The sequence below is a fragment of the Sulfitobacter alexandrii genome (genome assembly GCF_001886735.1).
Lineage (GTDB): Bacteria > Pseudomonadota > Alphaproteobacteria > Rhodobacterales > Rhodobacteraceae > Sulfitobacter > Sulfitobacter alexandrii.
In genome coordinates, this window is sequence record NZ_CP018076.1 from 1 (window position 1) to 224,349 (window position 224,349).

Sequence of the window (224,349 nt, forward strand, 5' to 3'; positions counted from 1 at the left end):
TTCCCCCGTTTAGACAAGACTTTTCATGTTTTGATCGCTCAAATGCAAGAGGGGCCTCGACGGCCCCTCAATCACCCTTGCGGTCGTGGCATGGATGCCGCGTTCAGGATTCGAGCGCCCGGCGCAGAAGCTGCAGGTCTTCGGCGATCTGGTCGTCCGACAGCATCAGCTCCTCGATCCGCCGCACGCCGTGGATCACCGTCGTGTGGTCGCGTCCGCCAAAGCGGCGGCCGATCTCGGGCAGGGACCGGCTGGTCATCTGCTTGCACAGGTACATCGCGACTTGCCGTGGGCGTGCATAGCTGCGCAGGCGCTTGGGCCCGATCATGTCGCTCAGCCGGATATTGTAATGTTCGGATACCTTGCGTTGAATTTCCTCGACCGAGATCTTGCGCTCCGAGTCGCGCAGCACGTCGGTCAGGCAATCCTGGGTCAGTTCCATGTCGATCTCGCGCCCGACGAGAGAGCCGAAAGCGAAAAGGCGGGTCAGCGCCCCTTCCAGCACCCGGACGTTCGACGTGATGCGGTGGGCCAGGAACTCCAGCACGCCATCCTGCAGGTGCAGGTCCGGATAGTTTTCGCGCTGGGCTTCAACTTTGCTTTGGAGGATGCCGAGACGCAGTTCGTAATCCGTCGGGTGAAGGTCCACCACCAGACCACATTGGAGACGCGACTTGACGCGGTCCTCGAGGTCCTTGATCTCGCCCGGGGCGCGGTCGGCGGAGATGATGATCTGCTTGCGCTGGTCGACCAGTGCATTGAAAGTGTGAAAGAACTCTTCCTGGGTGCTGTCCTTGCCGGCGATGAATTGCACATCATCGACCATCAGCACATCGACCGAGCGGAAGATTTCCTTGAAGTCCATCATCTTTCGGTCGCGCAGCGCCTGCACGAAGCGGTACATGAACTGTTCCGCCGAAAGATAGAGCACGTTCATCTGCGGCTTGCGCTCGGCCAGTTCACGGGCGATCGCATGCATCAGGTGGGTCTTGCCCAGGCCGACGCCTCCGTAGAGGAACAGCGGGTTGAACGTGACGGGGCCGCCTTCGGCCACGCGCTTGGCCGCGGCATGGGCCAGCTCGTTCGGTTTGCCCACCACGAAGTTGTCGAAGCTGAAACGCGGATCGAGCGGGGCGGTCACCATCACGTTGTTCACATCGCTCTTGGCCGGAGCAGGGGATTTGTGGGCCGGTTCGACGGGTTTCCTGCCCTCGTTGGCCGCCCTCTGTTGCAGCGCGAAATTCAGGCGGGACACTTCGATCCCTTCCGCGTTGATCTCGTGCAGGATGAGATCCGAGAAATTCTGGCTCACGTAGTTTCCGAAGAAGTTGGTCGGCACGTGAAGCGTCGCGATCCCGTTGGCAACCTTGCCGGCTTCCAGCGGTTCAATCCAGGTTGTGAAATTGTTTTGCCCGACAGTCTTTAGCAGCCGCTGTCTGATCTCGCCCCATTGATCCTGCGTCATTTATTAACTCGTCCCAAGTCAGGTTTCCAACAAGCACCGGAGCAGCCCGGCACCACACGCAATCCAGAACACAGGCCACCTGTCCGGTCCCAAACGGCAACCGGCCCGGTAACTGGACCATTTTCCACTAGGTTTCCACCAGTCGGTGCGCCTCGGCGCATCGGTCTTGGCAAAAGCCGTCCGTATCAAAACGGACAGGGCAAACGCGGCAGCAGCTACATTCGCAATGCAGGCCGAGGTGCGGTATGATCCGCCTTCGTCTGCGTTTCCCCAAGGCGCCATCCGTTCCCGAAAGCGCCCTTTAACGAGGCCTGTCCCCCCACGCGAAATGAATCGCTGTACGTAGGTAGCAAGGACAGAGCAGCCGCTTCAACATATCTTCCGCCTTGACTCGTTCTTTTGTCAGCCGAGAATCTGTGGCGTCTTTTTGAGACCCCAAGACAGCAAAAAGGCGCCGCTAAGCGACGCCTTATGTTTCAAGCAGATAGTCGATTCGAGGCCGTAAGGGCCTGAAAATCAGCCCAGTGCTTTGACCCGTGCCGCCAGGCGGGACATTTTTCTCGACGCGGTGTTTTTATGAAACACCCCTTTGCTCACGCCGCGCATCAGCTCGGGCTGGGCGTTCTTCAGCGCTTCGGTCGCTGCGGTCTTGTCGCCGGATGCGATGGCCTCTTCGACCTTGCGCAGGAAGGTGCGGATACGCGACCGGCGCGCCTTGTTGATCTGGAAACGCTTTTCGTTCTGACGTGCGCGTTTCTTGGATTGTACTGTGTTTGCCATGAGGATCAGCCTTCGGATTTTTCAATTTCGGTCAAAGGCGCGTGACGCCAAACCCGTGCCGGACATACCGGGAAGGTGATTCTAGCCAGAGCGGGCTGCACGCGCATGTATCGGGCGGGCTATAGCGGCAAATGCCGCCGGTTGTAAAGCGGTCAGCGAACCCACCCCGCACGGACGGGCGCGCTGCGGTTGTCTGGAATTACTTGTCGCGGAACTGCGCTTCGCGCTTCTCGAGGAAAGCGGACATGCCTTCCTTCTGGTCTTCGGTCGCGAAAAGCGAATGGAAGACGCGGCGTTCGAACAGCAGGCCCTCGCGCAGCGGCACCTCGTAGGCGCGGTTCACCGCTTCCTTCACGACCATGACGGAGACCATGGACTTCTCGGCGATCTTGGCGGCGGCGCTCATGGTTTCTTCCATCAGCTTTTTCACCGGCACAACGCGGGAGACGAGGCCCGAGCGTTCCGCCTCTTCGGCGTCCATGAAACGGCCCGTCAGGTTCATGTCCATCGCCTTTGATTTGCCGACGATCCGGGTCAGCCGCTGGGTGCCACCGATCCCCGCCACGACGCCGAGGTTGATCTCGGGCTGGCCGAACTTGGCGGATTCCGAGCAGATGATGAAATCGCACATCATGGCGAGTTCGCATCCGCCGCCCAGAGCATAGCCCGACACGGCGGCGATGATTGGCTTGCGCACGCGCATGATCTGGTCTGTTTCGGGGGTAAAGAGATCGCCGCTGAAGGCCTCGACAAAGGTCTTGTCGCGCATCATGGCGATATCGGCACCTGCGGCGAATGCCTTTTCCGACCCGGTGATGACGATGCAGCGCACCTTCTCGTTCTCTTGCGCGCCTTTCAGTGCATCGGCGAGTTCGGACATGAGGACATCGTTCAGGGCATTCAGGGCATCCGGCCGGTTCAGCGTAACCAACGCCACATGATTTTCCACGTCCACGATGATCGTTTCATAGGCCATCAAAGGGTCTCTCTATCGTTGCGCTCAGACCGTCACGCATAACACGGGCAAGCGGTGTTGCAAGCTATCTTTGACATGTGGGGCAGTAGAACGAGGATCGGCCAGACTGCACGATACGTCGGATGACATCGGTGCATCCGGGTGTCCTGCATGGCGCATTCTCGCGGCCGTACACGTCGAAATTGTGCTGGAAGTACCCCAATTCGCCATCCGCCTGGCGGAAGTCCCGCAACGATGATCCACCCGCATCTATCGCCTCGGACAAGACTTCGCGGATGATCGGGACAAGCGCCGCGACACGGCGCGCCGAGATGCGTCCGGCCTTGCGCGCGGGATGGATGCGGCCACGGTAAAGTGCCTCGCAGACATAGATATTCCCGAGGCCCGCTATGATGCGCTGGTCCAGCAGCGCGGCCTTGATGGGCGTATTGCGCCCCTTCAGCGCCGCCGCGAGATGCGCTTCGTTGAAGGTGTTTCCCAAGGGCTCCGGCCCCAGCAGCGCCAGGAGCTTGTGGCGTTCCGCCTCGGCGGTCCGCATCAGGTCCATCGCGCCGAACCGACGCGGATCGTTGAACGTGATCCGGGCGCCATTCGCCATGTGCAGAACCACGTGATCATGCTTTTCCGGCGCGGGATGTTCGTGGACGAACCGCCCCAGCGGATCGCCGGACACCAGCATCCGGCCAGACATGCCAAGGTGAATCAGCAGCGATTCTCCCGACTGCAGGTCTGCCAGTAAGTATTTCGAGCGGCGGCGCAGGCGGTCAACCCGCTGGCCTGTCAGCCGTTCGGCCATTCCCGCGGGAAAGGGCCAGCGCAGATCGGGCCGGTTCACGTCGGCCCTTTCGATCACGGCGCCCTCCATTGCCGGGGCAAGACCGCGGCGCACGGTTTCGACTTCGGGCAGTTCTGGCATATCGCGTCCTTTCGCCGGCACCGGGGAGCCTGCGGCAAATGGCGGTTTGTATCCGCCGTGTCTAAGCTATATCTCCGCTTTGACAATATCGGGACGCATGACATGACAGACAAGACCACCCATTTCGGTGCGCGAACGGTGCGCGAGGACGAAAAGGCCGGGATGGTCCGAACGCTGTTCTCCGATGTGGCGAACAAGTACGACATCATGAACGACGTCATGAGCGGGGGGATCCATCGCGTCTGGAAGGAGGCGATGATGGACTGGCTCGCCCCGCGCGCAGGGCAGCGTCTTCTGGATGTGGCGGGCGGCACCGGCGACGTTTCGTTCAAGTTCCTCAAGCGGGCGGGCAGGGCCCACGCCACCGTCTGCGACCTGACCGAAGGCATGCTGGTCGAGGGACGCAAGCGTGCCGAAGCGGCGCAGATGGCTGACAGCCTTGACTGGGTGGTCGGCGATGCGATGAGCCTGCCTTTCGAGGACAACAGCTTTGACGTCTACACGATCAGCTTCGGCATCCGGAACGTGACCCGCCCGCAGGAAGCGCTGAACGAAGCGTACCGTGTCCTGCGCCCCGGCGGACGGCTTATGGTTCTCGAGTTCAGCCAGTTGCCCAATCCGATGCTGCAGAAGGCCTATGACCTCTACAGCTTCAACGTGATCCCGCGCATGGGCCAGGTCATCGCGAATGATCGAGACAGCTATCAGTACCTCGTCGAGTCCATCCGGAACTTTCCCGATCAGGAAACCTTCCTCGACATGGTGCGCGCCGCCGGATTCGAGCAGGCGAAATACCGCAACCTGACGATGGGGATCGCGGCGTTGCACTCGGGATGGAAGCTGTAGGTGCGGGGGCCCCACAACATATGGCGGCTGGTCCGCACCGGTGCGACGCTGGAAAGAACGGGCGCGATGAATCTCGTGCTCGACGCTTTCGAGGCGACGCCGACACTGCGCTTCGTCGCCCGCGCGCTGGGCCTGCCCTTCAAATGGCTGGGCTACCGGGGCGACCCGTCGATGCCGCCCGCGACCCGTGCGCTGACCGCGCTCGGACCTGCCTACATCAAGTTCGGTCAGGTTCTGTCGACCCGGCCCGACGTGGTCGGCAACGACCTTGCGGTGCAGCTGCGGGTCCTTCAGGACAAGCTGCCGCCATTCTCCATCGGTGAGGCAAAGGCCGAGGTCGAGCGTGAACTGGGGCAACCGGTGGACGAGCTGTTTTCCGACTTCAGCGAGCCTGTCGCGGCTGCCTCCATCGCGCAGGTCCACAAGGCGACACTGGCCGAAACCGGCGAGAAGGTGGCCGTAAAGGTCTTGCGCCCCGACATCGAAAAGGCGTTCCGAAAGGACGTCGATGCCTTCTACCTCGCCGCCCGCATGGTCGAGCTTTTCTCGCCCGGGTCGAGACGACTGCGCCCGATGGATGTGATCGAACATTTCGACGGCGTCGTTCGCGGCGAACTCGACCTGAGACTGGAAAGCGCCGCGGCGTCCGAATTCGCCGCGAACACGAAGAACGACGAAGGGTTCCAGCTGCCTCAGATCAAGTGGAACCTGTCCGCGCGCCGGGTCATGACCCTTGGCTGGGCCGACGGTGTGCCGATGGGCGACAACGATGCCATAGACGCGGCAGGGCACGACCGGACGGTGTTGAGCAGCCGCGTTCTGCAACTGTTTCTGAACCACGCGTTGCGCGACGGTTATTTCCACGCGGACATGCACCAGGGCAACCTCAAGGTCGCGCCGAACGGCGACATCATCGCCTACGACTTCGGGATCATGGGCCACATCGACGCCTATACCCGGCGCGTCTATGCCGAGATTCTCTACGGGTTCATCCGCCGCGACTACCTGCGCGTCGCCAAGGTGCATTTCGAGGCGGGCTATGTCCCGGCCGACAAGGACGTGGACGAATTCGCACGTGCCCTGCGGGCCGTGGGCGAGCCGATCTTCGGCATGGATGCCACGCGCATCTCGATGGCGCGGCTGCTGACCTATCTCTTCGAGGTGACGGAACGCTTCGGGATGGAGACAAGGACCGAGCTGATCCTGCTGCAGCGGACGATGGTCGTGGTCGAGGGCGTTGCGCGCTCGCTCAACCCGCATATCAACATCTGGGAAGTCGCCAGCCCGATCGTGACGAACTATATCTCCAAGTCCATCGGCCCGGCGGCCGTAATCGGTGATCTGGCCAGTACGGCACAGGTGCTCGCACGTTTCGGTCCACGGCTGCCCGGCCTCGTCGAAGCCGCGCTTCTGCGGCAGAGCAACGAAACGACCGTCGTGCGACGGCCCAGAAAGAGGTGGATGGCACTTTCCGCGGTTGGCGGTGCCGCGGTCATGGCCGGCCTGATTGTTCTAGTTGAAGCCCTGACCTGATCCGCGTAGGTCGCGGCAGGCGAACGGGACGGACGACACCATGACCACCACATTGAAGCTGGCGACGGGCAGTATCGTGATCGGTGTGGTCGTGCTGCTGCTCAAGGCACTGGCCTATTGGATCACCGGGTCCGTGGCGCTCTTCTCGGACGCGCTGGAAAGCACGGTGAACGTCGCAACAGCCATCGCCGCGCTGATCGCCATACGGGTGGCGGCGCGCCCCGCGGATTCGAACCACCCGTTCGGACATCACAAGGCCGAGTTCTTCAGCGCGGTGCTGGAGGGCGTGATGATCATCGTCGCGGCGCTCGTCATCCTCAACGAGGCCTTTCATGCCTTCGCGACACCCCGTGCGCTGGATGCACCGATCGAGGGTCTGATGATCAACCTCGGGGCGACAGCCATCAACGGCTTCTGGGCCTGGCTGCTGATATCGCGCGGGCGGCGGCACAAGTCACCGGCGCTGGTCGCGGACGGCCGGCACCTGTTTACCGATGTGCTGACATCTTTCGGTGTCGCCATCGGCATCCTGCTTGCCTACGCGACAGGGCTTTGGCTGCTGGATCCACTGATGGCGGTGGTCGTCGCGCTGAACATTCTCTGGTCCGGCTCCAAGGTGGTAAAGGAATCTCTCAGCGGACTGATGGACGAGGCCGTGCCCGGCCCGGAGCTTGATCAGATACGCGAGATCATCGCGACAGAGGCGGGCGGCGCCACGCAGGCGCACGATCTGCGCACGCGGCACGCAGGGTCGATAACCTTCATCGACTTTCATCTCGTCGTGCCCGGGGAAACCTCGGTATTCGAGGCTCACGAGATCTGCGACCGGGTCGAGGCCCGTTTGCGTGCCGAACTGGGCGAAGCGCAGATCACGATCCATGTGGAGCCCGAACACAAGCTCAAGAGCACGGGCATTTTCATCGTCGACTGACCGAGCGGCAGATGCGATCCGGCCCCCGCCGAAGCGGGGGCCTTCAGGCATCATGTGCGTGTTTCAGATCACTCTGTCCACTTGACCGCGGTCAGGTCGGTCGCCTGGGTGGGCGCGTTTTCCCACAGACCTTCGATACCCGCCTTTGCGACCGTCGGCAGGGCCAGCTGGAACAGATAGCCGTTCACGTAGTCCTCGGAGATCATCCGCTGCGCGTCTTGCAGCATCTTTGTCCGCGCGTCGGGATCCGTGGTACGGTTGAGTTCCGCCATCAGCTCCTGCAGCTCGGGATTGTCGTATTGGAAGTAGTAGTCCGGGTTGGCGTAGATCCCGATGTCCATCGGCTCGGTATGGCTGACGATGGTCAGGCCGAAATCCTTGCCGTTGAACACGGTTTCCAGCCATTGCGCCCATTCCACGTTGGTAATCTGCGCCTTGATGCCGACCTCTGCCAGTTGGGCTGCGATGATCTCTCCGCCGCGCCGGGCGTAGGACGGTGGCGGAAGATGCAGCGTGGTCTCGAAACCATCCGGGAAGCCCGCCTCCGCCAGCAGCGCCTTGGCCTTCTCGGGGTCATATTCGCTCATCGAGGTCAGATCGACGTAGGCGGGGTTGTGCGGAGCGAAATGGGTGCCGATGGGCGTGCCCAGTCCGAACATCGCGCCGTCGATGATGGCCTGACGGTCGATCGCGTGCGCCATCGCCTCGCGCACCTTCACGTTGTCAAAAGGGGCACGGGTATTGTTGGTGGACAGGATGGTCTCGCCTTCGGTCGAGCCGACGATCACCTGGAACCGGGGATCGGCCTCGAACTGCGGCATGTTTTCTGGTGCGGGGAAGCCCGCGAATACGTCCACATCCTCGGCCATCATGGCCGCAAAGGCTGCGGTGGGATCGGAAATGAACTTGAACGTCGCCTTTTCGAGCTCGGCCGGGGTGCCCCAATAGTCCGCATTCTTTGACAGAACGATCTGGTCACCTTGCGTCCAGCTGTCGAACTTGAAGGCACCTGTCCCGATGGGTTGCTGCTTGATGTTGTCGATGCTCTCCGGAGCGACGATCACCGCGTCGCCCCAGGCGAGGTTGAACAGCATGCTGCCGTTCGGTTCGCTCAGCTTCACCTCGACGGTGGTGGGGTCGATGACGTTGACCTCAGAAATGGCCGAGTAGAGGGCCTTCTGGGCGTTGGCACTGTCTTCGGCGATGATGCGGTCGAGGGTGAATTTCACATCTTCCGCGTCCATCGTGCTGCCGTCGTGAAATGTGACGCCTTCGCGCAGCTTGAAGGTATAGGTCAGACCGTCGTCGGAAATTTCCCAGCTTTCGGCCAGGCCGGGCACGACGGAGCCATCGGACATGAACCGGGTCAACCCTTCGAACACGTTCGAATAGAGAACGGAATCGATGGCCCCCGCCGCGGCCGACGTCGGATCGAGATGCGGCGGCTCGAGTTGCAGGGCGACGGTGATGTCGTCCTTGGCGGCGGCGGCGCCGGCCATGAGCGCGGCAGTGCCGACGCCGAGCAGAAGGTGTCGAAGGTGGAACATTGCAGACTCCCTTATTGGTTATGAGCGAAGGCTAGCCAATCCTTTTGCGTCTTGCCAGCATTCTCGAAGTGCCAGTTGCCTTTCGACCGGCGAAAGCCTAATCAGCCGCCTCTGGATTCCGGGAACCGCAAGATGGCTTCGGCACTTGGCATAGACTTCGGCACATCGAATTCCGCCGCGGGCATGCTGGTGGACGGCAAACCGCGTTTGATTCCGATGGAGGCCGAAGCCGAAACCCTGCCGACGGCGGTCTTCTTCGATTTCGAGACGAAGCGGATGGTTGTCGGTGAGCGCGCCAGCGAAGCCTTGCTGGCCGGAGACGAGGGGCGCTACATGCGCGGCCTCAAGAGCTTGCTCGGCACACGGCTGATGCGCGAAAGCCGGATGCTTCTGGGCGAGCGACTGGATTTCATCGACATCGTCGCGCGATTCCTCGCAGAGATGAAGCGCAGGGCGGAAGCGGCGACCGGCATGGTCCACGACCGCGTGCTGTCGGGGCGACCCGTGCGGTTCCATTCCGCCGATCCAAATCGGGACAGTCAAGCCCTCATCGATCTGCAGGAGGCCTATCGTCGGGCCGGTTTCGCGGAAGTCCGGTTCATGAACGAACCGGAGGCCGCGGCGCTTGCCAACCGGAACATTCTGTCCCCCGGTGATCTGGCGCTGGTGGTCGATATCGGCGGCGGCACGTCCGATTTCACCCTTTTCCGCCAGAAGGGGAGCGCGGAGATCGATATCCTCGCCAGCCACGGCGTGCGTGTCGGCGGAACGGATTTCGACCGTACCCTCAGCATCGGCCGGGTGATGCCCCAGCTGGGCATGGGCAGCCCGATCCGCCACGCCTTCGGAGACGATACCCACATCGCGCCGAACGCGATCTTCAACGATTTGGCCACATGGGCCAAGATTCCATTTCTCTACGGCGCGGACACCCGCAAGGCGGCAGCGGAGCTGGAAAAATTCGCCGTCCATCCCAAGCGGCTGGCGCGTCTGGTCAAGGTGCTGGAAGAGGAACTGGGCCATGATCTGGCGTTTGCCGTCGAAGCCGGAAAGATCATGGCGAACACCCAGGGCGAGACCGATCCGGTCATCAAGGTCGGGATGCTGAAGCCCGGCGCCACGCTGTCGTTGCCTTCGGACTGGATGACCGATCGACTTGCCCCGCTGGCGGAAGAGATCGGCGGCGCCGCGGACGAGGTGCTGGCAAAGGTCGATATCGCGCCGTCGCGCGTGGACAAGGTCATCTTCGTCGGCGGGTCCAGCCTGATGCGGGTGGTGGAAGACGCCCTGCGCAGGCGTCTGCCGGAAGCCGAGATTCACAGGGGCGCCGCGCTGACCGCGATCGTGGATGGTCTGGCGATCGGCGCCGCAACGGCGTTCGACCGCTAGCCTTTCAGCAGCAGGCTTTCGAGGGCGGCCCCCATGACCATGGCGCTGTCGATCATGTCGTCGATTCCGATCCATTCGTCGGGCTTGTGCGCGAGTTCGAGAACGCCGGGCCCATAGGCGATGCAATTCTTCAACGTGCCGATCCGGTCGATGTGTTTTTGATCGTAGCTGCCGGGTGAGGCGACGTACTCAGGCGCCTTGCCCATGACCTTTTCGATCGCCCCCGCGACGGTTTGGACAACGGGTGCATCCCGGTCTGTCATCGACGGCAAGACCGAGTTCCGCTCGGTCAGTTCGAAATCGAAGTTGGCGCGGGTGGCCCGCAGACCTTCCAGCAGGCCCGTTACCTCGTCCCGCACCTGATCCAGCGTCTCTTCGATCAGGAACCGGCGGTCGATGACGATGCGGCAGCTGTCGGGAACGCAGTGGGCCTGCAATCCGGTGAAGCCTTCCTCCGGCTCCGGTTCGCCCCCGTGGATCGAGTTGATGTTCATGGTTGACTGGCGCGCGCCTTCGGGAACCACCGGCATGTCGGTGTAGCGTGCGGCCATTGCGGGGAAAAGCTTGTCTTCGAACTCCTGCAGAACCGCCCCCATGTGCCGCACGGCGCAGTCGCCCAGAAAGGGCATCGCGCCATGGGCGATTTCGCCCTTGGTCTCAATCTCGGCCCACCAGCCGCCACGGTGGCCAAGGCAAATTCGGTCTTTGTTCAGCGGTTCTGGGATGATCACGTGCTGCACGCGGCTCGGATTGAAATAGCCTTGTTCCGCGAGGTAGGCCACGCCGCCGTAACCGCCGGTTTCCTCGTCCGCTGTGCCGGAAATCTCGATGGCTCCGGCATAGTCGGGGTGCGTTTCGATAAAGGCTTCGGCCGCGATGATAGAGGCGGCCAAACCCCCTTTCATGTCGCAGGCCCCGCGGCCGTAGATCCTGCCGTCGGCGATGTCGCCGCCAAAGGGATCGAATGTCCAGCCTGCGCCGACCTCCACCACGTCGGTGTGGCTGTTGAAGTGGACACAGTCGCCGGCAACCTTGCCTGTCCGGCGCGCGATGATGTTCCAGCGCGGATACTTGTCGCTGTCGCCCGGCGTGCCGGTCGCGCGGATCAGTTCGGTTTCAAAGTCATGCGTGCGCAGGCGCTTGTCCAGATACTCGCAGATCCCGCGATAATCCGTGCCCGGCGGATTCAGCGTCGGAATGCGGATGAGGTCCTGGGTCAACGCGATCAGGTCGTCACGCTTGTTCTGGATGGCTTGGCTGAGCTGCGTATTCATCTCGACATGGTTCACGTGTTGGTGGCGTTTGGCAAGGCCATCTCCTGCACGGCGGACAGAAACGCGCGGACCTCGTCCATGGTGTTGTAGTGGCATAGGGAAACGCGGACCGCCGCCTCGAGCCCAAGCGGGGTCAGGATGTTGCCCGAGTAGTGATCGGCGCGGCGGATGTGCGTGCGGATGCCACTGTCGTTCAGGCCGTCCACGATCTTGTCCGCCGGAAGGCTGTCGAGCGCGAAGCACACCAGCCCCTCACGGTCCGGGTTGTCAGTGCCGCCGAGGATGGTGACACCATCCAGGCTGGCAAGGCCCGGCAGGTTTCCGACCCCGTGCAACATGGCATCCGTGAGGGCCTTTTCGTGGGTGTGAATGCTGGCGCCGGCGGCGACGATCCTGTCACGCGGCGTTTCGGCATCCGAAACCTCGCTGCCCAACCATTCGAAATACCGCACGACGTCCGAGAACGTGGCATAAGATCCCGTGTCGCGCGTGCCCATTTCCCAGTTGCCCTTGGGGCCGTTCGCCAGTGTTTCGATGTCGAGGCCCGTCAGCCTGTCCGACGCCCATGCCACGCCATAGCCATGCCGGGAGAACATCTTGTAGGGGGATACGACATATCCGTCGACTTCGTAGGCCGAGATATCGATCCTTCCGTGGCTGGCGTGCTGGATACCGTCGACGATGATGAAGGCTTCGGGCGCCTTGGCGCGAATGGCCTTGGCGATGGCGGCCACGTCATTGGCGACCCCGGTGACGGGCGACGTGTGCAGGATCGTTGCCACCCGGACATCCTCGCGGACCATCTGCGCGTAGCTGTCCGCCGTGACCCGGCCCGTGGCGTCGTCATGCGATACGCTGATGTAATCCACGCCGGCCTGGCGGGCCCAGTGTCGGGCCGCGCTGCGCGAGGCAGGATGCTCCACCGACGATCCGATCACCGCACCTTTGCCGGATTGACCCATGACTGCCGTGCGGATCAGCCGGAACAGCAGTTCGGTCCCCGATTCGCCGACGAGGAACCGGCCAGACGTCGTATTGAAGAACAAGGCCATGTCCGCGCGCGCGTCGGCAATGGCCTTGCCCAGCGCAGCGGATGCCGCGTTGTCCCGCCCTTGGTTGTCAGGGATCGCCGCGAACCGGGCCGACGTGTCGACGACAGAGTTCAGCGTCAGGGCACCGCCTGCGTTCTCGAAGAAGATGCGCGGCCCGGTGAAGGGGCACGCGTCCACGTGCGCAAACCTGTTGCGGATTTCGGTGCTGAGTTCGTCGGGATAGGGGGGCATGGCAATTTCCTTTCGCTGCTGACGTTCTGGAAGCTCGGGCTGCCGGGTGCAAGCCCGCTAATTCCCTTAGCGGCCTGTTCGGACTGTACAATCGCGCTATTTCCCGCTGGAACGCCCTTGATAGGAAGATTGAGATGGCACCCCTGATCCAACGGCACCGCCACCAGGAGAATGTCGAAGAAGCCGCGGAAGAGAAATCCGTCAACGAAGCCGCGGCGCTTTCGCCGCGCATGATCTACGAAGTCATCCGGCGCGATGGTGAAGAGGAACTGGCCCGCACCAAGCGGTCGCTGATCTGGTCAGGCATCGCTGCAGGAATGTTGATCAGCCTGTCCGTTCTGGGGGAAGCGATCTTTCGCGCGCATCTGCCCGATACATCCTGGCGCCCCCTGCTGGAGAACCTGGGCTATTCCCTGGGTTTCCTCGCGGTGATCATGGGCCGGATGCAGCTTTTTACGGAAAACACGATCACCACGGTTCTGCCGATCATGCAGGAGCGGTCGGTATATTCGTTGCTGTCGATGACACGTCTCTGGATCATCGTGCTGACCGCCAACGTCGTCGGCGCGTTCGCGGCGGCGGCGCTCTTTGAATTCACGTCGGCGATACCGGAAGAAACGTTTGCCGCGATCATATCCTTGTCGGAACATGCGACCGGCATGGGGGCCTCGCAGAGTTTCTGGCGCGCGATCCCGGCAGGTGTGATCGTGGCGCTGATTGTCTGGATGCTGCCGCAGGCCGACGAAGCTGCTTTTTTCCTGATCCTGACGTTCACCTGGCTGATCGCCGCCGGGGATTTCACCCATATCGTCGCGGGGTCGGTGGAGATGGCCGTGCTGCTGATGCGGGGCGACTTGCCCATCATGCAGGCCATCTTCGGGTTTTTCCTGCCCGTCCTGGCGGGTAACATCATCGGCGGTACGATCATTTTTTCCCTTGTTGCATGGGGACAGGTACGCGACGACGTCGAGGAAGGATAATTCATGGAAGTGTCAGACCCGCCAAGTAAAACCCGCCTCTATTGGGATGCTTTCAAGGCGAGTCTGACGCAGATCGCGGAGAATGACGTTTCCCTGATCTCGGCCGGGGTCGCATTCTTTGCGATGCTGTCGCTGTTCCCGGCACTGGCTGCGTTGATTGCCGTGCTCGGCATGATCTCGGACGCGGCCGTGGTCCTGCCGCAACTCGAGAAGATGCGCGGTTTCCTTCCGAACGACGTCTACGAGATCATCAGCGTTCAGGTCACTTCGCTCATCACCGCCCGGACGGAAACGCTCGGTTGGGCCGGTGTGCTTTCCCTGTTCTTCGCGCTTTGGTCCGCACGGGCAGGCGTGGGGGCGATGATGATCGGTCTCAATAAGGTCTACAAGCAGCGTAACAGGAATACCGCCTGGCATTACCTCAGGGCGCTGATGCTGACCGTGATGCTGGTCCTGGTCGGGATCGTCGCGTTGCTGACGCTCGTGGTGGCACCTGTGTTGCTGGCTTTCTTCCCCCTTGGTCCGTTCGGCACCCTTGCGGTGGAGGTGCTGCGCTGGGTCATCGCCATTGTCGTTCTCTTCGCGGGCGTGGGCGTGCTTTACCGTTTCGGTCCCAACCGCAAGGCCGCGAGGTTGCCGTGGCTTTCTCCCGGCGCGGTATTGGCGGTCCTTCTCTGGGCGATCCTGTCGGTCGGGTTCTCGTACTACGTCGCGAACTTCGGGAACTACAATCAGGTATACGGGTCGATCGGTGCCGTCATCGCGATGCTGATCTGGCTCTGGATTTCAAGTTTTCTTGTCCTGTTCGGCGCTTCGTTGAATGCGCAGATCGAACTTCGAACGGCTAGCGACACGACCGTAGGTCGACCCCGCCCAATGGGTCAGCGCGGAGCTGTCGTCGCTGACGAAATGGTCGAAGTCCCTGAAAGTAGTTAACCTTTAGGATGTCAGATTACATAAGCGGGCGCGGTCGCAACGTGTCCCACGACGTCATGCCAAGTTCGGCAAGCGCGTCAGGCTGCATCACGTGCAACGTGCCGCTGGACCAGGAAACAAGCTGCGCCTCGCGTAACTTTGCCAAGGTCTTGTTGGTGTGGACAAGGGACAGGCCAAGCGCGTCGGCAAGATCCCGCTGGGTATAGGGCAGCTTCATCTGGTTGTTCTCGACCAGACCAAGCGCGTCGCCCCGCTGGAACACCTTGATCAGCGCCCAGGCGAGGGCTTGGGTGGCGGTGCGCTGGCCCAGTGTTGCGACGGTTTCCCCGAGAAAATGTTCTTCGATCGCCGCGAGCCAGGTAATGTCGAACGCCCTGCCGGGATGGGATTTGAAGAAGCTCCAGAACTCCGAACGATCGAATACGCACAGTTTCATCCTCGTCCGTGCCTCTACGGAATGGCCCATCTTCCCCATTAAACCAGCCTGCAAGCCTACGAAATCACCGGGAAAAACAAAGCTGATGACCTGACGTTCGCCGTTTTCGAGCATCTTGTCGCGAATGCCCATGCCTGACAAGACAGTGAAAAGCTGCGGTGCGTTGGACCCTTCCATCAGGATCGGCGTGCCGGGGTCGATCGTCAGTTCGCCGGCCTTGAATTTCTGCATGAAGTCAACTTCGTCGGAAGACAAATCAATGAACAGGTCCCGTTGTCGAAGGGGGCAGTTCCTACACTTTGTGGCCATTTGATCAGCACCTTCATATGTCGTAGTTTAATGCAGCCGAGCCGGCGCTGTAGTATGCGATGATTTTTCAACCTGAAGTCGGAGTGTCATGGTTTACCTCATTTACGAGCAGGATCCCTTTGTCCGAGCAGACATTTGCGAAGCTCTCTCAGCCGAGTTTCCGGACAAGACGATCGTCGAGACCGAAAGTCTGGAGAGCCTTGAGAAAGGGCTCTCCGACTTTTCGCATCGTCTTGCCGATGTGAACGTTGTCTTCGTCACCTCCACGGACAATGCCGTGGAGGACAGCCGGTTTATCGCGGAAATGCCCCCGATAGGTCGGCTCGTTCTCGTCGCTGACGAAAGGATCGTTGATACTCAGGCAAATCCGAACCCGGTATACATCTCGAAACCTTTCAGCACCCATGGCCTGATGGCTGCTATCCGCGACGGCCGGTCCGACCGGCCTGCATCCCCGTCACAAACGCCAAGATGAGTTGCTGAAGGGTGCTTTGAATATCCGCACCTTTCTGCTTCTCATATTCGATCTTTTCCAGCTCCCGCTTCGCAGACCGTCTCTTGGCTGACAACACAGCCAAAACCACGAAGCCTGCGCCAACGTAGATTGCGCCGATCACCAAGGCGGCCATCAGCGCACCCGAGACGGTCACGAGATAGATCCAGAGAGCAGCGGTAAGAAAACCCAGGCCGACCGCAAGCAGAAGGGACGCGCCCAGACCAAGCGCGGCAGTCTGCGCGGTCTGGGCGGCTTTTACCTGTGCTTTCTGCGCGAGGTGATCAAACATTAACGGCGCGCCGTCAGCAGACCGATCAGAAAGCCGGCACCGGCTGCGATACCGATAGCGGTACCCGGCTGCGTACGGATGAAGTCTTCAGCCTGCTTGTGGGTTTCCTTCGCGCGCTCCTGTGCTGCGGCGCTGAATTCAGACGCTTTCTGCTGGGCGGTGTCACGGGCCGCCGAAGCCTTGGACTGGCTGTAGGTGCTGACGGTGGACGTCAGGGCAGCGATGTCGTCCTTGAGGACCTGAAGTTGCAGGGACAGGTCGTCGACAGTCACCTTTCCTGCCTTGCCGATTTCGTCAGCTGCCTTGGTGGGCATTGCTTTGGTCACGTTCGACATGTCGTTCTCCTTCATCAAATTGTGATCGATTGTCGGCGGCACAACGTATTTCGCCAGCAAATGTTCCAAGGCAAGAAAAAGCCCCGCGCGATTGGCGGGGCTTGATCGGTCAGAACGGCGAAAGGCCGGACAGCCTGATGTCAGGCATTCAGGGTTTCCGTGGATGAGAAGAACATCGCCTGCGAAACCGAAGAAACCACCTGCTCGACCGTATATGGCTTGGAGATCAGGAACGCCGGTTCGGGCTTGTCTCCTGTCAGCAGGCGCTCGGGGAAAGCCGTGATGAAGATCACCGGCCGTGTCCCGAGCTCGGTCAGGATGTCGTTCACCGCATCGATGCCCGAAGAATTGTCAGCCAGCTGGATGTCAGCCAGAATGAGGTCGGGAACGTCCTTGCGGCCAAGCGCCACAGCCTCGTCGCGGGTCCGGGCGACGCCGGTGATCCTGTGTCCCATCTCGGCAACGATGCTTTCGATGTCCATGGCGATGATGGCCTCGTCCTCGATGATCATGACAGAGCCGGTGGCGCTGTCGGCCATCTCGCGACGGGCGATGTCGACCAGTTCCTCGGCTTCCTGCTGCTCGACACCGATGATCGTTGCGATGGAAGAGAACGAGAAGCCTTCGATCGTGTGCAGAAGAAGTGCCTCACGCGAGTTGTTCGTCAGCGCGGCGAGCCGCACTTGCGCCTTCGCACGCGCCCCGCTTTCGCCTTCTTCGATCGGTGCGCCGGCGCTTGCCCATATGCCGTAGAGAACCTTGAACAGGCCGGTACGCACGTCGGTACCGTCCAGAACCGAGCGATCGGCAAGGATCGCCTCCAATGCCGCAGCGGCGAACATGTCGCCGCTTTGTTGGCTGCCGGTCATTGCGCGGGAAAACCTGCGCAGGTACGGAATGTTTTCTCCCAATTCATCACTGATGCTGCGTGGCTCATTGGCATCACTCATTTCGGCAGTCCTTTATTTGATAATTCTTGGAACCAAACGCGCTTTACGCTGGTTAAGTTCCAGTGTGGGTGCAAATTATAGAAAACAAAGGCCGAAGAACCAGAGGTATGTTTGTGAATTCTGACAAGAACGAGGACCGCGAGAGCGTTATCGACGAAAATCTCAAGAAGGTTTTCAACGAAACGCTCGAAGAGGGAATCCCGGATCGGTTCAAGGACTTGCTGAGCAAGCTCAAACAACAAGAGTCTCAGAGCGGTTCCGACAATGGCTGAGAAATCGCCCCGCGACGAGCTGGTGGATCACCTTCCGGCCATGCGCGCCTTTGCCATCAGTTTGACGCGAAACGGGTCCCTTGCCGACGACATGGTACAGGACACGCTGGTCAAGGCCTGGACGAACATCGAGAAGTTCGAGCCCGGCACAAACATGCGTGCGTGGTTGTTCACCATTCTTCGCAACACCTACTATTCATCCCGCCGCAAGTCGAAGCGCGAGGTGGCCGACGTCGATGGCGTTTTCACCGAAGGATTGGCCGAGAAGCCTGCGCACGATGGCCACATGCAGATGAACGATTTCCGCAAGGCGCTTGGCAAGCTCAAGGTGGAACAGCGTGAGGCGCTGCTGCTGATTGGTGCGTCCGGATTCTCTTACGAAGAAGCTGCCGACATGTGCGGTGTGGCTGTCGGCACCATCAAGAGCAGGGTCAACCGTGCACGCGCCCAACTGGCCGAACTGATGGAGCACGGGGAAAACGACTCTCTCGAGATGACGGACGACGCGACCATGTCCGTGATCTCTTCGTCCAAGGTTGCAAGTTTCTAGCCATGACTTCCGGGTTCTTTTCCGGTGGGCTGCTCAAGGGATTGGCGGTCAGGGTTCTTTTCTTCCTGTCCCTCGCTCTCATGCCCATCGGAATGATCGCCATCGTGCAGACCTGGGAGATATCGAGCCAGAACCAGACCAGCGCGGAGCTGTCTTTGCTTGCCGTGACCGAGCAGGCCTCTTCGGCTGAAAGACGGGTGTTGCAGGAGGCTTTCGGCGCGGTCGAAGTCCTGAGCGCGCTGGTCCGTCTGTACCTCGACGATCCCGAAGAATGCAGCCAGGTTCTGAAAGAATATCGCGATGTCACCCGGAACTACGAAGTCGTCGGGTACGTCGGTCTGGACGGGTTGATGGAATGTTCTTCCGCCGGGGGAACAGTGGACCTCAGCGAACGGAACTGGTTTCGGTCAGCGCTCGAGCATCCGGTCCGGGCAGCCTATGCGGTGCGTCGGGGAGCGGTTTCCGGCAAGTCGGTGACAGTCGTTCAGGCCCCCGTCCGGGAGAATGACGAACTGATCGGTTTCATGGCGATCTCCATTCCCCCCTCGCTGATCGAAACGGAGGAGGAGCCGCCCCTTTCCCTGACGCCGCTGGCCATGGTCACCTTCAATGCGGACGGCGACATTCTGACGTCCGAGCGCGGTATGGACCTTTCCGGCGTGGAGATGCCGGAGAATATTTCGCTGTCGGTTTTCGCCGGGAACGAGACAAAGGTGTTCTTTGCCGAAAACACGGAATCCGTCACCCGCGCCTATGCGGTGCTGCCGATCGTACCGGATGCCGTCTACGCGATGAGCGCCTGGCCCGAGGATACGCCGTTCCTTCAGGTGGATCTGACAACGCGTCTCAGCACGCTTCTGCCGGTCGCGATGTGGGCCGCCAGCCTCGTGGTGGCATTCTGGGCACTGAACCGCCTTGCCATCCGGCATATCCGGAAACTGGGTCGGCAGATGCGGCGCTTTGCCCTGAGCCGGACCCTGCCGCGCGACACCCTTGCGCCATCGATCCCGACCGAACTGGCCGAGATGGAGACAGCCTTCGTCGCGATGGCGGAATCCATCCTGCGCGACGAAGCGACGCTGGAAGACAGTCTGCGCGAAAAGAACATCCTGCTGAAGGAAGTGCACCACCGTGTGAAGAACAACCTGCAGCTCATCTCGTCCATCATGAACATGCAGATCCGGCAGGCCAAGAGCGAAGACGCGCGGTTCGTCCTGCGCCGCCTGCAGGAAAGGATCCTGAGCCTAGCCACGGTACACAAGAACCTGTACCAGGATGACAATCTGGTCCGTGTGGATGCCAAAGTTCTGCTGGAAGAAGTCGTCGGGCAGCTTTTGAAGGTCGGGCTCGGCCCAAAGGCGCATGTGAAGGTTACTCAGAGCTTCGAGCGGATCAGCATCGATGCGGACGACGCCGCTCCGTTGACCCTGCTGACCTCGGAAGCGATCACGAACGCTCTGAAGTACATTCCCCAGTCCTCGCCCGATGCGCACCTCGATGCATCCCTTCGCCAGATCGACACCGAACTCGCGCAGCTTACGGTCAGCAATACGGTCAGTGGAGATACCGCGGAAACCGGCACCGGGCTGGGTTCCCGGCTGATCGAGGCATTTGCGCGTCAGTTGAACGGACACGTCGAGATCGAGAGCACGGAAACCGTTTACGCGCTCAAGGTGACCTTCCACGTCCCGAAGACGGCAAAACAGACCTACGACTACTGAGCGGCGGGTAACTGTGGCCCTGCGGCAACATGGCGCGCCCAACCGGGAACCATTCATGCTGCAGCGCAGTTTGACCGGTGAACGAAGCTACTGAAAGGGCGACGCATGAATGCCGATCTGTTCCTTGGTGGCTTGGCCGTACTAACCCTTGCAGCGATCATAATCGTTGCGATGACTTCCGGCGGCAGCAAGAACCGCGAATTCGAAGTCAAGCATGACCGCAAAGGCTCTGCGCGAAAATAGGCTCGGTCGACTGACCACCAATCGAGAGACGAGAAACGGCGTGGCAGGTGCTGCGCCGTTTCTTTCATGTCCTCAGAAACTGGGCGGTGTGCAGGCGCTGACCACTTCGCACACGTCTTTTCCGATGTTCCTGAACCGGTGGGGCAAGGTACTGTCGAAGATGTAACCATCGCCGACCCGAAGCACGGAGGTATGACCATCGACGGTCACCTCTATAGCTCCCTTCACCACGATCCCGGCTTCCTCGCCCTGATGGGACAGAAACTCCGGGCCCGTATCGGCGCCGGGCGGATAGGTTTCGTGCAGCACCTGAAGCGCGTGGTTCTCTATGTTGCCGAGTTGCCGAAGCGATACCTGCCCCGGTGCGGCGGGCGCAACTTCGGTAAAGTCCTGCGCCGTGTAGAAGTATTTCGGAGCCTCGCGGTCCTCCAGCGTGGAAAAGAATTCGGCCATGCTGATCGGGATCGCGTCCAGCAGGCTCTTCAGGGACGCGACCGAAGGGCTGGTCCTGTTCATTTCGATCAGTGAAATCGTCCCGTTGGTCAGGCCCGCACGCGCTGCGAGTTCCCGTTGCGACAGGCCACGCTGCTTGCGAATGGTTTTTAGTCTTTGCCCGATGTCCAAGAAAGGATCCTTACGCTGCTTGCATTTCCGTCAGCAAGATCCGGCTGAGCCGGCGTTGGCAATGCCATAAACCGCGACTTCGGCATTGACAATTATATTAAACGGAAGGATAGCAATTTTTAAACGCCACTCCGCGCGTCATGAACCGAAAGGATGCTGTTCAATGTCCGAAACCGCCAAAAAATCGCGTCGCAAGGCTGCACCCACGAAGACCACCAAGGCCGCCGCATCGGCACAGGCCGTGGTCAAGAACATCGTTTCGGCTGCCGTGGCCGGCGCCGATGTCACCAACGCGCAGATGATTGAACGCCGCAACGCCGCCGTCGCGCGCGGCGTGGCGTCGGCCGCGCCGATCTACGCGCAGTATGCCGAGAACGCCGAACTCTGGGACGTCGAAGGCAACCGTTACATCGATTTCGTCGGCGGGATCGGCGTGCTGAACACCGGCCACCGTCATCCCAAGGTCGTCGCCGCGGCGAAGGCACAGGAAGACCATTACACGCACACCTCGTTCCAGGTCGTTCCCTATGGTCCCTACATCGAACTTGCGGAAAAGCTGAACGCGCTGGCCCCCGGCGATGCGCCCAAGAAAACGCTTCTGGTCACGACCGGGGCAGAGGCCGTGGAAAACGCGGTTAAGATCGCACGTGCCGCGACTGGCCGTCCGGGTGTGATTGCCTTTACCGGAGGGTACCACGGCCGCACGCTGCTGACCCTCGGCATGACCGGCAAGGTCAGCCCCTACAAGAAGGGTGTGGGCCCGTTCCCCGCGGATGTCTTCCGCGCGCCGTTTCCCTCCGTGCGTGACGGAATCACCGTCGACGACGCGATCACCGGCCTCAAGAACCTGTTCCTGACCGATGCGGAACCCTCCCGCGTGGCGGCGATCATCATCGAGCCCGTGTTGGGCGAGGGCGGCTATACCCCGGTTCCCTTCGAGATGATGCAGCAACTGCGCGACATCTGCGATGAACATGGCATTCTGCTGATCGCCGATGAAGTTCAGGCGGGCTTTGGCCGCACGGGCACATGGTTCGCTGTCGAACATTCCGGCGTGGTTCCGGACCTGATCACCGTCGCGAAGTCCATGGCCGGTGGTTATCCGCTGGCCGGCGTGATCGGCCGCGCCGACGTGATGGACGCGATGGATCCCGGTGGCCTTGGCGGGACCTACGGCGGCAACCCGGTCGCATGCGCCGCGGCGCTGGCCGCGATCGAGGCGATCGAGGAAGAAGGCCTGCTGGCCCGTTCCACCGCAATGGGCGAGACCCTCAAGGCGAGGTTCAGCGAGATCGGCGCGCGGTCCGCACCCTACCGGTTCTGGGACGTGCGCGGACTTGGCGCGATGGTCGCGGTCGAGTTCGTCACAGACTTCGACACCGCCAAGCCGGACGCCGATTTGACGAAGCGGGTGATCGCGCATGCGCTCAAGCGCGGGCTGCTGCTGCTGAGCTGTGGCATGCACGGGAACGCCGTTCGCGTCATGGTGCCGTTGACCGCTTCCGATGCCGTGGTCGAGGAGGGTCTGTCCATCTTCGAAGCGGCCGTGCAGGCCGCCGTCGCCGAAGAGGCCTGAGCCGCCTCAGGCACGCCGCCACTCATTTGACTGACAGAGGCCGCCGGTTATCCGGCGGCCTCTTTGCATGAACGGGAACAACGTGTTTTGCGTGGCAAAATTACAGAAGGCCCGGCGATCGAAACGACCCGACCCGCCGCACGAGTATGGCTGTCCAGCGATCAGTCGACCGGCGCGAAACTCTCGGCGCGGGCACGGTCCCACCTCGTCTTGTCGCCGTGATAATCGGGCGCATCGGGGTCCAGCAGGAAACCTTCCGGCAGGTAGCCGTAGGCCTGGCTTCCTTCCGCCATGCTCTTGTCCCCCTGTCGCAGCATCAGGTGTCTGGGCAGAAACTCGCTCGGGTGCTTCAGCCCGGCGGCACCCGTCATCTCTGCAAGCGCCTCCATCGTGTTGCGGTGAAAGCGGGCGACCCGCTTGCTCTTGTGCGAGACGTCAAGCGCGCGCATCCGCGTCTTGTCCTGCGTGGCGACACCCACCGGGCAATGGTTGGTGTGGCAGGCCTGGGCCTGGATGCATCCGATGGCGAACATGAAGCCGCGCGCCGAATTGCACCAGTCGGCACCCAGCGCCAGCGCCCTTGCGATGTCGAAGGCCGACACCACCTTGCCCGCCGCGCCGATCCTTATCTGATCGCGCAAACCGGCCCCGCGCAGCGTATTGTGGACAAAGGTCAGCCCCTCGACCATGGGCATCCCGACGTGGTTGGAAAACTCGACAGGGGCCGCCCCGGTGCCGCCTTCTCCCCCATCCACGACGATGAAATCCGGCACGATCCCGGTTTCCAGCATCGCCTTTACAATGCACATGAACTCGCGCCGGTGCCCGATGCAGAGCTTGAAGCCCACGGGCTTTCCCCCGGACAGATCGCGCAATTGCTGCAGGAACTCCATCATCTCGATCGGCGTCTGGAAGGCGGAATGCGCCGCGGGCGACACGCAGTCCTTTCCCATCGGCACGCCCCTTGCCTCGGCAATCTCCGGTGTGATCTTGGACGCGGGCAGCATCCCGCCGTGGCCCGGCTTGGCACCCTGGCTGAGTTTCAGCTCGATCATCTTGACCTGATCGAGCGATGCCGTTTCCTTGAACTTGGCCGGATCGAATGTGCCGTCGGGCGCCCGGCTGCCGAAATATCCCGATGCAAGCTGGTAGATCAGGTCGCCACCGCCCGCCTTGTGATAGCGGCTGACAGATCCTTCGCCGGTGTCATGCGCGAAATTGCCCATCTTTGCCCCGGTGTTCAGCGCCTGAATCGCGTTCGCGGAAAGCGACCCGAAGCTCATGGCTGAAATATTGTAGATCGAAGCCGAATAGTGCTGCTTGCACGCGTTGCCGCCGATGGTGATGCGGAAATCGAAATCCTCGATGTGCACGGGCTGGATAGAGTGCGTCACCCATGAATATCCCGCATCGTAAACCCGCTGGCGCGTCCCGAAAGGCCGCGCATCTTCCTGCCCCTTGGCCCGCTGGTAAACCAAGGACCGGTCGTCCCGGCTGAACGGTTCTTCATCCTGATCCGATTCAATGAGGTACTGCCGAATTTCCGGGCGCACCCCTTCGAAGATGAAGCGCATATGCCCCAGCACCGGGTAATTCCGCAGGATGCTGTGACGTGTCTGGAGCAGATCGAAGATCCCCAAGAGGGTGAGGGCGACAAAGAACGCGAGGGGAACGGCAAGCCACAACGACCACGTCACCGTGAGAACCAGGCAGACGATGGCGAGGGCGGCGACACCTGCAAAAGTGGCAAATCTGGAATAGGCTGAAAAATATGGCATCATTGGCAAACCCCGAGTGTATTTGTCCGGCATGCCAAGAGTTTGACCGGATTGCAACGTGGTGCAAGTTCCAGGCCTCGGGAAGCCTGATCAGCGGCAGGAATTGCCCGCCCGATCAGCGCGCCTTTACGTGGATTCTTCTGAAAAGTAAAGTCAAAACAGGGATTTGGGCCTGTGGCATTTTCTGGGTCAAAGCTTGCTTGATCACTCATTCAAAGCTGCCTAACGTGGAATCAGAATCCGTTAATTTGCGCCGAACCCTATCGTGGGCGTGAACCGGACGAAGGCAAACGAACGCGACCGGCATCTGCCTCGAGCCGCGATATTTGCCGAAACGGTAGGGCATCCGCCTGTCGATGGCGGGCGCCGAAACAAGAAATGGGAGACACCTATGAAAATGTTCAAGATGATTGCGCTTGCTGGCGCCATGGCGGCCGGTACTGCTGCAACGGCACAAGAGAAGTTCATCACCATCGGTACCGGCGGCCAGACCGGCGTCTACTTTGTCGTCGGCCAGTCCATCTGCCGACTGGTCAACCGCGGCACTGCCGAGCACAACCTGAAGTGCACGGCGCCGTCCACCGGCGGTTCCATCGCCAACATCAATGCGATCAAGGCGGGCGACATGGACATGGGCGTGGCCCAGTCCGACTGGCAGTTCCACGCCTACAACGGGACGTCACAGTTCGAGGGTGACAAGTTCGACAAGCTGCGCGCCGTGTTTTCCGTGCACGGCGAACCATTCAACGTGATCGCCCGCAACGACAGCGGCATCAAGAGCTTCGATGACCTGAAGGGCAAGCGCGTCAACATCGGCAACCCGGGCTCGGGCCAGCGCGCCACCATGGAAGTCGTCATGAACGCAAAAGGCTGGACGCTGGATGACTTCGCGCTCGCTTCCGAGCTGAAGCCGGCGGAGCAGGCCGCAGCGCTGGGCGACAACAAGGTCGATGCGATCATCTACACCGTGGGCCATCCCAACGGTTCGATCCAGGAAGCGGTGTCGACCATCGATGCCAGCCTCGTTCCCGTAGAAGGCCCCGAGATCGACAAGCTGATCGATGAAAATCCCTATTACGCCGCGGCCACCGTGCCGGGCGGCATGTACAAGGGTACGGACAGCGACGTGAGCACGTTCGGCGTCAAGGCGACCTTTGTCACCTCCGCCGATGTGGATGACGAGGTCGTCTATCAGGTGGTCAAGGCTGTGTTCGACAACTTCGACCGTTTCAAGCGCCTGCATCCGGCCTTTGAGAACCTGACCGAGGAAGCGATGATTTCCGAAGGCCTGTCCGCGCCGCTGCATGACGGTGCCGCCAAGTACTACAAGGAGCGTGGCTGGATCGAATAATCCAGACGATCTAACGCTTTGCTTTGACCGGCGGCGGTGCAAATCGCCACCGGTCGGCCCCGAGGGCCAAATAACAAGGCATCCGCGAGAATCCGGAGCCCAGACAGGGACGTCTTAGATGACCAACAAAGATCAGCAGCAGGCCGCCGCGGTGGAAGCCGCCGCAGATGGCCGGGGTGGATTGAGCCAGACCGAACTCGACGAACTTGTCGCGTCTTCGGATACCGGGGGCCGATCGGTCAGCGGTCCGGTTGGGCTTCTGCTGATGCTCGTGGCCTTGGCGTGGTCGTTGTTCCAGCTCTACATCGCGTCGCCTTTCGGGCTCTTCAACGACACGTTGGCGCGGTCGATCCACCTTGGTTTCGCCGTCTTCCTGGGCATCATGGCCTTTCCGGCAGCACGCACGCCTTTCCAGCTGGCGCTGGGCATCGTTGTTCCGCTCGCGTTGGCTGCGCTCTTCATGATCGCGGCAAAGGACAGTATCGCCATCTGGTGGATCCCGCTGCCCGCGATCGCGGTCGCCGCCACGGTTCTCCTTGGCTCGCCCAAGGATCATGTGCCGGTGTGGGAGTGGATTCTGGCCATCGCCGGCGCGCTGTCCGCGCTTTACCTTTTCCTGTTTTACCGCGAGATCGCGAACCGGGTCGGGGCACCGATCATGCAGGATTATGTGGTGGCGGTGATCGGCATGCTGATCCTGTTGGAGGCGACCCGCCGCGCGCTGGGGCCCGCCCTGATGATCGTGGCGTCGATTTTCCTGCTCTATACCGTGCTGGGCCCGCAGATGCCGGGGATCATCGCCCACAAGGGCAACAGCCTGTCGGAAATCGTGAACCACCAGTGGATCACAACCGAAGGCGTGTTCGGCATCGCCCTGGGCGTATCCACCTCCTTCGTGTTCCTTTTCGTCCTGTTCGGGTCCCTGCTGGACCGTGCGGGTGCCGGTAACTACTTCATTCAGGTCGCGTTCAGCCTGATGGGGCACATGAAGGGCGGCCCGGCCAAGGCAGCCGTCGTCGCCTCCGCCATGACCGGGCTGATCTCGGGGTCGTCCATCGCCAACGTCGTGACGACCGGAACATTCACCATCCCGTTGATGAAGAAGGTCGGTTTCAGTTCTGAAAAGGCCGGCGCGGTCGAGGTCGCCTCCTCTGTAAACGGCCAGATCATGCCGCCCGTCATGGGCGCCGCGGCCTTCCTGATGGTCGAGTATGTGGGCATTCCGTATTTCGACGTGGTCAAGCATGCATTCCTGCCTGCCGTGATCTCCTACATCGCGCTGGTCTATATCGTGCACCTCGAAGCACTGAAGGCCGGCATGCAGGGACTGCCCCGCGCCTACACCCCCAAGCCGCTGGTCCAGCGCCTGGTCGGCATCGCATTCGCCATCATCGCGATCTGCGTCCTGTCCTTTGTCGTCTACTATGGCATGGGCTGGATCCGCCCCGCGTTCCCAGAAACGGCGGGATACATCATCTTCGTCTTCCTCACCATCGTCTACGTCGCGCTGCTGTACGTGGCGAGCAAGGAAGAACCGCTGAAGATGGACGACCCCAACGACGAGGTCACATCGTTGCCCCTGCCGGGTCCGACCGCACGCTCGGGGCTGCATTTCATCCTGCCGGTCGTCGTTCTGGTCTGGGCGCTGATGGTGGACCGCCTGTCGCCGGGTCTATCGGCCTTCTGGGCGTCGGCCTACATGATCTTCATCCTGCTGACCCAACGACCGCTGATGGCGATCTTCCGTGGCGAAAGCAGGCTGGCCACCGACATCAAGGACGGCTTCATGGACCTGATCGATGGCCTCGTGACGGGAGCCCGCAACATGATCGGCATCGGCATCGCCACGGCAACCGCCGGTATCATCGTGGGCGCGGTAAGCCAGACCGGTGTCGGTTCCGCCCTCGCCGATGTGGTGGAGGTCCTGTCGGGCGGCAACATCCTGGCCATCCTCGCGCTGACGGCGGTGCTTTCCCTGATACTGGGGATGGGGCTGCCCACCACGGCGAACTACATCGTGGTGTCCGCGCTTCTCGCGCCCGTCATCGTGACGCTGGGCCAGCAGAACGGCCTGATCGTTCCGCTGATCGCGGTACACCTCTTCGTGTTCTATTTCGGGATCATGGCGGACGTCACGCCGCCCGTGGGCCTCGCGTCCTTTGCCGCCGCGGCCGTGTCGGGCGGCGACCCGATCAAGACCGGTGTCGTGGCCTTCTTCTACTCCCTGCGGACCGCGGCTCTGCCGTTCCTTTTCATCTTCAACACCGAGCTGCTGCTGATCAACGTGGGCTGGGCACAGGGGATATTCGTCTTCGTCATCGCGACGGTGGCCATGCTGCTTTTCGCGGCGGCGACACAGGGCTGGTTCCTTGCCAAGAACCGCTTCTACGAGACGATCGCCCTGCTGCTGGTGGCCTTCACCCTCTTCCGGCCGGGGTTCTGGATGGACATGGTCGCACCCCCCTACGATGAGGTCGCGCCAACCGAAATCCAGCAGGCCGCAGCGGACACACCTGCGGGAGACGACCTGCGCATCCGGGTGGCCGGTGTCAACGATCTGGGCGACCCGATCGAATTCGTCGCGATCCTGCCGATCGGCGAAGGGGCTACCGGCGAGGAAAAGCTCGAGAACGCGGGCCTGCTGTTCCGCGAGGACGGCGACCGGATGATCATCGACGACGTCGGGTTCGACACGCCGGCGCAGAACGCCGGTCTGGACTGGGATCAGGAGGTGCTGCGGGTGCTCAAACCGGTGCCGCAACCGACAAAGTACCTGATGTTCATCCCGGCCTTGCTCCTGCTGGCGCTGGTGGTCTTCCTGCAACGGGGCCGCGCCGCGCGCGGCGCCCGCAGCAAGCCACAGGCGGCCTGACCGTCATCTCGGCGCAACGGTCATACTTGTCCGGCTGGGCCGCGGGCAACAGGGGCAACTTCCCCTGTTTCCCTCCCGCCTGCATGGGCGTAAGGAACGTGGGAACCGGTGTTTCCAAGGGCGCCTCCCAGCCCGCGCACCGCCTTTCACGGAGTGACAAGTTATGACCCCTTTCGCAATCGCCGGCGTTCAGATGTACGTCAACGCGCTGCAGTCGAATGTCGATGGCATGATCCAGCGGCTCGACATCCTGATGGCGCGATTCCCCTGGACCCAGATGGTCCTGTTTTCCGAGCTTGCCCCTTTCGGCCCGCTGGACCGCTATGCGCTGCCGCCCGAGAACGAAACGATCGTCAAGTTTCAGGAGGCGGCGCAGAAGCATCGCGTCTGGCTGATCCCCGGATCCATGTTCCTCAAGGATCCGCAGGACGGTCGTGTCTACAACACGTCGGTGGTGATCAACCCCGAGGGCGAGGTGATCCGCCGCTACGCCAAGATGTTCCCGTTCCGGCCCTACGAGACGGGCGTGGCCGCAGGTACGGAGTTCTGCGTGTTCGATGTGCCGGACGTGGGCCGCTTTGGTCTGTCGATCTGCTATGACATCTGGTTCCCCGAAACCACCCGGCAACTGACCAGCCAGGGGGTGGAGGTGCTGCTGCACCCGGTGCTCACGGGCACGACGGATCGCGATGCCGAGCTGGCGATCGCACGGGCGACCGCCGCGCAGTTCCAGTGCTACATCTTCGACGTGAACGGCCTGGGCGCCGGAGGCGTGGGCAAATCCTGCGTCGTCGATCCGACCTCGATGGTGCTGCACCAGTCCGCCGGACAAGAGGACATGTTCCCGATCGAGGTGGACCTGAGCATGGTGCGTCGGCAGCGCGAGACGGGCATGAAGGGGCTTGGCCAGGTGCTGAAGTCCTTTCGCGACCGATCGACCGACTTCTCGGTCTATGACCGGGTCAGCGGCACGGACGCCTACCTGCACACCCTTGGACCGCTCGAAATCCCGCACCAGGGGTCGCGGGCGGGACTGCACGTGGACGTGCCCGCGCAACGCGTCCCGGATGCACCGACCTTCAAGGGGCAGGACTCCATGTCCGCCTTCTCGCATACGCCGGGCGGGTTCGCTCCGGAACCGATGCCGAACCCGACCGCCGGAACCGCCAACGATCCGAATGAAACCCAAGCCCCCGCCGAAGTCGCCGGGGGCGTACCTAACCCGCCTGTCAAACCCGGCGTCCTGACCGGGTCCGAAGAAACATCCAGCGGCTGATCCGCCGAACGTTTGCCCCGGCGTCAAGCGCCGGGGCGGAATTGCGTTGGTGACCCCGCTTCAACGGAGAGTACAATGCATTCCTTGAACGACTATTCCTCGGCGATCCAGTTGCGTTCCGACCGTTGGAGCGCATTGAGAGAAGCCACCACGGCCCTGACGCGCAACCCCAAAGCGGGCGAACGCAGCAAGCTGGCCAAGACCGCGCAAGAGCTTTTCAATTCCCTCGCGATGATCGAGCCTTACTGGGCGTTTCCGGGCATGTCCGCCTTCGTGCACATGCGCCGCCAGCTTGAGCACGAAAAGTTCGAGGACGTGGCGTTCGCCGTGAACCGGGTGACGCGGGCACTGACAACCGGCGCGTACCGCCGGCGCCATATCCCGCTGGAGCGGGACAGCATCGACCAGGATGAACACGACGACGAGGCCATGCTGCCGCCCGAGGCGCGGGCCTTGACCAAGCCCTATTTCGAGGTGCTGATCGTCGATGACGTGAACGAGCATCAGGAACGCTGGCTGAAGTCGAACATGTCCCGCATGCGCCGGAGCGAAGATCCGTTCATCTACGAGGCCGTGGTCGTTCCCAGCATCGAGGACGCCTTGATCGCCGTCATGTTCAACCACAATATCCAGGCGATCGTGGTGCGACCGGGGCTGTCGTTGCGATCTTCCATGGATCTCCAGATTCTCACCCGCTACCTCGCGCGCGCCGGGGGCCGGGAAGAGATCGGTGCGCTCACGCCCGAGGTCTACGGTCCGGAGCTTTGCCGCATGATCGCCAAGGTGCGGCCCGAACTGGACGCCTACCTTGTGACCGAACGGTCGGTCGAAGATATCGCCGGCCTGGACCTGGGGATTTGCCGCAGGGTCTTCTACAATCAGGAAGACTTCATGGAACTGCACCTCAATATCTTGAGAGGTGTGCAGTCCCGAAACAAGTCGCCCTTCTTCACGGCGCTGGTGGAATACTCCAAGCAGCCGACCGGCGTTTTCCATGCCATGCCGATCAGCCGGGGGAAATCCATCTCGCGATCCCACTGGATCCAGGACATGGGCGCCTTCTACGGTCCGAACATCTTTCTGGCGGAGACGTCGGCAACGTCAGGGGGTCTGGACAGCCTGCTCGAGCCGCACGGACCGATCAAGGAAGCGCAGGAACTGGCGGCCCGTGCCTTCGGCGCGAAACAGACCTTCTTTGCCACCAACGGCACGTCCACCTGCAACAAGATCGTGGTTCAGGCGCTGATCAAGCCGGGCGACATCGTGCTGGTGGACCGTGATTGTCACAAATCCCACCACTACGGCATGGTGCTGGCCGGGGCCCAGGTCTGCTATCTCGACAGTTATCCGCTCAACAAGTACTCGATGTATGGCGCGGTACCGCTGCACGACATCAAGAAGCAGCTCTTGGACCTCAAGGCGGCGGGCAAGCTGGACAAGGTGCGCATGCTGCTCCTGACCAACTGTACTTTCGACGGGCTGGTCTACAACGTCGAGCGGGTCATGGAAGAATGTCTGGCGATCAAGCCCGACCTGATCTTTCTCTGGGACGAGGCGTGGTTCGCCTTTGCCCGGTTCAGCCCGACCTACCGTCAGCGCACCGCCATGAACGCGGCGAATTCCCTGCGCGAGAAGTTGCGCTCAGACGCGCACATTGAGCGGTACGAAGCCCAACAGGCCGAGTTGAAGGACGCGGACAGGGACAAAATGCTGGAGACCCGGTTGCTGCCACCGCCCGATGCACGGGTACGGGCATACGCGACGCAATCGACCCACAAGACCCTCACGTCCCTCAGGCAGGGGTCGATGATCCACGTCAACGATCAGGACTTCAAGGGCGAGGTCGAACAGTCCTTCCACGAAGCCTACATGACGCATACCTCGACCTCTCCCAACTACCAGATCATCGCTTCGCTCGATGTCGGCCGTCGCCAGGTCGAACTGGAAGGCTTCGAGTTCGTGCAGCGTCAGGTCGAGGCGGCGATGTCCATGCGACGGGCGATCTCCGAACATCCGCTGCTGTCGAAATATTTCAAGATCCTGACGGCGGGCGACATGATACCCGAGGCACACCGGGAAAGCGGCGTTACCAGTTATTTCGATACCCAGCAGGGCTGGACCGACATGTGGGACTGCTGGGAGAACGACGAGTTCGCGCTGGACCCGACGCGGGTCACGCTGGCTGTCGGCGGAACCGGCTGGGACGGCGACACTTTCAAGACCGAAATCCTGATGGACCGTTACGGCATCCAGATCAACAAGACCTCGCGGAATACGGTCCTTTTCATGACCAACATCGGGACGACGCGGTCATCGGTCGCCTACCTGATCGAGGTTTTGGTGGAAATCGCCAAGAGCCTGGATGAACGCCTTGACGACGCCAGCCGGATGGAGCGGCTGTCATTCGACAAGCGGGTCTCGAACCTGATGGAGCATTATCCGCCCTTGCCGGATTTCAGCCGTTTCCACGACGCGTTCCGCGCGGCGCAGGACACGCCGGAAGGGGACATCCGCACGGCCTACTATCTCAGCTACGACGATGAGAATTGCGACTATCTGGAACTGAACGGATCGCTCAAGGAAGCGATGAAAGAAGGCAAGACACTGGTTTCCGCCAGTTTCATCATCCCCTATCCGCCCGGCTTTCCGATCCTCGTGCCGGGGCAGGTAATTTCCGAGGAAATTCTCGATTTCATGCGGGCCTTGGATGTCAGCGAAATTCATGGCTACCGGCCAGACCTTGGCCTGCGCGTATTTACCCAAAAGGCATTGGATGGCGTCAGCGCCAGTCGGCCTGCCTCAACTTCGGACTAAGGAAAAGGACCAACATCATGGCTACCGTTCTCAAGAATATCTCTGAAATCCGTCGGTTCTTTCACCGGAACGAGGACCCGATCTATTTCATCTCCGCGACCAACTTCAACCTTCTGGGTCTCGATGAGTGGGTGAAGAACTTCAAGTACATCTGCTATATCGACTGCTACGGCGGCAAGCATCCCAACGTTTTCTGCCCGTCCGAGCAGCCCCATGCGGAATTCCAGTCCATCGAGGACATCAACAATTACCTGCTGCAGCACAAGGAAGTCATCGACTTCATCAAGCGTCGCGGCGGCAAGCCAAAGTTCGTGTTCCTCATGTTCGACGAGGAAACCGAACGCCTGTCGAAAGAGCTGGGCGCAACGGTCTGGTTCCCCAAGGCAAAGCTGCGCCAGAACATGGACAACAAGATCGAGACCGTTCGCATCGGCAACAAGGCCGGTGTGCCCTCGGTGCCCAACGCGCTTTCCGAGGTGAAGGACTACGAGCACCTCAAGAAGATCTGCGACAAGGAAAACCTCGGCCACGATCTGGTGCTGCAATCGGCTTATGGCGACAGTGGGCACACGACGTTCTTCATCAAGAACGAGGCCGATTTCCGCCGCCACGAAAGCGAGATCGTGGGGCAGGGCGAGATCAAGATCATGAAGCGGATCGACTGCCGCGGCTCGGCGATCGAGGCCTGCGCGACGCGCGAGGGCACGATCGTCGGCCCGCTCATGACCGAGCTTGTCGGCTTCAAGGAGCTGACGCCCTATCGCGGCGGCTGGTGCGGGAACGAGATTCTCGCCACCGCCTTCCCGCCCAAGGTGCGGGAGAAGGCGCGCGACCTGACCTTCAAGTTTGGGGAGCAGCTGCGCAAGGAAGGCTACCGCGGCTATTTCGAACTCGATTTCCTGATCGACAAGAAGACGGGCGATCTTTGGCTGGGCGAACTGAACCCCCGGATTACCGGGGCGTCCTCGATGACCAACCACGCGGCGTTCGCACACGCGGATGCGCCGCTGTTCCTGTTCCACCTGCTGGAATTCTCGAAGAAGAAATTCGATCTGGACGTGGACGAGTTGAACAGCCGCTGGGCCGACCCCGAGATGATCGACGGCTGGTCGCAGATGGTCATCAAGCACACCGAGGACAGCGTGGACATCTGTACCACCGCACCGGAGACCGGCATCTACAAGATGCTCGAGGATGGCCGGGTCGTGTTCGACCGGTTCGACTATCACCGCCGCGCCGTCGAATCCGAGAATGAAGCATTCTTTCTGCGCATCCTGCAGCCGGGAGACTATCGGTACGAGGGCGCGGACATCGGGATCCTTGTGACCCGTGGCCGTTCGATGACGAAAAGTTTCCAGTTGAACGAGCGTGCCAAAAAGTGGATTCATGGCATCAAGAGCGGCGTGGACGGAAAACCGTTGCCGACCGCCCAGGCCGGTCCGGAACTATCGGACCCGGCGTTCAAGATTCTCTGAGGTCTCTCCCGAAAGGCTGCGATGTACTGGCGCGCACTTGATATCGAATTGCCCGGTCCGAAATGGTCCGGGCTTTTCGCCGAGTACTGGCCGGATTATCGCAGGTGGTGGCTGAAGGAAGGCGCTGCCGCCCGCCCGACCTATGCCGAGTGCCGCCGCGCCCTGTCCGAGCATATGCCGGAACTCCTGCCGCTTTACGACGACCTGTGCGCGCTTGCCGGGGGCGGCGACAATGCGGCGCGGTTCCTCAGCTTCTACAATCCGCCGCCGTACCTGTCGGGGTGTTCGCAAGCGATCTGGGCCGGAAAGGAACCGGTCATGGTGCGCAACTACGATTACAATCCCAACGCCTTCGATCAGTTGGTTCTTCGCACCAACTGGCAGGGGCGGCGCGTGATGGGAACGTCCGACGGGCTGTGGGGGCTCGTCGACGGAGTGAATGATGCCGGACTGGCGATCTCGCTGACGTTCGGCGGTCGCCGGATCGTCGGCGAGGGGTTTGGCGTACCGCTGATCCTGCGATACGTTCTGCAGACCTGCACGACGACGGAAGAGGCGACGGCGGTGCTGGCCCGCGTTCCGACGCACATGAGCTACAACGTCACCGTACTGGACCGGAAGCGCAAGTATGCGACCGCGATGATGGGGCCGGACCGCGACACGCTGATCACGCGGGCGGCGGTTGCCACGAACCATCAGGAAAACGTCGAATGGGTCAGCCATGCCCGTTTCACCGCCACGGTGGAGCGTGAGAGGTTCCTGTTGCAGCGTCTGCGTCTGCACAAGGATCCCGAGGAAAAGTTCATCAACGCATTTCTCAAGCCGCCGCTCTATTCGACCGCATTCAACGCGGGGTTCGGGACGCTTTACACGGCGGTGTATCGGCCCCGAAAGCGCGAGATGGAGCTGCGCTGGCCCGGCACCACATGGGCGCTTTCGCTCGCGGATTTCGCCGAAGGCGCGCGAGAAGTGCTCGTGCCCGGTGCGGCGTGAAGGGGCCGCTCGCCTCCCTGAAGGTGGTGGAGTTCGCGGGCCTTGGCCCCGGTCCACTTGCCGGGCAGCTGCTGGCTGATCTCGGCGCGCAGGTGATCAGCGTGGACAGGGCCGAGAGACCCGCGGATCCGACAGATGTGAACCGGCGGGGCAAGCTGTCCGTCGTTCTCGATCTGAAGTCCCCGGAAGGACTGGCCGACGCCAAGGCGCTGGTGTCTGCCAGCGATGTTCTGATCGAAGGCTTCCGTCCCGGCGTGATGGAGCGGCTGGGACTGGGCCCGGAGAATTGCCCGGAATCGCTGATCTACGCCCGTATGACCGGTTGGGGGCAATCGGGACCATGGGCGCAGACGGCCGGGCATGACATCAACTACCTGTCGTTGACCGGCGCGCTTCACGCGATGGGAGAGCCGGGCAGGCCACCCGTGCCACCGCTGAACCTGGTGGCGGATTACGGCGGCGGCACGATGTTCCTTGTCTTCGGCATGCTTGCTGCGGTCATCGAAAGAGGCGTGTCCGGCAAGGGCCAGGTCGTGGACGCCGCCATGGTGGACGGCGTGCCCGCCATGATGGGCCTTGTCCATGGGCTGCTGGCGGCCGGGAAGTGGTCGGAGGATCGCGGAGCGAACCTGCTTGATGGTGGGGCGCCGTTCTACCGGTGCTATGCGTGCTCGGATGGCCGATATGTGGCCGTCGGCGCACTGGAGCCGCAGTTCTACGCCCTGCTCCTGTCAGGCTTGGGCCTTCCCGCTGATCTGGTGGAAACGCAGAACGACCCACGCACATGGCCGGAGCGCACCGGCCAATTCGCTGAAATATTTGCCCGGCGCACCCGTGATGCCTGGGCCGAGGTCTTTGACGGCACCGACGCCTGCGTGACCCCTGTCCTGAGCTTTTCGGAGGCTGCCCAACACAAGCACATGCGGCAACGCCAGTCGATGGTGGATGTCGCGGGCGTGCAGCAATCGAACAAGGCGCCACGCTTCGGCCGCACGAAACCTGATGCGCCGCAATCGCCCCGCGCGCAGGGTGCGGATACTCTTGCCGTTCTTGCCGCGTTGGGCCGTGGAAGTCCGGCAAAGACGTAAAAAGGGCCACCGCTCGATACGGTGGCCCCCCAACTCACTTGTCGCGGTTTAGGCAGCGCGACGCTCGTGCTTGCCTTCTTCCACTTCCTCCACGATCTTCGCAACGAAGGCGTCGAGGTCGTCAGGGTTGCGGCTGGTCACGATGCCCTGATCCGCGACCACCTGGCTGTCTTCCCACAGCGCGCCCGCGTTCTTCATATCGGTCGAGATGGAGTTGTAGGACGTCGCCTTGCGGCCCTTGATGATACCTGCCTCGATGAGCAGCCAAGGCGCATGGCAGACGGCTGCGACAACCTTGCCGGCGTCGGCAAAGGCGCGGATCAGGTCGATCGCATCCTTGTTGACGCGCAGCAGGTCCGGGTTGATCTGCCCGCCGGGCAGGACGATAGCGTCGTATCCTTGAGCGCTTACGTCGGCCAAAGCGAGGTCGGCCGAAACCGTGTTGCCCCAGTCATCGGTGTCCCAGCCCTTGATGTCGTTGCCATCCGGTGTCGCGACATGAACGGTCGCGCCCTTGTCGCGCAGGTCTTTCAAAGGTTTTTCCAGTTCCGACTGTTCAAAACCGTTGGTGGCGAGAATGAGGATCTTTGCTTCAGTAATCTGTGTCATCTGTCGTCTCCTCGACTTCATGAGATTCGACGGTGGAACAAGTGGTGGAGGCGAAATGTTCCAGCGTGACTTCAGGTAAGCGGGAAGGCGCAACAGGGCATCGCACGCGAAATTAGGCGTGTCATGGCTCAATTCATTCCTATATCAGACAGATATGAAGGATACTGTCGAGCCAATGACGAGCAAGCCGCTGGACGAACTGATCGTTTGTCCGCAGTGCGATGCCGTCTACCACTTGAAAAGGCCCGGGGTGGGGGAGCGCGCGCAATGCCAGCGGTGCCACAAGGTTCTGATCGCACCTCGCCGGAACGCGGGACTGCGGATCATCGCCGTGGCCGTCGCGGTTATGGTGCTCATTATCGGGGCGGCGGTTTTTCCTTTCCTGTCGATCGACGCGGCGGGGAATAAGAATTCGGTCTCCGTCCTCGACGCCGCGCTGGCGTTTTCCGGCGGGCCGATGATCTTCCTTTCCCTCGCGACGGCCGGGCTCATCATCATCATCCCGCTGCTGCGGGCCGTTCTGACGATCTACGTGCTCGTTCCCGTGGTGCTGGACCGTGATCCGGCACCGCATGCGATGCATGCGTTCCGCCTGTCGGAAGCGTTGCGTCCGTGGTCGATGGCCGAAATCTTCGCGATCGGATGCGCCGTCGCGTTGGTCAAGGTATCGGACCTTGCCAACGTCGGCTTCGGTCCTGCCTTCTGGATGTTCGGCATCCTTTGTGTCCTCGTGATCGCGCAGGACAGTTTCATGTGTAAGTGGTCAGTATGGAATTCACTGGAAAATCCCAGAGCATCGTCAGCGCCAAAGACCTGAATCTGGTCGCATGCGAGCGCTGCACGAAGGTGTGGCCGATTTCGGCCAGCAAGTGCTCACGTTGCGGTCACAAGCTCGTGTCCCGGCACAGCCGCAGTCTCAGCCGCGTCTGGGCGCTCTGGGTGTTCGGTTTCATGTGCTACATCCCGGCGAACGTCTATCCGATGCTGATCACGCGGACGCTGTTCCAGGAAGATGAAAGCACCATCATCGGCGGTGCGGTGGAGCTTGCGCACTATGGAAACTTCGGCATCGCCGCGATCATCATCTTTGCCTCGGTCTTCATCCCGCTGGGCAAATTCTGGGCGATTGCCTACCTTGCGATCAGTATCAGGTCGGGTTCCCGTCTGAGCACGCACCGGCGGCAGATCATGTATGAAGTCGTCGAATACATCGGGCGCTGGTCGATGATCGATATTTTTGTCGTTGCGATTATGTCCGCGTTAGTGCAACTCAATACACTGGCGTCCATCAATCCCGGTCCGGCGAGCATCTTCTTCGCACTTTCGGTGATTTTCACGATGCTGTCTGCTCAGGCTTTCGATCTCCGCATGATCTGGGATGCGAGAGCCGCCGAAGGGGGTGTAGTAGGTCATGAATGACGAGTTGCCGGATGTATCGGTATCGCCTGTTCGCAAGGTCTTTTTCAGCGGGGCCTCCTTTGTCTGGATTCTGCCTGTCCTCGCGCTGGTCGTCGCGCTTGGCGTAGCGTGGCAATCCTACAACTCCCGCGGGCCCCTGATCGTCGTCGAGTTCGAGAACGGCGCCGGCATCAAGGCGGGCGAGACTGAACTGCGCTATCGGGACATCACCGTCGGGACCGTCGAGGAGGTGGGCTTTACCGAGGGGCTCGGGAAGGTGCTGGCGTCGATACGCGTGGCCAAGGACGTCGCCCCCTACATCGACAGCGGGGCGGTTTTCTGGATCGTTCAGCCCGAGGTCACCGCTCAGGGCATCACCGGCCTGTCAACGGTGCTGAGCGGCGTCCATATCGAAGGGTCATGGGATGACCAGATCGGCAGCGCCATGGAACGGTTCACCGGGGCATCGGAACCGCCGTTGATCCGATCCGGCCGGGGCGGTCTCGAAATCGCATTCCGGACCGTGGCCAACGGGCAGCTGACCGACAACGCACCGATCCTGTTCAAGGGGATCGAGGTCGGTCGCGTGGGTCGGGCCAAAATCGCGCCGCGGGGCAACTTCGCCATCGTAGAGGCGCTGATATTCGAAGAACACCGGACGCTCATCAACGAGAACACCCGCTTCTGGGATGCCTCCGGCTTTACCGTGAATATCGGTCCGGCAGGGGCCGAGATCGATTTCTCGTCGCTTGCAACGCTCGTGGGGGGCGGGATCACCTTCGACACCTTCGTATCGGGCGGTGGCCCCGTTCAGGACGGTTCCGTGTTCGAGATTTTCCCGGACAAGGAATCCGCGCGCAACTCGCTGTTCAACGCGTCCGAAGTCGATCCCCTGAAACTGAGCGTCGTCTTCGAGGACAACATCGCGGGGCTCGCGACCGGCGCTCCGGTCGAAATGTCGGGCCTCAAGATTGGCGAGGTCGAAGCACTGTCCGGCGTGGTCGACTACGATCTCTACGGTGACAACCGCGTCCGTCTGAACGTGAACCTGTCGATCCAGCCGGCACGGCTTGGTCTTCCGGGGGATGTCACCGCCGACAATGCGCTGGCCTTCCTTCAGGAGCGGGTGGAAGGCGGTCTGCGCGCGCGGCTCGCGTCGGCCAGCCTTCTCACCGGCGGGCTGAAGATCGAACTGGTCGATGTGCCGGATGCGCCGGAAGCCCAGTTGGTGAGCGAGGAGAACCTGCCGCCCCGTCTGCCCACCACCGAAAGCGAAGTGTCGGATGCGGCCGCGACGGTAGAAGGCGTGTTCAACCGGATCAACAGCCTGCCGATCGAAGAACTGCTCAATTCCGCGATCACCTTCCTCGATTCCGCCGAGGCGCTGGTATCGGATGATGCGCTGCGCGAGACCCCGCAGGATGTGCGAAACCTGCTGGCCGAAATCCAGGGACTGGTCGCGTCGGATGATGTCCGCAACATTCCTGTCGCCTTGAACGCCACGCTGAGCCGGGTCGAGACCTTGGTCGCCGAGCTTCAGGAACAGCAACTCGCGGCCAAGTTGGTGGATGCCATCGACACCGTGGCCGTCACGGCCGATTCAGTTTCCACTTCCATCGAAGGCGTGCCGGACCTGATCGCCGAAATCCGATCGGTCGCGCAGAAAGCCGAGGCGCTGCAGGTCGAGGAACTGATCGCGGAGGTGACCGCGCTGGTCGATACCGCCGAGACCGTCATCGGATCGGAAGAAGCCGCGGCGCTGCCCGTGGCGCTCAAGGACGCCGTGGATCAGGTAAACGCGACGCTGCGGGAACTGCGCGACGGCGGCGCCGTACGCGACATCAACCAGACACTCGCCTCCGCGCGGCAGGCTTCGGCCAATATCGCGAACGCCACCGACGAATTGCCCGAAATCTCGGCCCGGATCAGCCGCGTGCTGGATGATGCCGCCACCGCCGTCGATACCGTCAACTCCTCCGTTGCGGGTGTACCGCAGCTCATCGCGCGGTTCGAGGCGGTCGCCAACAAGGCTGAATCGCTGGAAGTCGAGGAGTTGCTGGCGGAACTCACCGAACTGACACGGACCGCCGACGAACTGATCGGCACCGAAGACGCCAAGGCGCTGCCCGGATCGCTCAAGCGCGCCCTCGACGAGGTGAATTACACCCTTCAGGAACTTCGCGAGGGTGGCGCCATCGACAACGTGAACCAGACGCTGGCTTCTGCGCGGAACGCGGCGGACACCATCGCGGTGACGGCGCGCGATCTGCCCCAGATCGTCGAACGTCTGACGCGGCTGTTCGCACAGGCCAGCCAGACGATCCAGGGGTATGACAGGGGCGAGCAACTGAGCCGGACGGCGCAGGACACCCTCCGCGACATCCAGAAGGCCGCCGATGCGCTGACGTCGCTGGCCAGAACGATCGAGCGGAACCCCAATTCTCTTTTGCTGGGAAGGTAAGACATGAAGTTTGCAAACCGTGCACTGGGCTTTGGCCTGATCCTGATGCTTGCCGCCTGTGGTGACAGCGCGACCCGTTTTGCCGTGACGGCCCCGCCCGTAGACCAGAGCGAGCGGATCGCGTTCAGCTCGGTCGAGGTGAGGGATGTCTCTTTGCCCACCTACGCCGCCTCCGAGGAGATCGCGATTCAGGCAGAGGACGGAACGCTGACCAGTTCATCCGAGGTGCTCTGGGCGGATCTGCCTGAACGCGCCGTTGCCCTGGAGCTCAGCCAGAACCTCGCGCGGATGACCGGGCGACGCGTGGCCTCCGAGCCCTGGCCGTTCGAGGCATTCCCCGACGCGCGTCTCGAAGTCCGTTTTGCCGAACTGGTGGCGCGATCCTCGGGCAGTTTCCGTGCGTCCGGGCAATACTTCGTCGCGGTGACGGATGGCCGCCGTGAGCGGTCGGGCTTGTTCGATCTGAGCGTGCCTTTCGATCCCAAAGGCGGACCGGGGGCCATCGCGGCAGCGCGCGGCCAACTGATCCTGGACCTCGCACGCTTCATCGCCCGCGACGGCTTGCGGTGATTTTTGTGCGCCCCCGTAACCGGGGGTCAGCACGTCTGCAGATGAGATCTGCAAAGAATTAATAATCTTTCTGAAACTTTCTTTTGTCGCACCCGTGACTAGGTTGATTGGTAGCCGTGGTGGCGCGCAATTTCGTGCGCAATCGCACGGCGCCAAGTACCTCCGCAATCGCGGGGGCGGATAGTTGAATAAATTGCGAACACAGGGAGAGTGACATGAGAACACCCATGAAGAATTTCTTGCGGGGTACGTCTGCGGTTGCCGCATGCGTCTCGGCGACGATTGCAGGTGCGTCCTCGCACAGGGAAGCGCCCGGGATAACCGAACAGCCGAAAGTCGACGCGACGGATTTCTATGTCTTTCGCAGCTACGAACCCGGTCGGGAGGATTATGTCACGCTGATCGCGAACTACGTTCCGATCCAGGCGCCCTATGGCGGTCCCAACTACTTCACGATGGACCCTGACGCGCTGTACGAGATCCACATCGACAACGACGGCGACGCGATGGAGGAAATCACCTTTCAGTTCCAGTTCGACAATAGCCTCGTGAACGGCACGGGTCCGCAGTTGAACATCAACGGTGAAATGGTTGCGATCCCGCTCCGCGCGGCAGGTGGCATCACCTCCGACAACCCGACGGCCAACCTTGGCGAAACGGAACAATATACGGTCAATGTCGTACGGGGCGACCGTCGCAGCGGGTCCGCGCAGGCGCTGTCGGCGCCCGGTGCCGGCACGACATTCACCAAGCCCGTGGACAACATCGGCAACAAGACGCTGCCGGACTATGCGCAGTACGCCAACAACTACGTCTACGAGAACGTGACGATCCCCGGTTGCGACGGCAATGCGAGGGTCTTTGCCGGTCAGCGTGCCGAAGCCTTCGCCGTGAACCTCGGCGAAATCTTCGACCTCGTGAACCTCGTGCCGATCCAAGGGGCGCCCAGTGCCGAATGGCCTCAGTACAACGTGGCCGACCCGTTCCCGGGCGGTATTACGCAGGATCGCGCCAATGACGATCTGGTTGGCAAGGCCAACGTCACGTCCTTGGCGCTTGAAGTGCCGATCTCCTGCCTGACCTCCGGCGAGGACCCGGTCATCGGCGCGTGGACCACCGCAAGCCTGCCGCAGGCTGAACTCGAAGATCCGTCGCCCACTTACGAGGCGACGTCGGTTTATGGCGGTGCCTGGGTCCAGCAGTCCCGTCTGTCCAACCCCTTGGTGAACGAGGTGGTCATAGGGTTGCCCGACAAGGATCTGTTCAACGCGGCGGAGCCGACGCAGGACAGCGCGCTGGCGGTGTACGTGACAAACCCAACCCTTCCGGCCCTCATCAACGCGCTGTTCAATCCGAACGGCGAGTTCGGAACGGATAACATCGCGCCCTCGAACTTCCCGCGCAACGATCTGGTGACGGCATTCCTGACGGGTTTCCCCGGGCTGAACCAGCCAGCGAACTTCGATGCGGCCAATGCGTCCGAGATGATGCGCCTGAACACGGCGGTCCCGCCGACGCCGCGCGCCAGCCAAAGCACCTTTGGTGTCGTGGGCGAAGACCTTGCCGGTTTCCCGAACGGCCGCCGTCCCGGTGACGATACGGTGGACATCGCGCTGCGCGTCGTCATGGGCCGTCTGTGCCACGACGTTCCGCTGGGTGACGAGCTTGGCGCGGAGCAGGACAACATCAACCTGGGCCTCTGCGCACCCGAAGACGCGCCTGCTGGTATGGTCGCGTTGACCGACGGCGCACCGCTGTCCTCGATGGATCTGGCGGATCGCTTCCCTTACCTGCGCACGCCGATCGCCGGTTCACCCAACAACTAAACCGCAGATGAAAGGAGACTCATTATGTTGAGGAATATCTCGATCCTTGCGGTATGTGCGGCGATCCTCGTCGCCTGCGGCGGGGGTGACGGTATCGCGAACGGGCTCGCATTGCTGGGCGGTGATTTCAACCGCGCCTTCCAGCAGAATCCGAACGACACGCCGATCTCGCTGGACAACATAGCGCTGGTGCTGACGCCGGAGCGTGAACCGTTCAATCCCTGATCGGCTCGGCTTTGCCGAAGATCATGACGTACCGGACGCGGCCACCCACGGGTGGCCGCGTTTCTTTTCGATGGCCGCATCGCCGGTCTAGAGAGGCTCTGGCTGCGGTAGAGAGCCGCCCGTTCCTCTCGCTTCGGCGCCGAAACGACGGGCAATCACGAGGGCCACCTTTCGGCCTGCGCGCTCTATTCTCTGGATCCGGCTGCGAAGGATCACCCCGGTTCCGTCCACCTCGGCCCTGATCGTCGCGTCGTAGGTATCCGATGTGAACCCCGCGTTGGTCAGCGCGATGACCCCGGCATCAAGGATGTCTTCCTTGGTCAAGAAGCCCTTGTCATTCCGCTTTTTCAGAAGCTGCCGGGCCGTCGTCACACTTCCCGTTACGGCCGCCAATACGGGCTCTCCGGCGGTGTTCACGTTGACCGTTCCTCCCTCGCGCAGGAATGCAACATGGGGCGCAAGGGCCTGCCGGACTTCTCGCGGCAGGGCCGTGATCTGGTCCAGAGCGTCCCGGGGCCCGTTTGCGGCGACATGCGAGATGATGGTTTCCGCCGTTTCATCGGGCAGTTCGAGGACCGCCACGAGGCGGCGCAAGACCAATTGGGGCGCCACCCCCGGTTCGGCAAGCAGATTGATGTTGAAACGCGACTGGGCGTCCTCGATCTCGACCGAAAACAATCCTGTCGAAATTGCTACCTGCTCCTGCGTGGCTTGGGCCCATGCCTCGGCGTAATGATCGGTTTCGGGGGCTTCGTTCTTGTCGCGGCGCAAGGCGGTGACCACCGATGTCTCGGCCCCCAGCGCCAGTGCCTCCGCCTGTGCTGCATTGGCGGCACGGCGTGTGCGGTCCAGCAGGGTTTCCTGCGAGGTGAACATCAGGACCACGAGGGTTGCACCCAGCGCGAGGGCGACGAGGACATTGACGAGGATCACGCCGCGATCGTCGGTCACGGTGTCACGACCTGCGGCAGGGCCACGAGACGCAAAACCTCGCGGTCTTCATCGAGGGTCAGGGTCAGCTCGACCCCCTTGGGATAGATGCCATTCTCGACCGGCCAACTGTCCGACCACGTTCCGGACGCGGATAGGACGCGAAAGGACAGCCCTCGGAGCGGTCCGAACAGCGTCTGGCGCACCGGCGTATCGTCAAAGCGTTCACCGCTTTCCCGGACCATGGTATTTTCCGCCGCGAGATAGCTGCGATACCTCCTGCCGCCATCCGTTTCCGTGCGCAGCACGCCTTCCGCGAGAGTCAGGGAAAGCGGTTCCGACTGTTGCAGATCGCGCGAAAAGACGACAAGCGCGCGGTCGATCTGCGATAGCCGCTCAAGCCGGTTGTCCGTTCGTTTCTGTACGTTGATGATCGTGTCCAGCGTCGTGAAGGACGCAAGGCCAACCAGTGCGAAGATTGCGAGGGCCACGAGCATTTCGATCAGCGTGATCCCCGCATCGCGCGCGGCCGGCGGTTGGGTCATGCGGCGGAGGCGCCGATCAGGGTGGTTGCCCCTTGGACAACGCTGAGAACCGCGAGGCCGCGCTCGCATTGTCCGTCCTTGGTGAACTTGTAAGGGCCGAGAACCCCGTCGAATCCCGCTTCCCGGAGCAAGCCGTCGCGCGATTGTCGATCGAGCCGGCCAAGGATCCGGGCCATTTCCACGGCGTCGAAGGTGAGGCCCGCGACGATCCCGGCTTCGTTGCCGGTTTCATTTTCCAGGGCGTTCGCGAATGCTTCGAACCGCACCGGGTCCGGCGCGGCGAACCAGCCCCCGATCAGCGCGGGCACGCGAAACGGCGCGATGGTGCCCCATTGTTCGGACCCGAGAAGCTGCACGCCAGCCGCTTTCAGCGCAGCGGCCTGCGCTTCGAACGGACCACCGACCACGGGAAGATAGACCGCATCGGGCAGCTGACCGCCGTTGGCCTGCCTGAGGCGCGCGACGACACCGTCGGCCGATGCAAGCGTCAGCGGCTCGGGCATCTTTATCCCGAACGCCCCGGCGGTGGAACGGGCGGCGGTGGCCGCCAAAGCGCCGAACGGACCGGGAGGGACGATGACGGCGACGTTTCTTTTCCCCCGTGTCGCCGCGAAACCGATCACCGCACGGGCCGATTGCAGCGGCGTCACGCCGAAAACAAAGAGGTTCCCGCCCGCGATTGAACTGTCGTTCGAAAGCGAAACGACCGGCACGCTGCGCCCGACCGACTCGGCCACGGCCCGCGCCTGTTGGGAGAACAACGGCCCCAGGATCATCCTTGCGCCGGATTCCACCGCCGCCGTCGCAGCGGTAACGGCGGTGGCGGTGTCGCCGCCGGCGTCCAGCACGGCGACCTCGGCACCAAGGTTGGTGGGTTGCCCGCCGAGGCTTGCAGTCGCCGCCATCATCTGACCTATTGATGCCTGAGGACCCGACAACGGCGCGAGGAGAGCGGCCTGTCCGATCGTACCCGCCGGCGGCAGGTCGTTGCCGCCGCCCAAGGAAAAGCCGCCCTCGCATGCCCCCAGACACAAGAGCGCCGATGACCCGCCCAGTACCTTCAGCATCCGACGCCGCGACACGGATCCGGTCTCGGTCCACTGCTGGTCTGATCGTGAGACTCCTTGGTGCGGCATGCCTGTTCGCCCTCGTTTTCGCGATTTCACTGGTCCTGACCTGGCCGGTCTCCGCGCTTCGGGAGGTTGCCACAATTCCCCCTCAAGTGACAGCCTTATATGGCAACGTCCGTGCGGGCCGTGCGACCTTGGCAGGCGGATACGCGCTGAACTGGGACCTGCGGGAGGGCGAGCTGTGGCGTCTTCATGCGCTGATGGATCTGACGCTCGAAGGGCCCGACACACGTCTCGAAGGGCAGGCCATTGCACGTCTTGGCGGCTTCTCGATGCGCGGCGTTTCCGGCCGTGCCGGCCCCGGACTTCTGGCGCTCGTCCCCGATCCCCTGATCAGCGCCTGCACCTCGCGCGCCGTGGTCGACGTGCAGGCGCTGTCGATCTCGCGCGACGCCGCGGCGGCCAGCGGGGTCATCCAGATTGACGAGGGACAGTGCAAGGACATGCTGGGCCGCGATATGACAGTGCCGCAGATGACCGTCGATCTCAGTACCCAGGGAAATGACGCGCGGGCTGTCGTCTCGGACCGGGGCGGAGAGTTGGGCCAGATCACCGTCGCCGGTGACCGTCGGTTCATCCTGAGGATCGAACCCGAGGGTGCAACGCTGATCCCCGGCATGCCGACCTCGGGGCCGGTCATCGTCGAGTACCCTTTCTGAACCCGGCGGCCGGTCCTATCCAACGAGATTGTTCAGATTGACGATGGGCAGCAGGATCGACAACACCAGTACCATCACGATTCCGCCCATTATCAGCAGTACCGCAGGTTCGACCAGAGCCACCAGGGTGGAGACCAGCGCATTCATGTCATGGGCCTGATCTTCTGCCGCGCGGGTCAACGTCGCGCCCAGAACGCCGCCGGCTTCGCCGCTTGCGACCATCGCGATCAGCATCGGCGGGAAAACCCGTGCATCGTCCAGTGCCCGGGAAAGGGCCGTGCCTTCCTTTACCCGGGTGGCGGCATCCATGACCTTCGCGCGCACGTGCAGGTTCGGTACCGTCCGGGCCGCGGCGGTCAGGGCATCGACGAGCGGCACCCGGCTGACTGTCAGCGTTGCCAGCGTCCCCGAAAACTGCACCGCGTTCGATTTCAGGGTGAAACCCCGCGTCAGCCGTGATGTCGCCAGCAGGCGGTGCCATCGCAGCCGGATGGCCGGTTGCCGAAGCAGCGCTGCCATGACGAAGATCAAGCCGACAAGCGCCGCAGCCGCTACAAGCCCCCAACGATTGACGAAATCGCTGACGGAGATCAGCGCGCGCGTGAGCCAAGGCAACTCGGCGCCCCGCGACGTAAATACACGCACGATGTCCGGCACGACGAACGTCAGCAGCGCGACAATCACCGCAAGCGACACGACTGCGAGGATTGACGGATACAACAGGGCGAGCTTTACCGTCTGCCGGTTCTTCGCCTGCGTTTCGACGAATCCCGAGAGATGCTCCATCACCTGGCCCAACTGGCCGGAGGTTTCCCCGGCCGCAACCGACGCCCGGTAGTAGTCTCCGAATGTTTGCGGGTATTCCGCGAGCGCCTGTGCAAAACTGCGTCCCTCCAGCACCGCGGCGCGCAGGTTCAGCAGGAGAGAGGACACCGCCGGCTGGCGTGTCTGGTCGGCGACGGTCTTGAGCGCCTGTTCCACCCCGATCCCGGAGGCGATGAGAGTGGCGAGCTGCCGGGTCAGCAGGGTCACCGCGCGGGCCGGGACCCTTTTCTTCCGTGAAAACAGGGATGTCGGGCCGATTTGCCCACCGGCCTTCTTCTGCGTGGTCGCATCGACCGACAACGGCGAAAGACCGCGCGCGCGCAGTGCGCTCCGTGCCCCCGCGGCGCTCGCTGCTTCGATCACGCCCTTGGACGTTTTTCCCTGGGGGTCGAGTGCCTGGTAGGCGAACGCAGGCATCAGCCATTGCCCTCTGCCATCATCGCATCCTCGTGCACGGCGCGGGCGACTTCCTGCGGTGTGGTGTGCCCCGCGAGGATCTTCGCGATGCCATCCGCCAGAATCCCCGGTCCGCGTGCGCGTGCGGCTGCGATCAGTTCCGCTTCTGACTGGCCTTCGTGGATCATCCGTTCAAGCGCGGTATCCATTTCGATCACCTCGTAAAGCGGCATCCGGCCCCGAAACCCCGTGTCATGGCAGCTTTCGCAACCGGCCCCCCTCGAGATCAACGTACCCTCGGCGAGCTGCCCCGACAAAAGGTCGCTTTCCGCCCGTGTCACGGCATGTTCAATGCGGCAATCGGGGCAGTTGCGCCGAACCAGCCGCTGCGCGATCAGGCCGCGCAACATGGGCGCCAAAAGAAAGCGTTCCACGCCCATCTCGACCAGTCGCGCCACCGCGCCTATGGCGGTGTTCGTATGCAGCGTCGAAATCAGGAGATGCCCTGTCATCGCGCTTTCCACCGCGATCTGCGCGGTCTCTCGGTCGCGAATTTCGCCGACCATGATGACGTCCGGATCCTGGCGCAGGATGGCGCGCAGGCCGCGTGCAAAGGTCAGTTCCGTCTTGGCGTTGACCTGCATCTGCCCGACACCGTCCATCGTGTACTCGATGGGATCCTCGACGGTCATGATGTTGCGCTGCCGGTCGTTCAGCATGTCGAGCCCGGCATAGAGCGTCGTGGTCTTGCCCGAACCGGTCGGCCCGGTCACCAGCACCATGCCGTCTGGCCGTGTCAGGATCCGCTTCAGGGCGGCATTGTCCCGTTCGCTGAGGCCAAGGTGGTCGATGCCGCGCAAGGTCTGGCCCCGGTCCAGCAGGCGCAGGACCACCCGTTCGCCGAACTGCGAAGGAATGGTCGAAATCCGCACATCCAGATCGTAGCCGCCGACACGCAGGGACACGCGACCGTCCTGCGGCATCCGTTTTTCCGCGATGTCGAGTTTGCCCATCACCTTGATCCGGCTGACCAGCAGCGGCGCAAGGGCGCGTTTGGGCCGGATCACCTCGCGCAGGACGCCATCGATCCGGAAGCGGACGAGAAGCCTGCGCTCTTCCGTTTCGATGTGAATGTCGGAGGCACCTTCCTTGACCGCTTCCAGCAGCAGGGCGTTGATCAGGCGCACCACGGGCGCATCGTCGTTCTGTGCCAGCAGATCATCGACCGAGGCGGCCGTATCGGCCAGCGTGGCGAGGTTGTCATCTGCATCGGCAGCCACCTGCGCCGCCTCGGTCGCGGAATCGCGGTAGATCCCGCCCAGCGCGCTTTCGAAGTCGCTGGCGGAAACCTCCTCGAACGACAGGTGGCTTCCCATGATGCGCTGCGCTTCGATCAATGCCTCGATCGGGGCGTCGGCGCGGTGTCGGCAAACCGGCCCGTCCGGTCCGGATGCGAGCACGACACCCTGCGACTGGGCGAAACCGTAGGCGAGGCGGGGAAGGGGGTGTTCCGGCGTCATTGCAGTGTCTCCAGCAGCAAACGGGCCGACACGATCCCGGGCTCCGGCCGGCGGTCGATCTCGGTCGCGATGACGGTGACGCGATGCGTCGTTTCGAGATCGGCAAGCCACAGCAGGAGCGTGGCGAAGGGCACATCATCGACACTGACACGCATGCCGCCTGCCTCGGGCTCCAGCCGGCGGAGCGAAAGGCCGGCATCAGCCGCCGCGCTGGTGATGCGGGTTGCGATTGGCGTCGTGTCGACGGCCCGGGGTTCAGCCTGCACGGTTTCGGTCAGTTCAGCGGTATCGGCCAAAAGCTGATAGGCCGCTATGTCGGCCCTCAGGACATTTCGTGTTGCCGACAACGGCTTCCAGGCAAAATGCCATAGGGCAACCAGCAGCGCGACCGGCAGAACCGTGACAAGCATCACCTGCTCGCGCGTCGAAAGCTTGTCGAACCCCGCGATCACGATCCGCCACCGCGGATTCTCAACTCGGCCTCGGCCCCGCCATCACTGGCGCTTGCCGCCCCGCTGCGCACGGTGAAACCCTGTGATTCAAGGCCTTGCTGTATGGTCTGCAGGTCGCTCAGCCCGTTGCTCTGGACGAGCAGGACCAGTTCGTTCTGCTGTGCGCTCCAGGCCAGTCTGCGAAAGCCGAGGGGCGTCCCGGTCTCGGCCAGCGCGCCGGTGATGCTGGCCAGCAATGGCAGGAAATCGCCACGTGGCACGCTTTCAGGTCCGGGTGAAAGGCGGGCCAGTATGGGCCCGGTGTCCGCGGTGACAGTGGTGCCCGGCAGTCTTTCCGACACGGCTGCCTGAGCCCTTTGCCGCGCCTCGACCGCGAGGTTGCGCAGCGCCCAGGTGTCGAGGGCCAGAAATGTCATGTGCCCCAGCCCTGCAAGCATGCAGATCGCGATCACGGTGAGCCCCATGCGACGGAACCGCGCCTGGTCACGTCGTTGCTGGCCAAAACTGAACGAAAGGTCCGTGGCATCGGGAGGCGGCGGTGTTGGCGCGGCATCCCGTGCGTGCATCTCCTCGGGAACCGGGTCCAGCAGCGATATGACAGACGGCTGTCCAGCCCGCCGCCACATCAGCGGGAGCGCAGCGGCGGAAACCGCGAACCCGGTGCCCTGCGCCGTGCGAATGATCGCGCGGTCGCCTTCCTGCCAGACGGACCAGTCGGCATCTGTGGGTCGCGGGATCAACAGGAAATCGGGCATCAGTCGCCCTGCAGACGGGGCATCGAGAACACGGGGGTCGCAGACAAGCGCAAGGGCCTGTCCGTCCTTATTGTCGCGCGGCCCTTCGACCACGCTCACTCCGTCGATCGACACACCGATCCGTTCCTCTACGGCGAACCTGACAAGGGCCGGTCTCTGGCGGGCGCGGGATTTCGGCACCTGCACCAAGTGTACACCAACCAGTTCGGTCGGCACCAACGTGATCGGCCCGCCGCTGGATTTGCCTGCGGCAGCTTCGGCGCGTTCGCGCAGCTTTGGACCGATGGTGATACCGGGCCGCGGCGGCGGTTCCTGAACAGGCAACGCGACAGGCCGCCCCAGGGCGGATTCCGTATCGCTAATATTCTGATTTTTCACGAATATTTGCCTTTTAAAGGTTCCCGGTGTTGCGATAGTATCGTGAAAGCCACGCAATCAGAAGGCAAACAGTTTCATGATGAAAAAGCATTTGGCTCAGCGACGGGCAGTTCGTGGCGCGAAAGACCGCGCGGCCCTCCCCGATGCGGGTGTCACGCTGATCGAGATGATGGTCGTTCTGGTCATCATTGCGCTGGTGGCGGCAATCATCGTGCCCAACGTTGTCGGACGCCCGGACGAGGCACGCGTGACCGTGGCACAGACCGATATCCGTGCCATTGCCTCTGCGCTCGAACTGTACCGTCTGGACAACCAGAATTATCCGACGACCGCGCAAGGGCTTCAGGCGCTTGCGGAACGGCCGACCACGCCGCCCGAACCCCGCAACTGGGTGGCTGACGGCTACCTGCCGTCGGTGCCGGTCGACCCATGGGGGAACAGCTATGTCTATCGGTCTCCGGGCGATACCGGGGCTTTCGATCTGGTCTCGCTTGGATCTGATGGCGCGCCGGGCGGTGACGGCACTGCGGCGGACATCGCACATGGCCAGCGTCAGGCCACGAATTGACGCGCTCTCGGACATCCGACGCGGGCGTGACCCTGGTGGAGGTGCTGGTAGTCCTCGTTCTCGTCGGTGTCTTGACAAGCGCGGTCGCCCTCGGCGTGGGTTCCGGCGGTCGTGGCACCGGGTTGGAGCGTGAAGGCGACCTGCTGATCTCGCGCCTGAACCGGATGGCGGACGAGGTGGCGCTGCGCGGCACCAGCGCCGCCCTGGTCTGGGGCGAGGACAGCTATGCCTTTCGGGTAAGGGAAGGTGACGATTGGGTGCCGCACCCCGTCCCGGCACTTGCACGGACCCATCGTCTTCCCGCGCGGACGGAAATAAGGGTGGGCGACGCGGCACGCGGCAGTCTGGTGGTGACACAGGACCTGCTTCTGTCGAGCGGCGAACGCGCTCGGTTGGTGCTTGGGAGTGGCGGGGCCGCGCGCCAGATGATCCTGTTTGACGGGATCACCGCCCGCCGATCGGACGATGCGTCATGACGGCCGGGATGCACGCCGACAAGGGCTTTACCCTGATCGAGGCACTGGTCGCCATGGCCGTATTGGCGCTGGGCGCCGTGTCGTTGCTGAGCGCGACCGAAAGCCATACGGCGCGCATCAGCGATGTGACCGACCGCGTCGCCGCGCGCTGGGCGGGGGAATACCATCTGGCCGAACTGCGGCTGGGAGTGGGCAGCGCGGGGGATACGACGCCGCTGACGCAATATGGCAGACGCTTCACCGTGCAGACGATCCGGGCCGAAACATCGGATCCGGATTTGCAGAGGGTCACCCTGCGGGTCGCCCGCGCGGAGACCGATGTTGTTCTGGCCGTTCTCGATGGCTACCTGGACGCGGGAGCGTTGCCATGAGACTGGCGCATCTGCGAACGGCTGCGATCGTGCTTTCGATTTCCAGCGTCGCCGTGGCGGCCGCGCCGGTCTTCTGGCATCTTCGGGGGCACCATTCGGTGATCCCGGCACGCGCCCCGGCGGCGCCGTCAAATGTGCCTGACCTCCCGCCGCTTGACCTCGGCCAGACCCTCGCCTTTGCGCCTTTCGGCAGCGCGGCTGTGCCCGAACAGCCCGCGCCGCAGGCCCGGCCAGCCTTGGAGATGACCCTTCTGGGAGTGATTGTGCGGGACGATCCCGCCCGGTCCCTGGCCCTGATCAATGTACAGGGGACCGAGGCGAACTACCGTCCGGGTGACCAATTGGCGGAAGATGCGGTTCTGGATTCCATCGCATCCGACCGCGTTACGGTTGATATCTCCGGAACGCAGCATGTCCTGACCTTCGACGGGGCCGAAGAATCCGACGAGGAAAGAATGCCCACGGGTGCAGAGAGGCTGGCGGCGCTGATGACGTCCGGCCAGGGCGACACCATAAGCGAGAGAGTGGACGCCGCCGCCAAGGCCGAACCGGTCACGACGCAGGATTACATAGACCTGTGGCGTGATCGCATCAGGGCCAACCCGGCGCAGGTTCTTGAGACAATAGGTTTGGTACCAACGCCAAACGGCTATAAGATCGCGGAAGAGCATGACACGGGCGTTAACCGCGCGGGTCTGCAGGCGGGAGACGTCGTGACGAGTGTAAATGGGCAATCCGTTGGAGATGTCGAGAAAGACCGCGCGCTTTACGATGCCGTGGCTGCTTCCGGCGTGGCCCGCATCGAAGTTCAGAGGAACGGCCGGACGATCGTGATGTCGTTTCCGCTGGAATGACCCTGCTGCGCCCCCTGATCGTTCTCGCCTTGGCGCTGCTCCTGGCACTGCCCGCCCGCGCGCAGGATGACGAGACCTTTGTCATCAACCTGCGCGATGCGGAGATTTCGGTTCTGGTCGAGCAGATCTCGGAGATCACGGGCAGGACCTTGGTGCTCGACCCCGGACTGACCGGAGACGTGACCGTCGTGTCGGCGGAGGCACTGGACCGGGAGGGCGTGTGGTCCCTGTTCCAGTCGATCCTGCGGGTCCGGGGGTTCGTCGCCGTGCAGGCTGGCACGATCTGGCAGGTGGTGCCGGAGGGCGAGGCGCGCACGGTCAGCGGGCCGACGCAGGAAGACACACCAACCGCCGGGGAGCAGGATTTCGTCACCGTGATGCTGCGGCTCAATCGCCTGCCCTCTGCCGAAGCGGTTCGGGTTCTGCGGCCGCTGATCGCGGAGAGCGGATATATCGAAGCGGTCGAGGATCCAAACGCGGTGGTGATCACGGATACGCGTGCGAACGTGGACCGTATCACGGCCATCGCCCAGAGCTTTGACGGCGATGTGCAGGTGCGTGCCGAGGTGATCCGTTTTCGTTCCGCCGATGCGGGGACGGTGGGTAACGCCATTCTCGAAGTGCTCGGGCCTGCGGGAACGGGTGCGCGTTTGTCGGTCGATACCGGGTCCAACCTTTTGCTGGTGCGCGGCACCCCCGCCGATATCGCCGAAATCCGCGATCTTGCGATGGCCATGGACGTGGCGCCGCGGACCGATCCGCGCGAAAGCGTCGCGACAACCGTTTTCAACCTGCAATATGGCGACGCCGCGATCATTACCGAGATCGTCAAGGGCAGCCTTGGCGACGTGACGGACGTGGCCGAAGTGACCAACCCGGTGGCGGCGAGCCAGGGCGAAGCGGAAGAGGTTGCCGGCGGTCGTTTCGTGGCTCTGGACCGCGCGAACGAGCCGGAGCCGGTGACAATCACCGCGTCCGTCGAAACCAATTCGATTATCGTGCGCGGCACCACCCGGCAGGTTCAGGAAGTCGGGCAGTTGATCCGCGCCCTGGACGTGCGCCGCCCGCAGGTCATGATCGAGGCCGCGATCGTCGAGGTGTCCGGCGAAGTCGCCGAAAGGCTTGGCGTGCAGCTGGGCCTCGGGCCGAACATTCCCAATGGGGCCATCGCGGCAACGGCTTTCAACAACGGCGGGGGCGCTTCGCTGGGGGCGATCCTGTCGGCGGTCGGCGTGCCGCAGGGATCGGCCCTGTCCACGGGGCTGTCGATCGGCGCGGGGGGCAACGACTTCGGGATCCTGGTGCAGGCACTGGCCCAGTCCACCCGAGCCCGGCTGTTGTCGACACCGTCGGTCACCACGCTGGACAATGAACCCGCCACCATCGTCGTGGGACAGAACGTTCCGTTCCGCACGGGCACCTTCGCGACCGACGGCAACACGGTCAGTCCTTTCACCACCATCGAGCGGCGGGACGTGGGCATTACCATGAACGTCGTGCCGCGCATCACGGCGGGCGGCGTCGTTCAGCTGACGATCGAGCAGGAAATTTCCAATCTGCTCGCCACCAACGTGGAAGGTGCCGCCGACCTCATCACCAACCGCCGTGTCATCAACACGACGGTGATGGCGGACAACCGGGGAACCGTCGTCTTGGGCGGTCTGATCACCGACGACCGGACCAACGGCACGAGCAAGGTTCCCGGACTGGGCGACATCCCTGTGGTCGGCGAACTGTTCAAGTCGCGCAATGCGCGGAATACGCAGCGCACCTTGTTCGTCTTCCTGCGCCCGACCATCCTGCGCAGCAAACATGACGTCCAGACGGCGGCGCAAAGCCGGTACCAACGGCTGAAGTCCGCGGACGTTACCGAACCGCCGAAGACCATTCTCAAGCAGCAGAAGGTGCGCCAGTTGCCACTTGAGATAGAGGGCCTGTACTGAGCCAGAAGCCGTGGCGGATCAGTAGATCGCCATGTAGCGAATGATGATCGGCGTCAACGTGATCAGGAACAGCGCGGGCAGCATCAGCACCGACATCACGCCGGACATCTGCACCGGCAGCTTGTTGGCCTTCTCTTGCGCGGCAAGTTCGCGCATCTGCCGCATTTCGATGGCATAGGTCTTGAGCGCGGCGGTCAGGCTGGTGCCGAATTGAAGCGACTGGGCGATGACCAGCGCAAAGGAGCGCGCCTCGTCGATGCCCATCCTTTCGGCCATGTCGAACAGCGCGCTTTCGCGGTCGCGGCCGGCCTGGATTTCGAGTTGGAGAAGCAGGAATTCATAGGCAATTTCAGGCGCCACCCGGCCAAGCTCGTTGCCGACACGGTTGATCGCGGCGTCGAAACCCATGCCGGCTTCGACGGAGATCTGGACGAGGTCCAGCGCGTTCGGAAACGCCTTGGAGATCTTTTCCTTGCGCGCCTTGATCCTCGAATACAGCCAGAACCCCGGCCCGTAGAAGCCGACCCCTGCACCGATGGCCGCGACCTGAAGCAGACGCAGTTTCGAGGTGGCTTCGATCTTGTCTGCGATGAACGCGGGCAGCAGACCGGACTGTGTCAGAAAGATCGCGGCAAAAACCGAAACGGGGGGCAGCAGCGCCAGACACAGCCGGACGAGGAAGAAGATTTCGACCGAATCCGCGCGGTCGAACCCTACCTTGGCAAGCTGGAACCTGATCTGTGCCCTTTCCGAGGGGTCTTCGGGGATCAGTGCCTTCTTGAAGCCGCGCGGGGCCGATTCCTTGCCCTTTGACAGGGTCGAGCGTCCCTCGTTCATGGCAATGGAGAGCGCCCTCATCCGGGAGGCCGAATGATCCCGCGTCTGAACAAGGCCGACTGCCGCGAAAAGGAGCATCGCGAAAGCCGCCAGCGCCGCGAACATGATCAGCGTCTGCGGCGAGGCATAGAGGGTGGCGTCGGTAAGGAGGGAAGCGGAACGCATGAAAGGCCCTAGATCTTGAAGGTTACGAGCTTGCGCAGGGCAAGGAAGTTGGCCACCACCAGCAGGATGATCGTGATCGCGATCGGCTGGTACATCGGGTCATCGCTGATCGCGCCGTAATAATCCGGCGCGGTGTAGGAGGTGACGAGGTAGATCAATACGGGCAGGGCGGAGAGCACGTAGGCCGACATGCGCCCTTCGGAGGAGATCGCGCGCACCCGACGGCGCATCACGATCCGGTCCCGAACGACCTTGGCGAGGGTCCCCAGCATATCCGCCAGATTGCCGCCGGTGCCGTGCTGGATCCGGATGGACACCGCCAGATATTCGACGTCTTCCTGTCCGACCCGGTCCGCGAAATCGGTGAAGGCGTCGGTGAGGTAGTCGCCGTGGCTGACCTGCTCGGCCAGTTGGCGAAATTCCGCACCGATGGGGTCGGGCATCGTACGCCCCACGTTAGAAATTGTTGCGCTGATCGGGTGGCCGATCCGCAGACCGCGCATCATGAGGTCAAGCGCATCGGGCAACTGCTGCGTCAGGGCATCCACCCGCGTGGCGTGTCGTTTCCGGAGAAACGCCTTGACCAGCAAGATCGAGATGACGACGCCGGCCGGGTAGGCGACGGCCGCATTCAGTCGCAATGAAAGGGCGACGCCGATCGCCAGTGCAAGGACGAGGAGGCCCGTCAGGATCAGCGGTTCCTTTCCTTCCAGCCCGGCCCGGCGCACCAGCAGGGCGGGATCGCCGATCAGCGGGATCGACAGCCCCGTCAGCCCCTGGCGCTGCCTGCGGACCATCGCCTCGGCCATGCCGTGTCCGGTTTGCGGGCGCATGTTCTTGAGACGTCTGGCCGCCGTCCGTTCCTGACGGTTCTCGGGCGCCAAGATCATGCGGAAGGCGACGATCGCCAGCATCAGCAGGCCTGCGACCGCGAGGGTCCAGATCAGGGTGAGAGATCCGTCGACGGGCATCAGGCGACCTCTTCCATCATCGAGAAGGCGTCGCTGGCCAGTGATACGCCGGACGACATCAAGGCTTCGAAGCAGCGGGGGCGCACGCCGGTGGCCATCATGCGACCCTTTACGTTGCCGTCATCGTCGACGCCCATCTTCTTGAAGACGAAGATGTCCTGCATCATCACGGTATCCCCCTCGAGCCCCACGATCTCGGAGATGCTGGTAACTTTGCGCCGCCCGTCCGACAGGCGGTTGAGCTGCAGCACCAGTTGCAGACCCGCCGCGATCTGCGAGCGGATGGCCTGCATCGGGAAATCTCCGCCGATCATCGTGACCATCTGTTCAAGGCGGCTGATCGCGTCGCGCGCGGTATTGGCGTGGATCGTGGTCATGGACCCGTCGTGGCCGGTGTTCATGGCCTGCAACATGTCGAAGGCCTCGTTCCCGCGAACCTCTCCGACCATGATCCGGTCGGGACGCATCCGCAGGGCATTGATGAGCAGGTCGCGTTGGGTGATACGGCCCGTGCCTTCGGCGTTCGCGGGTCGCGTTTCGAGGCGGACGACGTGTTCCTGCTGCAGCTGCAACTCTGCCGCGTCCTCGATGGTCACCATGCGGTGACGCGGGTCGATGAAAGCGGACAGCGCGTTGAGCATCGTCGTCTTTCCCGATCCGGTGCCGCCGGAAATCAGGATGTTCATGCGGCCCTTCACCGCCGCTTCGAGAAACTGCGCCGCCGGTTTGGACAGGGCGCCATGCTCCAGCAGCCTGTCCATATGCAACGGTGTCCGCGAGAACTTGCGGATCGAGAGGCTGGGACCGTCGATGGCGCAGGGGCGGATGATCGCGTTGACGCGGCTTCCGTCTTCCAGGCGCGCGTCAACCCAAGGCTGGCTTTCGTCGATACGACGGCCGACGCTGGACACGATCTTGTCGATGATCCGCAGAAGGTGGCGTTCGTCGCGGAAACGGACCTCAGTGCGTTCCAGCAGGCCGCGCCGTTCGACAAAGACCTTGTCGGTGCCGTTGACAAGGATATCGCTAACCGTCGGGTCCGCGAGCAGGGGTTCGAGCGGGCCGAGCCCCAGAACCTCGTCCAGCAGTTCGTCCATCAGCGCCTGGAATGCGCCGGATGGAATGTGCTGACCCCGCTCCTGCAGGTGCTGCGCGGCGAGCGTGGCGATTTCCCGGCGCAGATCCTCCTTGCTGACCTTGTCGAGAACCGTCAGATTCAACTGGTCCAGCAGCAGGGTGTGCAGTTCCACCTTCAGGCCGTTGTCCGACTCGGCGACTGGCGCGGGTCGTGCTTTGGCCGCGGGCTGCGGGCTCGGCTGCGGTTGCGCCGCGGGACGGGCAGGCGCAGGTGCGGGGGCGGCAGGCCGGTTGGCGTTGAAGGATCTGAACATCCGCTTAGCCCTTTCCTGTGCTGGCAAAAAGCGTCTTCTTGAGCGCGACGATCGCGCGCGCCGGCCCGGAGCGCTTGGCGTTGCCGATCAGCGGCGTGCCGAGGTCGATGGCTCTTTTCGCGGCGCGGGCATCGGTCGGAATCCAGTGAATCAGGGGCCTGCCGATCAGCTGCGCCGCCTCCTTTTGGGCCTCGGTCGTCACCAGCGGCTTCTTCTCGAAGTTCATCACGACCTTGATCGGGAGGGTCATGTGCTCTTCCGCGATCAGGTCGATCAGCCGCCGCGTCCGGCGGACCGAGGGAAGCGACATGTCGCTGACCACGAGCACCCTCGCCGCGTTGGCCAGAACCGGATCCATCCAGTCCACCACGGTCTGGGGCATGTCGATGACGATGTTGTCATAGCGCGTCTTGAGTGCGGTCATCAGTGTGACCATGTCCTGCGGCGATATTGCCGAAAGCGGAGCGAAGACATCGGGTGCGGTCAGCACGTCGACGCCGCTGGCGTGGCGGACCATGGCCTTGTCCAGGAAAGCCGCATCCGGCACGGCGTCACCGCGAACAAAGCGCGTTGCCTGGTCGGAATCCGGCAGGTCGAGCATCAGCGCGATTGCCCCGTTCTGGATGTCGAGATCGACCAGCGCAGTGGTGCCGGGTTTGGCATCCCTTGCGATGGCGGCGGCAAGATTGACGGCCAGGGTCGACGCACCGGCGCCGCCCCTTGCACGCAGCATCACGGTGACGTCGCCATGACCCTTGGCAAGCATCTCCGCGCCGGGGGTGTCCTGCGCGGTCAGGGCGGCAGGCATGTCGTCCTCGCCCAAGGACGGATCGGCGATGGGTTCAGGGTTCGCGGTCTCAGTGTGCTCGGGCGCTTTCCGGAGGTCCGCGCCGACGCGGCTTTCCGGGGCTTTCAGCGTGACCACAAGCATGTCCTGCACGCCAAGGTCCAGCATCGCGTTGCGGATGTCTGCGGCCAGGGGGCGCGTGGATACCGCGATGAATTGCGGCCCGGTCAGCATGTCCTCGACCCGCTTGAGGGCGGCAAGGTCGGCGGCCACGTCCTCACCGACCTCGAAGGCGATGATGTCGATCCGGTCCAGTTCCATGCCCTTGGCATCGAGGACTGCGTTAAGCGTGCCGTGAACCACCGTTCCGGCGACGTTCGGATCCTGACCCATTTCCTCGCTCAGGTTTCGGCCGAGTTCGGGGGTCTGCACCGCGATGATGACCTTTGTGCGCGGTCCGCTGTCCCGATCGGGCTGGGCCGCGACTGCTGCGGCCACCTGCTTTTCGATATCGTGATGGGCGATGGTCATGCAAAGGTTCCTAGTTGATGGTTTCAGCGGGCAGAGAGGCGCTCATGGCGGGAAAGGTGAACCCTTCGCCCAACTTGCTGCCCTTGGAATTGCTGGCGAAATCCGCCAGCGCGCCCAGCGGCGAAATGAAGTCGAAGCGCAGCGCCGCCAGTTCGACGGTGACGACCGGGGTATAGGCAGCGGCGACCCGGTTGAGGCTGGGGTCGAAGCTGTAGGTGAACCTCAGATTCTCGGGCCGGGCGGTGTTCGGCAGCAGGGGGCGCACCCGATTCCAGATCTGCGCGGCAGTCGGGTTTTCGAGCGATCCGGTGCAGGACACCAGGCCGGGCGCCTGGCACAAACCCGGGCGCGTCTCGCACGAGCTGCCGTTCGGCAGGTCGAGGGAGATGATTCCGATCAGTCCACGTTGGTTGACGCGGGGCACATCCGGGCAGGCGGGCGCGCGCACGACGGCCATGCGAACCGCCTTTTCGGTCGCCTTTTCCGCCATCACGTTGGAAAATCCCAGCCGCGCAAAGTCGATCAGGGCGAAGATCATGAAGATGAAGATACTGAGTACCACGGCGAATTCCACGAGGGTCGCGCCGGCTTCGTTTCGTGCGAAATGCCGAAAATCGATACGGGACAGGGAAATCACAGGCCCAGGATCCTCGTGCTGTCGGTAACTTTCGTGTCGACGGCGGCGGTCTCGACCCCGGCCAGCCGAAAGAGCGACGCGAAGGGCACCCCGATCTGAAGGCTGGCACTGACCGTTGCCACCGCGGTGGCGCCGCCGCGCAAACCGGCGTTCCGGCAGGTCAGGCTGGCGTTGACACCCTTGATCGACACGGCGCGCGGGAACATTCCCTCGCCGGACTGGCTGGTGCGTACGATCTCCGTCAGCTTGGCATCCCAGGCGCTGACCGATCCACCGTTCAGGCAGATGTCGCGGTCCACCACGCGGCTGAGGTAGCGTGTCGCATCACGCACCCCGGTGATCGTGGTCTGGTAGGACCAGTAGGTCCGCGTGCCCTCGACGCAGAGCCCGACAAATAGAAGGAGCGTCGGCAGGAGCATTCCGAATTCGACCAGCGCGGCGCCGTCTTCGTTTCGCCAGAAGGTGAGGTGCCTGCGCATCATTCGACAAGCCTCACGACGTCCACGACTTCCGTGTCGAGGTTGCCACCACCGCAATCGCCGCCCAGGCAGGCGGTGATCTCGACGTTGAGCAGACCGTTTTCTGCGGGGCCGAGAGTGAAGACCTCGAAGAATTGTTGCACAGGGGGCACCGTCACGGCGGCATCCAGTTCCGCCGAAAGGCAGTCGATCCCGGCCACCACCATGAGGCGGCGCTTGATATCCTTGTTCGGCTGGGGCGCGCACATGGCGGGTTCTCCGATCACGCCGCCCAGAAGGCCACCGACCGCGCCCGTCAACGGGTTGGACTCAGCTTCGACGGCGGCTTCGATTTCGGCTTGGTAGAATTCGAAGCGCGTGCGCGCCTCGGGGTGGGGCTCGTCGCCGTCGTAATGCGCTTCGACATAGGCCGTCCGGCCCGCCTCCCACACACCGTTGCCCTGAACGGAGCATCCGCCGGTCGCAAGGCAATCGTCGGTCGGCAGCCCGATATCCGCGTTCCCGAGGTTCAGCAGGTCTCCGATCGGGAGGCAGAGGCCTGCGGCGCTCAGCAGGCCGGTAAGGACGTTGGGCGCGGCACTGAACTGCGGTTTGTTGCGGTATCCGGAAACGAGACCACGGAACTTGCCGAAACGGGTATTGATCGCGTCCATCAGGTCGGTGCCGGAGACATCCGCCGTAAGATGCAGCCCGCCGCCTCCGGCGCAGGCCGTTTCCGGCTGGCGCGAGGCCAGCAGACAGGCAGCCAGGTTGCGGCCGAGCAGGCCCGCGCAGATTTCGAGGCCGTCGAGTGAGTCGGTCAGCGTGTGGACGGCGCGAAGCTGGCCGGGAATCAGTTGGCTGAGATTTACATCCAGCTTCAGCTCCAATGTCTTTCCGATGTTCGAAGCCGCGTCGAAGTCGACCGAGGGCAGGCACATGGCGACCGGCGCGACATTGCATGCCTCAAGCGAGAACCCCGCCACCGCGCTGGCGGAGACGCTGCTGTCGGGTGTTTCTTCGCCGGTGAGAGAGCTGAAGGCCGCAGTCACGGCAGCCCGAACGTCGCGATCGCTGATGCGGGCTTCGACGAAACGGGCGGCATAGCTGTTCGTGGTTTCGAGCGCCTCTGACCGCTCGAACTTGCCGTTTGGAGCGGGCTTGTAGAAAACCAGCGCGACGTCGTCGGCGAAATCGAGGGTGCGTGCCCCGTCCGCGAAAGTCTGCGTATCGGTGATCAGGCCGGCAGCCGCATCGGTCGCGCGGGCGATGGAATCCGACTTGCCGTCCAGTTCCGCCGCGGCGGCAAGGCTGACACTGTCGGCGTAGGATTGCAGTTCCGACTGGGTGGCGGCCATGCGCCCAGTGTCGAAGATCAGGCCAAAGAAGCCCAGGATCATGACCACGCAGACAGCCCAGAGCAGCAGCACGCCGCCATGTTCGTCCCTGCGAAAATGATCGAGTGCCGCTATGGGGGTCATCTGGGTACCTGGACTAAATCGTTAAACATTCCTTGCGGAAGGGTGAGCAGCGCCAACCGAAAAGGCGGTGGTTGGCGCGTCTCTTCTTTGGAAACATGGGAGGCCCGCTTACGGGTTGGTCGGCGTCGCGGTCTGGTTCACGGCGGCCTTGGCGTCGCTGAACTTGGTGTTCACGTCACCGCCCAGGGTCAGCAGGGCGCCTGCGCCGACGCTCACGGCAATGCCCAGGGCGATACCGTATTCCACGAGGGTCGCCCCTTCGTCACAGCTTTGCAGGCGGGCAATCAGGTTCTTCAGGGTGTTCGTCATCAGTTTGGTTCCTTTTACGATGGTCTCTCGAGACCGAAATCATTATGACCCTCTGTCCGATTGGGCCGCTGATGGAAAAAGAAATAGCCAATCCAATTTGTTAACACATCGTTCAGCACGATGAACGTTCGGGGCCATTTCAGGGCTGTTTTGCCCGGAATGTGGCATTCAGCGGTTCGCTTTGAGGCCGGGGTCGCAGGCGGGACACATCTTGTATGCAACGTCCGGCCTCGCGGCGATGACGGCCGACACTTCCAAACTTTCGCCACATTCCGGTGGTCCATGGGGTGGAGCGGACCGGCACAGCCGGACCGACCCCGTTGTTGGAGAGTAAACAGTGCAAAGACATGTCGTCAGGGATCGAACGGATATCGTGCCGTTTCCGAACGCAACCGATACGCACAGCCGCATCGCCCGGTGCTTTGCCCTGCTCAATGACTGGCACGCGGCCATCGCCGGTCACGCCCCCCTGACGGATGTGATCGCTGTTCTCACGCGCCAGACCTCGGCCCGCAACATTTCATTCTACCGCTTCAGGGAAGACCGGTCTGTTCCCATCGCCGCAGCCCGCCGGCAGGACGACACCGCCGCTGCGGAAAACAGCAAGGGCACGCTGGCCAGATATCTTCGTGCCACACGAGATGCGGAGATCCCGCCCGGCACGATGCTCAGCCTCAGCGATCTGCGCGCCGAAGCCGAATTTCCCGGCAGTGCCGCGGCCGCCGAATGGGATCCGCGGGAGGATATCATCAACGTCGTGCTAATCGTTCTGGCGGACCGGCCGGGTCAGCTTGACGTGATCGAGATGATCTTCGATTCGATCCCCAGCCTGAACCCCGACATCCCGCCGGTTCTGGTCAGTGCCGCCCTGGCGGAAGCCTGGAAGATGCGCGCGCCGGGCCTGATCACGAGGATCACGCTGTCGAACATCAGAAGCCGGTCGCAAAGCGTGCAGGTGCCGTCTTCGGGGATCCTCAGTGGCAACAATCCCTGCGGGCTCAGTCGTGCAGAGCAGCGGGTCTGTCACATGCTGGTTGCCGGCCAGAAAGCCAAGACCATCGCCGAGGAGCTCGACCTGTCGGTCGCCACGGTGCGCACGCATTTGCGGAACATCTATTCCAAGACGCAGACGGCGGGGCAGGTGGAACTCATCGCACTGGTCAACGATCCTGACGGGGTGGTCTCGTGACGGCTTTCGCAGATATAGCGGTGCCGGTCGGCTGGCTGGTGGCCCCGCTGATGCTGGCGGTGATCCTGTGCGATCTGCGGTTGATGCGGATTCCTAACGGACTGGTCGGTCTCGTTCTCGTCGTGGCCATTGTCAGCCTCGCCATGACCGAGCCGCTGACCGAAATCCTCTGGCGATTCTGCGCGGCTCTCGTCGTTTTCGCCGCAGGGCTGGCACTGTTCGCCGCGCGCCTCATGGGGGGCGGAGACGTCAAGTTGATGGCGGCGCTTACCCTGCTGATCCCGACGGCGGCGCTGCCGGTTTTCGGCCTGCTCTTCTCGGCATGTATCGTGCTGGGCGTCATCCTCCTGGTCGCCCTGCGTGCCATGTCGGATGCCCAGAGCACCCGCTGGCTCAGCCTGCGCGACCGGCGGCGGTTTCCGCTGGGTCTGAGTATCGGCATGGCGGGATTGACCTTTGTCGCCCTTGGGGAACGGCTCACATCGACACTCGTCGCCTGATCCGGGTCTGGTGCTGAAGCAAGAGAAACCCTGCGTCCGCCAAGGCGGCGTTTTTGGTTTTCGCCATGTCGGGGAATTGGTGCCCAGGAGAGGACTCGAACCTCCACACCGTTGCCAGTACTAGCACCTGAAGCTAGCGCGTCTACCATTCCGCCACCTGGGCAGGTCACGTGAGGGCTGCATTTAGAGGGGGAGCGTAGCAGTGTCAATTGCATTCTGGCGCAATTTTCAACTTTGGCCGGTTCCGTAATGGACAACGGGCGATTGGCCTTGTTTGACTGGGGGGGTGTCGTTAAACCGGCACCGTGAATTCGATCGCGCGAGGAGCTTCATCATGTCCAAGCTGGTAACGATCTACGGCGGTTCCGGCTTTGTCGGGCGGTATATCGCCCGCCGCATGGCCAAGGCCGGCTGGCGGGTGCGGGTCGCGGTGCGTAACCCGAACGAAGCCATCTTCGTGCGGCCCTACGGTGTCGTCGGGCAGGTGGAGCCGATCCTGTGCAACATCCGGCATGACGACTCGGTAAGGACCGCGATGCAGGGGGCCGATGCCGTCGTCAACTGCGTGGGCATCCTAGTCGAGCAGGGCCGCAACCGTTTCGACGCCGTGCAGGCGGAGGGTGCTGCCCGCGTCGCGCGGCTGGCCGCCGAAGAGGGCATCGAAAGGATGGTCCAGATCTCTGCCATCGGGGCGGATGCCGAGTCCGACAGCGCGTACGCCGCCAGCAAGGGCGAGGGCGAGAAGGCTGTGCGGAAGTACATGCCGAATGCAGTGATCTTGCGGCCCTCCATCGTCTTTGGTCCCGAAGACGATTTCTTCAACCGTTTCGCGGGCATGGCGCGCAACAGCCCGATCCTCCCGGTGGTGGGGCAGCACACCCGCTTCCAGCCGGTCTATGTCGACGATGTCGCGCAGGCCGCAGTTCTCGCCGTGACCGGCAAGGCCGAAGGTGGAATCTATGAACTGGGTGGTCCCGAAGTCGATACCTTCCGGGGGTTGATGGAGCGGATGTTCGGGGTCATCCATCGCCGTCGCCTGATCTTTAACATGCCGACGTTCATCGCGCGGATCATGGCATGGGGTTTCGACACGCTGCAATCTCTCAGCTTCGGCCTGTTCGTGAACCGCATGCTGACCCGCGATCAGGTCAGAAACCTCTCCAAGGACAATATCGTGTCGGAAGGGGCAAAAACCCTTGCCGATCTGGGCATCAAGCCGGTGTCGATGGCATCGGTTCTGCCGGACTACCTGTGGCGTTTCCGACCTTCGGGCCAGTACGACGCGATCAAGGAATCCGCACGCAACCTGCGTAACGGCTGATGGATACGACACTTGTCGCGGCCGTTCTCGGTCTGCTCGAAGGGCTTACGGAGTTCATTCCCGTATCCTCGACGGGTCACCTGCTGCTGGCCGGTCATTTCCTGGGGTTCCAGAGCGCGGGGCGCACATTCGAAGTCGTGATCCAGCTCGGTGCGGTGCTTGCGATCCTGTCTCTCTATGCCGCGCGACTTTGGGCCGTGTTTTCCGCGGCCCCGCATGATCCTGCGGCGCGGCGCTTCATCCTGTCGGTTCTGGTTGCGTTCCTGCCTGCGGTCGTGATCGGTGTCATCGCCCACGATTTCATCAAGACGGTCCTTTTCGAGACGCCGATGCTGATCGCCGTCATGCTTGTGGTCGGAGGTGTCATCCTCCTGTTCGTGGACCGTATCGCACCCGAACCGCGGCACGAGGACGCAATGGAGTTTCCGTTGCCCATGGCGCTGAAGATCGGGTTCATACAGTGCCTTGCCATGATCCCGGGCACGTCACGTTCCGGTGCGACCATCGTGGGGGCATTGCTGCTGGGCGCGAGCAAGAGAGCCGCGGCGGAATTCTCGTTCTTCCTGTCCATGCCGACCATGGCAGGGGCCTTTGCCTACGATCTCTACAAGAACCGCGATGTGCTCGACGCATCGGCACTCGGCGAAATCGCGGTCGGGTTCGTGATGGCTTTCATCTCTGCGGTGTTGGTTGTCCGCTGGTTGCTCGATTACGTCAGCAGGCATGGTTATGCGCTGTTCGGATGGTGGCGAATCATCGTGGGCACGGTTGCGATCGCGGCCCTTTACGCAGGTTTTTGATTATTGGGTCCGGTTCGGACCCAAATAAAGTCGCCATCTTGAGATATTTCGCGCCTTCGGCGAAATAATGGATCATATACGTCAGCCTTGCTGACTTTATTTTTGATTCGACCTGAGATAGATGGATGCTCTGGCCGTAAATCTGGAAGGGCACCACCATGGCAGAGCAGCCGATGCTGAAATTCGTCAATATCGAACGGGACATGCCCGAGAAGCGTCCCCCTGACCTGCGTCGCGCCGACTTTCAGGAAATCTATGCGGAATACGCCGACGCCAAGGCGAAGGAGCAGTCGAGCCGGTGCAGCCAGTGCGGGGTTCCCTACTGCCAGTCTCACTGTCCGCTGCACAACAACATCCCGGACTGGCTGCGCCTGACCGCCGAAGGCCGCCTGCAGGAAGCCTACGAAGTCAGCCAGGCGACCAATACGTTTCCCGAGATCTGCGGCCGTATCTGCCCCCAGGACCGTCTGTGCGAGGGCAACTGCGTGATCGAACAATCGGGTCATGGCACGGTGACGATCGGGGCGGTGGAAAAGTACATCACCGATACCGCTTGGGAAGAAGGCTGGGTGCAACCGATCAAGCCGGCGGCGGAACGCGAGGAAAGCGTCGGCATCATCGGTGCGGGTCCGGGCGGCCTCGCGGCGGCGGACGTCCTGCGGCGCGCCGGGGTGCAGGTCACGATATACGATCGGTACGACCGCGCCGGCGGGTTGCTGACCTACGGGATTCCGGGCTTCAAGCTGGAAAAGGACGTGGTGATGCGGCGCAATGACCAGTTGGCCGAGGGCGGCGTAACCTTCGAGCTGAATTGCGACGTTGGCATCGATATCTCTTTCGCCGAAATACGCGCGAAGCACGATGCGGTCATCATCGCCACCGGTGTCTACAAGACGCGCGAGATACAGGCGCCCGGTGTCGGCGTGCCGGGGCTGGAGCGTGCCATCGACTTCCTCACCGCCAGCAACCGTAAGAGCTTCGGCGACAAGGTCGAGGAATTCGAAAGCGGTCGGCTGAATGCAAAGGGCAAGCGGGTCGTCGTCATCGGCGGCGGCGACACCGCGATGGACTGCGTGCGCACCTCGATCCGTCAGGGGGCGACCTCGGTAAAGTGTCTCTATCGCCGGGATCGCGCCAACATGCCGGGCAGCCAGCGGGAAGTGGCCAATGCCGAGGAAGAAGGCGTGGTCTTTGAATGGCTTTCTGCGCCCAAGGGCTTTGTCGGCGATCCCGTTACCGGCGTCATGGTGCAGAAGATGCGCCTCGGACAGCCGGACGCCACCGGCCGGCAGGCGCCTGAACTGATCGAGGGATCGGATTACGTCGAGGACGCGGATCTGGTGATCATGGCTCTGGGCTTCGAACCCGAGGATCTGCCGACGCTTTGGGGGGAAACGGAACTGCCCGTGAACCGATGGGGCACGATCAAGGCCGACTATGTGTCCGGCCAGACCGCGCTGGACGGGGTCTATGCCGTGGGTGACATCGTTCGCGGCGCAAGCCTTGTCGTCTGGGCGATCAAGGACGGGCGCGACTGCGCCCAGGCGATCCTCAAGCGGTTGGACGCCGGGGAAACCGCAATCGCGGCGGAATAAAACGGGGGAAGGGCGCGGTCCAGGCGCCCGTCGCGGAACGCCGCGGTGGCAGGACGGAATGTCCTGACGCGGGAAAGGGAGACGGAGAATGCCGAACGATGTGATCGAAGGGCGGTGCCTGTGCGGCGCGGTGCACATCACCGTCACCGACCCGGCAGGATGGATCGGGGTTTGCCACTGTGGCATGTGCCGTCGGTGGAGCGGATCGGTCTTTGCCTGCTTTGGTGCCGCACCCGCCACGGTCGACATTACCGGCCCGGTCGCCGTGCACCAGTCTTCGAACCTGTCGGAGCGTGCGTTCTGCGCGACCTGCGGTTCGCACCTGTGGATGCGCGACCTCCAGGACGGGGCCGACTACGACCTGATGCCGGGGCTGTTCGAAGCCACGAAAGACTGGCCCCTGCGAAGCGAGATCTACTGCGACGAGGCACCGGCCGCCTTCAGCCTTGCAGGCGATCACCCCAAGGCGACGGCGGAACAGTACCGCCGCAAACATCCCCAAGCAGCAAGGGTGGCCGGAGATGCCTGAGATCAGCGGTCAATGCCTTTGCGGTGCCGTCCAGGTGACGGCGCAGACGGAAAACCCGATCCTGCGGGCGTGCCATTGCGACATGTGCCGCCGGCATACGTCCGGTGCGTTCTTCTCGATCGAAACCGTGCCGGGCAGCATTGTCGTTTCCGGCGACGCGACCACCTACCGATCGTCGGAATGGGCACAACGCGGCTTCTGCGGAATCTGCGGGTCGACCCTGTGGTACGAAACGCTGGAAGACGGCCGTCGCAACCTCGCGGCGGGTCTTTTCCCCGATGGTGGCGGAGCGCCTTTGCAGATGGAATTCTTCGCCGACATGTGCCCGCAGGGCTATCGGCTGGCGGGTGACCATACCCGGCTAGGAACGCGGGAAACCATTGCCATGTTCACCGGAGGTGATGACTGATGCGCGCGGCTATCCTGGCTTTGCTGGCAGGTCCGGTCGCGGCGGGCACGTTCACCCCGCCCCAGGGCTGCACGGCGTTCCTGACAGTTCAGAACCGAGGCTGCATCGTGGAACACCTTTGGACCTGCACCGCCGATGGGCCCGGTCTTCAGTGGCGCGGCGAGATCGATCAGCGGGGTCTGGTCTACGTCGGTCAGATCGATGTTGAAGCGCAGTGGGTTCAGTCTTTCTTCCTGACCAGCGGCGACCGAGAGGCGCTGATCAGCCCGGCGCCGGATCCGGCAAGCTTCAGCACCCTGCTGCAATCCGGTCTCGATACCTATGACTTCAGCCTCGATACGGGCGAAGGTCCGCACCGTGTCGTCGGTTTCGACCGGATCGCGGAGCGTGACGTCGTGATCGACGGCGAGCGGTTGCATCGCACCGAGTATTCCATCCGCAAGACCGATGCCGACGGCGAACTCATCTACGAGGCAGAAGGCTCCGAATACGTGTCCGAAACGCACGGGCGCTTCTTCTCGGGGACGGGCGACGTCACCCGGCCCGACACGACCTTTTCCTACGACAGCCGGCCTGTCGATTTCATCTATCCCGGGCAGGGCGGTTTCCTGTCCGACACTCCCCTTTACGGCTGTGACGCCCTGGCGGCCGGCTACGTGACCGAATGAAAGGATCCGATACAATGATCTACGACGAAAAATGGGCCGAGGACATGGCCGCGAAGCGGGCCTACCTGGCAGAGCACGGTCTGTATGACGAGTCCCAGGAACATTCCTCCTGCGGGGTTGGCCTGGTGGTCAACATCGACGGGTCCAAGTCACGTGCCGTGGTCGAAAACGGGATCAAGGCGCTCAAGGCGATCTGGCATCGTGGCGCCGTGGATGCGGACGGCAAGACAGGCGACGGTGCCGGCATCCACGTCCAGATTCCGGTTCCCTTCTTCTACGATCAGGTCCGGCGTACCGGCCACACCCCGCGCGAGGACGAGCTGATCGCCGTTGGCCAAGTATTCCTGCCGCGCACGAACTTCGGCGCACAGGAGACTTGCCGAACCATCGTCGAGGCCGAAGTGCTGCGCATGGGGCACTACATCTACGGTTGGCGGCATGTGCCGGTGGACATTTCCGTCCTCGGCGAGAAGGCGAACGCAACCCGCCCGGAGATCGAGCAGATCCTGATCTCCAACGCCAAGGGCGTGGACGAGGAAACCTTCGAACGCGAGCTCTACGTGATCCGCCGCCGCGTGGAAAAAGCGGTGATCGCCGCGCAGGTGCCCAACTTCTATATCGCCTCCATGTCCTGCCGGAGCATCATCTACAAGGGCATGATGCTGGCCGAGCAGGTGGCGGAATTCTATCCCGACCTCAAGGATGAGCGCTTCATCAGTGCCTTTGCCATTTACCACCAGCGCTACTCCACCAACACCTTCCCGCAATGGTGGTTGGCGCAGCCGTTCCGCATGCTTGCCCACAACGGCGAGATCAACACCCTCAAGGGCAACCTCAACTGGCTGAAGAGCCACGAGATCCGGATGGCCTCTGCCACGTTCGGAGAGATGGCGGATGACATCAAGCCGATCGTCGCCGCGGGATCGAGCGACAGCGCGGCGCTGGATTCGGTGTTTGAAGTGCTGGTGCGCGCGGGACGGTCTGCGCCGATGGCCAAGACCATGCTGGTTCCGGAAAGCTGGTCCAAGCAGGCCGTCGAACTGCCGCAGGCGTGGCGCGACATGTATTCCTACTGCAACTCCGTTATGGAACCCTGGGATGGTCCCGCGGCCCTCGCGATGACCGATGGCCGCTGGGTCTGTGCCGGTTTGGACCGGAACGGCCTGCGCCCGATGCGCTACGTGGTGACGGGTGACGGCATGCTGATCGCAGGGTCGGAGGCGGGGATGGTGCCGCTTGATGAATCCAACGTGGTCCGCAAGGGTGCGCTGGGCCCCGGCCAGCTGATCTCGGTCGACATGAAGAAGGGCAAGCTCTACGGCGACTCCCAGATCAAGGACAAGCTCGCCGCGGCGCTGCCTTTCGGTGAATGGGTCGGCAAGATCGCGGAGCTGGACGAACATCTGGCCGAGGTCACCGAAAAGCCGGTATTCACGGGGAACGAACTGCGTCGCCGGCAGGTGGCTGCGGGATATTCCATCGAAGATCTGGAGCAGATTCTCGCCCCGATGGCCGAGGACGGCAAGGAGGCGCTGGCGTCGATGGGCGACGACACGCCGTCTGCCGTGCTGTCGAACCAGTATCGGCCGCTGAGCCATTTCTTCCGGCAGAATTTCAGCCAGGTGACCAACCCGCCGATCGACTCCTTGCGCGAATACCGGGTGATGAGCCTCAAGACACGGTTCGGGAACCTCAAGAACGTGCTGGACGAGGACAGCAGCCAGACCGAGATCCTCGTGCTGGACAGTCCGTTTGTCGGCAATGCCCAGTTCGATGCGCTGTGCACCCACTTCAACGCGGACGTGGTCACCATCGATTGCTCGTTCGCCCCGGGTGAAGGATCGCTGAGCGCCGGGCTCAAGCGCATTCGTGCCGAAGCCGAAGACGCCGTGCGTTCGGGCGCAGGGCACCTTGTGCTGACCGATCACCTCAGTGGCAAGGACAAGGTCGCGATGCCGATGATCCTGGCGACATCGGCCGTGCACAGCCATCTGACCCGCAAGGGCCTGCGGACCTTTACCTCGCTCAACGTGCGGTCGGCGGAATGCGTCGACCCGCATTACTTTGCGGTTCTCATCGGCTGCGGCGCGACCGTGGTCAACGCCTACCTTGCCGAAGACTCCATCGCCGACCGGATCGACCGGGGCCTTCTGGACATGTCTCTCACCTCGGCGATCGCCCGTTACCGCACCGCCATCGACCAGGGTCTGCTCAAGATCATGGCCAAGATGGGGATCAGCGTCGTCTCATCCTACCGCGGCGGCCTGAACTTCGAGGCGGTGGGCCTGTCCCGGGCGATGTGCGCAGAGTATTTTCCGGGCATGACCAGCCGCATCAGCGGGATCGGCGTGACCGGAATCCAGCGAAAGGCGGAAGAGGTCCACTCGAAGGGATGGCAGGGTGACGGTACCGTGCTGCCCATCGGCGGCTTCTACAAGGCGCGCAAGTCGGGCGAGACCCACGCGTGGGAAGCGTCGTCGATGCATATGCTGCAGATGGCCTGCAACCGGGCATCCTATCAGCTCTGGCAGCAGTATTCTGCCAAGATGAAGTCCAACCCTCCGATCCATCTGCGAGACCTTCTGGACATCAAGCCGCTGGGCAAGCCTGTTCCGCTGGAAGAGGTCGAGAGCATCACGAGCATCCGCAAGCGGTTCGTGACGCCCGGCATGTCGCTGGGTGCGCTCAGCCCCGAAGCGCACAAGACCCTCAACGTTGCCATGAACCGGATCGGCGCCAAGTCGGATTCGGGCGAGGGCGGCGAGGATCCGGCGCATTTCACGCCGGAACCGAACGGTGACAACCCGTCGGCCAAGATCAAGCAGGTCGCGTCCGGCCGCTTCGGTGTCACGGCGGAGTACCTGAACCAGTGCGAAGAGCTGGAGATCAAGGTGGCGCAGGGGGCCAAGCCCGGCGAGGGTGGCCAGCTGCCCGGCATGAAGGTGACCAAGCTGATCGCGCGCCTGCGGCATTCGACGCCGGGCGTGACGCTGATCAGCCCGCCGCCGCACCACGACATCTATTCGATCGAGGATCTGGCGCAGCTGATCTACGACCTCAAGCAGATCAACCCGCGCTGCAAGGTGACGGTCAAGCTGGTCGCTTCCTCTGGCGTGGGCACCATCGCGGCGGGCGTGGCCAAGGCCAAGGCCGACATCATCCTGATCTCGGGGCATAACGGCGGCACCGGTGCCAGCCCTGCGACGTCGATCAAATACGCGGGCCTGCCCTGGGAAATGGGCCTGACCGAGGCGCACCAGGTCTTGTCGATGAACAACCTGCGCGACCGCGTGACGCTGCGCACCGACGGCGGGCTGCGGACCGGGCGCGATATCGTCATGGCCGCCATGATGGGGGCCGAGGAATACGGCATCGGTACTGCCGCGCTGATCGCCATGGGCTGCATCATGGTGCGTCAGTGCCAGTCCAACACCTGCCCCGTGGGCGTGTGCACGCAGGACGAATCCCTACGCGCCCGCTTCAGCGGCAACGCGGACAAGGTTGTTAACCTCATCACCTTCTATGCACAGGAAGTGCGCGAGATCCTCGCAGGTCTCGGCGCGCGCAGCCTGGACGAGGTGATCGGCCGGGCCGACCTGCTGGCGCAGGTCAGCCGTGGATCGGCGCACCTTGACGATCTTGACCTGAACCCGCTTCTCATCGCGGTGGATGGCGCCAACGACAACGTCTACGATCGCGACAAGCCACGTCAGCCGGTGTTGGATACGCTGGATGCGCAGATCGTCCGCGACGCCGCGCGCTTCCTCGAGGACGGCGAGAAGATGCAGCTGTCCTACGCGGTGCAGAACACGCACCGTACCGTCGGCACGCGGATTTCGAGCCACATCATCAAGAAATTCGGGATGCGCAATGCGCTGCAGGCCGATCACCTCACGGTCAAGCTGACAGGCTCTGCCGGTCAATCGCTGGGGGCCTTCGCGGCGAAGGGTCTGAAACTGGAAGTGTCGGGCGACGCGAACGATTACGTCGGCAAGGGGCTTTCCGGCGGGACCATCGTCGTCCGGCCGAACATGGCCAGCCCGATCACGGCGACGGAGAACACGATCATCGGCAACACCGTACTCTACGGTGCGACATCGGGTTTCCTGTTCGCAGCCGGACGCGCCGGGGAGCGCTTCGCCGTTCGAAACTCCGGTGCCCATGTGGTCATCGAAGGCTGTGGCAGCAACGGGTGCGAGTACATGACAGGTGGTGTGGCCGTGATCCTGGGGGATATCGGTGCAAACTTCGGGGCCGGGATGACCGGCGGGATGGCCTATCTCTATAATCCCGAAAACACCGCGCAGGTGTTGATGAACAAGGAAACCATCGTCACCTGCCCCGTGACCGTCGATCATTGGCTGGATGAACTCAAGGAACTTCTCCAGAGGCACCACGAGGAAACCCAAAGCCGCATGGCCGAGGAAATCCTCCAGCACTGGGACGCGGAGAAGCACAACTTCCTCCAGGTCTGCCCCAAGGAAATGCTGCCGCATCTCGCGGCGCCTCTTGGCCTGGACGAGGCGGCGGTTCCTGCGGAGTGATCTTGAAAGCCGGCGTGCGCCCTGCCTAAAGGGGGCGCACGCCGATGCGCGCCACGTCCGGCCGCAATTCGGTCGGCGGCAGCTTTCCTTTTGCGGCCGACCGCCTACTTCCGCGTCATGATACCGCGATTTATCCCGCTTTTCCTTGTCGTCGCCGCGTTTCTGGGCGCCTGTACCGACCCGGCCCCGCGCGGGGGCGGAGACATACTCGTGATGGGCGATTCCGTCATGGCATGGAACGGGACCAGCGATGCCGCGATCCCGGACGGCATTGCCGAGGCGTTGGGGCGTCGTGTTGTCAGCAAGGCGATACCGGGCGCGCAGTTCGACAACGACTCGGGCATCGCAGGGGCGGTCGGCTTTGACATCCGCCGGCAGTTTCCCGGCGGACGCTGGAACTGGATCGTGCTGAACGGAGGCGCCAACGACCTCGGCTCGGACTGCGGTTGCGGCGCCTGCGGTTCCGTCGTTGACGGGCTGATCGGACCCGATGCGCAAACCGGCTCGATCCCCGCCTTCGTGGATCGCCTGCAGTGGGAAACAGGCGCGCGGATCCTCTGGATGGGATACTACAAGGGCAACGGCAAGGGGTCGTTTCAGGGCTGCCGGAATGATCTGGTGGAGATGGAAGCGCGTATCGCGCGTTTTGCACAGACCCGGCCCGATGTCTTCTTCGTCGACTCCGAAGACGTGATCGACCCGACAGAACCCGGCATGTTCGCTGCCGACGACACGCACCCGTCGCCGCGCGCGTCGAAGATGATCGGAAGTTACCTCGCGCGGCAGATCGCGCAAGCGGGGCGTTCACAAAAGCCCTGAGCCGCCCTATAGCTTGGGGATGGCCCGCACATCCAAATCCACGTTGAAAAAGACGACGTCGAAACCGCCGGTCCGGCGCTCTTTCCGGCGGCGGATGGCCCGGCTGGCGCTGCGCGGCGTCTCGGCCGCGTTCATTCTCGTGGTGTTCGTGGTGGTGCTGGGCGCGGTCATCAACCCGCCAACGACAGCCTACATGTTTTCCGAGAGCCGCCGGCTGGGTGGCGTGCAGCAGACCTGGGTTCCAATTGACCGCATCGCACCGGTGATGGCCCGCGCCGCGGTTGCGGCCGAAGACGCGAACTTCTGCCAGCATTGGGGATTCGACATGATCGCCATTCGGAAGGCGATCGCAGAAGGGTCGAACCGCGGGGCGTCAACGATCAGCCAGCAAACGGTCAAGAACGTCTACCTCTGGCATGGCCGGACGTGGGTCCGGAAGGCGCTCGAAGCGTTGATCACACCGGTGGTGGAAACGATCTGGTCGAAGCGTCGCATCATCGAGGTCTACCTGAACATCGCCGAGTTCGACGAAGGGGTCTTCGGCGTGGAGGCCGCGGCACGCCATTACTTCGGAGTGTCGGCCGCGGACCTGTCCGCGACGCAGGCGTCGCGTCTCGCAGCGATCCTGCCGTCGCCCAAGGACCGATCCGCGTCGCGCCCCAGCACCTTTGTGGCAAAGCGGGCCAGACAAGTGCGCGACGGGGCGGCGACGATCCGCAACGACGGGCGCGCCGCCTGTTTCGAGAGTTGAAACCCGCCGGGATAAGGGGCATGGATGGCCCTACTTCGTCCCATTTCGAAAGCTGACTATGGCCCGCCTGTTTCATGTCCCGCTATCGCCTTTCTGCCGCAAGGTGCGCCTGAGCCTCGCGGAAAAGAAGATCGAGGTGGAACTGGTCGAGGAACGCTACTGGGAGCAGGACGCCGATTTCATGCGGCGCAATCCAGCCGGAAAGGTGCCTGTGCTGCGCCTCGACGGTATCATGATGGCTGAAAGTTCGGCGATCTGCGAGTACATCGAGGAAACCCGCCCGGAACCGCCGCTGCTGCCGCGGGATCCCGCGGAGCGGCTGGAGGTGCGCCGCCTCGTGGGCTGGTTCGACGACAAGTTCCACCGCGAGGTGACGTCGAAACTGCTTTACGAACGGGTGAACAAGAAGGTGATGAAGCAGGGCTATCCGGACAGTTCCAACGTCAAGGCCGGCGCGAAGGCGATCAAATATCACCTCGATTACATGGCCTGGTTGCTGGACCACCGGCGCTGGCTGGCGGGAGACGTCATGACCCTGGCGGATTTTGCCGCCGCCGCGCATCTTTCGTCCCTCGATTATATCTCGGACGTGGACTGGAACCGCAGTGACGTGGTCAAGGACTGGTATGCCAAGATCAAGTCGCGCCCCGCGTTCCGGGCCTTGCTGGCAGATCAGGTGCCCGGCTTTCCGCCGCCCAAACACTACAACAACCTTGATTTCTGAAGCCGCTCCCGGTGGCTGATCGCAGTCCGGCAGCGCAGGACAAGAAAGGCCGTGCATGGAACTGAAGGCCAGGCTGGTGGCAGAGGCGCTGCGCGAGGGGTTCGTGGCGGCACGCGTCTGCAAGCCCGGCGCGGTGCCCGAGGTGGCCGACCGGCTGACCGCCTTTGTCCAGGCGGGATACCATGGTCAGATGGGCTGGATGGCCGACCGGATGCACTGGCGCGGCAACCCCGCGGCGCTTTGGCCCGAGGCGCGGTCGGTTCTCATGCTGGCCGAAAGCTATACCCCCGAAACGGATCCGTTGGCGGTGCTCGACCGGCCCGAAAAGGGGGCGATTTCGGTCTATGCGCAGGGACGCGATTACCATGACATTGTCAAGAAGCGGCTCAAGCGGTTGGCCCGCTGGCTGATCGCGGAAGGCGGCGGCGAGGTGAAGGTTTTCGTGGATACCGCGCCGGTTCCGGAAAAGGCGCTCGCACAGGCGTCGGGGCTCGGCTGGCAGGGCAAGCACACCAATCTGCTCAGCCGGGACTGGGGAAACTGGGCATTTCTCGGGTCCATCTTCACCACGCTAGACCTGCCTGCTGACCCGGCGGAGAGCGAGCACTGCGGTTCGTGCCGCAAGTGTCTGGACATCTGTCCGACAGACGCCTTTCCGGCGCCGTTCCAGCTGGATGCGCGGCGCTGCATTTCCTACCTCACGATCGAGCACAAGGGTCCGGTTGCCGAAGATCTGCGTGAGCTGATGGGAAACCGGATCTACGGCTGCGACGATTGTCTCGCGATCTGCCCGTGGAACAAGTTCGCCGTCGCCGCCAGCGACCTGCGGTATCACGGGCCGGCGGCGCGGGCCGCCGATCTCGCGGAGCTTGCCGAACTGGACGATGCCGCCTTTCGCCAACGCTACGCGGGTTCGGCGATCAAGCGGATCGGGCGGGACCGGTTCGTGCGCAACGTGCTTTACGCGATGGGAAATTCGGGCCTGCCCAGGCTCAGGCCCGTGGCGCAGCGCCTGTGCGAAGATCCCGATCCCACCGTGGCGGATGCAGCGCGCTGGGCCGTGGCGCGTCTGCCGGCCTGACGAAGGGGATGGACCCCGCCGCACGAGGCGCTACACCGATCTGGCAACAAAGCGGAGACGGATATGGCCTTGCTGTTGGGCGTGGATACGGGCGGAACCTACACGGACGCGGTGCTCATCCGCGATGACGAAACGGTCATCGCCTCTGCGAAATCGCTGACCACCCGCCATGACCTCGCCGAGGGGATCGGCGCCGCCGTGCAGGCCGTGTTGACCTCTGCCGGTGTGTCGCCGTCGGAGATCTCGCTGGCGTCGCTGTCGACCACCCTGGCCACGAATGCGCTGGTCGAAGGGCAGGGCGGGCGCGTGGCGTTGATCTACATCGGGTTCCGTGAGCGCGACCTGGAGGCCCATGGCCTGTCCGAGGCGCTGAAAGGCGATCCCGCCATCGTCCTGGGCGGTGGTCATGACCATTCGGGTTCCGAGGTGCGCCCGCTGGACGAGGCGGGTTTGATCGCGTTTCTCGAACAGCACGGGCGCGATGTCAGCGGTTTTGCCGTCGCTGCACAGTTCGCTACCCGCAACCCCGCGCATGAGTTGCGCGCGGCGCAACTGGTGGCACAGATCACCGAACGGCCCGTGTCCGCCTCACATCAGCTTTCGGCCAAGCTGAACGGCCCCCGCCGGGCGATGACGGCGGTGCTGAACGCCCGGCTGATCGGGATGATAGACCGGCTGATCGGCCGGGCCGAAGATCGGCTTCAGGAACTCGGGATCACGTCACCGATGATGGTGGTGCGTGGAGACGGCGCGCTGATTTCAAGCCAGCAGGCCCGCGAGCGTCCCATCGAAACGATCCTGAGCGGCCCTGCCGCGTCGATCGTCGGGGCGCGCTGGATGACGGGGGCGGAACTTGCGCTTGTCAGTGATATCGGAGGCACCACCACGGATGTCGCCCTGCTGCGTGGTGGGCGCCCCATGATCGACCCGGCCGGCGCGCGGGTGGGTCCATATCGCACCATGGTCGAGGCGGTCTCGATGCGGACCACCGGTCTGGGCGGCGACAGCGAAGTCCATTTCATTTCGGAAGGACTGCGCGGCGGTGTCACATTGGGCCCCCGGCGCCTGCTGCCGGTGTCGCTGTTGGCAGTCGAAGCACCCGGGATCGTGCACGAGGCCCTCGAGACGCAGTTGCGGTCGGTGACCCCGGGCGAACACGATGGTCGCTTCGTGCGCGCCGTGCCCGGCCAGCCCGCCGAAGGTCTTGGCCCGCGCGAGGCCGCGCTGCTGGACCGCATCGGGGGCGGCGTGCACCCGCTGGGCGATGTCCTGCGGGCCCGGATCGAGCAGGGCGCGCTGAAACGCCTGGTGGAACGCGGGCTGGTGCAGATCGCCGGTGTGACGCCATCGGATGCAAGTCACGTGCTGGGCCGCGTGTTGGAATGGGACGGCAGCGCCGCGCGCAAGGCTTTGCTGCTTTTCGGGCGCAGGCGGACTGGCGCGGGCAATGTCCTGTCCAACAACGCGGAAGACGTGGCGCAGATGATCGTCGACCAGCTGACCCACCAGACCTGCCTCGCGCTTCTGGAAACCGCCTTCGACGAGGAAGAAAGGCCTTTCGACATCGCGCCCGACGTGCTGGCCCGGCACGTTCTGATGCAGCGCGGCCTGCAGGGGCATCAGGGATTGGTGCGCCTGCGGACGGGCCTTGATGCGCCGGTGATCGGGTTGGGTGCTTCCGCTGCCAGCTACTATCCCGCGGTGGGCGACAGGTTGGGTTGCGAGATGATCCTGCCCGAGCACGCCGGTGTCGCAAATGCCATCGGTGCGGTCGTGGGGCGGGTGACAATGCGCCAAAGCGGGACGGTCACGGCACCAAGCGAAGGCCGGTACCGCGTGCATCTGCCAGACGGACCGCAAGACTTCACGGATCAGGCAGACGCGCTGGACCTTCTCGAAGCTGCCCTTCGCGAACAGGCGATGGCGGATGCCCTGGCAGCAGGCGCGGTAGACATCCAGATCCGCGTGGACCGCGACATCCGGACCGCAGGGGTCGAAGCGCGGGAGGTTTTCATCGAAGCGGTCATTACAGTCGAGGCCGCAGGCCGACCGCGCGTGGCGGAAGGTTGACCGCCTGCGTCGTGGGTACGTGTTAATAAAACTTAACAAATAGTTAATTCAGCGTAGGGTTGTGGTCTGACTTCATTCATTGAATTGGAAAAACCATGCGATTGATTACCTGCTGCCTTTTGATGGCCGGTCTCTTTGCCTCGGGCCCTGTTGCGGCCCGCTTGCCTGCCGTTGTTGCCGCTTCCTCCGGCGAAGCGGTGATGCATAGCGGCGGCTGCCGCAAGTCGTCGCCTCCGGGCCAGTGCTGCCATGCCGGATCGAAGCCGCTGCATTGTCATTGATTCTTCCGGCATGAAATCAGGAATGCCCGCCCCTTTCGCAGGGACGGGCATTCTACGTCTTTCTGAACCAGTTCGGTTGTCGACCGGAGGCTGCCGTTACTCTGCAGCTTCCCGCTTGGGCAGAACCCAGTCGGCGCGGGGGAAGTGGCAGGTGTAGCCGTTCGGGATGCGTTCGAGGTAGTCCTGATGCTCCGGTTCGGCTTCCCAGAAATCGCCGACCGGCTCCACCTCCGTCACGACCTTGCCGGGCCAGAGGCCGGATGCTTCCACATCGGCGATCGTGTCCAGTGCCGTGTTTTTCTGCGCTTCATCGACATAGTAGATCGCCGAGCGATAGCTCATCCCGCGGTCGTTGCCCTGCCGGTTCAGCGTGGTGGGGTCGTGGATCTGGAAGAAGAATTCCAGAAGCTCGCGGTACGACGTCTTCTCGGGGTCGAAGATGATCTCGATACCTTCGGCATGGGTGCCATGATTGCGGTAGGTCGCGTTCGGGACATCCCCGCCGGTATAGCCCACGCGGGTCGATACCACGCCGGGGCGCTTGCGGATCAGATCCTGCATGCCCCAGAAACATCCACCTGCCAGTACTGCGCGTTCGTTGCTCATGCTACGTCCTCCACCTGATCTATGTAGTCGCCGTATCCTTCCGCCTCCATGTCGTCGCGATGCACAAAGCGCAGCGAGGCCGAGTTGATGCAGTATCGCAATCCGCCGCGGTCGGCCGGGCCATCGGGAAAGACATGGCCCAGATGGCTGTCGCCGTGCTTTGACCTGACTTCGGTGCGCACCATGCCAAGCGAGGCGTCGCGATGCTCCGTCACGTTGTCGATGGGTTTGGTAAAGCTGGGCCAGCCGCAGCCGCTCTCGTACTTGTCGGCGCTCGCGAACAGCGGTTCGCCCGATACGATATCGACGTAGATGCCGGGTTCCTTGTTGTTCAGGAGCTTGCCGGTACCCGGACGCTCCGTTCCGCTTTCCTGCGTGACATAATATTCTTCCGGGCTAAGTCCCGCGATGACATCGGGGTTCTTGGTGTAGGTTGACATGCAATCCCTCCGTGAAACTCTCGTGTCATTACATGGTGTTTTTGCGCTGGAATGAAAGGGCCGGCTTTCCGGTGCAACTCAATGTGATCCGGCACCGTGCATGCGGTGACTTTTCTTTGGAGGAGAATGAAGATGCGGTGGGTTCTGGCATTGCTGCTGAGTGTCACGATGGCGCAGGCCGCGCCGCGCGATGTCGTGTTTACCAACATAGACGGGGGCGAGCATCGGTTGAGCCAATGGGCCGGGCAGCCGGTCCTTGTTGTCAATACGGCCTCGCAATGCGGCTATACCGGCCAGTACAGCGGCCTTCAGGCGCTTTACGACCGGTACAGGGCGCGGGGCCTCGTGGTGCTGGCCGTGCCGTCCGACGACTTCAATCAGGAATTGGGGAGCGCGGACGAGGTGAAGGAATTCTGCGAGGTGACCTTTGGTCTCGACCTGCCGATGACCGACATCACGGCCGTACGCGGCACCAAGGCGCATCCGTTCTACCGGGCCGTCAAGGCCGAGACGGGTTTCGAACCGGGCTGGAACTTCAACAAGATACTGATCGGCCCGGACGGTCGGGTGGTCGGCACCTGGGGTGCGCCGGTAAAGCCGGAATCGGCGGCCATTGTCGGCGCGATTGAGCCATTGCTGAACTGACGCTAGGCTGTCGCGAAAAGGAGAGACCATGACCGATCCCGATCTCGACAAGGCCTATGCGCTTCAGACGCCGGATGACAACCGCAGGCTCTATGCCGACTGGGCAAAGAGCTACGACACCGGATTCGCCGCCGACATGGATTACCAGTTGCCACGTCTCGTGGCGCTGTTGCTGGCTGAGATCTATCAGGGGCCGGGTCCGGTCCTGGACCTGGGGGCGGGAACCGGCCTGATCGCGGACAACATGCTGATGCGCGGCAGCTTCGACATCGATGCGTTGGATATCTCGCCGGAGATGCTTGCGACGGCGACGGCCAAGGGACACTACCGGCGGACCATCGAAGCGGATCTGACCAGACCGCTGGACATCGCGGATGGCACCTATGACGCGGTCGTAAGCTCGGGAACCTTCACGCATGGGCACGTGGGGCCGGACGCACTGGATGAAGTGATCCGGATCGCGCGTTCCGGCGCGCTGTTCGTGCTGACCATCAACGCGGAGCATTTCGAGACGCGGGGCTTTGCCGCCAAGTTCGAGGAACTCGCCCCGAAGATCGGGGATCTGGAGCATCGGTCCGTGAACATCTACGGCGGCAAAGCGACGGCGGACCACCGGGACGACCAGGCGGATATCGCCATATTCCGCAAGCGTTAGGCCGGCATCTGGATCCGCTTGTCTGCCGGAACCAGCTTGTTGATCTGCGAGATATGCTCGGGCAGGCACCGGGTCAGGAAATCGTATTCCCTCACCACGTGATCGCGCGCCGCCTTTCCGATATGGGCGAAATCCTGCGGTCTTGCCAGAACCTCCACCGCCTGCGCCGCCAGCGCCTCGGGATCGAAGAAGTCCACCAGCAATCCGGTTTCGCCATGTGTGATCGCCTCGCGTACGGGCGCGACGTCAGAGGCGACGATGGTCGCGCCCATCGACATGGATTCCAGCAGTGACCACGAAAGCACGAAGGGCATGGTCAGGTAGATGTGACACCGGCTGAGCTGGATCATCTTCTTGTACTGCGGGTAGGGAATGTTGCCCAGAAAATGCACGCGGTCCCAGTCGATATTCCTGCCGACCTCGGCTTCCATCTCGGCACGCAGTCCGCCGGGGTGCCTGCTCTTGCCGCCGTAGGACACCTCGTTGCCGCCGACGATCAGCACCCGTGCCTCGGGGCGTTCGCGCAGGATGTGCGGCAGCGCCCGCATGAAGATGTGAAAGCCCCTGGTCCGTTCCAGGTTCCGCGAGACATAGGTCAGCACCTCGTCCTCGCGGGTCAGTTCACGGTCGAGGCGCCCCAGGCCGAGGCTGACGTCCGGGTTCGGGAGCAGCTTGTCGGTGCGAATGCCGTCGTGACAGACATACATCCTGTCATGAAAGCTGCGCGGGAAACGGTCGCGCTGCCAGTAGGTGGGGCAATGGCCCATGTCGACGGTTTCGATGTTCGCCAACGGCACGGCGTTGCGCGCCTGCATGAGGAACGGGGCATGGTCCGACACCGGTTCTTCCGGGTCGAATCCGACGGATCCGCCGGTGATGTTGTAGTAGTATTCGAAGAAGCCGATAATCGGCACGTCCGCCCAGATCTGCTTGAAAAAGGTGAGCTCCCCCCAGCCCACGTGCCCGATGACGATATCGGGCCTGAACCCTTCCTGCACCTCGAGGCGCTTTGCCGCCACGGCAGCGCCAAAGCCGGCGCCGACGGCTTCCTCCCAGACACGGGACAGGCCATATGCATCCTTGGCGGGGGTCCGGTGGGTCTCGTACTTTCTCGTCTCCACGCCCGGCAGGGTAGGCGCGTTCTTGCGCTGGGTCAGGAAGTAGATCCGGTGCTGTCCGGTCGCGGCGAGCCACTGGACCAGTTCACGGTACTGACCCGGCATGTTCTGATGGACGAAGAGGATGTTCATGGGCGGGCCCCGTCAGCGCGAATTTGCGGCAAATAACCAAAGCGGGGCGGGCTTGGCAACGCTTCTGGACTAGGGCCCCGGCCCGCACCGGCCGGTGGCCGTTCCTTCACAGCAGGTCGAGCGTGCGTTGTGCAGGCTTGCCGTCAAAAAACACTTCCAGCACGCGATCGAACGGGGTGGGGTCGTCCGCGGCGCGGGCGAAAAGGGTGGCGCAGTTGTGCAGCTTGTAGGCATCCGTCTTGCCCAGAATGGCGGCTGCCGTCTTGTCGTCATGCGCCGCGATCAGGTCCATGCATCGGGTCAGGCGCGGTCCAAGCGTCTCGTGAGCAAGGTATTCGCGGGTTTCCTGCACGTCGCGCAGCGCAAAGAAAAGCGCAGTCGGCGACTCACCGACACCCTCGAGCACGGGAAACACGAACCACATCCAATGGGATATCTTCCGGCCGTCCTGAAGCTCCGCCATGACGGAGTCCCAGATCGCATCCTGCGCGTCGGTGAAGTGGTCGAACTCGTCTTCGTCGTCTTCCCAGTTCTCCGGTTCAGGCGGCATAGTCTGACCCTTCCGTGTCGAGAATCGCCTTGAGCTCGGCAAGGTGGCGGGCATCCTGTTCGGGGTAGGTCTCGAGCTCGCGCGCGGTCTTTTCCGCAACGTCGTCCGGAATGCGGCGCAGCGGCATCCCCGTCTGCAACGCCTTGATGTAGGTTTCCGCCGCGCGCTCGAAATAATAGAGGCGATTGAAAGTCTCGGCCACGGTATCGCCGATGACCATGACACCGTGCGATCCCATCACCATGACCTTGTGTTTCGGATCGCTCAGAAGGGCGGCGCAGCGGTCCCCTTCGTCCTCGAAGGCAAGGCCGCCATAGTTCTCGTCGATGACGATGCGGTCGTAGAACGTGCAGCAGTTCTGGTCGATCGGTGGCAGGCGGCTGTCCTGAAGGCAGGCCAGCACCGTCGCGTGGATGGAATGGACATGCATCACGCAACGGGCGTGGGCGCAGGCCCGATGCACGCCGCCGTGCAATCCCCATGCCGTCGGATCCGGCGCGTCCGGACCCTCGAGCGTTTCGGGATCGTTCGCGTCGATCAGCAGCAGGTCGCTCGCCTTGATCCGGGAGAAATGAACCTGGTTCGGGTTCATCAGGAACTGCGTGCCGGTATCGTTGACGGCGAGGGAGAAGTGGTTCGCCACGCCCTCATGCATGTTCAGTCTTGCCGTCCAGCGAAAGGCGGCGGCGAGATCCACGCGTTCGGGCCAGTGGTTCATGTTGGGTTTGATCTGGGCGATGGTCATGATGCGGCTCCTTTGATGTGACACTAGACGATGACGCCGATAATCCAAGGGGCCGACCGGAACGTTCTGTCCTGACACGCCGCTCAGGTCAGGGGGCGGCTGGGCACCCAGGCATATCCATTCTCGCAAAGCAGGTAGGCTTCGCGCAGGCCATGTGGCTTGTCGGCCGGCGCCTGCAGGATGGTGACGCCCATGGCCACAGCCCTGCGACAGGCAGTGTCGGGGTCGGTGTCATAGAGCCTGATCTCGATCCCCGCACCGCGCGGCGGGTTTTCGGGCAGCAAGGCCAGAAGGGGGTTCGCATGGTAGGTCCCGTCGACATGCAGCTGGAACACATGTTCACCGTAGGTGATGATCGCGAAATCCGCAGTCGGTTGAAACGCCCGCATTCCAAACACGTCTTCGAGGAAGGCGACCTGCCGCGGCACGTCGCGCACGAGAAGGTTCAGGCCCATGCCCCTGAGTGACGCGCCGAACGCTTCGGGTGTTGTGTCTTCGTAGTTCATGGTGTCCCGGTTGCTTTGCGCCGACAGCCTAGATGCCGCATCAACATTCGTCCATCGCCGCAGCGCGGGCCGGCGGGGCCCAAAGAAAGGCGGTGCAACCCCTTGCACGCCTGCGCGTTTCTTGATCCATTATGCCATGACGCAAGATACATTCCCTTCATGGCCCGAAAGTGCCGCGCGGCTGGTCGATGTCGCCGCCGGCCGTTCCCCCGCAGACATGATCGTCACCGGGGGCATCTGGGTCAACGTCCACACCCGCGAGACCCTGCCGGATAACGACATCGCCATCGTCGCGGGGCGGATCGCCTTTGTCGGACCGGATGCCAGCCACTGCCGGGGCGATGAGACCGAGATCATCGAGGCGCGCGGTCGACACATGATCCCGGGGCTGTGCGACGCACACATGCACATCGAATCCGGCATGCTGACCCCGGCGGAATTCGCCCGCGCCGTGATCCCCCATGGCACCACGTCGATGTTCACCGACCCGCACGAGATCGCGAATGTGCTGGGGCTGGAGGGCGTGCGGATGATGCACGACGAGGCGCTGATGCAGCCGGTGAACATCTTCACCCAGATGCCCTCCTGCGCGCCGTCGGCACCCGGGATGGAAACGACGGGGTTCGAAATCAGCGCCGACGACGTGGCGGAGGCCATGACCTGGCCCGGCATCATCGGCCTGGGCGAGATGATGAATTTCCCCGGTGTGTCGAACGGCGATCCCCAGATGCTGGCAGAGATCGCGGCGACCCAGCGGTCCGGCAAGACGGTGGGGGGGCACTATGCCTCGCCCGATCTCGGCCATGCCTTTGCCGCCTATGTCGCGGGCGGGCCTGCGGACGACCACGAGGGCACCTGCGAGGCGGATGCGATCGCCAGGATGCGCCAGGGCATGCGCAGCATGATCCGGCTGGGCAGCGCCTGGTACGACGTCGAAAGCCAGATCACCGCGATCACGGAAAAGGGTCTGGATCCGCGGAACATGATCCTGTGCACCGACGATTGTCATTCGGGCACGCTGGTGAACGAAGGGCACATGAATCGCGTGGTGCGGCATGCCATCGATTGCGGCTGCGACCCGCTGGTCGCCCTTCAGATGGCGACGATCAACACCGCCACCCATTTCGGGCTGGAGCGCGAGATCGGCTCGCTCACGCCGGGGCGGCGGGCGGACATGATCCTGTCATCCGACCTCGCCGCGCTGCCGATCGAGGTCGTAATCGCGCGCGGGCGTGTCGTGGCGCAAGACGGCGTCTGTCTGGCGAATTGTCCCCACTATGACTGGCCCGACCGGGCGCGCGAGACCGTCAGGATGGCCCGCGACCTGAAGGCCGACGACTTTGCCGTGCCCGCGCCCGAGGGTGCCAACGGGGTGACCGCGAATGTCATCGGCGTGGTGGAGAACCAGGCGCCCACCAAGGCGCTGCAATTCGAACTGCCCGTCACGGAAGGCCGCGTTCAGGCCACGGGCGAGGTCTGCCAGATTGCATTGGTTGAACGGCACCGGGGAACTGGCGGAGTGGTGAACGCCTTTGTCTCCGGCTTCGGCTACGAGGGCCGCATGGCGATGGCGTCGACCGTTGCACATGACAGCCATCACATGATCGTGGTCGGTACCGATGCCGAGCAGATGGCACTGGCCGCGAACCGTCTGCGGGCGGTCGGCGGCGGGATCGTCATTTTCCGCGATGGGCAGGAACTGGCGCTGGTCGAATTGCCCATAGCCGGACTGATGTCGGACAGCCCCGCGGCAGATGTCGCGGCAGCGACCCAACAGATGATGCACGCCATGCGCGACTGCGGCTGCACCATCAACAACGCTTACATGCAGCATTCGCTGCTGGCACTGGTCGTGATCCCCGAACTGCGGATCTCCGACCTTGGCCTCGTCGATGTGCGCACATTCCAGTTCACCGATGTGATCGTGTCGTAACATTGACCCCCTATCACATTCAGAACCGTGGGCAGGACCGCCCCAAAAACAAAAGAAGGAACCGATATGAAATTAAACACGCCTGACACCCCGAAAGCCGAGAGTTTTACGGACGCCACCGCCGCGGTGGACCGTCTGACCGCGCTGTACGATCAGGCCACGTCATTCCTGCGCGACAGCTTTGAAAACGTGACGACCGCGTCGGACGACGGAACACGCATCCGGGCCTATTATCCCGAGGTCCGCTTTACCACGTCCAGCCATGCACATGTGGACAGCCGCCTGTCGTTCGGGCATGTCTCCTCTCCGGGCACGTTTTCCGCGACCATCACCCGGCCCGACCTGTTCCGGAACTACCTTATCCAGCAGATCGGTCTGCTGATCGAGAACCACGACCAGCCGGTCGTGATCGGCACCTCCGACACGCCGATCCCGATCCATTTCGCGGTGACCACCGAAACGGCGGTCAATCTGCCGCAGGAAGGGGCAGGCAGCTTTGTCCTGCGCGATATCTTCGATGTGCCGGATCTGAGCACGACGAACGACGATATCGTCAACGGCACCTTCATGGCCACCGACGGGGTGCGGCCGCTGGCGCCCTTCACCGCGCAGCGGGTCGATTATTCGCTGGCGCGGCTTGCGCATTACACCGCCACGGACCCCGAGCATTTCCAGTTCCACGTCATGTTCACCAATTACCAGTTCTACGTGACCGAATTCGAAGCCTTCGCGCGCGCGCAGCTCAGAGACCCCGACAGTGGCTATACCTCGTTCGTCAGCACCGGGAATGTCGAGATCACGGATGGCGACACGCCAATTCCGGACACGATCAAGACGCCGCAGATGCCGACCTATCACCTCAAGCGCGCTGACGGATCGGGCATCACACTGGTGAACATCGGCGTCGGCCCGTCCAACGCCAAGACGGCGACCGATCATATCGCGGTCCTGCGGCCCCACGCCTGGCTGATGGTGGGGCATTGCGCGGGGTTGCGGAACACCCAGGCCCTGGGCGACTTCGTACTCGCCCATGCCTATCTTCGGGAAGATCACGTGCTGGACGACGACCTTCCGATCTGGGTGCCGATCCCGGCCCTGGCGGAGATCCAGATCGCGCTGGAAAAGGCCGTTGCGGAGGTGACCCAGCTGGAAGGCTATGAGCTCAAGCGCATCATGCGGACGGGGACGGTCGCGACCATCGACAACCGGAACTGGGAACTGCGCGACCAGTCCGGACCGGTACAGCGGCTGAGCCAGTCACGGTCCATCGCGCTGGACATGGAAAGCGCCACGATCGCCGCCAACGGCTACCGTTTTCGCGTCCCCTACGGCACGCTTCTGTGCGTCTCCGACAAGCCGCTGCATGGCGAGTTGAAGCTGCCCGGCATGGCGTCCGACTTCTACAAGACGCAGGTTTCGCGACATCTGATGATCGGGATTCGAGCCATGGAGCGCCTGCGCAGCACGCCGCTGGAGCGCATCCACAGCCGGAAATTGCGGTCTTTCGACGAAACCGCCTTTCTCTGAAGGCAAAAAACCGCGAAAAAGCGAAGAAAATAAGGAAAATCGGGCTACAACGCGTTGTGTTGTGCCACAACATGCCGTTACATTCCGCACACAGGCCCCAGATACGGGCAGTCTAAGGAGATAAGAACATGGCAACCAAACCAATGACAAAGACTCAGCTTGTCGCTGCCCTGGCGGAAGAGATGGGTTCTGACAAGAAATCTGCAAGCGCTGCGCTGGAAGCAGTCTGCGACCTGATCACCAAGGAAGTGTCCGCAGGCGGCGCCGTGACCCTGCCCGGCGTGGGCAAGATCTACTGCCGCGAGCGTCCCGAGCGTATGGTTCGTAATCCGGCGACCGGCGAACAGTTCAAGAAGGACGCGGACAAGGTGGTCAAGATGACCATTGCCAAGGCGCTGAAGGACAGCGTGAACGGCTAAGCCATTCCGACTTTCAATTCAGTCGAGGCCGCCTTTCGGGGCGGCCTTTCTCGTTTACCACGGAGCGGGGCGCAGGGCTTGTAGGTCGGCGCGATCCGATAGATGGTCGGCGGCAAACGGAGGCAGGTCAGGACATGGATATTCGCGCAATTCTGGCGGGCTTGGTTTTTGTGATCATGTGGTCTTCGGCCTTCACCTCGGCCCGGATCATCGTGGAGTATGCGTCGCCCTTGTGGGCCCTGTCGCTTCGCTACCTGATCTCGGGCCTGCTCGGCGTCGCCATCGCACGCGCGCTGGGTCAGACATTCCGGCTGACCCCTGCGCAATGGCGCGCGACGATCATCTTCGGTGTCCTTCAGAATGCGCTCTACCTGGGACTGAATTTCGTTGCCATGCAGACGATCGAGGCATCGCTGGCGGCCATCATCGCGTCGACCATGCCCCTGCTGGTCGGCTTCGCCGCCTGGGCCTTCATGGGCGAACGCCTGCGACCGCTGGGGATGGCAGGACTGCTGGCCGGTGTTGTCGGGGTCTTCATCATCATGAGCGCGCGACTGAACGGCGGCGTGGATCCGACCGGGGTGCTTCTTTGCGGGCTGGGCGTGATGGCGTTGACAGCGGCGACACTGCTGGTCCGCGGCGCCACGTCGGGGGGCAACTTCCTCATGATCGTGGGATTGCAGATGCTAGCTGGCTGCGCAGCGCTCGCACTGGCAGCGCTGCTTTTCGAGACTCCGCGCTTTGAACCCAGCTGGCAACTTCTGTTTGCGTTTACGTATACCTGCCTCGTTCCGGGCCTTGCCGCGACCATGATCTGGTTCTGGCTGGTCAACCGACTCGGGGCCACGCGCGCGGCGACCTTCCACTTTCTCAATCCGTTTTTCGGGGTGGCGATCGCGGCACTTCTGCTGGCCGAACCACTGGGGGCGCGCGACCTGATCGGTGTGGTGATCGTGGCGCTGGGCATTCTCGCGGTACAAATTTCGAGGCAAAAAAAGACATAAGTGTCGCAAGCGGCATCCCCCGTCGCGGAAATCGACGTGCGCGAGGCGGGTCGCGGAGCAAAATGCGGCCATGACCCACGATCCAGACTCTCCTCCCCGCTCCTATGCCTTTCTCTTGATACCCGGCTTTTCCACGTTGGGCTTTGCCTGCGCGCTGGACTGCCTGTCGCTTGCAAATCACCATCCGTCGGGACAGCGGTTCTACAGCTGGCGCCTGCTGTCGGAAACCGGCGGTCCGGTCGCAGCGTACAACGGCGTCGAGGTTCGGGTGGACGCGGGCCTTGCAGAACTGGACCGTCGCGAGACCCTGATCGTCTGCGCGGGCGAGAACGCGGGGGCGGGCAGCTCCCGCGCAGTTCTCGACTGGCTGCGGCGTCAGACCCGCAAGGGCATGGATTTTGGCGCGCTTTCGTCGGGAACCTATACATTGGCACTGGCCGGGCTGATCGGGGGCAGGCGGGTCACGACGCATTGGGAATATCGGACTGCCCTGGCAGAGCTTCTGCCGGACGTCATCATGCAAGACACCCTCTACGCGGTGGACGGACGTGTTTTCACCTCTGCGGGCGGCGCGGCTTCCATGGACATGATGCTGCACCGGGTCGAAGCGGACTACGGCGCTGATCTGGCAGCATGGGTCGCCGACCAGATGGTCTATTCGGTGCCGCGACCGGAAAGCCATACGCAGCGGCGGTCTTTGCAGCCAATGGCCGATGTCCGCAATCCAAAGCTGCAGCTTGCGATGCAGCTGATGGAAGCGAACCTGGAAGACCCGCTGCGCCCGGACGAGATCGCGGATCTGGTGAAATTGTCGAGCCGGCAATTGGAGAGGCTTTTCGCCCGCTACCTCAAGACTTCGCCCAAGCGGTACTACATGCAGCTGCGGCTCGAGAAGGCGCGCAACCTCTTACGCCAGACCGGGCTGAGCGTGACGGAGATCTGCGTGGCCTGCGGTTTCAGGTCGCTGTCGCATTTCTCGAAAAGCTACAGGGCGACGTTCGGCATACCGCCGGGCGCGCAGTCGACGGACGCAAAGGCGTTCTGGCGGCCCGGCGGGTCCGCCTGACCGGGTCAGTTCGACAGGTTGCCGGCGGCGCCCACCACGCCGAAGACGGATCCGACGAGACCGAGAATCGTGCGGGTATCGGTGAGATTGGTTTCCGTCGCGAGGACGAGATCGCCGGACTGGATCATGAAGTTTCTCGCCGAGAAAAGGCCGTCGGACGTCGTGAGGTCGATGGTAAAGACGACCCGCTGCATCCGGGGGCCGCGCACGCCGGCGCTGATCGCGGAAGGCGGATACTCGCGCAGGACAAGGATGCCCTGCGGATCGGCGCGGGTGTCGTTCACGCCCCCGATGATCGCCAGCGCGTCCAGCGCCGAAACCTGATCGCGGTTGAACGGATGCTGCGCTTCGCGGCCCGCTGCGCCCAGCGACAGGAAATACCGCCTGTCGTCTTCGATGATGACCTTGTCGCCGCCCTGAAGGCGTGTGTCGAGGTGCGGGTTCTCGTAGAGTCGGCTGACGGAGGTGGCATAGATGTTGCCACCCCGAACCAGCTTCACCTGCGGGTTTTGCATGCCGTTGCCCACGCCGCCTCCCGCGGATATCGCGCCTAGAACGGTGAAATTCTGGTCAGGCATCAGGATGTTGCCGGGATTCTTCACCCCACCCACGAGGTCGATTGAGTTGCTGCGCCCTTCTGCCATGGAAAGCTGGACCTGCGCCGATGGCACGATCGCCTCCATCTGGCGCTGAATCAGCAATCGGGCGCTTTCGGGGGTGCGGCCCGCAACCTGCACCTTGCCCACGTAGGGCACGAAGATCGCACCCGTTTCGGACACACGGATGTCGGGCAGGGTCGCGACCCGCTGTTCGCGCGACGTCAGGAGCGAGTTGTCTCCGCTGTCCCAGACGAGGATCGCCAATTCGTCGCCGGGCCGGATGATCTGGGCGATGGAACCGCGGGTGCTTCCGATCCAGCCGTGCCGCTGTTCGCCGACGCTGGGCCATTGCTGTACGCTGGGCAGGAAGGCACGGGTCACGGGATACACCGCGATGTCCGAGGTCGGCGCGTCGGCATTGCGCGTGATCTCGTTCTGGACGGCAGCGCCGCGTGGCAGCTGGGAACAGGCGGAAAGCGCAGTCACGAGGAGGATGCCGAGGCACCGTTTGACTGTCAGGCGCATGATTCTACTCTGCTCTCTCTTGCCGATCCCCTGGCAGGGGGTTCCCTGTCCCCATACGCAAAGGCGTTGCTATTGAAAAGCGCGGCGACATAAAAAATGGTCTCGGTAGGGAAACTATTTCATGCAGGATAGTGACTGCGTCATGCAGGTCAACGATTTCGGACGAAACGATGAAGCGTAGTGGCGTATTGCTGCTTGGGGCGGCAGGACGGCTGGGCAGGATGATCCGGGCGTTCTGGCCCGACAGCACGGACCTCGCGTGTCAGAGCCGCGCGCCCGGACCGGGCGTTGTCAGCTTCGATCCGCTGCACGACTCCGATAGGCTGGCAGCCGCCATGAGGGGTCGGCGCGCGGTCGTTTGCCTGTCCGGTGTCACGCCGGCCCATGCGGCTGCCACAGGCGACCCCTTCTCGCTCAACACCGATCTTGCGCTCGCCGCGCTGAATGCCGCCGCCGGGGCCGGGGTGCCGCGTCTGATGCTGGCGTCATCCGCGGCGGTCTATGGCGCGGCGGGCGGCCCCTTGGCCGAGGATATGTTATGCGCGCCCGTGTCGGACTATGGCCGGGCCAAGCTGCAGATGGAACAGGCCGCCGCAGCGCTGGCCAAGGACCGTGAGCAGCCCGTGACCATGTTACGTATCGGCAACGTCGCGGGTGCCGATGCCATCCTCGGCGGGTGGCGCGCCGACATGCGGCTGGACACCCTGCCGGACGGATCGACGCCCGAACGAAGCTATATCGGGCCCAAGACCCTTGCAGCCGTGGTTCACCGGCTGTGCCTTTTGGATGACCTGCCCGAAATCCTGAACGTGGCGGCGCCCGGGACGGTGGCGATGGGGGATCTGCTAGACGCCGCGGGTCTGCGCTGGTCGTCGAGGGCGGCCGGACCTGCAACCATCGGCAAAGTGCAACTGCAGACGAGGCGACTTGAAAATCTCGTGGAATTCGCGCCTAACGCGGGGACCGCGGAAAGTCTGGTCGCTGAATGGCGAGCGTACAGGGCGCGGACCGACGGACCCCAGTGAAGGCCAACTCATGACCTGGCGCAAGCGCATATTCGACCTGTTCTTCGCCTCGCTGCTGGTGGTGATCCTGGCACCCGTCCTGATCTGGCTGCTCGGCTGGTTGCTGATCAAGGAGGGGCGGCCCCTGTTCTTCGTGGCGGAACGGATGAAGGGGCTGGACCAGCCCTTCCACCTGTGGAAGCTCCGCACGATGACGGTCGTCGACCGCGATCAGGGGGTGTCGGGCGGCGACAAGTCATCGCGCATCACGCCCACGGGCGCCTGGCTGAGAGCAAAGCGGCTGGACGAGTTTCCGCAGCTCTGGAACATCCTGAAAGGGGACCTGAGTTTCGTCGGGCCCCGCCCGCCGCTGCGCGAATACGTGGAGAGGTTCCCCGAAATCTACGGCGAGGTTCTGAAATCCCGGCCCGGCGTGACCGGGCTGGCCACCATCCGCTTTCACAAGCACGAGGAGCGGCTGCTGGCCCGGTGCCAGACGGCGGCCGAGACCGACGACGTGTACTGCCGAATCTGTGTGCCGCGAAAAGCGCGACTCGATCTGATCTACCAGCGGAATCAGTCCACCTGTTACGACTTCGATCTGGTTTTCCAGACCATCGGTAACCTCTTCAGACGTCCGGATAGGCCGAAAATCGCCAAAAAATAGGGCGCTGTGCATTTTATGGTGCATTCGATGCGTGTCTGTCGGAATCCGTACTGTGAATCTGGGTGGAGTTGATGTTATAAAACGTCTGTTTTTGAACGAAAATTTTTCGGGGGATGGAAAGGCTGCCACATCTGTCGGCTTGCCCGTGCCCCTATGTCTTGTGAATTCTTTCCACGTGGGTGAGGGCGACTGATTTCATGCTGAACCTGATCAAGTCATTTTCCAAGCGCCAGAAGCGCGGCATCCTTCTTACGCTCGATTCCGTTCTGGTAGTCCTGTCCATCATGTTCGCGATCGTGGCGCAGGCGTTGCCGGGCGGCCTGCTGGAGAACATGATCGCCTACATCCCCGTCCTGCCTTACGTGCTGCTGGTGGGGATCGGCGTGTCCATGTGGCTTGGGGTCTGTTCGATCCAGTTGAACTCTTACGAGACCGCGGCCATCGGCATGACCGGCGTCTTCGCGATGTTTCTCACCATCACCTCGATCGTCGTGTCGAACGTGCTGGGTCTGGGGATGCCGCTGGGCGTCCATCTGGTGTTCGGCGCGGCATTCTTTTCTTCGGTGGTCATCAGCCGGGCGGTGCTGCTTCAACTCGTGCTCGCGATCTACCGACGTTCGACGTCGCGCTGCCGGGTTCTGATTTACGGTGCCGGCACGACCGGAACGCAGCTGGTTTCCGCACTCCGGGGACACGAGAACATCGAGCCGGTGGCCTTCGTCGACGACAATGCCGCGATCCAGGGTCTGAGCGTGGCGCAACTGCCGGTCTACAACCCGCTCCGCATCGCCGATGTCGCCCGCGACAAGAAGATCGACCGGGTGCTTCTGGCCGTTCCATCGCTGAGCCTGCCCAAGCAGGCGCAGATCGCGCGGCGTCTGGAAAAGATGGGGCTCGAGGTGCAGACGCTGCCTTCCTTTGCCCAGCTCATCGGCGAGGAGGCGCTGGTCGACAAGCTGACGCCGCTTTCCGCTCAGCGTTTTCTCAACCGGGCCGAGGTGGACGATACGATAACCGAGACCACGGCGTGCTATACCCAGAAGGTCGTTTTGGTTTCGGGCGCTGGCGGCTCCATCGGCGCCGAACTCTGCCGGCAGGTGCTGGAACGCCGACCGAAGAAGCTGGTGCTGTTCGAGCTCAGCGAATTCGCGCTCTACAACGCGGACATGGAACTGCGCCAACTGTCCGAGAACCGGGAGATCGAGATCGTTCCGGTTCTGGGGTCGATCACCGATGCGCGGCAGGTCCGCAAGGTGATGGCGGACCACGGGGTTCAGATCGTTCTGCACGCAGCCGCGTACAAGCACGTGCCGCTGGTCGAAGCGAATCCCCTGGCGGGACTGGTGAACAATGTCTTCGGCACCCAGACGCTGGCCGAACAGGCCGCCAAGGCCGGGGTGGAGCGGTTCATCCTGATTTCCAGCGACAAGGCCGTGCGGCCGACCAACATCATGGGCGCGTCCAAGCGGCTCGCGGAACTGGTCATTCAGGATATGGCCCGACGCTCCGCGACCAAGGGCGGCGGCACGATCTTTTCCATGGTCCGGTTCGGCAACGTGCTGGGGTCGTCCGGTTCCGTCGTGCCCCTGTTTCAAGACCAGCTGAGCCGGGGCGGCCCGCTGACAGTGACCGACAAGCTGGTGGAGCGGTACTTCATGACCGTTCAGGAGGCGGTAAGGCTGGTGTTGCAGGCGGGGGCGATGGCCCAGGGCGGCGAAGTCTTCGTGCTGGACATGGGCAAGCCCGTATCCATCTACCAGCTCGCGCGGCAGGTCATCGAAAGCGCGGGCTACACCCTCCGGGACGAGGACAATCCTGACGGCGACATCGAGATCGAATTCACTGGTCTGCGCGCGGGCGAGAAGATGGTTGAAGAACTGACCCTCTCTGGCGAGCGGTTCCCCACACAGCATCCCAAGATTTTTTCAACGCGGGAGGAAGGGCTTTCGGAGATCGAGATCGCGTCGGCCACGCGCCGCCTGCGCGAGGCGTTCGTCGCCTCGAACGAGGAAATGGCGCGGGGTGTCGTGATGCGGTGGGTCGAAGGGTATGCCCGTCATGCGCGGGAGCGTAAAACCTCCTGACTCTCTGTCGCAAGAATGCCTCTATCGGGTCGGGGCGGGCCCGCGCCGGGGGTGGGTGGTTGATTTATCGGCCCCGCGTTGGCAGAACCGAAAAAGGTGTCTCAGAAAGAGGACGGCAGCGTGTTTCAGGTAAGCCGAAAAGACAATGTCAGCACTCGGCGCTTGGCGCCGGTGAAAGGCACCTGCATCGCGGCCCTTGCCACGGTCGGCGTGCTTGGCCAGCCCGCACTTGCCGACGATACCTACGACATCTTTGCGATGCCCGACCGCCCGAGCCTGAATTTCTACGGCTCGCCCGGCCTTGTCGATATGCCGACCGCACAGGCGTTGCCGGACGGACAGTTCGCCGTGGGCGTGTCCAGCTTCGGCGGGATCACCCGGACCACGGTGACCTTTCAGGCCACACCGCGCCTGTCGGCGAGCTTTCGATATGTCGGCATCCAGGACTGGAACACCGACGGCTTCGAGACCTACCGCGACCGCAGCTTCGATGTCCGCTACCAGTTGCGCAGGGAAGGGCGGATCTGGCCCTCGCTCACCGTCGGCCTGCAGGACTTCGCGGGGACGGGGATCTACGCGGGCGAATACGTCGTCGCGACCAAGACTTTCGATCAGGTCGGCAGCATTCCCGGCAGCTTCAAGCTGACGGCGGGTCTGGGCTGGGGCCGGCTTGGCAGTTCGGGCGCGATCGGTGCGCCGTTCGGCGGTCCGCGTCCGCCTTTCGACGCGCAGGATCGCGGCGGCAGCCCGTCATTCGATCAATGGTTCAGGGGCGATGCCGCACCCTTCGCGGGCGTGGAATGGCAGATCAATGACCGCTGGGGTCTGAAGGCGGAATACAGCTCGGACGCCTACGAGGCCGAGACCGTCCGGCGCAACGTGTTTACCCGCAAGTCCCGGTTCAACTTCGGTGCCGAGTATCAGTATTCCGACCGCCTTCGGATCGGTGCCTACTATCTCTATGGATCGGAATTCGGGATCAACGCCCAGTTGCAACTGAACCCCAAGCAGCCGCCGACCCCGTTGCGGGTGCTGCCGACGCCACCGATCGAGCCGCGTCCCAGCAGGGCCGCACAACCCGAGGTGTACGATACCGCCTGGGCGCAGAGCGAGAGCGCTCCCCGGACGCTCCGCGACCGGCTGAAACCGGTGCTGGAAAGCTATGGTCTGACGTTGGTGGCGCTTCAGGTCGGACCCGCCAGCGCGGAACTGCGGATGCGCAATGATACATACGGCGCCATGTCGGTGGCGGTGGGGCGCGCGGCGCGGGCCATGGCGCAGGTCTTGCCGGCCTCTGTCGAAACGTTCCGGATCGTGCCGATGCAGGAAGGCCTTGCACAGTCGGCGGTCATCATGCGCCGGTCCGACCTCGAGGCGCTGGAGTTCGACCCGCAGGCCGCCGAGGCGCTGCTGGCGGTTACGGGTTTCGGGGCTGCCACACCAGACCTGCCGGGCGCCGCAGTCAACGGCGATCTCTACCCGGATTTTGCCTGGTCCATTGGCCCCTATGTCGATCCCAGCTACTTCGACCCGGATGAACCCATTCGTGCCGACGCCGGGGTGAAAGGCGAATTCACCTTCCGGCCCGCGGCGGGCTGGGAAATCGGCGGCGCCGTCAAGCATCGCCTGCTGGGCAACATCGGCGACAGCGCGCGGCTCAGCAACTCGCAGCTGCCGCGCGTGCGGACCGACGGCATCCTCTATGCCCGCGCGAGCGATACCAGCCTCGAGAACCTCTATGTGTCGCGCCAGTGGAAGCCGGGGAACGACATTTACGCCCGGGTGACGGCGGGATACCTCGAAAGGATGTTCGGCGGCGTCTCGGCGGAGGTGCTGTGGAAGCCGGTGGCGAGCCGCCTCGCGCTGGGGGCGGAAGCGAACTATGTCAAGCAGCGTGCGTATTCGGGTCTCGGGTTCCGCGACTACAACGTCGCGACGGGCCATGCCTCGGCCTATTACGAATTCGGCGGAGGCTATATTGGGCAGCTTGACGTGGGCCGGTACCTTGCCGGTGACGTAGGCGGCACGGTGACCCTGACACGGGAATTCTCGAACGGCTGGCGTGTCGGCGGTTTCTTTACCCTGACCGACGTTTCCTCGGAGGAGTTCGGCGAAGGTTCCTTCGACAAGGGCATCAACCTGAGCATCCCGGTCAGCTGGTTCCTGGGGACACCCGGCAAACGGACCATCAGCACCACCATCAGGCCGATCCAGCGGGACGGCGGGGCACGGCTGAACGTGCCGGGACGACTGTATGAGCAGGTCCGTTCGGGCCATCGTGAAGCGATCGAAAGCGAATGGTCGAGGGTATGGGAATGAGTCGTGCAAGCACTCTGACGGCGGCTGTCCTCGCCACTTTTCTGGCGGGGTGCAGCAGCAATCCCAATGGGGGAGATCCCGCGATTGCGGCGTCCCGCGCATTGTTCGATGCGATCAAGACGCGCACCGCCGGCGGCGGTGCGCCCGGTGGCGCGCCGCTGCGAATAGAGGTGACGCGCAAGCAACTGGACCAGACGCCCGGTGCCGTCCTGCAGGCGATCCCGGATGCCACGCAGGCACAGGATTTCCTGAGGCTGATCGCGCAGCGTGATGACAGCAACCCGGGCACCGTCGAGGTATGGCAATCCTCCGACAATCTTCAGGTGATCCTGCGCAACGGTGTCCTTGTCGGCACCAAGGGGTTGGGGGGCGACATACGCTCGGCCGAGGCGGCGACGACCTTTGCCGGCTTCGACGGACAGGGCGGTGGCGGTCAGCGGCTGATCACCATCGACCGGACCAACGGGACCGCGCAGACCACGGCTTTTTCCTGCGATATGACCCAGCTCGGTCGGGAGACGCTCCAGATCGTGGATCAGCGGGTGCCGACCTATCGCATGCGCGAAATCTGTTCCTACGGTCTTGCGAGCTTCACGAATGAATACTGGGTTGAAACCGGCAGTGGCAAGATGCGCAAGTCGCGGCAATGGGCGGGGCCGACGGTCGGTTACATCGATTTCCTGCGTTTGAAGGGCTGAGGTCTTGCCCTGACGGGGTGACGGACCCAACTTGATCACATGGAAAAGACGCTTCTCTCTATCGGTCACGGGTATTCCGCCCGGGCACTGGCGGCGCGGCTGATACCGCGCGGCTGGCGGGTGATCGGAACGAGCCGAAGTGCGGACAAGCTGGATGATATCGCCCGAACCGGGGTGGAGCCCCTGCAATGGCCCGGTACGGACCTGCGCCCGCTCCTTCGCGATCTGCGCCACGTGCTTGTCTCTGCCGGGCCGGGGCCGGAGGGAGACCCGGTGCTCGCCGCTCTGGCGCCTGACATCGCGGAGGCTGCATCGCATCTGCGCTGGCTGGGTTACCTTTCCACCACCGGTGTATACGGCAACCATCAGGGCGCGTGGGTCGACGAGCAGACACCGCTGAATCCGGCAACCCGCCGGGGGCAGGCGAGGGTCGAGGCGGAAGCCGCGTGGCGGGCCATTCCCGGTTTGCCGCTGCATATCTTCCGGCTCGCGGGGATCTACGGCCCCGGTCGAGGGCCCTTCGCCAAGGTGAGGAAAGGCACGGCACGCCGCATCATCAAACCGGGCCAGGTATTTTCGCGCATCCACGTGGAGGACATCGCCCTCGCGCTTGAGCTGTCGATCAATCAGCCCGACCCGGGGGCCATCTACAACCTGTGCGACGACGATCCCGCGCCGCCGCAGGAAGTGATCGGCCACGCCGCGGAACTCCTGGGGCTTCCTCTGCCCCCCGCGGAGGACTTCGAGACTGCCGAGATGACGCCGATGGCGCGCAGTTTCTACGCCGAGAGCAAGAAGGTGCGGAACGACCACGCCAAGGCGGCGCTGGGTTGGTCCCCCCAGTACCCGGACTACCGGTCCGGCCTCGCGGCGATGCTCCGACATGACACCTGAGCCGAATCCCGCGGACGACAGCCATACCTTGGGCAATCTACTCGACGGGATGGAAAAGGCCGCGCAGGGCGACGACGTCTCGGTCGAGGACATGCTGGACGAATTCGGCGACCGCACGATCACGCCCTTTATCCTGCTGGTTGCGGTCATGCTTGTCTCGCCTTTATCGGGCATACCGGGCGTGCCGACGATTTCGGCCGCCATCATCGTGATCATGTCGGTGCAGGCGCTGTCCGGCCGCCGCCGCCTCTGGATGCCCCGGTTCCTGCTGCGCCGGACCATGAAGAGCGCCCGGCTCAAAAAGGCGGTCGGCTGGATGCGCGGGCCCTGTTCGTTCCTGGATCGCCATTCCCATCAGAGGCTGATGTTCCTGACAGGCGGTCCCATGCGCTGGTTCACGCTTGCGCTATGCGCCGTGATTCCGCTGGGCTGGCCGCCGCTCGAAGTGCTGCCCATGGTCACCTCGATCGGTGGCGGCACCGTGGCACTGCTGGCCTACGGTCTCTACACGAGGGACGGCGTCTATGTCCTGCTCGGCTATGCGATGATCGGTATTTCGGCACTCACGATCCTGTCGCTGCTGCCCTGACCCATCCACCCTTGCCGGTACTCCTGCCTGCCTCCATATAGGGGCAAATAGAAGGGCAGGCCGCACGAAATGAATCTGAAATCGATCGTCGAGACTCCGCGTTTCAGCAACTTCATCATGGGCGTTATCATCTTCAACGCCATCTTGCTGGGGCTCGAGACGTCGCAGGTTGCGATGGCGGCGGCGGGCGACCTGATCGTATTGCTCGACAAGGTGTGCCTTGCGATTTTCGTGATCGAACTTCTGCTGAAGCTGGCCGTCTATCGCCTGCGCTTCTTTCGGGATGGCTGGAACATTTTCGACTTCGTGATCGTGGGCATCTCGCTGGTGCCGGCGGCGCAGGGGTTCAGCGCGCTGCGTGCCCTGCGGATCCTGCGGGTGCTGCGCCTGGTCTCTGTCGCGCCGCGGTTACGCCGGGTGGTCGAAGGCTTCATCACTGCTCTGCCCGGCATGGCATCGGTGTTTTCCCTGATGGCGCTAATCTTCTATATCGGCGCGGTCATCGCGACCAAACTGTTCGCCGACAGCTTTCCCGAGTGGTTCGGCACGCTCGGGCGGTCCGGCTATTCCCTGTTCCAGATCATGACGCTGGAAAGCTGGTCGATGGGCATCGTCCGCCCGGTCATGGAAATCTACCCGCTGGCCTGGCTGTTCTTCATCCCGTTCATCATGGTCACCACTTTCGCCGTGGTGAACCTTCTGGTCGGCCTCATCGTGAACTCCATGCAGGACGCCCACCACGAGGAGGAAAACGCCGAGACCGGTGCCTATCGGGACAATGTCAACGAAAGGCTGGCGGCGATCGAAGAACGCCTGGACCGGCTGCTGGAAGGGCAGGGGAAGCGCTGAGGCCGTTCAGGCCCTTTGCGCGCCCAGACTGGCAATGGCCAGCACATCGAGGACCTTGGCTTCGATGTCGCCGGCGTTCATGCCTGCCACTGCATACATGTCAGCCGGCGAGGCCTGATCGATGAAGATGTCCGGCAGGACCATCGAGCGGTACTTGAGACCCCTGTCAAAGACCCCTTCGTCCGCCAGCAACTGCGCCACATGGCTGCCGAATCCGCCCACCGCGCCTTCCTCGATGGTTATCAGCGCCTCGTGGTCTTCCGCCAAAGACAGGATCAGGTCGCGGTCCAGCGGCTTGGCAAAGCGGGCGTCGGCGATGGTGGGGGTGATCCCCTTGGCCGCCAGCGCCTCGGACGCCTTTTCGACCTCCGCCAGCCGGGTGCCGAAAGACAGGAGCGCCACGCGGCTGCCCGTTCGGATGATCCGGCCCTTGCCGATCTCGAGCGGTGTGCCGCGTTCCGGCATCTCGACGCCCTTCCCCTCGCCCCGCGGAAAGCGGAAGGCGATGGGGCCGTCATCGTACCCCGCGGCGGTGGCGACCATGTGCTTCAGTTCCGCCTCGTCGGCGGCGGCCATCACGACGAAGCCGGGCAGGTTCGCCAGATAGGCCACGTCGAAGGCCCCGGCATGCGTGGCCCCGTCGGCGCCGACCAGCCCCGCGCGGTCGATGGCAAATCGCACCGGCAGTCGCTGGATCGCGACGTCATGAACGACCTGGTCATAGCCGCGCTGCAGAAAGGTGGAGTACATCGCGCAGAAGGGTTTCAGCCCGCCGGCAGCCATGCCGGCGGAAAAGGTGACGCCGTGCTGTTCAGCGATCCCCACGTCGAAACAGCGAGAAGGGTAGCGTTCGGCAAAGAGGTTGAGGCCGGTACCATCGGGCATGGCGGCGGTCACCGCGCAGATCCGGTCATCGTCCGCCGCTTCCTGCACCAGGCTTTCGGCAAAGACGGCGGTGTAGCTTGGCGCGTTGGAAGGTGATTTCTTCTGTTCCCCGGTGAGCACGTTGAACTTCGACACGCCATGCCCCTTGTCGCGGGCGTTCTCCGCGGGGCCGTATCCCTTGCCCTTCTTGGTCAGGACGTGGATCAGGATCGGCCCGGTCGCCCGCGCCTTGACCGTGCGCAGGACCGGCAAAAGCTGGTTCATGTCGTGGCCGTCTATCGGCCCGAGGTACGAGAATCCAAGCTGTTCGAACAGCGTGCCGCCCACTGCCATTCCCTTGAGGATGTCCTTGGCCCGCTTCGCCCCTTCGCGGAACGGATAGGGCAGCAGGCTGACGGCGCCCTTGGCGGCGGCCTTGAAATCCTGGAAAGGTTCCTCGGCGTAAAGACGGCTGAGGTAGCTCGACATCGCGCCCACGGGCGGCGCGATGGACATCTCGTTGTCGTTCAGGATGACGATCAGGCGCTTCTTCAGATGGCCCGCGTTGTTCATCGCCTCGTAGGCCATCCCGGCGGACATCGCCCCGTCGCCGATCACCGCGATCGCATCGCCCAGCCCCTCGGGCACGTTCCCGCCCAGGTCGCGCGCCACGGCAAAGCCCAGGGCGGCGCTGATCGAGGTGGAACTGTGCGCCGCCCCGAAGGGGTCGTAGGGGGACTCGCTCCGCTTGGTAAAGCCGCTCAGCCCGTCCTTCTGCCGCAGGGTGCGGATCCGGTCGCGCCGTTCGGTCAGGATCTTGTGGGGGTAGCATTGGTGGCTGACGTCCCAGACGATCTTGTCACGTGGGGTGTCAAAGACCGCGTGCAGGGCAACCGTCAGCTCGACCACCCCCAGCCCCGCCCCGAGGTGCCCGCCGGTGACCGAAACGGCCGAGATCGTTTCCTCACGGACCTCGCGGGAAAGCTGGACAAGCTGGCTGTCGGTCAGGCCGTGCAGGTCTGCCGGACGGCTGATCCGGTCCAGAAGCGGTGTGGCGGGTTGGTCAGGCATATCTGCCCCCTCTGTCAATTCCTGCGCGATACGACGAACTGCGCGGCCTCGCGCAGCGTTTCCGCGTCCTTGCCATAGACCGCAAGGGCATCACAGGCCTGTTGCATCAATTCTTCGGCGCGCACCCTGGCCGCTTCAAGGCCGAGAAGCGACACGAAGGTGGCCTTGCCCGCATCGGCGTCCTTGCCCGTGGCCTTGCCTACCGTGGCCGCGTCTCCTTCCACGTCAAGGATGTCATCCGCAATCTGAAAGGCAAGGCCCAGTGCCCGCGCGTAGGTGTCCAGCGGGCCGGTGTCGGCCTCCGCCATGCGCGGGCCGGCCAGTGCCGACCAGGAAATCAGCGCGCCGGTCTTGCCCTGCTGCAGCGCGGTGATCTGATCGAGTGTCAGCGGGGTGGGGGCCGTCTCCGCCGCGATGTCCAGCGCCTGGCCAAGAACCATCCCCCGTGCGCCCGACGCCAGCGCCAGCGTCAGGGCCAGGTCAGCGCGGCAGCCCGCGCTGCCCACGTCCGGATGCGCCACGAGTTCGAAAGCCAGTGATTGCAGCGCGTCGCCCGCCAGCACGGCGGTCGCTTCGTCCCATTTCACGTGCACGGTCGGTTCGCCGCGGCGAAGATCGTCGTCATCCATGCAGGGCAGGTCGTCATGGACAAGACTGTAGGCATGCAGCGCTTCGATCCCCGTCGCCGGCCAGATCGCGCGGGCGGGATCGACGCCATGAAGCCGGGCGGTTTCCAGAACAAGGAAGCCGCGCAGCCTCTTCCCCCCCGCGTGGCATGGGCCATGGCACGGGTCACGGGTAGGTCATCGAATGTGTTGAGTACCTCGTCGAAATGCCGCGCCACGGCGTTCGCGGTTTCGGAAATCCGCTGCCGGAACACCTGTCCTACAGCCCCTCGACCGCCTTGGTGCCGGTCGGGTTGCCCTCGCCGTCCAGCGTGATCGCCGCAACCTTCTCCTCGGCTTCCTTCAGCTTTGCCTCGCACCGCGCCTTCAGCGCCGCACCGCGTTCGTAAAGCGCGATGCTCTCGTCCAGGGCCACGTCGCCACGCTCCAGCTGGCCCAGCACCTTTTCCAGTTCCGCCATCGCGGTTTCAAAGCTCATTTCGTCAACAGCCGTATCGGACATCCGTGCCTCTTCAGTTCAGGTGGCGGCACACTAGCGGCGATCGCCCGACGCTGCCAGCCGTGCCCGGGGTTCTTTTTGCCAAAAATACTCTCGGGGGTCCGGGGGCAGACAGCCCCCGGCGGTCTCCGCCCGCTCAATCCGGGGCGAGCATGTAGCCCGCGCCCCGCACCGTTTGAAGATACTGGGGCTGTTTCGGGTTCACCTCGATCTTGCGGCGCAGCCGGGTGATCTGGACGTCGACCGCGCGTTCCTGCGCCTGTCCCCGGTCGCGGCCCAACTCCTCCACGAGGCGCGTCCGGCTCATCGGCTCGCCCGGCTGCGCGGCGAAAATCCGCATCAACTGCACCTCGGTGGCGGTGAGCCTTACAAGCTCGTCACCCTGCCACAGCTCGCCCCGCTCCAGGTCGTAGCGGTTGTGACCGAGCGACAGCACCTTGGGCGCCGTATCCTCGGGCCGGGCCTCGGGCATCCGCCGCAGGATTGCATTGATCCGCAACAGCAGTTCCTTCGGTTCGAAGGGCTTGGCCAGGTAATCGTCCGCCCCGGCCTCCAGCCCCTCGATCCGGTTGTCGGTCTCGCCCTTGGCGGTCAACAGCAGGATGGGCGTTTTCAGGGTCTCGCGCAACGACAGTGTCAAGCTCAGCCCGTCCTCGCCCGGCATCATCACGTCCAGCACGATCAGGTCGAAATCCAGCCCCGTGAGAATGCGCCTGGCGTGGGCGGCGTCACGGGCGGCCGTGACAAGGAACCCGTGCCGCATCAGGAATTTTCTCAGCAGCGTGCGGATGCGTTCGTCGTCGTCGACGATCAGCAGATGCGCGTCCATCGCGCTCACCCTCCCGTCTCCCGAAGCCGTGCGTAGCTTGCACGCATTTCCGGATCCATCATCGCTTCCAGCACCTTGCGGAACCCGGCCACGGCTTCCGGTCCCGCCTCTCGATAGGCTGTCCGCAGCCGTGCGCGTTGTGCATCGGAGAGCTGCCGTTCCAGCGCCCGGCCGTCTTCGGTAAGAAAGAGGTGGCGTTCACGCTTGTCATTCCGTCCAATCCTGCTTTCGACAAGACCATCGGCGATCAGGCTGCGCAAGACACGGTTGAGTGACTGCTTCGTAACGCCAAGGATGTTCAGCAGGTTGTTGACGGTGGTGCCGGGGGCGCGGTTGATGAAATGAATCGCACGGTGGTGGGCGCGGCCATAGGCCAGGTCCATGAGAATGCGGTCAGGGTCCGCGGTGAACCCCCGGTAGGCAAAGAACATCGCCTCGCTGCCTTGCCGCAATTGCTCGTCCGTCAGGAACAGAAGGTTCTCGCCGCCGGTACCTGCTGGGGCGCGTCCGTCCGCCATGATCCACCTCTTTGCCTTTGGGCCGAGACATTACGTCAGCCTTGTTGACACTCCAAGAGCGAAAAGGTAGGGAGCGACAACTTTTGCGACAGAATATGTCTCATCCAGTACCTGTCGCGCAACTTTATTCAATCATGAGGTGAACATATGGTGGGTGCCTACGACGACCGCGACGGTCACATCTGGATGGACGGCAAGATGGTGAATTGGCGCGACGCCAATGTCCACATCCTGACGCATGCGATGCACTACGCTTCATCCGTCTTCGAAGGAGAGCGTGCCTACGGCGGCAGGATCTTCAAGAGCCGCGAGCACTCGGAACGCCTGAAGCGTTCGGCACAGATGATCGACTTCGAGATCCCCTATTCCGTGGATGAGATCGAGGCCGCGAAGGCCGAGGTGCTGAAATCCTCCGGGCTGGAAGATGCCTATGTCCGCGCTGTCGCCTGGCGCGGCGTGGGCGAGGACATGGGTGTCGCGTCCGCCCGCAACCCGGTGCGGCTGGCCATCGCGGCCTGGGCATGGGGGGCCTATTACGGCGACGCGAAGATGAAGGGCGCGAAGCTCGACATCTCCAAATGGAAACGGCCCAGCCCCGAGACGATCCCGGTTCACGCCAAGGCGGCCGGGCTCTACATGATCTGCACCATGTCGAAACACGCGGCCGAGGCCAAGGGCTGTTCCGATGCGCTTTTCATGGATTACCGCGGCTATGTCGCCGAAGCGACGGGCGCCAACATCTTCTTCGTCAAGGACGGAGAGGTGCACACCCCCGACGCGGACTGCTTCCTCAACGGGATCACCCGGCAGACGGTGATCGCCATGCTGAAAGACAAGGGCGTCACGGTGCATGAACGGCACATCATGCCGGAAGAGCTGGAAGGGTTCGAGCAGTGCTGGCTGACCGGTACGGCAGCCGAAGTAACCCCGGTCGGGCAGATCAGCGACTATACCTTCGAAGTCGGTGCCATGACCCGTGACATCGCGGACAGCTACGAGAAGCTGGTCCGCAGCTGATCGCCACCAAGACGGGACAGCGGGGCCGACAGGCCCCGCTCTTGGCCCCGGCACAGGGCGACAGGGTTGACCATCGCCTGCACGGTGCCCTTGATCCGGGGCTGACCCGGCACGAACAAGACCGCGTTCACGCCCTCTCGCAGCGGTGCCCCGACGTTCATCCTATCCTCTGACTCCACTTTGGACGTTGACCTCCCTTGACTGGTGGCAGACCGGCACCTTCGCTGCGGCCTGCGTTAAAGAGGGCATGGTCCCGACCGGGGACTGTCATGAAATCTTGAACCTGCTGTCACATTACCGTCAGCACACCGCAATGTCGGTGGGGTTTGTGTGGCGCACCATTCACCAAGACAGGAAATCCCGTCCATGACCAAACTACTGCGCCCCTCCCGCCGCTCCGTGCTGGCGGGCTCCGCCGCGTTTGCTGCATCGCTGGCGATGCCCGCGATCAGTCGTGCCGCCTCACGGCCCGTCTTCACCCACGGGGTCCAGTCGGGCGATGTGGATACCAATTCCGGCATGATCTGGACCCGCACGGACCGACCTGCACGCGTGATGGTCGAAGTGTCCACCACCGAGAGTTTCGCCAATGCCCGCCGGTTGTCCCCCATGGACGCCGTGCCGGGGCATGACATGGCGATCAAGCGCCTCCTGCAGGATCTGCCCAGCGATCAGGACGTCTTCTATCGCTTCACCGCCGCCGATCTGTCCGACATCAACGTGACCTCCGAACCTCTCGTCGGCCGCTTCCGCACAGCGCCGACGGCGCGGCGCAACGTGCGTTTCGCGTGGTCGGGCGATACCGCGGGCCAAGGCTGGGGGATCGACGCGGACGGCATGCGCACCTATGCCACCATGGCGCGGCACACGCCCGACTTCTTCCTTCACTCGGGTGACACGATCTATGCCGATGGCCCGATGCAGGAAGAGGTGGCGCTGGACGATGGCGGTATCTGGAAGAACGTCGTGCTAACCGATGAAAAACGGAAAGTGGCCGAAACGCTCGACGAATTCCGGGGCCAGTACAAGTACAACATGCTGGACGAGCACGTTCGGGCACTGAACGCGCAGGTGCCGGTATTCATGCAGTGGGACGATCACGAGGTGACCAACAACTGGTCCGCGTCCAAGGATCTGAGCGGCGACGACCGGTATTCCGAGAAGTCCGTAGCGTTGCTGGCCGCCCGCGCGGCGCAAGCCTTCCACGAGATGACGCCGCTGCGGATGACCCCGGCCGAGCCGAACCGCGTCTACCGCAAGATCAACTACGGTCCGATGCTCGACGTCTTCTTCCTCGATCTGCGCAGCTACCGCGGGCCAAACGGCACCTCGCAGGAGACGGAGATCAACGCTGAAAGCGTCATCCTCGGGGCTGAACAGATGGCTTGGCTCAAGCGGGAACTGACCAATTCCATCGCGACGTGGAAGGTGATTGCCAGTGACATGCCGATAGGGCTGGTGGTTCCGGACGGAGACAAGATCGAGGCGGTGGCCAACAGGAACGACGGCGCGCCCGGTGGGCGTGAACTGGAAATCGCCGAGCTCCTGCGTTTCATCAAGAATGCACGGGTCCAGAATACCGTCTGGTTCACCGCTGACGTGCATTACACGGCGGCGCATTACTACAATCCTGACAAGGCGCAATTCCAGGACTTCGAACCGTTCTGGGAGTTCGTGTCGGGGCCGCTGCATGCCGGAACCTTCGGCCCGAACGCGCTGGATGGCACCTTCGGACCGGAGTTGAAGTTCGTGAAGGCACCGGCCGAAGGCCAGGTGAACCTGCCGCCCAGCGCGGGTCTGCAGTTCTTCGGCCTCGTGGACATCGATGCGCAAACGCAGCAGATGACGGTGCGCCTGATGGACAGGGCGGATACCGAACTCTACTCGGTCACGCTCGATCCCAAGGGCGCGTCGATCTGACCGCTCGCCGGCCCCCCGCCCCGTGGCGGGGGGTCGTGGCCCTTTGGTACATCCGTACCATGGGCAAAGGTGCGCGGTTGGGCACCAATGCTCCCGAAACCGACGGGAGCGAGAAGCATGAAAATCGAAGAATACGCCGCGCAGGACGCCACGGGTCTGGCGGATCTTGTGCGAAAGAAGGAAGTGACCGCGCAGGAAGTATCCGACTGCGCAGCCGAGGCGATCAGCACGCTGGACAAGGATCTGAATGCCGTTGCGCAGATGCTGGACGCGCCGATCACCGGCAGTGCGGAGGGGCCCTTGGCCGGCGTGCCCTTCGTGGTCAAGGACCTGGTGCTGCACGTGGAGGGTGTCCCGAGCCGGTCGGGCACGCGCCTGTTGGAAGCAGGGCAATTCGTGCCTCCCGAAAGCTCGGAGCTGTTCCTGCGATTCCAGAAGGCGGGACTGACGACCATGGCCATCACGACCACGCCCGAGTTCGGCTACAATGCCACCTGCGAGGCACTCGTCTACGGCGCGCCGACGAAAAACCCCTACGACACCTCCCGGTCCTCCGGCGGCTCGTCGGGTGGCTCCGCCGCGCTGGTCGCGGCGGGCGCGGTGCCGGTGGCGCATGCCAACGACGGCGGCGGGTCGATCCGCATACCCGCTGCGTCCTGCGGTCTCGTCGGACTGAAGCCGACGCGCGGGCGCACGCCGCTGGGCCCCGACTACAATCTGCCGTTGATGGGAATGGGAATTGAATTTGCCGTCACCCGAACGGTGCGCGACGCGGCCTTGCTGCTCGATTGCGTGGAAGGCCCCGAAATCGGCGCGATGTTCGACATCCCGCGCCCGGCAAAGCCTTATACGGATGTCTTCGAGGCCTCACCGGGCAAGAAACGGATCGCTTTTGCCACGCATCTCAAGGGCACGCCCGAACCGGATCCGGAAGTGCGCGCCGCGCTGGAAAAGACCGCGCAAACGCTCGCCGACATGGGGCACGAGATCGTGGAGGCGTCACCGGACTACGATTACGACGGGTGGAGACGGGCGAACTTCGTGATGTGGAACGGCTTTCTCGCCGCCGGTGTCTATGGATTGGCGCAGGTTCTCGGCGTTGAACCGTCCGTCGACAACGTGGAGGCGGTTTCGCTGGCCTGTGCGCAAGCGGGCGCCTCGCTGACCGCGCTGGATTACGAGATGGCGATGATGCAGATGAACGGCGTCAGCCGGGCGCTGGGGCGTTTCATGGCGGATTACGATGCCTTTCTGCTGCCGACGCTCAAGCAGACAGCCCTGCCGCTGGGAACGATGGATCAGAACGGCGATTTCGACGCCGAAGGGTGGCATGACCATATCTTTGGTCACTTCCCCTATTGCGCGCTCTTTAACATGACGGGTCAGCCTGCGATTTCCGTGCCGAACGGTCAGGGAACCGACGGGCTGCCGCTGGCGGCGCAGATGGTGGCCCGCATGGGTGACGAGGCGACGCTGCTGCAACTGGCCGCGCAATTGGAGCAGGCACAGCCCTGGTCGGCCATGCGGCCCGGCGTGTTCGCAGCCTGACCTCTTGCCCTCTCTGCCACGGCGGTTCAGGCTGCGGTGGAGAGGGCCCATGAACCGCAGCGACCTCAGCGATTTCGTCATCCAGCTGACCGAGAGCGCCACGCGCCTGGCGCCGCTCGACTTTCACCGCAACCTGATCCGCCTCGTGCGGTCCATCGCGCGGTTCGACGCGGCATGGTGGGGCTGGTCGGTCATCCGGGAACGTCACCTGTCTTTCGTCCATGCCCAGACGATCAACCTCGATGCAGGCTTCGTGGACGCGGCCCGGGCGCAGCTGGCCACCGATCCCTTTGTGCAGTCGGCCCGGCGCCTGCGGCTGTTCGCACAGACCCTGCACCACGATGAGGTCGATCCCGGATCGTCGGCGGCGCGGGTGCTGCGCGACTTCGGCATCGCGCAGGTCCTGGCCGGCCACAGCCAGGTCGCCGACGGGCCCTTCAACTTCTTCATGTCGGTCTACCGCCGCGCGCCGGAGCCGCGGTTCACCCGGGAGGAAGCGGCAGATTTCCGCATCCTTCTGCGCCACCTGCAACAGGCGCTGTCTCTCAGCCTGCGACTGTCGCTCGAAGCGTCGGCGAGCCGGAAGGAAGAATGGGCGCTGGCGGATGACGCTGGTGCCGTGTTTCTCCAGTCGGCTGGCTTTCCCGCACTACACCGGCAGGCCGGGCTGGGCCCCATCGCGGAGGTCGCGCCGGGGGCGTCCGTGGTGCGGTCGGGCATCGTCCTCCGCGCGGAACGCTACTCGGACGACCTGCGCCTTCTGCGCGCCGCGCCGGGCACGGATCTGCCGCAACTGACCACGCGCGAGCGGCAGGTCTGCCGGCTGTACATCGACGGGCTCAGCCGGCGCGAGGTCGCCGCCGCACTGGGGCTGTCGGAAAACACGGTGCGCAACCAGATCGCCGCGATCTACCGCAAGACCGGCAGCCGCGACCGGATCGATCTGCTTCGCAAGATGGACCCTCAGTAATCGACGCCCTTCTGCGCCTTGATCCCGGCCTTGAAGGGATGCTTGACCTCGGTCATCTCGGTGACGAGGTCGGCGTATTCGCACAGTTCGGGCTTCGCGTCGCGCCCGGTGAGGATGACGCCGGTGCGCTTGTCCCGCGCCTCAAGCCCTTCGATGACCTGATCGACCGACAGATACTCGTAGCGCATCGCGATGTTGATCTCGTCCAGCACGACGAGGTCGTAATCGCCGCTTTCCATCATTTCGCGGGCCTTGGCAAAGGCCGCCTGCGCCGCGGCGATGTCGCGTTCCTTGTCCTGGGTGTCCCAGGTGAAGCCCTCGCCCATGGTGTGCCAGTCCACCCCGCCGAGACGATCGAAGAACAGCCGTTCGCCGGTCTTCCACTTGCCCTTGATGAACTGGACGACACTGACCCGCTGCTTCCAGCCGAGGGCGCGCACCACGACGCCGAATGCGGAGGATGACTTGCCCTTGCCCGCGCCGGTGTGGACCAGCACCAGCCCCGCTTCGGGGTCCTTCAGCTCGGCCACCTTCTTGCGCTGCTCGGTCTGGCGCTCCTGCATCTTTTCCTTGTGGGACTGATCAGTCATGGCACTCTCCTATTTCGGGGTCAGGATTTCGGGTCGGACACGGCGCGCACTTTGCTGCGGTCCATGCCCAACTGGTGCTCCCGCCAGATGACGAGGACGCCCGCGCAGATCACCAGCGCGGCCCCCGCCAGCATCATGATCGTGGGCAGTTCGCCAAAGATGACGTAGCCGAGAACGATCGCGAACAGCATTGAAGTGTAATCGTAGGGTGCCAGCATCGACACCGAACCGAACCGGTAGGACGACGTGACGAGGATTTGCGCGACCCCGCCCACCAGCCCGGCCGAAATGAGCAGAAGCGCGGTCTGTCCGGTGGGGATGACCCAGCCGAAGGGCAGGGTGAGCAGCGACAGCACGGTCGCGGTGGCCGAGAAGTAGAAAACGATGGCGGCGGTATGTTCGTTCTGAACCAGCTGGCGCAGGTGGACCTGCACCAGACTGCGCATCAGCGTCGCACCGAGGATCAGCATCGCGCCCAGCGTGGCCATCTGATCCATCTGGGCGCCGCCGAACCGGGGCCAGAGGATGATCAGCACCCCCACCAGTCCGACCGCCACCGCGCTGATCCGCAACAGCCGGATGCGCTCTCCCAGCATCACGGCGGCGAGCAGGACGGTGAAGATCGGGGTAGCGAAACCTATGGCGGTGACTTCTGGCAGAGGCAGCAGGCCGAGCCCGGCAAAGGTCAATCCCATCGCGGTGGTCCCGAACAGCCCCCGCCAGACGTGCCCCATCGGGTTCTTCGCCTTGAGCCCGACCTTGAGCTGTCCGCGCTGGGCAAGCCAGATCAGGATGATCGGGATGGCGAAAAGGGATCGGAAGAAGACCTGTTCGCCCGGCGGGATCTCGTCCGAGGTGGACTTGATGATCGCCGACATGCAGGTGAACAGGAAAATCGCCGTGATCTTGAGCGCAACCCCGAGCGCGGGTCTGGCTGAGAAATCCTCGACCTTCATGACCGGCTCATGCGTCCGGGCCGATGATGCCGCGGTTCTCCCCGACCTGCCCCCGGTGCAGCAGCATGTGATCGAGCAGGACGCAGGCCATCATCGCCTCGCCCACCGGAACGGCCCGGATACCGACGCAGGGGTCGTGCCGACCCTTCGTGATGATCTCGGTTTCCTCGCCGGTCCTGGTGATGGTTCTGCGCGTGGTGAGGATGCTCGACGTCGGCTTGACCGCAAACCGTACGACAATGTCCTGCCCGGTGCTGATCCCGCCCAGGATGCCGCCTGCGTGGTTGGAGGAATAGGCGGGCTTTCCATCGTTACCCATGAAAATCTCGTCCGCGTTCAGCTCACCGGTCAGCATCGCCGCCGACATGCCTTCGCCGATCTCCACGCCCTTGACGGCATTGATGCTCATCATCGCGGCGGCCAGATCGGTGTCCAGCTTGCCGTAGACCGGCGCGCCAAGACCTGCGGGCACACCCCGCGCAACGACCTCGATGATGGCGCCGACGCTGCTGCCGGACTTGCGCAGGCCGTCAAGGTAGTCGGCCCAGTCGGTCGCGGCCTTGGCATCGGGCACCCAGAACGGATTCTGTTCGATCTGGTCCCAGTCGAAGGCATCGCGGTCGATCCTGTGCGGGCCCATCTGCACCATGTAGCCGGTGATCTGCACTTGCGGCGCGATCGCCTTGATCGCCTCGCGCGCGAGGCCGCCCGCCGCCACGCGGCTCGCGGTTTCTCGGGCCGAAGACCGGCCACCGCCGCGATAGTCGCGCACGCCGTATTTCTGGAAGTAGGTGATGTCGGCATGACCGGGGCGGAACTTGTCCTTGATGTCCCCGTAATCCTTCGACCGCTGGTCGGTGTTCTCGATCATCAGCTGCACCGGGGTTCCGGTGGTCACACCTTCGAAAACCCCGGACAGGATGCGCACTTCGTCGGCCTCCCGGCGCTGGGTCGTGTACTTGTTCTGGCCCGGTTTGCGGCGGTCCAGCCAGTGCTGGATCATGGCGGCGTCCACCGGCACGCCCGGGGGGCAACCGTCCACCGTGGCGCCCAGGGCCGGACCGTGGCTTTCGCCCCAGGTCGTCACGCGGAAAAGGTGGCCAAAGCTGTTGATCGACATCGCTGCGCTCCTCTGGTGACCCTGTTACCGGGGCCGATGGGGGGCCTCAAGCGGTTTTGCCTTGCATGTCGAGCAGGGCCATCCTAGCTGTTGGGATACCTCGGGGGGCCGAAAGGCTGAGATGTACGCAAGTGCGGACCCGTTGAACCTGAACCGGTTAACACCGGCGGAGGGAAGGTATGGACATCCATCCAACGCTTTCTGACGCCGCATGATGGAGGATGCCATGAGACATCTGGCCTTTGCTGCTGCTTTTACACTCGCCGCCACCGCCGCGTCGGCACAGACGCCCGTGCTGACGGTCTATGCGGGCGACTACTTCACGTCCGAGTGGGGCCCCGGCCCGACGATCGAAACCCAATTCGAGGCGATATGCGATTGCGACCTGCAATACTCGACCGGGGATCTGATGCCGCGCCTCCTGCTCGAAGGCAAGCGCACCAAGGCGGATGTGGTCATCGGCCTGACCTCGGACGTCATGGCCAAGGCGCGGGCGACCGGCCTTTTCGCGCCGCACGGGCAGGACAATTCGGACCTGACCCTGCCGGTCGACTGGCAGGACGAGGTGTTCCTGCCCTTCAACTACTCGCACACCGCGTTCGTGTTCGATGACACCCGGATGGAAAACCCGCCAGCCACGTTCGACGATCTGCTGAACATGCCCGACGACGTCAAGATCGTGATCCAGGATCCGCGCACGTCGATTTCCGGACTGGCGCTGGTGCTGTGGGTTCAGTCCGTCTATGGCGACGGGGCAGAGGAGGCGTGGCGCAAGCTGGCCCCGAAGATCCTGACCGTGACCAAGGACTGGTCGACGTCCTATGGCATGTTCACCGACGGCGAAGCGGACATGGTCCTGAGCTACACCACTTCGCCCGCGTATCACATGTTCGCGGAGGAGGATTTCACCAAGCACGCGGCGCTTTTCCCCGAGGGGCATTATTTCCTGGTCGAGACGGTCGCCAAGATCGCCGACACCGATGTGCCCGAACTGGCGGACGCGTTCATGAAATTTGTCATGTCGGAGACGTTCCAGACAAAGATCCCGAGCGCGAACTGGTCGCTGCCGTCGGCCCTGCCGCGCGATCAATGGCCGGATGGCTGGGCGAAGCTGGACCTGCCGGAGAAGGTTCTGTTCTATGACGAAACCGAAGCGGCCGCCCTACAGGATAAGGCGATCGAGGCATGGCGCAGCGCGCTGACCCAGTAACCCGCAACGCGGGGATCGCCGCCGCTGTCCTGACGGTGGCGGTGGTGCTCGCGGCCTGCATCGGGATCCTGTCGCGGGCCGAACCGGGCGGTTTCGACCCGGGCGACTTCGCGGCGATCCGCTTTACCGTCGTGCAGGCGATGTTGTCTTCCGTCCTTTCGGTGCTTCTGGCGATCCCCTTGGCGCGCGCGCTGGCGCGGCGGCGGTTCTTCGGACATGGCCTGCTGGTGATGTTGCTGGGGGTTCCGTTCGTCCTGCCCGTGATCGTCGCGGTGATCGGACTGCTTGCGGTCTTCGGGCGCAACGGCCTGTTGAATCTCGTTTTCGCGGCCCTCGGTCTGCCGGAGGTGTCGATCTACGGGCTTCACGGTGTCGTGCTCGCCCATGTATTCTTCAACCTTCCGCTGGCCACGCGGCTCCTGCTTCAGGGGTGGCAGGCCATTCCGGCAGAGCGGTTCCGCCTGGTCGCGCAGCTGGATCTCAGTCCGCGCGCCGTCGCGCGAACACTGGAGTGGCCGCTGCTGCGCCAGATCGTGCCCGGCGCTCTGGGGCTGATCTTTGTCATCTGCCTGACCAGTTTCGCGGTGGCATTGACCCTTGGCGGCGGTCCCGCAGCCACCACGATCGAGCTCGCCATCTACCAGACATTTCGCTACGATTTCGACCTGACCCGTGCGGCGCTGCTGTCGCTGGTGCAGTTGGTGCTGGCGGGATGCGCCGCGCTCGTGACCCTGCGCTTCATCCCGGCGACCGGCATCGGCGGGGGCTGGACCGGGTCCCGATGCGGTGGGATGCGCGCCCCGGCCTGCAGCGCTGGGGCGACGTCGTGCTGATCCTGATGGGCGCGGCATTCCTGCTGCTTCCGCTTGGGGCGGTGGTGGCCCGCGGTCTGGGGGGCTGCCGTTGATGCCGGCATCGGTGTGGCACTCCGCTGCCGTGTCTCTCGGGGTCGCCCTGGCGAGCATCGTGATCCTTCTGTTGCTGGCACTGCCGATGGCCGGCTGGATCGCGGGTCGCGCAAGCGGCGCGGTGGAGGCGATCGGCCTTCTCGGTCTGTCGGCCTCTCCACTGATGATCGGGACGGGCTGGTTCATTCTTCTCAATCCGCTGGTGGACCCTTCGGCGCTGGCGTTGCCTGTGACGGCCTTGGTGAACGCGCTGATGGCGCTGCCCTTTGCCCTTCGGATCATCGTCCCTCGCCTGCGGGACACACTGCGGGAGTACGGACGTCTGACTGCTGCGCTGCAGATGCACGGCTGGTCGCTCTGGCGTTGGGTTGTCCTTCCGCGGCTGAGACCGCAGATCGGCTTTGCCGCTGGTCTGACCGGCGCGCTTTCGATCGGCGACCTTGGCGTGATCGCGCTGTTCGCCGATCCCGAGCGGGCGACCTTGCCGCTGCAGATGTACCGGCTGATGGGGTCCTACCAGATGCATGCCGCGTCGGGCGCTGCCTTGCTGCTGCTGTTCATGGCGCTGGGCCTGTTCTGGATCTGCGACAGGGGAGGGCGTGCCAATGCTGCGCATTGAGAAGGCAGAGATCACGCTCGGCGACTTCCGGCTGTCAGCGGACATGGACCTGATACCGGGCTGCAAATATGCCGTGATCGGACCGTCCGGCGCCGGGAAATCCACCCTGCTGAGCGCGATGGGCGGCTTCGTCCCCCTGAGCACCGGGCGCATCACGTGGGATGGCCGCGACATCACCGACGCCGCGCCGGGCGCGCGGCCCATGACGATGCTGTTTCAGGACAACAACCTGTTCCCGCATCTCAGCGTGATGCAAAACGTGGGCCTTGGCATCAATCCGCACATGCGCCTGACACAGGTGGATCGCGATCGTGTAGCGCAGGCACTGGACCGGGTCGGGCTCGCGGAGCACGCGCAGAGCCGGCCCGGCGCCCTGTCGGGCGGACAGCAAAGCCGGGCTGCGCTCGCACGGGTGCTGGTTCAGGCGCGGCCCCTGGTTCTTCTGGATGAACCTTTCGCGGCGCTTGGCCCGGCCCTGCGCAACGAGATGCTGGACCTCGTCCAGGACCTCGTTGCCGAAACGGGCGCGGCGCTCATCATGGTGACGCACGCGCCGGATGACGTCCGCCGCATCGCGGACGAAGTCATCTTCGTCGCTGGCGGGGTCGCCGAGGCCCCGCAGCCGGCGGCAGCGTTGATGGAAAATCCGCCGCCGGAACTGCTGGACTATCTCGGCTGAGAGCGCTGTCAGGCGCTGATGCGACTGTGCATCTCGACGATGTCGAGTGCGGCGCGGGCGGCTTCCCGGCCTTTCACCACGAATTGGTCGCGATAGATCGCATCATGATGCGCCGTCTCCTGGTACTGGTGGGGAGTCAGCGCGACGGACAGCACCGGCACGCCGGTCTCCAGCCCCACCCGCATCAGGCCATCGACAACACTCGCGGCGACGAAGTCGTGGCGGTAAATGCCGCCGTCGACAATGAAGGCGGCGCAGGCGATGGCGGCAAAGTCGCCTTGGCGTGCGAGCTTTTGCGCCAGCAGGGGCAGTTCGAACGCCCCCGGCACGTCAAAGGCATCGACACGATCGGGGCCCGTGACCTCGGCGAACCCGTCGTACGCGCGGTCCACGATGTCGGCATGCCAGCGTGCTTTCACGAAGGCAAAGCGGGCGGGGCTTCGAGAGCCATGTGTCATCTGTGATCTCCTTCTGGTTCAGACACGTCCACCCAAGGCGATCACGACGACATGCAGGGCCTGACGGCCCGCATGGCTTCGCATTCTCTTTCATCCGGACTGTGACCGTCGGCTCTGGACTTCGACCAGATCTGCTGACCCGGCGCCATCCGAAGGCAGCACCGGCGCTCGCGGGCTCGGGACAAGTCCCCTACCGCCGGTGGGGAATTTCGCCCCGCCCTGAGAATGGCCGCATGTTGCCAAGCCGCCCGATAGCCTGCAAGAGCAATCGTGCCTTTACGAAAGGGAAGATCATGCATCCGAATCCCGTCTTCCACGATGCGGACACCAACCGGAATCTCGCCTTTGCGCGGGAACGCGGGTTCGGCGTACTGGCTGCGTCCGTTTCCGGGGCCCCGCTGCTTTCGCACGTGCCATTCCTTCTCGGCGCCGATGGTACGACGGCCGACCTGCATCTGGTCCGGTCGAACCCGATCGCGCGGGCGCTGGATGCACCGCTGGAGGTGACACTGGCGGTATCAGGCGGAGATTCCTACGTTTCGCCCGACTGGTACGGCCTGCCCGATCAGGTGCCGACATGGAACTACGTCGCCGTGCACCTGACCGGATCGCTGGTCCTGCGCCCCATGGCCGAGCTTCGCGATCTGCTCGATCGGCAGTCGGCGGGCTACGAGGCGCGGCTGTTGCCGAAAACGCCCTGGACCACTGCCAAGATGACGCCGGAGGTCATGGACCGGCTAATGCGCATGATCGTACCCTGCCGGCTGCACATCACCACGGTGGACGGTACCTGGAAGCTTGGTCAGAACAAGCCCGACGCGGTTCGGCGGGCGGCGGCAGACAGCATGGATTCCCACGGTTTCGGCAGCGATGTCGGGACATTGGCAGATTGGATGCGTGCGCCGAGGCCGAAATAGGATGCAACCCTCGTGCGGGTCATTGCCTGCGCCGCCGGTGCGGGTGATAGTGCGCCAAATCCACAGGAGAACTTGATGAAACTCGCCTATTCCCCCACCTCTCCCTATGTCCGCAAGGTCATGGTTTTGTTGCATGAAACCGGTCAGCTGGACGATGTCACGCTGGAAACCATGGCTACCACGCCGGTCGGCCCCGATGCCGCCCTGCTGCCCAAGAACCCGCTCGGCAAGGTGCCCGCGCTGGAACGCCCCGACGGACCGGCGCTTTATGACAGCCGGGTCATCTGCGCCTATCTCGACGATCGCGCCGGCGGCAAGCTTTACGGTTCTGGCGCGCGCCACTGGGATACGCTCACGCTCGAGGCGACTGCGGACGGTATCCTCGATGCGGCGCTCCTGATGGTGTACGAGACCCGGATCCGGCCTGAAAACGCACGGATGCCGGAATGGGTCGAAGGCCAGTGGGGCAAGGTCGACCGGGCACTGAGCGCACTGAACAACCGCTGGATGAGCCACCTGCGCGGGCCGCTCGACATGGGCCAGATCGCAGTGGGGTGCGCGCTCGGCTACGTCGAGTTCCGTCACGGTGCGCGGGATTGGCGCCGCGGCCGGGATGCGCTTTCCGACTGGTTCGACGCGTTCGATTCGCGCCCCGCGATGCGCGCGACACGGCCGCCGGAAGCCTGATTTCCGGCGTCTCGCCCGAATAATTGCCGACCTGCGACGGTTTGCGCGCCTTTGCCATCTGGACGGGCGCGCGCCATGCCGCTAGACAGCGCGATGAAGTCAGGGGGCGTCCACGCCCCCGGTATGTCCAATGGCCTCTGTGCCGAGAAGTGGAGTAGAGCCGTGTCCAACGCAGAAGATCACGCAGGCACCCGGAGGGATTTCCTGTATTACGCAACCGCCGGTACGGGCGCTGTCGCCGTCGGTGCCGCCACCTGGCCGCTGATCAACCAGATGAACCCTTCTGCCGACGTTCTGGCGCTGTCGTCCATCCGTGTCGATGTGAGCGGGGTCGAACAGGGCACCCAACTGACGGTCAAGTGGCTTGGCAAACCCGTTTTCGTCCGCCGCCGGACCGAACAGGAGATCGAAGAGGCACGTGCCGTCGATCTGAGCGAACTGCCTGATCAGAACGCGGAAAACGCGAACCTGCCGGATGGCGCTCCCGCGACCGACGAGAACCGCGCGCTGGCCGCCTTCGAAGGGGGCGACGGTGACGGTGTCTCGGGCGAATGGCTGGTGATGATGGGCGTCTGCACGCACCTGGGCTGCGTGCCCCTGGGCGAGGCTGGCGACTTTGACGGGTGGTTCTGCCCCTGCCACGGATCGCACTATGACACGGCGGGCCGCATCCGCCGCGGACCCGCGCCGCGCAACCTGCCGGTGCCGATCGCTGAATTCGTGGACGCCTCCACGATCAAACTGGGTTAAGGGAGAACTCGATGTCCGGAATTCCTCACGACCATTACGAGCCCAAGTCCGGCGGCGAAAAGTGGCTTGCCCGCCGCCTGCCCGTTGTTGGTCTCCTCTATGACACACTGATGATCCCCACGCCCAAGAACCTGAACTGGATGTGGATCTGGGGGATCGTGCTCACCTTCTGTCTGGCCCTGCAGATCATCACCGGGATCGTGCTGGTGATGCACTATACGCCGCACGTGGACCTTGCGTTCAGCTCGGTCGAGCACATCATGCGTAACGTAAACGGCGGCTACATGCTCCGCTACCTCCACGCGAACGGCGCTTCGCTGTTCTTCGTCGCGGTCTACGCCCACATCTTCCGGGGTCTCTACTACGGGTCGTACAAGGCCCCGCGCGAGATCACCTGGATCATCGGCATGCTGATCTACCTGCTGATGATGGCCACCGGCTTCATGGGCTACGTGCTGCCCTGGGGTCAGATGTCCTTCTGGGGCGCGACAGTCATCACCGGCCTTTTCGGCGCGATCCCCTTCGTGGGTGAATCGCTGCAGACCTTCCTGCTGGGCGGGCCCGCCGTGGACAACGCGACCCTGAACCGCTTCTTCTCGCTGCACTACCTGCTGCCCTTCGTGATCGCGGGCCTGGTGATCGTGCACATCTGGGCTTTCCACACCACGGGTAACAACAACCCCACGGGTGTCGAAGTGCGCCGCGGGTCCAAGGAAGAGGCGCAGAAGGACACCCTGCCTTTCTGGCCCTACTTCGTGATCAAGGATCTCTTCGCGCTGGCGGTGATCCTCGCGGTCTTCTTTGCCATCGTCGGCTTCATGCCCAACTATCTGGGTCACCCCGACAACTACATCGAGGCGAATCCGCTGGCCACGCCCGCGCACATCGTTCCGGAATGGTACTTCCTGCCGTTCTACGCGATCCTGCGCGCCTTCACCTCGGACGTCTGGGTCGTGATGTTCGCAAGCTGGATCACCGGTGGCATCATCGACGCCAAGTTCTTCGGCGTTCTGGCGATGTTCGGCGCGATCGCGGTGATGGCACTGGTGCCGTGGCTGGACACGTCCAGCGTGCGCTCCGGCCGGTACCGTCCGATGTTCAAATGGTGGTTCGCCCTGCTGGTCATCGACTTCTTCGCGCTGATGTGGCTGGGCGCCATGCCGGCGGAGGAACCCTACGCGACCTTCTCGCTGATCGCATCGGCCTACTGGTTCGCCTACTTCCTGGTGATCCTCCCGCTGCTCGGCGTGATCGAGAAACCGCTGCCGCAACCGGCAAGCATCGAAGAAGACTTCGACGCTCATTACGCGCCCAAGGCCGGTGGCACCAAGACCATCGTGAAACCGGCAGAATGACGGAGACGACAATGATCAAGAAACTGACCCTCTCCGCCCTTGTGGCTCTTGGCCTTGGCACCACCGGTGCCCTGGCTGCCGGATCGGAAGGCCACGTGGAGGATTTCGATTTCTCCTTCGAGGGGCCCTTCGGTGCGTACGACGTCAACCAGCTGCAGCGCGGCCTGAAGATCTACACCGAGATCTGTTCCGCCTGCCACGGCCTCAAGTTCGTGCCGATCCGCACGCTGTCGGATGATGGCGGACCCAGCATGCCCGAGGACCAGGTCCGCGAATATGCCAAGCGCTTCGAGGTGTTCGACGAGGAGTTGGACGATTTCCGGGAGGCGACCCCGGTCGACCACTTCCCGGAATCGTCGCTCCCCAACGCGCCCGACCTGTCGTTGATGGCCAAGAAGCGCGCCGGTTTCCACGGCCCTTACGGACTGGGGATCAACCAGTTCATCAACGGGATCGGCGGCCCGGAATACATCGCCTCGCTGCTCACCGGCTACACCGGCGAGGAGAAAGAGCAGGCCGGTTCGGTCTTCTACGAGAACACCGCCTTTCCGGGCGGCTGGATCGCCATGGCGCCCCCCCTCTACGGTGAGGATGTCGAATTCGAAGACGGTCACGAAAACGACCTGCACCACGAGGCGGCAGATGTCGCTGCGTTCCTGATGTGGACGGCAGAGCCCAAGATGATGGCCCGCAAGCAAGCCGGTTTTGCAGGTGTTGTCTTCCTCACCTTGCTGGCTGTGTTGCTGTACCTGACCAACAAGCGGCTGTGGTCCGCGGTGAAGTACAAGCGCGAAGACTGATCGAAACCGCCACGCGGCTTTGGACGGCCCTTCCGACCAGACGGTCGGGAGGGCTTTTTCTTTTCCAAGGGGCCAAAGGCGCAGGGCGCGCGGGGTCAGGCTGAAAGGGCGGTATCCGTCCTGCCGGTGATGGTGGCGTTCACGATGTCGCCCTCTGCCCGCGGTTCCGCGAAATGTACCTCGGAAAACTGCTCGGTCCGGCCCATCGTCGGGCTTTCCATCAGGATGCTGTGGGTCCGGCCGACCTGGCGCTGCAGGTGTTGGCGCACCTGCGCGTCGCCCGCCTGGCGCAAACGGGCCGCCCGTTCCTTGATCGTGCGACCGTTGACGGCAGGCATGCGCGCCGCCGGTGTTCCGGGACGGGCGGAATAGGGAAATACGTGCAACCAGGTCAGGTCGCAGTCCTCCACCATGCGGAGGGCGTTTTCGAACATCGCGTCTGTTTCCGTCGGAAACCCGGCGATGATGTCTGCCCCAAAGGTCATGTCGGGCCGCAGACGCCGCGCCTCATGGCAGAAGGCAATCGCATCATCCCGCAGGTGACGCCGCTTCATCCGCTTGAGGATCATGTCGTCACCGTGCTGCAAGCTGAGATGCAGGTGCGGCATGAGCCGTTTTTCGGTCGCGATGGCCTGCATCAGGTTCTCGTCGACCTCGATCGAATCGATGGAACTGATCCTGAGTCGCGGTAGGTCGGGCACCAGCCGCAGAACCCGCATGACAAGATCGCCCAGACGTGGCGCCGCGGGCAGGTCCGCCCCCACGATGTCAGGTCGACGCCGGTCAGCACCACCTCGTTGAAGCCCTTGTCCACCAATCGTCTGATCTGGTCCACGACAACCCCTGCGGGCACGGAGCGTGAATTGCCCCGTCCGTAGGGGATGATGCAGAAGGTGCAGCGGTGATCGCAGCCGTTCTGGACCTGAACATAGGCGCGGCTCCGGGTGCCGAAGCCGTCGATGAGGTGTCCCGCGGTTTCCGTCACCGACATGATGTCGTCGACCTGCAGCGCCTCCGTTTCGCCGATGAAGTCGGCGGCCAAGCCCCGCCAGGTGTCGGGTTGCATTTTCTCGGTATTCCCGATGACCGCATCCACCTCGGCCATGCTGGCAAAGGTTTCGGGTTCCGTCTGGGCGGCGCAACCGGTGACGATGAGCCGCGCGTCGGGGTGCGCCTTGCGCAGCTTGCGGATGTCCTGCCGTGCCTTGCGCACCGCCTCTGCCGTGACTGCGCAGGTGTTGACCACGACGGCATTACCGAGCCCCGCCTGCCCGGCGAGATCCTTCATCGCTTCGACCTCGTAGGCGTTCAGGCGGCAGCCGTGGTTCGAAAAGACCGGGGCGCTCATGCGATGCCCTCCAGGAAGGCCTGCGTCAGGACACCGGAGAAGACGTGAACGGTCTGGCCTGTCATCCAGACACCATCCTCGCGCCAGTCGATCTGCAGCGTTCCGCCGTCGAGGTCCACGCGAACATTGCGCCCCGTCAGACCCCGCCGTGCCGCGGCGACCGCACAGGCGCAGGAGGACGACCCGGAGGCCCAGGTCACGCCGACGCCGCGCTCCCACACGCGCATGCGCAGGTGGTTCTGTCCGACGATCTGGGCGATCTGTACGTTGGTGCGCTGCGGATAGAGCGGATGATGTTCGATGGCGGGGCCGAAGCTTTCCAGCGCAATTGCCGACACGTCTTCCACGAAGAATGTGCAGTGAGGATTGCCCATGCCGGTCGCGGTTGGCGCGCCTTCGATCGGGAGTTCCAGCGTGTCCATCTCGGACGCCAGCGGAATCTCGTGCCACAGGAGCTGCGGTTGGCCCATGTTGACCGCGGTGATGCCGTCGCCGCGATCCTCCGCCCTCAGGTTGCCGCGATCCGTTGTCAGGTCCAGCGATGTGGCACCCGATTCGTCCATCAGGTATCGCGCGATGCAGCGGGTCGCATTGCCACATGCCGCAGAGGTCGATCCATCGGCGTTGTAGAAGGTCAGATGCGCGTCCCCGTCGCCGTTGCCGATCACCGCCAGTTGGTCGAATCCCACGCCGAAATGCCGATCGCCGATGGCCTTCGCCATGGCGGGCGTTACCGAGACATCCTGCGCCCGTGCGTCGACGACGACAAAGTCGTTGCCCAGCCCGTGCATTTTCATGAAGGGTAAACCGGATATGCTGGTGGTGCTCATTTCGCGCATATAACGCCGGGTGACGGACGAATCCAGCGGGCACCTGAAGAATCGTGGTTTAAGGGCTTGACCCCCCCCTCACTCCTTTCTAGATACGCGACCTAGTGGGCCGTTAGCTCAGTTGGTAGAGCAACTGACTTTTAATCAGTGGGTCACAGGTTCGAATCCTGTACGGCTCACCACTGAATCCAAAGGGTTAGGCATTCTGGCGGCCTGGGCGTTATCAACGCGCGGGGTTCCGCTTGCAGTCTCGTCTCGCGCATCAGACATGCAGGGGCTGGCATGCCTCAGCCGGCGACCACCGCCTGAAGATCGAAGATCGGCAGAAGCACCGCTAGGACGATGACAAGCACCATCGCGCCGACCAGCATCATCAGCGCGGGTTCCAGCAGCGCAGCGATCCGCTTTCGTTCCGTCGACAGACCGTTTTCCACCAGCACGGCGCTGCGTTCCGTCATGCTCGCCAGCCGAACGGAAGCTTCGCCCGCCTGGATGAGCTGACGGGCCACGGGCGGAATGATGGTCAGCGCACAAAGGGCCTGCGACATGGTTTCGCCCCGGGAAACGGCCAGCGATACCTGAGCCGCCTCCTGCTGGAACCGCGCGACATCCAGCACCTCGGCGGCATTCTGGATCGCGACGGGCACGGTGTTGCGGCTGCTGAGGACCAGCGCGAGCGTGCGCAGGTATTGCACGGCAGCGGAGAGGCGCATGAAACGGCCGACCAGCGGCAGTCGCAGGAACAGCTTGTCCCGCTGTGCCCGGAGGGCGCCGACCCTGCCGGACGCGAAACCGAAGGCGACGAGCCCCGCGAGCACGACGATGAGGACGGTGAAGTTCGACTGGATCCAGTTGCTTATGGCAAGGACCACCTGGGTGATCGACGGCAGAGGTTGATCCGACAGTTCGTACATCGCGACGATTTCGGGCGCGACGTTGACCATCAGGATCGCGCAGACCAGCAGTGCCACTGCCGCGACAAAGCCGGGATAGATCAGCGCGGTGGAAATCTGCGCCTTGTCCACGCCCTGGTTCTCGAGGTGCTCGGCCAGTTCGTTGAACACGCCGGCGAGGTTGCCCGCGGTTTCGCCGGCCCTGACTGAAGCGACGTAATAGGGGGCGAAACCTGCCTGCGTGCGCCGCAGTGCGTCGGAAAGGGTCGAACCGTCCATCAGATCGGCACGGGCGCGGGCCGCCACGGCGTCGAGGCTCGGGTGCCCGCCCTGGCGCACCGCTTCCAGGGCCTCGTCGACGGGCAGTTCGGCGCCCAGCAGAACGGCCATTTGCCGGGTAAAGACCGCCTGGAGGTCCGCATTCAGTGTCGCGCGCCGCTGACCCGACCAGAGGCCGGATGCCCCCTTGGCGCGGCGTTCGCTGAGTTCCGAGACGAACAGGTTCTTCTCGGCCAGCAGGGCGGCGGCGTGGGATTCGGTATCGGCGATGACCGTGCCCGACTTGCGCTTGCCCGCTTCGGTGAAGGCGACATAGGCATAGGCCCTCACGCGACGTCACCGACGACGCGCAGGTTTTCCGCGATGCTGGTCCGGCCCGCTGCGACCTCCATCAGCCCTTGGCCGATCAGCGTTTCGCGCCCGGTCAACGCCAGCCTGCGCATCTCGGCTTCGCTGGCACCTGCGTCGATGGCGGCGCGCAGGCTTTCACCCACCTCGATCATCTCGAAGATGCCGACACGGCCGGCGTATCCCGAATTGCCGCAGGCGGTACATCCTTCGGCGGCATAGATGGTGTCGGGCACGTTCAGCCCGTGACGGGTGAAATGCGCCGCTTCGGCCGGGGACGGCGCGTGTGGTTTTCGGCAGTCTGCGCAGAGGCGGCGCAGGAGGCGCTGCGCGATGACACCGCGCAACGTGGCCGCGATCAGGAAATCGTCCAGTCCGAGGTCGCGCAGGCGGACCACCGCCCCGACCGATCCGTTGGCGTGCAGCGAGGAAAAAACGAGGTGCCCCGTCAGCGCGGCCTGTGCGGCGACGCTCGAGGTCTCACCGTCACGGATCTCCCCGACGAGGATCACGTCCGGATCCTGCCGCAGGGTCGCGCGCAGGCCGTTGGCAAAGGTCATGCCGATGTCGGCGTTGATCTGCGATTGCGAAATGCCTGGCAGGTCGTATTCGATCGGGTCCTCCACGGTCACGATGTTGCGCTCGTCGCGGTTGGCCAGTTTCAGCAGGGAATAGAGGGTCGTTGTCTTGCCCGCACCCGTTGGCCCGGTGGCGAGGATCACGCCATTGGGCAGCGCTGCCAGACGGTGCAGCAGCGTGACCTGATCCTTGCTGAGGCCGAGGTCGGACAATTCCATCAGGCCCGCGGAACGATCGAGAATCCGCAACACGATCCGTTCGCCGTAGTTGCCGGGCAGGGAACTGACGCGGGTGTCGATCTGCCGTCCCCCAAGGGACAGCGGTATGCGCCCATCCTGCGGCAGGCGTGTTTCCGCGATGTCGAGCCCGGCCATGACCTTGAGCCGCGAAACCACGCGTTTCACCGGCACATCGGAGCGGTCCATCACAGTCTTGAGGAACCCGTCCACCCGCAGGCGTGCTCTCAGCCCGCCTTCGTAGGGTTCGATATGAAGATCGGAGGCGCCCGCGGTCACGGCCCTGCGCAGAAGCTGATTGACCAGTTGCACGACCGGAGCATCGCCGGAATCCTCCAGAAGATCACGCTGTCGCGCGGGCCCCTGTCCGCCACTGCCGGTATCCTCCAGCTCGAACGTCAATGAATCCTGGGTTTCCGGCGAGTCGTCCTGCGACTGGTAGATCCGTGCCAGGGCCGCTTCGAAACCCGCGGCATCCTGCGTCACGAGGGTCAGGTGCCCCAGCCGGGCCGCGCGACGCTGCGCTTCCCGAAGACCCATCTGAGTGGCCTCGGGACCGGCGATGACATCGGTTCCGTCCAGAATGACGTGCTGATCCCGCGCAAAGACGAAAGGCAGCCTTTGCCGGGTCGGCGCCTGATCAGTCGCTTCCGCCGCTGAACCGGAGGCGGGAGGGAAGGGGTGGGTAGTTTCGGTTTTGCGCATAGTCATCGACAAATCCGGCATCGAAGGGTTGGTTCAGATCCACGCCGTCGAAGGGCAGGGTGCCCTGTGGCGTCTTGGGATACTGTCCATCATCGGGGGCCTGCAAGGCAAGGCTCGCCTTTTTGGCCTCGCGTGCCAGAGAGGTCGTGATACGACGCGCCTCGTGATCGTCCTTGACCACCTGGGGGCGCAGCATGACCAGAAGAACCCGCTGGTTCTTGTTCGCGTTCTTGCCCCGGAACAGGCCGCCCACCAGGGGCAACTTGCTGAGGCCGGGCACCTCTTGCGAGACGGATCCGGACCCGTTTTCGAGCAGACCGCCCAGCATGATGACATTGCCGTCGCGCACCAGCACGGTGGTGGACAATGCGCGGCGGGCCGTGATCTCGCCCCCTGCTGACGACGTGTTGTTCGTCAGGTTCGACACTTCCTGCTCGATGTTCATCTTCACCGTGCGGTCGGCATTGATCTGCGGGGTGACCTTGAGTGTCAGGCCGACGTCCTGACGTTCGATCGTCTGGAACGGGTTGTCGGGCTGCGCCGTCTCACCGACCTGCGCGAAGGATCCGGTGACGAACGGCACGTTCTGCGCGACGACGATCTCGGCCTCCTGGTTGTTCAGCGTCATGATCGACGGGGTGGACAGCAGGCGGGTAGAGTTGGTGGAGGCGATGGCGCTGAGCAGGCCGACGATGCCCTCGCCGCCCGAATTGCGCGCGCCCACGCCAAAGAAGCCGCCGTTGCCGGGTGACGGCACGGCATTGTTGGTGTTGTTCAGAACGGATGACACCAGCCCGGTGAGGCTCGGCCGCCCTTCGAGCGTGAATTCCACGCCGCCGATGATGGCGTCGTTCACGATCGCGCCGAATTGCGCCGACAGGTCGGCAAAACCGGCAACGGACATCTCGAAGATCACGGCCTCGACGAGGACCTGTGTCGGCCGCCGGTCGAGGAAGTGCACCATTTCGATGATGTCGCCCATCTGGTCAGGCGGCGCGGTGATCAGCAGGGTGTTGGTCTGTGTCTCCGCGATGATGCGCACGGCTTGTTCGGTGGGGGCGGCCTGTTCGTTGGTGATCGCCCGCGTGACCACGTCTGCAAGCCGCGTCGCGTCGGCGTAGTTCAGCTCTATCGCGCGCGAGGCGACGTTTGCGTTCTGGGTGTCGAGCCGTCCGGCCAGCAGGCGGATCTGCTGCACCAGGCTGTCGGGGCCCGACACCACGAGGGCATTCGACCGCCGGTCGACGGAAACCGCGGCATCTTCGGGCACGATCTGCATGGACTGGATGACCTGCAGCACTTCGGCGGCGTCGGCGTTGCGCAGGCGCACCATTTCGATCGGACGCTCGCGCGGGGTGTCGAGGCGACGGATCAGTGCCTCGATCCGGGCATGGTTCTGGCCCCTGTCGGAAAGGATCAGCAGGTTGGATCCCGGCACCGGGCTCAGCACCGCCTCCGCGGGCAGCAACGGTCGGATGACCTCGATGATTTCAGTCAGCGGCACGTTGTTGACCTCGATCACGCGCGTCTCGAACCCCTTGGGGGCAGTCCGCGCCGGGCCGGAGGCAAGCTCCCGCGCGACGTTCATCGGGACGATCCTGTCCACGCTCGACCCCTGCACGATGGTCAGCCGGTTCAGTTCCAGAACGTTCAGGAACACGTCGTACAGCTCGGCCGGCGTCAGCGTGTCGGGGGCAAGAACGGTGACCGTACCGCGGACGTTGGGATCGAGGACGAAGCTGCGGTTGGTGGCCTCCGATACGATTTCGACGAAACTGCGCAGGTCCGCGTCCCGCAAGTCCAGTTCAATCTGTGCCGCCGCGGGGGGCGCGGTGACCACAACCCATGCCATCGCCTGGCAACATGCCAAGGACAGGGCCAGCAACACGGCCCTCGGGGATAGAAATCGTTTCATGACTGCTCTCTGCCTCAAGCCCGACGCCGGTTCTTGACGACCGCATTCGGGGATTTGCCATGTATTACACAAGATTCTAGCGTATTTATCCACACGATGCACGTCTTTCGTGTGCAAGGCAGCGATTTGTGGCCATTCGGTCGCGCGCAAGGTTCAGCCGGGCGGGCGTTTTTCCTCCGTAAAGCCAAGAAGCGCCAGGTCGCCGTCGCCATTGTCGACCCACACACCCTGTTCGTCGATCCTTTCAATCACGGCGCCGTTGCCGAGGGTGTCGCCGACCCGCAGAAGGGTCTCACCCGTCGGATGCGAAACCATGGCCCAGATCTTCTGATCGACCCGGACGACCCCTTTGAGCGCATAGCCGAGGCTGTCCAGCGGCGGACGCGGCGGCTGGGGTTCGGGTGTCGGCGCCGGCGGTTGAGGCTCGGCAGCCGGGGGCGGCGGCGCGGGTGGCTGGAGTTCTCCGAACACCGCGGGCCAGCGCCGGGGACTGGGCGGCGGCGCCGGTGGCTGGGGTTCCGTCGCAGCGGTTCGCACCTCTGCCTGGCCGGCAATTTCGTCCGGCAGCGTGTTCAGAGTCTCGTGCAGCATCTGCCCCGCCAGGCCCGAGGCGGCGAGGGCTACCAGTGTCATAATCGCAGCAATCAGCCGCATTCTTGGACCGCTCCAGCGTGTACCGACCGTGATTTGTGGACGTAAATCCTGCCGTATGCTAAGGCTATCCGCAATAAAACGATAAATAAAGAGCAGGCACATGCAGGTATACACACACGCCCGGGCCGGGACGATTGTTCTGTGCGCCCTTATGATCTCAAGCTGCGCAGAAACAGGCAGTCTTGGGCAAAAATCCTTCGAAACCGAATATTCGACCGCCCGCGATGCGCTGGAAGGCGGAGACTTTGCCAAGGCGAACCGGGTCTACAAGCGACTGGTGCCGGACGCCGGCGCGCTCCAGCCGCGGATCCGGCTCGAGCTGTCCCACGGGTACCTGCGGGCGGGCGACTTCGATGCCGCCGCGCGCGAGGCGGGCAGCCTTGCTCAGACCCAGCAGGGCGATGGCCGCGCTGCCGCCTTGTCGGTGCAGGCGACTGCCGTACATGAACTCGGGCTCAAGGCTTTGGCGTCGGGTGATGCCGTGACCGGCAAATCCTACCTCGAGCAGGCCGAAGCGGCGCTGACCGAAGTGCTGGCGACGAACCCCGACCTTGATCCGCTTGGCAGCATGGCTGGACGGCGCGCAAGCATCCAGTCGCGCCTCAGCGGAATGAAATGACGGTCATGATGCGGGCGCGAGGGAAAGCCGCGCGCTGACTTTCCCCGATTCCTGCGAGGCCTCGAACCGGAAGGACGAGATGTCGTAGCCCCACGTGCGGCTGTTGGCAGAAATCCAGTCCGCCAGCGCGGTGAATTTCACCAGGTCGAACCGCAATTCGATCACGCCACCGTCCGCCACGCCCAATTCGCTGACATAGGGCCGCAGGTCGGCCCGGATCAGGCTTTCCTCTATCGCGCTCGACCCGATGGGATCGGACCGGGCTTCGACCGGTGCGCTTGAAAGGCTCGCAAGCTCCGCGGCGCGCTCCTGTACCCAGATGTTCAATGCAACCGCTTCGGTATTCGCGGCAAGGGCGGCGGCCTTGCGATCCTTCAGGGGCAACAGCACGGCAAAGACGATCAGCAAGGGAAGGCCCAGGCCGAAGAGAACCGCGAGCAGCAGGCGCTCCCGCGCGGACCTTTGCAGAAGAAAGTCGATCAGTCGCCCGTTCATTCCGCCGCCTCCCGATCGGGCGCGCGCAGGCGGATTTCGCTTCGGACGGCGGAAGAGCCGTCGCTGACGCGCGACTCCACGATCTCCACGTCCAAGCCGGCTGCGCGCAGGTCGGCTGCCAAGCGGTCAACGCTGGCGAAATCGGGCAATGTCAGGTCCAGCGCAACTTCGGAAGCGGAAACGGTGCTGGCCTGATCGGTCTGCACGCCCTGTGCGCTCAGCACGCCGGCGGCGATGGCAAAAAGGTCCATGGCCGAGGATTCATCGCCGTCTGCCGACGCCTGCGCCTGCCGGGCCGCCATCACCTGGCTGACCTGAACACGCACGTCCAGCAGGGGGCCGGTAGGAATGAAATTCTCGCGGACGAGGTTCTGGGTCAGGGCGTTCAGCTGGTCGGTTCGCGCCTCGATCCGCCCGGTCTCGATGATCTGGGCGGCCGACCAGAGCGCGGCAGCGATGGCGGCGAACAGCACCGGCCAGCGCCACGGCAGAACCTGCCTGCGCAGCCGCGCACGGGCAAGCTGGGGGTCACGGCGCAGATCGAAATCAAGCTCGCCATGGCCCAGTATCGTCGGTTCCTCCAGCCCCAGCGCCTTCGCTTCCGCGGCTTCGGCGATGATCGGAACTTCATGCTTGCCTGCCAGTTCCTCGAGCCCCTCGGGCACTGGACCGAGTACAAGCATGGCGCCCGGCGGGGCTGACTGCCCGTCCAGTTCCCGTTCCAGCATGGCGAGCGCGATGTCGGGCTGCGCCGCGAAGCCCTCGTCCGGAGCGAGACGGACGACGTGGTATCCGTCCTGCCCCGCGACCGTCCAGATGCCGTTGGCTGTCGGCAGGGTCAGGTAGTCGGGCAAAACCGCGCGGCACTGCGGCCCGGCAGCCGCCTTCCATTCGGCCAGAAGAGCGCTGTCCGCGATCAGGACCTTCGACCAGCGGTCGCTCTGCCTTGGCATGTAGACGGGCCTGATCTGGGTGGTTTCCGCCGTCAGGCCGGCACGGTCCTGCAACTGCCGCCGGGCGACCTGTTCGCGCGCCTGACCCCGCAGACCCGGTGGCAGATCCAGGCTGAAAATCGGCACCTCTGCGCCCGGCACAACGGCGATCTGTTGCGGTCCGGGCGCAGGTCCACCCCGCGTCAGCGCGACAAACTCCTTGCCGGCATCGTATGTTGGCGTTTCGGTCAGCTGCCGTTTCCCGTGCTGTCTTCCACCGCCACGATGCAGACTTCACCGAACTTGATCAATGGGCTGGCGCGCCTGTCAGTCAAATTGGCTGATCCGAAGATTGACGAGGGTGCCGGTCTGTCGCCCGAGCCGGTACATCTGCGTCGTGCGTCTTGCCAAGTGCCCGTCGAGTTCGGCGGCAATCTCGGCACGGAACCAGTCCGTCGAAACGCTCAGTCGTTCGGGCGCGAAGGTTTCCGGCAGGTCTCCGCCCAGGCGCGCCTCGAGCGCGTCGGTGAAACCGTCCAGAGAGGTGAACGGCGTGCTGCGGCGCGTCCCGAGCACCTGGTACAACGTGCCCGGCGGGATGTCGGGGATCAGATCGACGATCAGGTCAAGCGGGGCTGTATTGATGTTGATCGGCTGGCTTCCCGGTATCGCGGTGACGACCGAGCGCAGCTGGTCGATCTGGCCCGCTGTCAGGCCGGGAATGTCTGCGATCTGGTCGAAGATGAGAAGCGCGCCCCCGATCGGCGCACGACCGGGGGAGAGGGCCGCATAGGCGCGCTTGTTCGCGGGGCCGCCGGGCTGAATGAAGTCACGGATCTGGTCGCCCACGCGCGGCGATATTCCGGCGCGTTGAAGCACCTTGTCGAACGCCGGCTGTGCGGCACCGAAGGTCTGGTCGTTCAGCCAGTTGAGGTTGAAAAGCGCCTGCTGATCGATGATCCGTCCCGCCACGCGCCCACGGTCCAGCGGCACGGAAATGTCGGTGCGGGCCCATGCTTCTCCGGGATGGTCGTGGCTGCCGCTCATCAGGTCTTCGTTCAGCAGGGTGATGGCCAGCGCATCGAAGGCGTCGAGGTAGTAGGTCAATTGTCCGGCTGTCTGGCTGGCCTGCAGCCGCGCACGGCCGCCTTCGGCCCTTGTCAGCAGGATTACGGCCGCACCGGCAAGGGCGGCGACGATCACCAGCGCATTGACGAGAACAAAGCCGGACTGGCGGTTCATCTCAATGTCTCCACCAGCGTGATGTCACCCCATCGCACCGTGTTCAGCGTCACCTCTATCGCAAGCGGAAGGAAGTCGGAGTAGTTTTCGGGCGCCGGTCCGGTGCGGTCTTCGTCAGACACCTCGGCAGTCACGAGGTTTCGCAAGACGGGGTTGGTGGGGCCGTCGATCCAGCCCATCCCGCTCCAGTAGCTGCGGATTCTCATTTCCTCGACGCCGGACATGAGCGTGAGCGCGGGCTGCAGAACCTGGGGATCCACGGGCGTGAGCGTCGTCCAGACCCTCCGCTTCAGCGTCTTGTCGGTCTGGTCCAGTCGCCACTCCGCACGGTGAAACCCGCCGCCACCGGTGGCCGGCGACAGTTCCGGTTGCCCTGCAAGGGACAGCGCAAATATCCGACCGTCGTCGCTTTGCGCCAAAGCGTTGTCTGGTCCTTCGCCCGGTGGAAAGAACCGCATCGGAACGATCGCGTTCAGGTCGTTGCGAAGCAGCGCGACAGTGCGGGAGAGTTCCGAGGTGGTGTCGTCCATCTCGGTCAGCCGGTCCCTGATATGGAGCATTCCCGAAAGCCCCTGCAGACCCATCACCGCGACCAGTGCAAAGATCGCCATCGCCACCACGAGTTCGATCAGGCTGATGCCCTTGTCGCCGGCCCCGTCGGTCACGCCGGGGGCTCCACCGGCAGGTACAGTACGAAGATGGCTCCTCCGCCCCGAGCCGATCGCGCGGTGACCGTCGCTTCGACCAGTCCCGCGGCGGTCGTCTTGGTCGTGGTGTCGATGTCTATCGCCTGCCCGCCGATGGTCACGGTGCCGGGCAGGGCGGCGCGTTCGCCGGGGGGCACCAGCCGCAGTTCCTCGGCGCGGTTGCGGGCCGCGATCTGCGCTATCAGCCGGTCCGCGGCGCCGCCGATGGCCAATCGGGACTGGTCGGCGGCGCGCAGGGCGGCAATGCTGCCGATCGACAGCACCAACACGGCCACGGCCAGCTCTATCAGGGTAAGGCCCCTGTCGTTTCCCCTCAGTCGTCTTCGCATGTCAGTCCCTCCCAGCCGTCGCTGCGGCACCTTTGCGATCTGGCGCCCTGGCCGGAAAAAAGGATGTCGAAAGCGCTGGTGCTGCCATTGGCCAGCAGGACGATCTGCGGCATGTCGGGACCCGGACGGGGGGCAAGTGCCCCAAGGGTCACCTTGCCTTGCCAGGCCCTTACCGGATCACCGATCTGCCAGCCCTCGCCCGTCATGTGCGCAAAGCGCAGCCCGCCGGGCGAGACGACCAGCCCCTTGGCGGTGCGGCCCTGAACCGCGAGATCCTGCAGCGCGTGAAATTGGGCTTCGAACCAGGCGCGGTCGGATGCGGCGCGGTCGCTACCGCGCCCCGCGACAGTCAGCGTCGCCCCCACAGAAAGAATGGCGAGAATCGAGATCACGACCAGCAGCTCGATCAGGGAAAACCCGCGGTCGCCCGAGGGGCCGGTGTTCAGTTCTGGTTCCATGACCCGATGTCAGCGTCCGGCCCCGAGCCGCCGGTCACCCCGTCGGCCCCATACGAGAACACGTCGAAATCACCGTGCACGCCCGGTTGGAGATACTGGTAGGGTTGCCCCCACGGATCCACCGGAAGACGTTCCATGTAGCCGTTGGTGGCCCAGTTCGGAGGCTGCGGGTCGGTTGTGGGGCGGTTCACCAGCGCCGCAAGCCCTTGCTCGGTCGTCGGGTAACGGAAATTGTCCAGCCGGTAGAGGTTGATCGCACCCGAGATCGCCGCGATGTCAGACTGCGCGCGCGCCGCGCGCGCCTGATCGGGTCTGTCGATCACGCGGGGCACGATCACAAGCGCGAGAATCGACAGGATCACGACCACAACCATCAGTTCCAGAAGGGAAAACCCATCGTCGCCCGCGGTGTGCCGGCGGGCCTTCCGGATGCTCTGTGAAGAAGCGGCTCGTTCCATCGCATATGTCCCTTTCGCTGAGGTCCATGATAGGAGGGGGGTGATATGGTTGTCTATGCGATGTTGCAAATTTTGACGGGCAGGCAAAGCGCATGAGCGGCGCAGGTCCGCTGCTGGCGCTGGTGATCCTGCTCGGGCCGGCGGTGGGGTCTTTCCTTGGTGTCCTCGTGGACCGCTTGCCGCGGCACGAGGACACGGTGTTTCAGCGATCCGCCTGCCGAAATTGCGGCGTCGCCCTTCCCTTCTGGCGGATGATCCCGATCCTGTCATTTGTGCTGGCGCGAGGACGCTGCGGTACCTGCGGGGCGGCCATCCCGCCCTGGCTCTTCTACATGGAATTAACCTGCCTTGGCGGGTCCGTGCTCGCGGTCCTGCAGGGAGGGACGGCGGTGGACGTCATTCTATCGGCGGCATTCCTGTGGATGCTGACCGCGCTGGCGGCGGCCGATCTGCTTTGGCTGCGCTTGTTCGATCCGCTGACCGCCGCGCTGGCCTTGATCGCGTTCGGCATGGCGATGGCCCCCGCCGGCGCGGGACTGGCGCAGGCCGCTTTGGGCACGTTACTGGGGGCGGGTTCATTCGCGATCCTTCGATGGAGCTACTGGCTGTGGCGCGGACGGGAGGGTCTGGGGCTTGGCGATGTGAAGCTGATGGTGGGTCTCGGGGCCTTTGCAGGGCCCTACGATCTCCCGCTCCTGATCCTGCTGGCCGCATTGTCGGCCCTCGGCGTTGCGCTGCTGCAGCGGCTCCTGTCGCCCGCTCCGCTCGCGCCCGACCGGCCACTGCCCTTCGGCGCCGCGCTTTGCGCCGCGGCGGCGGTCCTGTGGCTCATCGGGCCGCAGTTGGTGCCTGTCGGCTGGAATTGACTTGAAGTTGTCGCGGGGTATGGTCGCAAGGTATTCCGATTTTTTCAACTGCGGGCCGATTGCCCCGCCACATCCATCCAGTTTGAGCAACGCCATGATTTCATTTGAACTTCGCCCGGTACGCGCCTTGCCCTACGCTGTCATTATTGCGTTGCTCGGGGCACCTTTGCCGGCGCAGGACACTGCGACGGCCCCGGAATCCGGACAGGCCGAGGCTGCAGTGCCAGTGACCATGTCGCAGGTCGAAGAAGCCTGGCGGAACGGGGACTTCGTATTCGTCCGTCAGGGGCTGAAGGCCTTGGCCGAAGGAGAGGGCGGCGCCCTCGCGCAGTACCGGTACGGACGTGTCCTGCTGGAAGGAACCGGCGGGCCCCGCGACCCGGCGGCGGCCATGGACTGGCTGGAAAAGGCGGTGACACAGAACCACGCGCCCGCCTCGACATTGCTCGCGCGGGTCCTGCTGAGCAACAAGGGCGAGGGCAACGCGGAACGTGCGGCCAACCTGCTGTCTTCCGCGGCCAAGCGCGGCGACGCGGAGGCGCAATATTACCTCGGTCTGCTCCTGATGGCCGGGCAGGGGGTCGCGCCCGATCCGAAAGCGGCCTTCGACTGGTTCCTCGCGGCGGGCGAGGCGGGGAACCCGGCGGCGCAATACGAATTGAGCAAGGCATATTCGCGCGGCGTCGGCACCGACAAGAACCCCGAAGAGGCGCTGCGCTGGCTCGAGGAAGCCGCATCGGGCGGGTTTCCGGATGCGCAGTACTTTCTGGCGAACGCGCTGGATACCGGGGGCGGCGTGCCCATGGACAAGAAGGCGGCGCTGGATTGGTTCCGCCGGGCAGCCGAGGCGGGACAGCCGCAGGCGCAGCGCGAGCTGGGGACAAGGTACCTTGTCGGCCAGAACGGTGTCGAGCCGAACGCGGACGAGGCGCTTCGCTGGCTGCGGGCCGCTGCCGACGCCGGAGACCGCTCCGCCATGCACAATCTCGGGATCGCCTATGCCGGCGGTGAGCTTCTTCCGCAGGATTTCGGCAAATCGGTCCAGTGGTTCGAGGAAGCCTCATATCTCGGTTTGGGACGGTCGAGCCTCGCGCTCGGTCAGCTTTACGCAGAGGGGCGGGGGGTAGAGCAGAACATGGAAAAGGCGGTCGGCCTGTTCGAGACCGCCGCCCAACAGGGAGAGATGGCGGGCGCCCTGGCGATTTCACAGTTGGCGAAGTCCGATGGTCTGGGGAATTTCATGGCGCCGCAAAGGGCCGTCTCATGGGTCATGGTCGACCTGGCCGAGACCGGCGATGCGGCTGCCGAGGCCTGGGTCAGGCAACAGGCCGACGCGGGGGTGCGCATTGCCCAGATCAACCTCGGTGAATGGTACCTGGCGCAAGAGGACCGGAAGCCCGAGGGGATCGCGCTGATCCGGGTGGCGGCCATGGCGGGCAGTGTCCCGGCGCAGTTCCGGCTGGGAAGTCTGCATGTCACGGGCGACGGTGTCGATCTCGATTACGTGGCGGCGCACAAGTGGCTCAACATCGCTGCGGCAAGCGGTCACCCCGAGGCGGCGGAAAAGCGGGGGATTGTTGGGGACCTGATGACACCAGAACAGATCGCGCGCGCCCAGGCCGAAGCGCGCGAGTACTTTGACACGGCGCGGTCGCGGGCACCGCAAACCGAACAGACCGTCAGGACGCCGGGAAGCGCGCCGCAGGTGACGCAGGGGGCGACCTCCGGGACCGAGGCGGACTGATGGTCCGGCGCGTATCTGCCCTTCCGGCCCTTGCGGCGCTCTTGATGCTGGCGGCAGTTTCGGTCAGCGGCCAGACATCGGACGCGCCTGCGACGACGGATATCGAGGCACGGGCCGAGCAGGGGCAGGCCGAAGCGCAATTCGCCCTTGGACAGCGGCATCACACGGGGGACGGGGTGATGCAGGACTATGCCGAAGCCGCGCACTGGTTCGAGCTTGCGGCAGCGCAGGGACATCCCGATGCGGCCAATCTTCTGGCACGCTACCGGTTCGAGGGGCTTGGAGTGGAGCAGGACCGGGCCGAGGCGTTGCGCCTTTTCGAGGCCGCGGCGGAAACAGGCGATCCGGATCACGTGTTCGATCTCGCCCGCGCGCTCGAGGCCTCCGGGGCGGACATGGAGCGCGTCGCCACACTGTACCAGCAGGCAGCCGATGCCGGAAACGCGGACGCCGCCGTGAGCCTTGGGGTTCTCTATCAGGAGGGAATCGGCGTCGAACAGAACTTTGCGCGCGCACGTGAGCTTTATGAGCAGCCGGCGGATCAGGGCAATGCCCGCGCGCTGAACAATCTCGGCCTGCTCTACGTTCGAGGAGACGGCGTGCCGCAGGATTATGCCCGCGCCGCCGAATACTTTTCGGCGGCGGTCGATCTCGGCCTGAGCACGGCGATGACAAATCTTGGCGTGCTCTACGAGAACGGCTTTGGCGTGGAACTGGACGAGGAGCGGGCGAGGGCGCTCTACCGTGCCGGGGGCCGAAAGGAAGACGTCGGTTCCGGCGACAATGCCGGCTTGATCTACGATTCCCGGCTGAAGCCGCTGGACTCGACGGATGAGGCGCTGCAGGCGCTGAAGCAATCCGCCGAGGCCGGTGATCCGGTCGCTCTTTTCCAACTGGGCTGGGTGCTTCTTCAGCAACCGGATGCGCCGTTTCAGGCCCAGTTTCAGGCAGCGGCGCTGTTCCGTGTGTCGGCAGAGGCCGGTTATGGCCCCGCCATGGCGAACCTCGGCAGTCTCTACTTTCAGGGAAGGGGCGTACCTCAGGACTTCGTCCTGGGACATATGTGGATTCTGCGCGCGGGCCATGCCGGAACGCCCGACACACCTGCGCTTGCAGAAGGTTATCTCGACAAGATGACTCCCGGCCAGATCACCGAGGCGCAGTCACTTGCCAAATCAGGCCCCTGACCCGTCTCTCACCACTTCAAGTTGAGAATGTGGCAGCGAATTTGCGGTGGAAACCGGTGAATCGCACGAGGGCTGCAAGAAAATGCTTAATTTCGTGTCAAATTTGAGGTATCATCACGCCGATACCGTCTGCACAGTTATTTCGTTGTGGGCAGGCGGCAAGGGTCTTTTTCGATCGAATTGTGATTCTTCGGATCGGGACGGCCCTGATAGTCAAAATGGATACGCGGCTTGGCCGCCATGATCTGCAAGAATTTCCGCGGCGATGCCCGCATACTTGAAAGGAATTTTACATGTCCGATTTCGCAAACCCCAAGAGAAGCGGGCCCGCCCTGGCCGCAGGCATGGTGGCGCTGGCAACGGGAATGCTGGCGGGTCATCACGCCTACGCGCAGGATCAGTCCATCATCGGTTCCCTGTGCGTTGGTCAGGACTGTACGTCGAGCGAATCCTACGGCTTCGACACGATCCGCTTGAAGGAAAACAACCTGCGCATCCGGGCATTCGATACGTCCTCCACCGGCAGTTTTCCAACCGTGGACTGGCAACTGACCTTCAACGACACCGATAATGGCGGTGCGAACAAGTTTTCGATCGACGATATCGACAACTCCCGTACTCCCTTCACGATCGAGGCGGGTACGCGTACCAACCAACTTTATGTTTCCGACAGCAACAGGGTCGGCTTCGGTACATCGACGCCTGTGGTTGACCTGCATGTCAAGCAGGGCAACACGCCGGCGCTGCGACTGGAGCAGGACGGGTCGTCAGGCTTTGCCGCCCAAACCTGGGATGTTGCCAGCAACGAAACGAACTTCTTTATCAGGGATGTCACCGGCGGCAGTACCCTGCCTTTCCGGATCCAGCCGGGTGCACCCACCAGCGCACTTTATATCGCCAACAACGGTGAAGTCGGGATGGGTGCCGGCACGACTCCAAATGCGGCACTTCACATCAGACGGACTGGCGCACCGACCGACTTTCTCATCGAATCGTCAGGTGCCAGCAACGACTCCTCTTTCATCCTGAAGACTGATGGCCAGACCCCAGCTTCGTGGGAGTTTCGCGCGCAGGCAAGTTCGGGGCGTCTGAACATCGGGATCGTGGGTGGCAACACACCCATCAAGATCGACGAAAGCGCCAACAACAACCTGCTCAAGATCGGGGACAATACCAATTCAGACGCCGTGATCGTGACCGGTCAGATCATTGTGAACGGCACACCTCTGAACGTTCCCGACTATGTATTCGAACCCGATTACAAGCTTCTGCCCCTGGCAGAAGTGCAGGCGTTCATCGACGAGAACGGCCACTTGCCGGGCGTTCCGTCCGCCAAGAAGATCAACGACGAACAGCGCTTCAATGTCGTCGAGATGCAGCTCAAGCTGCTTGAGAAGGTCGAAGAGTTGACACTTTACACCTTGGAGCAGGAAGCGACGATCTCCGAACTGAAAGCCCAGGTCGAAACGCTGAAAAGCGCGAACTGACCCGTTCGTCGCTGTTGCGGAACACGGATCGCCGCCCTGTTCAGGGCGGCGATTTCGCGTTCGCTCGGGCCCGTTGAGATTGATATCCTGATAGGATAGCTCTGTTCGGGACCGAAGGACCGGAAGCGCATGAAACTTTCCATCGTCGTGATCATGCACAACATGCGGCGGGAGGCGGCGCGGACGCTGTACTCCCTCAGCCTCGCGCATCAGGTCGGGATCGAGCCGGGCGATTACGAAGTCATCGTAATAGACAATGCGTCCACCGCCCCGTTGAGGCCGGAAGATATGGACGGGCATGGTGCCGGCTTTCGGTACCATTTCCACGAGACCGACAGCAAATCACCGGTCGAGGCCATAAACATCGGTGTCGAAATGGCGCGCGGCGACGCGATAGCGATCATCGTCGACGGTGCGCGGATGGCCTCACCGGGGCTCATCCGACATACCCTTTTGGCGTTCCGCATGGCAGAGAATCCCGTCATCTGTGCCCTGTCGTGGCATCTGGGCCCCGACGTGCAGCCGAAATCGGTTCAGAACGGGTACGGCCAGGCCTTCGAGGACCGGATGCTGGAAGAGGCCGACTGGCGCACGGACGGGTACAGGCTGTTCGAGATCTCGACCATCGCACCATCGTCCGGTGACGGCTTCTTTGCCTCTTATCCATCGGAATGCAGTTGGATCGCGCTGCGGCGCGATACCTTCGTCGGCATGGGCGGCTTTGACATCCGGTTCCAGACGCCGGGCGGCGGATTCTGCAACCACGATTTCCGGAACCGGGCGGTGACGCTGGAAGGGGCCAGCCCGATGGTGATCCTCGGAGAAGGGGTGTTCCATCAAGTCCACGGCGGCATCGCGACGAATGCACCCCCCGAAAAGCGGCCCCTGGCCATGTTTCACGAGGAATACGCCCGGATACATGGCCGCCGGTACGAAACGGCCCCGGTGCCATGGCCGCTTTATGTCGGCGGGATGCCCGCCGCCGCAAAGAGATTTCTGAAATGAGTGCGGATGCACCGCCGATCATCGCGATCGGGGGGCTGGGGGGCAGCGGCACGCGCGTTTTCGCAGAAGCGCTGCGCAGCAGCGGGATCAGGATCGGCGAAGACCTAAACGGATCGCTCGACAATCTCTGGTTCACTGTCCTGTTCAAGCGCCGGGCATGGACGCGGCGCAAACCGACAGATGCAGAGGTGGCGAGGGCGATCCGGCTGTTTCATCAGGCCATGACGATCGGTCTTGCCGATGCCATCTCGGGTGCGGACATCGACCTTGTCCGTGCGCTCGAACGCGATCTCCTGCCCGGAGGCACATGGAATTCCGGGGCGCGCCAGCGGCAGGTCGAGAACCTGTTGCAGAGTGCGCCGCCGGCCGCGGAACAGGCGGGCCGCTGGGGATGGAAAGAGCCGAACACCCATGTGTTCCTGCCTCAGCTCGACCGGCTTCTGCCGAATTTCCGCTATGTCCACGTGATCCGCGATGGACTGGACATGGCCTTCAGCGGGAACACGTCGCAGACCCAGAACTGGGCGCATCTTTTCGGGTTGCCCGAAGAAGAGGGCATGCCGACACCGGTGGGGCAGCTTCGCTACTGGCTCGCGGCGAACCGTGCCGCGACGTCTTATGGGCACCGGCACATGCCGGGGCGATTCATGGTCATCCGTTACGAGCAATTCTGCGCAAGACCCTCGGCCTACTGGCCCGCCATCTGCGCGCTGGCCGGGGGCGACCCGGCCACGCCGATCCCGTCAGGGTTGATCCGCCCCAGCACGATCGGCAGATCCCGGGACCATGACCTGTCGGTTCTTCCGCAGCCCTTGCTGGACGACCTGCGCGCATTCGAAATTGATTTGGAGAATGTGGCCGATCCGAGTTAGAATTTCGGCATTATTTTTTTCCGAATTTGAGATTTGTCATGACAGATGCAGCCACCCCGCTCCCGACGTACAAGTTGCGCCTTGTTCTGAGTGTTCTGATCGTCGCCGTGCTGGCCTACCTTTTCTGGACGGGATCGCGATATCCATCGCTCGACGAAAAGGCGATGATGTCCGGCGCGATCCAGCTGGAAGACTCCCTCAGCTTCGAGGCGAAGTATCCGATCAGCGCCGACATGACGCTGCCGCAGCGCATATTCTGGTCCACGCTGAACTGGATCAACACCAACAAGAAAGGCATGACGTTCGGGGTACTCTTTGCCGCCGCGTTCCTGACGATGATCCCTTATCTGCGACGGCGCAGTTTCAGGGGCGGCTTTGCCAACTCTTTCCTCGGCATGGTGATCGGCGCGCCGCTGGGTGTCTGCGTGAACTGTGCCGCACCCATCGCCAAAGGCATGTATTCGGCGGGTCTGCGGGCCGAGACGACGCTGTCGGCGATGATCGCTTCGCCCACGCTGAACATCGTGGTCCTGACCATGGCGTTCTCCATCCTGCCCTTCTTCATGGCGGTGACCAAGATCGCGCTCAGCCTGCTGGTGATCCTTGTGATCGTGCCGCTGATCTGTCGCACGCTGGACAAGAGGGAACTGGGTGAGGATGAGATCGTCTGCGCGATACAACCCGGCGGAGGGCTGATGTCGGGTAAACGGCTCGGCAACAGCCCCTTGGGTGCCGTGCTGAATGTCGGGAAGGAGTATCTGCAGAACCTGTGGTACATCATCCTGCTGACGGTGCCGCTGATGCTGCTGGCCGGTTTCCTGGGCACGGTGGCGGCGGTGCTGCTGCCGCAGGAGATGATCACGGGATTGTCGTTCTCCGTTCTGGCGCTCATCGCGATCGCGCTGGTGGGGCTTTTCCTGCCGGTCCCGATCGCCTTCGACGTCGTGGTGACCGGCGCCTTGCTGAGCGCGGGCCTCTCGCATGGATACGTCATGGGGCTGCTGTTCACGCTCGGGACATTCTCCGTCTACTCGTTCTTCATCGTCTGGCAGGCCATCGGGTTGCGCGCCGCCGGCATGCTGGCGACCGCTGTCGGCGTCTTGGGCATCCTGGCTGGCGTGGGCGCGCAGGTCTACTATGACAGGCAATCGGACCGCGCGCTGGAGATCCTGCTGCAGGGGGATGCCTCCCGGGTGGTGCCACGGCTGTTCATGGCGGCCGAGGCGGCGGGGACCGACCCCTGGCAGGTGACCAGTGACGACGCGGACCGCGTGACGCTGACAGCGCAGCCCCTGGCACAGAAATCGGCCCCGGCCGAGACAGGCTTCACGCGCGTGGAGGCGAGCACGCTCGGCATTGACAAGCCGGTGGAATTCTCCTTTCGCGACATGTGGCCGCCTTTCTGGGAAGGACGGGCGGTGTCTTCGGGTGACATCGACCGGGACGGCGACCTCGACCTCGTGATCGCTTCGACGGAGAGGGGCCTGTATCTCTATCTCAATGACGGGGCCGGGCAGTTCGCCCGGCAGGATCTTGACCTAGGTCCGTTGGCCGCGATGCCGGTCTTCCAGTCCGCGCTGGTGGATATCGACAACGACGGATGGCTCGACCTGTTTCTGGCCACCTACCGCGAGGGAAATTTTGTCTGGACCAGTACGAGAGGCAGCTTCGATCCCGGAATGCTGCGCCAAGTGGAGGGCAGGGATACCGATATCCTCGCCCTTGCGCTCAGCTTTGCCGACGCGGACCGGGACGGCGACCTCGATGTCGCGCTGGGAAACTGGGCGGCGGGCTGGTACCGGCGCATTCCCGGCGAGGAATCGCGAAACCGCGTGATCTGGAACGATGGCGGCGCGCTGTCAGGACGGGATTACACGGATCTGCCCGGCCTGCCGGGAGAGACCCTGAGCATCCTGTGGACGGATCTTGACGGCGATGGCACCTCGGACCTCGTGGTGGGCAACGACTTCGACATCCCGGACTATTTCTACCGTGGTGACGGCGCGGGCGGTCTTGCCATGATCGACCATGCCTCCGGGCTGATCCCGCATACGACGACCACGACCATGTCGGTCAAGACGGCGGATCTGTCGAATGACGGCACGCCGGAGATCTATCTCGCACAGATCGCCGGCCGGTCCTCCGGCGTGTCGCGGAAACTCAAGATGCAATCGCTGGACCGCTATTGCGACACGATCGTGGATCCTCAGGCCAAGGCGACCTGCGCCAAGAACATGGAGATCAAGGCATGGTACAAGTCCGGCAACAATTTCGATCCCACCTATGCCAGCCGATGCCAGGAACTGGAGGGGCGCTACAAGGATGAATGTCGCGCGATGCTGGTCAAGGATCTGGCGATCCAGAAGGAAGACCCCGCCATCTGCGCCCTGATTCCCAAGCGGCAGGAGATTCCCCGATCCTACTGCGAGGCGCATTTCATGCCGGTGCGGACCCCCACCGCAGAGGAGATCGCCCTGACCCATCCGCAGATTCAACGGTCGAACGTCCTGCTGTCATGGGCCGGTGAGGCTTACGAGGACGTGGCCGAAGCGGTGGGTCTCGATGTGGGGGGCTGGAGCTGGGACACCAAGATCTTCGATTTCGACAATGACGGCTGGCAGGATGTCTACATCGTGAACGGCACATGGGTGCCGAACGAAGTTTCCCCCTCGAACCTCTTCTTCCACAACAGGGGCGACGGTACCTTCGAAGAGGCGTCGGGCCCCTTTGGCCTCGAGGATTACCTGATGACCGCCGCCGCGACCCAGTTCGACATGGACAACGACGGCGATCTCGACCTGTTGACGCACCCGGTCAACGGGCCTCTGGCGGTCTTTCGCAACAATGCGCAGGTGCCCGGCATCGTGTTCGAGCTGGAGGACATGGCCGGCAACAGGGACGGTATCGGCGCCGTGCTCAGGTTGACCGAAACCACCGGCCGGACGCAGATGCGCGAGGTGCAGATGGGGGGCGGTTTCATGTCCTTCGACGCACCGCGCGTGCATTTCGGACTGGGTGCCGAGGGCCGCGCCGAAAGGCTGTCGGTGCGCTGGGCCGACGGGACGGAAACGGTGATCGAAGGACAGCTTGATGCCGGAACCCTGTACCGGGTCACCCGTGCAGCCGGGAACGGCTAACTGTCCTTGCCGGTGAACTGGGCCAGCGTGATCCCCGCTGCCTCGAGTTGCGACCGAACGGCGGCGGCAATCTCGACCGCCTCGGCGGTGTCGCCGTGCAGACAGATCGTGTCGATCCGCGTCGGAATGCGTTTGCCGCTTTCGGTCATGATGGCTTCCGCGCGCACCATCTCGACCATGCGTTCCCCGGCGCGTGCGGCGTCATGGATCACCGCGCCCGGCAGCGAACGGTCGACCAGCGTCGCGTCGTCGTTGTAGGCCCGGTCGGCAAAGATTTCTCCGGCCCAGGCGCATCCCAGTTCCTCCACCGCCCGCTGCTGGGCGGTCGCCGCCAGTACCATGACGATCAGATCGGGTGCCACGCTCAACGCCGCCTCGTACAGGTCGCGGGCAAGGTCCTGATCCTCGGAGGCCATGTTGGCCAAAGCGCCATGCAGCTTGAGATGCCGGACCGTCGCCCCCAGGCTGCGGGCCATGCCGACACTGGCGGCGACCTGGTAGCGGACGTGGTTCTGCAATGTCGCACGGGGAACCGACATGCGGTTCCGTCCGAACCCCGCGATATCCATGAATCCCGGATGGGCGCCGATCCCCACCCCGTTGGCATGGGCGATCCGCATGGTGGCGGACATCACGTCGGCGTCTCCGGCGTGGCCGCCACAGGCGATGTTGGCGGAGGTCACGATGTCCAGCAGGGCGGCATCGTCCCCCATCTTCCAGGCGCCGAAGCTTTCACCCATGTCGGCATTGAGGTCGACGGATGGCATGTCAGGTCTCCTTTTCGAAAGGGTCCGCGAGGGCCGATACGACGCCTCCGACCAACTGGTAGGTCAGCAGGTCACGGATGTCGGCCGGATCGCGGACCAATGGATAACACTTGCCCGGCAGCGCCTTGATCTCGGCCGCCGCGCGCTTTTCGATGTCGATCGCCTCGTCCAGCGAAATGAAGTCGAAGCGGATCTCGGCGTTCGTCGGGGCCTGAGCCACGCGAGGCAAATCGGCCGGGATGGCGGTGCCGATGCGGGGATAGCCGCCGGTTGTCTGGCATTCGCACATCAGGACGAAGGGCGCGCCGTCGCCGGTGATCTGGATATCGCCGATGGTGATGACTTCGGACAGGATGCTCAGCTGATCGTTCGCGAAGAAGCCTTCGCCCGGTGGCTGCATCCTCACGCCGCGCCGATTTGCCCGCGGGTCGCGCGCAAAGGCGGTCTCGCCAAAGCGGGCGATGGTCTGCTGGTCGAAACGGTCGGTCTGGACGCTGGTGACCACGCGCAGCCGCCCGCCAGCGAACCGGTCGTCGATGGGCAGGGCGTTGCCCGTGCCGGTCCCGGTGTCCTTGCCGACGGGCAAGGTGTCCCCCGCTTGCAGCGCGTCGCCCAGTCCTGCACCAAAATGCGTGGACCGCGCCCCCATCTGCAGCGGCAGGTCGATCCCGCCGCCGACATGCAGGTAGCCATAGGTGCCGGACGTGGCCCCCCGATCACCAGCTTGGCACCGGCGGGCATCGGATGGCTGGCGTTCCAGACCAGCGGCGTGCCGTCCAGCGTCGCCTTCATCGGCGCGCCGGTCAGCGCGATGCGCAGGGGCTTGTCCGAGGTGAAGCTGCCGCCAGCCCCCACCATTTCGATTGCAGCGAAGCCGGGATCCTGCCCTAATAGGACTGCGCCCTCGTGCAGCGCCTTCGTATCCGCCGCGCCCCCGCGGGTCATGCCGCTGGCCCGGTAGCCCGGTCTACCGAAATCCTGCACGCTCATCTGCGGACCGGCCTGGTGGATGGTGAGAATACCCGTCATGACAGCACCTCGGTCTCCGCGCCGCCATCGCCGCTGGTGTCCTTGGCCCTGATCCGTTCCAGCTCTTCCGGCGCGATGGCCGGGAAACACAATTCGTCACCCGGCGACAGGGCAATGGGCCGTTCGCTTTCGGGTCGGAAATTGCGGAACGCGGTCTGACCGATGTGTCGCCAGCCAGTGGGAGAGGGGTTGGTGAAGACGATCAGCTGGCGGATCGCGACGACAAGCGCGCCGGCGGGAACCTCCTTGGTCAGGTTCTGCTGACGCGGAATGTTCCAGGTCTCCGACAACATGCCGGAGAACGGCTGCCCGGGCGCGAAACCCAAGGTCAGGACGCGCACACGGGCTTCGGAGAGCTCGCGGATCGCGGTGTCGGGATCGACACCCGCGGCCTCGGCGGCTTCCTCCAGCTGCGGCCCGAAGTCGCCCCCGTAGGCGGTGGGGATACGCCACAACTTTCGCCCAGCAGGCAGGTCGGCTGCATACCAGTCGCGGTTGGCCAACAAGTCTTTCAGCCGCGCGATGATCTCGTCCGGTGGCACCACCGCGAGGTTCACGCTGAGGAAGGTGGACACCAGTGACGTGCTGGTTTCGCTGACATTCTCCCAGACCTGTTCTTCTACCTCGGCGCGGAAGGCAAGCGCCGCACGGTTGGCCTGTTCCGACATTTCAGCGGCAAAGGTCACGAGGATGCCGGATAGCCCGACGGTTCTTATCTTGGGCCAGTCAGTCATCGCGCAGCGCCCACCGGTAGAGTTGCGGCAGCAGCATCGGGGTCAGATACATGGGCAACTGCCAGCACCCTATGAAGACCATCAACGGTACAAGCACCTCTGGCGGGAGAGCGACGAGGAAGATCGCGATGTTGCGGTTGCCTGCGCCAAGCGCGAGCGGACCGGCCAGCTGACGTAAGCCCGTACGCCTCAGGCCCAGTAGCGTGACCAGCTGCAACAGGTAGCTGATCGCGAATGCCAGCAGCGCCCAGTGCAGCACGCCCGCCGGATCGCTGCGTAGGGCGGGATTCAGCGCCGCCATCAGTCCCACGACGATAAAGGAAAACGCCAGCACCGAGGCGCCGTCCAAGGCCTGGGTCTGCCGCGGTGTGGGGCGCGGAAAAAACCGGGCGCGCAAGGCAAAGCCCGCGCCGGTGGCCAGAACGATCACGAGGAGCAGGCGCAGCGCCGCGCCGACGACAAGCCGGGGTTCGCCCGCCTGAGGCAAGACGGCAAGTACCGGGAGCACGGTCAGGGGAAAGGCCGCGGTTCCCAGTACGAGGATCTGCATCATCCGGCCCCCGTCGAGCCCGAGGATGAGGGCAAGGTTGACGCTGCCGGTGATCGCCGGGGCGGCCGAGGTCAGCACGATCGCCAGCGCGGCGGGCGTGTCCTGCAAGCCGAAGAACGTCAGCAGGCCCATGGCGGACAACGGCAAAGCCATCTGCAGGATCGCAACCGAGGCGAGCCCCCAGCGCAGGTCCCCGACTGCCCCCAGCGCCGCCCGGTGTCCGATCCGAAGTGCGGTGATCGTCAGCAGCCCAGCGACCATCTGCGGCAACCAGGGAACCAGCACCGCGGCCACGCCGGGAAGCAGCAGTCCCGCGGCCAGGCCCGCGATCAGGCAAAGGCGGGCATGGGACGACGCCCCCGCAAGAATGGAGATCAGCATGCATCGGCTCTACGTCGGTCCGCTGCGCAGGTTCTCCGGCAGCCACGTGGCAAGATCGGGGAACCAGATCAGGATGAACACCATCACGACCATGATGGCGAACATCGGCAGCGCCGCTTTCGTGATGTACCCCATCTCGTGGTCGGTCATGCCCTGAAGGACAAAGAGGTTGAAGCCGATGGGCGGCGTGATCTGCGCCATCTCCACGACGACGACCACGAAGATGCCAAACCAGATCAGGTCGATCCCCGCTTCGCGGACCATCGGTTCGACCACCGCCATGGTGAGAACCACCGATGAAATCCCGTCGAGGAACATCCCCAGCACGATATAGAAGACCAGCAGCGCCATCAGCAGCTGAAAGCGGCTCAGCTCCATCGCGGCGATACCGTCCGCGAGCGCACGGGGCAGACCGGTGAAGCCCATCGAAAGCTTGAGAAACGCCGCCCCCGCGAGGATGAGCGCGATCATGGCCGAGGTGCGCATGGCGCCCATCAGGCTTTCGCGGAAACTGTGCCAGTTCAACGAACCCTGGACCAGCGCCAGCACCAGCGCGCCGATCACGCCAATCGCGGCCGCTTCCGTCGCGGTGGCAAAGCCGAGGTACATGGACCCGATGACGACCGTGATCAACGCGAAGACGGGCAGCAGGAAGCGGGAGTTGCGCAGCTTTTCCGCAAAGCCCATCCCGGTCTCCTGCTTTGGGTTCCAGTCCTTCGACGTCAGCGAGACGACGGCGGCATAGCCCATGAACATCAGCGCAAGGATGAGACCGGGCAGGACGCCGGCGAAGAAAAGCTTGGTGATGCTCTCGTTCACCGTCACGCCATAGACGATCAGCGCCAGCGAGGGCGGGATCATCAGGCCGAGTGTCGCCGCACCGGCCAATGTGCCGATGATCATCTTTTCAGGGTAATTGCGGCTGCGCAGTTCCGGGATGGACATCTTGCCGACCGTGGTCAGCGTCGCGGCAGAAGAGCCGGAGACGGCAGCGAAAACCGTACAGCCGACGATGTTGGTGTGCACCAGTCCGCCGGGCAACCGTGCGAGCCATGGGGCAAGCCCCTTGAACATGTCCTCCGACAGGCGTGTGCGATACAGGATTTCACCCATCCAGATGAACAGGGGGAGCGCCGTCAGTGTCCAGGAACTCGACGATGCCCAGATCGTGGTGATCATCGTGTCGCCGACCGGCCGGGTGGTGAACAGCTCCATCCCGACCCAGGCGACGCCCATCAGGGCCAGCCCGACCCAGACACCGGTGCCGAGCAGGAAAAACAGGACGAAGAGGAAAAGCGTGATGGCATAGACTTCGGTCATCGGGTCATTCTCCGAAGCTCTGATCGACGATGTCGCGGGTCATGCGGTGACGACCGCGGAAGATCACGTGAAGCAGGTTGTCCGTCAGCGCGATGCCGAGGATCGCACCCCCGACCACCATGACGGACTGCGGAATCCACAGAAGGGTGGCATCCTGATCCTGGCTGACTTCGTTGAATTTCCAGGACCAGTAAACGAACCAGTAGGCGTAGTAGGTGAAGTACCACGCGATCGCGGCACCAAGGGCGAAACACCAGATCTCCACCAGTCGTTTCGGACCTTCCAGCAGCACGTTCAGCAGGATCGACACCCGGATATGGGCCCCCCGGTTCAACGCATTGGCAAAAGCGAGGAAGCTTGCGCCCGCCATGGCGTATCCGGCATAGCTTGCAGCCCCCGGAAAGACCGCGCCGGACCATCGCGCAACCATCTGCGCCACGATCAACAGCAGGATCGCAACCAGGCAGACCGCAGCCAGGGCACCGGCCGCAACATAAAGCGTGTCGAGGGATTTGCGCAGCGCCGCCATCCGTACCGCCTTTCAATTGAGGAGGGGGGGGCCGACGTGCCGGCCCACCCCTTGTTGGTGCATCAGTTCATGGATTTGTAGCTGTCGACCAGCGCCTGACCCTGTTCGCCGGCGGCTTCCAGCCATTCGGCCGTCATCGTCTCGCCGATTTCGCGAAGGCCGGACATCAGTTCTTCGCTGGCGGGCTGGACGATCATGCCGCCCTCCTCGAGGCCGTCGTAGGTGAACTGGGTATAGTCCTTGGCCATCTGAAGGCCGCGGGTCTCGGCGTCGGAGGCGCAGAGATTGATCGCCTCCTTGTTCTCGTCGGAGACACCTTCCCAGACACCTGCGTTGACCATCACGTAGTTGCGCGGCAGCCAAGCGTCGACTTCGTAGAAGTGCGTGAGGCTTTCCCAGACCTTCTGGTCATAGCCGGTCGCACCCGAGGAGATCATCGACTCGGCCACGCCGGTGGCAAAGGCCTGGCTGACTTCAGCCGCTTCGATGGTCACGGGCGACATGCCGGTGAGTTCCGCCAGCCGCGCGGTGGTGTTGTTGTAGGACCGGAACTTGACGCCTTCCATGTCCTCGACGCTGTTGACCTCTTTCTTGAAGTAGAGACCCTGCGGCGGCCACGGCACGTTGTAGAGCAGGTGCAGACCCTGCTCTTCCAGCAGCGCTTCGATCTCGGGCTGCGCGGCCTCCCACAACTTGCCGCTGGCCTCGAACGAGGGCGCGAGGAAGGGGATGCTGTCGAAGCCGAACAGGGCGTTCTCGTTCTGGTGGCCGGACAGCAGACGCTCGCCGATCTGGACCTGGCCGGTCTGGATCGCCCGCTTGATGTCGGCCCCGGCAAAGAGCGAGCCGCCCGGATGCACCGTGATTTCGATCTCGCCGTTTGTGGCCTCGGTAACGCAATTGGCGAACTCGACACCGTTCTCGGTGTGGAAGTTGGACGCCGAATAGGCCATCGGCATGTCCCACTTTTCCTGGGCAAAGGCAGGCAGGGCGCTGCCCAGTGTCAGTGCAGCGGTGGCCGCGGTTGCCATCAATTTCCGTGTGATGTTCATCGTTTTCTCCCGGTTGGTTATGGATCGCGCTATTGGAAGCGCTGTGGGTGATAGGGGGAAAGGTCGGTGTTGACCTTTTGCCCGGTGATCAATCCGGCGACCAGTCGGCCCGTTTTCGGTCCGCCAGTCAACCCGATGTGATGGTGCCCGAAGGCGGTGAAGACCCTGCTTTGCCCAACCTCTCCGATCAGGGGGAGGCTGTCGCTGGGGGCGGGTCGATGCCCCAGCCATTCGATTTCGTTCGCCGCCTGCAATTCGGGAAAGGCGCGCTTCGCATGGCGGCGCAGCAATTCCAGCGGCGCGCGGCTGGGACCGGCCTCCAGCCCGCCGAACTCGAGGATGCCGGCGCAGCGCAATCCCTGTTCCATCGGTGTCGCGACGAATTTCCCGCTGGCGATCATCGTGGGCTGGCGCGGCCCGCCCGTGGCACCCTCGAAAACCACGTGATAGCCGCGTTCGGTTTCGAGCGGCACGTTCAGCCCCAGCTTTGCCATCATCGGCTTTGACCAGACCCCCGTGGCCAGCACGAGCGCATCGCAGGGTATCTTGCCCGCGTCGGTCAGCACCCCGGTAACGCGGCCATCCGTCATGTCGAAGTCCTTGACCGTCGCCTGGACCAGTTTTCCACCCCGGTCGGACAGGGCCGCGGCCAGGGCCTGAACGTAACCGCCAGGACTGCGGATGAAGCCGTGGTTCTTCATCACCGCAAGACAGGTGATGTCGGGGCCCAAAGCCGGATCATACTCCCGGACCGCACGCCCCTCGATCAGTTCCGGCACAAAGCCGGCGTCCCGGCGCAGATCCCAGGTGTATTTCTCGGCGTCGAAATCGGCTCTGCTCTTGTAAGCAAAGCAATAGTCGCTGTCGCTCACCCAATCGCCCAGACCAAGCTCATCGCAGAGGCTCTTGTGCTGTTCGACGGAGTCGCCGACGATCGGCGTCAACGCACGGGCGATCCGACGGGTGTCGGCATCATTCGCGTTGGCCATGTATCGGCGCAACCAAGGCAACAGGCGGGGGACATAGGGCCATCGCAGGAACAAGGGAAAGTCCCGATCGAACACCATTCCGGGCGCCTTGCGCATCAGGCCGGGGCCTGTGACCGGCACCATCGAACAGGCTGCAAGGACACCGGCGTTTCCGTGCGAGGTGCCTGTGCCGGGCAGGCCGCGATCGATCACCGTCACCTCTGCGCCCGCACGGCGAAGCCAGATGGCGGTGGAAATGCCGACAATGCCGGCGCCGATCACGACAACATGGCGGTTCATCTGGCGATCTTGCGGATCATGAAATGATCTACCCCCCGATTCCTTTCCGGCATCATTGCACGAAATTACAAAACATCAACGAAATGTTTGCAAATTGTCATTGTTGGTCCGCGGGCGACCGCAGCCTGCCTAATCGGTTGGCTGACGTGATGCCCAGGTAAGTGGTTTCAGTCGCGCGCGTCCTGAAGAATCAGGTCGCTCGCCTTTTCACCGATCATGATCGCGGGGGCGTTCGTATTGCCCGAGACGATCTCGGGCATGATCGAGCAATCCGCGACCCGCAGGCCATGGATGCCATGCACCCGCAAACGGTCGTCCACCACGGCATCCTTGCCGGTGCCCATCTTGCAGGTGCCGGTGGGGTGATAGATCGAGGCGCTGTTACTGCGCGCCCAATCGAGTGTCGCGTCGTAATCATCCATCGGCAGGCTGGCGTTGGGGCGATATTCCTCGGATATCTTGGTGGTCAGCGGCGCATGCCGCGCGATGCGGCGGGCGATCTTGACCCCTTCGACGACAGTGCGGCAATCGGTTTCGGTGCTCAGGTAGTTCGGAATGATCCGGGGATGGTCGCGCGGCGCGGCCGACTTCAGCCGGATCTCTCCGCGGCTCTCGGGCCGAAGCTGGCAAACCGACATGGTGAAAGCGGAGAACCTGTCCGCACCCTTGCCAGGGTTTTCCGCCGACAGCGGCTGCACGTGGAACTGGATGTCCGGCGTTTCAAGGTCTTCGCGTGTCCTGAGAAAACCTGTGGCCAGGCTTGCCGCCATGGTCATCGGCCCGGCGCGGAACATGAGATACTTCAGCCCGATCTTCGCCTGCCCCCTCAGGGTGCTGACCTCGTCGTTCAGCGTGGGTTCGTTGCACTTGTAGACCAGCCGGACCTGGAGGTGATCCTGAAGGTTTTTGCCCACGCCCGGAAGGTCGTGGATCACCCCGATCCCGTGGTGCGACAACTGGTCCGCGTCTCCGATGCCCGACAACATCAGCAGCTGGGGGGAGTTGATCGCACCTCCGGACAGCACGATTTCGCGGTTGGCGGTCACCGTCTGCTGCTTGCCGGCGCGGTCGGTGAAGCTGACGCCGGTGGCGCGCCGTCCGTCCAGCAGGATGCGATCGACCTGCGCGTGGGTCACGATCCGCAGGTTCGGCCGTTTCCTGACGGGGTTGAGATAGGCGACCGCGCTGGAGCAGCGCCGCCCGTTGCGCGATGTCAGCTGGAAGAATCCCACCCCTTCCTGCGTCGCGCCGTTGTAGTCCGGGTTGAACGGATAGCCCGCCGCCTGCGCCGCCGCGACCCATGCATCCGTGATCGGCCGCTGGATCCGCATGTTCGAGACCGACAGCGGGCCCTTGTCCCCGTGAAAGGCATCGGCGCCGCGTTCATTGTTCTCCGCCCGCTTGAACAGGGGCAGGACATCGTCCCAGCCCCAGCCGCGGTTCCCCATCTGTCGCCACCTGTCGTAATCCTGCGGCTGTCCGCGGACGTAGAGCAGGCCGTTGAGGGATGACGATCCGCCCAGCACCTTGCCGCGGGGCCATTCGATGGACCGCCCGTTCAGGCCTGGATCGGGTTCGGTCTTGTAGCACCAGTCGACGGAAGGGTTGTGGATGGTCTTGAAGTAGCCGACCGGAATGTGAATCCAAGGATTGAGATCGCGCCCGCCAGCCTCGAGCAGGATGACGGAGGTCTTCGGGTCCGCGCTGAGCCTGTTGGCCAGCACGCATCCGGCGGAGCCTGCCCCTATCACGATGTAATCCGCATTCATTTCACTGGTCCTCCCACCGGTGAAGAAATTTGTATACAGAAGCACGTTTCCATACTAGTGTTTTTTGAAACAAAAAGTCTCAATAATTAACAACTGCACTTCAATGGGAGGAACCAAGATGAGTGTTCAAGAGAAACTGAAAGGCATTTCTCGCCGTGATCTGTTCAGGTTGGCTGGGCAGTACGGCATGTCGTCGACGTTGCTGGCGGCGGGTACGTTCGGCGGTGCGATGAGTCTCGGGAACCTCGCGAAGGCAGCCGAATCGACCTACGAAAAGCGGTTCTCCAAGGAGCCGAAGGTCACGTTCAAGTTCGGCGCAGCCGGGTTCAATGCCCGAAACCTGCTGATCGAACGCGCCGGCTGTCTTGAGTTCGCCCGCGATCTGGAAAGCCGGACGGACGGCGAGATCCGGGTCGAGTTCATCGGCGACAACCAGATCTGCGGCCAGACATCCTGCGTGGAAAAGACCCAGCAGGGCATCGTGGACATCTACGCTGCATCGACGCAGAACTCCGCAGGCGGCGCGCCGTATCTCAACGTGCTCGACTACGCCTACATGTTCCCGTCCCGCGCGGCGCAGTATCACTTCCTCTACAGCCCGGAATCCGTCAAGCTTCTGCGCGACCCCTACGAAAAGCGGCACGGCCTCAAGTTCCTGTTCAGCCACTGCGAACTTCGGGGCATCCAGATGGGCCTCGGCTGGCAGGACAAGCCGGCCATCACCAAGCTGGAGGAAATGTTCGGCACCAAGAACCGTGTGACAGGCACGCAGCTGGGCCGGATCGCCATGCAGGCGCTCAATCTCAACCCGGTGCCGGTGGCATGGGAGGAAACGCTCGACGGTCTCAAGCAGGGCCTGATCGACGGGGCGGAAACCTGGGCATCTGCGGTGGCCTACGCGAACATGTCGCCAGTGGTGTCGCAGTCCGTGGATCTCAAGTTCTTCTGCGGTACGGAGCATACCGCGATGTCCGTTGCGGCATTCGACAGCCTGGACGGCGCGCTGCAGGACGCGGTGATGGAGTCGGCCTATCTGGCTCAGGTGCACGTGCAGGCCGCGAACGAGGCGGCGCTGGTCAAGACTGTCGGTTTCTCCGACCCGCAGCTCCCCGGCACGATCTTTGCCGAGAACAACGTGCGCAACGTCTTCCTGCCCGACGACCAGATCAAGATGGCCGAGGAAATGTGCTCGCCCGAATACCAGCCACAGCTCTGGGAAGAATGGCGCGAGCGGCTGAATGGTTGGGCCGGCGGTCTGGATACCTACCAGGAGATCTACGACATTGCCCGGCAGATCCCTGTCGATACACTGCCCGAAAACGTGGAACCGCGCCGTTGGTGGAAGGGGTAAGACCCGAAACCCTCGAAGGGTGATACGATATTGAATCCGGCCCCGCGCGGGCCGGGTTCCGGCAATCGTGCCGCCGGGAGGGATGGCACACAGAATTTTCCGGGGAGGAAGGCCGATGTCCATGTGGGCGGACGCAATGACGATCATCACCTCGACCCTCAGCGGCGACATAGATTTCTCCAGCGTACAGGCGTACCGGTCGAATGCGGCCTGGTGGGTATTCGGTACCGTGACCTTGGTGGGCGGCGTGCTCGTCTACTATCTCTACAGGGCGGTTCCGTTTCTCGATCGCCATCTCGAACGCTCCATCGTGGTCTGGACCTATATCGTCATCGCGCTGATCATCTTCGTCGGCGTGATCCAGCGGTTCGCCTCTGATATCTGGTGGATACCGGCGGCGTGGCACGGCCAGGTCGCCTGGTCGACAACGATCCCCCCACTGCTGTTCATGGTGATGGCCTGGTTCGGATGCGCCTTCAACGTGCGCTTGCGCACGCACCTCAGCTTTGCCGAGTTCCGGACAAACATGGCGCCGAAGTTCCAGCTGATGACGCTGGTGCTGGACGCGGTCCTCTGGATGGGTTTCTGCATCATCGTGGTGACGACGACCGCGCGCGTCACCGTCAACAGCTACAACAACTTCCAGATCGTGCTGGGCACCGACAACGTGATGCAGTGGATGTTCCTCGTCACGGTGCCGATCGCGTTCATCCTCATGGCGGGCCGGGTGATCGAGAACCTGCTGGAGGATCTGCGCAACTACCGGAATGGCCGGCCGCTCATCGAGCAGGCCGTGATCGGGGGGACGTGTGATGACCGATGGAACCTGGATCACGCTGATCTCGCTGGCCGTCACCGTGTTGTTCATGCTGGGCACACCGGTGCTGCTGGTGATCTTCTACTGGGTGGTCGGCTGTTCATTCGTCATGGGCCTGACCCTCGACAACGCGGGTGCGGAACTGCTGAACGTCTTCAACAAGGGGTTCGCCCTTCTGGCCATGCCGCTGTTCATCCTGACCGGCGACCTGATCAACAAGTCCGGCATCGCGCGGCGCTTGTCGGACTTTGCCTATGCCTGCCTCGGCTGGATGCGGGGCGGGCTTGCCATGGCGTCCATCGGCGCCTGCGGGCTCTTTGCCGCGATTTCGGGGTCGAACTCAGCGACCACCGCGACCATCGGGTCGATGCTGCACCCGGAGATGGTCAAGGGCGGATACGACGAACGCTTTTCGGCCGCTACCGCGGCGGCAGGCGGAACAGTCGGGATCATCATCCCGCCGTCGATCATCTTCATCGTCTACGGGTTCCTGATGAACCTGCCGATTTCGGATCTCTTCATCGCCGGGATCGTGCCGGGCAGCCTGATGGTGCTTGCCATGATGCTGGCCTGTTTCATCATCTGCACGGTGAACAAATGGGGTTTCCTGATCATGCTCAGCCCGTGGCGGGTGTTCAAGACGGCAGTGGGGGCGTGGCTTGGATTCTTTGCCATCGGTCTGGTTCTCTGGGGCATCTACACGGGTAAATTCTCCCCCACGGAGGCGGCCGGCGTCACCGTCGGATTCTGCATCATCGTCGGTGTCCTGTCCTGGCCGCTGAACAAGATGATGGGCAGCAAGCCTGACACCCCGGTGGAGGAAAAGTCATTGGCTTCCATGGTCGTCGTTGAGGGCTTCACGCCGCTCGACATCCCGTCCATCGTCGTCCGGTCGGCCCAGATCACCGGCATCCTCGCGCCGCTGATCGCGGTCAGCGTGGTGATGCAGCAGATCCTGTCGCTGCTCGGCGCACAGTCCGTCATCGGTGGTTTCGTCACCGGGATGGGCGGCTATTATCCCGTGCTGTTCACGGCAATGGCGATCGTCTTTGTCGCAGGCATGATCCTCGAGTCTCTGCCGGTGACGATCATCCTTGCGCCGATCCTCGCGCCGATCGCCCATTCCGTCGGGGTCGATCCGATCCAGTTCGCGGTGATCTTCCTTGTGGGGGCTTCCATCGGCTTCATCACGCCGCCCTACGGCCTGAACCTGTACGTCGCCTCGGGTGTCACCGGCGTGCCCTACTTCCGGCTGCTGCGTTACGCCACGATGTACCTGGGATCGCTTGTTGCAGTGTGGATCGCGGTCGCGTATTTCCCCTCTCTATCGAAAACGCTGTTGCCCGGTGGCTTCCTGTACGAGCACATCCCGATCTGGATCGGCGCTCTGACATTCTGGAACTGATACCGGTACGGCCCAACTCTGACGGAAGATGCGGAATGGATGATGTCGGTGAACCCGAAAAGGCGATTCCGACCAACCTGCGCCTGCTGTTGTTGCTGGAAGAGATCGCCCGGGTGGGCTCTCCGATGACGCCGACCGCCGCGAACGAGGTCCTCGGCCTGCCGAAACCTACCGTGCATCGGCTGTTCCACCGGCTGGAGCAGGAAGGGTTTCTGCAGCGCGATATCGACGGGCGGTCCTATTCGGCGGGGCAGCGTCTGCGCAAGCTGGCGGTGAATGTGCTGTCCTCGAGCCGGGTGCGTACCGTGCGGCTTTCGGTGCTGAACGCGCTGACAGAGGACGTGGGCGAAACCTGCAACGTGGCGATGCCCGAACGTGACGGCATGGTCTACCTCGACCGGGTCGAAACCAAGTGGCCCCTGCGCATCCAGTTGCCGGTGGGCACGACGGTCCCCTTCCATTGCACCGCCAGCGGCAAGATGTACCTGTCCACGTTGGCCCCCCGGATGCTGGGGAAGTACCTGGCTTCTGCCGTGCTGGAGCCGCAAACTCCGCGCACGCTGGTCGATCCGGATGCGCTGCACAAGGCGATCGAACAGGTGCGCGAGCGCGGCTATTCCACCGACGACGAGGAGTTCATGGAAGGCATGGTCGCGGTCGCGGTGCCGATCTGGGACGATCAGAAGCGGCTGATGTCCACGCTGTCGATCCACGCGCCGGTCCAGCGGGTCAGCATCCGCGATCTCGAGATGCATCTGGACCGGCTGAGGACGGCCGCCTCGGACCTGTCAGAGATAGTGCTGCGCTGAGGGTCGCAGCCAGCCGTCCTCGAAGTCGACGCGTCCCACGCCTGCCAGCCTGCAAAGCCTGTCCAGTTCCGCCTCGAAAGAGCGCTGGCGCCCGCTGCCCCAGCGCGTCCTTCCTTCGGGCCAGACCGCACGAACACGCAGAACGTCCTCGTCGCGAAAGGCCTTCATGTCCACTCGCCCGACGATCCGGTCGGCCTCGAAAATGGGAAACACGTAATAGCCGAAGGTGCGCTGGGCTTCGGGTACGAACACCTCGATCCGGTAGGTGAAGCCGAACAGCCGTTCCGCGCGGTTCCGGTCCCGCAGCGCAGGATCGAAGGGGCTGAGCACGCGCAGCCGGCCGGGCGGCGCCTTGTCGATTGCCGGATCGCGATCGAGGCCGGGCCGCGCGTAGGCAAGCCGTACCGACCCGTCGGCCCCGGTGATGCCCACCTGCTCCAGCGTACCGGCCGCGAGGCCCCTGGCGCACCAATCCCGCGCCTCCGCCGGCGTCACATGCGCCCAGAAGGCGGCGATTTCGCCGTGTGTCGCAAACCCGAGCCGCGCCAGAGCCTGATCGCAGCACCAGTCGATGATGGCAGCGGTATCAATGTGCGCCTCCGGGTCGTGAAGATCTCTTGCGATCACCCGTTCGGTAAGGTCGTACCGCTTCTTGAAGCCGTCGCGCCCGACGACACACAGCGCGCCGGACCGCCAGAGATACTCCAGCGCCGTCTTTGACGGGTGCCAGTCCCACCAACCGCCGGACCCGCGGTCTTCATCCCTGCCCACGTCGGACGAACTGAGCGGTCCCTCCGCCGCGATCCGGTCCAGCACATCCTGGAAGCGCCTTTCAAAGCCTTCGCGCCGACCCTCGCGCCAGCGCGCGCGCAACCGTTCGGCATCGCGCCTGCGGCGCAGCTCCCAGTAGGGGTAGAATTCCATCGGGATAACGGCCGCATCATGCGTCCAGTGTTCGAACAGCGCCTTGTCGCGTTCATAGAGGGTCCGCAGTGCCTTGGGCCGATACCGTTGCCTGCGTGAAAACAGGATCAGGTCATGCGCGCGCGCCACGGTGTTGATGCTGTCGATCTGCACGAATCCCAAGGCGTGGATGAGCTGGTAGAGCGCCGCGCCCTTGGCCTCCCCCACGGGGGCATCGGACAAGGCATGGCGATCCAGAAAGATCCGGCGCGCCTGGGCATTGTCCAGTGTAAGCATCCTCAGCGGCGATGACGGCGCAGCGTATCCCCGAATGACAGTGTCGGTGTCATGGTCACCTGCGTCGGCATGTCCGGGTCGGGCGTGTCCGAGGTGTAATTGAGGACGATACGCGCGGCCGCCTGTCCGATTTCGATACGGCAGGCGTCCATCGTCGCCAGCTGCCGGGGCAGGCCCTGCAGCAATTCGACACCGTTGAAACCCGCAAGACCGATCTGACCGGGGACGTCGATCTTCTGGTCGATCAGGTAAAGCAGCCCGCCCGCACCGATCATGTCGTTGGAATAGTAGAGGAAGTCGAGGTCGGGCGATCGTTCCAGCATGTCCTGCGTCATCTCCCGCCCCTTGGCCAAGGCGGATCCGCCGGAATAGAAGGCGCGGTCCTCGATCTCGACCCCGGCCTTGGCCAGCGCTTCGGTGAAGCCTTCGAACCGTTTGCGCGCCCGGTGGTCGAGGGGCATCTTCGTGCCCATGAAACCGATGTGCTCGTAACCTTCCTTGAGGATCGCATTGGCCATCTCGCGCCCCGCGCGCCGGTGCGAGATACCCACCATCGCGTCGACCGGCCTGCCGTCGGTATCCATGATCTCGACAACGGGAATACCCGCGTTCCGCAGCATCGCGCGGGTCGCGTCCGAATGTTCCAGCCCCGCGATGATCACGCCGGAAGGGCGCCACGAGAGCATCTCGTAAAGGACCCGCTCCTCCTTTTCCGGGAGGTAGTCGGTAACACCGACCACGGGTTGCAGCGGCGTGTCCTCAAGCACCTGGTTGATGCCGTTCAGCACCTCCGGAAACACCATGTTGGACAGGGACGGGATGATGACCGCGACCAGGTTCACCCGTTGCGACGCCAGTGAACCGGCTATCTGGTTAGGCACGTATCCGAGCTCCTTTGCGGCGGCCAGCACCCGGTTGCGCGTGGCTTCCGACACATCTCCCCGCTTGCGCAAAACCCTGCTCACGGTCATCTCCGAGACCCCGCAGGCCTCGGAAACATCGCGCAGCGTCAGCGGCCGTTTGGAAGTTGTGGTCAAGTGAGCGGTCCTGATGAGGCGTGTCTCACGATGCTATCTCAGTTGGAGACGGGGGCGCAAGGTTTCTGCGGTCTATTCGCTTGCCTCCGGGTTCGTATCGGGCTCCGCCGGCGGCGCCTTCTCCTGAGGCTCGATCGGGGCAAATTCGCCAACCGATATGTCGAGAAGCACCCATCGCGCTTTTTCCTTGACCAGGACCATGTCGAAACTGATGTGCCTCGGGCGAAGGGGGAAGTAGCCCATCAGGCGCATCTGGGTATTCCCGGCGGTCGCCTGTGCCTGCAGGATGGTCGGTGGTGTGACCATGATCGGAAGCATGTCCAGGCCCGCTTCGCGCACGGGGGCGAAGAGGCCGGCCAGCCGTGTCGGATCGTTCGCCTCTGCGAAATCGGAGGCGGCATAGTCGCGGAGCACCGTGTAGTTGCCGGTCCAGTTGCCGTGGTTCACCGCCGTGAGGATGTCGCGGATCAACGCGGTAGCAAAGCTGCGATCGATCGCGTCCTGCTGCTGCGCCTGCAATGGAAGGGCAAGGCCGAACACGAGGAGCAGCACCGCGGACAAAGTCCGCGGCGCCATGTGTGTAGGACGGCTCACCATGCGTAGGTCACGCCGACACGTGCACCAACCTGGTCCTGGCTGAAGCCATAGGTGACGCCTGCATCGAACTGGGTATTCGCGTTGATCCTGTAGCCCATGGAAATCGCCATCGCCTCGGACCCCTCGAAGGTGGCAACGCCGCCGGACAGCGCGAACTGCTTGTCGGCCGGGACATACGGGGTGTCCAGCGCCATGGCCATCGCGATGCCTTCCTTGTTCGCGGAGATGGCGGCGGAGTTGCGCGCAATCGCCGCCGAGTTCGCATCGACGGCCGTGCCCAGCGACAGCACCTGCGACAGGTCGGCCCCGGAGGTGCCGAGGTTGCCGTTAGCATCCGCCGTCACCAGACGAACGGGCCCGGACTGCGCCGCGTTGCTGGCCTCCGAGGAGACACCGGCGAGCGTGTACGTATTGTTCCCGTTCCCGATCGCGACCTGGTTGTCGCGGGTGGCCGAAGCGCCGTTTCCGATGGCGACAGAGTTGTCACCGCTCGCGTTGGCGAGGTTGCCGAAGGAGAGGGATTGTGCACCCGAGGCGACGGCGCCTTCACCCACGGCGGTCGAGCGGATACCCGTGGCTTGGGCAAGGTGTCCGAAAGCCTGGGCGCGTTCCGCTGTTGCCATGGCCTGCCAGCCAACCGCCGTCGCACCCGGACCGTTGGTCACGCTTTCGCCGCCGATCGAGGTGGTGGACGGACCGTTCGCCATGGCGGAATCGCCGATGGCGAGGGCATCGACACCGTTCGCAATGGATTCATTGCCGATGGCCGTCGAGTTGTCGGACTGCGCATCCGCATTTTCACCGATGGCGAGGCTGCGGACGCCCTGCGCGGTGGCAAGATGGCCGAAGGCCTGTGCCCGTTCGGCGGTGGCGGCGGATTGCCAGCCGATGGCGGTGGCGCCGGGGCCGTTGGTCACGCTTTCGCCACCGACCGAGGTGGTGGAGGGACCGTTGGCCATGGCGGAATCCCCGATGGCGAGCGCATCGACACCGTTCGCAATGGATTCATTGCCAATGGCCGTGGCGTTGTCGGTCTGTGCATCCGCGTTTTCACCGATGGCGAGGCTGCGGACGCCCTGCGCGGTCGCAAGATGGCCGAAGGCCTGCGCCCGTTCGGCCGTGGCTTCCGCGCGCCAGCCGATCGCCGAAGCACCGGGGCCTTCCGCGATTGCCTGGCCGCCGATGGCAGTTGTGGAGGGGCCAGTGGCGCGCGTGGCCTGACCATCCGCTCCGTCACGGTTGCCCCCGATGGCGATGGCGTCCCCGCCTTCGGCGGTGGCGGCATTCCCGATCGCGATACCATTGGTGGCATCTGCGCTGGTGCTCGCGGCGCCCACGGCGACCGAGTCTGCCCCGGCGGCATCGGATCCTGCGCCACATTCGGTCGACGAGGCGCCACTCCCGAGGTTGCAGGACGGTGTGCCGTCAGCAGAAACGACACCCGCTGCGGACATCAGCAATCCCGCAGTCACGCTGACACGAAGACCGGACGAAAAATTGAACGTCATTACCATTTACTCCCAAGTTACCAAACAAGTTGACGTGAACCGCGCTCACATCCCGGGAGTCACGGACAACGGCACAGCTTAGTTTCAACGGAATTTCGAACCGGCGGACTTCCCGACCCTGCGGCCGCTGTCCTTTGGTCTTGGCAACCGGGGTAGGGCGGGCTACACCGCCTGTTGTGGCCCATTGGTCCCACGGTCCCGTGGCTCAACTGGATAGAGCAGCCCCCTCCTAAGGGGCAGGTTGCAGGTTCGAATCCTGCCGGGATCACCAGATCCCCTCCGGGACGTTCCCCACACCGCGCCGGGCGCCTGTCGCCCAAGTGTCACTGGGTCAGGCGCAGCTGCCTGATCTGGTAGGCGATGGCTTCGAACACATCCGCGATGCTGTCGCCGTCCGCGCTGAAGAAATGCGACGGGGACGAGGCGCAGTCGCGCATCTGCTGTTCCGGCACGCCCGGCGCGTCGAACGCGATGGTGTAGATCACGATGGGCCGGGGGCTTCGGTTCTTGGCCAGGTCGCATTGCTGGAAAAAGCTTCCAACGTTCGTGCCGGCCGAGCTGATGACTTCGGTCTCGCCATTGCGCCCCCGCTGCAGTTCACGCACCGGGTTGTCGGGGTCCATCGTGTCGGTCGGGCGGACCTGTTCCGTGATCTGACCGTCCGTCATCAGGATGATGTATTTCTGCGTGGTCTCGTCGTCGTAAGGCGCGGGACGGCCGATGAATTCCGGCGCTGCAAGGCCCGCGTTGGCCAATGCGCTCACTGCCCCGCGCGAAGACGGATCCAGCATCGAAACGGCCCATTTCATCGCGTAGTGCGTACCGGTGCCATCATGCATCCGCATGGTATTGATGAGAGACTTCAGGCCTTCGCGGTCGTTGCTCAGGTACTGAATGGCGGTCTGGTCCTGCGGGCACCAGCCCCAGTCCATCACGTTTCCGGCGATGGTCCAGTTCATGAAGTGCGGTGTCTGCGGATAGAGCGCGCCGGAAGGCAAGGCCGCCGATCCGAAGCCGTCGGTGCCGATGTCGAGGCAGGAAGACACATTGGGGAACACGTAGCGGATGGTCTCGTCAGACCCTCTGCCGCCCTCGGCATCGGCAGGCAGCGTGCCGTGGCTCAGCTGTTCGGGAATACCGCCATCTGCCTCGTCCAGCGGCGCCGCCGGATAGCGCACGCCGTTCAACCTGTCGAACATGAAGGGGCCGGGGTTCGTCTGGCCGGCGTAGGGCACCAGTGTCACGGATGTTTTCTGGCGGTTGGCATCATCCAGAACGATGTCCAGAAATTCCGCCGCGGCCGGACGAAGGTCGTTCATGCGATTGGAGTACCGCATCGAGCCCGAGATATCGAGCACCAGCGAAATTTCCACGTTCGGCACCCGATCCTCGGCGGTGGCCAGTGCCGGAACATTCAGCGTATCGACGCCGAAATAGTCCATGAACTGCGTTGCCATGGTGGTCGAGGCCCCGACCGTGACCGTTCTGAAGCTCAGACCTTCACTGACGTTCACGTTCGAGGCGAAATCGCGGATCCCGGATTTTGTAAAATAGTCGCTGACCACGTCTTCGGGGCTCAGCGGCTGGTTCAGGGCGGCGGCGGCCAGCACGGCCCGATCCGCCGTGGCCTGGAGACGGCTTCGATCCATCTCGTGGCGCATCATGTCGACCGAGATGCCGCAGACCATCAGCATGATGACAACCATGAAACAGGCAAGGATGGTGATCGACCCCTCCTCGCGCCGCGCGACCGTTGCAAGACGTGACTTCAGTGCGCGCAGGACAGCGGATCCCGATATCGGTGCCATGGTTGTGAACCTCTCAAATGTGCCCCCATTTGATCCGGCCACCCCAGAGTGTGACCTTGGTTTCGACACCATTCTGCCGCAATCGGCAGGGCGGGAAAGGTGGATTCTCGGAAGAAATCGCCGGACTTTCCCCTGTCCGGGGTCAATGCCGTACTTTGCGGGGCGACTGGCCGAAGCGCGCGAACAATGCGTTTTCCGGATTGTGGCGGCAGCGTCGGTCCAAACGTGAATCGGGGGTTTCCCGGCACGCGGGGCAAGGTGATTCTCTCGCCCGCCGGGAAAACGACCGAAACGCCGGCTGCAGCCAGGAAAGGCCAGCCATTACTGCGAATGAAGGGGAAAGTCCGCCGCCAGGGGCGGGTTTGTCATTGGTCGGGCTGAGAGGATTCGAACCTCCGACCCCCTGCTCCCGAAGCAGGTGCGCTACCAGGCTGCGCTACAGCCCGACCGATGGCCGCGACATAGCTTAGTGTTGCTTCCTTGGCAATTGTTCTCTTGCACGCAATGCCGACTTGCGGACGATCAGGCTGATGCGCGGCATGGCGCCCATCTCCGGCCGGCGGCTGAGGGTGTTCAGCACGGGCCGATGCTTCGACGCGTCCCCACCCGCTTCGCGCAGGACGATGTAAGCGCCGCTGGCGATGATGATACCGGCCCCGACAAAGGTCAGCGCGTCGGAGGTTTCACCGAAGAAGAGCCAGCCGAACAAGGTCGCCCAGATGATCTGGCTGTACTGCATCGGCGCGACGATGGCTGCGTCGGCAAGGGTATAGGCCCGGATCATGAGGGACATGGCGACAATCGCGAGGAACGCGATCAGCAGGACCATGCCAAGGTCAGCGAGGGGCATCGGTTCGTAGACGAACGGAAGGATGCACAGCATCACGGCGAAGTTCGCCAACAGCGGATACAAAAGCAGCACCTCGCGCCTTTCGGTGCTGCCGATCTTGCGCATGACGACCCCCGCCAGTGCGCTGCCGAAGGCGGCCACGAGTGCGGCGAGATGGCCCAGACCGAGGTCGGCAGAGCCGGGACGCAGCACAACGATCACCCCGGCCAGCCCGACAAGAACCGCCATCCAGCGGTGGAAGCGCACGACTTCGCCCAGAAGAGGGACGGAGAGTACCGTGATCATCAGCGGTGCGGCGAAGAGAATGGCGTAGGTCTCCGCCAGCGGCAGGACCGCAAAGGCGTAGAATGCGCAGAACCCGCCGATGACCACCGCGGCTGTACGCACGGCGGCCCATAACGGATCGCGCGGGCGCAGGTTCTCGGCCCTGGTGTCCCGGACCAGCATCAGCGTGACCATCGGGAAGCTCAGAAGCACCACGAAAAAGACGATCTGGAAGGGCGAATAGGTGCCGCCAAGCGATTTGATCGCCGCATCATGCGTGGCGTAGATCGCGAAAGCCAGAAGCCCGAAGCGTGGTGCGGCTGGCTTGCGCTGTGTCCTGATCTGTCATGGGCGCCTCGGTCATGGGGCCGGGCTAGGCCCGCCGCGCCGCGGCGTAAAGAGTTCAGGGCCGGGTTTGCCGGCTTGTGCAAGGTATTTGTTCACGCTGCACAAGCCGTGTTCAAGATGTCGATCCCGTGGTCAGAGACTTGCGTCCAGCGCCGCCAGGATCGCATCGCCCATTTCGGCGGTCGAAATCGGTTTGCCGCCTTCCGGTCCCATCAGGTCGGCGGTACGCGCGCCATCGGCGAGGACTTTCTCTACCGCCTTCTCCAGCCGGGTTGCTTCGTCCCCTTGGTCGAAGGAATAGCGAAGCGCCATCGCGAAGCTGAGAATGCAGGCGATCGGATTGGCCTTGCCCTGACCCGCAATGTCCGGCGCGGAGCCGTGCACCGGCTCGTACAGAGCCTTGGGGCGGCCGTCGGCGTTTGGCGCGCCGAGGCTCGCCGAAGGCAGCATCCCGAGGCTTCCGGTCAGCATGGCGGCGCAGTCCGAAAGGATGTCGCCAAACAGGTTGTCGGTAACGATCACGTCGAACTGCTTGGGCGCGCGCACAAGCTGCATCGCGCCGTTGTCTGCGTACATGTGGCTCAGCTCGACGTCCGGGTAATCAGCGTCCCGCACGCGCTGGACAACCTCGCGCCACAGCACGCCGGATTCCATCACGTTGGCTTTTTCCATCGAGCAGACCTTGTTGCCGCGGCGGCGGGCAAGTTCGAAAGCGGATCGCGCCACGCGCTCGATCTCGGATTCGGTGTAGCGCTGGGTGTTGATGCCCACACGCTCGTTGCCTTCCTCGATGATCCCGCGCGGTTCACCGAAATAGACACCGGAGGTGAGTTCGCGCACGATCATGATGTCCAGCCCGGCAACCACGTCCTTCTTGAGCGACGAAAAGTCCGCCAGCGCGTCGAAGCATTGCGCGGGCCGCAGGTTGGAATAGAGATCCATCTCCTTGCGCAGGCGCAACAGGCCGCGTTCGGGTTTCAGGCTGAAATCCAGTTCGTCATACTTGGGACCGCCAACGGCCCCCAGCAGAACGGCATCCGCCGCGAGGGCCTTGGCCATCGTGTCGTCATGCAGGGGGGTGCCGTGCTTGTCATAGGCCGCACCGCCGACAAGGTCGTGTTCCACGTCAAAGGCGAGATCCCGCTTGGCGCCATACCAGTCGATGACCCGTGTGACCTGCTCCATGACTTCCGGTCCGATGCCGTCGCCGGCGAGGATTAACAAGGTGGGATTGGCCATGGGATGCTCCTGAAAGATCGTGTTTCAGGCGGCGTAGCCTGACCGACGCGGCTGGTCAAGTTGGCCTGACCTTGGTCCGCGTTTCAGCGTTCCAGATCGACCCAGACGAGTTGATGCCGGCTGGCCTGCGGGACGGGGACGGTCACACCGGCATCCCGCACGGTCCAGTCGGATGACGGCAGGAGATAGTCCACCCTCATCGGGCCCGTCTGGGGCCAGTTCACGGTCGGCAAGGTAGGCAACGGGTCTTGCAGTCGGGTGTCAGAGAGCACCTGTTGCATGGCGACGCCACGGCCATCCCCCCGGTCGGGGTCGAGGTTCGCATCCCCGAGCAATGCAAAGCGCTCCTTGGGGGGATCACCGAAAAACCCGTCCAGATAGTGCAGCCAGAACCGCGTCTCATCGTGGTTGCGCCTGCCATTACGGTCCTCCGGCCCGTCAAAGACCGGGGGGCTGGCGTGATAGGTCAGCAGGTGAAGAGTGCCGAAGACGGGATGCAGGATGGGCACGACCCAATGTCCGTGGGCCGAAAGGCGCTGGATCTCGCGGGCTTCGGCGCTTGGAAAGGGGGATTGATCCGTTCCTGGTAGAAGGGCTCCGGGAAGGGTGCGCCACTCCAGATCCGAGAAGTCCCGCAAGTCGTCGTGCAAAATGGGATAGCGCGACAGGATCGCCGGGGCGCCCTGCCCAAAGAATTCGCCGTATCCCTGTGCGTCTCCGGGCCCGCCGGTCCGGCCATCGCCATCGAGGTCCACGTCGGTCATGCGCCCCGCATTCGGGGGGCCGCAAAGCGATGCGGATAGGACAGGCCGCGCGCGGACAGTGCCGCCGCCAGCGCATCCAGAGCGCGCCCTTCGAGGTCATAATCGATCCCCTGAAGGTAGACGACATCGGCCCGTGCGGCGAGAAGCACGTCGAGTACCGCGCGGATCTGCGGATCGTCGCCACGCACGATGTCGCGCAGGAGCAGGCCGGGCCCCTTTCGGTACAGTTCGGTGTTGTAGGTCGCCAGTCTGACGGTGTCCGCGTGGGCGGGGGCCGCGACCCCCAACAGGACCAGAAGCAGCGCGATCAGGCAGGCTGAAAGGGAGTGTCCGCGTCCGCGTAGGCGCGGCGACGCTTGTCTTCGATCATGTCCGCAACCTTGCCCATCGCAAGGCCGCGCATGATCATGCTTGCCGGCAGGAAGGCCCATGCGCTGAGTGTCCAGATCAGGGTTTGCGGGTTCTCCAACGTGATCGGGTCTATCAGGTCCGCCGCGGCCTTGACCAGTGCGGGAATGATGAACGGCAGCAGGAAGCCAAGGGCGATGTTCACCCGCGCGTCGCGCTGAAGCCGGTAGACCACGTCGCCGCCGACCGTGGGGTCGAAAAGGGGCAGGTTCACCCAGACGTTGAAGATGCCCTGGCGTGCGGGCCAGTTCATCAGCCGCACGAGAATCAGGAAGGCGGTCATCGCCACCAGCGAAATCAGGTAGGCCAACCCCGCCGATGTCCGAACGGTTGCCACCAGTTCCGGGCTGGCCGTCTCGTGCAGCATCAGAACCACGAGGCGGACGGGCGAATAGGGGAAGTCGACCGCGTTTCCGATGATCGTGCCCAAGGAGGTCAGGGCCCCGGTCAGCAACGTCGGCTCGGTCGCGCCACGCAGGATCAGGCTCAGCAGCAGCACCGTCGCGAACAGGCTGACAAAGCGGAGCCGGTTGAAGGGGGGCGCGTCGCGAAACTCGACGATGCTTGGGAAGTTGGAATTGTACTCGACGAAGGTGAGAAACGCGGCAAGCAGGGCAACGAGGACGGAAATCTGCGTGGAATCGGCGGCAACGCCCGGAAGCAGGAGCGCCGGCAGCAACACCAACAGGGCCACGAAGAGGCCACGCGCCGCGGCGCCTGTCATCCGTCCGATCACTACTTTTCCCTTCCAAACTGGCCAGCCGCGGTACATTGCCGCGTACTTGTCCCAACTTGCTGCCCCCGGGGTCAGGGGGCCTGCCTCATTATTGCCCAAATTGTGCCTTCTTTCGTCTCATTCCTCAAGGCTGTTGGTTAACAGAACTTATTCCTTTGGGCTTTTTGAGGGTGGGGGTGGTGCGTTATTGCATCTATTTTCTGGCGAAATGATGGCTGACGCCACATCTTGTGGGCGTGAGTGTCACGCCCACAACTGGAGTGAAACCGCCGTTCAGGCGATCGGGGGCATTCAGACCCACGGACGGCTTTGTGCGGCCGCTTTTTCAAAGCTGTCGATCGCAGCGGCCTTTTCCATCGTCAGGCCGATATCGTCGAGACCGTTCATCAGGCAGTGCTTCTGGAAGGAATCGATCTCGAAGCTGATCACTTCGCCGTCCGACGTCGTCACGGTCTGGGCCTCGAGGTCCACCGTCATGCGCGCGTTCGCACCCTTCTCGGCGTCCTTCATCAGAACGTCCACCTTATCCTGTGGCAGCGCGATCGGCAGGATGCCGTTCTTGAAGCAGTTGTTGTAGAAGATGTCGGCGAAAGACGGGGCGATCACGCAGCGGATGCCGAAATCCTTGATCGCCCACGGGGCGTGCTCCCGGCTGGAACCGCAGCCGAAGTTGTCGCCGGCTACCAGAATCTCCGCATCGCGATATTGCGGCTTGTTCAGAACGAAGTCGGGCAGTTCATTGCCGTCGTCGTCGTACCGCATCTCGAAGAAGAGGTTCACGCCAAGGCCGGATCTCTTGATCGTCTTGAGGAACTGCTTGGGAATGATCATGTCGGTATCGACGTTGATCAAGGGCAACGGTGCGGCGATGCCGGTAAGAGTGTCGAATTTGTCCATCTCGATGAACTCCTGAATGAGAACCACCTTGCCGGGTGGCCGTTTGGGAAAAGGCACCGCCACCGAGGCGGTGCCGAAAGATCGTATGCGGTCAGGACTGGCGGTTGCGCAGCAGCAGGCCGACGGCTGCGAAACCGACGCCGTCCATCACCAGCTGGATCCCGAGCAGCAGGCCAAGAACCTGGGTCGCCAGAGACTGGAAGTCGGAGAAGATCACGACGCCGACCAGCAGGGATGCAGCGCCCGAGAGCATGAGCGGCACGAAAGCGGAGGTGCCACGCCCCGCGCGGCTGGCCCAGATGATGCGGGCGATCCCCGAGATCACGAAGCCGACGCCGACCACGATGGCAAGTGACACCGTGCCCTCGAGCGGGTTGGCCAGCAGCCAGACGCCCACCACCAGGGTCATCAGCGCGATGATCCAGTTCAGCGCGCCGTCGAAGCCTGTACCGGCCCGGAACAGCAGCCAAAGTTGCAGGATCCCGCCCAGCAGAAAGAATATGCCGACAAGCGTGGTCACCGCGATCGACGCGGCCAGCGGGTTCGCGATGGCCAGTATGCCCCCGATCACCAGCAGGGCGCCCAGAAGAACGAGTGTAAGCCAGGTTTTCATGACATCTCCTCTCGAGTGTCCGAAGGTGCCGGTGGGTTACGGCGCCGGCACCTCCTTGGTTACATCATCGTCCTGACGTCTGTCAGCTTGCCCGTGATGGCGGCGGCGGCGGCCATCGCCGGGCTCATCAGGTGGGTGCGCCCGCCGCGGCCCTGCCGGCCTTCGAAGTTGCGGTTCGACGTGGCCGCACAGCGTTCGCCGGGCGAAAGCTGATCCGGGTTCATCGCGAGGCACATGGAACAGCCCGCAAGCCGCCATTCGAAGCCGGCCTCCTTGAAGATGTCGGCCAGTCCTTCCTCTTCGGCCTGCGCCCGGACCAGACCGGACCCCGGCACGATCATCGCGCGCATGCCTTCCTTGATCTTCTTGCCCTTGAGGATCGCGGCGGCAGCGCGCAGATCCTCGATCCGTCCGTTGGTGCAGGAGCCGATGAAGACGGTGTCGATCTCGACGTCGGTCAATGGCTTGCCGGATGTCAGGCCCATGTATTCGAGCGACCGTTTGGCCGCCCCCACCTTGCCGCCGGAGAAATCTTCGGGTGCGGGGATGTTTGCGGTGATCGGCAGCACATCCTCGGGCGAGGTGCCCCAGGTGACGACCGGCGCGATGTCCTCGCCCTTGAGCGTGATGACCTTGTCCCAGTGGGCGTCATCGTCGGAGTAGAGGGTCTTCCACCACTCCATCGCGGCTTCCCACTGCGCGCCTTTCGGGGCGTGGGGCCGACCCTTGCAGTATTCGAAGGTCTTTTCGTCGGGGGCGATCAGGCCCGCGCGCGCGCCGCCCTCGATCGCCATGTTGCAGACGGTCATCCGGCCTTCCATGGAAAGATCGCGGATCGCTTCGCCGCAGTACTCGATCACGTAGCCGGTGCCGCCCGCCGTGCCGGTGGCGCCGATCACGCTGAGGGTGATATCCTTGGCCGTGACGCCCGGCGCCAGCTTGCCGGTGATCTCGACCTTCATGTTCTTCGACTTCTTCTGGATCAGGGTCTGCGTGGCCAGCACGTGTTCAACCTCGGACGTGCCGATGCCGTGGGCCAGTGCCCCGAAGGCCCCGTGGGTTGCCGTGTGGCTGTCACCGCAGACAACGGTCATGCCGGGCAGGGTCCAGCCCTGTTCCGGGCCGATGATGTGGACGATGCCCTGCCGGACATCGTTGACCGGGTAATAGTTCAGCCCGAATTCCCGCGCGTTGCGGTCAAGCGCCTCGACCTGGATGCGGGATTCCTCGTTTTCGATCTTCGCATCGCGGTCGCCGGTCGTGGGGACGTTGTGATCCGGCACGGCGATCGTCTTTTCAGGTGCGCGCACCTTGCGGTCGGTCATCCGCAGGCCCTCGAACGCCTGGGGCGAGGTCACCTCGTGAACGAGGTGGCGATCGATATAAAGAAGGCAGGTGCCGTCGTCGGCCTCGTGGGCGACATGGGCATCCCAGATTTTGTCATAAAGTGTCTTGGGGGACATTGGTCCTCTCCCGTGGTTTTGATGTGGAACAGATGGATCGGCCGCAAGAGCGCGGTCCGCGCGGCCTTATAGGCGGGCGAGCACGGTGTGCGTCGCGCCGAAAAAGCGTTCACGCAGGCGGGCGCGGTCGGTTTGATCGAAGACCTGTGTCATGGGCATGGGGATAAGCCACCGCGCAGATTCCCGCAAGGTACCTCTTGAGCCCTCCTGGCGGGGCACAGAGGGGGCAAACCGGATGCGCCGGATCGTTGCGGGGGTCGGGGGAATGTGCAAGCATCGCCTTGCCCCACAGCGAGGTCGTACATGGACAGATCCACAGATCCCTTTGCAGATTTCCTGATTTCGCTGGAAGGCATCTGGATCAACGCGATGGCTTTCCTGTCCGGGGTGATCCAGCCCGGATGGCGGCAGAACCAGGTCCTGATCGTGCTGGGTCTGGCGCTGGTCGCGTGGATGCTGCACCGGGTCAGCGACAAGGCAATCCGGAACTGGGTCCGGTCGCGGCAGGGGTGGGCCAAGTGGCAACTGCGCGTCGTCGTGCAGGTCCGCCGCAGGATGGGGCTGATCTGGTTCGCCCTGATGGCCTACATCGTGTACGAGGTGATGCAGAGCGTCACCTGGCCATCCCGATCCTACCTCGTTGGCCTCGCCGCCACGCTTGCGATCGTCTGGGTCGGCATCGCGTTCGCCGCGCAGCTGGTCCGGAACCGCCCTTTGCGGCGGATCGTGATCTGGTCGCTGTGGATCTACGCGACACTGTATTTCCTCAACATCTCGGACGATGTGGCGTCGTTCCTCGACGGCCTGGCCATCGAGATCGGCGAATTCCGCCTTTCGGTGCTGACGCTCATCACCGCGTCGGTCGTGATCGGCGCGCTGTTCACGGTGGCGCGGCTGGTCAGCCAGGCCACGGCAAGCACGATCCGCAAGAACGAGGAAATCAGCCCGTCGATGCAGGTGCTGGCGGTCAAGGGCGTGCAGCTGGCGCTCTACGGCTTCGCCTTCTTCATGGGTGTCAAGGCGGTCGGTATCGACCTGACCGGCCTCGCCGTGCTGTCGGGTGCCATCGGTGTGGGTCTCGGCTTCGGCCTGCAGAAGGTCGTGTCGAACCTCGTGTCCGGGGTCATTATCCTGATCGACAAGTCGATCAAACCCGGCGACGTGATCTCGCTGGGGGAGACCTTTGGCTGGATCCAGACGCTGGGCGCGCGCTATGCCTCCGTCGTGACGCGGGACGGCAAGGAGTATCTGATCCCGAACGAGGACCTGATTACCGGGCAGGTGGTGAACTGGTCTCATTCCAACGATTTCGTGCGGCTCGATATCTACTTCGGCACGGCCTACTCGGACGACCCTCACAAGGTCCGCAAGCTGGCGATTGAGGCGGCCTCGGGCGTTGACAGGGTCCTGAGCTTCAAGGCGCCTGTCTGCCATATCGTCGGCTTCGGCGACAGTTCGGTGGACTACATTCTCCGGTTCTGGATCAGGGATCCCACCGGCGGGCTGACCAATATCCGAGGAAACGTGTATCTGGCGCTTTGGGACGCCTTCAAGGAAAACGACATTTCGATCCCCTTCCCGCAGCGCGAGGTGCTGATGCTTCAGGACAGCAAGCTTGCCGTGTCACGCGGCGCGAGGAAGTCGACGGAGGACTGAACGGGCTGGCGGTGGCCGCAGCAATCCGCAGATTGCCGGTCTCCTGCGGCTGGGGATCGATCTTGTTCGCGGGAACGTTTCGCGCATCTGCCATCAGCGGCACGGAACCAGACCTGTCAGCGGCGTGTTGCAATCTCCAAAGGAGAGTTTCACATGGCCGACCGCATCATCCTCAAGGATCTGAAACCCGTCACGCATGACACGCACCATTATACCTTTTCCCGGCCCGAGGGCCTGTCGTTTGAGCCCGGACAGGCGGCGGAGCTTGCCATCGACCGGGACGAATGGCGCGACGAGGGCCGTCCGTTCACGTTTGTCTCGCAGCCCGAAGACGACGATATCGAGTTCGTCATCAAGTCCTACCCCGACCACGACGGCGTGACGGAAAAGCTTGCCCAGCTCAAGCCGGGCGCGGAGCTGACGCTCGATGGCCCGTTCGGCGCCATTACCGATCACGGCCCCGGCACCTTTATCGCGGCGGGGGCGGGGATCACGCCGTTCATCTCCATCCTGCGAAAGCATCGCCGCGAGGGGACAATGGACGGCTGCACGCTCCTGTTCGCCAACAAGACCGAGGCCGACATCATCCTGCGTGGCGAATGGGAGGCGATGAAGGGGCTACGGGCCGAGTTCATCCTGTCGGACGAAAAGGTCGACGGACTGCACCATGGCAAGATCGACAAGAGCATCCTTGAAGAGTTGGTGACCGATTTCGATCAGACCTTCTACCTCTGCGGCCCGCAGGAATTCGTCGACGATGTCCGCGACGCGCTGAAGGATCTGGGCGCCAAGGAAAGCAGCATCGTCACGGAAGAAGGCTGGTAAATGCCGAGGTGCCCCCGTTGTCATTGAATTGTAATCCCCGGATTGCTATTTTGATGATACCCGGCACCGGGGGCTACGGTGCATTGCAAAGGAGGACGATGTCCTGTCAACCCAAGCCAACGCAGCCTTGGCTGCGCACCCTGAGGTCGCCGTCATGACAACGGTTGCCGATATGGCCACGAGCGATGCCGTGCTGGCCACCATTCTCAAATCCCTCGAAGACGACAAGGCCGAAGACATCGTGCAGATCGATCTGCGCGGCAAGACGGCAATCGGCGATCACATGGTGATCTGCTCCGGCCGGTCCACCCGGCAGGTATCCTCGATTGCGGAAAAGCTTGCCCAGCGGATCAAGGACGAATTCGGCCACACGCCGAAGATGGAAGGCAAGGACGTCGGGGATTGGGTGCTGATCGACACGGGCGACGTGATCGTGCACGTGTTCCGGCCCGAAGTACGAGACTTCTACCAGCTGGAAAAGATGTGGCTGGCTGGCGCCGAGGCCTCCGCACAGAACTGAATCGGTCGCAGGCCCCATGCGAATACACATCTGTGCCGTCGGGCGCCTGCGCAACGGGTCCGAAAAGGACCTCTTGGAAGACTACCTGAGCCGTTTCGACCGGACTGGCCGGGGCATCGGACTGGGACCGGTCCAGATGATCGAAGTGGATGATCGCAAGGGCGGGGGCATGGTGGCCGAAGCGGCGCTTCTGGAGAAGGCTTTGCCAAAGGGCGCTATCGTTTGCGCCCTAGACGAACGCGGCACCGTCGAAACCTCACCGAAATTTGCGCAGCGGCTTGCCGCGTGGCGCGACGGCGGTACCGGGGATCTCGCATTCATCATCGGCGGCGCGGATGGCATTGCCGCCGATCTGCGCGCCAGGTCGGATCATGCGCTGTCGTTTGGCAAGATGGTCTGGCCGCACATGCTGGTCAGGGTCATGTTGTCGGAGCAATTGTATCGCGCCGCCTCGATCCTCTCCGGCGGCCCCTATCACCGCGCTTGACGGGGAAGAGGCGCGCAAGGATCAGCGGAGCTTGATCCGCTTGATCTCGGGCGACCAGCCATTGACGTTGTCGCGCGCCTGAATACCGATCTCGGTCACGCCTTCCGGAATCTTCACCCCTGACAGGGACCGCGTGAAAGGCTGTTCGTTCACGTGCGGGTGGGCAAGGTTGCGCATGCCCAGTTCCTTGCCCTCTCCATCAAGGATGCGCCATGCGTCGGCATAGTCGTCCCAGCCGGTGTCGTCGTGCCGAATCGTCACGTCGAAGTCCCAGCTGTCGCCGACCTTCTTCATGTTCACGTTTTTCACGACAGGGGGGTCTGCCAGCACGGGCGTTGCGGCAAGAGCTATGGCAAGAATGGAGCGTTTCAGCATGGGACTCACCTTGGGAGGACAGGAGCGCATATATTTACCACAACTACTTTTCCAAGAGTATCCCCCGAGAGTGGGAGGCGAATTCCCGTCGCCAGATCACCAGGAGTGTGACAATTGCACCACCGATCAGCGGCAGCGCCCCGCCCAGCCATGCGACGCTGGCGAGGCTGAAGTAGACCGAGCGCAGCCCGCGGTTGAAGCTGCGCGCCGCGAAGACATTGATCTCGGCGGCCTTGCGCGCCAGTTTCGGTGCCTCGGGATCGGTCGGGTCATTGGGCACCGCGGCCATCAGGACGGAACAGTATCCGAAGAGACGGTTCGACCAGATGAACTTCAGGAATGCGTTCGCCAGAAAGAAGACGACGAGAAGCAGTTTGATTTCCCAGATGAAAACGGGCTGTCGTGCCATCGTCAGATCCTGCGCGACGCTGGCCAGCCGTTCCGCATTGCCGATCAGGGCGAGCGTACCGCCGATGGCGATGACACAGGTGGAGGCGAGAAAGGAAGAACCCTGTCTGAGTGTGCCCATGGTCTGTGCATCGAAGATGCGCGGGTCACGCTGGACCATCTCGCGCATCCACTTTCGCCGGTAGTCCGCCATCAGGACAGACACCGACGGGCGTGACGCCGACGGGTTCTCGATCCGCCAGCCCAGCAGAAGCCACAGAATCAGGATTGTCGCCACCGCCGCGTAATCCAGCGGGTCAAACAGGGAAAGGCGGTCGATCCAGTTCATGCGATCTTCATAGCCAACGGATTAGAGTTGCCATAGGGACAAATTGGTCATATTAGTTTACCAAAAGGGAGCGACGTGATGGAGATGCCGACACCGGATGCTGCGGTCCTGGCCCGCAAGGCCGAAGTGGTCGCGCGTCTGCACGAGGTGCTGCCGCAAGATGCGGTCATCGACGACCCGCACGAGACACGCGCCTACGAATGCGATGCACTGACGGCCTACAAGTGCGCGCCGATGGCGGTTGTCCTGCCATCCACCACGGCCGAAGTGTCCGCTGTGCTGCGCATCTGCCACGAGGCAGACGTCCCGGTCGTGCCGCGCGGTTCAGGCACATCGCTTGCAGGTGGCGCGCTGCCCACCGCCGATTGCGTGGTTCTCGGTGTCGCCCGGATGAACGCGGTCATCGAAACCGATTACGTCAACAGACTGATCCGCGTACAGACAGGCCGCACCAACCTCAGCGTGACCGGCGCCGTCGAGGCGGACGGTTTCTTCTATGCGCCCGACCCGTCGAGCCAGCTGGCCTGTGCCATCGCGGGCAACATCGCGATGAACTCCGGCGGGGCGCATTGCCTGAAATACGGCGTGACCACGAACAACCTGCTGGGCGTTACCTTGGTGATGATGGACGGTGAGGTGATCGAGATCGGCGGCGGCCACCTCGATGCAGGGGGAGTGGACCTGTTGGGTCTGATCTGCGGCTCCGAAGGGCAGCTTGGGGTCGTTACCGAAGCGACATTGCGCATCCTCCCCAAGCCCGAGGGCGCGCGCCCGGTTCTCATGGGTTTCGATGACAATACCGTGGCGGGTGCCTGCGTGTCCGACATCATCAAGGCCGGCGTGCTGCCCGTGGCGATCGAATTCATGGACCGCCCTTGCATCGAGGCGACCGAAGCCTTTGCCAAGGCGGGTTATCCCATGTGCGAGGCACTGCTGATCGTGGAGGTCGAAGGATCGGATGCCGAGATCGACCACCAGTTGTCGCTGATCACGGAAATCGCCCGCCGGCACAACCCGGTCGAACTGCGGGAAAGCACCTCGCCGGAGGAATCCGCCAAGATCTGGCTCGGGCGCAAATCCGCGTTCGGCGCCATGGGGCAGATCAACGATTACATGTGTCTTGACGGGACGATCCCGGTCTCCGCTCTGCCCGACGTCCTGCGGCGTATCGGCGAGATGAGTGCGGAATACGGTTTGAAGGTGGGCAACGTCTTTCACGCGGGGGACGGGAACATGCATCCACTGATCCTGTTCGATGCGAACAAGCCCGGCGACCTCGAACTGTGCGAGGCCTTTGGCGCGGAAATTCTCAAGTTGTGCGTGGAAGTGGGTGGATGCCTGACGGGCGAGCACGGAGTGGGCATCGAAAAGCGCGACCTGATGCATGTGCAGTACACGCCGGATGATCTGGAGGCGCAGATGGCCATCAAGGACGTGTTCGATCCTGCTTGGCTGCTGAACCCGGCAAAGGTCTTTCCGTTGGACGTGTCGGGGCCGCGCCGCGCTGCAAGGCTGGCGGCGGAATGATTGCGCCTCTTTCGGACCGGAGAAAGGGATGATGCAGATCAGCTCCGAGGGGGAACTGAGCGCTGCCGTTGCCGGGGCGACAGAACCGCTGTCGATCCGTGGCGGCGGTACCCGTGACATGGCCGGCGCGGGCACGCCGCTCAGTGTCGCCGGATTGTCCGGCATCAGCCTCTACGAGCCCGGTGCGCTGACACTGGTCGCGCAGGCGGGCACTCCCGTCTCGCTCATCGAGCAGACCCTGGCGGAGCGAAATCAAAGGCTCGCGTTTGAACCGATGGATCACAGGGCGCTTCTGGGCACGACCGGTGAGCCGACGATCGGCGGTATCTTTGCCGCGAATGTCGGCGGTCCGCGCCGGTTGGCGGTGGGTGCGGCACGGGATTTCCTGCTGGGGGTCCGCATCGTCGACGGCCGTGGGACGGTGATCAAGAACGGTGGCCGGGTGATGAAGAACGTGACCGGCTACGACCTGGTAAAGCTGATGGCGGGCTCCTTCGGCAGGCTCGGCGTGCTGACGGAAGTCTCGCTGAAGGTGCTGCCCCGCCCGGAAACGGAAGCGACGCTGGTGCTGGACGGACTGGAGGACACCGCCGCCGTCGCCGCATTGTGCCGGGCAATGGGAAGCCCCTTCGAGGTGACGGGCGCGGCGCATTACCCTGCCAGCAGCCAGACCTTTCTGCGGCTGGAGGGCTTTGAAGCGTCGGTCAAGTACCGCCTTGAAAGGCTGCGCGACATGCTGGCGCATCCGGACACTCGGCTGCTGGAAGCCCCGGACTCGGCGAGGACATGGGCCAATCTGCGGGATGTGCGCCCGTTTCAGGGTCTGCCGGGCGACGTCTGGAGAGTATCCTGCAAACCTTCCGAGGGGCCGGAGGTGGCTGAACGCAGCGGGGCGGAATCGCATTATTTCGATTGGTCCGGGGGGCTGATCTGGATCCTCACCCGGCCGGGCGATGATCTGCGCGCGAGGCTGGGTGCCTTCGACGGTCATGCCACCCTGATCCGGGCGGATGAGATCACCAAGCTGCGGCTGGGGCGTTTCCAGCCCGAGAAGCCCGGTGTCGCACGCCTCGCGGCGGGACTGCGGGCAAAGTTCGACCCGAAGAACATTTTCGGGCCCGGTGAAAGGGCGGCATCATGACCTGGCTCGTCGGTACATTCCTGCTTCTCTTCGTCGGTGGGCCGCTGGTATTCCGGGCATTGACCCGGCCCGCGCCGTCACGCGGCGCAATGCAGTCGGTTGCGGTCTTTGCATTGGTCTGCGCGCTTTTCGGATTCGGGCTGAGGTTCGGCCTTGCCGGTTCGTCCGGCCTGCAAAGCCTGTTCTGCCTGCTGGCGCTTTGGCTCTCCTGGATCGGTGTGCTGGCGTTGGCCACCTTGGCCGTGCGTCGGGTCGATCGCGGGCCGGCGATGCGCCGCTGGTCCGCGGTGCTGGGTGCCGCGACAACGACGGTGCCATGGTTCGGCCTCGTCTCGGCGCAGATGATGGCCGGTTGAACCTGCGGCAAGAAATCGGAACGGAACAGTCATGCAGACCACCTTTACCCCCGGCCAGCTTGAAGACCCGGAGATCGCGCGCAGCAACGAGATCCTGCGCGCCTGCGTCCATTGCGGGTTCTGCACGGCCACTTGCCCGACCTACCAGGTGCTGGGCGACGAGCTCGACAGCCCGCGGGGGCGCATCTACCTCATCAAGGACATGCTGGAAAACGAGCGTGTGCCGGATGAAAAGACGGTCAAGCACATCGACCGCTGCCTGTCCTGCCTCGCCTGCATGACGACCTGCCCTTCCGGCGTGCACTACATGCACCTCGTCGATCACGCCCGCAGCTACATCGAACAGAGGTACAGGCGACCGATGGGGGACCGTGTGTTGCGCTGGGTTCTCGCGCGGATACTGCCCTATCCGATGCGGTTCCGGCTTGCCTTGCTGGGCGCAAAGATCGGCCGGCCCTTCGCCCGGCTGATGCCGGATGCCCGGTTGCGCGCGATGCTGGAAATGGCACCAAAGACAATTCCGCCCGTCAGCCGCAATGACGACCCGCAGTCGTTCCCGGCCAGTGGCAGTCCGCGCAAGCGGGTCGCGCTGATGACAGGGTGCGCGCAAAAGGCGCTGAACACCGACATCAACGATGCCACCATCCGCCTGTTGACGCGGTTGGGGTGCGAGGTTGTCGTGGCCGCGGGGGCGGGGTGTTGCGGCGCGCTCACGCACCACATGGGAAAGACCGGTGAAAGCCACCGGGCCGCCGCCGCCAACATCCGTGCCTGGATTTCCGAAATGGACGGGGACGGTCTGGACGCCATCGTGATCAACACGTCCGGTTGTGGCACGACCGTCAAGGATTACGGCCACATGTTCCGGAACGACCCGCTGGCAGAGGACGCCGCGCGTGTGGCCGCCATCGCCATGGACATCTCTGAGGTGCTGGTGGACCTGTCCGGCAGCGACGGCGGGGATGCGGCTGACCGGCCGGCGAAGGACAGGATCGCGGGAACCGACGCGCGTCGGCGCGACCCGACCCATCCAGCTGCCGGTATGACGGTTGCCTACCATGCTGCCTGTTCCCTTCAGCATGGTCAGCAGGTCAAGACCTACCCGAAGGATCTCCTCAAGGCGGCGGGGTTTACCGTGGTCGAACCCGCGGACGCTCACCTTTGCTGCGGATCGGCGGGCACGTACAACCTGATGCAGCCGGAAATCTCGAAAAAGCTGAAGGATCGCAAGGTCCGCACGCTGGAGGCACGGGCGCCGGATGTGATTGCGGCGGGGAACATCGGCTGCATGATGCAGATCGGCTCCGCCGCATCGGTACCCGTCGTTCATACGGTCGAATTGCTCGACTGGGCGTGGGGCGGCCCCAAGCCCCCGGCGCTGCGCGAGAACCTGCCTGACGTGACGGAAATCCCCCGGCTTCGCTAGGCGCGCTGCCCCATTTTTGCCGCAAGTTGTCGATAGTGAGGCGGCACTGCTCAAATCCGGGAGTTTTTCGTGCGGCGTTGGATGGCAATGACTTTGATGGTGCTCGTCACCTGCTCTTCGGCTTTTGCGCAGGATGCCCGTCTGAAGCGTCTGGATTCGGGCGATGACGCCGCCGCCTGGGAAGCAGTCGGCCGGCTTGATATTGCGGGCGCGGGGTTCTGCACGGGCACCCTCATCGCGCCTCGGCTGGTGCTGACGGCGGCTCACTGCCTTTTCGACCGGGATACGAAACAGCAGGTGGACCACGGCAAGGTGCGTTTTCTCGCCGGATGGCGGAACGGGCGCGCCGGTGCCTACCGGGACGTCCGCCGGGCCGTCGTGCACCCTGACTACGTCTATGACGGCCTGGTGTCGTCGGAGCGTGTCCGCAACGATCTTGCCCTGCTGGAACTGCAGCGTCCGATCAACAATACGACCATCAAGCCTTTCGGGACCGCCGCCCGCCCGCGCCCCGGCGATTCAGTCGGCGTCGTCAGCTATGCCAAGGACAGGTCCGAAGCGCCGTCGCTGCAGGAAGTCTGCAAGGTGATCGCGCAGCAGGAAGGGGTGCTGGTCACTTCCTGTTCGGTCGATTTCGGATCGAGCGGCGCACCGATCTTCTCGCTCGAGAACGGTGAGGCGCACGTGGTTTCGGTGGTATCTGCAAAGGCGGAAGTGGACGGCGAGACCGTGTCGCTTGGCACCTCCCTGTCAACCCCGCTGGCGTTGTTGCAGGCCGAACTGGTTGCCGGAAAGGGGGTCTTTTCTTCAAGCGACGGCGGCAGCAAGAGCCTGATGGCCGGTGAGCGCAGCACCGGCACGGGCGCGAAATTCGTGCGCCCCTGAACAACGATCAGGGGTCTTGAAACCCCACCGGCCCATTCCCACATCTGCAGCACCGGGACGCCTAGTCAGGGTTCCGGCACTCAACAACGGGTTTGTCCGATGATGGAAAGCCCGAAACGTTAATCGCTCTAAGATGAGGATGACACATGCGTACTTTCGATTTTGCACCGCTCTACCGTTCCAGCGTCGGTTTCGACCAGATCGCCAACATGATGGACCGGGTTCTGAGCAATGATGGGTCCACTCCCAGCTATCCCCCGTACAACATCGAGAAACTTGACGATGACAGCTATCGCATTTCGATCGCCGTCGCAGGCTTCTCGAACGATGACCTGAGCGTCGAGGTGCGCGAGAAGGCGCTGATCGTCTCGGCCCGCAAGGCGGACGAAGACGAAGGCAAGACCTATCTGCACCGCGGCATCGCCACGCGCGCTTTCGAACGCCGCTTCCACCTTGCCGACCATGTCCATGTTACGGGCGCCGCGCACTCCAACGGCATGCTGCACATCGAGCTTGAGCGGCAGGTTCCCGAGGCGCTGAAGCCGCGCCAGATCCAGATCGCATCCGACACCAAGGCGATCGAAAAGGACGTCGTCGACGCGAAATCCGTCAACTGAAGCGGGCCGGTTCGAACCGGTCTGCCAGTTGAACGGCGAGCGGTCTGAACCTCCCCCCAAGACAGACCGTGCCCGGAGCAGCAATGCTCCGGGTTTTTTTGTGGGCGGCGATCCATTCAATAAAAAAGGGGCCGGTCCCGAGGTAGGGACCGGCCCCGGACAGCCGAGGCAGTCTTGGGGTCAAACCGGGGGAATCAGTTTGTCTGCGTCTCGGTGCCCATCCCAGTGCCGCCGCCCAGCTGTTGCCGGACTGCGGCGGCGAATTCCTGTTCCGTGACCTGCAATTCCAGTTCACCTTCCGCGTTCAGCCGGTCCGGGCTCTGGATCGCGACCCGTCCGCCCTCGACCTCGTATGCGTCGGCCAGTGCGATCTCATAGCGGTTGGTCCCGTCTTCGAGGGTTGTCATCGTCTGGATCTGCCCGATGACGGCATCGTCCGACGTGACGGCGACAGCCGTACCGTTTTCGATGGCTTCCGCCGACGCCATGTCCTCTGCCGGAGCGTCCGGCGCGGCCTGCGTGACCGGCGTTTCGGGTTCCGGTGACGTCTCCGGCGCCTCTTGCGCCATGAGCGGCATGGCGAATGCGGCGGCAAGCGCCGTGGAGCCGACAAGGGTACGTGTGGTTTTCGAGAAGGTCATCGTTTTTCCTTTCAGTCGCGTTGGCTTTGAACTGGCAGAAGTGCTGCCGGTCGTGGTGCCCAACACCGACATGGGCACGATGTTTCGACCCTGCCAAGCACTCGGCGTCGTTCTGCCCAGATCGGGGTGCTTCGGCGGCGCTTTGCTGGCAAGGCCGGACCGGAGGGGCCCCAAGGGGCTTGAATTCCGGTGAGCTGAAGGGAACGGGTTACGGAATCTTAGGCGGAGGATGGCAGGGTACCGGTCTTTTCTTGCCGGAGCCGAAATGCGCCTGACCGTTCCCGTCCTCCTTGCCGCGTTGAGCGGCCTGCCTCTGGCGACCGCGGGCCTGGCGGAGAGCAGCTCGTTGTTCGTGCCGGGAATATGGGGGGGTGCGGCGGCCGGTCTCATTTCGGTGCGCGCGCCGGACCATACCGATGGCGGTTCCAGCCTGTTCGCAGGCCGCGCGCCCCGGGGATTGTTCGCACAGCCGCCCGTGGCACCGCCGGGCAAGCCGCGGGCCGCGCCGATGACGGCTGGGTCCGACGTTCAAATCATCAGGGCGCTGATCGAGGAGGCGGAATCGCGCCGTGACGGGTACGACGCGGTCCAGCACGGCGCGCGGATCAGACCTCCCCGGCGGCCGACACAGATGAGCCTGGCCGAAATCTACCAGTGGATCGAGGAAACGCCGGGACAACCCCACGCCATCGGGCGATACCAGTTCATCCCGGCCACCCTGCGCCGTGTTGCGGGCAAGCTGGGTGTCGCACCTCGGGCGCGATTCTCCGCCGGGCTGCAGGACAGGCTGGCGGACGTCCTGCTGGCCGAGGCGGGATTGCAGTCGTTTCGAGAAGGGGAGTTGGGCCGCGTCGACTTCATGAACAACCTGGCGAAGATCTGGGCCGGTTTGCCCAATGCATCGGGCCGGTCGCATTATCACGGTCACGCGGGAAACCGTGCGTCGATCACATGGGAGCGGTTCGAGGCGGAGATGAGGCGGATCGACCCGGCGGTCGCCCTGGCACAGGCCGGGACCGCCCCCTCACCCTAACCCTCTCCCCCGCGGGGGAGAGGGGATGTGTTGCGCCCTTTGCGGGCGGTGGGTCAGACGGACATGCAGATGTATTTCATCTCGAGGTAGTCCTCGATGCCGTGATGGCTGCCTTCACGGCCGAGACCCGATTGCTTCACGCCGCCAAAGGGCGCGACCTCGGTCGAGATGATCCCGGTGTTGACCCCGACGATGCCGTATTCCAGCGCCTCGGCCACCTTGTAGACCCGGCTCAGATCCTTGGCGTAGAAGTAGGAGGCAAGGCCGAAGATGGTGTCGTTCGCCATTTCGATCACGTCGTCGACATCGTCGAATTTGAACAGCGGGGCAAGCGGACCGAAGGTTTCCTCCTTGGACACCTTCATGTCCTGGGTGACGCCGGTGATGATGGTGGGGGCGAGGAAATTGCCTTCCATCTTCTCTTCCTTGGAGCCCAGGATGATCTCGGCCCCTTTCGAGACCGCGTCTTCCACGTGTTCCTTGACCTTTTCGCTGGCATCGCCGTTGATCAGCGGGCCGAGTTCCACGCCTTCACCGAAGCCGTCTCCGACCTTCATCTTGCTGACGCGCGCCTTCAGTTTCTCGGCGAAGGCATCGTAGACGCCGGATTGCACGTAGATGCGGTTGGCGCAGACGCAGGTCTGGCCGTTGTTGCGGAACTTGCACATGATCGCGCCTTCGACCGCCGCGTCGAGGTCCGCGTCGTCGAAGACGATGAAGGGTGCGTTGCCGCCGAGTTCCATGGAACATTTCATCACCTGGTCCGCCGCCTGGCGCAGCAGGATCCGCCCCACTTCGGTGGAGCCGGTGAAGGTCAGCTTGCGGACCGCGGGGTTCTCGCAGAATTCCTTGCCTGCCTCGGAGGAGGAGGACGTCGGCACCACGTTGAACACGCCAGCCGGAATGCCGGCACGTTCGGCCAGCACGCCCATGACGATGGCGCTGAGCGGCGTTTCCGTGGCGGGGCGCGCCACGAAGGCGCATCCTGCGGCCAGTGCCGGCGCGGCCTTGCGGGTAATCATCGCGTTGGGGAAGTTCCAGGGCGTGATCGAGGCGGCGACGCCGATCGGCTGCTTGATGACGGTGATGCGCTTGTCGCGCTGGTGGCCGGGGATCGTCTCGCCGTAGATGCGCTTGGCTTCCTCGCCGAAGAATTCGATGAACGAGGCGCCGTAGGCGATTTCGCCTTTGGCCTCGGCCAGCGGCTTGCCCTGTTCGGCCGTCAGGATCGTGCCGAGGTCGTCCTGATTTTCCATCATCAGGTCGAACCACTTGCGCAGGACTGCCGCGCGCTCCTTGCCGGTCCAGGCGGCCCATTCCTTCTGCGCCTTCTCGGCCTGCGCGATGGCGCCGGCGATCTGGGCGCGGCTGAGGTTCGCGATCTTCGCGATCACGTCGCCGCGGGCGGGATTGGTCACGTCGAAGGTGCCATCGTCGCCATCGACCCACTTGCCGCCGATGTAGGCACGGGTTTCCAGCAGGGAGGGATCCTTGAGCATGGATTTCAGATCGGTCTTGTCGTCGGTCATGTATCTCGTCTCCGCTTTTGTCTGTGGCACCCAAAGCAACATTGGCTATGATTGTCCAGTTCCCGTTTGTTTCGGGCCGCTACCCAAAGGACCATATATGACGCAGTTTGACGACGCCTACGACAATTCCGGCCACATCGAGGGCGCCGAGACCTTTCCGCCGACCTGGGAAAAGGCGGCTGCCGCGTTTCGCCGGGATCTGGGTGCGCGGGCGCAGACGGGCGTGTCCTATGGACCGTCGGACCGGCAGGCATTCGACTTCTTCCAGCCGGAAGGCGTGGCGCGCGGGACCGTCATCTTCGTGCACGGCGGCTACTGGAAGGCGCTGGATCGCAGCTACTGGTCGCATCTGGCGGCAGGGCCTCTCGCGCGGGGCTGGGCGGTGGCGATGCCCTCCTACGATCTGTGTCCGGACGTGCGGATCAGCGACATCACCACCCAGATCGCCGCCGCGGTGACCGAGATTTCCCGCCGCACCTTCGGCCCGATCTCGCTTGCCGGGCATTCGGCCGGGGGGCACCTCGTGTGCCGGATGATGGATCCGCTGGTGCTGCCGGCCGAGGTGCGCGACCGGATCCGGAACATCGTTCCGATCTCGGCCGTAGCGAACCTCGCACCGCTGATGCAGACGTCGATGAACGACATCCTGCGCATCGACACGGCGGAAGCCCAATCGGAAAGCCCCGTCAACATGAGCCCGCCGCACGGCGTGAACGTGACCGTCTGGGTCGGCGCCGAGGAGCGGCCGGCGTTTCTGGAACAGTCGGAGCATCTGTCCCGCGTCTGGGGGGCACGGCAGACGGTCGTCGAGGGCAAGCATCACTTCGACGTCATCGATGCGCTGGCGGACCCGGAAAGCGACATGGTGCGGGCGCTTCTGGGCGGGTGAACGTAGCGCGCGCCAGCCCGATGGGGCGCAATGTCGCGCTCTATCCCTGGTTCAAGTTCTGCCAGAACCTTCTGTTCTGGCAGGCGATCTGGTTCCTTTATTTCCAGGCGGAACTGTCGGCGGCTCAGGCCCTGGCCCTTTACGCGGTCTACGACGTGGCCACGACCCTGCTTGAGGTGCCGTCTGGTTACCTCTCGGACCGCCTTGGCCGTCGCAGGACACTTCAGGCGGCCTCGGTCATGGGGGCTGCGGGCGCGGGGCTGATCGCGGCGGGAAACGGTTTCGTGATCTTTGCTCTCGGACAGGTCTGCCTGGGTGCGGCGGCGTCCTTCGCCTCCGGGACGGAGAACGCTCTCCTGTACGAATCCCTGCGCGCCGCAGGCCGGGAGAGCGAGATCGAGCGGCAGGAAACCCGCGGCTGGCGGTACACCCTAGTCGCTTTGGCCCTGTCGGCGTTTACCGGCGGTGCGATGGGGCTTGTCAGTTACCCTCTGGCCTTCGCAGCCGCCGCGGTCGCCATGGTCGCCGCGCTTGTGATCGCTTCCCGGTTCGAGGAGCCGCCGCACGAGGTTTCGGAAACCGGGCAGGGGATCGCGGCTCAAGGACGCTTCGTCCGGTCTGCGATCCGCCGGCCCGTGCTGGCCTGGCTCTTCGGGCTTTCGGTGCTGATGTACGGCTTCAGCCATGTGCCGTTCGTCTTCGGACAGCCGTTCATCGCCGAGGCGCTTGGCCGGATCGGCTGGCGGGCCGATGCCGCCCTGGTCAGCGGTGGCGTCTCGGCACTGATGATGCTGGTCTCGGTCGGTGCGACCGTGATGGCGGTGGTCTTGCGCAGGCGCATGGGGTTGCCCGCGATGCTGATGCTCGCCTTCGCCATGCAGATCGGGCTGATCGCGGTTCTGGCCATCACCAACAGCGTGGTGGCCATCGTGTTCCTGTTTCTCCGGATGGTGCCGGATTCCTTTTCGCGGCCCTTCATCGTCGCGCGGATGCAACCCCTGCTTGACGATGGCGGACGCGCGACCTTCCTGTCCTTGCAGAGCTTTGCAGGCCGCCTGCTCTTTGCCGCGACGCTCCTGGTCGCCTCCGCACAGACATCCGGTCCGGGTGAAATGCGATACGCCGATATTCAGGCCAGTCTCACGTGGTACGCCGTGTCCGGGGTTCTGTTTTTGCTGGTCCTGGGCGCCACCGTCCGGGCCGCCGGGGTGGAGCCGATGCGGGGAAGTTTGCCTGACCGGGGGTCAACGGATCATCGGCCTTGACCCGACCTGTCTGTTCCATAATACCGTTGCAGAATTGATTTCCGGGCAAGATCGCATCGGGGTCGCGCGTAAACGAAAGTGCCTGAATGTCAGACAAGCTGATCGACGACGAGGAAATCCGCCTGGCCCTGCTGCGTGGATACAACATCCTCGATACGGCGCCGGAAGAGGGCTTCGACGATATCGCGCGGCTGGCGGGTGCGATCTGCGAGACGCCTATCGCGCTGGTGTCCCTCGTCGAGAAGGAGCGCCAGTGGTTCAAGGCGGTTCAGGGTTTGGATGTCGGCGAAACACCGATCCAGATGAGCATCTGCGCCCACGCGATCCAATCCGGTGATTTCCTCGAGGTTCACGACACCACCAAGGACCCGCGCACGGCGGAAAATCCATTGGTCGTCGGGGACGAGAGCATCAGGTTCTATGCCGGCGCGCTGCTCAAGAACGAAGAGGGCGTGGCGGTGGGGACGCTTTGCGTGCTGGATCGAAAGCCGCGCACGCTGAACGACATGCAGCGAAAGACGCTCAAGATCCTTGCCAACCAGGTGATGCGCCATCTTGAGCTGCGCGAGGCGCTGGGCGCCGCCGAAATGCTGCGCCGTGAAGTCGACCACAGGGTCAAGAATTCGCTGCAATCGCTGGAGGCGTTGATCCGCATCCAGACCCGGTCGGTGAAAACCGATGAGGCTCGCGAAGCGCTGGAGGCGGTGCAGGGGCGGCTCGCAATGGTCAGCAACCTGCACGAGGCGCTGTACCTGTCGGATGCGGGCGCCATGGTGAACCTTTCGACCTTCCTCAACCGGGTGGTGCAAACCGCGTCGGGGCAGATGCCCGAAGGTATCATCGTCCGCCACGAAGTGGCCCCGTGCAAGCTGGAATCCCGTGCCGCTTCCTCGGTCGGCATGGTCGTGAACGAAGCTATCGCCAACGCGTCGAAATACGCTTTCGAAGGACGCGACAAGGGGGCTTTCGACATCGTTGGCAAGGTCGATGGCGACGATTACGTCCTGACCTGTGCGGACGACGGGGGCGCGACCGATACGCAGACCGGCGGTGTGCAGACGATCGTCGGAACGGGCCTTGGCATGCGGATCATGCAGGCGGCCGCCCAGCAGCTGGGGGGCGAGCTGAAAGCCGAGGTGGGCGACAAAGGTCACGTCGTGACGCTGCGCTGGCCCCTGAACTGATCCACTCCGCTCTTTTCAAGGGCCGGGGCTTTTGCCAAACTCCGGGAAATTGCCGGTGACAGGCGATGTATGTCGCCATAACATTTCCAGTATTTACTATTAACCAATTGGAGAATGGAGTTTTCGATGCCGAACTTGGAGGCACAGGTCAAGGAATCCCAGTCGCAGGTCGCGCAGGCCCAGTCGAAGATTGCCGAGCTGACCAGCAGGATCGAAACCGCCCGCGCCAAGCTCAAGGCCGGCGACGACGCGATGATCGACATCGAAAACGCGTCGCTTGAAGATGTTCACGCACATACCGACGTGATGAACGCGAATATCGCGGAACTGATCATGGGTCTGGACGATGTGACCGCCGGGTTCAGCCGGGACTTCGACGAGATGCGCAGCAAGACCGGCATGGAGACGTTCATTGGCATTTTTTCCCGTGCCAAGGCCGAAAGCATGCGGCAGGAACGGGTTCGCGCCGCTTCCATCGATGACAAGCTTCAGGATCTGATCAGCAAATCCGACGTGATCGTCAAACTGCTCGAGGGGCAGTTGGCGATGCTGGAGGAACAGAAGGTCAAGGTGGAGAGCAACCTGACCGAGACCCTGGACGAACGCGAGCTGACGGTCGGAGAACTGGAAACGATCCGGGCCGACATCGGGCGCATGGACACCGATATCATCAAGCTGGAGAATGCGATCGCGTCGGAGGCGGACGCGGCCAAGCGCACCAAGCTGGAAACCGAACTGGCCGAGGCGAATGCGAAGTACAACGCGCTTGTACAGGAGGAACAGGTCAAGCTGGCCAAGTCCCAGACGCTTGAGCGCTACATCGAGAAGGGCAAGACCTGGATCGACTCGTTGCAGAACCAGGCGGCGACGCAGATGGTGCTCATCAACAAGCTTCAGACCGATACAAAGCAGCGCGTGGTGCTCTATGACGCGCTGACCAAGTCACTGAAAACCGCGCAGCAACAGGACGTCGCGCACCGGATCAACGAGATCGGCGTGAAGACGGATCAGGAGGCGCAATCGGCCATGGCCGGGATCGGGGCCGCCACCAACGCGCGCATGGCAGAGATGATGGAGAAGCACGAGGATCACATGGTCTTTGCCCGCGAGGTGCTGGAGGCCAAGGCCAAGGCGGATGAGCGTTTCGCGCGACGATTTGCCAAGATCATCGAGAAGCACGACAGCAATCAGTATGGCGGGTAGACCGAAGTCCGAGGTTCCGCTCTGGCCGCTGGGACTGCTTGCGCTGACGGCTCTGCTTTTGTTGGTCAGTCCGCTGATTTCCATACCGCGATGGCTGTTGGTTGCCGTGCTGGTCGTTGGCAGCTTTCTTGCCTTCGCCTTTAAATGGTATTTGATGTTCAAGGCCACGGATCGGTGGGACGTAAAACAAGCCGTGATGCGCAAGCGGGTCATCGACGGATTGAAAAGCAAGGATGACTGACCCAACCCTCGACCACGTCGGCATCACCGACACTTTCGCCAGCCGCCGCTACTTCGCCAAGTTCGAGCGGATCATGCAGCACATGCTGCACGTGGCGGGCGTGATGCAGGCGGAAGGCGCGTTGAACAACGAAGAGATCGCCATCCTTACCCGCTATGCCGCCAAGCTGACGCACAGTTTCCGCGCGCTCGGTTACAAGTACCTGCTGGTCGGGCGTGAGACGGGGCGGTTCTTCGGCTCGTTGACCATGGACAACCGCGACAGCGGCTTTCCGGTGGCGGCAGAGATCATGACCATGGCCAACGACGCGCAGCAGGCGGCCACCCGCCTGCAGAACATGCCCTCGGAGGCGCGCCTGAAGGACGAGATGGTCCAGACCATCCTTGGCGACCGGGAAATTCCGACCAAGCTGCAATTCGCCCTGTCGCAGCGGCTCTATTACGCCGAACTCGCGCGGGGCGACCTTTTCTGGGTGCAGAACGATCCGCAGGCGGCATGGATGGGCAATGTCAGCGAGGGGCGGCGGCGGTTCCGGCTGCACTGGGCTTCGTACGACACGGAGGTAAACCTGCCGGTCATCTACCTGATGGAACTCGAGGATTCGGGTCGCGTCGGTCTGCCCAAGGACGAACGCCGATGGCCCGAGGTGCAGGCGCACCTGAGCGCGCAGGCACTTGGCGGGCTGAAGCTGCTGACCATCGCGCGGGGCTTCGATCAGGATTTCGACGACCTGCACCCCAAGCGGCTGCGCCGGTTCCATCTGGGGCCGATGTACAGCCACGCCTACACCCGCCAGGCCGGCCCCCTGCGGGAGGTGCTGGCGGAGGCGAACGCGCCCGCCGGCCAGGACTGGGCGCTGGTCTGGACCGAGGAAGAACTGGTCAGCGACCGGGTGATCGAAGAGAAATCCGGTTGGTTCTCCACGGTCGAGCGGGAGGTTTTCGCGCTCGATCCCTTCGGTGTGCAGGGTCCGGAGCTGGGCGCCACGCGAATGGAACGCAGCATCATCCTGCCCCAGCGTCCCTATCAGGTGCTGGAAGAGAAACGTCCCCCCGGCTTTGCCTCGGTGCGGAAATACGTGGTCAGCCCTAACGGACGTGTTCTTCGATATTAGCGGCGTCGTGCCGCAAGAGTGTATTTATTGAACAATGAAGACGAGTTTGAGACATGAGCCAGACATCTGACGCGATGGAGCTTCGGGAAGAGGATATTGCAAAGCACGTGAGCGTGGCGCTCTCGCTGCTGGAGGGGTTCGACCATGCGCCGCGCATCGGCAAGGCCACGGATGAAGCGCCCGGGTCAGAGCGGTCGCCGGGGATCGGCACGCGGCGGCGGTTCCGCAGCACCACGCCGGGTCTGGCCGCGCGCCGGACCACACCCAGCGGTGCGGTGCAGCTTCTGGCGCGGATCGAGGGCGCGGATGATGGGGACACGCTGGTCTCGCCCCTGCAGGCCACCGTCATGCATGCCCTGCGGCGTGCCATCGCCACCGCGCTGGCAGTGGCCGAGAACGTGGCCGAACAATCCGGCCTGGGCGATCTGAAACGCGCGAACCTCGAAGGGTCTCTGCCTGCCGCCCGCAAGTCCGAGTTTTCCGAACTGCTGGCGGCGGAGGCGCTGGTGACGCTTTATGTCTTCGGCAATGCCACCGCCTATCTGCTGTCGTCGCATCTGTCCGAAACGACGGTCGAGGTCGGCGATGTGGATGAGGTGCTGACAGACAACGGCCAGACCGCCCTGCATGGCGCGCTGTGGGAACTGGATCAGGACATCGCGGCGCATGCGCAGGACGACGCGCGGCTGGTGGCCACGGTCAGCGCCTTTGCCGAGGCGCTGATGGAAAAGGTCGCCCTGCGCGGCCAGACCGCCCCGCGCCTAGAGGGGTTCAGGGGCGCGTCATGGCGGGTCGAGGCGGATGATTTCACCGTTGCCGGGTTCAGCCCCGCGTCCAAGGCCAAATCCACCAAGCTGACGATGACCTTCAAGAAGCCGAACGAGGTCGTGGGCAACCACATCGCCAAGTACCAGGCGATGAAGCTGGCCAAGATGCTGATGGCCTACGACTTCGACCGGCGGCTTAACCCCTTTGCGGAACTGGGCGGCTTCATCTTTACCTTCATGGGGGACGGTGCGCCGGGGACGGGCAAGACGACCCTGATCCAGATGATGGCGGGGCTGATCAGCGAATATTGCGGCAACGCGGGCTATCCGTTCCGCTATCAGAACCTGAGCACCGACAACATCGACAGCTATCAGGGCAAGTCGGGACAGAATGCCAAGGCTTTCATCAATACCATCATCGACCCTTCGGTGATCGGCTTCGGCACCATCGACGACATCGACCAGCTCGCGGGCAAGCGCGGCGACCGGCAGTCGAGCGCGGGCCAGCTGGAGATCACGGCGGTGCTGATGGAAAGTTTCGCGGGGGCGAACACGGTGGTGCGCGGCAACTGCACCTTTGGCATGTTTTCCAACTATCCCGAGAACGTGGACGATGCCCTGCGCCAGCGCGCCGGGGCGCGGTTCCTGGTGGACGGCCCGCAGACGCGGGAGGACTACGTCGATATCCTGTATCTGCTGATGGGCAAGAACCACGACATCCCGCTGGGCGATCACAATGTGTTCGAGGCGCAGGCGATCAAGAAGGCGGTGGCGGCGTCCTTCGAGAGCCATTCGAAGCCCCACGAAGCTGGATTGCTCAAGGTCTACGAAGCGGTGCGGGCCGAGGTCGGGGAACTGGACACGATCAACAAGCTGGGCACCTACCTCAAGGGCATCCAACAGGCCGACAACCGGTTTACCGGCCGCGCGATCAAGAACATCACCGATGCGGTCAAGGTGCGGGCGATGGATTTTGAATTGCCCGACGAATGGATGGAGAACCCGGACCTGTTCCTGTTCAAGGGATACGACGAGAAGAAAGCGATGATCGAGGACATGCGCCAGCCGATCACGGTGGAGATGGTTGTGCAGGAGATCAACCGCTACGCCGACAGCGAATTCCGATATGCCGACAAGTCGGACGAGGTGGCGATCGAGAACGCCGTGCGCGAGATGGGGCGGATGGAAGAGGCGAAGAAGCGGTATTTGGGGGGGAAGGCGTGACAAGCTCCGAAAACCGCGCTTTGGTGAAGGTCTTTCCCTATCGTCTGTCCGTTAAGGAAATTCGAATGCTGTCGGAAGATCAGCAAGCTCTATTTGGGCTTGTAAACTACGCCGCGTCCGAATTGAACGCTCTTCAACGTGTCTATATTGGATTGTCGCACAGCGTAGTCTCCGAACCTTGGCTAGATGCAACAATTCTTATTCAGAGAAATTCGATCTTAAGGGTTTGGTCGGCAAAGATCTTTGAGTTTTTTGATTGTATTGAACAGCTTGTGAATAAGAAAGGCCTAGATGCAGTCGTTCGTAACTTAGTAGACGAAGCTGAAAGGGAACTTGTTCAACTACGTGCCGATGATGGATACGCTTTGGTTCGGAACGTCCGTCACGAAGCAACTAACCACTTCTCTTTCAAGGCAGCAAAAAAGAATCTTCCGTATTTGGCTGATCATGCGGATTGTAATCTCTATCTGCACGAGCTTGATGGAAATTCTTACTATCCGATGGGCGAAGAACTGATGTTCATTGCCCGTCTTAATAGGCATGGGGCAAACCTTTCGAGCAAAGAGGAAAAAGCTAAAGCACTGGATGACTGGATGGAATGGAACTTCAAAGCAAACGCTTGGGTGCGAAAGTTCCATCTCGCCGTTTTCAAGAGGGTTCTGGATGGCCAAGTTCCAGATAGATTTGCGAGAGAAACTTGGAAATGGGTGGATCCAGTGTTGGTTGCTGATACGAGCCCACCCACGGCACCGTTGTTCCTTCGAAAGACCGCCCCATGCAGCGCCTGATCAAACGCGGCCTCATGTTCGGCAACCTCTTCCACGTGGATTCGCCCGCGCTGGTCGACCGTTACAACCGTGCGCTGCAGCATCTGACCGGCAAGCGCACCACAGAAACTGATTTCCACATCGACATCTCCGGCTATTCCCCCGAAGTGGGCGACGAGCTGGGCGATCACCTCTATCTCAACCATGCGGGCGTGAACCGGCAGTTCATCCTGCTGAGCATGGAACAGCGGACAGCGCCCTTGTTGAATGCGAAATTCTCCACCTCGCGCGGCATTCTCCAGCAGTTCATTGCCGAGAACGAGGCGCAGCTCTTTGCCCTCACCGCCCGCGACGCGGTGGCGGGGGAGTTGGTGAACTCCGTCTTCGACGTGTCGGAGCCACGGCGGCTTTTCGACCTCAGACGCGTGAAGGTGGAGGCGGATACCACCGCGGGCACCGTGCGCGACGCGGAAAAGCTGGGGCAGATGGTCGAGCGGTTCAGGACCGAGAAAGACGGCTGGTACGACGATGTGCTGATCGCGCAGATGATCGAACTGGCGGGCAAGACCGGGGATGTGGTGCGCAACCCGGTCAAGCTGCGCCAGATGTCATTTGACCAGCGGAACTTCTGGACGGCGCATTTCGGCGGGCTTTACCTGTTTCAGGATCTGGATCATCCGGCGGTCGTGGCACCCTCTGGCAAGGATCATCTGGGCGATCTGCCGATCAAATATGTCTTTGACGCCGACGACCGGAACCAGCTTGCCAAGTTTTTCGAATACAACGGCTTGACGGAAACGATTGTCGAGGCGCGGGGCATCAACTCGGCCGCGATCCTGCGGCAGAAGATGGATTTCATCCTGATCGACGCGGTGGCGGACGAGGGCGGCGACCTGACCGGCGCCACCCGCGCTGACATGCGGCGTCTGGCACGGGAGCATGCGGGCAAGCTGCCCGAAGAGTTTCACGCGCTGGGCGCGCTGGTGAACTGGGCCGAGAACGGCGGCAACTGGCCGCGCATCACCTCGGACCATCCGGCCTATTTCTATACCCTCCGCGCGAGCGATACCAAGGATGCGGAACTGGTGAACATGCTGCTGGCCGAACTGGCCCCCAAGGACGCGCGGCAGATGTTCATCTGCCACAAGGAACTGTTCTACAAGACCTATGCGCGCTGGCCGGAGGCGAAGAAGGCCTATGTTGCCGATTTCCTTGTGGCCGAGTATCAGGTGGACAAGGCGGGCGCGCGGGCGGCGCTGTTCGGGCACGACGCCCCGATGGAGCCGCCGGCCCCCAGAAAACCCGACCCGGTGTCCGACCTGATCGCCCGCGTCGGTCCCTGGGGCGCGGTGAGGGAGAGATAGATGTTTGCACTGGCGCGTCTCGTGGTCTTCGGCTTCGTCGTCCTCACGGTGATCTACGTGTGTCTCTCGTACTATTCGCGGAGCGTTCGGCGCGCCAAGCTGCGCAAGAAATGGTACGACGGCAAGCAGTTGGTGGACCGTGAGACGTTTGTGCAGCGCGGTCTTGAACGCTATGACGGCTCCATCCGGCGCAAGCTGATCCTTGGCGTCTACATCGTGCCCGTCGTGGTGGTCGGCGCGATCATCTATCTGACCAATTTTTCCTGAGAGGGGCCAACATGGCGATTATCAAGTGGATTTTCTGGATCACCATCTGGGTGCTGGTGGCGGCCTTCTTTCACTACACCTTGCCGCAGGTCGATATCGTGCGGATCACGGACACCTACGAAAAACGTGTCGATCCGGGCGAGAATTCGCTTTTCTGGGCGCAGGCCGATGTCGGCACGGACGGGACGCTGGCGAACCGGGACGTCTTCTTCATCCAGACCCGGCGTGCCAAGGGCGACGTCATGGTCTATCGCAACGAGGACACCGGCTGGGGTTGGCCGCCCTATTTCAAGTTCGACACGTCCAACCTGCAGGCAGAGGCGGCGGACGCGAAATCGACGGAGGCTTCTCCGGAGTGGTACGCGATCAAGCACTACGGCTGGCGCAACGAATTCCTCACCACGTTTCCCAACGCCATCTCCATCCGCCGGGTAGAGGGGCCGGACGCATCCAAGGGGATCCCTTGGATGAACATCATCATCATCACGCTGTTCCTGGCGATCGTCTATGCCATCTGGGTGCGGTGGCGGCGGTTCCGTCGTGCGCGGATCGACCCGACGTTGGAGGCGATCGAGGATGATCTCTACCAGAAGCGGCAGGGAGTCTCGCGCTGGTTCGAGAAACGGCGCGCGCCCAAGTAGGCCGCGGACCCGGCAAGGTCCGGCGCGCCCGAGACCGGCAACCGGCCCCGCCGCGCACATGCGCCGCGGGGCTTTTCTTTGCCTGTTTGCGAAGAGGGCCTTGCAAGCTCGGAACTAGTCGCCATATAACATCCAAGTGGATGGTAAGGGGAAGAGATGCCAAAGCAGGTCAAGTCCGTCGACACCGAGAAGATCACGATCAACCTTGGGTACGTGGACCTGGGGCGCATCGACCTGCTGGTGCAGGAAGGGTTCTACACCAACCGCACCGATTTCATCCGCGCCGCGATCCGCGCGCAACTGGGCGAACACACCACCGAGGTGGGCGCCCTGATCGAGCGGCGGACACTGGACATCGGTCTGCGCGATTTCACCCGCGCGGATCTCGAAGCGGCCCGCGACGCGGGCGAGCTGTTGCACATCAAGGTCGTGGGACTGGCCCGTCTGGCCCCCGACATCACGCCCGACCTGGCACTTGCCACGATCGGCTCCATCACGGTGCTGGGCGCCCTTCAGGCCCCGGCAGAGATCAAATCAGCCTTGAAAGACCGGATCGAATAGTCCGGCACACCCGGTAAGGAAACCACATGAACGACGATTTCGCGACGGCCATGCGCCGGTCGCTTGCCTTGACGCGCGCCGGTGACCCCGGTGCGGCGACCCGCGCGATACAGGAACATCTGAACGGCGGCACCATGCCAGCGGCGACCGCTACACGCACGCTCCGCACCCGCGCGCCGCTGGGCGACGTGCTCAAGGGTCTGGCGGGCAAGGTCAACGGCATGCCGCAGCCGTCCGCCGTGTCGGTGCCGCTTGCCCCCGGCGCGACCTTCGAGCCGCGCCAGTACAGCGGCCCCCACGGCGCGCGGTCCTACCACCTTTACGTGCCGTCCTGCGACAAGGCCCACCTGCGCGGACTGATCGTGATGCTTCACGGCTGCACGCAGAACGCGCAGGATTTCGCGGCCGGTACGGGCATGAACGCCCATGCGGAGCGCAACAACATGCTGGTCGCCTATCCCGAGCAGACGCAGGGCCACAACGCGCAGCGTTGCTGGAACTGGTTCGAGCCGGGCCACCAGTCCGCCGCGTCGGGTGAACCCGCGCTGCTGGCGGGTCTCGCGACGGAGCTGGTCCGCGACTTTGGCCTGCCTGCAGGCTGCACCTTTGCGGCGGGGCTGTCGGCCGGCGGGGCGATGGCGGCGATCCTCGGTGCGACGCTTCCGGACGTGTTTCGCGCCGTGGGCGTGCATTCGGGTCTGGCCCCCGGTGCCGCGCGCGACGTGATGTCGGCCTTCGCCGCGATGCGCGGCGACGACACCGCGCGCAACCTGTCGCTGCCGTGTGCCGCGATCGTTTTTCACGGTGCAGGCGACACGACGGTCGCACCGGTCAACGCCAGCCGCCTGACAGGCACCCTGTCGGACGCGCGGCGGACGACCGGCACCGCGGGGGGCCGCGGCTATAGCGTGACCAGCGGCAAGACGGGCGAAGGCCACCCGATGGAGCTGTGGATGGTCGAGCGGACGGGCCACGCGTGGTCCGGCGGGTCGCGGCAGGGCAGCTACGCCGACCCCGCAGGGCCCGATGCCTCCGCCGAGATGATGCGTTTCTTCAACATGATGATCGAGAGCGACAAATGACACATTCCCTGACATTCGATGCGATTTCCGAAGACGAGAGCGGCCCCAAGTGGTTGGCCCGCTGGCAGCGAAGCTGGCCTGCCTACGAGGCCTGGTTCACGGCCCGGGGCGGTGACGCCGGCCCCGACCGTGCCGCCTGCGAGGCCGCCTTGGCGGAACATATGCCGGAACTGCTCGACACCCATGCCAAACTGACGCGCCTGACCGGCGGCAGCGACCGCGCGGCGCGGTTCCTGTCGGCGTGGTGCCCGCCCAGCTACCTCGGGGGCTGCTCTCTGCTGGCCGCCGCCGACGCGCAAAGCGTGCGGCTGGTCCGCAACTACGACCTTTCGCCCGACCTGAACGAGGGCCTGCTGCTGCGCAGCGCATGGACCGGCACACCGGTGATGGGCATGGTGGAATTCCTCTGGGGCCTGTCGGACGGCATCAACGGCCACGGCCTGTCGGTGGCACTGGCCTACGGTGGTGGCTCAGAGACGGGCCGGGGTTTCGGGATCTGCCTGATCCTGCGCTACGTGCTGGAGACCTGCCGCGACGTGCCGGAGGCGCAGGCGGTGCTGGATCGCATTCCGTCCCACATGGGCTACAACCTCGTGCTGGCGGACAGGGCAGGCCGGACCGCCTCGGTCGAGATGCTGCCCGGTGGCGGGACGCGGCACATGCCCAGACCGCTGGCCACGAACCACCAGCATGGTACCACCGCGCCGGAGCGGCCCGCCTTTACCAGGACGCGGGAACGGTACGACCATCTCGAGACGTTGGTGGGCGACAGGGCCGAACCCATCGGCCTCGCAAAGCGCTTCATGGAAAGCCCGCTGTTCCAGGACAACTACGGTCAGGGCTTCGGCACCCTGTTCACGGCGGAATACGACCCCCGCGCGGGCGGCCTGACGCTCCACTGGCCCACGGACAAGTGGCACCAGACGCTCGATGCGTTAGAGGAAGGGTCACGCACGGTCATCTACGACGCGAGCACGCGGGCAGCGCAGGACTGGGTCGACGCGATCAGACCCTGGATCGGCGCAGCAGCGGACATGCTTGCGGCGAAGGACGGCACGGTGGACTGGGTGGCGTTCGGGATGCAATGTGCGCAGGCCTACGGCGGCGGCTACATCCCCGCGGATCCGAGCAAGGACGCGGCCTAGTCGGCGAAGAGGTAGGCCGTTTCCGCGATCTGCTGCGCTTTCTCAGCCGGGATGTTGAGAAAGCGCCCAAGCACGGCGGCATTCTCTTCCTCGCTGCTGGCCTCCCGCATGCGATTCAGGAACTCGAACTGCGCGTCCCTGATGCGGTCGCTTTCGTGGACCATGTTGTTCCGGATGGTGGGCAGCAACCGTTCCAGCGTGTCCTGCGAGGTCTGTTCCCCGGCAAGACCGACCCGCATGGCATGGCCGATCAGGTAGTCGTCCGAGAATTGGCATTCGATCTCGAGAATGCGGGTCACCGACCGGTCCGAGGCAAAGTCGTTCAGCAGCTCGATGTTGCCGGGGTCCATGCAGACGATCAGGCGATCCGTCTCGAAGTAATCGAACAGCATGCGCATCAGCGCACGGCGATGGCGGTGGCGTTTCTCCAGGGTGTTCTGGATGCCCCCGAGATCCGGCAGCGGCGTGTCCTCTTCGTTGAACAGGTACTCGATCGCCGGCACGTTCGTGACTTGGCGGATGCGGTCCAGCACGCGCTTTGCCACGTGCCATTTCTTGCAGACGACGATCAGCAGTTCGCGTTCGCGCCCCAGCGTGCTTTCGGTTTCCCAGAAACGGGTCGCGAACCGCCTGCCGATCCTGCCGCGTCCGGACAGGAACTTGAACAGGCTCCGACCCTCGTTGCTGATCTGGAACTGGACACCCTCCGCGGCATAGAGAAGCCCCAGCCGACGCTTCAGATCCTTGGCCTCGGGGCTGATCTTGCGGGCAAAGAGATAATCCTGGCTCAACAGAAGTTCGTAGTGGTCGTTGTAGAAGTTTACCGGCATCCCGTAGTCCGTGAACATCAGGAATGTCAGGGTCCGGCAGCGGATCTCGACCTCCGGCACCAGGTGACGCACGAGCGTCTGGAAAAACGTCTCGTCGGGAATCCAGGTGGTGCGGAAGAACCGGACGACATCCCGGCGCTTCTTCACGAATTCCAGCAACCATTCCACGGTCCGGCGGCGCAGGCACCACCATTGGCTGCCGATCATGATCTGAAGATCGGAAGGAATGTTCCGGGTGATCCCGAGGCGTTTCTGCGCTTCGTACATCCAGTAGAAGCGTTTCTTCTGCGTGCGTTCGTTGAACCAGTGACGGTAGATCAGCCTCTCTTCCCGCCAGCCCGTCTTGATCCAGTCACTCTGGAAGTAGTCGAAGCTTTCGATGAAGTCCGCGTCGTGGTCGTCGAGGAACCTGTGGGTATATTCCGCCGACTTGATCGCCATGCAATCGCCGGACAGCATGTAGAAATGGGTCGCACGGGGAAAGCTGTCCACCGCGGCGGTCAGGGCGTTCAGCGTGGCCTGGACCAGGGACCATTCACCCCAACCGCATTTCACGCGCTTTTTCGCAAAGGTAACGTTCGGGTTGTCTTTCAGCGCCGCGCGGATCTGCTGGTATTGCGCGGGCTTGGCCCGTGCGTCGAAGTGGATGGACATGTAGTCGCCCACGGCGGTCAGTCGCTCGGCCTGCCGGATGATCGCAAGCGGATCCTTGTGACATAGCAGTATGTAGGCGATTTTGGCCACGGCGGAAACGAACTGCCCCTTTACCTTGTTTTGTTTACTTAGATAATGATGAAGCAACATTGAATAAACCGCATTTTTGCGGCAGCTCTGAACTGTTGCTGAAAACAGTCATGACGGATCGAGTGAGAGGCAGGAAGATATGGGTTTTCCCGGAACGTGGATGACGGAAAGCGAAAGCGTGGTCTACCGCGTCGTGCCCAAGTGCGCCTGTTCGACCATCGGTCAGATCATGTATTACTCCGATCATGGCGAATTCTTCGACGGTGACATCCACGATGCCCAGTCCGGTCTGCACAAATGGGCGCTCGACGCGTCGCAGCTGCCGATCACGGAGAACGTGAAGGGGCACAAGTCCTATGCGTTCACCTGCGTGCGTAACCCTTACACGCGCATCCTGTCGTCCTTCTTCGACAAGATCTGCGGCATCCAGCGCAACGGAAAGCGGTATCGAGGCAACCTCGTGCCGTTGCTGATCCAGAAATACGGGATCGAGGTCGGCGGCGACGACGGCAAGCAGGAGTTCGACCAGATCGCCAGCTTCCGCCGGTTCCTTTTGTTCGCGCGGGACACCATCCGCTGGCGGCGCCCGATGGACCCGGACATTCACTGGTCGGCCATGTCCGGTCACGTCAGCACGTTCATCGTGAACGGCGGCCGCTACGACAAGATTTTCTGGACCGAGGCGTTCAACGACGGCATGCAGGACGTGCTGGACGCGATCGACACGACCCACACGGTGAACCTGGCCGAGATTCCCCGCTTCAACGAAAGTGAAGGGCACGGCCCCAAACGCGCGCATCCCGTCGAAGCGTACTTCGACGACCTGTCGATGCATCTGATGCGGGAAATCTACAAGCGCGACTTCGAACTCTTCAAGTACGACTTCGACAATCCCGCCAACAAGCAGCCGGTCGGTGAAATCGATCTGGACGAGGTACATGCCAAGCTGGGGGACTGAAGAGGACCGGCGACCGGTCGGTCGGCCGTGAGCCTTGAAAGCATCGTCACCAGCTACGGGGTGCCCGCCCTTTTCGTCGGCTGTTTTCTCGAAGGGGAGTCCGTTGCCATCACCGGCGGCGCGCTGGTGCATCGGCACACGCTGAAATTCATTCCCGTCCTGCTGGCGATCTCTTCCGGCGCTTGGCTGGCGGATACGGCCTTCTTTCTGCTGGGCAGACGGTTTCGGTCCCATCCCTTCGTGCAGCGGCGGCTGGAAGGCGGGCGGGTTGCCGGCCTGATGGCCAGAGCCGGCCAGCATCCCGACCGGCTTGCCGCGATGTTCCGTTTCATTCCCGGCATGCGTATCCTGATGCCACTGGCGCTGTCTCACACCGCGATCAGCTACCGGCGCTATGCCGTGATCACGGCGGTATCCGCGGCGCTCTGGGCCTTGTTCTACATCCTCGTGGGGCATGTCGTGGGCGCCGCGCTGCAGCAGATCGCCGGGCATCTGCACCACCTGCGGGTCATCGTCTGGGGCGGCGCCCTGATCGCGGCGGTTTCGTTGATACTGGGCCTGCGCCACCTGATGAAGTCCGGCGGCGGCAAACCCTAGAGCGCGAAACAAGGGTGCCGAGCCTTGCGCAGCGACGGGCCGCGTTCTACATCAACATGCATGTCGCAAGTCAAAACCGCCTCCAAATCGGATCCCAATTACAAGGTGATCGCTGAAAACCGCCGGGCGCGGTTCGACTATGCCATCGAGGAGGATCTCGAATGCGGCATCGTCCTTGAAGGGTCCGAGGTCAAATCCCTGCGCCAAGGGGGCGCAAACATCGCCGAGAGCTATGCGGCGGTGGAAGATGGCGAGCTCTGGCTGGTGAATTCCTACGTGGCGCCCTACGCACAGGCCAAGACCTTTCAGCACGACGAGCGCCGCCGCCGCAAGCTGCTGGTCTCGCGCAAGGAAATGGCCGACCTGTGGAACGCGACACAGCGCAAGGGCATGACGCTGGTCCCGCTGGTGATGTATTTCAACCATCGGGGCATGGCCAAGATCAAGATCGGCATCGCCAAGGGCAAGAAGAACCACGACAAGCGCGAAACGGCGGCCAAGCGCGACTGGTCCCGGCAGAAGGCCCGCCTGCTGAAAGACCATGGCTGAGCCGTTCGAGCTGATCGGTTTCCGATACTCGGTCTACACCCGCATCGTGCGCATCGCCTTGATCGAAACGGGAACCGACGCCAGCTATCTCGAGGTCGATCCGTTTTCCGACAGCCCGGCGCTGGAGCGGTTCACGCCGCTCGGGCTGGTGCCCGTCCTGCGCCACGGCGACTTCACCCTGACCGAGACGGCGGCGATCCTGCGGTACCTTGCCCGCGTTACCGGGACCGATCGCCTGATGCCCCGGGATCCCCGTGCGCTGGCGCGTATGGAACAGGTGATGGGGGTGGCGGATACCAGCCTGTACTGGCCGCTAGTGCGGCAGGTCTTCTCACACGGCTTCTTTGCGCCGCAGATGGGCGAACCGTACGATCCGGAACAGGTCACCGCCGGGCTGGAAGCAGGGCGGAACGGGCTCCGCCTCCTTGACGGCATTGCGGAGGAGGGGCTGGTGCTGCGCGGGGATGCCATGACCCTTGCGGACCTGCATCTGGCGCCGATGATCGACTATTTCACCCGCGTCGCGGCAGGGGCCGAGATGCTGGCAAGCCATCCCGCCCTTTCCGCCTGGTGGTCGGGCATGGCCGGCAGTCCGCTGCTTCTGGCAAGCGAACCGTTCCCGGATGTTCCGCGCCCCTGACGGCGGGCGGAACCTTCCTCCCCTTGCCAGTCGGCATCCGCCCGGATAGGCAGGAAAAGTAGGATTTTGCGGAAGGACTGCTCATGGTTGATGACCCCAAGACGCTGGTGTCCACCTCGTGGCTTGCGAAGCACCTCAAGGACCCTGACATGCGGTTGCTGGATGCGTCCTGGTATCTGCCCGACGCAGGACGCGACCCCAAGGCAGAGTACGACGCGGCGCATATCCCCGGTGCCCGGTTCTTCGACATAGAGGACATTTCGGATGCGCGCTCGGACCTGCCGCACATGGCTCCCCCGGTCGAGAAATTCATGTCGCGCATGAGGGCGATGGGCGTGGGCGACGGACACCAGGTGGTGGTCTATGACGGCGCCGGCCTGATGTCGGCGGCGCGGGTCTGGTGGCTGTTCCGCCTGATGGGCCAGGAAAACGTCGCGGTGCTGGACGGTGGCCTGCCAAAGTGGGTCGACGAGGGGCACCCGACAGAGGACATGCCGCCGATCCCGCGGGACCGGCACATGACTGTCCGTCTGCAGAACCATCTGGTGCGTGACGTGACGCAGGTGGCGCAGGCGTCCAAGCTGGGCGATCCGCAGATCGTGGACGCACGCGCGCCCGCCCGGTTCCGGGGTGAAGCGCCCGAGCCGCGTGAAGGCTTGCGCGCGGGCCATATCCCCGGTTCCAAGAACGTGAATTACGAAACGCTGCTGAACGACGACAAGACCATGAAAGACCCCGAGGAGCTGCGCGCGATCTTCGAAGCGGCAGGCGTGGACCCGGACCGGCCCGTGATCACCACCTGCGGCTCGGGCGTGACCGCCGCGATTCTCGCGCTCGCGCTTGAGCGTATCGGCCAGACGAAATGGTCACTTTACGATGGATCCTGGGCGGAGTGGGGGATGTTCCCCACCGTTCCAGTCGCTACCGGAGACGCATGAGATGTTCGAAACCCTGCAAAGCCAACCCGCCGACAAGATCCTCGCCCTGATGCAGATGTATCGGGACGATCCGCGCGAGGACAAGATCGACCTCGGCGTCGGTGTCTACAAGGATCCGACGGGCCTGACCCCTGTGATGCGTGCAGTCAAGGCGGCAGAGCATCGGATCTGGGAAGCCCAGGATACCAAGGTCTATACCGGGCTCGTGGGTGATCCGGCGTTCTCCGACGCGATGATCGGCCTGGTTCTCGACGGGGCGGTCCCGCGCGACACGGTTGCCGCCGCAGCCACCCCCGGCGGCACGGGTGCCGTGCGGCAGGCGTTCGAGATGGTCCGGATGGCACGCCCCGGTGCGCGGGTCTTCGTTTCCGATCCTACCTGGCCCAACCACCTGTCGATCCTGAAGTATCTCGGCATCGAGGTCGTGAACTACCGCTACTTCGATGGCGATACCGGTGGTGTGGACTTCGACGGCATGGCCGAGGACATCGGCAAGGCCGAGGCGGGCGATGTGGTGCTGCTTCACGGGTGCTGCCATAATCCGACCGGCGCCAACCTGAACCCGAGCGAATGGGACGCGGTCATCAAGATCCTGCAGAAAACCGGCGCGACCCCGATGATCGACATCGCCTATCAGGGGTTCGGTGACGGTCTTGCCGAAGACGCCGCCGCGACGCGCAAGATCGCCGCCGCTGTCCCGGAGTGTCTGATCGCCGCAAGCTGTTCGAAGAACTTTGGCATCTACCGCGAGCGCACCGGTCTTCTGATGGCGATTGCCGCGGATCCCTCGGCGAGGAAGCTCAACCAGGACACGCTGGCGTTTCTCAATCGCCAGAACTACAGCTTTCCCCCCGACCATGGGGCAAGGGTTGTCACCACCATCTTGAACGACGACGACCTGCGCGCAGACTGGAAGGCGGAACTGGAGGAGGTCCGCAACACCATGCTGGCGATCCGCACCCAGTTGGCCGAAGAACTTCAAGCGCTCTCAGGCTCGGACCGTTTCGGTTTTCTCGGCCAGCACCGTGGCATGTTCTCGCGACTGGGGACGACCCCGGAAAAGGTCGAGGAACTGCGCACCAAGCACGGGATCTACATGGTCGGGGACAGCCGCATGAACATCGCGGGACTGAACCGGCAAACCGTGCCGATCCTTGCGAAAGCGATCATCGACGTCGGTATCTGAACCCGTTGGCCGACCCCCAACAAAAAACCCGCGCCGACAGGCGGCGCGGGGTGTTTTCAGGGCATCTGGACGTGCCGGTCTGACGTATCAAACCTTGTTGCCCATCTTTCCCTTGATCTCGCCCTTCGCGTTCTGCGCGTTGCCCTTCGCCTTCTGGGCTTCGCCTTCGCGGCGCAGTTTCTCGTTGTCGGTGGCCTTGCCTGCGGCGGATTTCGCCGCGCCAGCGACCTTGTTGGCGGTGCCTTTTGCCTTGTCTGCGATTTCACCCATGATCTTGATCTCCTGATCAGGCCCGGAAGAGTAGCGCGCCGATCGCGGTTCCTGTTCCGTCATCATGGCAACCGCATCGGTGGTCTGTTGGTTCCCGGTGCGCTGTGCGGCGGGGTGCCGATCGGCCATGTTTGGCCGATCGCTGCCGGCCCGGTGAACAGGGCATGAAAAAACCCGGCCTCGAAAGGCCGGGTTCGGTTTCTCGGGACCGAGGGAGGATCAGCCCTTGGAGAATTCCGGGTAGGCTTCCATGCCAAGCTCGGAGGTATCGAGGCCTTGGATCTCAGCTTCCTCGCTGACCCGGATGCCCATCACGGCCTTGAGGATGCCGAAGACGATGATGCTTGCCACGAAGACGAAGATGCCGATGGCCGCGAAGCCGATGATCTGTGTCACGAAGGAGGTGCCGTCGGTGTAGACCGGGACCACCAGTGTTCCCCAGAAGCCCGCGATCAGGTGGACCGGGATGGCACCGACCACGTCGTCGATTTTCAGCTTGTCCAGGAAGGGAACCGCGAAGACCACGATGACACCGCCCACGGCGCCGATCCACAGGGCGCCGAACAGTGTCGGGTCGAGCGGGCCTGCGGTGATCGACACGAGGCCGGCCAGCGCGCCGTTCAGGACCATCGTCAGGTCGACCTTGCGGTACAGCAGTTGCGTCAGGATCAGTGCCGCCACGGCGCCGGAGGCGGCGGCCATGTTGGTGTTGGCAAAGATCTGCGCGACGGCGTCCACGTCTTCCAGCGTGCCCATGGCCAGCTGCGAGGCGCCGTTGAAGCCGAACCAGCCCATCCACAGGATGAATGTCCCCAGCGTGGCGAGCGGCAGGTTCGAACCCGGCATCGGCACGACGCGGCCGTCCTTGGCGTACTTGCCGATCCGCGGCCCGAGCAGCAGGGCACCGGCCAGCGCGGCAAAACCACCTGCGGCGTGCACCAGCGTGGAGCCGGCGAAGTCGGAGAAGCCCATGGCTGAAAGGAAGCCGCCGCCCCACTGCCAGGACGCCTCGATCGGGTAGATCAGGCCGGTCAGCACGACGACGAAGATCAGGAAGGGCCACAGCTTGATCCGTTCAGCCAGCGTGCCCGACACGATCGATGCCGTGGTGGCGCAGAACATCAGCTGGAAGAAGAAATCAGATGCGTTGGAATAGCCGCCGGCGTCGATCTCCGTCTTGATGTCCTTCGGGGAAATCGTGCCAAGCACGCCTTCCATCATCCAGTTGCCGTCGCCGGGGTACATCACGTTGTAGCCGATCAGCCAGTACATGATCGCGGCGATGCCGAAGAGCCCCATGTTCTTGGTCAACTGGGTCGTGACGTTCTTGGAGCGCACGAGACCGGCCTCGAGCATGGCAAAGCCTGCCGCCATCCAGAACACGAGGAACCCGCCAATCAGGAAGAGCAAAGTGTTGAAGATGAAGGTGGTCTGGGTCGCTGAAGCAAACTCGGCGTCTTGCGCCGCACCCAGCGTGGGTACCAGCGCGATCGCGGTAGCCAAGGGGATATACTTGAACTTGTTCATTTCGGATTTTCCTCAGATCTGGGGGAAGGTTCAGATGGCGTCTTCGCCGGTTTCGCCGGTCCGCACGCGCACCGCCTGTTCGACATCGAGCACAAAGATCTTGCCGTCGCCGATCTTGCCGGTCTGTGCGGTCTTGGAGATGACTTCGACCATCTGGTCGGCCACGCTGTCCGCGACGACCAGTTCCAGCTTTACCTTCGGGACGAAGTTCACGACGTATTCAGCGCCGCGGTAGATTTCCGTATGACCCGACTGTGCGCCGAATCCCTTGATCTCTGTTACCATCAGTCCGCGCACGCCTGCCTCGGTGAGCGCTTCGCGCACCTCCTCCAGCTTGAATGGTTTGATAGTTGCGATAATGAGTTTCACCTTCTGAACCCCCTCTTCCGGTTGGCAGGAACGACCTGCATGATGCCCGTGCAGAAAACAGGCTATCAGGCGGTCGGTGGAAGCTTTGACGGGGGGTTGGTGGCGGGTATTCGCCGATAATTGCACATAAGATACGCAAACTTGATAATCTGCACATAAATTAATCAAAATATTGACGTGCTTTCCGCAGAGACGCGCTAAACAATCTCGCGTTTGCAGCGTAAGATGGGGAAAAGACAGGCGAGCAGGCCAGATTCATGAGTGATTCATCCAAGCGAAAACGCCCGTTGGTGGCGGATCGTCGCTATCCGTCCAAGGGCAAGGCTGCCGGCAAGCAGCCCGCGAAGAAATCCACGGCAAAGGCCGCCCCGGCGCGCCGCAAGGCTACCCGCGCACGCAAGCCGAGGCGCGGAGGGGTGCTGGGGCTGCTGTCGGCGCTGGTTTCGTGGATCGTGCGGCTGATCTGGACGATCACCTGGCGTGTCGCGCTCGTGGCGATCCTGTGTCTCGGTCTTGCGGTCGGCTATTTCTACACGACATTGCCACCGCTTCAGGCGCTGCTGGACGGGCGCGCACGTGGATCGGTCACGTTGCTCGACCGTAACGGGGATGTCTTCGCCTGGCGCGGCGATCAGTTCGGCGGCGTGGTCACCGCCGAAAGCGTTTCAAGACACCTCAAGAATGCCGTCATCGCGACGGAAGACAAGCGTTTCTACCGCCATCTTGGCGTCAGCCCGCGCGGGATAGCCTCGGCTGTGCGCATCAACCTCAGCGAGGGGCGCGGCCCGCTCTCGGGGCACGGCGGTTCCACGATCACGCAGCAGACCGCCAAGCTGATCTGTCTGGGCGAGCCATACGATCCGTCATCCGGACAGACGGAGCAGGAATACGAGGCGGGCTGCCGGGCCGGCAACCTTCAGCGCAAGGCCAAGGAAGCGCTCTATGCCATGGCGATGGAGGTCAAGTATTCCAAGGATGACATCCTGTCGATCTACCTGAACCGCGCCTACATGGGCGGCGGTGCCTATGGCGCGGAGGCGGCGGCGCAACGGTTCTTCGGCAAATCCGCGGCCGAAGTGAACCCCTCCGAGGCGGCGATGCTGGCCGGGCTTCTCACGTCGCCCTCCGTCCTGTCGCCGACGAACGATCTGGATCGCGCGCAGAACCGTGCGGCGACCGTCATCCGGCTCATGCGGGAGCAGGGGTACCTGACGGCGGCGGAAGCCGAGACGGCTCAGGCCAACCCGGCAGTGTTGTCCGATGCGGCAGAGGCCCGTGCGGGGGGCTATTTTGCGGATTGGGTAATGTCGACGGGTCCGGAATTCTTTACCCGGAACACGACCGAGGACGTGATCATCCGGACGACACTCGACCAGCGTATCCAGAAAGCCGCCGAAGAAGGGCTGAAGTACGTGTTCGAGAACAAGGTGCGCGACGGTTCCGAGGCGCAGGCCGCGATCGTCATCATGTCGGCGGACGGGGCGGTCCGCGCGATGGTGGGCGGCCGCAAGACCAAGGTTCGGGGCGCGTTCAACCGCGCCACGCAGGCGCTGCGCCAGACCGGCTCCGCGTTCAAGCCGTTCGTCTATGCCGCCGCGCTGGACCTGGGGTATTCCCCCAATGACATCGTGGTCGACGAACCTTTCTGCATGAACATCCCCGGCTCGGGCGAATGGTGTCCAAAGAACTACACCAACCGCTTTCTCGGGCCGGTCACCCTGACCAATGCGCTCAAGGACTCGCTGAACATCCCGGCGGTCAAGATCTCCGAAGGCGTCGGCCGCGATCTGGTGAGCCGGGTCGCCGGGCAATTCGGCATCAAGAACGACCTCGCCGCAGGCCCGGCGCTGGCGCTGGGCGCATCGGAAAGCACGCTGATCGAAATGACGGGCGCATATGCCGGTATTCTCAACGGCGGCTCGTCGGTCACGCCTTACGGTCTCGTGGATCTCCGGCTGATGGGGGATGACGAACCGCTGATGGGCACCGGCGGCGGCATCGGCGAAAGGGTCATCCAGGAAGACGCGGCGCGGCAGTTGGTCTACATGATGGAAAAGGTCATCTCCGAAGGGACCGGGCAACGCGCGCAGTTCGGCGGGCGGGAACTGGCGGGAAAGACCGGTACGACCTCGGCCGCGAAGGACGCATGGTTCATCGGGTTTTCCGCTGACTACGTTGCCGGCGTCTGGATGGGCTACGACGACAACACGCCGCTCAAGGGTGTGACCGGCGGCGGGCTCCCCACCGACATCTGGCGCGAGGCGATGAGCCGGGCGCACGAGGGCACCGAACTCAAGGGGCTTCCCATGTCGCCCCCGATCGCGCCCAGCGGGCTGGGAGAGCAGGATCCCGTGCTTGCGTCGGACCCGATCCCGGTCGACAATGGCGGTGGCGGACAGGGCGGCGGCAACATCATCGATCAGGTCCTGCAGGACATCTTCGGCGGTGGCAGCAGCGGGTCGGGAAGCGGCGCACCCGCGCCACGCCCCGCGGACAGGTGATGCTTCACGGCGCGTGACGGCTCGTTGCTGAACGATGTTGCCCGCCCGGCTTAACAAGGAAGATGCGATGAAACCACTCAGGATCTCGTCCTTTTCCGACGGCGATGCCGGGGGCAATCCGGCTGGCGTTCTCATCGCCGATACCCTGCCATCGCCCGAAGAGATGCAGCGCGTCGCCGCCGAATTGGGTTTTTCCGAAACGGCCTTTGCCGCTCCCGACGGGGATGCATGGCGGGTCCGGTACTACGCACCGATCGGCGAAGTCGCCTTTTGCGGTCATGCGACAATCGCCCTTGGCGCCGCCCTCGGGGACAGGGCGGGGGAGGGCCGGTTCGCTCTCAACCTGCGCGATACCGCCATAACGGTCGACGCGTATCAGCGGGACGGAGCTTGGCATGCCGCGCTGAATTCCCCCGGCACCTGGTCGAAACCGATGCCGGACGCGCTGTTCTATGCCCTTCTCGACGCATTTTCTCTTGATGAGGACGACATCGACCGCGCCCTGCCGCCAAGGCTCGCCTTTGCCGGGGTGCAGCACGGCATCATTGCCCTGAACGACCGGGACACGCTCGGGCGGATGGCCTATCCCTTCGATCCGATGCGCGACCTCATGGCCATGCACGGCCTGACGACCGTCACCCTGCTTTACATCGACGGCCCCCGCGCCTTTTCCACGCGCAACGCCTTTGCCAGCGGCGGTGTGGTCGAGGATCCCGCCACCGGTGCGGCGGCAGCGGCGCTGGGCGGTGCGCTGGTCGATCTGGATTGGGATGGCCTGCGGCAGGGTGGACGGTTCGAGGTCCGGCAAGGTGTGGACATGGGCATGCCATCGACCCTGGTGGTGGATGTGACGGGCACCCCGGGGGCTTCGGTCCGCGTCAGCGGTACGGTGCGCTGGATGTGATCGGGCCACACTCGCCGCGGTTCGATCAATCTTTGAATGGAAATTTCATTCCAAACTGGCTATTCCGTTGGCGGTCATCCCGGGACCGGGGTGGCAGAGCATTCTTGTTCGGCGTTTTGGCAGAAAGGCGCAGATGCGTGATGAAGTGACCCGACGCGGCCTGGCCGAATTGCGCGCCGTGCGCCGGCGCAGCCGCGGGCTGTACTGGACGGTTGCGTTGTTCAGCCTGTTCGCGAACCTGCTGATGCTCACCGGCCCGATGTACATGCTGCAGGTCTATGACCGGGTGCTCGGCTCGGGTTCCGAGGAAACGCTGATCGCGCTGTCGATCCTCGTGGTGTTCCTCTACGGCGTGATGGGGGTGCTGGACCATACCCGTGGCCGGATCATGGCGCGGGTGGCCGCGCGGTTTCAGGATGCGCTGGATCGTCGCGTCTTTGATGCGGTGGTGCGCAAATCGGCGATCGCGCCCGACGCGCGAACCAGCGCGAACCTATCGGATCTCGAAGCGGTTCAGCGGTTGCTGAGTTCGCCGGTGCTGATGGCCTTCTTCGACATGCCGTGGACGCCGATCTTCTTCGCGGCGATCTTCGTCTTTCATCCCTTGCTGGGCTGGCTGGCAATCTGCGGTGCAGGCGTCCTGATCGTGATCACCGTCGCCAACCAGTTCCTCTCGCGGAACGCGCAGTCGCGTGCGGGGGTGGCGGGGCAGACAGCCGGGTCCATCGCTGACCAGATCCGGACAGAGGCGGAAATGGTGCAGGCCATGGGGATGCGCGACGCGGCCTTCGACAGATGGCAGAAAGCCCGCGGCGAGGCGCTGGAAAGTCAGATCAGGGCGGCCGACGTGGGCGGCACCTTCTCTTCCATGACCAAGACGCTGAGGCTCTTCCTGCAATCGGCCATGCTGGGCCTTGGTGCCTATCTCGTGTTGCAGGGTGAGATGACCGCCGGCGCGATGATCGCTGGCTCCATCCTGCTGGGCCGGGCCCTCGCGCCGGTCGAGATGGCCTTGAACCAGTGGCCCATCGTCCAGCGCGGCCGGGAAGGGTGGCAGAACCTCGCGACCCTTCTGGGGGCGGTGGCACCGGAACCGCCGCGCACGGCGCTCCCCACGCCGGCGGCCAAGCTGGTGGCCAAGAACCTGACGGTGGTGCCGCCGGGCGAACGGCAGGCGTCTCTCAAGTCGATCAATTTCAACGTCGAACCGGGCCAGGCGGTCGGGGTGATCGGCCCCTCCGGCGCGGGCAAGACCACGCTGGCGCGGACCCTGACGGGGGTCTGGCCCCCCGCAGGGGGGTACGTGAGGCTCGACGGGGCGGCGCTGGACCACTACGGCACCGAAACCCTTGGCAGGCACATCGGTTACCTGCCCCAGCGGGTGCAGCTGTTCGACGGGACCATCGCCGAGAACATCGCCCGCCTGTCGCCGCAGCCTGACGATGCCAAGGTCGTCGCGGCGGCCAAGAAGGCGGCCGCGCACGAGATGATCCTGGAACTGCCCAAGGGCTATGACACGATGGTCAGCGCCGGTCAGGTCCGGCTGTCCGGCGGACAGATGCAGCGGATCGGACTGGCCCGGGCGCTCTACGACGAGCCGGTGATCCTTGTGCTGGACGAACCCAACTCCAACCTCGACAACATCGGGTCGCAGGCCTTGAACCACGCGATCCGGTCGATGAAGGCCGATGGCCGGTCGGTCCTGATCATGGCGCACCGTCCCGCCGCGATCCAGGAATGTGATACCCTGCTGGTGCTGGATGGCGGCATGCGGATGGCGTTCGGCCCCAAGGACGAGGTGCTGGCCGGCATGGTCAAGAACGCCCGCGCGATCCAGTCGGCCCCCGCCGATGCCGGGGGTGTCACATGAGCCGGTCCTCCCCGAACCGCTGGTCCGCCACCGGCCCCGTCATTTTCGGTTTCGTGGGCCTTCTGGTGCTTGTCGGCGGTTTCGGCACGTGGGCGATGACATCGCAGATTGCCGGTGCGGTCGTCGCCTCTGGCCGGATCGAGGTCGATCGCAACCGGCAGATCGTGCAGCACGAGAACGGCGGCGTGGTGGCCGAGATCGTCGTGGACGAGGGTGACACCGTCGTCGCGGGTGACCTGCTGCTGCAACTCGATGGGCAACAACTGGCCTCGCAGCTCGCCATCGTCGAGGGCCAGCTGTACGAGTTGATGGCCCGTCGCGGCCGCTTCGAGGCGGAGCGCGACGAGACCGAGCAGATCTCCTACGAGGAAGAACTGGTCGAGGCCGGTGCGCGTGATCCCGAGATCGCGGAACTGATGGAGGGGCAGCAGAACCTGTTCACCGCCCGCCGCGCCTCCGTCGCCCGGGAGATCGAGCAGCTGGGCAAAAGGCGCGACCAGATCGGGGCCCAGATCAAGGGCGTCACCGCGCAGGAACAAGCGCTGGAAGAGCAGCTTGACCTGATCGAACAGGAATTGGCCAACCAGCAATCGCTGCTGGACCGCGGGCTTGCGCAGGCCACGACGGTGCTGAACCTGCAGCGGGAAAAGGCCCGGCTGACGGGACAGATCGGTGAACTTGCGGCCACCCGCGCGCAGTCGGAGGAACGGATCACCGAGATCGAGATCGAGATCCTGAAACTGGGCACCGCCGGACGGGAGGAGGCGATCACCCGTCTGCGCGACCTGCGCTACCGCGAGCTGGAGCTGGTCCAGCAGCGCCGTGCCCTGCTGAACGAGATCGACCGCCTGTCGGTGCGCGCACCCGTCTCGGGCATCATCTACGGTCTTCAGGTCCAGACTCCCCGATCCGTGGTGCGGGCTGCCGAACCTTTGATGTTCCTTGTGCCGCAGGACAGACCTCTGGTCATCGCGGCACGGGTGCTGCCGATCCATATCGACCAGATCGCGGTGGGCCAGCAGGTCAACCTGCGCCTTTCCGCATTGGATCAGCGCACGACGCCGGAACTGGTGGGGCAGGTCATGCAGATCTCGGCGGATTCCATCGAGGACGAGATCACGGGCAATTCTTATTTCCGGGCAGAGATCGCGCTGAACCCCGGAGAGATGGAAAAACTGCCCGAAGGCACCATCCTTTTGCCGGGCATGCCGGTGGAAGCGTTCATCCGTACCGGCGATCGCTCTCCGATGGCGTATCTCGTCAAACCCGTGGCGGATTATTTCGCGCGCGCCTTCCGGGAAAGTTGATCGGGGGGCTTCCGGTTTCCGCGACGCGGCGCTACCGTTCGCAAAAGCAGCATGACGGAAAGGAACGCTTCATGGGTATCGCAGATCGTCTGTCCGACCTCGGGGTTACCTTGCCCGACGCGCCCGCACCGGCGGCAAACTATGTGCCCTTCGTTCAGGTCGGGAACACGGTCTATGTCTCGGGTCAGATTTCCAACGGGCCGGATGGTTTCATCACCGGCAAGCTGGGGGCCGACATGGACGTGGCCCAGGGGGCGGAGGCCGCGAAGTCCTGCGCGATCAGCCTTCTTGCCCAGGTCAAGGCGGCCTGCGGCGGCGACATCGACCGGCTGGTCCGGGTGGTCAAGCTGACCGGGTTCGTCAATTCCACGCAGGATTTCACGGACCAGCCCAAGGTCATCAACGGCGCGTCCGACTTCCTCGTCGAGGCGTTGGGCGATGCGGGCCGCCATGCCCGGTCCGCGGTCTCTGCCCCGTCGCTCCCGCTTGGGGTCGCGGTCGAGATCGAAGGCATCTTCGAAATCAAATGAGCCTGCCGCGCGCCTTTCATGTCACGCCGCTGGCCCACCGGGGGCTGCACGACGTGAACGCGGGCCGGCCGGAGAACAGCCGCGCGGCCGTGCGGGCGGCCATCGACGCGGGTTACGGGATCGAGATCGATGTCCAGCTGACATCGGACAATGCGGCGATGGTGTTTCACGACTACGCGCTGGAGCGGCTGACCGTGGCCACGGGCCCCGTCCGGCTGCGCACCGCCCGGGCCCTTGCCGACACCCGGCTCAAGGGAGGGGACGAAGGCATACCGCCCCTTTCCGAAGTGCTCGATCTGGTGGCGGGGCAGGTGCCGCTGCTGATCGAACTCAAGGATCAGGACGGCGGCATGGGGCCGGACATCGGGCCGCTGGAAGCAGCGGTCGCCGAGGCGCTGGCAGGGTACGCAGGCCCGGTCGCCGTCATGTCCTTCAACCCGCATTCGGTCGCGCGGATGGCCGAGCTGCTGCCCGACGTGCCGCGCGGGATCGTGACCAGCGCCTATCGCTACGAGGACTGGCCCCTGCCGCGCGCCACCTGCGACCTGCTGCGCGAGGTGCCCGACTTCGACCGGGTCGGGGCCGCTTTCATCAGTCACGAGGTCGACGACCTTGCCCGGCCGCGGGTTGACGAGATAAAGCGCGCCGGCGCGATGATCTGCTGCTGGACAATTCGCGACGCCGCGCAGGAAGCGCAGGCGCGCCGGGTGGCGGACAATATCACTTTCGAAGGTTACACGCCCGTCATTCCCGCTTGATCCTGCCTTCGCCAAGACCAGATATGGGTCAGGCAGGAAAGTGGCATGAGCAAACAGGAAATTGAAATCAGGGTGGTTCCGCACCTGTCCGAGATTGGGCAGTCCGAGTGGGACGCCTGCGCCTGCCCCGAGGCTGCGGATGGCTGTGCGCCCCATGACCCTTTCACGACCTATCGCTTTCTCTCCGCCCTCGAGGAAAGCGGAAGTGTCGGACCGGGGACCGGGTGGCAGCCTCAGTACCTGACGGCCTCCGTCGAAGGGCAGGTGATCGCGGTTGCGCCGCTTTATGCCAAGTCGCATTCGCAGGGCGAGTATATTTTTGATCACAGCTGGGCTCATGCCTACGAGCGTGCCGGCGGGCGTTATTATCCCAAGCTGCAGATCGCGGTCCCGCACACACCCGCGACCGGACGCCGGTTCCTGACCCGGCCGGGGTTCGAGGAAACGGGGCTGGCCGCCCTGGTGCAGGGCGCGGTGCAACTGACGGACAACAACGGCCTCTCATCGCTGCATGTCACCTTCTGCACGGCGGCAGAGGCGACCGCGGCCGAGGACCTGGGCCTGATGGTGCGCAAGACGCAGCAGTTCCACTGGCGCAATCGGGGCTATGACGATTTCGACGCCTTCCTCGCGAGCCTCAATTCGCGCAAGCGCAAGAACCTGCGCAAGGAGCGTGCACAGGCGCAGGGGTTCGGGGGGACGATCCGGACGTTTTCGGGCGATGACCTCAGGCCGGAGCACTGGGACGCCTTCTGGCAGTTCTACCAGGACACCGGCGCACGCAAATGGGGGACGCCATATCTCACGCGCCGGTTCTTCGACATTGCCCAGGACACCTTGCGGGATGACATGGCGCTGGTGCTGGCCGAACGGGACGGCAGGTGGGTCGCCGGGGCGCTGAACTTTGTCGGGCGCGAGGCGCTTTTCGGCCGCTACTGGGGATGTATCGAACATCACCCCTGCCTGCATTTCGAACTGTGTTATTACCAGGCCATCGACATCGCCATCGCACGCGGGCTGCGCACGGTCGAGGCCGGTGCGCAGGGGGAACACAAGCTGGCGCGCGGCTACCTGCCGACCCCGACGTGGTCGCTGCACTGGATGCGAGATCCGGGTTTCGCCCGCGCCGTGGAGGACTACCTTCACGCGGAACGCAACGCCGTGGACGAGGAGATCGAGATCCTGACCGACTACGGCCCTTTCAAGCAAGTTCAGATAGAGGAACAGGAATGACCGAGAAACTGAGTGAAGAGACCCGCCGCACGGTGCTGAAACCGCTGCTGGAAAGCGGTTGGAAGCTGACCGAAGATCGCGACGCGATGCACAAGACGTTCGAGTTCGAGAATTTCGTCGAAGCATTCGGTTGGATGACACGGGTGGCAATCTGGGCGGAAAAGTGGGATCACCACCCGGAATGGGACAATGTTTACAAGACGGTGAATGTCACGCTCACCACGCATGACGCGGATGGACTGACCACCCTGGACGCGAAACTGGCCCGCAAGATGGATGGATTGTACGGAACCGAGAAAGACTGATGGAACAAGAGCTGACGAATTTTTTGAACACCGAAATCTGGAATGGCCGTAGCATCTCGGACGTCCTGACACTGGAATTCCTTGCCAGCACGGCCGGCTCGATCCTCGGCGCCGTCGTGATCCTGCTGCTGGGCTGGATCATTTCCAGCTGGTTGCAGAGCCGGGTTCAGAAGCTGGGCAAGAGCAGTCGCCACCTCGACGACATGCTGTTCGAATTTCTGGCGTCGATTGTGCGCTATGTCGTGCTGGGCTTCACGATCCTTTTCGTCCTCAATACCTTTGGTGTGCAGACGACATCGGTGGTGGCCGTCATCGGTGCCGCCGGTCTGGCGATCGGTCTTGCGTTGCAGGGCACCTTGTCGAACGTGGCCGCCGGCGTGATGCTGATCCTGTTCCGGCCCATCAAGATCGGCGATTTCGTCGAGGTGGCCGGCAAGATGGGTACGGTAAAGCAGATCAACCTGAACTTTACCGAACTTGCAGACCTCACCAACGTCCACGTGATCGTGCCGAACTCCGAAGTCTGGGGCAACGTCATCGACAATTATTCGGTCAATCCAACGCGCCGGGCGGAATGGACTTTCGGCGTCGGCTACGGGGCCAACCTCAAGGACGCCGAGACGATCATCCGGGATACCATCATGGCCGATTCACGCGCGATGGAAGAACCCGCGCCGTTCATACAGGTGACCAACCTGAACGACAGTTCGGTGGATTTTCTCGTGCGCGTCTGGTGCAGCGCCGGAGACTACTTCGCCTTCAAGGCCGACATGACCCGGAACGTCAAGGAAGCGCTGGACGCTGGTGGCGTCGATATTCCCTTCCCGACACGAACGATCGTTCAGGCGGGCTGAAACCGGCCTCTTTCAAGCGGTGCCGGGCGCATGTCATGCGCCCGGCGCGATGTATTACATGCTTGCCAGCAGGCCTTCACCTCCGGAAACGTCGCAGACGCCGGGGTTCTCCTCGGGTTGGAACAGCGTGACCTTGCCATCCTCCACCAGCATGGCATAGCGCTTGGACCGGGCGACCAGCCCGGCGGGCGGCGCGTCGAAGTCCATGCCGATCGCCTTGGTGAACTCTGACGACGCATCGGCCAGCATGGTGATCCCCGCTTCGGTCGCGCCGGTCGCTTCGCCCCAGGCCTTCATCACGAAGGGATCATTGCAGGATACGCAGATGATCTCGTCCACGCCCTTGGCGTCGAACTGGTCCTTGGTACGCACGAAGCTCGGCACGTGGGCGGAGTGGCAGGTGGGCGTGAATGCGCCCGGCACGGCAAAGACCACGACCTTGCGGCCCTTGACCTTGTCGGCCATCTGCACCGGCTGAGGGCCTTCCGCCCCCATCTGTACCAGGGTCGCGTCGGGCAGGGTGTCTCCGGTTGAGATTGTCATCGGCTAAGCCTTTCATGGGATTGTGTTCGATCAACGCAAACATATAGGTTTCGCCCAACGGTGCGAGCAGAATATTCGGAGGAAAAGCTATGAAACACGTGGTGGTCGTAGGCGCGGGGCAAGCCGGGTCATCCTGTGTGGCAAAGCTGCGCAACAGCGGATTCGAAGGTGAAATCACGCTCATCGGTGCCGAATCCGTGCCTCCCTACCAGCGCCCGCCGCTGAGCAAGGCCTACCTGATGGGAGAGATGACGCTCGAACGGCTCTACCTGCGGCCCGAAGCATTCTATGCCGACAACAAGATCACCCTGCGGATGCAATCGGAAGTCGAAAGCATCGATACCGCGGCGCAAACCCTGACGGTCGCGGGCGAGACGATTTCATACGACGAACTGGTGCTCACCACCGGTTCGACGCCCAACCGCCTTCCGGACGCCATCGGCGGCAATCTCGACGGCGTGTTCGTCGTGCGCGACCTGTCGGACGTGGACACGATGGCGCCCCGTTTCAAGAAAGGGGCGAAGGTGCTTATCGTCGGCGGCGGCTACATCGGTCTGGAGGCCGCATCCGTCGCGGCCAAGCTGGGGCTGGAGGTCGTGCTGGTCGAGATGGCCGACCGCATCCTGAAGCGTGTCGCGGCCCCGGAAACCTCGGATTTCTTCCGCAACCTGCACCGGGGGCACGGCGTCGACATTCGCGAAGGTGTCGGGCTCGACCGGCTGCTGGGCGACGACGCGGTGGCTGGCGCAAGGCTCACGGACGGCACCGAAATCGCGGCGGATTTCGTGATCGTCGGTGTCGGCATCCGGCCCGGCATCGCCCTTGCCGAAGCCGCGGGTATCGAGATCGACAACGGGATCAAGGTGGATGCACGCGGCCGCACATCGGTCCCGCATGTCTGGGCGGCAGGCGACTGCACGTCTTTCCCCTATCGTGGCGAACGTATCCGTCTCGAATCCGTGCCAAACGCGATCGAGCAGGCCGAAGCCGTGGCGGAAAACATCATGGGTGCCGACAAGGATTACCTGGCCAAGCCCTGGTTCTGGTCAGATCAATACGACGTGAAACTGCAGATCGCGGGCCTGAATACCGGTTACGATCAGGTCGTGACCCGGCGCGCGGGCGAAAATTCGGTCGGGTTCTGGTACTACCGCGGCGACGAGCTCGTCGCTGTCGACGCCATGAACGATCCGCGTGGATACATGGTCGGCAAGCGCCTGATCGAGGCGGGAAAATCCCCCGAACCCGCGGCCATCGCAGACCCGTCCACGGACCTGAAGGCGCTGCTGAAAGCGTGAGGATCATCGCGGGCAAATTCCGGGGAACGGCGCTCGCGGCCTTGGGAAAGGGGGATGCGGCGGCGCATCTGCGGCCCACGTCCGACAGGGTTCGCGAAAGCCTTTTTTCCATGCTGACGCACCGGAACGTGGTTCACGGCGCCCGCGTCCTCGACCTTTTCGCCGGGACCGGGGCGCTCGGGCTGGAGGCGCTGTCGCGCGGCGCGCGGGAGGTCTGCTTCGTCGAAAACGGCCGTGTCGCCCAGCGACTGATATCGGAAAATATCCGCAAGCTGCGGGTCGAACGCGAAGTGACCCTGTTGCGGAACGACGCGACCCGGCTGGGCGCCTGGCCACACGCGGCTTTCGACCTGGTCTTTCTCGATCCGCCTTATGGCAAGGGCATGGGCCAATCCGCGCTGAGCGCGGCCGGCGCGCACGGGTGGCTGACACCGGGGGCGACCGTGGTCTGGGAGGAGAGCACCCCGATGCAGCCACCCGAAGGCTTCACGCCACTGGACAGTCGCCGGTTCGGCGATACCCACGTCACGTTGTTGCAGTTCGCCGGTTGATCTCAGAACGCGCGGATCGCCGCTGCCAGCCGCCGGACGCCCTCTTCGATCTTGGCGTCATCCGCAAGCGAGAAGCTGAGGCGCAGGGTATTCGCGCCTGATCGGTCAGCGAAGAATGCCTGGCCGGGAACGAAGGCGACCCGCTGGCTTTCCAGCGAGGTTCGCAGCAGGTCGGCGCCGTCCATGTGCTTGGGCAGGGTAATCCAGACGAACATGCCACCTTCGGGCCTGGTCCAGGTCACGCCGTCGGGCATATGCGTTTCGAGCGCCGCCAACATCGCATCACGCCGCGCCGCATAGGTGCGGCGCAGCCCGGCAGTATGGTCCGCGAACACGCTGCGGGCCACCGTGTTGATGGCCATCTGGTTGATGGTCGAAGAGTGCAGGTCCGCGGCCTGCTTCATCAGCACCAGCCGTCCTATCACCTCTGAGGCACCGCAGATCCAACCGACTCTCAGTCCCGGCGCCAGCGACTTGGAAAAGCTGCCGCAGTACAGCGTCCTGCAGTTCTCGATGCTGCCTTTTCGCGCGATCTCCAGCGCCAGCATCGGCGGGATCGGTGTGCCATCGTAACGCAGCACCTGGTAAGCCGAGTCCTCGATGACCGCGATGTCCAGCTCATCGGCCAGTGTCAGGATGCCCTCGCGCGAGGCCCGGTCCAGCGTCTCTCCGGTCGGGTTGGCGAAATCGACCGAGGCGTAGGCGAATTTCACCCTGCCGCCGTTGGCGTGCGCGGCCTCGGCGTAATCCGCTGCGCTGCGGTTGCCGCGCGGCGCGAGCCGGTCGTAGTGCGGCTCGTAGGCGTTGAAGGCACCCAGCGCCCCGAGATAGGTCGGCCAGCCCACCAGGGCCGTGTCCCCCGGTGACAGCAGAAGCTTGCCGAGGTAGTCCAGCGCCTGCTGCGACCCGGACGTGATCAGCACGTTCTCACGGGTACAGGGAATGTCCAGCGCCTCCATCTGCGTGACGATCCAGTCGCGCAGGGGCGCGTAGCCTTCGGAGACGGAATATTGCAGCGCGGCGCTGGCATTGGCCGGGGACAGCGCATCCGCCAGCGCGTCCTGAAACGCGCCCGTCGGAAATAGCGCGGGGTCGGGGATGCCACCGGCAAAGGAGATGATGTCGGGCTGGTCCAGCAGTTTGAGCAACTCGCGGATCTCGCTGGCTTTCATGCGGTCCATCCGGGTGGCGAAAATCTGATGCCAGTCCATGGCGGCTCCTCCGTTTTTCGGAACGTAATCACGAAAGCGAATCTATGGCAATGGTGCTTACCTATAGGACCGGGTCGGACTTATGCGCTGCACGACGCGGCTTTTCGTGCTACGATGTCACGCATGACGAATGCCGCCGATTTTGGATCGCTGCCATGGCGCAGCCGGGACCGCGAAAGGGAGATCGCCCTTCCGAAGCCCGAGCCTTTCGGCGCGCCGGTGCTGATGTGCGACGCGATCACCCCGCTGGCAGGGGAAACCGTGCTGTCCCTTTTGTGGAAAAGGTTCGACAGACCCGAGGACCGTTAAGCGCGCGGCCCGTCCGGTGCGTTATGTCAGGTGTCGTAGGTCGGGTGAAAACGGTTTGCGGGCGACAGCGTGAAGATCTCCACGCCGGTATCGGTCACGCCGACGGAATGTTCGAACTGCGCCGAAAGGGACTTGTCGCGGGTGACAGCCGTCCAGTCGTCCGACAATGTCTTGGTCTCGGCCCGGCCGAGGTTCACCATCGGTTCGATGGTGAAGAACATGCCGGGTTCCAGAACGGCCCCGGTGCCGGGCCGCCCGTAATGCAGCACGTTGGGTGGCGCGTGGAACACGCGGCCAAGGCCATGACCGCAGAAGTCGGTGACGACGGACATGCGCTGCGCTTCGACGAAGGTCTGGATCGTGTGGCCGATGTCCCCGAAGGTGTTTCCGGGCTTCACCGCCTCGATGCCGCGCATCAGGCTGTCATGGGTCACGTCGATCAGGCGCTCCGCCTTCCGGGGCAGCTTGCCGGCAACGTACATGCGCGACGTATCTCCGAACCAGCCGTCCACGATCACGGTGACGTCGATGTTCAGGATGTCGCCGTCCTTCAGCTTCTTGTCGCCGGGAATACCGTGGCAGACCACGTGATTCACGCTGATGCAGGAGGCGTGCTGGTACCCCTTGTACCCAATCGTCGCGGATTTCGCGCCCGCCGCCGTGACCTTCTCCTCGATCAGGCGGTCGATTTCCCCGGTGGTCTGACCCACGACCACGTGTTCCGCGATTTCGT

Annotated in this window: 213 protein-coding genes, 4 tRNA genes, 6 pseudogenes and 2 riboswitches (1 of these 225 only partly in view); of the genes and pseudogenes, 129 read left to right on the forward strand and 94 right to left on the reverse strand. The window is 63.5% G+C overall.

Features of this window, described 5'->3' with window-relative positions; all coding sequences use genetic code 11:
• Positions 1-103 precede the first annotated feature (103 nt).
• The 4 genes from dnaA to mutM all read right to left on the reverse strand — a co-directional run bounded on the left by dnaA (position 104) and on the right by mutM (position 4,137).
• Entirely contained in the window at positions 104-1,465 is a 1,362-nt protein-coding gene (gene dnaA / locus BOO69_RS00005) for a chromosomal replication initiator protein DnaA (protein ID WP_071969153.1), read from the reverse strand.
• A gap of 516 nt (positions 1,466-1,981) precedes the next feature.
• Positions 1,982-2,245, reverse strand: a complete 264-nt coding sequence (gene rpsT / locus BOO69_RS00010) for a 30S ribosomal protein S20 (protein WP_071969155.1) — start codon at positions 2,243-2,245, stop codon at positions 1,982-1,984.
• 199 nt (positions 2,246-2,444) lie between these two features.
• A complete protein-coding gene (locus BOO69_RS00015; protein WP_071969157.1) occupies positions 2,445-3,221 on the reverse strand; it encodes an enoyl-CoA hydratase in 777 nt (258 codons plus the stop codon).
• Between the two features lie 64 nt (positions 3,222-3,285).
• Positions 3,286-4,137 carry a bifunctional DNA-formamidopyrimidine glycosylase/DNA-(apurinic or apyrimidinic site) lyase gene (gene mutM / locus BOO69_RS00020; protein WP_071969159.1) on the reverse strand — a complete coding sequence of 284 codons (852 nt, stop codon included), beginning with the start codon at positions 4,135-4,137 and terminating at the stop codon, positions 3,286-3,288.
• Between the two features lie 102 nt (positions 4,138-4,239).
• Here mutM and ubiE point away from each other — a divergent pair, with 102 nt between their 5' ends.
• From ubiE to BOO69_RS00035, 3 genes are read left to right on the forward strand one after another with little or no spacing between them, the layout of a single operon-like run.
• Positions 4,240-4,983 (forward strand): bifunctional demethylmenaquinone methyltransferase/2-methoxy-6-polyprenyl-1,4-benzoquinol methylase UbiE, encoded by a 744-nt coding sequence (gene ubiE / locus BOO69_RS00025; protein WP_071969161.1) that lies wholly within the window; start codon positions 4,240-4,242, stop codon positions 4,981-4,983.
• Complete coding sequence (ubiB, locus tag BOO69_RS00030; RefSeq protein WP_071969163.1) at positions 4,984-6,516, forward strand: 2-polyprenylphenol 6-hydroxylase; 1,533 nt, start codon at positions 4,984-4,986, stop codon at positions 6,514-6,516. It abuts the gene before it with no gap.
• Positions 6,517-6,556: 40 nt separating this feature from the next.
• A complete protein-coding gene (locus BOO69_RS00035; protein WP_071969165.1) occupies positions 6,557-7,447 on the forward strand; it encodes a cation diffusion facilitator family transporter in 891 nt (296 codons plus the stop codon).
• Positions 7,448-7,515: 68 nt separating this feature from the next.
• Here the strand turns inward: BOO69_RS00035 and BOO69_RS00040 are convergent, their stop codons facing one another.
• The gene (locus BOO69_RS00040; RefSeq protein WP_071969167.1) at positions 7,516-8,994 is read right to left on the reverse strand and encodes an ABC transporter substrate-binding protein; all 1,479 of its coding nucleotides are present in this window, start codon (positions 8,992-8,994) and stop codon (positions 7,516-7,518) included.
• A gap of 132 nt (positions 8,995-9,126) precedes the next feature.
• Here BOO69_RS00040 and BOO69_RS00045 point away from each other — a divergent pair, with 132 nt between their 5' ends.
• Positions 9,127-10,383, forward strand: coding sequence for an Hsp70 family protein (locus BOO69_RS00045; RefSeq protein WP_071969169.1), 1,257 nt, complete (start codon positions 9,127-9,129; stop codon positions 10,381-10,383).
• Here BOO69_RS00045 and BOO69_RS00050 read toward each other — a convergent pair.
• Positions 10,380-11,657 carry an acetylornithine deacetylase/succinyl-diaminopimelate desuccinylase family protein gene (locus tag BOO69_RS00050; RefSeq protein ID WP_071973554.1) on the reverse strand — a complete coding sequence of 426 codons (1,278 nt, stop codon included), beginning with the start codon at positions 11,655-11,657 and terminating at the stop codon, positions 10,380-10,382. The genes BOO69_RS00045 and BOO69_RS00050 overlap by 4 nt on opposite strands.
• 11 nt (positions 11,658-11,668) lie before the next feature.
• Entirely contained in the window at positions 11,669-12,940 is a 1,272-nt protein-coding gene (locus BOO69_RS00055) for an aminotransferase class V-fold PLP-dependent enzyme (RefSeq protein ID WP_071969171.1), read from the reverse strand.
• Positions 12,941-13,074: 134 nt separating this feature from the next.
• Between BOO69_RS00055 and BOO69_RS00060 the strand changes: the two genes are divergently transcribed.
• Together BOO69_RS00060 and BOO69_RS00065 are read left to right on the forward strand one after the other, a co-directional pair.
• Positions 13,075-13,920: a formate/nitrite transporter family protein gene (locus BOO69_RS00060; protein ID WP_071969174.1), complete on the forward strand. Its 846-nt coding sequence runs from the start codon at positions 13,075-13,077 to the stop codon at positions 13,918-13,920.
• 3 nt (positions 13,921-13,923) lie between these two features.
• Positions 13,924-14,856, forward strand: coding sequence for a YihY/virulence factor BrkB family protein (locus BOO69_RS00065; RefSeq protein ID WP_071969176.1), 933 nt, complete (start codon positions 13,924-13,926; stop codon positions 14,854-14,856).
• 16 nt (positions 14,857-14,872) lie between these two features.
• On the opposite strand, the gene BOO69_RS00070 is transcribed toward BOO69_RS00065, so the two are convergent.
• Positions 14,873-15,601, reverse strand: coding sequence for a Crp/Fnr family transcriptional regulator (locus BOO69_RS00070; protein WP_071969177.1), 729 nt, complete (start codon positions 15,599-15,601; stop codon positions 14,873-14,875).
• 88 nt (positions 15,602-15,689) lie between these two features.
• Here BOO69_RS00070 and BOO69_RS22895 point away from each other — a divergent pair, with 88 nt between their 5' ends.
• Positions 15,690-16,076 carry a hypothetical protein gene (locus BOO69_RS22895; protein ID WP_156874825.1) on the forward strand — a complete coding sequence of 129 codons (387 nt, stop codon included), beginning with the start codon at positions 15,690-15,692 and terminating at the stop codon, positions 16,074-16,076.
• Here the strand turns inward: BOO69_RS22895 and BOO69_RS00080 are convergent.
• The 3 genes from BOO69_RS00080 to BOO69_RS00090 form a co-directional block, all read right to left on the reverse strand.
• On the reverse strand, positions 16,021-16,386 hold the full coding sequence (locus BOO69_RS00080) for a hypothetical protein (protein WP_071969181.1): 366 nt from the start codon (positions 16,384-16,386) through the stop codon (positions 16,021-16,023). The genes BOO69_RS22895 and BOO69_RS00080 overlap by 56 nt on opposite strands.
• Complete coding sequence (locus BOO69_RS00085; RefSeq protein ID WP_237267524.1) at positions 16,386-16,721, reverse strand: ElaB/YgaM/YqjD family protein; 336 nt, start codon at positions 16,719-16,721, stop codon at positions 16,386-16,388. Before BOO69_RS00085 ends, BOO69_RS00080 begins: the two co-directional genes overlap by 1 nt.
• Positions 16,722-16,861: 140 nt before the next feature.
• Positions 16,862-17,671, reverse strand: a complete 810-nt coding sequence (locus tag BOO69_RS00090) for a response regulator (protein ID WP_071969183.1) — start codon at positions 17,669-17,671, stop codon at positions 16,862-16,864.
• Positions 17,672-17,778: 107 nt separating this feature from the next.
• On the opposite strand from BOO69_RS00090, the gene BOO69_RS00095 reads away from it, so the two are divergent.
• From BOO69_RS00095 to BOO69_RS22900, 4 genes are all read left to right on the forward strand, one after another.
• Positions 17,779-17,943: a NepR family anti-sigma factor gene (locus BOO69_RS00095; RefSeq protein ID WP_172839472.1), complete on the forward strand. Its 165-nt coding sequence runs from the start codon at positions 17,779-17,781 to the stop codon at positions 17,941-17,943.
• Positions 17,936-18,493 carry an RNA polymerase sigma factor gene (locus BOO69_RS00100; RefSeq protein WP_071969185.1) on the forward strand — a complete coding sequence of 186 codons (558 nt, stop codon included), beginning with the start codon at positions 17,936-17,938 and terminating at the stop codon, positions 18,491-18,493. The genes BOO69_RS00095 and BOO69_RS00100 overlap by 8 nt, the downstream gene beginning before the upstream one ends.
• A 2-nt stretch (positions 18,494-18,495) precedes the next feature.
• Positions 18,496-20,214 carry a sensor histidine kinase gene (locus BOO69_RS00105; protein WP_071969187.1) on the forward strand — a complete coding sequence of 573 codons (1,719 nt, stop codon included), beginning with the start codon at positions 18,496-18,498 and terminating at the stop codon, positions 20,212-20,214.
• 105 nt (positions 20,215-20,319) lie between these two features.
• Positions 20,320-20,457 carry a hypothetical protein gene (locus BOO69_RS22900; RefSeq protein ID WP_156874826.1) on the forward strand — a complete coding sequence of 46 codons (138 nt, stop codon included), beginning with the start codon at positions 20,320-20,322 and terminating at the stop codon, positions 20,455-20,457.
• 72 nt (positions 20,458-20,529) lie between these two features.
• Here BOO69_RS22900 and BOO69_RS00110 read toward each other — a convergent pair whose 3' ends face one another.
• Positions 20,530-21,081: a cupin domain-containing protein gene (locus BOO69_RS00110; RefSeq protein ID WP_071969189.1), complete on the reverse strand. Its 552-nt coding sequence runs from the start codon at positions 21,079-21,081 to the stop codon at positions 20,530-20,532.
• Positions 21,082-21,379: 298 nt separating this feature from the next.
• Here BOO69_RS00110 and gabT point away from each other — a divergent pair, with 298 nt between their 5' ends.
• Entirely contained in the window at positions 21,380-22,657 is a 1,278-nt protein-coding gene (gabT, locus tag BOO69_RS00115; protein ID WP_071973557.1) for a 4-aminobutyrate--2-oxoglutarate transaminase, read from the forward strand.
• A gap of 161 nt (positions 22,658-22,818) precedes the next feature.
• On the opposite strand, the gene BOO69_RS00120 is transcribed toward gabT, so the two are convergent.
• Positions 22,819-24,435: an FMN-binding glutamate synthase family protein gene (locus BOO69_RS00120; RefSeq protein WP_071973558.1), complete on the reverse strand. Its 1,617-nt coding sequence runs from the start codon at positions 24,433-24,435 to the stop codon at positions 22,819-22,821.
• Positions 24,435-24,647, reverse strand: coding sequence for a hypothetical protein (locus BOO69_RS22905; protein ID WP_156874827.1), 213 nt, complete (start codon positions 24,645-24,647; stop codon positions 24,435-24,437). Before BOO69_RS22905 ends, BOO69_RS00120 begins: the two co-directional genes overlap by 1 nt.
• Before the next feature lie 179 nt (positions 24,648-24,826).
• Between BOO69_RS22905 and BOO69_RS00125 the strand changes: the two genes are divergently transcribed.
• The 7 genes from BOO69_RS00125 to BOO69_RS00155 all read left to right on the forward strand — a co-directional run bounded on the left by BOO69_RS00125 (position 24,827) and on the right by BOO69_RS00155 (position 36,304).
• Entirely contained in the window at positions 24,827-25,786 is a 960-nt protein-coding gene (locus BOO69_RS00125; protein WP_071969191.1) for a TAXI family TRAP transporter solute-binding subunit, read from the forward strand.
• 118 nt (positions 25,787-25,904) lie between these two features.
• Positions 25,905-28,658, forward strand: a complete 2,754-nt coding sequence (locus BOO69_RS00130; RefSeq protein WP_071969193.1) for a TRAP transporter permease — start codon at positions 25,905-25,907, stop codon at positions 28,656-28,658.
• A gap of 163 nt (positions 28,659-28,821) precedes the next feature.
• The gene (locus BOO69_RS00135; protein ID WP_071969195.1) at positions 28,822-29,934 is read left to right on the forward strand and encodes a carbon-nitrogen hydrolase family protein; all 1,113 of its coding nucleotides are present in this window, start codon (positions 28,822-28,824) and stop codon (positions 29,932-29,934) included.
• Positions 29,935-30,009: 75 nt separating this feature from the next.
• The gene (locus BOO69_RS00140; RefSeq protein ID WP_071969198.1) at positions 30,010-32,748 is read left to right on the forward strand and encodes an aminotransferase class I/II-fold pyridoxal phosphate-dependent enzyme; all 2,739 of its coding nucleotides are present in this window, start codon (positions 30,010-30,012) and stop codon (positions 32,746-32,748) included.
• A 14-nt stretch (positions 32,749-32,762) separates the two neighbouring features.
• Positions 32,763-34,223, forward strand: coding sequence for a biotin carboxylase (locus tag BOO69_RS00145; RefSeq protein ID WP_156874969.1), 1,461 nt, complete (start codon positions 32,763-32,765; stop codon positions 34,221-34,223).
• 21 nt (positions 34,224-34,244) lie between these two features.
• Positions 34,245-35,216, forward strand: a complete 972-nt coding sequence (locus BOO69_RS00150; RefSeq protein ID WP_071969202.1) for a C45 family autoproteolytic acyltransferase/hydolase — start codon at positions 34,245-34,247, stop codon at positions 35,214-35,216.
• The gene (locus BOO69_RS00155; RefSeq protein ID WP_071969204.1) at positions 35,213-36,304 is read left to right on the forward strand and encodes a CaiB/BaiF CoA transferase family protein; all 1,092 of its coding nucleotides are present in this window, start codon (positions 35,213-35,215) and stop codon (positions 36,302-36,304) included. The genes BOO69_RS00150 and BOO69_RS00155 overlap by 4 nt, the downstream gene beginning before the upstream one ends.
• A gap of 48 nt (positions 36,305-36,352) precedes the next feature.
• Here the strand turns inward: BOO69_RS00155 and BOO69_RS00160 are convergent, their stop codons facing one another.
• On the reverse strand, positions 36,353-36,913 hold the full coding sequence (locus BOO69_RS00160) for a type 1 glutamine amidotransferase domain-containing protein (RefSeq protein ID WP_071969206.1): 561 nt from the start codon (positions 36,911-36,913) through the stop codon (positions 36,353-36,355).
• Between the two features lie 154 nt (positions 36,914-37,067).
• Here BOO69_RS00160 and BOO69_RS00165 point away from each other — a divergent pair, with 154 nt between their 5' ends.
• The 6 genes from BOO69_RS00165 (at position 37,068) to BOO69_RS00190 (ending at position 43,393) form a co-directional block, all read left to right on the forward strand.
• Complete coding sequence (locus tag BOO69_RS00165; protein WP_071969207.1) at positions 37,068-37,730, forward strand: paraquat-inducible protein A; 663 nt, start codon at positions 37,068-37,070, stop codon at positions 37,728-37,730.
• A complete protein-coding gene (locus BOO69_RS00170; protein WP_172839473.1) occupies positions 37,682-38,332 on the forward strand; it encodes a paraquat-inducible protein A in 651 nt (216 codons plus the stop codon). Before BOO69_RS00165 ends, BOO69_RS00170 begins: the two co-directional genes overlap by 49 nt.
• Positions 38,325-40,772, forward strand: coding sequence for an MlaD family protein (locus BOO69_RS00175; RefSeq protein WP_071969209.1), 2,448 nt, complete (start codon positions 38,325-38,327; stop codon positions 40,770-40,772). The genes BOO69_RS00170 and BOO69_RS00175 overlap by 8 nt, the downstream gene beginning before the upstream one ends.
• A 3-nt stretch (positions 40,773-40,775) precedes the next feature.
• Positions 40,776-41,342, forward strand: a complete 567-nt coding sequence (locus BOO69_RS00180; RefSeq protein WP_071969210.1) for a PqiC family protein — start codon at positions 40,776-40,778, stop codon at positions 41,340-41,342.
• Between the two features lie 215 nt (positions 41,343-41,557).
• Complete coding sequence (locus BOO69_RS00185; protein WP_083545405.1) at positions 41,558-43,168, forward strand: DUF4331 domain-containing protein; 1,611 nt, start codon at positions 41,558-41,560, stop codon at positions 43,166-43,168.
• Positions 43,169-43,192: 24 nt separating this feature from the next.
• On the forward strand, positions 43,193-43,393 hold the full coding sequence (locus BOO69_RS00190) for a hypothetical protein (protein WP_071969214.1): 201 nt from the start codon (positions 43,193-43,195) through the stop codon (positions 43,391-43,393).
• An 87-nt stretch (positions 43,394-43,480) separates the two neighbouring features.
• Here the strand turns inward: BOO69_RS00190 and BOO69_RS00195 are convergent, their stop codons facing one another.
• The 3 genes from BOO69_RS00195 to BOO69_RS00205 are packed head-to-tail and all read right to left on the reverse strand — an operon-like array spanning position 43,481 to position 46,004.
• Positions 43,481-44,344, reverse strand: coding sequence for a type II secretion system minor pseudopilin (locus tag BOO69_RS00195; protein WP_071969216.1), 864 nt, complete (start codon positions 44,342-44,344; stop codon positions 43,481-43,483).
• Positions 44,341-44,868, reverse strand: a complete 528-nt coding sequence (locus tag BOO69_RS00200; RefSeq protein ID WP_071969218.1) for a prepilin-type N-terminal cleavage/methylation domain-containing protein — start codon at positions 44,866-44,868, stop codon at positions 44,341-44,343. Before BOO69_RS00200 ends, BOO69_RS00195 begins: the two co-directional genes overlap by 4 nt.
• The gene (locus BOO69_RS00205; RefSeq protein WP_083545407.1) at positions 44,865-46,004 is read right to left on the reverse strand and encodes a penicillin-binding protein activator; all 1,140 of its coding nucleotides are present in this window, start codon (positions 46,002-46,004) and stop codon (positions 44,865-44,867) included. Before BOO69_RS00205 ends, BOO69_RS00200 begins: the two co-directional genes overlap by 4 nt.
• Before the next feature lie 86 nt (positions 46,005-46,090).
• Between BOO69_RS00205 and BOO69_RS00210 the strand changes: the two genes are divergently transcribed.
• Complete coding sequence (locus BOO69_RS00210) at positions 46,091-46,657, forward strand: hypothetical protein (protein WP_156874828.1); 567 nt, start codon at positions 46,091-46,093, stop codon at positions 46,655-46,657.
• 15 nt (positions 46,658-46,672) lie between these two features.
• On the opposite strand, the gene BOO69_RS00215 is transcribed toward BOO69_RS00210, so the two are convergent.
• The 4 genes from BOO69_RS00215 to gspL (BOO69_RS00230) are packed head-to-tail and all read right to left on the reverse strand — an operon-like array spanning position 46,673 to position 50,983.
• Positions 46,673-47,899 (reverse strand): type II secretion system F family protein, encoded by a 1,227-nt coding sequence (locus BOO69_RS00215; protein WP_071969225.1) that lies wholly within the window; start codon positions 47,897-47,899, stop codon positions 46,673-46,675.
• Positions 47,899-49,398 carry a GspE/PulE family protein gene (locus BOO69_RS00220; protein ID WP_071969227.1) on the reverse strand — a complete coding sequence of 500 codons (1,500 nt, stop codon included), beginning with the start codon at positions 49,396-49,398 and terminating at the stop codon, positions 47,899-47,901. The genes BOO69_RS00215 and BOO69_RS00220 overlap by 1 nt, the downstream gene beginning before the upstream one ends.
• On the reverse strand, positions 49,395-49,850 hold the full coding sequence (gspM, locus tag BOO69_RS00225) for a type II secretion system protein GspM (protein WP_071969229.1): 456 nt from the start codon (positions 49,848-49,850) through the stop codon (positions 49,395-49,397). Before gspM (BOO69_RS00225) ends, BOO69_RS00220 begins: the two co-directional genes overlap by 4 nt.
• Entirely contained in the window at positions 49,847-50,983 is a 1,137-nt protein-coding gene (gene gspL / locus BOO69_RS00230) for a type II secretion system protein GspL (RefSeq protein WP_071969230.1), read from the reverse strand. Before gspL (BOO69_RS00230) ends, gspM (BOO69_RS00225) begins: the two co-directional genes overlap by 4 nt.
• A gap of 79 nt (positions 50,984-51,062) precedes the next feature.
• Here gspL (BOO69_RS00230) and gspG (BOO69_RS00235) point away from each other — a divergent pair, with 79 nt between their 5' ends.
• Genes gspG (BOO69_RS00235) through gspD (BOO69_RS00255) form a run of 5 tightly spaced genes read left to right on the forward strand, consistent with a single transcriptional unit; the run spans position 51,063 to position 55,195 of the window.
• Entirely contained in the window at positions 51,063-51,551 is a 489-nt protein-coding gene (gspG, locus tag BOO69_RS00235) for a type II secretion system major pseudopilin GspG (protein WP_083545602.1), read from the forward strand.
• Entirely contained in the window at positions 51,548-52,027 is a 480-nt protein-coding gene (locus tag BOO69_RS00240) for a prepilin-type N-terminal cleavage/methylation domain-containing protein (protein ID WP_071969232.1), read from the forward strand. The genes gspG (BOO69_RS00235) and BOO69_RS00240 overlap by 4 nt, the downstream gene beginning before the upstream one ends.
• On the forward strand, positions 52,024-52,398 hold the full coding sequence (gene gspI, locus BOO69_RS00245; protein WP_083545409.1) for a type II secretion system minor pseudopilin GspI: 375 nt from the start codon (positions 52,024-52,026) through the stop codon (positions 52,396-52,398). Before BOO69_RS00240 ends, gspI begins: the two co-directional genes overlap by 4 nt.
• A complete protein-coding gene (locus BOO69_RS00250) occupies positions 52,395-53,252 on the forward strand; it encodes a type II secretion system protein N (protein WP_071969234.1) in 858 nt (285 codons plus the stop codon). Before gspI ends, BOO69_RS00250 begins: the two co-directional genes overlap by 4 nt.
• The gene (gene gspD / locus BOO69_RS00255; protein WP_071969236.1) at positions 53,249-55,195 is read left to right on the forward strand and encodes a type II secretion system secretin GspD; all 1,947 of its coding nucleotides are present in this window, start codon (positions 53,249-53,251) and stop codon (positions 55,193-55,195) included. Before BOO69_RS00250 ends, gspD (BOO69_RS00255) begins: the two co-directional genes overlap by 4 nt.
• A gap of 18 nt (positions 55,196-55,213) precedes the next feature.
• On the opposite strand, the gene BOO69_RS00260 is transcribed toward gspD (BOO69_RS00255), so the two are convergent.
• From BOO69_RS00260 to BOO69_RS00295, 8 genes are all read right to left on the reverse strand, one after another.
• Complete coding sequence (locus BOO69_RS00260; RefSeq protein WP_071969238.1) at positions 55,214-56,197, reverse strand: type II secretion system F family protein; 984 nt, start codon at positions 56,195-56,197, stop codon at positions 55,214-55,216.
• An 8-nt stretch (positions 56,198-56,205) separates the two neighbouring features.
• Positions 56,206-57,168, reverse strand: a complete 963-nt coding sequence (locus tag BOO69_RS00265) for a type II secretion system F family protein (protein WP_071969240.1) — start codon at positions 57,166-57,168, stop codon at positions 56,206-56,208.
• Complete coding sequence (locus tag BOO69_RS00270; RefSeq protein WP_071969242.1) at positions 57,168-58,559, reverse strand: CpaF family protein; 1,392 nt, start codon at positions 58,557-58,559, stop codon at positions 57,168-57,170. The genes BOO69_RS00265 and BOO69_RS00270 overlap by 1 nt, the downstream gene beginning before the upstream one ends.
• A 4-nt stretch (positions 58,560-58,563) precedes the next feature.
• Positions 58,564-59,877, reverse strand: coding sequence for a CpaE/TadZ family protein (locus BOO69_RS00275; RefSeq protein WP_071969244.1), 1,314 nt, complete (start codon positions 59,875-59,877; stop codon positions 58,564-58,566).
• Positions 59,878-59,887: 10 nt separating this feature from the next.
• Positions 59,888-60,514, reverse strand: a complete 627-nt coding sequence (locus BOO69_RS00280) for a TadE/TadG family type IV pilus assembly protein (RefSeq protein ID WP_172839475.1) — start codon at positions 60,512-60,514, stop codon at positions 59,888-59,890.
• Complete coding sequence (locus BOO69_RS00285) at positions 60,511-60,996, reverse strand: TadE/TadG family type IV pilus assembly protein (protein ID WP_071969246.1); 486 nt, start codon at positions 60,994-60,996, stop codon at positions 60,511-60,513. The genes BOO69_RS00280 and BOO69_RS00285 overlap by 4 nt, the downstream gene beginning before the upstream one ends.
• The gene (locus BOO69_RS00290; protein WP_071969248.1) at positions 60,993-62,453 is read right to left on the reverse strand and encodes a TadE/TadG family type IV pilus assembly protein; all 1,461 of its coding nucleotides are present in this window, start codon (positions 62,451-62,453) and stop codon (positions 60,993-60,995) included. Before BOO69_RS00290 ends, BOO69_RS00285 begins: the two co-directional genes overlap by 4 nt.
• Before the next feature lie 108 nt (positions 62,454-62,561).
• The gene (locus BOO69_RS00295; RefSeq protein ID WP_071969250.1) at positions 62,562-62,762 is read right to left on the reverse strand and encodes a Flp family type IVb pilin; all 201 of its coding nucleotides are present in this window, start codon (positions 62,760-62,762) and stop codon (positions 62,562-62,564) included.
• A 373-nt stretch (positions 62,763-63,135) separates the two neighbouring features.
• Between BOO69_RS00295 and BOO69_RS00300 the strand changes: the two genes are divergently transcribed.
• Positions 63,136-63,951, forward strand: a complete 816-nt coding sequence (locus BOO69_RS00300) for a helix-turn-helix transcriptional regulator (protein WP_071969252.1) — start codon at positions 63,136-63,138, stop codon at positions 63,949-63,951.
• A complete protein-coding gene (locus BOO69_RS00305; protein ID WP_071969254.1) occupies positions 63,948-64,451 on the forward strand; it encodes an A24 family peptidase in 504 nt (167 codons plus the stop codon). Before BOO69_RS00300 ends, BOO69_RS00305 begins: the two co-directional genes overlap by 4 nt.
• A 77-nt stretch (positions 64,452-64,528) precedes the next feature.
• Here the strand turns inward: BOO69_RS00305 and BOO69_RS00310 are convergent.
• Positions 64,529-64,614: transfer RNA gene (locus tag BOO69_RS00310), tRNA-Leu, on the reverse strand.
• Between the two features lie 171 nt (positions 64,615-64,785).
• On the opposite strand from BOO69_RS00310, the gene BOO69_RS00315 reads away from it, so the two are divergent.
• The 12 genes from BOO69_RS00315 to BOO69_RS00370 all read left to right on the forward strand — a co-directional run bounded on the left by BOO69_RS00315 (position 64,786) and on the right by BOO69_RS00370 (position 79,762).
• Positions 64,786-65,772, forward strand: a complete 987-nt coding sequence (locus tag BOO69_RS00315; RefSeq protein WP_071969256.1) for a complex I NDUFA9 subunit family protein — start codon at positions 64,786-64,788, stop codon at positions 65,770-65,772.
• Positions 65,772-66,572: an undecaprenyl-diphosphate phosphatase gene (locus BOO69_RS00320; protein WP_071969257.1), complete on the forward strand. Its 801-nt coding sequence runs from the start codon at positions 65,772-65,774 to the stop codon at positions 66,570-66,572. The genes BOO69_RS00315 and BOO69_RS00320 overlap by 1 nt, the downstream gene beginning before the upstream one ends.
• 158 nt (positions 66,573-66,730) lie before the next feature.
• Positions 66,731-68,167 carry an NAD(P)-dependent oxidoreductase gene (locus BOO69_RS00325; protein WP_071969259.1) on the forward strand — a complete coding sequence of 479 codons (1,437 nt, stop codon included), beginning with the start codon at positions 66,731-66,733 and terminating at the stop codon, positions 68,165-68,167.
• 88 nt (positions 68,168-68,255) lie between these two features.
• Positions 68,256-68,696, forward strand: a complete 441-nt coding sequence (locus BOO69_RS00330) for a GFA family protein (RefSeq protein WP_071969261.1) — start codon at positions 68,256-68,258, stop codon at positions 68,694-68,696.
• Positions 68,689-69,105: a GFA family protein gene (locus BOO69_RS00335; protein WP_071969263.1), complete on the forward strand. Its 417-nt coding sequence runs from the start codon at positions 68,689-68,691 to the stop codon at positions 69,103-69,105. Before BOO69_RS00330 ends, BOO69_RS00335 begins: the two co-directional genes overlap by 8 nt.
• Positions 69,105-69,773 carry a hypothetical protein gene (locus tag BOO69_RS00340; protein ID WP_071969265.1) on the forward strand — a complete coding sequence of 223 codons (669 nt, stop codon included), beginning with the start codon at positions 69,105-69,107 and terminating at the stop codon, positions 69,771-69,773. Before BOO69_RS00335 ends, BOO69_RS00340 begins: the two co-directional genes overlap by 1 nt.
• A gap of 14 nt (positions 69,774-69,787) precedes the next feature.
• Entirely contained in the window at positions 69,788-74,317 is a 4,530-nt protein-coding gene (gene gltB, locus BOO69_RS00345; protein ID WP_071969267.1) for a glutamate synthase large subunit, read from the forward strand.
• A 117-nt stretch (positions 74,318-74,434) separates the two neighbouring features.
• Positions 74,435-75,136: an SGNH/GDSL hydrolase family protein gene (locus tag BOO69_RS00350; protein WP_071973563.1), complete on the forward strand. Its 702-nt coding sequence runs from the start codon at positions 74,435-74,437 to the stop codon at positions 75,134-75,136.
• A 19-nt stretch (positions 75,137-75,155) separates the two neighbouring features.
• Positions 75,156-75,887 (forward strand): monofunctional biosynthetic peptidoglycan transglycosylase, encoded by a 732-nt coding sequence (mtgA, locus tag BOO69_RS00355; RefSeq protein WP_071969269.1) that lies wholly within the window; start codon positions 75,156-75,158, stop codon positions 75,885-75,887.
• A 58-nt stretch (positions 75,888-75,945) separates the two neighbouring features.
• The gene (fzlA, locus tag BOO69_RS00360; protein WP_071969271.1) at positions 75,946-76,611 is read left to right on the forward strand and encodes an FtsZ-binding protein FzlA; all 666 of its coding nucleotides are present in this window, start codon (positions 75,946-75,948) and stop codon (positions 76,609-76,611) included.
• A gap of 55 nt (positions 76,612-76,666) precedes the next feature.
• Positions 76,667-77,692, forward strand: a complete 1,026-nt coding sequence (gene queG / locus BOO69_RS00365) for a tRNA epoxyqueuosine(34) reductase QueG (RefSeq protein WP_071969272.1) — start codon at positions 76,667-76,669, stop codon at positions 77,690-77,692.
• Between the two features lie 63 nt (positions 77,693-77,755).
• Positions 77,756-79,762, forward strand: a complete 2,007-nt coding sequence (locus tag BOO69_RS00370; protein ID WP_071969274.1) for a hydantoinase/oxoprolinase N-terminal domain-containing protein — start codon at positions 77,756-77,758, stop codon at positions 79,760-79,762.
• 377 nt (positions 79,763-80,139) lie between these two features.
• Here the strand turns inward: BOO69_RS00370 and msrA are convergent, their stop codons facing one another.
• A complete protein-coding gene (msrA, locus tag BOO69_RS00375) occupies positions 80,140-80,649 on the reverse strand; it encodes a peptide-methionine (S)-S-oxide reductase MsrA (protein ID WP_071969276.1) in 510 nt (169 codons plus the stop codon).
• Complete coding sequence (gene msrB / locus BOO69_RS00380; RefSeq protein WP_071969278.1) at positions 80,646-81,089, reverse strand: peptide-methionine (R)-S-oxide reductase MsrB; 444 nt, start codon at positions 81,087-81,089, stop codon at positions 80,646-80,648. The genes msrA and msrB overlap by 4 nt, the downstream gene beginning before the upstream one ends.
• Positions 81,090-81,221: 132 nt before the next feature.
• Between msrB and BOO69_RS00385 the strand changes: the two genes are divergently transcribed.
• A complete protein-coding gene (locus tag BOO69_RS00385; RefSeq protein ID WP_156874830.1) occupies positions 81,222-81,734 on the forward strand; it encodes a glutathione peroxidase in 513 nt (170 codons plus the stop codon).
• 28 nt (positions 81,735-81,762) lie between these two features.
• On the forward strand, positions 81,763-82,389 hold the full coding sequence (locus tag BOO69_RS00390) for a class I SAM-dependent DNA methyltransferase (protein WP_083545411.1): 627 nt from the start codon (positions 81,763-81,765) through the stop codon (positions 82,387-82,389).
• On the opposite strand, the gene BOO69_RS00395 is transcribed toward BOO69_RS00390, so the two are convergent.
• The 4 genes from BOO69_RS00395 to BOO69_RS00410 form a co-directional block, all read right to left on the reverse strand.
• A complete protein-coding gene (locus BOO69_RS00395) occupies positions 82,386-83,639 on the reverse strand; it encodes a glycosyltransferase family 4 protein (protein ID WP_071969284.1) in 1,254 nt (417 codons plus the stop codon). The genes BOO69_RS00390 and BOO69_RS00395 overlap by 4 nt on opposite strands.
• Positions 83,640-83,745: 106 nt before the next feature.
• Entirely contained in the window at positions 83,746-84,189 is a 444-nt protein-coding gene (locus BOO69_RS00400; RefSeq protein WP_071969286.1) for a DUF1810 domain-containing protein, read from the reverse strand.
• Entirely contained in the window at positions 84,179-84,934 is a 756-nt protein-coding gene (locus BOO69_RS00405; protein ID WP_071969288.1) for a class II aldolase and adducin N-terminal domain-containing protein, read from the reverse strand. The genes BOO69_RS00400 and BOO69_RS00405 overlap by 11 nt, the downstream gene beginning before the upstream one ends.
• An 83-nt stretch (positions 84,935-85,017) precedes the next feature.
• The gene (locus BOO69_RS00410; protein WP_071969290.1) at positions 85,018-85,440 is read right to left on the reverse strand and encodes a VOC family protein; all 423 of its coding nucleotides are present in this window, start codon (positions 85,438-85,440) and stop codon (positions 85,018-85,020) included.
• A 136-nt stretch (positions 85,441-85,576) separates the two neighbouring features.
• On the opposite strand from BOO69_RS00410, the gene ade reads away from it, so the two are divergent.
• From ade to BOO69_RS00435, 5 genes are all read left to right on the forward strand, one after another.
• Positions 85,577-87,373, forward strand: coding sequence for an adenine deaminase (gene ade, locus BOO69_RS00415; RefSeq protein ID WP_071973564.1), 1,797 nt, complete (start codon positions 85,577-85,579; stop codon positions 87,371-87,373).
• Between the two features lie 66 nt (positions 87,374-87,439).
• Complete coding sequence (locus tag BOO69_RS00420) at positions 87,440-88,900, forward strand: AMP nucleosidase (RefSeq protein WP_071969292.1); 1,461 nt, start codon at positions 87,440-87,442, stop codon at positions 88,898-88,900.
• A 128-nt stretch (positions 88,901-89,028) separates the two neighbouring features.
• Positions 89,029-89,319: an HU family DNA-binding protein gene (locus BOO69_RS00425; protein WP_071969294.1), complete on the forward strand. Its 291-nt coding sequence runs from the start codon at positions 89,029-89,031 to the stop codon at positions 89,317-89,319.
• Between the two features lie 134 nt (positions 89,320-89,453).
• A complete protein-coding gene (locus tag BOO69_RS00430; protein ID WP_071969296.1) occupies positions 89,454-90,323 on the forward strand; it encodes a DMT family transporter in 870 nt (289 codons plus the stop codon).
• Between the two features lie 70 nt (positions 90,324-90,393).
• The gene (locus BOO69_RS00435) at positions 90,394-91,389 is read left to right on the forward strand and encodes a GlxA family transcriptional regulator (protein WP_071969299.1); all 996 of its coding nucleotides are present in this window, start codon (positions 90,394-90,396) and stop codon (positions 91,387-91,389) included.
• Between the two features lie 5 nt (positions 91,390-91,394).
• Here BOO69_RS00435 and BOO69_RS00440 read toward each other — a convergent pair whose 3' ends face one another.
• Positions 91,395-92,513 (reverse strand): polysaccharide biosynthesis/export family protein, encoded by a 1,119-nt coding sequence (locus BOO69_RS00440; RefSeq protein WP_156874831.1) that lies wholly within the window; start codon positions 92,511-92,513, stop codon positions 91,395-91,397.
• 170 nt (positions 92,514-92,683) lie between these two features.
• Here BOO69_RS00440 and BOO69_RS00445 point away from each other — a divergent pair, with 170 nt between their 5' ends.
• From BOO69_RS00445 to BOO69_RS00480, 8 genes are all read left to right on the forward strand, one after another.
• Positions 92,684-93,538 (forward strand): NAD-dependent epimerase/dehydratase family protein, encoded by an 855-nt coding sequence (locus BOO69_RS00445; RefSeq protein WP_071969303.1) that lies wholly within the window; start codon positions 92,684-92,686, stop codon positions 93,536-93,538.
• Positions 93,539-93,548: 10 nt separating this feature from the next.
• Positions 93,549-94,184 (forward strand): sugar transferase, encoded by a 636-nt coding sequence (locus tag BOO69_RS00450; RefSeq protein WP_071969305.1) that lies wholly within the window; start codon positions 93,549-93,551, stop codon positions 94,182-94,184.
• Positions 94,185-94,381: 197 nt separating this feature from the next.
• Positions 94,382-96,268 (forward strand): polysaccharide biosynthesis protein, encoded by a 1,887-nt coding sequence (locus BOO69_RS00455; protein ID WP_071969307.1) that lies wholly within the window; start codon positions 94,382-94,384, stop codon positions 96,266-96,268.
• A gap of 171 nt (positions 96,269-96,439) precedes the next feature.
• Positions 96,440-98,587 (forward strand): YjbH domain-containing protein, encoded by a 2,148-nt coding sequence (locus tag BOO69_RS00460; RefSeq protein ID WP_237267620.1) that lies wholly within the window; start codon positions 96,440-96,442, stop codon positions 98,585-98,587.
• Entirely contained in the window at positions 98,584-99,285 is a 702-nt protein-coding gene (locus BOO69_RS00465) for a YjbF family lipoprotein (RefSeq protein WP_071969311.1), read from the forward strand. Before BOO69_RS00460 ends, BOO69_RS00465 begins: the two co-directional genes overlap by 4 nt.
• Positions 99,286-99,324: 39 nt before the next feature.
• Complete coding sequence (locus BOO69_RS00470) at positions 99,325-100,179, forward strand: SDR family oxidoreductase (protein WP_071969313.1); 855 nt, start codon at positions 99,325-99,327, stop codon at positions 100,177-100,179.
• Positions 100,169-100,768 (forward strand): exopolysaccharide biosynthesis protein, encoded by a 600-nt coding sequence (locus BOO69_RS00475; RefSeq protein ID WP_071969315.1) that lies wholly within the window; start codon positions 100,169-100,171, stop codon positions 100,766-100,768. Before BOO69_RS00470 ends, BOO69_RS00475 begins: the two co-directional genes overlap by 11 nt.
• 69 nt (positions 100,769-100,837) lie before the next feature.
• The gene (locus tag BOO69_RS00480; protein ID WP_071969317.1) at positions 100,838-101,617 is read left to right on the forward strand and encodes an ion transporter; all 780 of its coding nucleotides are present in this window, start codon (positions 100,838-100,840) and stop codon (positions 101,615-101,617) included.
• A 6-nt stretch (positions 101,618-101,623) separates the two neighbouring features.
• On the opposite strand, the gene dxs is transcribed toward BOO69_RS00480, so the two are convergent.
• From dxs to BOO69_RS00505, 5 genes and pseudogenes are all read right to left on the reverse strand, one after another.
• Complete coding sequence (gene dxs / locus BOO69_RS00485) at positions 101,624-103,552, reverse strand: 1-deoxy-D-xylulose-5-phosphate synthase (protein ID WP_071969319.1); 1,929 nt, start codon at positions 103,550-103,552, stop codon at positions 101,624-101,626.
• Positions 103,553-103,566: 14 nt separating this feature from the next.
• A pseudogene (locus tag BOO69_RS00490) lies at positions 103,567-104,432 on the reverse strand (polyprenyl synthetase family protein).
• Between the two features lie 5 nt (positions 104,433-104,437).
• Positions 104,438-104,680 carry an exodeoxyribonuclease VII small subunit gene (locus BOO69_RS00495; RefSeq protein WP_071969321.1) on the reverse strand — a complete coding sequence of 81 codons (243 nt, stop codon included), beginning with the start codon at positions 104,678-104,680 and terminating at the stop codon, positions 104,438-104,440.
• Positions 104,681-104,813: 133 nt separating this feature from the next.
• The gene (locus BOO69_RS00500; RefSeq protein WP_071969323.1) at positions 104,814-105,515 is read right to left on the reverse strand and encodes a response regulator; all 702 of its coding nucleotides are present in this window, start codon (positions 105,513-105,515) and stop codon (positions 104,814-104,816) included.
• Positions 105,512-106,024 carry a MarR family winged helix-turn-helix transcriptional regulator gene (locus BOO69_RS00505; protein WP_071969326.1) on the reverse strand — a complete coding sequence of 171 codons (513 nt, stop codon included), beginning with the start codon at positions 106,022-106,024 and terminating at the stop codon, positions 105,512-105,514. Before BOO69_RS00505 ends, BOO69_RS00500 begins: the two co-directional genes overlap by 4 nt.
• A 147-nt stretch (positions 106,025-106,171) precedes the next feature.
• Here BOO69_RS00505 and BOO69_RS00510 point away from each other — a divergent pair, with 147 nt between their 5' ends.
• Positions 106,172-107,041 carry a branched-chain amino acid aminotransferase gene (locus BOO69_RS00510; protein WP_071969328.1) on the forward strand — a complete coding sequence of 290 codons (870 nt, stop codon included), beginning with the start codon at positions 106,172-106,174 and terminating at the stop codon, positions 107,039-107,041.
• Here BOO69_RS00510 and BOO69_RS23285 read toward each other — a convergent pair.
• On the reverse strand, positions 107,017-107,202 hold the full coding sequence (locus BOO69_RS23285) for a hypothetical protein (protein WP_216636995.1): 186 nt from the start codon (positions 107,200-107,202) through the stop codon (positions 107,017-107,019). The two genes, BOO69_RS00510 and BOO69_RS23285, sit on opposite strands and share 25 nt — an antisense overlap.
• 205 nt (positions 107,203-107,407) lie before the next feature.
• On the opposite strand from BOO69_RS23285, the gene BOO69_RS00520 reads away from it, so the two are divergent.
• From BOO69_RS00520 to BOO69_RS00530, 3 genes are all read left to right on the forward strand, one after another.
• A complete protein-coding gene (locus BOO69_RS00520) occupies positions 107,408-108,961 on the forward strand; it encodes an alkaline phosphatase D family protein (protein WP_071969332.1) in 1,554 nt (517 codons plus the stop codon).
• Between the two features lie 117 nt (positions 108,962-109,078).
• Positions 109,079-110,509 carry an amidase gene (locus BOO69_RS00525; protein WP_071969334.1) on the forward strand — a complete coding sequence of 477 codons (1,431 nt, stop codon included), beginning with the start codon at positions 109,079-109,081 and terminating at the stop codon, positions 110,507-110,509.
• Positions 110,510-110,558: 49 nt separating this feature from the next.
• Positions 110,559-111,479: a helix-turn-helix transcriptional regulator gene (locus BOO69_RS00530; protein ID WP_071969336.1), complete on the forward strand. Its 921-nt coding sequence runs from the start codon at positions 110,559-110,561 to the stop codon at positions 111,477-111,479.
• Here BOO69_RS00530 and cobO read toward each other — a convergent pair.
• From cobO to aroC, 3 genes are read right to left on the reverse strand one after another with little or no spacing between them, the layout of a single operon-like run.
• Positions 111,473-112,069, reverse strand: a complete 597-nt coding sequence (gene cobO / locus BOO69_RS00535) for a cob(I)yrinic acid a,c-diamide adenosyltransferase (protein WP_071969338.1) — start codon at positions 112,067-112,069, stop codon at positions 111,473-111,475. The genes BOO69_RS00530 and cobO overlap by 7 nt on opposite strands.
• Before the next feature lie 20 nt (positions 112,070-112,089).
• Complete coding sequence (locus tag BOO69_RS00540) at positions 112,090-113,025, reverse strand: DMT family transporter (protein ID WP_071969340.1); 936 nt, start codon at positions 113,023-113,025, stop codon at positions 112,090-112,092.
• Between the two features lie 7 nt (positions 113,026-113,032).
• A complete protein-coding gene (gene aroC / locus BOO69_RS00545; RefSeq protein ID WP_071969342.1) occupies positions 113,033-114,145 on the reverse strand; it encodes a chorismate synthase in 1,113 nt (370 codons plus the stop codon).
• Positions 114,146-114,236: 91 nt separating this feature from the next.
• A riboswitch (TPP riboswitch) is annotated at positions 114,237-114,337 on the forward strand.
• Between the two features lie 34 nt (positions 114,338-114,371).
• On the opposite strand from aroC, the gene BOO69_RS00550 reads away from it, so the two are divergent.
• The 3 genes and pseudogenes from BOO69_RS00550 to BOO69_RS00560 all read left to right on the forward strand — a co-directional run bounded on the left by BOO69_RS00550 (position 114,372) and on the right by BOO69_RS00560 (position 117,561).
• On the forward strand, positions 114,372-115,355 hold the full coding sequence (locus BOO69_RS00550; RefSeq protein WP_071973565.1) for a thiamine ABC transporter substrate-binding protein: 984 nt from the start codon (positions 114,372-114,374) through the stop codon (positions 115,353-115,355).
• A pseudogene (locus BOO69_RS00555) lies at positions 115,331-116,882 on the forward strand (thiamine/thiamine pyrophosphate ABC transporter permease ThiP). Before BOO69_RS00550 ends, BOO69_RS00555 begins: the two are co-directional and overlap by 25 nt.
• Complete coding sequence (locus BOO69_RS00560) at positions 116,869-117,561, forward strand: thiamine ABC transporter ATP-binding protein (RefSeq protein WP_071969344.1); 693 nt, start codon at positions 116,869-116,871, stop codon at positions 117,559-117,561. Before BOO69_RS00555 ends, BOO69_RS00560 begins: the two are co-directional and overlap by 14 nt.
• 8 nt (positions 117,562-117,569) lie before the next feature.
• Here BOO69_RS00560 and BOO69_RS00565 read toward each other — a convergent pair whose 3' ends face one another.
• Positions 117,570-118,019: a 6,7-dimethyl-8-ribityllumazine synthase gene (locus BOO69_RS00565; protein ID WP_071969346.1), complete on the reverse strand. Its 450-nt coding sequence runs from the start codon at positions 118,017-118,019 to the stop codon at positions 117,570-117,572.
• A gap of 78 nt (positions 118,020-118,097) precedes the next feature.
• Positions 118,098-118,250, reverse strand: a riboswitch (FMN riboswitch).
• 62 nt (positions 118,251-118,312) lie between these two features.
• Here BOO69_RS00565 and BOO69_RS00570 point away from each other — a divergent pair.
• From BOO69_RS00570 to BOO69_RS00590, 5 genes are all read left to right on the forward strand, one after another.
• Positions 118,313-118,936, forward strand: coding sequence for an FMN-binding negative transcriptional regulator (locus BOO69_RS00570; protein ID WP_071969348.1), 624 nt, complete (start codon positions 118,313-118,315; stop codon positions 118,934-118,936).
• 75 nt (positions 118,937-119,011) lie between these two features.
• Positions 119,012-119,623 carry a glutathione S-transferase gene (locus BOO69_RS00575; protein ID WP_071969350.1) on the forward strand — a complete coding sequence of 204 codons (612 nt, stop codon included), beginning with the start codon at positions 119,012-119,014 and terminating at the stop codon, positions 119,621-119,623.
• Positions 119,624-119,785: 162 nt separating this feature from the next.
• On the forward strand, positions 119,786-120,373 hold the full coding sequence (gene petA / locus BOO69_RS00580; protein WP_071969351.1) for a ubiquinol-cytochrome c reductase iron-sulfur subunit: 588 nt from the start codon (positions 119,786-119,788) through the stop codon (positions 120,371-120,373).
• A gap of 11 nt (positions 120,374-120,384) precedes the next feature.
• A complete protein-coding gene (petB, locus tag BOO69_RS00585; protein ID WP_071969354.1) occupies positions 120,385-121,728 on the forward strand; it encodes a cytochrome b in 1,344 nt (447 codons plus the stop codon).
• A gap of 11 nt (positions 121,729-121,739) precedes the next feature.
• Positions 121,740-122,528 (forward strand): cytochrome c1, encoded by a 789-nt coding sequence (locus tag BOO69_RS00590; RefSeq protein ID WP_071969355.1) that lies wholly within the window; start codon positions 121,740-121,742, stop codon positions 122,526-122,528.
• A 95-nt stretch (positions 122,529-122,623) separates the two neighbouring features.
• Here BOO69_RS00590 and mtaB read toward each other — a convergent pair.
• Both mtaB and dapF read right to left on the reverse strand, forming a co-directional pair.
• Positions 122,624-123,876, reverse strand: a pseudogene (gene mtaB / locus BOO69_RS00595) (tRNA (N(6)-L-threonylcarbamoyladenosine(37)-C(2))-methylthiotransferase MtaB).
• A complete protein-coding gene (dapF, locus tag BOO69_RS00600; protein WP_071969357.1) occupies positions 123,873-124,715 on the reverse strand; it encodes a diaminopimelate epimerase in 843 nt (280 codons plus the stop codon). Before dapF ends, mtaB begins: the two are co-directional and overlap by 4 nt.
• 97 nt (positions 124,716-124,812) lie before the next feature.
• On the opposite strand from dapF, the gene BOO69_RS00605 reads away from it, so the two are divergent.
• Positions 124,813-124,888, forward strand: a tRNA-Lys gene (locus BOO69_RS00605).
• 105 nt (positions 124,889-124,993) lie between these two features.
• Here the strand turns inward: BOO69_RS00605 and BOO69_RS00610 are convergent.
• The 4 genes from BOO69_RS00610 to BOO69_RS23290 all read right to left on the reverse strand — a co-directional run bounded on the left by BOO69_RS00610 (position 124,994) and on the right by BOO69_RS23290 (position 130,294).
• Positions 124,994-126,208: a type II secretion system F family protein gene (locus BOO69_RS00610; RefSeq protein WP_071969359.1), complete on the reverse strand. Its 1,215-nt coding sequence runs from the start codon at positions 126,206-126,208 to the stop codon at positions 124,994-124,996.
• The gene (locus tag BOO69_RS00615) at positions 126,205-127,752 is read right to left on the reverse strand and encodes a GspE/PulE family protein (RefSeq protein WP_237267527.1); all 1,548 of its coding nucleotides are present in this window, start codon (positions 127,750-127,752) and stop codon (positions 126,205-126,207) included. The genes BOO69_RS00610 and BOO69_RS00615 overlap by 4 nt, the downstream gene beginning before the upstream one ends.
• A complete protein-coding gene (gene gspD, locus BOO69_RS00620) occupies positions 127,682-129,661 on the reverse strand; it encodes a type II secretion system secretin GspD (RefSeq protein ID WP_083545414.1) in 1,980 nt (659 codons plus the stop codon). The genes BOO69_RS00615 and gspD (BOO69_RS00620) overlap by 71 nt, the downstream gene beginning before the upstream one ends.
• Positions 129,662-129,814: 153 nt before the next feature.
• On the reverse strand, positions 129,815-130,294 hold the full coding sequence (locus BOO69_RS23290; RefSeq protein ID WP_216636996.1) for a hypothetical protein: 480 nt from the start codon (positions 130,292-130,294) through the stop codon (positions 129,815-129,817).
• 121 nt (positions 130,295-130,415) lie between these two features.
• On the opposite strand from BOO69_RS23290, the gene BOO69_RS00630 reads away from it, so the two are divergent.
• The gene (locus BOO69_RS00630; RefSeq protein ID WP_071969365.1) at positions 130,416-130,934 is read left to right on the forward strand and encodes an outer membrane protein assembly factor BamD; all 519 of its coding nucleotides are present in this window, start codon (positions 130,416-130,418) and stop codon (positions 130,932-130,934) included.
• Positions 130,935-130,937: 3 nt separating this feature from the next.
• On the opposite strand, the gene gspM (BOO69_RS00635) is transcribed toward BOO69_RS00630, so the two are convergent.
• Genes gspM (BOO69_RS00635) through gspG (BOO69_RS00665) form a run of 7 tightly spaced genes read right to left on the reverse strand, consistent with a single transcriptional unit; the run spans position 130,938 to position 135,555 of the window.
• The gene (gene gspM / locus BOO69_RS00635; protein ID WP_071969367.1) at positions 130,938-131,429 is read right to left on the reverse strand and encodes a type II secretion system protein GspM; all 492 of its coding nucleotides are present in this window, start codon (positions 131,427-131,429) and stop codon (positions 130,938-130,940) included.
• A complete protein-coding gene (gene gspL / locus BOO69_RS00640; protein ID WP_335743940.1) occupies positions 131,426-132,652 on the reverse strand; it encodes a type II secretion system protein GspL in 1,227 nt (408 codons plus the stop codon). The genes gspM (BOO69_RS00635) and gspL (BOO69_RS00640) overlap by 4 nt, the downstream gene beginning before the upstream one ends.
• 36 nt (positions 132,653-132,688) lie before the next feature.
• Positions 132,689-133,603, reverse strand: coding sequence for a type II secretion system minor pseudopilin GspK (gspK, locus tag BOO69_RS00645; RefSeq protein ID WP_071969372.1), 915 nt, complete (start codon positions 133,601-133,603; stop codon positions 132,689-132,691).
• Positions 133,600-134,268, reverse strand: coding sequence for a type II secretion system protein GspJ (locus tag BOO69_RS00650; RefSeq protein WP_071969374.1), 669 nt, complete (start codon positions 134,266-134,268; stop codon positions 133,600-133,602). The genes gspK and BOO69_RS00650 overlap by 4 nt, the downstream gene beginning before the upstream one ends.
• Positions 134,265-134,639 carry a type IV pilus modification PilV family protein gene (locus BOO69_RS00655; protein WP_071969376.1) on the reverse strand — a complete coding sequence of 125 codons (375 nt, stop codon included), beginning with the start codon at positions 134,637-134,639 and terminating at the stop codon, positions 134,265-134,267. Before BOO69_RS00655 ends, BOO69_RS00650 begins: the two co-directional genes overlap by 4 nt.
• A complete protein-coding gene (locus BOO69_RS00660; protein WP_071969378.1) occupies positions 134,624-135,097 on the reverse strand; it encodes a type II secretion system protein in 474 nt (157 codons plus the stop codon). Before BOO69_RS00660 ends, BOO69_RS00655 begins: the two co-directional genes overlap by 16 nt.
• Positions 135,082-135,555: a type II secretion system major pseudopilin GspG gene (gspG, locus tag BOO69_RS00665; RefSeq protein WP_071969380.1), complete on the reverse strand. Its 474-nt coding sequence runs from the start codon at positions 135,553-135,555 to the stop codon at positions 135,082-135,084. Before gspG (BOO69_RS00665) ends, BOO69_RS00660 begins: the two co-directional genes overlap by 16 nt.
• 92 nt (positions 135,556-135,647) lie before the next feature.
• Here gspG (BOO69_RS00665) and BOO69_RS00670 point away from each other — a divergent pair, with 92 nt between their 5' ends.
• From BOO69_RS00670 to BOO69_RS00700, 7 genes are all read left to right on the forward strand, one after another.
• A complete protein-coding gene (locus BOO69_RS00670; protein ID WP_071969382.1) occupies positions 135,648-136,421 on the forward strand; it encodes a prepilin peptidase in 774 nt (257 codons plus the stop codon).
• Positions 136,422-136,515: 94 nt separating this feature from the next.
• Entirely contained in the window at positions 136,516-138,165 is a 1,650-nt protein-coding gene (locus BOO69_RS00675; protein WP_172839476.1) for an SEL1-like repeat protein, read from the forward strand.
• Positions 138,165-139,352 (forward strand): SEL1-like repeat protein, encoded by a 1,188-nt coding sequence (locus BOO69_RS00680; RefSeq protein ID WP_071969386.1) that lies wholly within the window; start codon positions 138,165-138,167, stop codon positions 139,350-139,352. Before BOO69_RS00675 ends, BOO69_RS00680 begins: the two co-directional genes overlap by 1 nt.
• Before the next feature lie 293 nt (positions 139,353-139,645).
• Entirely contained in the window at positions 139,646-140,839 is a 1,194-nt protein-coding gene (locus BOO69_RS00685) for a hypothetical protein (RefSeq protein WP_071969388.1), read from the forward strand.
• Between the two features lie 129 nt (positions 140,840-140,968).
• On the forward strand, positions 140,969-141,844 hold the full coding sequence (locus BOO69_RS00690) for a glycosyltransferase family 2 protein (RefSeq protein WP_071969390.1): 876 nt from the start codon (positions 140,969-140,971) through the stop codon (positions 141,842-141,844).
• Complete coding sequence (locus BOO69_RS00695; protein ID WP_071969392.1) at positions 141,841-142,716, forward strand: sulfotransferase; 876 nt, start codon at positions 141,841-141,843, stop codon at positions 142,714-142,716. The genes BOO69_RS00690 and BOO69_RS00695 overlap by 4 nt, the downstream gene beginning before the upstream one ends.
• A 38-nt stretch (positions 142,717-142,754) precedes the next feature.
• Entirely contained in the window at positions 142,755-145,853 is a 3,099-nt protein-coding gene (locus BOO69_RS00700; protein ID WP_071969394.1) for an FG-GAP-like repeat-containing protein, read from the forward strand.
• Here the strand turns inward: BOO69_RS00700 and BOO69_RS00705 are convergent.
• The 9 genes and pseudogenes from BOO69_RS00705 to BOO69_RS00745 all read right to left on the reverse strand — a co-directional run bounded on the left by BOO69_RS00705 (position 145,850) and on the right by BOO69_RS00745 (position 155,252).
• Entirely contained in the window at positions 145,850-146,620 is a 771-nt protein-coding gene (locus tag BOO69_RS00705) for a LamB/YcsF family protein (protein WP_071969396.1), read from the reverse strand. The genes BOO69_RS00700 and BOO69_RS00705 overlap by 4 nt on opposite strands.
• 1 nt (position 146,621) lies before the next feature.
• Positions 146,622-147,649: pseudogene (locus BOO69_RS00710) on the reverse strand (5-oxoprolinase subunit C family protein).
• Positions 147,646-148,383, reverse strand: coding sequence for a 5-oxoprolinase subunit B family protein (locus BOO69_RS00715; protein ID WP_071969398.1), 738 nt, complete (start codon positions 148,381-148,383; stop codon positions 147,646-147,648). Before BOO69_RS00715 ends, BOO69_RS00710 begins: the two are co-directional and overlap by 4 nt.
• Positions 148,376-149,314 (reverse strand): hypothetical protein, encoded by a 939-nt coding sequence (locus BOO69_RS00720; protein ID WP_071969400.1) that lies wholly within the window; start codon positions 149,312-149,314, stop codon positions 148,376-148,378. Before BOO69_RS00720 ends, BOO69_RS00715 begins: the two co-directional genes overlap by 8 nt.
• 9 nt (positions 149,315-149,323) lie before the next feature.
• Entirely contained in the window at positions 149,324-150,634 is a 1,311-nt protein-coding gene (locus BOO69_RS00725) for a TRAP transporter large permease (protein WP_071969402.1), read from the reverse strand.
• A 4-nt stretch (positions 150,635-150,638) separates the two neighbouring features.
• Complete coding sequence (locus BOO69_RS00730; protein WP_071969404.1) at positions 150,639-151,163, reverse strand: TRAP transporter small permease; 525 nt, start codon at positions 151,161-151,163, stop codon at positions 150,639-150,641.
• 62 nt (positions 151,164-151,225) lie between these two features.
• Positions 151,226-152,215 (reverse strand): TRAP transporter substrate-binding protein, encoded by a 990-nt coding sequence (locus tag BOO69_RS00735; protein ID WP_071969406.1) that lies wholly within the window; start codon positions 152,213-152,215, stop codon positions 151,226-151,228.
• Between the two features lie 29 nt (positions 152,216-152,244).
• A complete protein-coding gene (locus BOO69_RS00740; protein WP_335743941.1) occupies positions 152,245-153,549 on the reverse strand; it encodes an NAD(P)/FAD-dependent oxidoreductase in 1,305 nt (434 codons plus the stop codon).
• Between the two features lie 101 nt (positions 153,550-153,650).
• Positions 153,651-155,252, reverse strand: coding sequence for a GMC family oxidoreductase (locus BOO69_RS00745; RefSeq protein ID WP_071969408.1), 1,602 nt, complete (start codon positions 155,250-155,252; stop codon positions 153,651-153,653).
• A gap of 118 nt (positions 155,253-155,370) precedes the next feature.
• Here BOO69_RS00745 and BOO69_RS00750 point away from each other — a divergent pair, with 118 nt between their 5' ends.
• The 4 genes and pseudogenes from BOO69_RS00750 (at position 155,371) to BOO69_RS00765 (ending at position 159,634) form a co-directional block, all read left to right on the forward strand.
• Entirely contained in the window at positions 155,371-156,603 is a 1,233-nt protein-coding gene (locus BOO69_RS00750; protein ID WP_071969410.1) for a TRAP transporter substrate-binding protein, read from the forward strand.
• Between the two features lie 136 nt (positions 156,604-156,739).
• A pseudogene (locus BOO69_RS22800) lies at positions 156,740-157,300 on the forward strand (TRAP transporter small permease); the annotation flags it as partial.
• 115 nt (positions 157,301-157,415) lie between these two features.
• Positions 157,416-158,825: a TRAP transporter large permease gene (locus BOO69_RS00760; RefSeq protein ID WP_071969412.1), complete on the forward strand. Its 1,410-nt coding sequence runs from the start codon at positions 157,416-157,418 to the stop codon at positions 158,823-158,825.
• Between the two features lie 35 nt (positions 158,826-158,860).
• A complete protein-coding gene (locus BOO69_RS00765) occupies positions 158,861-159,634 on the forward strand; it encodes an IclR family transcriptional regulator (RefSeq protein WP_071969414.1) in 774 nt (257 codons plus the stop codon).
• On the opposite strand, the gene BOO69_RS00770 is transcribed toward BOO69_RS00765, so the two are convergent.
• The 4 genes from BOO69_RS00770 to BOO69_RS00785 form a co-directional block, all read right to left on the reverse strand.
• On the reverse strand, positions 159,614-160,834 hold the full coding sequence (locus tag BOO69_RS00770) for a winged helix-turn-helix domain-containing protein (RefSeq protein ID WP_156874833.1): 1,221 nt from the start codon (positions 160,832-160,834) through the stop codon (positions 159,614-159,616). The two genes, BOO69_RS00765 and BOO69_RS00770, sit on opposite strands and share 21 nt — an antisense overlap.
• A 2-nt stretch (positions 160,835-160,836) precedes the next feature.
• On the reverse strand, positions 160,837-161,871 hold the full coding sequence (locus tag BOO69_RS00775; RefSeq protein ID WP_071969416.1) for a LacI family DNA-binding transcriptional regulator: 1,035 nt from the start codon (positions 161,869-161,871) through the stop codon (positions 160,837-160,839).
• Positions 161,872-161,943: 72 nt separating this feature from the next.
• Positions 161,944-162,447: a hypothetical protein gene (locus BOO69_RS00780; RefSeq protein ID WP_071969418.1), complete on the reverse strand. Its 504-nt coding sequence runs from the start codon at positions 162,445-162,447 to the stop codon at positions 161,944-161,946.
• 14 nt (positions 162,448-162,461) lie between these two features.
• Positions 162,462-163,976 carry a YadA-like family protein gene (locus BOO69_RS00785; protein WP_071969420.1) on the reverse strand — a complete coding sequence of 505 codons (1,515 nt, stop codon included), beginning with the start codon at positions 163,974-163,976 and terminating at the stop codon, positions 162,462-162,464.
• Between the two features lie 194 nt (positions 163,977-164,170).
• On the opposite strand from BOO69_RS00785, the gene BOO69_RS00790 reads away from it, so the two are divergent.
• Positions 164,171-164,247: transfer RNA gene (locus BOO69_RS00790), tRNA-Arg, on the forward strand.
• A gap of 52 nt (positions 164,248-164,299) precedes the next feature.
• Here the strand turns inward: BOO69_RS00790 and BOO69_RS00795 are convergent.
• The 9 genes and pseudogenes from BOO69_RS00795 to leuC form a co-directional block, all read right to left on the reverse strand.
• Positions 164,300-165,784 (reverse strand): Tad domain-containing protein, encoded by a 1,485-nt coding sequence (locus BOO69_RS00795; RefSeq protein ID WP_071969422.1) that lies wholly within the window; start codon positions 165,782-165,784, stop codon positions 164,300-164,302.
• A gap of 369 nt (positions 165,785-166,153) precedes the next feature.
• A tRNA-Pro gene (locus BOO69_RS00800) sits at positions 166,154-166,230 on the reverse strand.
• 20 nt (positions 166,231-166,250) lie between these two features.
• Entirely contained in the window at positions 166,251-167,240 is a 990-nt protein-coding gene (locus tag BOO69_RS00805; protein ID WP_071969424.1) for a DMT family transporter, read from the reverse strand.
• Positions 167,241-167,378: 138 nt separating this feature from the next.
• Complete coding sequence (gene leuB, locus BOO69_RS00810; protein WP_071969426.1) at positions 167,379-168,485, reverse strand: 3-isopropylmalate dehydrogenase; 1,107 nt, start codon at positions 168,483-168,485, stop codon at positions 167,379-167,381.
• Positions 168,486-168,568: 83 nt separating this feature from the next.
• Positions 168,569-169,536 (reverse strand): annotated as a pseudogene (locus BOO69_RS00815) (endonuclease/exonuclease/phosphatase family protein).
• Between the two features lie 20 nt (positions 169,537-169,556).
• On the reverse strand, positions 169,557-170,381 hold the full coding sequence (locus BOO69_RS00820; protein WP_237267528.1) for a hypothetical protein: 825 nt from the start codon (positions 170,379-170,381) through the stop codon (positions 169,557-169,559).
• Between the two features lie 303 nt (positions 170,382-170,684).
• Positions 170,685-171,290: a 3-isopropylmalate dehydratase small subunit gene (gene leuD / locus BOO69_RS00825; RefSeq protein WP_071973568.1), complete on the reverse strand. Its 606-nt coding sequence runs from the start codon at positions 171,288-171,290 to the stop codon at positions 170,685-170,687.
• Positions 171,291-171,381: 91 nt separating this feature from the next.
• Positions 171,382-171,903, reverse strand: coding sequence for an HdeD family acid-resistance protein (locus tag BOO69_RS00830; RefSeq protein WP_071969430.1), 522 nt, complete (start codon positions 171,901-171,903; stop codon positions 171,382-171,384).
• A 59-nt stretch (positions 171,904-171,962) separates the two neighbouring features.
• Positions 171,963-173,366, reverse strand: coding sequence for a 3-isopropylmalate dehydratase large subunit (gene leuC / locus BOO69_RS00835; RefSeq protein WP_071969432.1), 1,404 nt, complete (start codon positions 173,364-173,366; stop codon positions 171,963-171,965).
• Positions 173,367-173,669: 303 nt separating this feature from the next.
• On the opposite strand from leuC, the gene BOO69_RS00840 reads away from it, so the two are divergent.
• From BOO69_RS00840 to rlmH, 4 genes are all read left to right on the forward strand, one after another.
• Positions 173,670-175,022: a mechanosensitive ion channel family protein gene (locus BOO69_RS00840; protein WP_071969435.1), complete on the forward strand. Its 1,353-nt coding sequence runs from the start codon at positions 173,670-173,672 to the stop codon at positions 175,020-175,022.
• A 153-nt stretch (positions 175,023-175,175) separates the two neighbouring features.
• Positions 175,176-175,847 (forward strand): FAD-binding oxidoreductase, encoded by a 672-nt coding sequence (locus BOO69_RS00845; protein ID WP_071969437.1) that lies wholly within the window; start codon positions 175,176-175,178, stop codon positions 175,845-175,847.
• A 154-nt stretch (positions 175,848-176,001) separates the two neighbouring features.
• Complete coding sequence (gene rsfS / locus BOO69_RS00850; RefSeq protein WP_071973569.1) at positions 176,002-176,367, forward strand: ribosome silencing factor; 366 nt, start codon at positions 176,002-176,004, stop codon at positions 176,365-176,367.
• A 16-nt stretch (positions 176,368-176,383) separates the two neighbouring features.
• On the forward strand, positions 176,384-176,854 hold the full coding sequence (rlmH, locus tag BOO69_RS00855) for a 23S rRNA (pseudouridine(1915)-N(3))-methyltransferase RlmH (RefSeq protein ID WP_071969439.1): 471 nt from the start codon (positions 176,384-176,386) through the stop codon (positions 176,852-176,854).
• 21 nt (positions 176,855-176,875) lie between these two features.
• On the opposite strand, the gene BOO69_RS00860 is transcribed toward rlmH, so the two are convergent.
• On the reverse strand, positions 176,876-177,229 hold the full coding sequence (locus BOO69_RS00860) for a hypothetical protein (RefSeq protein WP_172839477.1): 354 nt from the start codon (positions 177,227-177,229) through the stop codon (positions 176,876-176,878).
• A gap of 43 nt (positions 177,230-177,272) precedes the next feature.
• Entirely contained in the window at positions 177,273-177,965 is a 693-nt protein-coding gene (locus tag BOO69_RS00865) for a DUF599 domain-containing protein (protein WP_071969441.1), read from the reverse strand.
• 78 nt (positions 177,966-178,043) lie between these two features.
• On the opposite strand from BOO69_RS00865, the gene BOO69_RS00870 reads away from it, so the two are divergent.
• The 6 genes from BOO69_RS00870 to BOO69_RS00895 all read left to right on the forward strand — a co-directional run bounded on the left by BOO69_RS00870 (position 178,044) and on the right by BOO69_RS00895 (position 183,917).
• The gene (locus BOO69_RS00870) at positions 178,044-179,492 is read left to right on the forward strand and encodes an FAD-linked oxidase C-terminal domain-containing protein (protein WP_071969443.1); all 1,449 of its coding nucleotides are present in this window, start codon (positions 178,044-178,046) and stop codon (positions 179,490-179,492) included.
• 31 nt (positions 179,493-179,523) lie between these two features.
• Positions 179,524-180,633: an FAD-binding protein gene (locus tag BOO69_RS00875; RefSeq protein WP_071973571.1), complete on the forward strand. Its 1,110-nt coding sequence runs from the start codon at positions 179,524-179,526 to the stop codon at positions 180,631-180,633.
• Positions 180,630-180,989, forward strand: a complete 360-nt coding sequence (locus BOO69_RS00880; protein WP_071969445.1) for a hypothetical protein — start codon at positions 180,630-180,632, stop codon at positions 180,987-180,989. The genes BOO69_RS00875 and BOO69_RS00880 overlap by 4 nt, the downstream gene beginning before the upstream one ends.
• Before the next feature lie 31 nt (positions 180,990-181,020).
• Entirely contained in the window at positions 181,021-182,415 is a 1,395-nt protein-coding gene (glcF, locus tag BOO69_RS00885; protein WP_071969447.1) for a glycolate oxidase subunit GlcF, read from the forward strand.
• A gap of 87 nt (positions 182,416-182,502) precedes the next feature.
• On the forward strand, positions 182,503-183,300 hold the full coding sequence (locus BOO69_RS00890; RefSeq protein ID WP_418361304.1) for a trypsin-like serine peptidase: 798 nt from the start codon (positions 182,503-182,505) through the stop codon (positions 183,298-183,300).
• A 146-nt stretch (positions 183,301-183,446) separates the two neighbouring features.
• Positions 183,447-183,917 (forward strand): Hsp20 family protein, encoded by a 471-nt coding sequence (locus BOO69_RS00895; protein WP_071969451.1) that lies wholly within the window; start codon positions 183,447-183,449, stop codon positions 183,915-183,917.
• A gap of 194 nt (positions 183,918-184,111) precedes the next feature.
• Here the strand turns inward: BOO69_RS00895 and BOO69_RS00900 are convergent, their stop codons facing one another.
• A complete protein-coding gene (locus tag BOO69_RS00900) occupies positions 184,112-184,558 on the reverse strand; it encodes a hypothetical protein (protein WP_071969453.1) in 447 nt (148 codons plus the stop codon).
• Positions 184,559-184,823: 265 nt separating this feature from the next.
• Between BOO69_RS00900 and BOO69_RS00905 the strand changes: the two genes are divergently transcribed.
• Positions 184,824-185,591 carry a lysozyme family protein gene (locus tag BOO69_RS00905; RefSeq protein WP_071969455.1) on the forward strand — a complete coding sequence of 256 codons (768 nt, stop codon included), beginning with the start codon at positions 184,824-184,826 and terminating at the stop codon, positions 185,589-185,591.
• Between the two features lie 53 nt (positions 185,592-185,644).
• Here the strand turns inward: BOO69_RS00905 and BOO69_RS00910 are convergent, their stop codons facing one another.
• Positions 185,645-187,120 (reverse strand): NAD-dependent succinate-semialdehyde dehydrogenase, encoded by a 1,476-nt coding sequence (locus BOO69_RS00910; RefSeq protein ID WP_071969457.1) that lies wholly within the window; start codon positions 187,118-187,120, stop codon positions 185,645-185,647.
• A 97-nt stretch (positions 187,121-187,217) separates the two neighbouring features.
• On the opposite strand from BOO69_RS00910, the gene BOO69_RS00915 reads away from it, so the two are divergent.
• The 14 genes from BOO69_RS00915 to BOO69_RS00980 all read left to right on the forward strand — a co-directional run bounded on the left by BOO69_RS00915 (position 187,218) and on the right by BOO69_RS00980 (position 200,834).
• Positions 187,218-188,009: an alpha/beta hydrolase gene (locus BOO69_RS00915; RefSeq protein ID WP_071969464.1), complete on the forward strand. Its 792-nt coding sequence runs from the start codon at positions 187,218-187,220 to the stop codon at positions 188,007-188,009.
• Positions 188,006-189,274: an MFS transporter gene (locus tag BOO69_RS00920; RefSeq protein WP_156874835.1), complete on the forward strand. Its 1,269-nt coding sequence runs from the start codon at positions 188,006-188,008 to the stop codon at positions 189,272-189,274. Before BOO69_RS00915 ends, BOO69_RS00920 begins: the two co-directional genes overlap by 4 nt.
• An 86-nt stretch (positions 189,275-189,360) precedes the next feature.
• A complete protein-coding gene (locus BOO69_RS00925; RefSeq protein ID WP_071969468.1) occupies positions 189,361-190,458 on the forward strand; it encodes a histidine kinase dimerization/phosphoacceptor domain -containing protein in 1,098 nt (365 codons plus the stop codon).
• A 126-nt stretch (positions 190,459-190,584) separates the two neighbouring features.
• Positions 190,585-191,661, forward strand: coding sequence for a coiled-coil domain-containing protein (locus BOO69_RS00930; protein WP_071969470.1), 1,077 nt, complete (start codon positions 190,585-190,587; stop codon positions 191,659-191,661).
• On the forward strand, positions 191,651-191,902 hold the full coding sequence (locus BOO69_RS00935) for a hypothetical protein (protein ID WP_071969472.1): 252 nt from the start codon (positions 191,651-191,653) through the stop codon (positions 191,900-191,902). The genes BOO69_RS00930 and BOO69_RS00935 overlap by 11 nt, the downstream gene beginning before the upstream one ends.
• A complete protein-coding gene (locus BOO69_RS00940; RefSeq protein WP_071969474.1) occupies positions 191,895-193,016 on the forward strand; it encodes a hypothetical protein in 1,122 nt (373 codons plus the stop codon). The genes BOO69_RS00935 and BOO69_RS00940 overlap by 8 nt, the downstream gene beginning before the upstream one ends.
• 53 nt (positions 193,017-193,069) lie before the next feature.
• A complete protein-coding gene (locus tag BOO69_RS00945; protein WP_071969476.1) occupies positions 193,070-195,007 on the forward strand; it encodes an AAA family ATPase in 1,938 nt (645 codons plus the stop codon).
• 65 nt (positions 195,008-195,072) lie between these two features.
• Entirely contained in the window at positions 195,073-195,795 is a 723-nt protein-coding gene (locus BOO69_RS22920; RefSeq protein WP_156874836.1) for a hypothetical protein, read from the forward strand.
• On the forward strand, positions 195,783-197,138 hold the full coding sequence (locus tag BOO69_RS00955; RefSeq protein ID WP_071969480.1) for a DUF6638 family protein: 1,356 nt from the start codon (positions 195,783-195,785) through the stop codon (positions 197,136-197,138). Before BOO69_RS22920 ends, BOO69_RS00955 begins: the two co-directional genes overlap by 13 nt.
• Positions 197,139-197,405, forward strand: coding sequence for a hypothetical protein (locus BOO69_RS00960; RefSeq protein WP_071969482.1), 267 nt, complete (start codon positions 197,139-197,141; stop codon positions 197,403-197,405).
• 11 nt (positions 197,406-197,416) lie between these two features.
• On the forward strand, positions 197,417-198,046 hold the full coding sequence (locus BOO69_RS00965) for a DUF1523 family protein (RefSeq protein WP_071969484.1): 630 nt from the start codon (positions 197,417-197,419) through the stop codon (positions 198,044-198,046).
• 156 nt (positions 198,047-198,202) lie between these two features.
• Positions 198,203-198,607, forward strand: a complete 405-nt coding sequence (locus tag BOO69_RS00970; protein WP_071969486.1) for a CopG family transcriptional regulator — start codon at positions 198,203-198,205, stop codon at positions 198,605-198,607.
• Positions 198,608-198,633: 26 nt separating this feature from the next.
• Positions 198,634-199,689 (forward strand): extracellular catalytic domain type 1 short-chain-length polyhydroxyalkanoate depolymerase, encoded by a 1,056-nt coding sequence (locus tag BOO69_RS00975; protein WP_071969488.1) that lies wholly within the window; start codon positions 198,634-198,636, stop codon positions 199,687-199,689.
• Positions 199,686-200,834 carry a C45 family autoproteolytic acyltransferase/hydolase gene (locus BOO69_RS00980; RefSeq protein WP_071969490.1) on the forward strand — a complete coding sequence of 383 codons (1,149 nt, stop codon included), beginning with the start codon at positions 199,686-199,688 and terminating at the stop codon, positions 200,832-200,834. The genes BOO69_RS00975 and BOO69_RS00980 overlap by 4 nt, the downstream gene beginning before the upstream one ends.
• On the opposite strand, the gene BOO69_RS00985 is transcribed toward BOO69_RS00980, so the two are convergent.
• Positions 200,831-202,408 (reverse strand): DUF5928 domain-containing protein, encoded by a 1,578-nt coding sequence (locus BOO69_RS00985; protein WP_071969492.1) that lies wholly within the window; start codon positions 202,406-202,408, stop codon positions 200,831-200,833. The two genes, BOO69_RS00980 and BOO69_RS00985, sit on opposite strands and share 4 nt — an antisense overlap.
• Before the next feature lie 139 nt (positions 202,409-202,547).
• On the opposite strand from BOO69_RS00985, the gene BOO69_RS00990 reads away from it, so the two are divergent.
• From BOO69_RS00990 to BOO69_RS01015, 6 genes are all read left to right on the forward strand, one after another.
• A complete protein-coding gene (locus BOO69_RS00990) occupies positions 202,548-203,366 on the forward strand; it encodes a sulfotransferase family protein (protein WP_071969494.1) in 819 nt (272 codons plus the stop codon).
• A gap of 27 nt (positions 203,367-203,393) precedes the next feature.
• Complete coding sequence (locus tag BOO69_RS00995; RefSeq protein ID WP_071969496.1) at positions 203,394-203,963, forward strand: DedA family protein; 570 nt, start codon at positions 203,394-203,396, stop codon at positions 203,961-203,963.
• Positions 203,964-204,023: 60 nt separating this feature from the next.
• Complete coding sequence (gene smpB / locus BOO69_RS01000; protein ID WP_071969498.1) at positions 204,024-204,512, forward strand: SsrA-binding protein SmpB; 489 nt, start codon at positions 204,024-204,026, stop codon at positions 204,510-204,512.
• Complete coding sequence (locus BOO69_RS01005) at positions 204,505-205,152, forward strand: glutathione S-transferase family protein (RefSeq protein ID WP_071969500.1); 648 nt, start codon at positions 204,505-204,507, stop codon at positions 205,150-205,152. Before smpB ends, BOO69_RS01005 begins: the two co-directional genes overlap by 8 nt.
• An 83-nt stretch (positions 205,153-205,235) precedes the next feature.
• Positions 205,236-206,090: a 3-mercaptopyruvate sulfurtransferase gene (sseA, locus tag BOO69_RS01010; protein ID WP_071969502.1), complete on the forward strand. Its 855-nt coding sequence runs from the start codon at positions 205,236-205,238 to the stop codon at positions 206,088-206,090.
• 1 nt (position 206,091) lies between these two features.
• Positions 206,092-207,276, forward strand: a complete 1,185-nt coding sequence (locus BOO69_RS01015) for an amino acid aminotransferase (protein WP_071969504.1) — start codon at positions 206,092-206,094, stop codon at positions 207,274-207,276.
• 87 nt (positions 207,277-207,363) lie between these two features.
• On the opposite strand, the gene BOO69_RS23350 is transcribed toward BOO69_RS01015, so the two are convergent.
• From BOO69_RS23350 to BOO69_RS01030, 3 genes are all read right to left on the reverse strand, one after another.
• Positions 207,364-207,675, reverse strand: coding sequence for a CsbD family protein (locus tag BOO69_RS23350; RefSeq protein WP_237267532.1), 312 nt, complete (start codon positions 207,673-207,675; stop codon positions 207,364-207,366).
• A gap of 90 nt (positions 207,676-207,765) precedes the next feature.
• On the reverse strand, positions 207,766-209,073 hold the full coding sequence (locus BOO69_RS01025) for an ammonium transporter (protein ID WP_071969506.1): 1,308 nt from the start codon (positions 209,071-209,073) through the stop codon (positions 207,766-207,768).
• A gap of 30 nt (positions 209,074-209,103) precedes the next feature.
• Entirely contained in the window at positions 209,104-209,442 is a 339-nt protein-coding gene (locus tag BOO69_RS01030) for a P-II family nitrogen regulator (RefSeq protein WP_067288315.1), read from the reverse strand.
• A 257-nt stretch (positions 209,443-209,699) separates the two neighbouring features.
• Here BOO69_RS01030 and BOO69_RS01035 point away from each other — a divergent pair, with 257 nt between their 5' ends.
• From BOO69_RS01035 to BOO69_RS01075, 9 genes are all read left to right on the forward strand, one after another.
• Positions 209,700-211,943 carry a transglycosylase domain-containing protein gene (locus BOO69_RS01035; protein WP_156874837.1) on the forward strand — a complete coding sequence of 748 codons (2,244 nt, stop codon included), beginning with the start codon at positions 209,700-209,702 and terminating at the stop codon, positions 211,941-211,943.
• Between the two features lie 67 nt (positions 211,944-212,010).
• Positions 212,011-212,847, forward strand: coding sequence for a PhzF family phenazine biosynthesis protein (locus BOO69_RS01040; RefSeq protein ID WP_071969508.1), 837 nt, complete (start codon positions 212,011-212,013; stop codon positions 212,845-212,847).
• Between the two features lie 133 nt (positions 212,848-212,980).
• The gene (locus BOO69_RS01045) at positions 212,981-214,717 is read left to right on the forward strand and encodes a type I secretion system permease/ATPase (RefSeq protein ID WP_071969510.1); all 1,737 of its coding nucleotides are present in this window, start codon (positions 212,981-212,983) and stop codon (positions 214,715-214,717) included.
• A complete protein-coding gene (locus tag BOO69_RS01050) occupies positions 214,714-216,024 on the forward strand; it encodes an HlyD family type I secretion periplasmic adaptor subunit (protein ID WP_071969512.1) in 1,311 nt (436 codons plus the stop codon). The genes BOO69_RS01045 and BOO69_RS01050 overlap by 4 nt, the downstream gene beginning before the upstream one ends.
• Positions 216,025-216,095: 71 nt before the next feature.
• On the forward strand, positions 216,096-216,554 hold the full coding sequence (locus BOO69_RS01055; protein ID WP_071969514.1) for a RidA family protein: 459 nt from the start codon (positions 216,096-216,098) through the stop codon (positions 216,552-216,554).
• Entirely contained in the window at positions 216,551-217,312 is a 762-nt protein-coding gene (locus BOO69_RS01060; RefSeq protein WP_071969516.1) for a glycerophosphodiester phosphodiesterase family protein, read from the forward strand. Before BOO69_RS01055 ends, BOO69_RS01060 begins: the two co-directional genes overlap by 4 nt.
• 45 nt (positions 217,313-217,357) lie before the next feature.
• Positions 217,358-218,545 (forward strand): GNAT family N-acetyltransferase, encoded by a 1,188-nt coding sequence (locus BOO69_RS01065; protein WP_071969518.1) that lies wholly within the window; start codon positions 217,358-217,360, stop codon positions 218,543-218,545.
• Entirely contained in the window at positions 218,542-218,850 is a 309-nt protein-coding gene (locus BOO69_RS01070) for a 4a-hydroxytetrahydrobiopterin dehydratase (RefSeq protein WP_071969520.1), read from the forward strand. Before BOO69_RS01065 ends, BOO69_RS01070 begins: the two co-directional genes overlap by 4 nt.
• Positions 218,850-219,704, forward strand: a complete 855-nt coding sequence (locus tag BOO69_RS01075) for a mechanosensitive ion channel family protein (protein ID WP_071969522.1) — start codon at positions 218,850-218,852, stop codon at positions 219,702-219,704. The genes BOO69_RS01070 and BOO69_RS01075 overlap by 1 nt, the downstream gene beginning before the upstream one ends.
• A gap of 54 nt (positions 219,705-219,758) precedes the next feature.
• Here the strand turns inward: BOO69_RS01075 and BOO69_RS01080 are convergent, their stop codons facing one another.
• Positions 219,759-220,247 carry a peroxiredoxin gene (locus tag BOO69_RS01080; protein WP_071969524.1) on the reverse strand — a complete coding sequence of 163 codons (489 nt, stop codon included), beginning with the start codon at positions 220,245-220,247 and terminating at the stop codon, positions 219,759-219,761.
• Between the two features lie 89 nt (positions 220,248-220,336).
• Between BOO69_RS01080 and BOO69_RS01085 the strand changes: the two genes are divergently transcribed.
• Both BOO69_RS01085 and rsmD read left to right on the forward strand, forming a co-directional pair.
• A complete protein-coding gene (locus BOO69_RS01085) occupies positions 220,337-221,545 on the forward strand; it encodes an NAD(P)/FAD-dependent oxidoreductase (protein ID WP_071969525.1) in 1,209 nt (402 codons plus the stop codon).
• On the forward strand, positions 221,542-222,096 hold the full coding sequence (gene rsmD / locus BOO69_RS01090) for a 16S rRNA (guanine(966)-N(2))-methyltransferase RsmD (protein WP_071969526.1): 555 nt from the start codon (positions 221,542-221,544) through the stop codon (positions 222,094-222,096). The genes BOO69_RS01085 and rsmD overlap by 4 nt, the downstream gene beginning before the upstream one ends.
• Before the next feature lie 2 nt (positions 222,097-222,098).
• Here rsmD and BOO69_RS01095 read toward each other — a convergent pair whose 3' ends face one another.
• A complete protein-coding gene (locus BOO69_RS01095; protein WP_071969528.1) occupies positions 222,099-223,307 on the reverse strand; it encodes an aminotransferase-like domain-containing protein in 1,209 nt (402 codons plus the stop codon).
• 123 nt (positions 223,308-223,430) lie between these two features.
• Here BOO69_RS01095 and BOO69_RS01100 point away from each other — a divergent pair, with 123 nt between their 5' ends.
• Positions 223,431-223,616, forward strand: a complete 186-nt coding sequence (locus BOO69_RS01100) for a hypothetical protein (RefSeq protein ID WP_071969530.1) — start codon at positions 223,431-223,433, stop codon at positions 223,614-223,616.
• Positions 223,617-223,642: 26 nt separating this feature from the next.
• Here BOO69_RS01100 and map read toward each other — a convergent pair whose 3' ends face one another.
• Positions 223,643-224,349, reverse strand: partial view of a type I methionyl aminopeptidase gene (gene map, locus BOO69_RS01105; protein ID WP_071969532.1) — the 3' portion only. It continues 121 nt past the right edge of the window; the window shows 707 of its 828 coding nt (coding positions 122-828); its start codon lies off the right edge, out of view; the stop codon is at positions 223,643-223,645.

What these genes read in the sequence shown, in the direction of transcription:
- BOO69_RS00730 (WP_071969404.1), bottom strand. Translation starts at nt 151,163, where the DNA reads ATGGCGGCGCTGCGCAAATCCCTCGACACGCTTTATGTTGCGGCCGGT.
- gspD (WP_083545414.1), bottom strand. Translation starts at nt 129,661, where the DNA reads ATGAAACGATTTCTATCCCCGAGGGCCGTGTTGCTGGCCCTGTCCTTG.
- BOO69_RS00705 (WP_071969396.1), bottom strand. Translation starts at nt 146,620, where the DNA reads ATGCCATCCGTCGACCTCAATGCCGACATGGGTGAAAGCTTCGGCGCC.
- BOO69_RS00330 (WP_071969261.1), top strand. Translation starts at nt 68,256, where the DNA reads ATGCCGAACGATGTGATCGAAGGGCGGTGCCTGTGCGGCGCGGTGCAC.
- BOO69_RS00045 (WP_071969169.1), top strand. Translation starts at nt 9,127, where the DNA reads ATGGCTTCGGCACTTGGCATAGACTTCGGCACATCGAATTCCGCCGCG.
- BOO69_RS00285 (WP_071969246.1), bottom strand. Translation starts at nt 60,996, where the DNA reads ATGATGCGCAGGCACCTCACCTTCTGGCGAAACGAAGACGGCGCCGCG.
- smpB (WP_071969498.1), top strand. Translation starts at nt 204,024, where the DNA reads ATGTCGCAAGTCAAAACCGCCTCCAAATCGGATCCCAATTACAAGGTG.
- BOO69_RS00590 (WP_071969355.1), top strand. Translation starts at nt 121,740, where the DNA reads ATGATCAAGAAACTGACCCTCTCCGCCCTTGTGGCTCTTGGCCTTGGC.
- cobO (WP_071969338.1), bottom strand. Translation starts at nt 112,069, where the DNA reads ATGACTGATCAGTCCCACAAGGAAAAGATGCAGGAGCGCCAGACCGAG.
- msrB (WP_071969278.1), bottom strand. Translation starts at nt 81,089, where the DNA reads ATGTCAACCTACACCAAGAACCCCGATGTCATCGCGGGACTTAGCCCG.
- BOO69_RS00175 (WP_071969209.1), top strand. Translation starts at nt 38,325, where the DNA reads ATGAATGACGAGTTGCCGGATGTATCGGTATCGCCTGTTCGCAAGGTC.
- BOO69_RS00385 (WP_156874830.1), top strand. Translation starts at nt 81,222, where the DNA reads ATGCGGTGGGTTCTGGCATTGCTGCTGAGTGTCACGATGGCGCAGGCC.
- BOO69_RS00510 (WP_071969328.1), top strand. Translation starts at nt 106,172, where the DNA reads ATGGTGGGTGCCTACGACGACCGCGACGGTCACATCTGGATGGACGGC.
- BOO69_RS00200 (WP_071969218.1), bottom strand. Translation starts at nt 44,868, where the DNA reads ATGACCCAACCGCCGGCCGCGCGCGATGCGGGGATCACGCTGATCGAA.
- BOO69_RS00495 (WP_071969321.1), bottom strand. Translation starts at nt 104,680, where the DNA reads ATGTCCGATACGGCTGTTGACGAAATGAGCTTTGAAACCGCGATGGCG.
- BOO69_RS00060 (WP_071969174.1), top strand. Translation starts at nt 13,075, where the DNA reads ATGGCACCCCTGATCCAACGGCACCGCCACCAGGAGAATGTCGAAGAA.
- BOO69_RS00540 (WP_071969340.1), bottom strand. Translation starts at nt 113,025, where the DNA reads ATGAAGGTCGAGGATTTCTCAGCCAGACCCGCGCTCGGGGTTGCGCTC.
- BOO69_RS01075 (WP_071969522.1), top strand. Translation starts at nt 218,850, where the DNA reads ATGGAACAAGAGCTGACGAATTTTTTGAACACCGAAATCTGGAATGGC.
- BOO69_RS01085 (WP_071969525.1), top strand. Translation starts at nt 220,337, where the DNA reads ATGAAACACGTGGTGGTCGTAGGCGCGGGGCAAGCCGGGTCATCCTGT.
- rsfS (WP_071973569.1), top strand. Translation starts at nt 176,002, where the DNA reads ATGACAACGGTTGCCGATATGGCCACGAGCGATGCCGTGCTGGCCACC.
- BOO69_RS00320 (WP_071969257.1), top strand. Translation starts at nt 65,772, where the DNA reads ATGGATACGACACTTGTCGCGGCCGTTCTCGGTCTGCTCGAAGGGCTT.
- BOO69_RS00675 (WP_172839476.1), top strand. Translation starts at nt 136,516, where the DNA reads ATGATTTCATTTGAACTTCGCCCGGTACGCGCCTTGCCCTACGCTGTC.
- BOO69_RS00780 (WP_071969418.1), bottom strand. Translation starts at nt 162,447, where the DNA reads ATGGCGCCGCGGACTTTGTCCGCGGTGCTGCTCCTCGTGTTCGGCCTT.
- queG (WP_071969272.1), top strand. Translation starts at nt 76,667, where the DNA reads ATGGAACTGAAGGCCAGGCTGGTGGCAGAGGCGCTGCGCGAGGGGTTC.
- BOO69_RS00070 (WP_071969177.1), bottom strand. Translation starts at nt 15,601, where the DNA reads ATGGCCACAAAGTGTAGGAACTGCCCCCTTCGACAACGGGACCTGTTC.
- BOO69_RS00125 (WP_071969191.1), top strand. Translation starts at nt 24,827, where the DNA reads ATGAAAATGTTCAAGATGATTGCGCTTGCTGGCGCCATGGCGGCCGGT.
- BOO69_RS00180 (WP_071969210.1), top strand. Translation starts at nt 40,776, where the DNA reads ATGAAGTTTGCAAACCGTGCACTGGGCTTTGGCCTGATCCTGATGCTT.
- BOO69_RS00655 (WP_071969376.1), bottom strand. Translation starts at nt 134,639, where the DNA reads ATGCGAAGACGACTGAGGGGAAACGACAGGGGCCTTACCCTGATAGAG.
- BOO69_RS00465 (WP_071969311.1), top strand. Translation starts at nt 98,584, where the DNA reads ATGAGTCGTGCAAGCACTCTGACGGCGGCTGTCCTCGCCACTTTTCTG.
- dxs (WP_071969319.1), bottom strand. Translation starts at nt 103,552, where the DNA reads ATGCCTGACCAACCCGCCACACCGCTTCTGGACCGGATCAGCCGTCCG.
- BOO69_RS00760 (WP_071969412.1), top strand. Translation starts at nt 157,416, where the DNA reads ATGACCGATGGAACCTGGATCACGCTGATCTCGCTGGCCGTCACCGTG.
- BOO69_RS00170 (WP_172839473.1), top strand. Translation starts at nt 37,682, where the DNA reads ATGGAATTCACTGGAAAATCCCAGAGCATCGTCAGCGCCAAAGACCTG.
- BOO69_RS00565 (WP_071969346.1), bottom strand. Translation starts at nt 118,019, where the DNA reads ATGACACATGGCTCTCGAAGCCCCGCCCGCTTTGCCTTCGTGAAAGCA.
- BOO69_RS00630 (WP_071969365.1), top strand. Translation starts at nt 130,416, where the DNA reads ATGCAGGTATACACACACGCCCGGGCCGGGACGATTGTTCTGTGCGCC.
- BOO69_RS01040 (WP_071969508.1), top strand. Translation starts at nt 212,011, where the DNA reads ATGAAACCACTCAGGATCTCGTCCTTTTCCGACGGCGATGCCGGGGGC.
- BOO69_RS00960 (WP_071969482.1), top strand. Translation starts at nt 197,139, where the DNA reads ATGTTTGCACTGGCGCGTCTCGTGGTCTTCGGCTTCGTCGTCCTCACG.
- BOO69_RS00530 (WP_071969336.1), top strand. Translation starts at nt 110,559, where the DNA reads ATGAACCGCAGCGACCTCAGCGATTTCGTCATCCAGCTGACCGAGAGC.
- BOO69_RS00220 (WP_071969227.1), bottom strand. Translation starts at nt 49,398, where the DNA reads ATGACGCCGGAACACCCCCTTCCCCGCCTCGCCTACGGTTTCGCCCAG.
- BOO69_RS00915 (WP_071969464.1), top strand. Translation starts at nt 187,218, where the DNA reads ATGACGCAGTTTGACGACGCCTACGACAATTCCGGCCACATCGAGGGC.
- BOO69_RS00910 (WP_071969457.1), bottom strand. Translation starts at nt 187,120, where the DNA reads ATGACCGACGACAAGACCGATCTGAAATCCATGCTCAAGGATCCCTCC.
- BOO69_RS00520 (WP_071969332.1), top strand. Translation starts at nt 107,408, where the DNA reads ATGACCAAACTACTGCGCCCCTCCCGCCGCTCCGTGCTGGCGGGCTCC.
- BOO69_RS00050 (WP_071973554.1), bottom strand. Translation starts at nt 11,657, where the DNA reads ATGAATACGCAGCTCAGCCAAGCCATCCAGAACAAGCGTGACGACCTG.
- BOO69_RS00130 (WP_071969193.1), top strand. Translation starts at nt 25,905, where the DNA reads ATGACCAACAAAGATCAGCAGCAGGCCGCCGCGGTGGAAGCCGCCGCA.
- gltB (WP_071969267.1), top strand. Translation starts at nt 69,788, where the DNA reads ATGATCTACGACGAAAAATGGGCCGAGGACATGGCCGCGAAGCGGGCC.
- BOO69_RS00055 (WP_071969171.1), bottom strand. Translation starts at nt 12,940, where the DNA reads ATGCCCCCCTATCCCGACGAACTCAGCACCGAAATCCGCAACAGGTTT.
- BOO69_RS00875 (WP_071973571.1), top strand. Translation starts at nt 179,524, where the DNA reads ATGCAGATCAGCTCCGAGGGGGAACTGAGCGCTGCCGTTGCCGGGGCG.
- BOO69_RS00400 (WP_071969286.1), bottom strand. Translation starts at nt 84,189, where the DNA reads ATGCCGCCTGAACCGGAGAACTGGGAAGACGACGAAGACGAGTTCGAC.
- BOO69_RS00165 (WP_071969207.1), top strand. Translation starts at nt 37,068, where the DNA reads ATGAAGGATACTGTCGAGCCAATGACGAGCAAGCCGCTGGACGAACTG.
- BOO69_RS00475 (WP_071969315.1), top strand. Translation starts at nt 100,169, where the DNA reads ATGACACCTGAGCCGAATCCCGCGGACGACAGCCATACCTTGGGCAAT.
- msrA (WP_071969276.1), bottom strand. Translation starts at nt 80,649, where the DNA reads ATGAGCAACGAACGCGCAGTACTGGCAGGTGGATGTTTCTGGGGCATG.
- BOO69_RS00550 (WP_071973565.1), top strand. Translation starts at nt 114,372, where the DNA reads ATGAGACATCTGGCCTTTGCTGCTGCTTTTACACTCGCCGCCACCGCC.
- BOO69_RS00750 (WP_071969410.1), top strand. Translation starts at nt 155,371, where the DNA reads ATGAGTGTTCAAGAGAAACTGAAAGGCATTTCTCGCCGTGATCTGTTC.
- BOO69_RS00455 (WP_071969307.1), top strand. Translation starts at nt 94,382, where the DNA reads ATGCTGAACCTGATCAAGTCATTTTCCAAGCGCCAGAAGCGCGGCATC.
- gspG (WP_071969380.1), bottom strand. Translation starts at nt 135,555, where the DNA reads ATGGAACGAGCCGCTTCTTCACAGAGCATCCGGAAGGCCCGCCGGCAC.
- BOO69_RS00935 (WP_071969472.1), top strand. Translation starts at nt 191,651, where the DNA reads ATGGCGGGTAGACCGAAGTCCGAGGTTCCGCTCTGGCCGCTGGGACTG.
- BOO69_RS00695 (WP_071969392.1), top strand. Translation starts at nt 141,841, where the DNA reads ATGAGTGCGGATGCACCGCCGATCATCGCGATCGGGGGGCTGGGGGGC.
- BOO69_RS01060 (WP_071969516.1), top strand. Translation starts at nt 216,551, where the DNA reads ATGAGCCTGCCGCGCGCCTTTCATGTCACGCCGCTGGCCCACCGGGGG.
- BOO69_RS00140 (WP_071969198.1), top strand. Translation starts at nt 30,010, where the DNA reads ATGCATTCCTTGAACGACTATTCCTCGGCGATCCAGTTGCGTTCCGAC.
- BOO69_RS22905 (WP_156874827.1), bottom strand. Translation starts at nt 24,647, where the DNA reads ATGAGTGATCAAGCAAGCTTTGACCCAGAAAATGCCACAGGCCCAAAT.
- BOO69_RS00480 (WP_071969317.1), top strand. Translation starts at nt 100,838, where the DNA reads ATGAATCTGAAATCGATCGTCGAGACTCCGCGTTTCAGCAACTTCATC.
- BOO69_RS00420 (WP_071969292.1), top strand. Translation starts at nt 87,440, where the DNA reads ATGAAATTAAACACGCCTGACACCCCGAAAGCCGAGAGTTTTACGGAC.
- BOO69_RS00265 (WP_071969240.1), bottom strand. Translation starts at nt 57,168, where the DNA reads ATGCCCGTCGACGGATCTCTCACCCTGATCTGGACCCTCGCGGTCGCA.
- rlmH (WP_071969439.1), top strand. Translation starts at nt 176,384, where the DNA reads ATGCGAATACACATCTGTGCCGTCGGGCGCCTGCGCAACGGGTCCGAA.
- BOO69_RS00430 (WP_071969296.1), top strand. Translation starts at nt 89,454, where the DNA reads ATGGATATTCGCGCAATTCTGGCGGGCTTGGTTTTTGTGATCATGTGG.
- BOO69_RS01015 (WP_071969504.1), top strand. Translation starts at nt 206,092, where the DNA reads ATGTTCGAAACCCTGCAAAGCCAACCCGCCGACAAGATCCTCGCCCTG.
- BOO69_RS00965 (WP_071969484.1), top strand. Translation starts at nt 197,417, where the DNA reads ATGGCGATTATCAAGTGGATTTTCTGGATCACCATCTGGGTGCTGGTG.
- gspM (WP_071969367.1), bottom strand. Translation starts at nt 131,429, where the DNA reads ATGAACGGGCGACTGATCGACTTTCTTCTGCAAAGGTCCGCGCGGGAG.
- mtgA (WP_071969269.1), top strand. Translation starts at nt 75,156, where the DNA reads ATGGCCCGCACATCCAAATCCACGTTGAAAAAGACGACGTCGAAACCG.
- BOO69_RS00425 (WP_071969294.1), top strand. Translation starts at nt 89,029, where the DNA reads ATGGCAACCAAACCAATGACAAAGACTCAGCTTGTCGCTGCCCTGGCG.
- BOO69_RS00690 (WP_071969390.1), top strand. Translation starts at nt 140,969, where the DNA reads ATGAAACTTTCCATCGTCGTGATCATGCACAACATGCGGCGGGAGGCG.
- BOO69_RS00150 (WP_071969202.1), top strand. Translation starts at nt 34,245, where the DNA reads ATGTACTGGCGCGCACTTGATATCGAATTGCCCGGTCCGAAATGGTCC.
- BOO69_RS00680 (WP_071969386.1), top strand. Translation starts at nt 138,165, where the DNA reads ATGGTCCGGCGCGTATCTGCCCTTCCGGCCCTTGCGGCGCTCTTGATG.
- BOO69_RS00325 (WP_071969259.1), top strand. Translation starts at nt 66,731, where the DNA reads ATGGCAGAGCAGCCGATGCTGAAATTCGTCAATATCGAACGGGACATG.
- BOO69_RS00830 (WP_071969430.1), bottom strand. Translation starts at nt 171,903, where the DNA reads ATGAAAACCTGGCTTACACTCGTTCTTCTGGGCGCCCTGCTGGTGATC.
- BOO69_RS00940 (WP_071969474.1), top strand. Translation starts at nt 191,895, where the DNA reads ATGACTGACCCAACCCTCGACCACGTCGGCATCACCGACACTTTCGCC.
- leuB (WP_071969426.1), bottom strand. Translation starts at nt 168,485, where the DNA reads ATGGCCAATCCCACCTTGTTAATCCTCGCCGGCGACGGCATCGGACCG.
- gspD (WP_071969236.1), top strand. Translation starts at nt 53,249, where the DNA reads ATGACCCTGCTGCGCCCCCTGATCGTTCTCGCCTTGGCGCTGCTCCTG.
- BOO69_RS00410 (WP_071969290.1), bottom strand. Translation starts at nt 85,440, where the DNA reads ATGAACTACGAAGACACAACACCCGAAGCGTTCGGCGCGTCACTCAGG.
- BOO69_RS00795 (WP_071969422.1), bottom strand. Translation starts at nt 165,784, where the DNA reads ATGGCACCGATATCGGGATCCGCTGTCCTGCGCGCACTGAAGTCACGT.
- BOO69_RS00955 (WP_071969480.1), top strand. Translation starts at nt 195,783, where the DNA reads ATGCAGCGCCTGATCAAACGCGGCCTCATGTTCGGCAACCTCTTCCAC.
- BOO69_RS00390 (WP_083545411.1), top strand. Translation starts at nt 81,763, where the DNA reads ATGACCGATCCCGATCTCGACAAGGCCTATGCGCTTCAGACGCCGGAT.
- BOO69_RS00350 (WP_071973563.1), top strand. Translation starts at nt 74,435, where the DNA reads ATGATACCGCGATTTATCCCGCTTTTCCTTGTCGTCGCCGCGTTTCTG.
- BOO69_RS01100 (WP_071969530.1), top strand. Translation starts at nt 223,431, where the DNA reads ATGACGAATGCCGCCGATTTTGGATCGCTGCCATGGCGCAGCCGGGAC.
- BOO69_RS00450 (WP_071969305.1), top strand. Translation starts at nt 93,549, where the DNA reads ATGACCTGGCGCAAGCGCATATTCGACCTGTTCTTCGCCTCGCTGCTG.
- BOO69_RS00765 (WP_071969414.1), top strand. Translation starts at nt 158,861, where the DNA reads ATGGATGATGTCGGTGAACCCGAAAAGGCGATTCCGACCAACCTGCGC.
- gspG (WP_083545602.1), top strand. Translation starts at nt 51,063, where the DNA reads ATGAAAAAGCATTTGGCTCAGCGACGGGCAGTTCGTGGCGCGAAAGAC.
- BOO69_RS01035 (WP_156874837.1), top strand. Translation starts at nt 209,700, where the DNA reads ATGAGTGATTCATCCAAGCGAAAACGCCCGTTGGTGGCGGATCGTCGC.
- leuC (WP_071969432.1), bottom strand. Translation starts at nt 173,366, where the DNA reads ATGTCCCCCAAGACACTTTATGACAAAATCTGGGATGCCCATGTCGCC.
- BOO69_RS00575 (WP_071969350.1), top strand. Translation starts at nt 119,012, where the DNA reads ATGAAACTCGCCTATTCCCCCACCTCTCCCTATGTCCGCAAGGTCATG.
- BOO69_RS22895 (WP_156874825.1), top strand. Translation starts at nt 15,690, where the DNA reads ATGGTTTACCTCATTTACGAGCAGGATCCCTTTGTCCGAGCAGACATT.
- gabT (WP_071973557.1), top strand. Translation starts at nt 21,380, where the DNA reads ATGATTGAACGCCGCAACGCCGCCGTCGCGCGCGGCGTGGCGTCGGCC.
- BOO69_RS00160 (WP_071969206.1), bottom strand. Translation starts at nt 36,913, where the DNA reads ATGACACAGATTACTGAAGCAAAGATCCTCATTCTCGCCACCAACGGT.
- BOO69_RS00270 (WP_071969242.1), bottom strand. Translation starts at nt 58,559, where the DNA reads ATGTTCAGATCCTTCAACGCCAACCGGCCTGCCGCCCCCGCACCTGCG.
- BOO69_RS00840 (WP_071969435.1), top strand. Translation starts at nt 173,670, where the DNA reads ATGGACAGATCCACAGATCCCTTTGCAGATTTCCTGATTTCGCTGGAA.
- BOO69_RS00570 (WP_071969348.1), top strand. Translation starts at nt 118,313, where the DNA reads ATGCATCCGAATCCCGTCTTCCACGATGCGGACACCAACCGGAATCTC.
- glcF (WP_071969447.1), top strand. Translation starts at nt 181,021, where the DNA reads ATGCAGACCACCTTTACCCCCGGCCAGCTTGAAGACCCGGAGATCGCG.
- BOO69_RS01055 (WP_071969514.1), top strand. Translation starts at nt 216,096, where the DNA reads ATGGGTATCGCAGATCGTCTGTCCGACCTCGGGGTTACCTTGCCCGAC.
- BOO69_RS00770 (WP_156874833.1), bottom strand. Translation starts at nt 160,834, where the DNA reads ATGCTTACACTGGACAATGCCCAGGCGCGCCGGATCTTTCTGGATCGC.
- BOO69_RS00505 (WP_071969326.1), bottom strand. Translation starts at nt 106,024, where the DNA reads ATGGCGGACGGACGCGCCCCAGCAGGTACCGGCGGCGAGAACCTTCTG.
- BOO69_RS00445 (WP_071969303.1), top strand. Translation starts at nt 92,684, where the DNA reads ATGAAGCGTAGTGGCGTATTGCTGCTTGGGGCGGCAGGACGGCTGGGC.
- BOO69_RS01080 (WP_071969524.1), bottom strand. Translation starts at nt 220,247, where the DNA reads ATGACAATCTCAACCGGAGACACCCTGCCCGACGCGACCCTGGTACAG.
- ade (WP_071973564.1), top strand. Translation starts at nt 85,577, where the DNA reads ATGACGCAAGATACATTCCCTTCATGGCCCGAAAGTGCCGCGCGGCTG.
- BOO69_RS00260 (WP_071969238.1), bottom strand. Translation starts at nt 56,197, where the DNA reads ATGCGTTCCGCTTCCCTCCTTACCGACGCCACCCTCTATGCCTCGCCG.
- BOO69_RS00860 (WP_172839477.1), bottom strand. Translation starts at nt 177,229, where the DNA reads ATGCTGAAACGCTCCATTCTTGCCATAGCTCTTGCCGCAACGCCCGTG.
- mutM (WP_071969159.1), bottom strand. Translation starts at nt 4,137, where the DNA reads ATGCCAGAACTGCCCGAAGTCGAAACCGTGCGCCGCGGTCTTGCCCCG.
- BOO69_RS00700 (WP_071969394.1), top strand. Translation starts at nt 142,755, where the DNA reads ATGACAGATGCAGCCACCCCGCTCCCGACGTACAAGTTGCGCCTTGTT.
- BOO69_RS00930 (WP_071969470.1), top strand. Translation starts at nt 190,585, where the DNA reads ATGCCGAACTTGGAGGCACAGGTCAAGGAATCCCAGTCGCAGGTCGCG.
- BOO69_RS00925 (WP_071969468.1), top strand. Translation starts at nt 189,361, where the DNA reads ATGTCAGACAAGCTGATCGACGACGAGGAAATCCGCCTGGCCCTGCTG.
- BOO69_RS00670 (WP_071969382.1), top strand. Translation starts at nt 135,648, where the DNA reads ATGAGCGGCGCAGGTCCGCTGCTGGCGCTGGTGATCCTGCTCGGGCCG.
- BOO69_RS00785 (WP_071969420.1), bottom strand. Translation starts at nt 163,976, where the DNA reads ATGACGTTCAATTTTTCGTCCGGTCTTCGTGTCAGCGTGACTGCGGGA.
- BOO69_RS00035 (WP_071969165.1), top strand. Translation starts at nt 6,557, where the DNA reads ATGACCACCACATTGAAGCTGGCGACGGGCAGTATCGTGATCGGTGTG.
- leuD (WP_071973568.1), bottom strand. Translation starts at nt 171,290, where the DNA reads ATGGACAAATTCGACACTCTTACCGGCATCGCCGCACCGTTGCCCTTG.
- BOO69_RS00715 (WP_071969398.1), bottom strand. Translation starts at nt 148,383, where the DNA reads ATGACTGACTGGCCCAAGATAAGAACCGTCGGGCTATCCGGCATCCTC.
- BOO69_RS01050 (WP_071969512.1), top strand. Translation starts at nt 214,714, where the DNA reads ATGAGCCGGTCCTCCCCGAACCGCTGGTCCGCCACCGGCCCCGTCATT.
- BOO69_RS00135 (WP_071969195.1), top strand. Translation starts at nt 28,822, where the DNA reads ATGACCCCTTTCGCAATCGCCGGCGTTCAGATGTACGTCAACGCGCTG.
- BOO69_RS00870 (WP_071969443.1), top strand. Translation starts at nt 178,044, where the DNA reads ATGGAGATGCCGACACCGGATGCTGCGGTCCTGGCCCGCAAGGCCGAA.
- BOO69_RS00295 (WP_071969250.1), bottom strand. Translation starts at nt 62,762, where the DNA reads ATGACGAACACCCTGAAGAACCTGATTGCCCGCCTGCAAAGCTGTGAC.
- BOO69_RS00095 (WP_172839472.1), top strand. Translation starts at nt 17,779, where the DNA reads ATGTTTGTGAATTCTGACAAGAACGAGGACCGCGAGAGCGTTATCGAC.
- gspI (WP_083545409.1), top strand. Translation starts at nt 52,024, where the DNA reads ATGACGGCCGGGATGCACGCCGACAAGGGCTTTACCCTGATCGAGGCA.
- BOO69_RS23285 (WP_216636995.1), bottom strand. Translation starts at nt 107,202, where the DNA reads ATGAACGTCGGGGCACCGCTGCGAGAGGGCGTGAACGCGGTCTTGTTC.
- BOO69_RS00975 (WP_071969488.1), top strand. Translation starts at nt 198,634, where the DNA reads ATGAACGACGATTTCGCGACGGCCATGCGCCGGTCGCTTGCCTTGACG.
- fzlA (WP_071969271.1), top strand. Translation starts at nt 75,946, where the DNA reads ATGGCCCGCCTGTTTCATGTCCCGCTATCGCCTTTCTGCCGCAAGGTG.
- dapF (WP_071969357.1), bottom strand. Translation starts at nt 124,715, where the DNA reads ATGCGCGAAATGAGCACCACCAGCATATCCGGTTTACCCTTCATGAAA.
- BOO69_RS00435 (WP_071969299.1), top strand. Translation starts at nt 90,394, where the DNA reads ATGACCCACGATCCAGACTCTCCTCCCCGCTCCTATGCCTTTCTCTTG.
- BOO69_RS00980 (WP_071969490.1), top strand. Translation starts at nt 199,686, where the DNA reads ATGACACATTCCCTGACATTCGATGCGATTTCCGAAGACGAGAGCGGC.
- BOO69_RS00525 (WP_071969334.1), top strand. Translation starts at nt 109,079, where the DNA reads ATGAAAATCGAAGAATACGCCGCGCAGGACGCCACGGGTCTGGCGGAT.
- BOO69_RS00275 (WP_071969244.1), bottom strand. Translation starts at nt 59,877, where the DNA reads ATGACCATCGCCCATCACGATATCGAAAAGCAGGTGGCCGCAGCAGTC.
- BOO69_RS22920 (WP_156874836.1), top strand. Translation starts at nt 195,073, where the DNA reads ATGCTGTCGGAAGATCAGCAAGCTCTATTTGGGCTTGTAAACTACGCC.
- BOO69_RS23350 (WP_237267532.1), bottom strand. Translation starts at nt 207,675, where the DNA reads ATGGCCGATCGGCACCCCGCCGCACAGCGCACCGGGAACCAACAGACC.
- BOO69_RS00015 (WP_071969157.1), bottom strand. Translation starts at nt 3,221, where the DNA reads ATGGCCTATGAAACGATCATCGTGGACGTGGAAAATCATGTGGCGTTG.
- BOO69_RS00040 (WP_071969167.1), bottom strand. Translation starts at nt 8,994, where the DNA reads ATGTTCCACCTTCGACACCTTCTGCTCGGCGTCGGCACTGCCGCGCTC.
- BOO69_RS00100 (WP_071969185.1), top strand. Translation starts at nt 17,936, where the DNA reads ATGGCTGAGAAATCGCCCCGCGACGAGCTGGTGGATCACCTTCCGGCC.
- BOO69_RS00215 (WP_071969225.1), bottom strand. Translation starts at nt 47,899, where the DNA reads ATGCCTGCGTTCGCCTACCAGGCACTCGACCCCCAGGGAAAAACGTCC.
- BOO69_RS00725 (WP_071969402.1), bottom strand. Translation starts at nt 150,634, where the DNA reads ATGACCGAAGTCTATGCCATCACGCTTTTCCTCTTCGTCCTGTTTTTC.
- BOO69_RS01095 (WP_071969528.1), bottom strand. Translation starts at nt 223,307, where the DNA reads ATGGACTGGCATCAGATTTTCGCCACCCGGATGGACCGCATGAAAGCC.
- BOO69_RS00865 (WP_071969441.1), bottom strand. Translation starts at nt 177,965, where the DNA reads ATGAACTGGATCGACCGCCTTTCCCTGTTTGACCCGCTGGATTACGCG.
- BOO69_RS00185 (WP_083545405.1), top strand. Translation starts at nt 41,558, where the DNA reads ATGAGAACACCCATGAAGAATTTCTTGCGGGGTACGTCTGCGGTTGCC.
- BOO69_RS00895 (WP_071969451.1), top strand. Translation starts at nt 183,447, where the DNA reads ATGCGTACTTTCGATTTTGCACCGCTCTACCGTTCCAGCGTCGGTTTC.
- dnaA (WP_071969153.1), bottom strand. Translation starts at nt 1,465, where the DNA reads ATGACGCAGGATCAATGGGGCGAGATCAGACAGCGGCTGCTAAAGACT.
- BOO69_RS00470 (WP_071969313.1), top strand. Translation starts at nt 99,325, where the DNA reads ATGGAAAAGACGCTTCTCTCTATCGGTCACGGGTATTCCGCCCGGGCA.
- sseA (WP_071969502.1), top strand. Translation starts at nt 205,236, where the DNA reads ATGGTTGATGACCCCAAGACGCTGGTGTCCACCTCGTGGCTTGCGAAG.
- BOO69_RS00080 (WP_071969181.1), bottom strand. Translation starts at nt 16,386, where the DNA reads ATGTTTGATCACCTCGCGCAGAAAGCACAGGTAAAAGCCGCCCAGACC.
- BOO69_RS00290 (WP_071969248.1), bottom strand. Translation starts at nt 62,453, where the DNA reads ATGACCCCCATAGCGGCACTCGATCATTTTCGCAGGGACGAACATGGC.
- BOO69_RS00090 (WP_071969183.1), bottom strand. Translation starts at nt 17,671, where the DNA reads ATGAGTGATGCCAATGAGCCACGCAGCATCAGTGATGAATTGGGAGAA.
- rpsT (WP_071969155.1), bottom strand. Translation starts at nt 2,245, where the DNA reads ATGGCAAACACAGTACAATCCAAGAAACGCGCACGTCAGAACGAAAAG.
- BOO69_RS00120 (WP_071973558.1), bottom strand. Translation starts at nt 24,435, where the DNA reads ATGCCATATTTTTCAGCCTATTCCAGATTTGCCACTTTTGCAGGTGTC.
- BOO69_RS00065 (WP_071969176.1), top strand. Translation starts at nt 13,924, where the DNA reads ATGGAAGTGTCAGACCCGCCAAGTAAAACCCGCCTCTATTGGGATGCT.
- BOO69_RS00890 (WP_418361304.1), top strand. Translation starts at nt 182,503, where the DNA reads ATGACTTTGATGGTGCTCGTCACCTGCTCTTCGGCTTTTGCGCAGGAT.
- BOO69_RS00970 (WP_071969486.1), top strand. Translation starts at nt 198,203, where the DNA reads ATGCCAAAGCAGGTCAAGTCCGTCGACACCGAGAAGATCACGATCAAC.
- BOO69_RS00660 (WP_071969378.1), bottom strand. Translation starts at nt 135,097, where the DNA reads ATGGAACCAGAACTGAACACCGGCCCCTCGGGCGACCGCGGGTTTTCC.
- BOO69_RS01045 (WP_071969510.1), top strand. Translation starts at nt 212,981, where the DNA reads ATGCGTGATGAAGTGACCCGACGCGGCCTGGCCGAATTGCGCGCCGTG.
- BOO69_RS00205 (WP_083545407.1), bottom strand. Translation starts at nt 46,004, where the DNA reads ATGCCGCACCAAGGAGTCTCACGATCAGACCAGCAGTGGACCGAGACC.
- BOO69_RS00880 (WP_071969445.1), top strand. Translation starts at nt 180,630, where the DNA reads ATGACCTGGCTCGTCGGTACATTCCTGCTTCTCTTCGTCGGTGGGCCG.
- BOO69_RS00105 (WP_071969187.1), top strand. Translation starts at nt 18,496, where the DNA reads ATGACTTCCGGGTTCTTTTCCGGTGGGCTGCTCAAGGGATTGGCGGTC.
- aroC (WP_071969342.1), bottom strand. Translation starts at nt 114,145, where the DNA reads ATGTCGATCAACAGCTTTGGCCACCTTTTCCGCGTGACGACCTGGGGC.
- BOO69_RS00900 (WP_071969453.1), bottom strand. Translation starts at nt 184,558, where the DNA reads ATGACCTTCTCGAAAACCACACGTACCCTTGTCGGCTCCACGGCGCTT.
- gspK (WP_071969372.1), bottom strand. Translation starts at nt 133,603, where the DNA reads ATGAACCGCCAGTCCGGCTTTGTTCTCGTCAATGCGCTGGTGATCGTC.
- petB (WP_071969354.1), top strand. Translation starts at nt 120,385, where the DNA reads ATGTCCGGAATTCCTCACGACCATTACGAGCCCAAGTCCGGCGGCGAA.
- BOO69_RS00735 (WP_071969406.1), bottom strand. Translation starts at nt 152,215, where the DNA reads ATGAACATCACACGGAAATTGATGGCAACCGCGGCCACCGCTGCACTG.
- BOO69_RS00720 (WP_071969400.1), bottom strand. Translation starts at nt 149,314, where the DNA reads ATGCTGATCTCCATTCTTGCGGGGGCGTCGTCCCATGCCCGCCTTTGC.
- BOO69_RS00190 (WP_071969214.1), top strand. Translation starts at nt 43,193, where the DNA reads ATGTTGAGGAATATCTCGATCCTTGCGGTATGTGCGGCGATCCTCGTC.
- BOO69_RS00405 (WP_071969288.1), bottom strand. Translation starts at nt 84,934, where the DNA reads ATGACCATCGCCCAGATCAAACCCAACATGAACCACTGGCCCGAACGC.
- BOO69_RS00845 (WP_071969437.1), top strand. Translation starts at nt 175,176, where the DNA reads ATGGCCGACCGCATCATCCTCAAGGATCTGAAACCCGTCACGCATGAC.
- BOO69_RS01025 (WP_071969506.1), bottom strand. Translation starts at nt 209,073, where the DNA reads ATGAACAAGTTCAAGTATATCCCCTTGGCTACCGCGATCGCGCTGGTA.
- BOO69_RS00085 (WP_237267524.1), bottom strand. Translation starts at nt 16,721, where the DNA reads ATGTCGAACGTGACCAAAGCAATGCCCACCAAGGCAGCTGACGAAATC.
- BOO69_RS00685 (WP_071969388.1), top strand. Translation starts at nt 139,646, where the DNA reads ATGTCCGATTTCGCAAACCCCAAGAGAAGCGGGCCCGCCCTGGCCGCA.
- BOO69_RS00315 (WP_071969256.1), top strand. Translation starts at nt 64,786, where the DNA reads ATGTCCAAGCTGGTAACGATCTACGGCGGTTCCGGCTTTGTCGGGCGG.
- BOO69_RS22900 (WP_156874826.1), top strand. Translation starts at nt 20,320, where the DNA reads ATGAATGCCGATCTGTTCCTTGGTGGCTTGGCCGTACTAACCCTTGCA.
- BOO69_RS01005 (WP_071969500.1), top strand. Translation starts at nt 204,505, where the DNA reads ATGGCTGAGCCGTTCGAGCTGATCGGTTTCCGATACTCGGTCTACACC.
- BOO69_RS00615 (WP_237267527.1), bottom strand. Translation starts at nt 127,752, where the DNA reads ATGACTATGCGCAAAACCGAAACTACCCACCCCTTCCCTCCCGCCTCC.
- BOO69_RS00820 (WP_237267528.1), bottom strand. Translation starts at nt 170,381, where the DNA reads ATGACAGGCGCCGCGGCGCGTGGCCTCTTCGTGGCCCTGTTGGTGTTG.
- BOO69_RS01065 (WP_071969518.1), top strand. Translation starts at nt 217,358, where the DNA reads ATGAGCAAACAGGAAATTGAAATCAGGGTGGTTCCGCACCTGTCCGAG.
- BOO69_RS00990 (WP_071969494.1), top strand. Translation starts at nt 202,548, where the DNA reads ATGGGTTTTCCCGGAACGTGGATGACGGAAAGCGAAAGCGTGGTCTAC.
- BOO69_RS00905 (WP_071969455.1), top strand. Translation starts at nt 184,824, where the DNA reads ATGCGCCTGACCGTTCCCGTCCTCCTTGCCGCGTTGAGCGGCCTGCCT.
- BOO69_RS00340 (WP_071969265.1), top strand. Translation starts at nt 69,105, where the DNA reads ATGCGCGCGGCTATCCTGGCTTTGCTGGCAGGTCCGGTCGCGGCGGGC.
- BOO69_RS00250 (WP_071969234.1), top strand. Translation starts at nt 52,395, where the DNA reads ATGAGACTGGCGCATCTGCGAACGGCTGCGATCGTGCTTTCGATTTCC.
- BOO69_RS00560 (WP_071969344.1), top strand. Translation starts at nt 116,869, where the DNA reads ATGCTGCGCATTGAGAAGGCAGAGATCACGCTCGGCGACTTCCGGCTG.
- BOO69_RS00745 (WP_071969408.1), bottom strand. Translation starts at nt 155,252, where the DNA reads ATGAATGCGGATTACATCGTGATAGGGGCAGGCTCCGCCGGATGCGTG.
- BOO69_RS00370 (WP_071969274.1), top strand. Translation starts at nt 77,756, where the DNA reads ATGGCCTTGCTGTTGGGCGTGGATACGGGCGGAACCTACACGGACGCG.
- BOO69_RS23290 (WP_216636996.1), bottom strand. Translation starts at nt 130,294, where the DNA reads ATGACACTGGTAGCCCTCGCCGCCTCGGGCCTGGCGGGGCAGATGCTG.
- BOO69_RS00395 (WP_071969284.1), bottom strand. Translation starts at nt 83,639, where the DNA reads ATGAACATCCTCTTCGTCCATCAGAACATGCCGGGTCAGTACCGTGAA.
- BOO69_RS01070 (WP_071969520.1), top strand. Translation starts at nt 218,542, where the DNA reads ATGACCGAGAAACTGAGTGAAGAGACCCGCCGCACGGTGCTGAAACCG.
- BOO69_RS00335 (WP_071969263.1), top strand. Translation starts at nt 68,689, where the DNA reads ATGCCTGAGATCAGCGGTCAATGCCTTTGCGGTGCCGTCCAGGTGACG.
- BOO69_RS00440 (WP_156874831.1), bottom strand. Translation starts at nt 92,513, where the DNA reads ATGCGCCTGACAGTCAAACGGTGCCTCGGCATCCTCCTCGTGACTGCG.
- ubiE (WP_071969161.1), top strand. Translation starts at nt 4,240, where the DNA reads ATGACAGACAAGACCACCCATTTCGGTGCGCGAACGGTGCGCGAGGAC.
- BOO69_RS00945 (WP_071969476.1), top strand. Translation starts at nt 193,070, where the DNA reads ATGAGCCAGACATCTGACGCGATGGAGCTTCGGGAAGAGGATATTGCA.